Annotated in this window: 164 protein-coding genes, 1 rRNA gene and 3 pseudogenes (1 of these 168 cut by a window edge); 35 read left to right on the forward strand and 133 right to left on the reverse strand. The window is 48.4% G+C overall.

Features of this window, described 5'->3' with window-relative positions:
* The 5 genes from GGC63_RS20330 to adh all read right to left on the reverse strand — a co-directional run.
* Positions 1-1238: the 5' portion of a DUF2357 domain-containing protein gene (locus GGC63_RS20330; RefSeq protein ID WP_192703854.1), read on the reverse strand. The gene continues 268 nt to the left of window position 1, outside the view; 1238 of the gene's 1506 nt are visible here — the first part of the coding sequence; the start codon lies at positions 1236-1238; its stop codon lies beyond the left edge, outside the window.
* Entirely contained in the window at positions 1213-3465 is a 2253-nt protein-coding gene (locus tag GGC63_RS20335; RefSeq protein WP_192703855.1) for an McrB family protein, read from the reverse strand. Before GGC63_RS20335 ends, GGC63_RS20330 begins: the two co-directional genes overlap by 26 nt.
* A gap of 122 nt (positions 3466-3587) precedes the next feature.
* Positions 3588-4544: a 3'-5' exoribonuclease YhaM family protein gene (locus tag GGC63_RS20340; protein WP_192703856.1), complete on the reverse strand. Its 957-nt coding sequence runs from the start codon at positions 4542-4544 to the stop codon at positions 3588-3590.
* Positions 4545-4783: 239 nt separating this feature from the next.
* Complete coding sequence (locus tag GGC63_RS20345; protein ID WP_079912090.1) at positions 4784-5149, reverse strand: DUF779 domain-containing protein; 366 nt, start codon at positions 5147-5149, stop codon at positions 4784-4786.
* Positions 5150-5160: 11 nt separating this feature from the next.
* The gene (gene adh / locus GGC63_RS20350; protein ID WP_192703857.1) at positions 5161-6681 is read right to left on the reverse strand and encodes an aldehyde dehydrogenase; all 1521 of its coding nucleotides are present in this window, start codon (positions 6679-6681) and stop codon (positions 5161-5163) included.
* Positions 6682-6913: 232 nt separating this feature from the next.
* On the opposite strand from adh, the gene GGC63_RS20355 reads away from it, so the two are divergent.
* Positions 6914-8674, forward strand: coding sequence for a sigma-54-dependent Fis family transcriptional regulator (locus GGC63_RS20355; protein WP_318781097.1), 1761 nt, complete (start codon positions 6914-6916; stop codon positions 8672-8674).
* A gap of 126 nt (positions 8675-8800) precedes the next feature.
* Here the strand turns inward: GGC63_RS20355 and GGC63_RS20360 are convergent, their stop codons facing one another.
* The 6 genes from GGC63_RS20360 to GGC63_RS20385 form a co-directional block, all read right to left on the reverse strand.
* The gene (locus GGC63_RS20360) at positions 8801-9088 is read right to left on the reverse strand and encodes a hypothetical protein (protein ID WP_192703859.1); all 288 of its coding nucleotides are present in this window, start codon (positions 9086-9088) and stop codon (positions 8801-8803) included.
* Between the two features lie 200 nt (positions 9089-9288).
* Positions 9289-9495, reverse strand: coding sequence for a hypothetical protein (locus GGC63_RS20365; RefSeq protein WP_079912087.1), 207 nt, complete (start codon positions 9493-9495; stop codon positions 9289-9291).
* 403 nt (positions 9496-9898) lie between these two features.
* Positions 9899-11311 (reverse strand): group II intron reverse transcriptase/maturase, encoded by a 1413-nt coding sequence (ltrA, locus tag GGC63_RS20370; RefSeq protein ID WP_192703860.1) that lies wholly within the window; start codon positions 11309-11311, stop codon positions 9899-9901.
* Positions 11312-11784: 473 nt separating this feature from the next.
* Positions 11785-12741, reverse strand: a complete 957-nt coding sequence (locus GGC63_RS20375; RefSeq protein WP_192703861.1) for a helix-turn-helix transcriptional regulator — start codon at positions 12739-12741, stop codon at positions 11785-11787.
* A 157-nt stretch (positions 12742-12898) separates the two neighbouring features.
* Positions 12899-14335, reverse strand: a complete 1437-nt coding sequence (locus tag GGC63_RS20380) for a stalk domain-containing protein (RefSeq protein WP_192703862.1) — start codon at positions 14333-14335, stop codon at positions 12899-12901.
* A 117-nt stretch (positions 14336-14452) separates the two neighbouring features.
* A complete protein-coding gene (locus GGC63_RS20385) occupies positions 14453-14830 on the reverse strand; it encodes a winged helix-turn-helix transcriptional regulator (RefSeq protein ID WP_192703863.1) in 378 nt (125 codons plus the stop codon).
* Between the two features lie 248 nt (positions 14831-15078).
* Between GGC63_RS20385 and GGC63_RS20390 the strand changes: the two genes are divergently transcribed.
* Positions 15079-15621 carry an NAD(P)H-dependent oxidoreductase gene (locus GGC63_RS20390; protein ID WP_192703864.1) on the forward strand — a complete coding sequence of 181 codons (543 nt, stop codon included), beginning with the start codon at positions 15079-15081 and terminating at the stop codon, positions 15619-15621.
* 101 nt (positions 15622-15722) lie between these two features.
* Positions 15723-16028 (forward strand): hypothetical protein, encoded by a 306-nt coding sequence (locus GGC63_RS20395; protein ID WP_192703865.1) that lies wholly within the window; start codon positions 15723-15725, stop codon positions 16026-16028.
* A gap of 64 nt (positions 16029-16092) precedes the next feature.
* Here the strand turns inward: GGC63_RS20395 and GGC63_RS20400 are convergent, their stop codons facing one another.
* From GGC63_RS20400 to GGC63_RS20480, 17 genes are all read right to left on the reverse strand, one after another.
* On the reverse strand, positions 16093-17499 hold the full coding sequence (locus GGC63_RS20400; protein WP_192703866.1) for a PAS domain-containing sensor histidine kinase: 1407 nt from the start codon (positions 17497-17499) through the stop codon (positions 16093-16095).
* Positions 17500-17618: 119 nt separating this feature from the next.
* On the reverse strand, positions 17619-18311 hold the full coding sequence (locus GGC63_RS20405) for a DUF2294 domain-containing protein (protein WP_225948356.1): 693 nt from the start codon (positions 18309-18311) through the stop codon (positions 17619-17621).
* 145 nt (positions 18312-18456) lie between these two features.
* Positions 18457-19161 (reverse strand): DUF2294 domain-containing protein, encoded by a 705-nt coding sequence (locus GGC63_RS20410; protein WP_079912078.1) that lies wholly within the window; start codon positions 19159-19161, stop codon positions 18457-18459.
* Positions 19162-19449: 288 nt separating this feature from the next.
* On the reverse strand, positions 19450-20142 hold the full coding sequence (locus GGC63_RS35175; RefSeq protein ID WP_318781098.1) for a CD3324 family protein: 693 nt from the start codon (positions 20140-20142) through the stop codon (positions 19450-19452).
* 11 nt (positions 20143-20153) lie between these two features.
* Complete coding sequence (locus GGC63_RS20420) at positions 20154-20858, reverse strand: hypothetical protein (protein ID WP_192703868.1); 705 nt, start codon at positions 20856-20858, stop codon at positions 20154-20156.
* Between the two features lie 188 nt (positions 20859-21046).
* Positions 21047-21979, reverse strand: a complete 933-nt coding sequence (locus GGC63_RS20425; protein WP_225948357.1) for a C40 family peptidase — start codon at positions 21977-21979, stop codon at positions 21047-21049.
* Complete coding sequence (locus tag GGC63_RS20430; protein ID WP_192703869.1) at positions 21976-23079, reverse strand: dipeptide epimerase; 1104 nt, start codon at positions 23077-23079, stop codon at positions 21976-21978. The genes GGC63_RS20425 and GGC63_RS20430 overlap by 4 nt, the downstream gene beginning before the upstream one ends.
* A 13-nt stretch (positions 23080-23092) precedes the next feature.
* Complete coding sequence (locus GGC63_RS20435; protein WP_192703870.1) at positions 23093-24022, reverse strand: S66 peptidase family protein; 930 nt, start codon at positions 24020-24022, stop codon at positions 23093-23095.
* A gap of 311 nt (positions 24023-24333) precedes the next feature.
* Positions 24334-25968, reverse strand: a complete 1635-nt coding sequence (locus GGC63_RS20440) for a peptide ABC transporter substrate-binding protein (protein WP_192703871.1) — start codon at positions 25966-25968, stop codon at positions 24334-24336.
* A 57-nt stretch (positions 25969-26025) separates the two neighbouring features.
* Positions 26026-27063, reverse strand: coding sequence for an ABC transporter ATP-binding protein (locus tag GGC63_RS20445; protein ID WP_192703872.1), 1038 nt, complete (start codon positions 27061-27063; stop codon positions 26026-26028).
* Between the two features lie 5 nt (positions 27064-27068).
* Positions 27069-27986 (reverse strand): ABC transporter permease, encoded by a 918-nt coding sequence (locus GGC63_RS20450; RefSeq protein WP_192703873.1) that lies wholly within the window; start codon positions 27984-27986, stop codon positions 27069-27071.
* 2 nt (positions 27987-27988) lie between these two features.
* Positions 27989-28921 (reverse strand): ABC transporter permease, encoded by a 933-nt coding sequence (locus GGC63_RS20455; protein WP_192703874.1) that lies wholly within the window; start codon positions 28919-28921, stop codon positions 27989-27991.
* Between the two features lie 15 nt (positions 28922-28936).
* A complete protein-coding gene (locus GGC63_RS20460) occupies positions 28937-29761 on the reverse strand; it encodes a M55 family metallopeptidase (protein WP_192703875.1) in 825 nt (274 codons plus the stop codon).
* A 123-nt stretch (positions 29762-29884) separates the two neighbouring features.
* A complete protein-coding gene (locus tag GGC63_RS20465; RefSeq protein WP_192703876.1) occupies positions 29885-30241 on the reverse strand; it encodes a DUF3870 domain-containing protein in 357 nt (118 codons plus the stop codon).
* A 172-nt stretch (positions 30242-30413) separates the two neighbouring features.
* Positions 30414-31568 (reverse strand): serine hydrolase domain-containing protein, encoded by a 1155-nt coding sequence (locus GGC63_RS20470; RefSeq protein ID WP_192703877.1) that lies wholly within the window; start codon positions 31566-31568, stop codon positions 30414-30416.
* 494 nt (positions 31569-32062) lie between these two features.
* The gene (locus GGC63_RS20475) at positions 32063-34648 is read right to left on the reverse strand and encodes a metallophosphoesterase (protein WP_192703878.1); all 2586 of its coding nucleotides are present in this window, start codon (positions 34646-34648) and stop codon (positions 32063-32065) included.
* Between the two features lie 3 nt (positions 34649-34651).
* Entirely contained in the window at positions 34652-35917 is a 1266-nt protein-coding gene (locus GGC63_RS20480) for a class I SAM-dependent methyltransferase (protein ID WP_192703879.1), read from the reverse strand.
* A gap of 208 nt (positions 35918-36125) precedes the next feature.
* Here GGC63_RS20480 and GGC63_RS20485 point away from each other — a divergent pair, with 208 nt between their 5' ends.
* Positions 36126-36413, forward strand: a complete 288-nt coding sequence (locus GGC63_RS20485) for a hypothetical protein (RefSeq protein ID WP_192703880.1) — start codon at positions 36126-36128, stop codon at positions 36411-36413.
* 84 nt (positions 36414-36497) lie between these two features.
* Here GGC63_RS20485 and GGC63_RS20490 read toward each other — a convergent pair whose 3' ends face one another.
* A complete protein-coding gene (locus GGC63_RS20490; RefSeq protein ID WP_192703996.1) occupies positions 36498-37613 on the reverse strand; it encodes a slipin family protein in 1116 nt (371 codons plus the stop codon).
* Positions 37613-37858 (reverse strand): hypothetical protein, encoded by a 246-nt coding sequence (locus GGC63_RS20495; RefSeq protein WP_192703881.1) that lies wholly within the window; start codon positions 37856-37858, stop codon positions 37613-37615. Before GGC63_RS20495 ends, GGC63_RS20490 begins: the two co-directional genes overlap by 1 nt.
* 672 nt (positions 37859-38530) lie before the next feature.
* Between GGC63_RS20495 and GGC63_RS20500 the strand changes: the two genes are divergently transcribed.
* Positions 38531-39646, forward strand: coding sequence for an NADH-dependent flavin oxidoreductase (locus GGC63_RS20500; protein ID WP_192703882.1), 1116 nt, complete (start codon positions 38531-38533; stop codon positions 39644-39646).
* 130 nt (positions 39647-39776) lie between these two features.
* Here GGC63_RS20500 and GGC63_RS20505 read toward each other — a convergent pair whose 3' ends face one another.
* The 6 genes from GGC63_RS20505 to GGC63_RS20530 are packed head-to-tail and all read right to left on the reverse strand — an operon-like array spanning position 39777 to position 46101.
* Positions 39777-40643, reverse strand: a complete 867-nt coding sequence (locus GGC63_RS20505; RefSeq protein ID WP_192703997.1) for an SDR family oxidoreductase — start codon at positions 40641-40643, stop codon at positions 39777-39779.
* Positions 40624-42006: a F390 synthetase-related protein gene (locus tag GGC63_RS20510; protein ID WP_412973880.1), complete on the reverse strand. Its 1383-nt coding sequence runs from the start codon at positions 42004-42006 to the stop codon at positions 40624-40626. The genes GGC63_RS20505 and GGC63_RS20510 overlap by 20 nt, the downstream gene beginning before the upstream one ends.
* A complete protein-coding gene (locus GGC63_RS20515) occupies positions 42006-42857 on the reverse strand; it encodes an MBL fold metallo-hydrolase (RefSeq protein WP_192703884.1) in 852 nt (283 codons plus the stop codon). Before GGC63_RS20515 ends, GGC63_RS20510 begins: the two co-directional genes overlap by 1 nt.
* Positions 42850-43842, reverse strand: a complete 993-nt coding sequence (locus GGC63_RS20520; RefSeq protein WP_192703885.1) for an NAD-dependent epimerase/dehydratase family protein — start codon at positions 43840-43842, stop codon at positions 42850-42852. The genes GGC63_RS20515 and GGC63_RS20520 overlap by 8 nt, the downstream gene beginning before the upstream one ends.
* Complete coding sequence (locus GGC63_RS20525) at positions 43839-45119, reverse strand: hypothetical protein (protein ID WP_192703886.1); 1281 nt, start codon at positions 45117-45119, stop codon at positions 43839-43841. Before GGC63_RS20525 ends, GGC63_RS20520 begins: the two co-directional genes overlap by 4 nt.
* Complete coding sequence (locus tag GGC63_RS20530; RefSeq protein ID WP_192703887.1) at positions 45109-46101, reverse strand: beta-ketoacyl-ACP synthase III; 993 nt, start codon at positions 46099-46101, stop codon at positions 45109-45111. Before GGC63_RS20530 ends, GGC63_RS20525 begins: the two co-directional genes overlap by 11 nt.
* A gap of 380 nt (positions 46102-46481) precedes the next feature.
* Here GGC63_RS20530 and GGC63_RS20535 point away from each other — a divergent pair, with 380 nt between their 5' ends.
* The 3 genes from GGC63_RS20535 to GGC63_RS20545 all read left to right on the forward strand — a co-directional run bounded on the left by GGC63_RS20535 (position 46482) and on the right by GGC63_RS20545 (position 48938).
* Entirely contained in the window at positions 46482-47732 is a 1251-nt protein-coding gene (locus GGC63_RS20535) for a copper amine oxidase N-terminal domain-containing protein (RefSeq protein ID WP_192703888.1), read from the forward strand.
* A gap of 156 nt (positions 47733-47888) precedes the next feature.
* Positions 47889-48497 (forward strand): hypothetical protein, encoded by a 609-nt coding sequence (locus tag GGC63_RS20540; RefSeq protein WP_192703889.1) that lies wholly within the window; start codon positions 47889-47891, stop codon positions 48495-48497.
* A 24-nt stretch (positions 48498-48521) separates the two neighbouring features.
* Complete coding sequence (locus GGC63_RS20545; protein ID WP_192703890.1) at positions 48522-48938, forward strand: hypothetical protein; 417 nt, start codon at positions 48522-48524, stop codon at positions 48936-48938.
* A gap of 246 nt (positions 48939-49184) precedes the next feature.
* Here GGC63_RS20545 and GGC63_RS20550 read toward each other — a convergent pair whose 3' ends face one another.
* From GGC63_RS20550 to GGC63_RS20565, 4 genes are read right to left on the reverse strand one after another with little or no spacing between them, the layout of a single operon-like run.
* Positions 49185-51008 carry a glycosyl hydrolase family 28-related protein gene (locus GGC63_RS20550; protein WP_192703891.1) on the reverse strand — a complete coding sequence of 608 codons (1824 nt, stop codon included), beginning with the start codon at positions 51006-51008 and terminating at the stop codon, positions 49185-49187.
* Positions 51009-51051: 43 nt separating this feature from the next.
* A complete protein-coding gene (locus GGC63_RS20555; RefSeq protein ID WP_192703892.1) occupies positions 51052-51861 on the reverse strand; it encodes an HAD family hydrolase in 810 nt (269 codons plus the stop codon).
* A complete protein-coding gene (locus GGC63_RS20560) occupies positions 51858-52739 on the reverse strand; it encodes a sugar phosphate isomerase/epimerase family protein (RefSeq protein WP_192703893.1) in 882 nt (293 codons plus the stop codon). The genes GGC63_RS20555 and GGC63_RS20560 overlap by 4 nt, the downstream gene beginning before the upstream one ends.
* 18 nt (positions 52740-52757) lie before the next feature.
* Positions 52758-54038 (reverse strand): ABC transporter substrate-binding protein, encoded by a 1281-nt coding sequence (locus GGC63_RS20565; protein ID WP_192703894.1) that lies wholly within the window; start codon positions 54036-54038, stop codon positions 52758-52760.
* Positions 54039-54295: 257 nt separating this feature from the next.
* Between GGC63_RS20565 and GGC63_RS20570 the strand changes: the two genes are divergently transcribed.
* Positions 54296-55141: an AraC family transcriptional regulator gene (locus GGC63_RS20570; protein ID WP_079912044.1), complete on the forward strand. Its 846-nt coding sequence runs from the start codon at positions 54296-54298 to the stop codon at positions 55139-55141.
* 15 nt (positions 55142-55156) lie between these two features.
* On the opposite strand, the gene GGC63_RS20575 is transcribed toward GGC63_RS20570, so the two are convergent.
* Both GGC63_RS20575 and GGC63_RS20580 read right to left on the reverse strand, forming a co-directional pair.
* Positions 55157-55948, reverse strand: coding sequence for a putative protein N(5)-glutamine methyltransferase (locus tag GGC63_RS20575; RefSeq protein WP_192703895.1), 792 nt, complete (start codon positions 55946-55948; stop codon positions 55157-55159).
* A gap of 173 nt (positions 55949-56121) precedes the next feature.
* On the reverse strand, positions 56122-56640 hold the full coding sequence (locus GGC63_RS20580) for a hypothetical protein (protein ID WP_079912042.1): 519 nt from the start codon (positions 56638-56640) through the stop codon (positions 56122-56124).
* 348 nt (positions 56641-56988) lie between these two features.
* Between GGC63_RS20580 and GGC63_RS20585 the strand changes: the two genes are divergently transcribed.
* Both GGC63_RS20585 and GGC63_RS20590 read left to right on the forward strand, forming a co-directional pair.
* The gene (locus GGC63_RS20585) at positions 56989-58113 is read left to right on the forward strand and encodes a response regulator (protein WP_225948358.1); all 1125 of its coding nucleotides are present in this window, start codon (positions 56989-56991) and stop codon (positions 58111-58113) included.
* 148 nt (positions 58114-58261) lie between these two features.
* A complete protein-coding gene (locus tag GGC63_RS20590; RefSeq protein WP_192703897.1) occupies positions 58262-60892 on the forward strand; it encodes an S-layer homology domain-containing protein in 2631 nt (876 codons plus the stop codon).
* A 55-nt stretch (positions 60893-60947) separates the two neighbouring features.
* Here GGC63_RS20590 and GGC63_RS20595 read toward each other — a convergent pair whose 3' ends face one another.
* The gene (locus GGC63_RS20595) at positions 60948-61877 is read right to left on the reverse strand and encodes a LysR family transcriptional regulator (RefSeq protein ID WP_192703898.1); all 930 of its coding nucleotides are present in this window, start codon (positions 61875-61877) and stop codon (positions 60948-60950) included.
* A 214-nt stretch (positions 61878-62091) separates the two neighbouring features.
* Between GGC63_RS20595 and GGC63_RS20600 the strand changes: the two genes are divergently transcribed.
* Positions 62092-63372 (forward strand): MFS transporter, encoded by a 1281-nt coding sequence (locus GGC63_RS20600; protein ID WP_192703899.1) that lies wholly within the window; start codon positions 62092-62094, stop codon positions 63370-63372.
* A gap of 451 nt (positions 63373-63823) precedes the next feature.
* Here the strand turns inward: GGC63_RS20600 and GGC63_RS20605 are convergent, their stop codons facing one another.
* The 3 genes from GGC63_RS20605 to GGC63_RS20615 form a co-directional block, all read right to left on the reverse strand.
* Positions 63824-65290, reverse strand: a complete 1467-nt coding sequence (locus GGC63_RS20605; RefSeq protein ID WP_192703900.1) for a hypothetical protein — start codon at positions 65288-65290, stop codon at positions 63824-63826.
* A gap of 243 nt (positions 65291-65533) precedes the next feature.
* Positions 65534-66190, reverse strand: a complete 657-nt coding sequence (locus GGC63_RS20610) for a DUF4085 domain-containing protein (protein ID WP_192703901.1) — start codon at positions 66188-66190, stop codon at positions 65534-65536.
* A 126-nt stretch (positions 66191-66316) separates the two neighbouring features.
* Positions 66317-66784, reverse strand: coding sequence for a hypothetical protein (locus tag GGC63_RS20615; RefSeq protein WP_192703902.1), 468 nt, complete (start codon positions 66782-66784; stop codon positions 66317-66319).
* A 393-nt stretch (positions 66785-67177) separates the two neighbouring features.
* On the opposite strand from GGC63_RS20615, the gene GGC63_RS35180 reads away from it, so the two are divergent.
* Positions 67178-67945, forward strand: a complete 768-nt coding sequence (locus tag GGC63_RS35180; RefSeq protein ID WP_318781100.1) for an IS110 family transposase — start codon at positions 67178-67180, stop codon at positions 67943-67945.
* Position 67946: 1 nt separating this feature from the next.
* Here GGC63_RS35180 and GGC63_RS35185 read toward each other — a convergent pair.
* The 11 genes and pseudogenes from GGC63_RS35185 to GGC63_RS20670 form a co-directional block, all read right to left on the reverse strand.
* Positions 67947-68138: pseudogene (locus GGC63_RS35185) on the reverse strand (IS110 family transposase); the annotation flags it as partial.
* Between the two features lie 1148 nt (positions 68139-69286).
* The gene (locus GGC63_RS34550; protein WP_225948359.1) at positions 69287-69682 is read right to left on the reverse strand and encodes a hypothetical protein; all 396 of its coding nucleotides are present in this window, start codon (positions 69680-69682) and stop codon (positions 69287-69289) included.
* An 80-nt stretch (positions 69683-69762) separates the two neighbouring features.
* A complete protein-coding gene (locus tag GGC63_RS34555) occupies positions 69763-70014 on the reverse strand; it encodes a hypothetical protein (RefSeq protein WP_225948360.1) in 252 nt (83 codons plus the stop codon).
* A 705-nt stretch (positions 70015-70719) separates the two neighbouring features.
* Entirely contained in the window at positions 70720-70893 is a 174-nt protein-coding gene (locus GGC63_RS34560) for a hypothetical protein (protein ID WP_225948361.1), read from the reverse strand.
* Positions 70894-71668: 775 nt separating this feature from the next.
* Positions 71669-74926, reverse strand: a complete 3258-nt coding sequence (locus GGC63_RS20640) for a hypothetical protein (RefSeq protein ID WP_192703905.1) — start codon at positions 74924-74926, stop codon at positions 71669-71671.
* Positions 74927-75188: 262 nt separating this feature from the next.
* Complete coding sequence (locus tag GGC63_RS20645) at positions 75189-76532, reverse strand: FAD-dependent oxidoreductase (protein ID WP_192703906.1); 1344 nt, start codon at positions 76530-76532, stop codon at positions 75189-75191.
* Between the two features lie 87 nt (positions 76533-76619).
* Positions 76620-78173 (reverse strand): extracellular solute-binding protein, encoded by a 1554-nt coding sequence (locus tag GGC63_RS20650; protein ID WP_192703907.1) that lies wholly within the window; start codon positions 78171-78173, stop codon positions 76620-76622.
* Between the two features lie 51 nt (positions 78174-78224).
* Entirely contained in the window at positions 78225-79097 is an 873-nt protein-coding gene (locus tag GGC63_RS20655) for a carbohydrate ABC transporter permease (RefSeq protein ID WP_192703908.1), read from the reverse strand.
* Between the two features lie 3 nt (positions 79098-79100).
* Entirely contained in the window at positions 79101-80030 is a 930-nt protein-coding gene (locus GGC63_RS20660) for an ABC transporter permease (RefSeq protein WP_225948382.1), read from the reverse strand.
* A 344-nt stretch (positions 80031-80374) separates the two neighbouring features.
* Positions 80375-82663, reverse strand: a complete 2289-nt coding sequence (locus GGC63_RS20665; protein ID WP_192703909.1) for a helix-turn-helix domain-containing protein — start codon at positions 82661-82663, stop codon at positions 80375-80377.
* A gap of 321 nt (positions 82664-82984) precedes the next feature.
* Positions 82985-83587, reverse strand: coding sequence for a TetR/AcrR family transcriptional regulator (locus GGC63_RS20670; RefSeq protein WP_192703910.1), 603 nt, complete (start codon positions 83585-83587; stop codon positions 82985-82987).
* A 162-nt stretch (positions 83588-83749) separates the two neighbouring features.
* Here GGC63_RS20670 and GGC63_RS20675 point away from each other — a divergent pair, with 162 nt between their 5' ends.
* Positions 83750-84112 carry a winged helix-turn-helix transcriptional regulator gene (locus tag GGC63_RS20675; RefSeq protein WP_192703911.1) on the forward strand — a complete coding sequence of 121 codons (363 nt, stop codon included), beginning with the start codon at positions 83750-83752 and terminating at the stop codon, positions 84110-84112.
* A gap of 137 nt (positions 84113-84249) precedes the next feature.
* Here GGC63_RS20675 and GGC63_RS20680 read toward each other — a convergent pair whose 3' ends face one another.
* From GGC63_RS20680 to GGC63_RS20695, 5 genes and pseudogenes are all read right to left on the reverse strand, one after another.
* Positions 84250-84726, reverse strand: a complete 477-nt coding sequence (locus GGC63_RS20680) for an MFS transporter (RefSeq protein ID WP_225948362.1) — start codon at positions 84724-84726, stop codon at positions 84250-84252.
* A 58-nt stretch (positions 84727-84784) separates the two neighbouring features.
* Positions 84785-86209: a hypothetical protein gene (locus GGC63_RS20685; protein WP_192703912.1), complete on the reverse strand. Its 1425-nt coding sequence runs from the start codon at positions 86207-86209 to the stop codon at positions 84785-84787.
* Positions 86210-86444: 235 nt separating this feature from the next.
* The gene (locus tag GGC63_RS20690) at positions 86445-87083 is read right to left on the reverse strand and encodes a hypothetical protein (protein ID WP_192703913.1); all 639 of its coding nucleotides are present in this window, start codon (positions 87081-87083) and stop codon (positions 86445-86447) included.
* A gap of 80 nt (positions 87084-87163) precedes the next feature.
* Positions 87164-87413: pseudogene (locus GGC63_RS34565) on the reverse strand (IMP dehydrogenase); the annotation flags it as partial.
* A 22-nt stretch (positions 87414-87435) separates the two neighbouring features.
* The gene (locus tag GGC63_RS20695; RefSeq protein WP_192703914.1) at positions 87436-88746 is read right to left on the reverse strand and encodes an amidohydrolase family protein; all 1311 of its coding nucleotides are present in this window, start codon (positions 88744-88746) and stop codon (positions 87436-87438) included.
* A 157-nt stretch (positions 88747-88903) separates the two neighbouring features.
* Here GGC63_RS20695 and GGC63_RS20700 point away from each other — a divergent pair, with 157 nt between their 5' ends.
* The 5 genes from GGC63_RS20700 (at position 88904) to GGC63_RS34930 (ending at position 92546) form a co-directional block, all read left to right on the forward strand.
* Entirely contained in the window at positions 88904-89332 is a 429-nt protein-coding gene (locus tag GGC63_RS20700) for a MarR family winged helix-turn-helix transcriptional regulator (RefSeq protein ID WP_079912023.1), read from the forward strand.
* 126 nt (positions 89333-89458) lie between these two features.
* Complete coding sequence (gene ant(9), locus GGC63_RS20705) at positions 89459-90238, forward strand: aminoglycoside nucleotidyltransferase ANT(9) (protein WP_192703915.1); 780 nt, start codon at positions 89459-89461, stop codon at positions 90236-90238.
* Between the two features lie 542 nt (positions 90239-90780).
* On the forward strand, positions 90781-91476 hold the full coding sequence (locus tag GGC63_RS20710; RefSeq protein WP_192703916.1) for a DUF4386 domain-containing protein: 696 nt from the start codon (positions 90781-90783) through the stop codon (positions 91474-91476).
* Positions 91477-91509: 33 nt separating this feature from the next.
* Positions 91510-92130, forward strand: coding sequence for a class I SAM-dependent methyltransferase (locus tag GGC63_RS20715; RefSeq protein WP_192703917.1), 621 nt, complete (start codon positions 91510-91512; stop codon positions 92128-92130).
* Between the two features lie 281 nt (positions 92131-92411).
* Positions 92412-92546, forward strand: coding sequence for a hypothetical protein (locus GGC63_RS34930; RefSeq protein WP_264082104.1), 135 nt, complete (start codon positions 92412-92414; stop codon positions 92544-92546).
* Between the two features lie 278 nt (positions 92547-92824).
* Here GGC63_RS34930 and GGC63_RS20720 read toward each other — a convergent pair whose 3' ends face one another.
* A complete protein-coding gene (locus GGC63_RS20720; protein ID WP_192703918.1) occupies positions 92825-95101 on the reverse strand; it encodes an ATP-dependent DNA helicase in 2277 nt (758 codons plus the stop codon).
* 226 nt (positions 95102-95327) lie between these two features.
* Between GGC63_RS20720 and GGC63_RS20725 the strand changes: the two genes are divergently transcribed.
* The 5 genes from GGC63_RS20725 to GGC63_RS20740 all read left to right on the forward strand — a co-directional run bounded on the left by GGC63_RS20725 (position 95328) and on the right by GGC63_RS20740 (position 99137).
* On the forward strand, positions 95328-96143 hold the full coding sequence (locus tag GGC63_RS20725) for a helix-turn-helix domain-containing protein (RefSeq protein ID WP_192703919.1): 816 nt from the start codon (positions 95328-95330) through the stop codon (positions 96141-96143).
* A 99-nt stretch (positions 96144-96242) separates the two neighbouring features.
* Positions 96243-97376 carry an epoxide hydrolase family protein gene (locus tag GGC63_RS20730; RefSeq protein ID WP_192703999.1) on the forward strand — a complete coding sequence of 378 codons (1134 nt, stop codon included), beginning with the start codon at positions 96243-96245 and terminating at the stop codon, positions 97374-97376.
* A 68-nt stretch (positions 97377-97444) separates the two neighbouring features.
* Positions 97445-98482, forward strand: coding sequence for a winged helix DNA-binding domain-containing protein (locus GGC63_RS20735; RefSeq protein ID WP_225948363.1), 1038 nt, complete (start codon positions 97445-97447; stop codon positions 98480-98482).
* Positions 98483-98740, forward strand: a complete 258-nt coding sequence (locus GGC63_RS34935; protein ID WP_264082105.1) for a DJ-1/PfpI family protein — start codon at positions 98483-98485, stop codon at positions 98738-98740. It abuts the gene before it with no gap.
* On the forward strand, positions 98703-99137 hold the full coding sequence (locus GGC63_RS20740) for a DJ-1/PfpI family protein (RefSeq protein ID WP_264082106.1): 435 nt from the start codon (positions 98703-98705) through the stop codon (positions 99135-99137). Before GGC63_RS34935 ends, GGC63_RS20740 begins: the two co-directional genes overlap by 38 nt.
* 178 nt (positions 99138-99315) lie before the next feature.
* On the opposite strand, the gene GGC63_RS20745 is transcribed toward GGC63_RS20740, so the two are convergent.
* The 8 genes from GGC63_RS20745 to GGC63_RS20780 form a co-directional block, all read right to left on the reverse strand.
* The gene (locus GGC63_RS20745) at positions 99316-99483 is read right to left on the reverse strand and encodes a sigma factor-like helix-turn-helix DNA-binding protein (RefSeq protein WP_192703920.1); all 168 of its coding nucleotides are present in this window, start codon (positions 99481-99483) and stop codon (positions 99316-99318) included.
* A 515-nt stretch (positions 99484-99998) separates the two neighbouring features.
* A complete protein-coding gene (locus GGC63_RS20750; protein WP_192703921.1) occupies positions 99999-101342 on the reverse strand; it encodes an FAD-dependent oxidoreductase in 1344 nt (447 codons plus the stop codon).
* 12 nt (positions 101343-101354) lie between these two features.
* On the reverse strand, positions 101355-102212 hold the full coding sequence (locus GGC63_RS20755) for a carbohydrate ABC transporter permease (protein WP_192703922.1): 858 nt from the start codon (positions 102210-102212) through the stop codon (positions 101355-101357).
* On the reverse strand, positions 102202-103119 hold the full coding sequence (locus tag GGC63_RS20760; protein WP_192703923.1) for a carbohydrate ABC transporter permease: 918 nt from the start codon (positions 103117-103119) through the stop codon (positions 102202-102204). The genes GGC63_RS20755 and GGC63_RS20760 overlap by 11 nt, the downstream gene beginning before the upstream one ends.
* Positions 103120-103129: 10 nt before the next feature.
* Positions 103130-103819 carry a hypothetical protein gene (locus GGC63_RS20765; protein ID WP_192703924.1) on the reverse strand — a complete coding sequence of 230 codons (690 nt, stop codon included), beginning with the start codon at positions 103817-103819 and terminating at the stop codon, positions 103130-103132.
* Positions 103820-103885: 66 nt separating this feature from the next.
* Entirely contained in the window at positions 103886-105214 is a 1329-nt protein-coding gene (locus tag GGC63_RS20770; RefSeq protein WP_225948364.1) for an ABC transporter substrate-binding protein, read from the reverse strand.
* A gap of 108 nt (positions 105215-105322) precedes the next feature.
* Positions 105323-106087: a response regulator transcription factor gene (locus GGC63_RS20775; protein WP_192703925.1), complete on the reverse strand. Its 765-nt coding sequence runs from the start codon at positions 106085-106087 to the stop codon at positions 105323-105325.
* Positions 106059-107906, reverse strand: coding sequence for a sensor histidine kinase (locus tag GGC63_RS20780; RefSeq protein ID WP_225948365.1), 1848 nt, complete (start codon positions 107904-107906; stop codon positions 106059-106061). The genes GGC63_RS20775 and GGC63_RS20780 overlap by 29 nt, the downstream gene beginning before the upstream one ends.
* Before the next feature lie 83 nt (positions 107907-107989).
* Between GGC63_RS20780 and GGC63_RS35395 the strand changes: the two genes are divergently transcribed.
* A complete protein-coding gene (locus GGC63_RS35395) occupies positions 107990-108226 on the forward strand; it encodes a hypothetical protein (RefSeq protein ID WP_412973881.1) in 237 nt (78 codons plus the stop codon).
* Here GGC63_RS35395 and GGC63_RS34575 read toward each other — a convergent pair.
* From GGC63_RS34575 to GGC63_RS20790, 3 genes and pseudogenes are all read right to left on the reverse strand, one after another.
* Positions 108193-108328 (reverse strand): annotated as a pseudogene (locus GGC63_RS34575) (IS110 family transposase); the annotation flags it as partial. The gene GGC63_RS35395 and the pseudogene GGC63_RS34575 sit on opposite strands and share 34 nt — an antisense overlap.
* 199 nt (positions 108329-108527) lie before the next feature.
* A complete protein-coding gene (locus GGC63_RS20785; protein ID WP_225948366.1) occupies positions 108528-108701 on the reverse strand; it encodes a hypothetical protein in 174 nt (57 codons plus the stop codon).
* Between the two features lie 247 nt (positions 108702-108948).
* Entirely contained in the window at positions 108949-110130 is a 1182-nt protein-coding gene (locus GGC63_RS20790) for an MFS transporter (protein WP_192703926.1), read from the reverse strand.
* A 314-nt stretch (positions 110131-110444) separates the two neighbouring features.
* On the opposite strand from GGC63_RS20790, the gene GGC63_RS20795 reads away from it, so the two are divergent.
* On the forward strand, positions 110445-111035 hold the full coding sequence (locus GGC63_RS20795) for a TetR/AcrR family transcriptional regulator (RefSeq protein WP_192703927.1): 591 nt from the start codon (positions 110445-110447) through the stop codon (positions 111033-111035).
* A gap of 335 nt (positions 111036-111370) precedes the next feature.
* Here GGC63_RS20795 and GGC63_RS20800 read toward each other — a convergent pair whose 3' ends face one another.
* The 4 genes from GGC63_RS20800 to GGC63_RS20815 form a co-directional block, all read right to left on the reverse strand.
* Entirely contained in the window at positions 111371-113902 is a 2532-nt protein-coding gene (locus tag GGC63_RS20800; RefSeq protein WP_192703928.1) for a right-handed parallel beta-helix repeat-containing protein, read from the reverse strand.
* A gap of 204 nt (positions 113903-114106) precedes the next feature.
* Positions 114107-114559: a barstar family protein gene (locus GGC63_RS20805; RefSeq protein ID WP_192703929.1), complete on the reverse strand. Its 453-nt coding sequence runs from the start codon at positions 114557-114559 to the stop codon at positions 114107-114109.
* Between the two features lie 208 nt (positions 114560-114767).
* Positions 114768-115250, reverse strand: a complete 483-nt coding sequence (locus tag GGC63_RS20810) for a hypothetical protein (protein WP_192703930.1) — start codon at positions 115248-115250, stop codon at positions 114768-114770.
* Positions 115251-115414: 164 nt separating this feature from the next.
* A complete protein-coding gene (locus tag GGC63_RS20815; RefSeq protein ID WP_192703931.1) occupies positions 115415-116380 on the reverse strand; it encodes an aldo/keto reductase in 966 nt (321 codons plus the stop codon).
* Between the two features lie 242 nt (positions 116381-116622).
* On the opposite strand from GGC63_RS20815, the gene GGC63_RS20820 reads away from it, so the two are divergent.
* Positions 116623-118026, forward strand: coding sequence for a hypothetical protein (locus GGC63_RS20820; RefSeq protein ID WP_192703932.1), 1404 nt, complete (start codon positions 116623-116625; stop codon positions 118024-118026).
* Positions 118027-118141: 115 nt separating this feature from the next.
* Here GGC63_RS20820 and GGC63_RS20825 read toward each other — a convergent pair whose 3' ends face one another.
* Positions 118142-118633 carry a hypothetical protein gene (locus tag GGC63_RS20825; protein WP_192703933.1) on the reverse strand — a complete coding sequence of 164 codons (492 nt, stop codon included), beginning with the start codon at positions 118631-118633 and terminating at the stop codon, positions 118142-118144.
* Positions 118634-118729: 96 nt separating this feature from the next.
* Between GGC63_RS20825 and GGC63_RS20830 the strand changes: the two genes are divergently transcribed.
* Positions 118730-118951 carry a helix-turn-helix domain-containing protein gene (locus GGC63_RS20830; protein ID WP_192703934.1) on the forward strand — a complete coding sequence of 74 codons (222 nt, stop codon included), beginning with the start codon at positions 118730-118732 and terminating at the stop codon, positions 118949-118951.
* 127 nt (positions 118952-119078) lie between these two features.
* Here GGC63_RS20830 and GGC63_RS20835 read toward each other — a convergent pair whose 3' ends face one another.
* The 35 genes from GGC63_RS20835 to GGC63_RS20995 form a co-directional block, all read right to left on the reverse strand.
* Positions 119079-119276, reverse strand: coding sequence for a hypothetical protein (locus GGC63_RS20835; protein WP_192703935.1), 198 nt, complete (start codon positions 119274-119276; stop codon positions 119079-119081).
* Between the two features lie 220 nt (positions 119277-119496).
* Positions 119497-120288 carry a DUF6602 domain-containing protein gene (locus GGC63_RS20840; RefSeq protein WP_192703936.1) on the reverse strand — a complete coding sequence of 264 codons (792 nt, stop codon included), beginning with the start codon at positions 120286-120288 and terminating at the stop codon, positions 119497-119499.
* Positions 120278-120751 (reverse strand): phospholipase D-like domain-containing protein, encoded by a 474-nt coding sequence (locus GGC63_RS20845; protein WP_192703937.1) that lies wholly within the window; start codon positions 120749-120751, stop codon positions 120278-120280. Before GGC63_RS20845 ends, GGC63_RS20840 begins: the two co-directional genes overlap by 11 nt.
* Positions 120727-122967: a DEAD/DEAH box helicase gene (locus GGC63_RS20850; protein ID WP_192703938.1), complete on the reverse strand. Its 2241-nt coding sequence runs from the start codon at positions 122965-122967 to the stop codon at positions 120727-120729. The genes GGC63_RS20845 and GGC63_RS20850 overlap by 25 nt, the downstream gene beginning before the upstream one ends.
* Before the next feature lie 26 nt (positions 122968-122993).
* On the reverse strand, positions 122994-123689 hold the full coding sequence (locus GGC63_RS20855) for a hypothetical protein (protein WP_192703939.1): 696 nt from the start codon (positions 123687-123689) through the stop codon (positions 122994-122996).
* Positions 123690-123907: 218 nt separating this feature from the next.
* Positions 123908-124318, reverse strand: coding sequence for a hypothetical protein (locus GGC63_RS20860; protein WP_192703940.1), 411 nt, complete (start codon positions 124316-124318; stop codon positions 123908-123910).
* Positions 124319-124448: 130 nt separating this feature from the next.
* Positions 124449-125246, reverse strand: a complete 798-nt coding sequence (locus tag GGC63_RS20865) for a phosphoadenosine phosphosulfate reductase family protein (RefSeq protein ID WP_225948367.1) — start codon at positions 125244-125246, stop codon at positions 124449-124451.
* Between the two features lie 33 nt (positions 125247-125279).
* Positions 125280-128627, reverse strand: a complete 3348-nt coding sequence (locus GGC63_RS20870; RefSeq protein ID WP_192703941.1) for a hypothetical protein — start codon at positions 128625-128627, stop codon at positions 125280-125282.
* A gap of 1 nt (position 128628) precedes the next feature.
* Positions 128629-129516: a DUF4007 family protein gene (locus tag GGC63_RS20875; RefSeq protein WP_192703942.1), complete on the reverse strand. Its 888-nt coding sequence runs from the start codon at positions 129514-129516 to the stop codon at positions 128629-128631.
* Between the two features lie 31 nt (positions 129517-129547).
* On the reverse strand, positions 129548-134641 hold the full coding sequence (locus tag GGC63_RS20880; protein WP_192703943.1) for an FtsK/SpoIIIE domain-containing protein: 5094 nt from the start codon (positions 134639-134641) through the stop codon (positions 129548-129550).
* Positions 134634-136223, reverse strand: coding sequence for a hypothetical protein (locus tag GGC63_RS20885; RefSeq protein ID WP_192703944.1), 1590 nt, complete (start codon positions 136221-136223; stop codon positions 134634-134636). The genes GGC63_RS20880 and GGC63_RS20885 overlap by 8 nt, the downstream gene beginning before the upstream one ends.
* Before the next feature lie 13 nt (positions 136224-136236).
* Positions 136237-137913 (reverse strand): hypothetical protein, encoded by a 1677-nt coding sequence (locus tag GGC63_RS20890; RefSeq protein ID WP_192703945.1) that lies wholly within the window; start codon positions 137911-137913, stop codon positions 136237-136239.
* Between the two features lie 553 nt (positions 137914-138466).
* Positions 138467-138802 (reverse strand): PfkB family carbohydrate kinase, encoded by a 336-nt coding sequence (locus GGC63_RS20895; protein ID WP_192703946.1) that lies wholly within the window; start codon positions 138800-138802, stop codon positions 138467-138469.
* Entirely contained in the window at positions 138803-138934 is a 132-nt protein-coding gene (locus tag GGC63_RS34940; RefSeq protein ID WP_264082109.1) for a hypothetical protein, read from the reverse strand. It abuts the gene before it with no gap.
* A gap of 182 nt (positions 138935-139116) precedes the next feature.
* Positions 139117-141222, reverse strand: a complete 2106-nt coding sequence (locus GGC63_RS20900; RefSeq protein WP_192703947.1) for an ADP-ribosylglycohydrolase family protein — start codon at positions 141220-141222, stop codon at positions 139117-139119.
* 16 nt (positions 141223-141238) lie between these two features.
* Positions 141239-142399, reverse strand: a complete 1161-nt coding sequence (locus GGC63_RS20905) for an ADP-ribosylglycohydrolase family protein (RefSeq protein WP_192703948.1) — start codon at positions 142397-142399, stop codon at positions 141239-141241.
* 104 nt (positions 142400-142503) lie between these two features.
* Positions 142504-143961 (reverse strand): extracellular solute-binding protein, encoded by a 1458-nt coding sequence (locus GGC63_RS20910; RefSeq protein WP_192703949.1) that lies wholly within the window; start codon positions 143959-143961, stop codon positions 142504-142506.
* Between the two features lie 33 nt (positions 143962-143994).
* Positions 143995-144879, reverse strand: a complete 885-nt coding sequence (locus GGC63_RS20915; protein WP_192703950.1) for a carbohydrate ABC transporter permease — start codon at positions 144877-144879, stop codon at positions 143995-143997.
* A gap of 15 nt (positions 144880-144894) precedes the next feature.
* A complete protein-coding gene (locus GGC63_RS20920) occupies positions 144895-145779 on the reverse strand; it encodes an ABC transporter permease (protein ID WP_079911990.1) in 885 nt (294 codons plus the stop codon).
* A gap of 172 nt (positions 145780-145951) precedes the next feature.
* The gene (locus GGC63_RS20925) at positions 145952-146860 is read right to left on the reverse strand and encodes an AraC family transcriptional regulator (RefSeq protein WP_192703951.1); all 909 of its coding nucleotides are present in this window, start codon (positions 146858-146860) and stop codon (positions 145952-145954) included.
* Complete coding sequence (locus GGC63_RS20930; protein WP_192703952.1) at positions 146857-147168, reverse strand: DUF4387 domain-containing protein; 312 nt, start codon at positions 147166-147168, stop codon at positions 146857-146859. The genes GGC63_RS20925 and GGC63_RS20930 overlap by 4 nt, the downstream gene beginning before the upstream one ends.
* Positions 147165-148538: an acyclic terpene utilization AtuA family protein gene (locus GGC63_RS20935; protein ID WP_192703953.1), complete on the reverse strand. Its 1374-nt coding sequence runs from the start codon at positions 148536-148538 to the stop codon at positions 147165-147167. Before GGC63_RS20935 ends, GGC63_RS20930 begins: the two co-directional genes overlap by 4 nt.
* Before the next feature lie 260 nt (positions 148539-148798).
* Positions 148799-149503 (reverse strand): FadR/GntR family transcriptional regulator, encoded by a 705-nt coding sequence (locus GGC63_RS20940; RefSeq protein ID WP_192703954.1) that lies wholly within the window; start codon positions 149501-149503, stop codon positions 148799-148801.
* Between the two features lie 131 nt (positions 149504-149634).
* A complete protein-coding gene (locus tag GGC63_RS20945; protein ID WP_192703955.1) occupies positions 149635-150057 on the reverse strand; it encodes a DUF3995 domain-containing protein in 423 nt (140 codons plus the stop codon).
* Between the two features lie 142 nt (positions 150058-150199).
* Positions 150200-150712, reverse strand: coding sequence for a TetR/AcrR family transcriptional regulator (locus GGC63_RS20950; protein WP_192703956.1), 513 nt, complete (start codon positions 150710-150712; stop codon positions 150200-150202).
* 115 nt (positions 150713-150827) lie between these two features.
* Positions 150828-151193, reverse strand: coding sequence for a hypothetical protein (locus tag GGC63_RS20955; RefSeq protein WP_192703957.1), 366 nt, complete (start codon positions 151191-151193; stop codon positions 150828-150830).
* A gap of 180 nt (positions 151194-151373) precedes the next feature.
* Positions 151374-152006, reverse strand: a complete 633-nt coding sequence (locus tag GGC63_RS20960; protein WP_192703958.1) for a TraX family protein — start codon at positions 152004-152006, stop codon at positions 151374-151376.
* Between the two features lie 124 nt (positions 152007-152130).
* Entirely contained in the window at positions 152131-153450 is a 1320-nt protein-coding gene (hisD, locus tag GGC63_RS20965; RefSeq protein ID WP_192703959.1) for a histidinol dehydrogenase, read from the reverse strand.
* 313 nt (positions 153451-153763) lie between these two features.
* Complete coding sequence (locus GGC63_RS20970; protein WP_192703960.1) at positions 153764-154501, reverse strand: sporulation initiation factor Spo0A C-terminal domain-containing protein; 738 nt, start codon at positions 154499-154501, stop codon at positions 153764-153766.
* A 99-nt stretch (positions 154502-154600) separates the two neighbouring features.
* Positions 154601-154732 carry a hypothetical protein gene (locus GGC63_RS34945; RefSeq protein WP_256865421.1) on the reverse strand — a complete coding sequence of 44 codons (132 nt, stop codon included), beginning with the start codon at positions 154730-154732 and terminating at the stop codon, positions 154601-154603.
* Between the two features lie 130 nt (positions 154733-154862).
* Entirely contained in the window at positions 154863-155417 is a 555-nt protein-coding gene (locus GGC63_RS20975) for a hypothetical protein (RefSeq protein ID WP_192703961.1), read from the reverse strand.
* A gap of 182 nt (positions 155418-155599) precedes the next feature.
* Entirely contained in the window at positions 155600-156172 is a 573-nt protein-coding gene (locus GGC63_RS20980; protein WP_079911978.1) for an RNA polymerase sigma factor, read from the reverse strand.
* A gap of 223 nt (positions 156173-156395) precedes the next feature.
* Positions 156396-156806 carry a hypothetical protein gene (locus GGC63_RS20985; protein WP_192703962.1) on the reverse strand — a complete coding sequence of 137 codons (411 nt, stop codon included), beginning with the start codon at positions 156804-156806 and terminating at the stop codon, positions 156396-156398.
* A gap of 60 nt (positions 156807-156866) precedes the next feature.
* Positions 156867-157226 (reverse strand): response regulator, encoded by a 360-nt coding sequence (locus tag GGC63_RS20990; protein WP_192703963.1) that lies wholly within the window; start codon positions 157224-157226, stop codon positions 156867-156869.
* A gap of 235 nt (positions 157227-157461) precedes the next feature.
* Entirely contained in the window at positions 157462-158622 is a 1161-nt protein-coding gene (locus GGC63_RS20995; protein WP_192703964.1) for a response regulator, read from the reverse strand.
* Positions 158623-158863: 241 nt separating this feature from the next.
* Between GGC63_RS20995 and GGC63_RS21000 the strand changes: the two genes are divergently transcribed.
* Complete coding sequence (locus GGC63_RS21000; RefSeq protein ID WP_225948368.1) at positions 158864-160876, forward strand: bifunctional diguanylate cyclase/phosphodiesterase; 2013 nt, start codon at positions 158864-158866, stop codon at positions 160874-160876.
* Positions 160877-160968: 92 nt separating this feature from the next.
* Here the strand turns inward: GGC63_RS21000 and GGC63_RS21005 are convergent, their stop codons facing one another.
* The 7 genes from GGC63_RS21005 to GGC63_RS21035 form a co-directional block, all read right to left on the reverse strand.
* Positions 160969-165417 carry an S-layer homology domain-containing protein gene (locus GGC63_RS21005; RefSeq protein WP_192703965.1) on the reverse strand — a complete coding sequence of 1483 codons (4449 nt, stop codon included), beginning with the start codon at positions 165415-165417 and terminating at the stop codon, positions 160969-160971.
* A gap of 364 nt (positions 165418-165781) precedes the next feature.
* Positions 165782-168031: a cellulose biosynthesis cyclic di-GMP-binding regulatory protein BcsB gene (locus tag GGC63_RS21010; RefSeq protein ID WP_192703966.1), complete on the reverse strand. Its 2250-nt coding sequence runs from the start codon at positions 168029-168031 to the stop codon at positions 165782-165784.
* 34 nt (positions 168032-168065) lie between these two features.
* Complete coding sequence (locus GGC63_RS21015; RefSeq protein WP_192703967.1) at positions 168066-169343, reverse strand: glycosyltransferase family 2 protein; 1278 nt, start codon at positions 169341-169343, stop codon at positions 168066-168068.
* The gene (locus tag GGC63_RS21020) at positions 169336-171126 is read right to left on the reverse strand and encodes a polysaccharide deacetylase family protein (RefSeq protein WP_192703968.1); all 1791 of its coding nucleotides are present in this window, start codon (positions 171124-171126) and stop codon (positions 169336-169338) included. The genes GGC63_RS21015 and GGC63_RS21020 overlap by 8 nt, the downstream gene beginning before the upstream one ends.
* The gene (locus tag GGC63_RS21025) at positions 171092-171946 is read right to left on the reverse strand and encodes a GGDEF domain-containing protein (protein WP_192703969.1); all 855 of its coding nucleotides are present in this window, start codon (positions 171944-171946) and stop codon (positions 171092-171094) included. Before GGC63_RS21025 ends, GGC63_RS21020 begins: the two co-directional genes overlap by 35 nt.
* The gene (locus GGC63_RS21030; protein ID WP_192703970.1) at positions 171927-173081 is read right to left on the reverse strand and encodes a glycosyl hydrolase family 8; all 1155 of its coding nucleotides are present in this window, start codon (positions 173079-173081) and stop codon (positions 171927-171929) included. Before GGC63_RS21030 ends, GGC63_RS21025 begins: the two co-directional genes overlap by 20 nt.
* A 172-nt stretch (positions 173082-173253) precedes the next feature.
* Positions 173254-174267 carry an HD-GYP domain-containing protein gene (locus tag GGC63_RS21035; RefSeq protein ID WP_192703971.1) on the reverse strand — a complete coding sequence of 338 codons (1014 nt, stop codon included), beginning with the start codon at positions 174265-174267 and terminating at the stop codon, positions 173254-173256.
* A gap of 342 nt (positions 174268-174609) precedes the next feature.
* Here GGC63_RS21035 and GGC63_RS21040 point away from each other — a divergent pair, with 342 nt between their 5' ends.
* A complete protein-coding gene (locus GGC63_RS21040) occupies positions 174610-175752 on the forward strand; it encodes a response regulator (protein WP_192703972.1) in 1143 nt (380 codons plus the stop codon).
* Between the two features lie 75 nt (positions 175753-175827).
* Here GGC63_RS21040 and GGC63_RS21045 read toward each other — a convergent pair whose 3' ends face one another.
* From GGC63_RS21045 to htpG, 6 genes are all read right to left on the reverse strand, one after another.
* Positions 175828-176202: a response regulator gene (locus GGC63_RS21045; protein WP_192703973.1), complete on the reverse strand. Its 375-nt coding sequence runs from the start codon at positions 176200-176202 to the stop codon at positions 175828-175830.
* A gap of 78 nt (positions 176203-176280) precedes the next feature.
* Positions 176281-177348, reverse strand: coding sequence for an LLM class flavin-dependent oxidoreductase (locus GGC63_RS21050; RefSeq protein WP_192703974.1), 1068 nt, complete (start codon positions 177346-177348; stop codon positions 176281-176283).
* Between the two features lie 166 nt (positions 177349-177514).
* A complete protein-coding gene (locus GGC63_RS21055) occupies positions 177515-178984 on the reverse strand; it encodes a GGDEF domain-containing protein (RefSeq protein ID WP_192703975.1) in 1470 nt (489 codons plus the stop codon).
* A gap of 305 nt (positions 178985-179289) precedes the next feature.
* Positions 179290-180870, reverse strand: a complete 1581-nt coding sequence (locus tag GGC63_RS21060) for a sensor histidine kinase (RefSeq protein ID WP_192703976.1) — start codon at positions 180868-180870, stop codon at positions 179290-179292.
* Positions 180863-181555 carry a response regulator transcription factor gene (locus tag GGC63_RS21065; protein ID WP_192703977.1) on the reverse strand — a complete coding sequence of 231 codons (693 nt, stop codon included), beginning with the start codon at positions 181553-181555 and terminating at the stop codon, positions 180863-180865. Before GGC63_RS21065 ends, GGC63_RS21060 begins: the two co-directional genes overlap by 8 nt.
* Positions 181556-181866: 311 nt before the next feature.
* A complete protein-coding gene (gene htpG, locus GGC63_RS21070) occupies positions 181867-183750 on the reverse strand; it encodes a molecular chaperone HtpG (protein ID WP_192703978.1) in 1884 nt (627 codons plus the stop codon).
* 366 nt (positions 183751-184116) lie between these two features.
* Here htpG and GGC63_RS21075 point away from each other — a divergent pair, with 366 nt between their 5' ends.
* A complete protein-coding gene (locus GGC63_RS21075) occupies positions 184117-185673 on the forward strand; it encodes a stalk domain-containing protein (protein WP_192703979.1) in 1557 nt (518 codons plus the stop codon).
* A gap of 128 nt (positions 185674-185801) precedes the next feature.
* On the opposite strand, the gene GGC63_RS21080 is transcribed toward GGC63_RS21075, so the two are convergent.
* The 5 genes from GGC63_RS21080 to GGC63_RS21100 form a co-directional block, all read right to left on the reverse strand.
* Positions 185802-192476: an OmpL47-type beta-barrel domain-containing protein gene (locus GGC63_RS21080; RefSeq protein WP_192703980.1), complete on the reverse strand. Its 6675-nt coding sequence runs from the start codon at positions 192474-192476 to the stop codon at positions 185802-185804.
* A 340-nt stretch (positions 192477-192816) separates the two neighbouring features.
* Positions 192817-193815 carry an HD-GYP domain-containing protein gene (locus GGC63_RS21085; RefSeq protein ID WP_192703981.1) on the reverse strand — a complete coding sequence of 333 codons (999 nt, stop codon included), beginning with the start codon at positions 193813-193815 and terminating at the stop codon, positions 192817-192819.
* A 26-nt stretch (positions 193816-193841) separates the two neighbouring features.
* Positions 193842-194204 carry a response regulator gene (locus GGC63_RS21090; RefSeq protein WP_225948369.1) on the reverse strand — a complete coding sequence of 121 codons (363 nt, stop codon included), beginning with the start codon at positions 194202-194204 and terminating at the stop codon, positions 193842-193844.
* Between the two features lie 212 nt (positions 194205-194416).
* A complete protein-coding gene (locus tag GGC63_RS21095; RefSeq protein WP_192703982.1) occupies positions 194417-194782 on the reverse strand; it encodes a hypothetical protein in 366 nt (121 codons plus the stop codon).
* A 239-nt stretch (positions 194783-195021) separates the two neighbouring features.
* Positions 195022-195399, reverse strand: coding sequence for a winged helix-turn-helix transcriptional regulator (locus GGC63_RS21100; RefSeq protein ID WP_079911951.1), 378 nt, complete (start codon positions 195397-195399; stop codon positions 195022-195024).
* A 261-nt stretch (positions 195400-195660) separates the two neighbouring features.
* Here GGC63_RS21100 and hxlA point away from each other — a divergent pair, with 261 nt between their 5' ends.
* The 4 genes from hxlA (at position 195661) to GGC63_RS21120 (ending at position 201752) form a co-directional block, all read left to right on the forward strand.
* Positions 195661-196293, forward strand: coding sequence for a 3-hexulose-6-phosphate synthase (gene hxlA, locus GGC63_RS21105; RefSeq protein WP_192704005.1), 633 nt, complete (start codon positions 195661-195663; stop codon positions 196291-196293).
* Positions 196294-196298: 5 nt separating this feature from the next.
* Positions 196299-196856, forward strand: a complete 558-nt coding sequence (gene hxlB, locus GGC63_RS21110) for a 6-phospho-3-hexuloisomerase (RefSeq protein ID WP_192703983.1) — start codon at positions 196299-196301, stop codon at positions 196854-196856.
* A gap of 394 nt (positions 196857-197250) precedes the next feature.
* Positions 197251-198816: an SWIM zinc finger family protein gene (locus tag GGC63_RS21115; protein WP_192703984.1), complete on the forward strand. Its 1566-nt coding sequence runs from the start codon at positions 197251-197253 to the stop codon at positions 198814-198816.
* Positions 198813-201752: a DEAD/DEAH box helicase gene (locus tag GGC63_RS21120; RefSeq protein ID WP_192703985.1), complete on the forward strand. Its 2940-nt coding sequence runs from the start codon at positions 198813-198815 to the stop codon at positions 201750-201752. The genes GGC63_RS21115 and GGC63_RS21120 overlap by 4 nt, the downstream gene beginning before the upstream one ends.
* A 225-nt stretch (positions 201753-201977) precedes the next feature.
* Here GGC63_RS21120 and rrf read toward each other — a convergent pair.
* Positions 201978-202068: ribosomal RNA gene (gene rrf / locus GGC63_RS21125) — 5S ribosomal RNA — on the reverse strand; the annotation flags it as partial.

Genomic DNA, 202068 nt, shown 5'->3' on the forward strand with positions numbered 1-202068 from the left:
CGGTACTTGGGATCAAAAATATACAAGCGTTCATTCAGCTCCAGCACGATATCCGGCTTCATCCCGTGCGTGTAGGTACCGAACTTCTCCGTTTTGCGTGTGAACCACCGCTGATAAGCGATAGACCCGCCCTGGATCAGCTTCACGCGATGCTCCTTTTTCTCCGACAAGGTCAGAACCAGGCCCTCCCGATCCATTGCAAAAAGAGATGATGCATCCATAACGAGCCCTTGTTCCCTCAGTCTACCGACCAGCTGCATAAATACCCAGATTTCATACAAATGATACGTGTCCTTCAGCGGGATGGAGCTCTTTAAACCAAGCTTGATGTCATCGAAGTGGTTCAGCTCCTGAAACCATTGAAACCAGCCCCGATAGATCGGATGCTTCCGAAACCCTTGGGAGATCGTTATCGTTCCCTTATGAGCGGCAACCTGCTTTAGGAAGCCGGATTGCAGCCAACGGGTTACGATGTCCCGATAACGGTTCGCCTTGGCCGCAATCTTATCCAGGCCGGAACCCGCATATCGCCCTAGCAGGAACAGCAGCTCCCGAAGCTGCCGGCTGACGACGCGATTCTCATACACGTCGCAGGATTCTTCCCTCGTTCCTGCCAATATCATAGAGGGCACGGGAAGCTCTGGCGTGGCCCCATGGCCGGGATGCCGCTCCGCCCAAGCGATCATGGCAGGCGTCACATGCTTGACCTTGTCCCGCTGCATCCATTGATCCCTAACCTTCAATACCCTCATCGGGCTAGCCTGAATTTCACGGAATAAGTAAGTCAGCCGATGAAAGGAGCGCTCCACATAATCCCATTGGGGAATGGAGACCGAACGGTCCACTCCACTATATTGGAACGACAGCGCAGCGCCATCATGCTGAAAGCATACCTTGGCCTCCTGCAAAATGTCGGTGATCATCCGCTGGTACTCCGCCTCCGTCAATTTGCGGGAATCGGAGTACAGGTACGAGGAGATCTCACGGACGCCATCCCGGTGGATATGAAACGTTATTTGCCCGGATTGGAAGGGCATGGCGAGTTCCCCCTCCCATCCGTCCTCCGATCTCATCATCGGCTGCGGAATCCCGTTCAAGAGCAAACGAAACGGAGCCGGATTCGCCGTACGCCAGCGGTAGGTCTTGGCCTCTTCAAGCCGTATATCGCCGATTTCGACCCATTCAAGCTGATCGGGGCACCACAAGAACAGGTCATCTCCAGAATTGGGCTGATCCATACCGATCCAGCTCCCCCTTCATCCGCTTGACATGACGAAGCGATTCCGAAGCCTCACCCAGCTTGGCTGTCATCCAATCGATCAGCTGCTGAAGAAGGGGCGCGATCCGCTCATCCCCGCGAATTTTGGGCAGCACCTTCTCGGAAGCCGAACGATCTACGGCCTCCACCGGCTCCATGCGGATTCCCGCTTCCAATTGCGCATTCACGTACAGCTTGCGGAGCATCTCATTCATCGTCCGGTAGCCAAAATGAAGCTCATAGGGGCGAAGCATGCCGTGAAGCTCCTGCAATAGCTCCCACTCCTGGGAGAGAGCCGCTTTGTATTTGGGATTCGCCTCTTTCCAGAAGCTGTCCAAATCCACATCCGACAGCGTCATGACAAAGGCACGGTCCAGCACCTTGTCCGAAATGCTGTGCGTGGTTTCGTCCACGTTGATCGTCCCGATCAAATACAGATGGTTGGGAATATGCAGCGTCTGCGGAACGTCGGTAATATGCTCCTCCGTATGCAGCTGAATCGGCTGCTTCGATTCGACGGCGCTTAAATAGTCGCTCAAATAATATTCCACACGGGCCAGATTCATCTCGTCCAGAACGATGAACATCGGCTTGCCTTCATGAATCGCCTGAAGCAAGGCATTCAGGAACGGCGTCCGCACGTACCGCTTCTCCAGTGCACTGTAATAACCGAATAAAGCAGTCGAGTCGGTCCAATCCGGCCTTACAGGGATAACCTTCACATAAGGATTAAGATGATCCCGCGGCTGGCCGTATACCGCATTGGCATAGAGCAAGCAGAGCTGGGTTTTTCCCGTCCCGGAAATGCCGTTCAAGATAACGAAGTGTTTATCTTCGAGGCTGACCAGGTTCAAGTGGAAATCCCGGATGATCGACGGGGCATAGGTCAATTCGCTCCCCCCGATATTCGCCATGATGACGGACAGATCGAAGTTATGCTCGTAGCCGTCCTCTATCTCCTCCGCAAGATTCTCCGCGGCCGGTTCCTCTGCAGGCTGCATTCCCGCCGAATCGGCCCTTGGCAAAGTTATCATTTGAGAGCTGTCGGCGATTAGAAGCGCTGCGGCTACAAGCGTCTTTTTCAATTGCTCGACAGGCTCCTTAAACTGCTCCGAATGACTGTCGTACGTCCCTACATAAAAGGCATTGTCCCTGACCTGAAAGCCATGGGCCGCCAATGCTTCAAAGGCTTTGAGCTGGTACTCCCGGTTAATATCCTTGCCGTCCTGCTTATGGTACCTGAAGCTTTTTGTGATATACCATTCGTACACCGTTTCCGTCGATAGCTGACGCAGATTGGTATAAATATGGCCGTAGCCGTTCACGAAAATACCGAGAACCTCATAGGGCTCCCTAAGATATTGATCCAGCATGCCGTCCGCCACTAGCTGGCCTTTCTCATAAACGCCGAACTTTTGACGGCGGTTGTTCGACTTGTAATCGTAAGCCCCCTCGAACTTGATATCGTACGTTTTCCCGTACAAGGTTAACGGAATATCCACGTGATGGGCGTTCAGCTGACTCAATACTTTCATGGAGCGTGCATGCTGCTCCGCTTCAGTCCGGATATATTCCCGGAGAGGCTGAAGCTTAGTCCAAGCCGACCATATCGACTCCAGCAGCCCGGCTTCCGTCGTGATATCAGGAAAAGGAATAAAGATGCCGACATGGAACCAAGGCCGTTTCTTATCTTTAGCAGCCTTTTGCAGGTAGGGGATCCATTCGTCTTTGGCGAGAAACGGACCATCTGCCGTCTGAATGCGAATATCGGAATCCAGCTTGCCGAGCAGATCGCGGAAGCTCTTCTCATTGGATTGACTGCGTACCGCAACCCAAAAAGGATAAAAGCTGCTCGGTATAATGATCTTACATTGCTTTTCCAGGCCGTTAAATTCCAGCCGAAGCACGCCGAACTCCGTTTGAAACAGGCTTTTGTCGATCAGCTCGATAAACGCCCTTTTCCCTATATCGCTGTCCTGCTTCTTCGGGGCATATTTCGGATTGCGGGCATCGTGCATGGTCGTCCGCAGCGTCATTTCATAGGTATGTACTTGGTAATCGTGCAGCTCCGGGGCAACTCCCCCATATTCCCCTTTAAAGGCATTCATCAGCTGCAGCAGTACAGGCTGCACTTCGTCATGCACACGCTCGCAGCGCTCGGAGGTTTCGGGAATCGCGAGCAGCTCCTCGATTTTTTGGATATTCATGTAGGCCACCACCGTTGTAACATTGTAGTCTGATCGCTTCAATCATCTCATCAGCTGCTTCTATTAAAGCAAAGCCGTCCGTCAGCAGGATGTCATGGAATATATGTTCGTATCCGATTTTTTTACAGCTTCGTCCGGTAAATCGGCTTGTTCTCCAGGCCGCGGATCATCGGCGTCCATTCCTCGGTCTCCGGGGTCGCGTCGAGCGCATCCTCCACCATCTGAAGCTTCGCATCCAGCGCGTCGATATGATGCAGCGCTACCGCTTCCGCCGTTTGCGGCTGTACCGGGCTTCCCCACTCGCCAAGATTATGATGCGACAAAACGAGATGCTGCAAGGCCATCACCCGCTCGGACTGCAGATCGATGCCGCTTAGGATGGCCGCCTCCGTAATCCAGCTCGAAGCCATTGAGATATGGCCGATCAGCTTGCCCGGGATACTATAATCCGATACGATGCCCAGCTGGGCGATCATTTCCTCCGGCTTGGCGATATCATGCAGAATGATGCCTGCCTTAATGAGATCCGAATTCAAGAAAGGTCTTTGCTTGCACAAGAAATCACCGATCTCGAGCATGCGCACCATATGATAAGCCAATCCGGCGCAGTAAGCATGATGATGGGACTTGGCCGCCGGGTAATGCATCAATTTCTCTTCCACTTTGGCAACGCAAAATGCGGTAATCGTCCGAATCTCCTCATCCTCGATCGTGCCGAGAACCTGCTTGACCGTATAAACGAGATCGACAGGACGAATCGGCGCAGAGCGGATAAAGTCGGTTAACGACACCCCGTCACTCTCCGTCGCTTTTCGGATACGAATGATTTTGGCTTGCAGCTTCTCGCGGTAGGTCTGGACGACGCCCTGTACCTTTACAAGCCCCATAGGGAAGAAGGTTTCCTTATCCGTCGGGGTCACATCCCAAAATTTGGCGGGAAGCTGGCCGCTCGCATCACTTAGAACAATATCGAAATAATCTTTGGCAGGCGTCCCGTTGGTCTGCTTGACCTCCAGCTCCTTAAGCAGGTAAAAGCCGACGAATTCATCCTGATTGGTTAATTGTTTTATTAATGTCATTTCAGTTCCTCCATAAATCTATGTCCAGCTGTTCATTAAACGCTCCTGTTGAACACCAAGCGACGGAATTCCGGCAGCCTTCTGCCGGTCCGTCTATGGATATTGGATTTGGCTGCAGAGCAGCCTTCTATATTCTCTATTAATTCGACACGCGCGGACAATTCCCTACACGGCGGCGGCATTCCATGAAAAAAGCCCTCTTTCAACGGTACAAGACCGGAAAAAGGGCTTCGTATTTCCTATAGATTCAAACTGCGGCGCTCGTCTTCCGTAAACACGCGGGATCGGGTCAAAAAACGCCTTCCCTCCGGATTTTCCAAAGAGAACATGCCTCCCCTGCCGGGAACGACATCAATAATAAGCTGGGTGTATCTCCAATATTCATATTGCGCCTTGCTCATGTAGAACGGGGCTCCCCCGATCTCTCCCAGCCATACGTCCTGTTCTCCGATGATGAAATCTCCCTGCGGGTAGCACATAGGCGAGCTGCCGTCACAGCAGCCTCCCGATTGGTGGAACATGACGGGTCCATGCTTGGCTTTCAGGAGCTCGATCAATTCCAGCGCGGCTTCGGTGGCAAGAACCTTCCTGACGTCCTCCGTCATCACCGCACCTCTTAGAAGAAGCCCAATGCATCCGGGCTGTAGCTGACGAGCAGGTTTTTCGTTTGTTGATAATGCGAGAGCATCATCTTGTGGTTTTCACGGCCGATCCCCGAGGTCTTGTAGCCGCCAAAGGCCGCATGCGCAGGATAGGCATGGTAGCAGTTCGTCCATACGCGTCCTGCCTCAATCTGGCGCCCCATCCGATAAGCTACGTTCATATCGCGTGTCCATAGTCCCGCTCCCAAGCCATAGAGCGTATCGTTGGCAATCGCCAGTGCTTCCTCCTGATCCTTGAAGGTGGTTACGGAGACGACCGGACCAAAAATTTCCTCCTGAAAGATTCTCATCTTGTTATGGCCTTTAAGTACGGTCGGCTGGATATAGTAGCCCTCTGCAAGCTCACCCTCCAATGCTGCACGGCCTCCCCCGATCAGACACTCTGCACCTTCCTGCTTGCCGATGCTGATGTAGCTCATAATTTTTTCGACCTGCTCTGTGGAGGCCTGAGCTCCGATCATGGTTTCCGTGTCGAGCGGATTGCCCTGCTTGATGGCGGCAACGCGTTTCAGCGCTCTCTCCATAAAAGCGTCATAGATCGATTCTTGAATTAAAGCGCGGGACGGGCACGTACACACTTCCCCTTGGTTCAAGGCGAACAGCACGAAGCCTTCGATCGCTTTATTGAAGAATGCGTCGTCCTTGGCCATAATATCCTCGAAGAACAGGTTCGGCGATTTCCCTCCCAGCTCCAATGTAACCGGAATAAGGTTCTGGGAAGCGTACTGCATAATGAGACGGCCAGTGGTCGTTTCCCCGGTAAAAGCGATCTTGGCAATTCGGCTGCTGGACGCGAGCGGCTTGCCGGCTTCAAGACCGAAGCCATTGACGATATTGACCACGCCCGGTGGCAGCAAATCCTGAATCAGCTCAGTCAGCACCAGAATGGAGGCAGGAGTCTGCTCAGCCGGCTTCAGCACCACGCAGTTCCCTGCAGCTAATGCAGGAGCCAGCTTCCAGGTCGCCATCAGCAGCGGGAAGTTCCACGGGATAATTTGCCCGACGACCCCCAGCGGCTCATGGAAATGGTATGCCACCATATCGTTGTCGATTTGGCTCAAGGCCCCTTCTTGGGCGCGAATGCACCCGGCAAAATAGCGGAAGTGGTCGACGGCAAGAGGCAGGTCGGCAGCCAATGTCTCGCGAACCGGCTTCCCGTTATCCCAAGTCTCGGCTACCGCCAGCAGTTCCAAATTCGCTTCTATACGATCAGCAATTTTATTAAGGATAAGTGCCCGTTCGGCTGCCGAGGTGCGTCCCCAGCTTTCCTTGGCCGCATGAGCGGCATCCAGCGCCAGCTCGATATCTTCCGCCGTCGAGCGGGGAATTTCGCAGAAGGGACGGTTGTTCACCGGTGAAACGTTTTCAAAATATTGCCCTTGCACAGGCGCAACCCACTCGCCGCCTATAAAGTTTTCGTAACGCTTCTTGAATGTCACCTTCGAATCGTTGTGTCCCGGTTGTGCATAGATCATTGTGAACATCCTCCTTCAATTTGGTTTCACTAATTATATAAGCAAGAATCGTGCCAAACCGTTCAGACCTGCTGCAGAGTCCTTTCGGAAGAATGCCCGGCCGCTTGTTGTTCTATGCTGGTACAGTCGGGCTGTTTCATTTTGATACAACCTTTTTTCGCAAATAGAAACCGCTGAATCTTTTATGGTATCATGAAGATAGAAGCCCGTACGAACGATGGAGGTGTTCACTTTGTCATCTCTGGAAGTAACCGACCTGTCTCAAATGATGGAGAATTCTTGGAAGCGCTGTCAGCATTATGGATTGAAGCCGTCCGATCCTGTGTATGACGACATCATAACCGGGAACCGAATAAGGGAGCTCACACGGCAGCATGAGCAGCTAATCCGGCATACGGAGCAGATTTTTGCCAAAATGAATCGTCTTATCAAGCAGTCGGGACAAATGGCGCTTCTGATCGACGCCCAAGGGACTATTCTTCACTCTGTCGGCGACCCTGATTTCTCGAACCGCGCAGAGCGGGTACAGCTTCAGGTAGGGGCCAACTGGGAGGAGCGCCGCAAAGGGACGAATGCCATCGGGCTGGCTCTGACGGAGCATAAGGCCGTCCGCGTCCATGCCGGGGAGCACTATTATACGTCCAACCGTTTCCTGACCTGCGCATCGTCCCCCGTCTTCAATTCCTCCGGACAGCTCATCGGAGTCATTAACATCAGCGGTAAAAAAGAAAGCTACCACGACTATACATTGACTTTGGCTTGTATGGCGGCTGATTCCTTGCAAAACAAGCTGATTTGGGAGGAAACCCGCGACGAGCATCTTATTACGCTAAAAGAGCTTGACTACACGGCACAAAACGTACCGATGCCGCTATTGTCCCTCGACCGGGACAACCGGATCGTCCGCGCTAATCAAGCCGCGCTGCGCATTGTCGGCCGCGACGCCTTGGGCAAGGAATTCAAAGGAGCCGCGGGCTTCGCTATTGAAACGATCCACGGGGACCGCCACAAGATATGGCGTTCCGTCGCCATTCAGCGGAAAGCTCCTGGCGAGCCACAATGGTATGAATTCCAGGACATTATCGGGACTTGTCCGAAGCTGCTCCAGACGAAGGAGATCGCCAGGAAGGCCGCCCTTACCGACTATCCGGTGCTCCTGCTGGGTGAAAGCGGGACCGGCAAGGAATTGTTCGCTCAATCCATTCACACGGCCAGCCCTCGCAGCGCCCAGCCCTTCATCGCCGTTAATTGCAGCGCCATCCCGGACAGCCTTATCGAGAGCGAGCTGTTTGGCTACGAGCGCGGAGCCTTTACCGGGGCTAACAGAGAAGGCAGCATAGGAAAGTTCGAAGCCGCCCATAAAGGCACGATTTTTCTGGATGAAATCGGAGATATGTCTCTTCGGGCGCAGGCTGCACTGCTGCGGGTGCTGCAGGAAAGCACCATCACACCGGTCGGCGGCACGAAGAGCAGGCGCGTCGATATCCGGATCGTGGCGGCCACCCACCGCAGCTTGGCTGAAGAAGTGAAGGCGGGACGCTTTCGGGCGGATTTGTATTATCGCCTTAAAGGCATTCAAATCACCCTGCCTTCTCTGCGGGAGCGAAGCGATATCGTGCCACTTGCCGCCCATTTGCTGCACAACCTCGGTCACCCCGCTTCAAGCCTTACCGAGCAGGCTCAGCTTAAGCTTCGGCAGTATTCTTGGCCGGGAAATATTCGCGAGCTTAACAGCGCTTTGCTCCAGGCCAGCTTTCTTGCGGAAGGAGCCCCTATCGATGCCTGGCATCTCCAGCTCGGGGAGGATGCAGCCCGCCCGGATGCACCGGGCCGTTCGGATGAGATCCTATCCCTGAAGGAAGCGGAGATGGAAGCCATCAAGAGAGCGCTTCGGCAAACGGACGGCAACTTGAGCAAAGCAGCCTCTCTATTGCAGATCGGACGGACGACCTTGTACAGGAAAATACAGGAGTACGATTTGACTCCCTTTTAAATAAGCATGCCAAACAGCCCGCAGGGCAGGCTTCGTAATGAAGTCGCTTTTGCGGGCTGTTTTATCGTATTTCCGGGAAAGGCTTTCCCTTATGGGCTTGTTTCCCTTTTATCCTGTGCATAAGGTCTACTCGACGATTAGCGCAGCCCACAGGAAGAAAAACGTTAACCCTAACGGACATACAATGCCAATGGCAACGGCTATCCAAAATCCGCGTTCTTTTAGCAAGCCCAGTGCTTTGCTTAGTAGATTTGATCTGGGGCTCTCCTCGGCATTGTACGCCAAATCCTCCAGACAGGCTTTGAGAAAGTTCTCCGCGAACTCCTCATCCTTCTCCTGCAGCCTGTTCCATAATTCCGAATGCAGCTGCTTGATGTCCTGCTGCCTAGCGCTTTCTTTTAAAGGAGCTGTCATACCGAACCCATCCCTGTTTGCGAAGCCGCCAGGCCTGACACTGCCCCATCCGCTGAATCATAACGTCGCATTCTCATCCAACCTCCGCCCTTATTTTGGCTATTATGTCATCTAATTGATAGACGCAAGAATGGAAACTATAGTTTCAATGCTTGGGAATTTAATCCAGTTGCAACAAAGCGTAGACCCTCAGGCCGGCTTTATTCATCCTCTTCTTTCTTTCGACCCTCTTTCTCCTTGTGATCCGCCGGCTCCTTTTTCTTCGAATCCTTACTATCCTTCGTATCCTTATTATCCTGCCTGGCAAGCCCAGCCTGCCTCCTATTCTCTTTTTCAAACGGCTCCAGAATTCCCAGCTGTTCTGCAATCCGGCGCACATCTACCGTTATAACCTTACAGATTGTCATTCTGCTCCCCCCTGATAACTCCTTATTTATCTTTTCCACCCTTATACCTTACCTGAGCAGGCGGACAACAGCTTGTCAGAGAATGGATGTTCGTGACTCCGTCTCGCTGATCCGGAATCGCCCTCTGGTTGGACAGCATGGAGCATGACCCAAAGCTTGTGCAGGGTTAAGCGCCATTTGTTGATGATGCATCCAAAAAATCCATCTCCTTCTATGTAATGTGTTTTCTTGAAGGATTTATTACAATAGATGGCGGCTACAGCCATGTAACCGCTGAAGCCGCAGCAGCTTCTCAGGCGAATCCGCCGAAATCCCCACAATCGGGTAGGAGGCTAACCATTAATTGATTAGCCGACCTCCCACACCACCGTACGTACCGTTCGGTATACGGCGGTTCCTAAGTTTACACAGTGACTTGACGATAGTAATCGGAAAAGAATAGGAATCCGTATCCTTTTAAGGTGTTGTTTTCGAGGGATTTGCTGAGGATTGGGCTATTGGAGGTTCTCCAATAGCTCTTTCTTGTATTTGCGAATTCCCATGCTTTCTGTTCATGGATTCCGAGTGACTTTAACCTTTCAAACTTCGTCCTTACCCGTTTCCATTGTTTCCAGTAAATCATGCGGATTCGTCTTCGCATCCATTTATCCGTTTCTTTCAGTAGCATCTTCATGTCGGCAATCTTGAAATAGTTCACCCAGCCCATAATATATCTTCTAAGCTTCATGGCTCTGTCCTCGTTCCCCATTCCGTTGCTTCTCGAAGTCAGCTCTTTCACTCTGGCTTTCATCTTTGTGATGGATTTCGGATGGATTCTGACCTTCGTTTCTCCTTTACTCGAGTAGAAGGAGAATCCAAGAAATTTAACCTTCCTCGCTTCACCCACGACCGTCTTCTCCCGATTTACTTTGAGGAACAGCTTCTTCTCGATAAAGGGAAGAATGTTCATGAGCGTCCGTTCGGCGCTTCTTTTGCTTCTGCAGAAGATGAGCATGTCGTCCGCATAGCGTACGAATCGGTGACCTCGGCTTTCTAGTTCCTTGTCCAGTTCGTTCAGCATAATATTGCTGAGAAGTGGACTTAGATTTCCTCCCTGTGGAACGCCAACTTCTGTATCCTCGAAGCGGTGCTTCACAACCACGCCGGCTTTCAGGTACTTATGGATAAGCGAGATAACCCGCCCGTCTTTAATGGTTCGGGATAGCACTTCCACCAGTTTGCTTTGGTTCACGGTGTCGAAGTATTTCTCCAAGTCCATGTCGACCACATATGTATACCCTTCCGCGATGTTGCTCCGGCTTCTCCGAATGGCGTCGTGTTGGCTTCTCTTGGGCCGGAACCCGAAGCTGTTCTCCGAAAATTGTTTCTCGTAGATCGGCGTTAGGACTTGAGCGATGGCCTGCTGGATGACTCGGTCCACCACCGTTGGAATTCCCAGGTTCCTTTTCTTTCCGTTCTCTTTCGGGATTTCTACCCTTCGAACGGGGTTCGGACGGTATTTCCCGTTTAGGATGGCCTGCCTGAGTGTCTCTCCGTTTTCTTTGAGATATTGTAGAAGTTCATCTACTCCCATCCCGTCGATTCCGTGAGAGCCTTTGTTCGCCTTGACCCTCTTGAATGCTTCGTTTAGATTGTCCTTGCGCACAATTTGCTCAAGCAGTCCATCCCTCGGCAAGTTTGCGTTGGTGTTGTCCGTTTCAGTTATCCTCGCAAGAATGCGCACTCCCGCATATCCTTCGTGTTCCGCACTATCTTTCTGCGTAGAGCCCTCCTTTGGAGATTGGCTGCCCTTTGCTCCTGTTTTGGTAACTTTCATTGACCTGCACCTCCTTAGGTTCAGCCCTTCCCTCATAGCGTCGACATTACGAGGTACTATGGCGTCTGCTGACTTCTCATGATAAATCTTGTTTCAACCGTGATTTGAAGTTCATCTCCTCACGTCCATGAGACCTCCCACGGTAAGACGATTCACTTTCCTTCCATGTACCCGCATCATTTACATGGGTATTTCCGCGTAGTTAATTGGACTTCGCTTTGTTTAGCAAGCTCATCCCATACCGTATGCCTGATGATGTTCGTGTTCCTCGGGTCGGAATTTTGCCTCCAGCTTCCTTCAGATTCCACCTCACGATGGACACCCTTGCTCTTGGCTAGTGGTTGGCAACTACGAGCCCCCACAGCGGACTTTCACCGCCTAGTTAATCGCCATGCGTGGCGCACTAAAAAAAGGAGTCACGCATGTGACTCCCTGGTCTCCAACAGCCCGGTTTACCCTTGATCTAACACATCTTACTCATACAGCTTCTGCCATGCAGCGAGCTGCTCCTTCATCATTTCGCGGTACGATACAGGCTCCAGGATTTCGGCTGCCGGACCGTATTGATAAATCCAATTGAGGAACTCCCGGTCATCGTTGATCGTTACCTCGAACAGCAGGCTTCCGTCCGGAAGGTCCGTCATTTTAGGCCGAACAAACAGCTCCTCCTCCTTTATGTAACGGGCAATACTGGGGTAGAACTTGGCCTTGAAGCGAATTTGCTTATCTCCGCGCTCGATGGACCATGTATTTTTCAGATACGATTTGACATTAAAGCTGCCCTTGTCAAAAGAGTCGGATAAAACCGACACCTCCTTGAATCGGCTGATTCGGAACGTACGGATCGCTCCCGCAAGGTGGCAATACCCGATCAAGTAGAAGCGATGGTCCCTCGGAACCAGGTAATACGGATCGATCTTTCTTTCTGATTGAGCATTCCGGCTTTGCGTATGATAGACCGCATGAATTGTTTTTTGATCGAGCGATGCCTGAAGAATTTTAAATAGAAAGTTGGAGCTGTCCTCCCGGTAAGCCGGGGTCCCCATCTGAATCACTTCGGTAATCTGCTGAATGATCTCGGCATGGTTTGATTTTTGCTTGTTATAGGTCGCCATTACCTTCTCATAAGCGGAATCAAAGCCCGGAGGCAGCAGCGGCTTGACTTGATCGATCACCGTAGGAAGCATTGAGAACACCAACGCCTCCTGCTCGGTCCAGTTCATCGGATAGATTGCGAAATTGCCCATGAAGGTATACCCTTTGCCGTAGCCCTCCTGGGTCAGCGGAGTGATCAGATTCAACAGCTGCAGATCTCTGTAGATGGTGCGCTCCGTCGTTTCACATTTGAACGCAAGCTCCTTGGCGGTAATCCCCGGCTTGCCCTGAATGGCGATAATGATGCGAATTAATCGAATTAATCGTTCGGTCATGGCTGTTCTGCTGTAAAGCTCCTTTCATCCTATTCCTTGTCTAACAAGCTTTGATAATTGCTCCAACAGTAGAGTAGTTACGCCGCGCCCTATCATGGAAGCATAGGATCCTCCATGATAACGGTCTGCCCTTAATCATGCCGGGTTCCTGACCTGTCTACTTACCCTCATCGAACGTCACATTTGCCCTGTACAGCGAAGCATCCCATTGCACCTGCGCACCCAAAGCCTCAGCTACAAAACGAAGCGGCACATACATCCGGCCGTTCACAATCTGCGGTACCGTTTCCAGGGTGACGGCCTGCCCGTTCACTTCTGCCCAGTCATTACCTAGCTTGAGATCGACCTTCACCTTCCCCCGTTCTATATGCAGGCTGGAATCGTCAGAGTTCCACGTATATTCCGCATTCATCCGATTCAGCAGCACGCGAAAAGGTACCATCGTGATGCCGTTCTCGATATAACCGGTCTTATTCTGGGCCAAATAGCCATTCACGCTAAACTGCACGAGCGGCTTGTCTGCCTGCTGCACAATCAGTACATTACTGAGCAGCCGTCCCGGCTTGCGCAGCACCTTGCCTTGATAGTAAAGAGCCGAGCTCGCTCCACCGTCCAAATTGATGGCATCCGTCATGCCGGCTTGAACCAAGACGTTCGCCATCTGCTCGATCGTGCTGTACGAGACGGTTCCGAACACCAATTGCCCGTCTTCATCGACCCCTGCAAAGCTTCGAACATTCGCTTGCGACGTTACCAGCGGGTCGTTAAACCGGTCCCGTTCAAAATCAATATCGATTTGGCCGCCCGTCAGCAGCTTCGGCCCGGCTCCTATCGCCATCTGGTATTGCTCCAAAGGCAGCGTTTGCTTCGTGTCCAGATTGGTCACCGTCTGGCTCATGCTGAACTTGTCTCCGGGCTTCACCTGCTTGGACACCTGCTCCAGGCTGTAGTCCGTGGATAGCAGCAGCACTTTGCCGCCTGACGGGATTCTTACTGCTTCCTCCGAAATGGACGCTACCTTCTGATCCTGTCCGATAACGATTTTGATTCCCGGCTCATCCGCCACATCCCCGTAATCTTTGGTAAACACCCACGCGCTTCGAGCCTGATCTCCATGATACACGTCGACTCCGTTTAGACGGGCTCCCAATCGGCCCGCCTGGACATTGCTGCCAATAGCCAATCTTTGCACAAAAGCCTCTTTATTCGTCGATACCGTAATGGAGGTTTCCTTATCCCCGCCGTAGAACAGATCGTTGTTGTTCATCACAATGCCATATGGCGTCCGGTACTCTGCATCCTCCGTAAACGCATCGAAAAAAGTTCCGTTAATTCCCGCTACCGCGTCATTGTCCGACATGATGTCAGCGAAATCCTGTACTGTCCCGACCTCATGATTGGCGGCCGCCGCCTTTACCTGTATTGTCGGATCCTTAAGGTCGATCCGGATTAGATCCAAGGTATAGCTGCTGCCGTTGTAGCTGATTTTTCTCTGCTCATGATGTATGCCCTGCTCTTCTGCATGAACTATCCCTGCCCCGCTAGAGAACAAGAGCGCAAAGCCTAACGTCATTTGGGCTAACCCTTTTTTCATATCTGTTCCTCCACCGAAGCTTCGTACACTTCATCTTGTTTATCCACTTTTTAGTACATTCGCTATCGGTCGTGAAAATCCTGTAGAAATTTGTAAAATCGTGTAATTCCTCCGCTCTTAATCCGTATGACGTCTAGTCTCTTCTTGGGTGTCATTGGCAGCATTCATAAATTCAATATGATGAAACCCCCATCCGCACATGTCGGTCAAAATAGAACTTAGTGTTCTTCCATGGTCGGACAGCGAATACTCGACCTTCGGAGGGATCGTCTGAAACACTTGCCGAACGATGAGCCCGTCTTTCTCCAATTCACGGAGCTGATTGGTAAGCATCCCTTGTGTAACCTCGGGAAGTAAACGTCTCAATTCACCGAATCGTCTAGTTCCTTCCTTCATCAAAATAAATAAGATCAGCGGCTTCCATTTTCCGCCTATAGCATGCAACGTGGTCACTATTCCCTGCGTTCGATACGATTGATATGTACCCGCGTCCATGAGCTCAACTCCTTGTTGCACAAATTCCGAATCTCTTCCCATGACTTTACCAGAGTATCCCGAATTCTATAAGTACTATTTTTTTACGTACATAGTATAGTGGAGCGTACTACCCCCTAGCGATCAACACGTTATCGTACGTTTTTCCAGACTAAGTATGAATAAAAAGCGTACTTTTCAAAAATCCCATTCAACTCAATAATGGGGGTGTAACCAAACTACTTAGTACAGCCCAGGAGGTTTATGAGATGAACATTATGGTCATTGTCGCCCACCCCAATTTGGAGACATCACGTGCAAACCGGGCATTCCTGCTTGAAATTAGTAAACATACAAACGTCGAGGTTCGAAACCTCTATCAGGAGTATCCGAATTGGAATATTGACGTAGAGAAGGAACAGCAGCTGCTCTTAGCCTATGACCGGATTGTTTTACAATTTCCATTTTACTGGTACAGCTGCCCGCCTCTATTAAAAAAATGGTTTGATGATGTATTAACGTTTGGCTGGGCCTATGGACCGGGAGGTAATTATTTAAAGGGCAAAGAATTTATGATTGCCACAACAACGGGGGGGACGGAAAATTGCTACCGGGCGGGTGGAGATAATTGGTTCACGATCAGTGAATTTTTAAGGCCAATCCAGAGGACGATTACCAAATGCAATGGGAGTTACCTTCCTGCTTTTGTAACCTATGCTGCCGCCTCCCAAGATAACGATACCTATCTCTCTCAAGAAGCTAAAAGATATGCCGAATATATCCAAGCTCCTTCCCGCTTGCTTGTTCATTAATCAGGTTTATTAACGAGGCTTATTTATCGCATAGGTCGTTAGTACAAGCATTATTCTTCATTGGTTCATAAGATATCCTAAACGATTTAGGGAGGAATCTTATGGCCGCCACAGCCGAACAAGTTTTGCTTCAAATTGCCAGATTATCCGCGAAGTTAGCAAACTCCGTTCAATTCAGAAAGAAATTTGAAGATATCATTGGCGACACACAAACAGGCACTAATAAAAGAGTCCTGCAAATGAGGGCATTGTTAAGATCGGCTGGTTTCAGATCACCAACCCGGGTACGAATTTTTAATGATTTGGGAGAAACACCGAGGGTAATCATCTCTTATGATGCAATAGATGTTAAATTACAAACAAGTGTAACCACTTCCTTTACCTTCCAGTTAAATCCGGGACCATAATGATGATAACCAAGGACGCCAATAAGGTGTCCTTGGTTTGTTGAGAAGCCCACTTTTGCAGGAACTATGCTTTATATGGGGATGTGTATGCCTCGGAGTATATAGGCAAACCTATATGAATGGTCGTTCCTAGGCCTTCGCTGCTTGATATTTTCAAAGTTCCGTTATGGGAATGAATGATCTGCTGTGTGGCCATCATGCCGAGACCTGTCCCGTTTTCTTTGGTTGAATAAAAGGGAGAGCCGATTTGGGAAATATGCTCCTCCGGGATCCCCTTGCCTTGGTCCTTGATTTGTATCATAATCAAATCCGGGTTTGGCCTGGACCCCATAATATCGATCTTCCCGCCGTCGGGCATGGCTTCCATTGCGTTTTTAATAACATTAATAAAAACCTGCTTCAGCTGGGCCGCCACACATTGGACGGCAGGCAGCTCCTCCAGGTGGTATGTTCTTATTTCCACATTGTGAATTAAAGCCTGCGAGCCCATGAGCAGAATGACGTCCTGAATGATTTGGCTGATCTGCTCGCTTTTGAACTCCTGGGCCTGCGGCTTGGCCAAATAAAGCAATTCGCTGGTAATCAGCTCTATTCTTTTCAGCTCATCCTTCATAATCCTAAAATAATGTTCGCTAACTCCAGGCAAGGTTTGTTCGATGAGTTGGACAAAGCCTTTCAGCGAGGTCAGCGGATTCCTGATTTCATGCGCAATCGATGCCGCGAGCTGCCCGACTGCCGTCAATTTTTCAGCTTGCAGCAGCATCGTCTTGTTGTTATTTTCCTGGGTTATATCCTTGGCGACCCCATATACTCCCACGGTTTCATTGTTGACTATGATCGGCATGTTGGTTACTTTCATATCGATAATAGCTCCGTTTTTGTGGTACGCTCTAGTTTCATAATATTGTGTGATGCCTTTGGCTGCTTTTAAAAAATACATCTTGGTTTTATCCAGCTCTTCCGCCGGGATCAATGGAACAAACGACATGCCCAAAAGCTCATCCGCGCTGTATCCTAGCATTCGCTCCATGGCCGGATTCACACGAAGATAATTCCCTTCCAAATCAAATGCAAAAACAGCATCGGGGTTATATGTAAAAAGCGACTCAAAATGCTGCTCCTTTTGTAAGGAAATCCCCTTCCTCCGTGTAATGTCTTGAAAGTAAACCGAAAGACCGCTGGAGGATGGATAGGCCCTTACATCGAACCAGGCTGCTAAAGGAGGGTAGTACGCTTCAAATTCCACCCTTCGCTGCTCACACATAGCTTTCTGGTATTGTGCAAAGAACGTTAAATGAACCGCATCCGGGAATTCATTCCATATAGTTTTACCAATAAGATCATCCGCCCTGCGGAACAGCATTCTTGACGCCTCTTCGTTGATGTAAGTAAATTCCCAGGCGTTATTGACTGCAAAGAAGGCATCCGTGATTCGATCTAGAATCTCATTCTGTTCGTGAGAATCAACCATATTATCTCCTCATTTCGCGAAAAGTGCCAGAGCAATCAAAAAAAGCCTAAATAAGAGCTGCAATCGCAGCTTTTATCTAGGCTGATGTCCAGCGTTCTCTCTGGTTCATTACCGCCAAATTATTGACCCGGATTTAGGATGAACACAATGACGCTTTTATCCAGATGAAAATCCCAGTCAACAAATACATCCATAACCTTCGCATTTAAAAATCCCTGGAAACGGCCATCGTTATGCAGATGCCTTTTTTCCAGATTTCGCTTAGCCAGCTTTAAGCTTTCCTCATGTCCAATTCGAATCATTTCTTTTTCAATACTAATCAGTATCCCATTGCGAATCACCAGAAGGGTTCTTTCATTGATCATGCACGAATACAATTCGTCCGGCTGCTTCTGCACCTCATGACTGATTGTATTAATTTCCCGATGAAGCTCCTCTTTCCCTGTATACCCTGCTTCTAAAGAGGCTTGTCCTTGATCATCCCAGGCTTCGATACCGACCATCACGCCCGATTGGTTATGAAGCCCCCAGTCATAATAAAATTCCCGAATATTCATGCCACCCAGCAGCAGCAGATAGGCCTTGATTTCAGGAATGATGGATTTCATTAGTAAAGCTCTCGTCGTTTGAATCGATTGGATCTGATCCTGCTGAAGAAGGATCATCTCTGTCGGTGATAAGAAGTTTCTTAAATACAGAACAACAAAAGGGCGATTGATGCTGACAAATATCGATTGAGGGCCTTTCCCGAAAGCCTCTCTTAGCAATCTGCCGACGTAACTCGCTATTTCGGTTAAAGCCTGTTTATCCAAGATCATTCATCCTCTATTTAGGCAAAAGCATTATTTCTTTCACCCCAGATTCATTGTAATTACTTATTTGGAATAAAACAACAGAAACTTCATTTATTATTCACTTCTGGCTGCATTCTATCCATGATTAGAGCGAATTGGATTTTTATTCCTGAAATGGTCTTAAGATAAACACGATAACGCTCTTATCCAGATGAAAGTCCCAGTCAGCAAATACATCCACAATCCGGCAATTTAAAATTTTTTGAAACTGATTGTTATTGAACAAATGACTTTTTTCAAGATTTCGCTCTGCCAACTTTAAGCTTTCTTCAAAGCCAAGCCGAATCAGCTCTTTGCCAATGCTAATCAGAATCCCCGTTCTGATAACCAGAAGTGTCCTTTCATTAATCAAATATGACTGGGTTTCATCCGGTTTTTTTTGGATCTGATGGCTGATTCTATCGATTTCCTGATGCAGCTCCTCTTTCCCTGCATACCATTCCTGCGGACTGAAATCCTGCTGGCTGTCTTCGGATTCTATTCCGACAAGTATGCCCGAATGGTTATGCAATCCCCAGTCATAGTAAAATTCCCGTATGTTCATTCCCGTCAGCAGCAGCAGATAGGCTTTAATCTCCGGGATCAACGACCTCATCACTAAGTCTCTAGTATGCTGAACGGAATAAACCTCGTCTTGCTGAAGAAGAATCTTCTCCGTTGGCGATAAAAATTTCCTTAAATATATGATAATAAACGGACGACTGATACTGACAAAAATCGACTGCGGCCCTTTTCCAAAGGCTTCTCGCAGCAATCTTCCGATGTGGCTCGCAATTTCGTTTTGAGTTTGCTTTTCATTTTTATCCAAAAAACCCATCCTCAGTTTAGGTAAAGCTAGTCTTTTACCTTCAATTATTTAATAGGAACTAGAAGCAAAAAAAGCCTAAATAAAAGTTGTCATGAACAACTCTTATTTAGGCTTATGTCCAGCGCTATCTCTGGTTCATTAATGCCGAATTAGTGGTTAGGTGTAGTAAATCTGGTAAAGGCGAAAGCTTTATTTCTTTTGCCCTAGGGACTATTTTAATAATTTTTTATCATTTAAACAAGACCCATTTATTATTGTTAATAAAAGCAGGCTGATTGACCCGGTCTGTTATCCTTTATCAACAAAAAATAATACGGTTCCATAGTATTTCATAAACCGTTTATAGTCGGCGTTCTCTTTCAATACAATGATCGTCGGATAAGCGTTGACTTTGCGTTGTTTTAACGTGCCCAGCAGCTCTTGCTGTACGATACAATAAAACTTGCCTGCCTCATATTGAATAAGAAGCGGCGGGAGGGCGGCTGTATCCTTTTCAATGCCATGTTCTTCCTCCAGCTCTGCTCCATCATACTGAACGAGACGAAGCGGGAGCTTCACGACGCCAAAATACAAATGATCTTCCTTGATGAAATCATGTAAAAGGGGAGCAGCTTTGTGGGTAAGCAGCAGATAGCATTGAACCCATTCCTCGATCATCCCGATACTGGCATATTGTACCGCTGATCCGATAGTCGGACAATAGGTTAAGTTTCTATCATTTTTCTTCGAATAGATGATTTTCTTGATAGAATCCAAGGATAAAAAGTACTCATCCGCAAGCTCCGAAACCGTCATTCCATTAGCATATTTATTGCGAATCATCAGGTTGCGCCGCTGCAGCTGCTCCCGGTAACCGGACGTTTCGCCCCAGGCTCTTTTTTCCTCTCCGGAAGGAATGTACAGAAGCTTGCCTGCCGCATATTTCTGAACTTCTTTCAACAGCTCCTCTGGTAGTACATCGCAGGCATTCTCGTATTTCATAGCATCACCATCTATAAGGCGTATAGCCGATCTTTCAGTTCACGGATGGATTTCATTATGGACCCGCACGATTCTGTGTCATCGATCGAAGCATGCCAGCGCAAGGTGCCGATCCCTTTATAATAAGCCATACATAAGAATCTTTCTTTGAAATCGGGTATGATGATGCCCCTGTTCTCGCAATACTGGACCAACAATTCCGGTATTCGCAAGTAAGGCTTATTTAAGTCCATTATGGCAAAATCCAGGAGGAAATCGCAAATGCCGGATCGGCTCCAGTCAGGGAAACCGACCATCGTCCTGCCATCTGTAATCATATTCACGAAAAACGTATTGTTGTAAACTAAATAACGCTTCCCTTCACAATAATCAATTCTATCTTCCATTTCCTTGAAGTATTGCTCGAAGAATTCGCGCTCCAGAACCGTCGTTTCGAACATTTCTCTCCAGTTATACCAGTAGCCTTCTCTATCCTCTGCAAAGGTATCGATCAGGAATTCTCTGCAGGTCCCATATTCTGTAGTGCAATCATCGTTAAACTCGCCATAGCCTTCCACGCCCGTTATATCCGATGAGCTAATGTCAAATATCTTGTCAAAAAACAATTCATGGCACTCTGCAAACTGCTTGGGATTTAATTGGTTTGCCTCAAACCCATTCGGTGTCATACTCACCTTTTCAGACAGCATCGCTCTAATGATATGATCCTTCCCCATTCTTGAGGCCCCTTTCCTTATCACATCGTCCCACTGCGCAGCAGGTATATGAGCATCATATCATTGGGAATGTCTGGAATATAGGCCATGAATGTTTTAAAACAACATTACATAAATCGAAAAAATTTAGGCGGGATGCCTAAAAAGAACCCGAAGCTCTTCGCTTCAGGCTCTTCTCATAGTCCGTACTATTCCCAATAACGCCTGGACATGCAGTGCTCTTTGATCAGCTTATAGCTGCTCAGCTCGACCACTTCTATACTTTTTATCGTCTCGGGAGAATGAATCATTCGTCCGCCGCCTGCATAGATTCCGACATGATGAACGGCTCCCTTGCCTTCCTCGTAAGCGAAAAACAGCAAGTCTCCCGGCTCCAACCGGTCCTTCTCAATAGAGGTACCGTAATTAACCTGATCCGAGGCGTCCCTCGGAATCGATATTCCCGCATAGCGGTGCATCGAGTGAGCGAACCCGGAGCAGTCATAGCCAAAGGCTGACATGCCGCCCCATAAATAAGGCAAATCCACGAACTGCATCGCCCTATCCAAAATGAACTGCCCGATATGGCCCGAGGCTGGTTTAGGGCTTAGGAAGCCGTCGATCAAGCGTACTTCTTCCGCTTTTACATACCCGATGCCTTCCGCCCCCGGAATATGTACCTTGATCCAAGGATCGGCAGCTTCAAGTACAGGGAGCGACGACAAGAAGCTTAATTCAATGAGCGGCTCAGCCGGAGTCAGGTAGAGCCAAGCGGTATTGGTGATAACCTCCGCTCTCTTGCTGCTCGCCAGCTCAGTAGATTCGGACACTAATTGGCAGCGGGGAATCCATCCAGGATAACCCCACGCCTCCTTGCGGGTCCCTTGCTGGGGAATAAGCACTTTCACCCAGTCCCCTTGCTCCTCGACAGCTAATACGGGCGTGCCGTATACAGCTTGGGTTTGGATCCGGTTGCTGCTGTATAAATCCAGACGATCCTCCAACGTCATATTCTCTAACCACGATCTTATAGCTGCAGGCTGCTGTAAGGCAGGCGCATCCAGTGAACGCGAGGATTGAGGATTCGTCCACACCGTGGCAACGGAGACCGCGACAACCATCCGTTCCATGCTCGTGCTCATGATCCCACCCCTACGCTTTGCGTATAGGCTACATTACGTATGCCAAGACCCGCTTCGTTAGGGAATGTCATCCTTCTGCCGTCATACTGAACGCCGCCGTCTACAATATCGTTCAGCATCATAAGAGGGGAGTCGAAATCGAATCGGGTAATATTTTTTTTGCTTGCCGCCAAATGCGCCGCAGCGGTAACGGCCACACGGGATTCAATCATGCTGCCGACCATGCACTCTACGCCGAATTCCTCGGCGATTTGGTTAATGAGCTGAGCCTTGTAGATGCCGCCGGATTTCATCAGCTTAATATTGATCATATCGGCAGCACGGCGCTTCAGCACTTCAAATGCCTGCGCAGGGGAAAACACGCTTTCATCCGCCATCACCGGCGTTTCCACCGCATCGGTAACCGCCTTGAGCCCTTCGATATCATGCGCCTTGACAGGCTGCTCCACCAGCTCAATATCCAGCCCCATGTCCTCCATACGGCGGATGGAACGGACGGCATCCTTCACCTGCCAGCCCTGGTTCGCGTCAATACGGATGCGGATACCGCTGCCGACGCAGCTGCGGATTTCCTTGATCCGCTCGATATCCTGTTGAATATCATCCTTGCCTACTTTAATCTTCAGCACATTGAAGCCTTCCTTCACATAGCGGACGGCATCCTCCCCCATCTCCTTGGGCGAGTTGACGCTAACGGTGAAATCCGTCTCCAGCTGATCCTTATAGCCTCCAAGAAACTGGTACAAAGGAAGGCCGCAGTACTGCGCGACCAAATCATATACGGCCATATCGACGGCCGCTTTGGCGCTGCTGCTGCCGACCATCGACTGATGGATCGTCTGCAGAATTTGCTCATAAGCGAGCAAGCTCCGGCCAAGTAAAAGAGGAGTAAACGTATGGGCGATAGCGGAATGGATGCTGTCCAAGCTGTCTCCCGTAATGACGATAGTCGCAGGAGCCTCCCCCCATCCGGTTCTGCCGTCATCAGTCTGAATCCGCACAAGAATCGATTCTGCGTTATATACCGTGCGCAGGGCAGTCTTGAATGGCTTTTTCAGCGGAGTTGACTGCCTCATCACTTCAATGCTTTTTATGTTCATAAACGCTGCCTCCTTATGTCTCAACACCGGGTTCTATACATTCCAGCACCTTCTGCTGCGTGCTCATTCTAGCTTCTATACCGTGAGGCACGGCTATATTCGGAGAACAATGACCGATCTTGAAGCCAGCCATCGTAGGCTTGCCGGCAGATACGACATGATCCTCAATCACCTGCTCCAAAGAAAGCGATTGCTTGCGCTTGTTCGGAACACAATTGTTAAAATCACAGATTAAAATGCCGGCGGCATCGGCGAATTTGCCAGCCAGCCTCAGCTGATTCAGCATCCGGTCCACGCGGTACGGCTCTTCATCAATATCCTCGATAAACAGGAGCCGCCCTTTCGTATCCAGCTCATAAGGCGTCCCCAGCGTGCTCGTCAGAAGCGTCAGGTTGCCGCCGACCAACTGCCCGCCAGCTTCTCCATCCACTAGCACCTGCAGCTGGGATATGTCTTCGGTATACCGCAGGACGGATGGACGCAGCATCGTTTCGTAGTTCTGAACCGTAAGCGGGTCGCTGTCCTTTTCCAAATCAATCATCATCGGGCCATGGAACGTAACCAGCCCAGCCTTCTTCAAGATCGCCGTATGCAAAAAAGTAATATCGCTGTAGCCCCAAAATATTTTCGGATTGGCCCGGATAAGATCGTAGTCCAGCTGATCGGCGATTCTGCCTGTACCATAGCCCCCTCGGGCGCAAATAATTGCCTTGATCCCCGGGTCGGCAAACATCCCGTTCAATTCCCGAGCTCGCTCATCATCCGTTCCTGCAAGGTAGCCATGCTGTCCGGACAGTGTATCGCCCAATCTGACTTGAAGCCCCAACTGCTCCAGACAGGCGGATGCCGCGCGAATCTGTTCCCTGTCTCCCCAGCTTGCCGGAGCCGTAATGCCTACGGTATCGCCTGGAAGGAGACGGGACGGTTTGACTAGCCTCATCATATGCTTTCCTCCTGCCTTGGAAGGCGCTAATGTCTGCTGAGAAACCTACGAAGCTTGAACTATTGGTAATATATTCCGGTGGGGTATGCCCCTTCAGCCAAGCTTCCGAAGCAGGCTTTGCTATGCAAAGCCCTTAGCTGTTGAAACCCGTAAATTTTTGATTAGATTTAGCGGTATATTCACGGGTTTCAAAGGCGGACGTAAACTCCTCCGAGGCATACCCCACCTCCAAATGCAGCATAGTTCTCGCAAAACCAAGTTTCCCGAATGATTCAGCACCTTCATGCCGTTATTCCGAATGAATCCGGCGGTTATTTGATATCCGCCCACTTAAAGTCGATGAAGCCGAAGGCGTGTCTGACGACACCGTCCACCTTGTCGCTTTGCAGATAAGCATTGTTGTAGAAATACAGCGGCAAGATAGGTGCTTCATCCATCAAAATCTTCTCCGCATCGTGCATCATTTTGAAGCGTTTAGCTTCATCCGGTTCATTATATGCGTCCTTGATCAATTTATCATAAGAAGCGTTAACCCATCCGGTCCGGCTGAAGGCGTTCGTCGATTGGAAGCCGTCCAGGAAGTTGATCGGATCGGCAAAATCCGGAAGGAACGAAGAACGGGAGAATTGAAGCTGCAGCTTCTTCTGTTCATCCGTCAATACTTTGCCTTCTTTATTAGCCAGCTTGATATCGACGCCCAGATTGTCTTTGAACATCGCTTGGAGCGCCTGCGCGATTCTTTGGCTGACATCGTTCGTGTTGTAAGTCAGCGTCACCTCCGGCAGTGTCTTATAGCCCGCTTCCTGCATGCCTTTTTCCAACAGCTTCTTCGCTTCCGCAGCATCGAACTTGATCAGGCTGCCGCCGACCTTGCGGAAATCCCCGCCGGCAGGATCCTTCAGTCCCGGTGATACGTAACCATCGGCCGGCTTCTGCTTTTGCTTGAGCACAAGATCCACCAGCTTCTGTCTATCTACAGCCGCTACGAACGCTTTGCGGATGTTCACGTTGTTAAACGGCGCCATCTTCGTATTGAAACGATAGAACGCCTGCCCCGCGCCATCCTCGACCTTCACCTTGTTTTCTGCGAACAATTTGTCGCTTAGATCCGCCGGAATCGCTCCCGTCGTATTAGACACAAGTATCTCACCCGTCGTGAAAAGCTGGTAGGCCGTATTGGAATCGTTAATCATTTTGTAGGTTACGCCGTCCAGCTTGACGTTGGCTGCGTCCCAATATTGATCGTTTTTCACGAGCTTCAGCTCGCTGTCATGCTTCCATTCGGCAATCTTGAACGGCCCATTGCTTACAATAGTCGATGCTTCGCCCGCCCATTTCGCGCTCTTATCCACCGCACCCTTATTCACAGGGAAAAATGCCGGGCTCGCCACCATGCCGAGCAGCCATGAGGCTGGATAAGCTAGAGTCACCTCGAGGGTTTTATCATCAACGGCCTTCACCTTAACGCCGTCGGCAGTACCCTTACCGGAGTTGTAAGCCTCTGCCCCCTCGATGGGGTAAGCGAGAAATGCTGCGTCCGAGGCTGTCTTAGGATCTAGCAGCCGCTTCCACGCATATTCGAAGTCTGCGGCCTTCACCGGCTCCCCATTCGTCCATTTGATGCCGTCTCTCAGGGTAAACGTATATTTCTTACCGTCCGGGGCGACCTTCCATTCCTTGGCCATAGCCGGCTCCGGCGAATGGTTCTTGCCAAGACGCGTCAAGCCTTCGAACGCATTGTTGACGATGTCATAGGACGCTTGGTCGAAGCCGATCGGCGGATCCAGGGATGTCGGTTCCTTCAGGTTGTTATAAGTCAAAATTTTGGCCTTGGCTTCTTTGCCGCTTTCCGATTTGACCCCGGAGCCTTCATCCTTGGTACAGCCGGCGAGGGCCGTGCCGAATAACAGGGCGCAGCTGACGAGCAATGCGGATACTTTTTTCATAAGCACTTCTCCCCTTCTTCTACATCGTTTATTTATCTAAAAGCCGGCGCAGCCGGCCTATAGAGCCTTCTTGATATCGCCCGTCGGCGGAAAAAGCTTCCGGGCCCGCGGATCCTGCAGCCAGCAGGCCGCTGAATGGCCATGAGAGATGTTCGTCTGCGCCGGCGGATGCAGCTCGCATACTTCCATCGCATAGGGGCAGCGGGCGGTGAACGCACAGCCCCGAGGAGGAGCGAACAAATCCGGAGGCGTACCCGGGATCGGCGTCAGCGGCTGCGTACGGTCCGTATCCAGTCGCGGCATGGAAGCGAGCAGCCCCTTCGTATACGGATGCTGCGGGTTGTGGAACAGCTCATGCACCGTGCCGCTCTCCACGATTTGCCCTGCATACATGACGGCTACCCGGTCGGCGATTTTGGCGACGACCCCGAGGTCATGCGTGATGATGATGATCGACACCCCGGTTTTCTTCTGAAGCATTTGAAACAGCTCGATAATTTGCGCCTGAATCGTGACATCGAGCGCTGTCGTCGGCTCATCGGCAATCAGGATGGACGGATTGCATACCGCCGCTATGGCAATCATCATCCGCTGTCTCATTCCGCCGCTGAATTCGTGCAGGTACTGCTTCATCCGCATCTCGGGATGCGAGATGCCGACAAGGCCGAGCATCTCCACCGCCAGCTTGCGCGCCTCCGCACGCGGAAGCTTCCGATGGCGGATCACCCCTTCCATGATCTGCTCTCCGATTGAGATCGTCGGATTCAGCGCGGTCATGGCGTCTTGAAAAATCATTGCGATTTTGGCGCCTCTCAGCTCGCGCAGCTGCTTCTCCGTGAGCTTCGTCAGCTCCTTGCCCTCGAAGCGGATGCTGCCCCGGGTAATCCTCGAGGTCTGCTCGGGAAGCAGACGCATCACGCTGCGGGCCGTAACGCTCTTGCCGCAGCCGGATTCCCCTACGATGGCCAGGGTCTCTCCCTGCCCGAGCTTGAAGCTGACGCCGCGTACCGCCTTCACCTCGCCTCCATGGGTCGTGAAGGAGACATGCAAATTGTCCACTTCCAATCGCATCGTTGAACTGTCCTTTGCGGGCATCTGCCTTACCTCCTCTGCTTCGGATTCATTGCGTCCTGCAGGCCGTCGCCTACCAGGTTAAAGGCTAGCATCGTGATCGAAATAAAGAACGCCGGATAAAACAACCGCCACCAGTGACCGGATAAAATCGTCGGCAGCGCGTCATTCGCCATCACGCCCCAGCTTGCCAGCGGCGGCTGAATGCCTAGCCCCAGGAAGCTCAAGAAGGCTTCCGCGAAGATGGCCGACGGGACCGAGAAGGTCACCTGCACGATAATGACGCCAATCGCGTTGGGCAGCAAATGCTTGCGGATAATGTACCCGGCGCTGCCGCCGAGCGTTCTGGCCGCCAATACATACTCCGAGGTTTTCAGCGTAAGCACCTGTCCGCGCACGATTCGCGCCATGCCGGTCCAGCCGGTAGCGCTCAAGGCCACGATAATCGTCAAGAGGCCCGGTCCCATGACGACCATCAGCAGAATCACGATCAGCAGGTACGGAACTCCATACAGCAGGTCGACAAACCGCATCATGATGTTGTCGGCCCGGCCGCCCAAATAACCGGCAATGCCTCCGTAGACCATGCCGATGATCAGGTCGATCAGAGCGGCCATCAGCCCGATAAAGAGGGAGATTCGGGCGCCATACAGGATTCTGGCGTATACGTCCCGCCCGAGCTCATCGGTACCGAACCAATGCTCGGCCGAGGGCTTCTGGTTCGCATCCAGCAGCGACTGCTTGGAGTAGCTATGCTCCGTCAGCAGTGGACCGAACACCGCAAGCAAAGCAACCGCCGCAATGATGATGAGTCCCAGCATCGCCAGCTTATTGCGGAGCAGCCGGAGCCAAGCCTCCTGCCAGAACGACAATCTTGGCCTTACGATGGCTTCCGACGCCCCCAACGTCTGGTTCTTAGGGACAAATAATGAATCGGGAACACTCATCGTTATCCCTCCTTCCTGTGCAGCTTGATGCGGGGATCGATCAGTCCGTAGGCGACATCCACCAGGAACATCATGAACACGAGCAGAGCGCTGTAGAAAACCGTCGTGCCCATGATCAGCGAATAGTCACGGTTATTGATGCCGTCGACGAAATATTTGCCCATTCCGGGAATCGCGAATATTTTCTCGATGACAAAGCTTCCGGTCAGCACATTAGCGACCAAAGCGCCTAACAGCGTAACAACCGGCAAAATCGCATTGCGCAGCGCATGCTTGAGGACGATTGTCACAGGGGAAAGTCCCTTCGCCCTTGCCGTTTCGATATAATCGGCCGTGAGCACCTCCAGCATGTTGGCCCGCGTCAGCCTTGCAATAATCGCCAGCGGACCGGTTGAAAGCGCAAGCGCAGGAAGGATAACATGCTTCCAGCTTCCCCATGTGGCTACCGGCAGCAGCTTCCATTCCACTGCCACGTACTTGATCAGTAGCGTCGCTACAATAAAGTTAGGCACCGCAATCCCGATGACAGCGAACACCATCGCCATATAATCAATCATCCGGTTATGCCGCAGCGCGGCCACCGTCCCCAGAGCAACGCCGCATAGAATGGCAAAGAGAATGGATACAAGACCGAGCTGTAAGGAAACCGGAAAGCCTCGCTCGATCATCGAGTTGACCGTATCGGGAAAATGCCCGATCGATGGCCCAAGATCCAGTGTCAGCAGCGATTTCAAATACATGAGGTACTGAACCGACACCGGCTTGTCTAGGTTGTAAAATTCCATCAGATTTTGCACGGCAGTCGGATTCGAGTTTCTCCCGTCCTTTTCAAAAGGAGAACCGGGAACGGCATGCATCAGAAAAAACGTAACCGTTATGATGAGCCACAGTGTGACCATCATGGATATAAATCGGCGAACCACGTATTGCGCCATGCTATCACCCGCTTTTTAACAAAATGTCGTTTTCATGGCCAGCTCGGTCATGACAATCATGGCCTGATAAGCCTCCAGCATGTGCTTCGCTTGAAACGTCACAACAGGACTATTCGAATCTATGGTCGTACCCAGCATCAGGTGGGCCCATTCCGCCTGGCCGTAATTAGCGAACTCTATCGAAAGCACGGGCTGCTCCGGCGGTTGAAGCGGTTGGACCTTATCCCGGTTGGCCAGCGCTTCCTTCGTCTTTTCCATCAGCAGCTGCCCGCTCTTTTCCAGTGTCAGGCAGACGGCCGCCGTCCGTGAGACCCGCTTCTTGACGACCGCGGTTGTTACCCCGGGAATGAGCTCCTCCGCCTCTAGAGCCGTCTCATCATCCCCCGCTACCAGCAGTACCGGGACCCCGTAATAACCGGCCACGAACGCATTCAAGCCCAGCTCTCCGACTTCCCGCCCGTTAAGGAACATATTGCGCACGCCGAAAATCATCGTATGGCTGAGCACCCCCGGTCTGCCGGCCCTCGAATGATAGCCCAGGAACGCTGCACCCGCATAGGAGGAGTCCAGACCCTGCACCATAGAATATGGCTTCACATCGCCCATAATCAGCTGTGCTTCCGGATGCAGCTTCTCAATAAGCAAATTGTTCATTTTGGAATGGCTGTCGTTAACGACGACTTCCTTGCATCCCTGCTCGAAGGCGGCGCTAATGACATGATTGGCCTCTTCCGTCATCCTATGCTGGCCGCGGGTGTAGTTATACTGCCTGGAATCTACGAAGGTAGCATCCACCAGCCCCGTTATTCCTTCCATATCGATGGAAATATACAGTTTCATCCGATTGCCCTCCATTGGTTTTATAGTTGAAAAAACCCAGCAAACAGCATCAGGAACACATCCTGATATCCGTCTGCTGGGTTTTATTTACGGGTATGTTGCCATACGGATAAATAAAGCAGCCTACACTGTGCCGGAAGGCAGGTATCCTGACTCTTCCCGGCCGTTAAGTGCTAATTTATATTTTTTTTGCGCGTCTTTGTAGGCGACAATCAATGCCTTCTGGGAAGAGCCGTGATAGCGCCGTCGTATTTCTTCGGCTACCGGATCCAAATTCAGCATATGATGACCGATGAAGATGGACCTTACGAAGTCCGAGGTTAACGGGATCGTGGAGGAGCACCCGGCATCGATAATTTTATGGTTCGTCGTATCGACGACCAGCCCTATGAAGAAGGCGCTGAACTGCTGAGTAATCGGGTTATTCAGCGGCACCTGGGCGTCACCGACAATATAGATCGTATCTTTATCGTACTGCAATCAAGACCATCTCCTTATTAACCCTCCGCCCATTTTCCGTACGGGATGTCAGGAAGGGGCTCTTCCTGCGACCGCCGGAGGCTGCAAAAGCTAATGATGTAATATAGTCTAACATCACATTAACATGTTGTAAATAACCAACCTTTGGCTGTGGAGACGAGCTCTTCGATTGCTATTTCAGGAAAGCTTCGACCAGCAGCCCTGCCAGCTCTTCCTCTGCCCGGAAATAAGCTGCGCCTTTGTCGCGGCGCGCTCCATTCAAGATCATGACGAAGCCCCACCGCTCCTGCTCGTGGAAGTACATGTCGCTGAGCAGCCCGTAAGCATCGCCGGCATGGCCAACTAGCCATTGTCCCGGTACCAGCTCGTTCGTTCTATGAAACTGAAGCCCGCTGTGCCTGAAAAAGCCTTCTTGACGATGTCCTGTCCATTGCGCCGTATGCATGAGCTTCGCCGTCTCCGGCTGCACCACCCTTGTCCCCTGCAAGCTGCCGTCATTGGCATGAGCCAGCAAAAACAGGGTAAGGTCGTCCACCGTCGTGCGAAGTCCGCCTTGCGGGCTGAACAAAGCTCCATTCGTTCCCGGCACATAGCTGCTGTAATCAACAGGAACCGGTTGTTTGCCGCCAAAATCATCGGCGCCGACATGGTGCTTGTCCTCTTCCCCGCCATATTCATAGAGGACGGCAATGTTGTCCATCTTCTGTGCAAAATCGCTTATGTTAAAGCTCGTATCCTTCATCTGCAAGGGCTCGAATAGATGCTTGCGGCAGTACAGATCAAATCGTTCGTTCGACAGCTTCTCCACCGCCGCCGCCAACAGGACCGCTCCCAGATTGGAATACTCGAAGCTGTCCGGATCACCCGGTCTTCCTGTACCCCACAGCCGATCTGTGTAATAAGCCCCGCCTTCCAGAACAAGATCCGCTAGCGTTAGCGTCGGAGGATTTGCGCTACGGGAATCCGCGACGAACCGGGCGTATTCGTCCTGCAAGCCGGAGGTATGTGTCATCAAATGGCGGAACGTCACTGACAGCTCCGGATAGCGCGGATTCCGCAGCGGAATGCCGAGAACGGCTCCGACATCCTGATCGATATCGGACAAGCCCCGCTCCACAAGCTGCATAAAGGCCGTCGCCACAACCGTCTTGGTGATGGAAGCGATGCGGAATATCGTTCGGCTCGTCACCGGAATTTTATGCTCCAGATTCGCCCACCCGTAACCGCCGCTCCAAAGCATCCGGCCTTCACGGACGACCGAAGCCGCCAAGCCTGCGATCCGGTGCTTCTCCATAAGCTGCCCAATAGCCATGTCCCATTCCTTCAAAGGCAGCCCACCTTCTCCCGAGTTTGCTTACACTCATCTCTGCCATTGTAAACCCTTTCAAATGACTCTATTTCATAATACCGAATATTGCACCATCGGTAAATATTTTATGTGAAATAAGCCAAATCCATGATTTGGGGAGTCTGTTGAAAAACCTATAACGCTTGAAAATTAGCATCGGCACCCCGGTGGGGTATCCCCTTCCGGCCGCTGTTGTTCCCGGAAAAATTTTGATTATATATCGCTTTACAGTGGATATTTTCCGAGAACAAAGGCGGGCGCTTAAGAGTTTTCCAAAGGAAAACTTACTTCGTAAGCAAGGGATACCCCACCTACCACCTTTCGCATTTTTCTATATGAATGGGTTTTTCAACAACCCGGCCAAATCCATGATTTGGGTCGTGTAAATTTCCCATTATTTTGGAAAGCAGACCGTTCAGGACTATTTTAAAAAAAGCCGATCAGGATTCCTTTCCTGACCGGCCTCTAATGCTTTACAGCCTAGGGTCCATCTCTTTTTCCTTCGCTACCTCGAACAGCAGGCTCGCCGCAATTTCCTTGTACGTCTCATGATTCGGGGAAATCTCATCGAATTTAACCGCCAGCAGCGCCTGGCCCAGGCGGTATTCATTCATTGAAGTACGCAGCTTCGGAGCAATGCTCTTTTGCTTCATCAGCTTGCTGTATTTATGAGGGAAACGGTAATCATACCCGTAAATGATGGACAAATATTCAGGATTGCGCACCTTCATATACGGAGCGGCTATACCGTCCTGCACTTCCGGCTTGATGACGACACCCTCCATATGGTTATCGACAGTTAGCTTGGCAAAGAACCCTTCCGCTATTTCATAGCTTTGTGGATCGGACAGATCAAGCAGCACAAGCTCATCATCCGACAAGAACCGGTACATCTCCGATGTATTCCAATCGGGAAGCTGCTCTTCCCCGTTGTCATAAACGATTTTTAACAAAGCAAACGGTTTATACTCCGCCTCTCCGTCCTCGGCATAAAGCTCCAGCTGCCTTTTGTACGTTTCATAGGCCTTCCAATGCTCCTCGACCGGAACATGAGTGTCTATGATTTGACGGAGGTCTTTGTAATTTTGATAAATATGGCTGCCATATTTATCGCTTAATTCGGTCTTGGGCATGCGGAATTGGTCCTGCTCGAACCCGCTGCCGCGGTACTGCTCAACCAGCTTGTCAAAAGCCTCATCAAATCCGTTCTGCTTCAAAAATTCAAGCTCGCCTTCCAGCGCCTTCTCGATAGGCTTGAACTGCTTTTGAATCAAGCCTTCGCCTATCGCCGACCAGGGCATAAGCTCGCCGTCCAGCAAAAGCATGGAGATTTGGTGCTGCTCCATATACGAACCGAACTTGTTCAGCAGCTTGGCGTAAATCCCGGTCAAGTCGATTCGATTGATTTTATAGCCGTTGCGGCTTACCGCAAAGCATTGATCGATGTCCTTATGCAAATAAATATTGCATCGGGAGCCCATATATTTAGGCTGGAGCACCACCTGCTGAACGCCCCGTTCTTTGAAATAGTTCAAGCCGCTTTTTAACGATTCCAGCTCATTGACGGCCTCATCCTTATCTGCAGGAGACATCGTACCGGAGATAAAGTTCACCTTATGACGGGTGCTGTAATGCAGGCGGCGCACTTCATCCTCTTCCAGATCTTGAATCGAAATTTTGCGCTCTTCACGAAACAGAACCTTCAGCTCCTCCTGAATGACGGCTTGCGCTGCCTTGCGTGCTTTCAGGAATGGCTTGAACGATATGCTCACCGACGTCAGGGCGTTGCCGTGAACGGCCCCGGTATCCAAGTGCAGCTTATTTTTGATACGGAAGGACTGCTTGGCGGCAATATGCCCAAAAATATGATACGGATGGTTTCTTACCGCCTCTTCCTGCAAGAAGGAAAGCTGCTCCTCTGCCGGAGCGCTGCGATCCAGCCGGAAATTGCGCTGATGACGCATCGAATTCGGGTCCAGCTTCCCTATATATTTGTTGCGGCAAGGCGCATGGGTTACATAGAAGGATGGACCGCTCATTCCCACCATCCGGTAGAAAGGCTTCGATAAGCTTACGAGATAATTGAACTTTTCGAGCAGTGCCGCATCGCTCTGCAGGGCCTGAACCGACGTGAAGTAGCTGTGCAGCAGCTCCTGATCCGCCCCGCTGATTTCTCCCTGCAAATACTTGTAGACGAAATTCTCATGGTTGCCCATGACAAAAAGAAAATGCTCCCGGTTCTCATACAGAAACTGTACCGTTTCTCTGGTTTGATTGCCTTTATCGATCCAGTCGCCGAGCAGAATCACCTTCGTATTCCGCACTTTTTCTGCAGCAACCAGCTTATTGCCGTCGATTTGAAAACCGTGGTCCAGAAGCAGGCCCTTCAGGTCCTGAATGCATTCATGGACGTCGCCCACGATAATATATTTCTGATCCTGCGGAAGCGCCGTCGAGGCATATTCGCCCCAATCCTCTACGATCACTTGGTAATCCGGATTTGCGCTACCCTCTTCCGGCAAGTAGAAGTCTTTGCTGCGCACCTTGTGAATTTTGGAATAGCCTTCTCTAGCCAAGGAGCCGAGCACTTCTTTACGCAGCCGGTTAATATGATTCGTAATAAGCCTCTTCGACCGTTCCGAAGCGTAATAATCTTCTCTTTTCCGATAATCGAATAAGATGACTTCCAGATTGTAGTTTTGCTCATGTGCAATCTTGCGTACCTTCTCTCGAAAGTCTTCTGCCAAGCCGGTCGTGTCCAGAACAATGAACTCGGCATGAATGGGGAAGCTGGCTGCCATTTTTACTTTTTCGAATAACAGATGGAAAGCCTGCTCGCTGGCCTCCAGCATCACCTGATCATATTTATCGTACTCATAGCCGAGCACTTCCTGCCGGGTGCTGTCCGAGGAAATGTATTGGACGTTGGTCTTTAACCCGCTTCCTTCGTCCTCCAAACGGAGACCGGGAATCAGCACCTCCTTGGCGAAGGTCGTTTTGCCGCATTCTGTTGAGCCTACCATCATAAAAATCGTATGAACTTTAGTCCGGGTTTCCAACCGTTACGCCCCCTTTTTTCTAAGAATAACGCCTTGCGTCGTCCTGATCTCATTAACCCCGTCGCCAATCGATACAAATTCGTAGTCCAGATGGGTTGGAGATACCGCACTTTCGAACCATTGTCTGAATTGCTCCTGCCCCATTTCCCAGCGATGGTCATCATGTCTGAATCCTTCAATCTCGTAATACCGGTTAAAGTCGGAGTTCGGGGTGGTAATAATGAAATGGTCGAAATCGACGTGCTCGCATATTTTGGCGATTAGCGCCGCCGCTTCCTCTTTATCCATGTGCTCAATGACTTCCGTTAAAATCACGTCGACCTGTTCCCCGTTATATTCTTCCAGAAAGCGGTCGATAGACTCCAGAGTGACGATGTTATCAAGCTCCTTGGATTTGGCTTTGCGGTTCACGACCTCCAGCACTTCTTCGTTAATATCGATCGCATAATAGCTGTCCTCGATTTTCCCCGCGAAAGGAATCGCATAGAATCCTTCACCGCATCCAATATCCAGTATCGCTTTGTTAAATGGCAGCGCGCTGCCGATGTAACTCCTTCTTTGGTAAGCGGTCCCGCCAAAATCAAACTGAATGGCGTACCGGGCTGTGTTTTCCAGCTGAGCTTTATATTTTCTAAACCGGTCTCTCGTCGATAAAAAGTTCCTTACAAACAGGCTTCGGATATAGAACGGAGCATCGATGATGTTCATGCTTTTCACATATTTATCAATGATACTCTCCGAAATATCAATGTGCTCCTTGCCGAACATGGACAGAAACAAGCATAGAACACTGACCACATGCAAAAGCTCGTAGAGGCTCTTGTTCGTTGTAATCGTGAGAGAGTAGCTCTGATGAGCCAGATGCTTGCTTTCAAACGTAAACTCCTTCATATGCTTCTCAAAAAACTCAACATATCGAATCATCTCCACATGAATCATATGGATGAAAAATGTGTTCTCGTATCCGTCTGCATCTCGTTCATCCCGTGCCTTTAATGGCGCTGAGAAAAACTCATTGATCGCATTCAGAGGAAATAACGGCGTGTTATACCTCGATACGTTCAAGTATTCAAAGGTCTCCTGTTCGTGCTGTTTATACGAAATATCGTTATCCGCATCTTTAAAATAGACGTTGTAGGTGGAATCGTCCGTATACCAGCCGTAAGCCGTCCCTTTGCGAATCGATCGCAGCAGCATGCCGGATTCGGGATTTTTCTTGAGGATAAAGGAAAGCTTAGGGTTGGTGGACCGTATTTGAACAATAGCCATGCGTACCGCTCCTTAAAATAAAAGTAATTCTGTTATTTATTATCGATCCTGCAGACTTCTGACAACAGGGTGAAAGTATTACGACCATGCAACTTTTTCCAGCCAGGCACGTTTAAATGGATAGAATTTACCCCATCCCGAAAAGGAGGGAGCAGCGCATGAAGAAGCTGGACGGTCTCTAACTTCCCAGAAGGAGGTTAGAGCCAAGATGAGCCGAAGCAGAAAGCATGCCCCCGTATGGACCGATCATCACACGCCGGGTACCCGTTGGGCCAAGCGTCAAGCCAATAAAGCAGTTCGTCGTTACACCAATGATTTGCCTAATGGAAAAGGGTACCGGAAGGTTTATAATCCATGGAATATTTGTGATTATCGTTTTTTCAAGACCAAGCAGCAGGCGATTTATGAGTGGGTAATCTCTCCTTGCCTGCGCAATAGACGAATGTCAGAGGAAGAAGCCATTCGAAGCTGGTTGAAGTGGTATGTGAGGAAGTAAAAGGAAGTGTCGGTTCGGGAAGTACCGGCACTTCTTCTTTTTTCGATCGGAGATTAGGGGACATATATGGTTACCTTCGGCAGCTTACACTTTCCCGGCACTTTTATCCCCCAGCAGCGAATTCAGCTGCTCCAGCAGATTGCCTCCGCCGGTCAACGAAATCGTCCCGATCTTCTCACAAATCTTCTCCAGGAACTCCAGCTCCTTCAACCGGTACAGCGTCATGTTCTCATCCATCAGCTTGGCGGTATTCAGCAGGCTTCTCGTCGATGCCGTCTCCTCACGCCGGGTGATGATGTTGGCTTGAGCCTTTTTCTCGGCAAGCAGCACGGTGTTCATGATCTCCTTGATATCCCCCGGCAAAATGATATCCTTCACCCCTGCAGACAAAAAACGGACGCCGTACTCTTCGCTCTTCTCATTCAATCTCGACAGAACGAAGGCCGCGATTTCCTGCTTCATTTTCAGCAGATCATCTAGCTTCAGGGTTCCTACATATTCCCGCAAAATAAGCTGCAATTGAATGTACAATTGCTCTTCAAAGGAACGGATCTCCAGCACCCGCAGCGGTTGAACGATTCTGTACTGGCATACGAAGTTCAAGCGCAGGGTGACTTTGTCCTCCGTCATCATCTCCTGGCCGGTCATATCCATCTGCTGCTGGCGCAAATCGACGGTTTTAACCGCTACCGAGACAGGCCCTCTCCAGAAGTAATACTTTCCGGGTGCCAGCTCCCTCTGCATCACATGGTTATAGTACAGCGCACCGGATTCATGATTAGCCACCTCGAACGCCTGAAGGTAGCTGGCCAGCCTGGGCAATACCGCCAAATCAACCTCGGCCGGCAGCTCGGGGTTCCGGATATCGACCCGGATATAAGTATGCTTCTTCAGTACATTCCAGAACGCATAGCTCCCGGCGGTTAGAAGAGAGACGAATTGGCCGTTCTCGTAATGCAGGACATACTCATGGTCTTGCACCTGTACGACATCCAGCTCCTGCAAGAGCCGCTCATCCTGCATGAACAGCTGCAAATCCTTCCCCTGGACATGAAAAGGCTTCGTTATAGTAAGAACCTCTACCGTATCCTCCGAAAATGGAGAGAATCGGTACGTGCCTGGCTGCAGCAGCTTGACATAGCTTCCTTTGCGGAACAGCAGCCCGCGTTCGTCGGTTTTAATATTGATCTTTTTAAACATCATGTTTCCTCCTTAAGCAGACCTTCAGTCTGCCTTTGATTGATGACACTGGAAAAGGGAGGTCCTCCTGCGCGTAAGACGGAATCCCGCTTAAGACTTGTGCTGTGCGGGTCATACGCTTCCGCCTTGACGAGATGCAGCCAGGTCCGGATGCAACCTGTCTCATCATGCCTTGGCGTCAGCCTCTGATCCTGAACGGCACAAGCCGGTATCCGCGGATTGCTAAGCCCCGCCGCAGTGTGCATAGACAGCCACTGAGGAATCCCTTTCCGGTCATCCCGTAATGGTTAGCATGTTCTCCTCGAGTGAAAGTCGAGTGCCCTACCTCGGGCAATATCGTCCCATACGATATGGGGAATCGAACCCCTGTGAGGAATTGAGCCGAATAGGTCAAACAGCATACAAGTGTATAGGATACGCCTGCACTGCCGGACTGCGATGTCCGAGCCTAGGTAAGCCATCCGTGCGTCAACCCGATACCTATTGTCGCTTATTTGAATCCATTCGAACATGGCGAAAGTATTACGACGCGGAAGAAAAAAGGATTGTCAAAGGGGATTACATAGCTGAGCTGAGTTGAGTTGGGATGTGACTGTGGAGATTTATAGAAGGATTAAGGCCATGGTGTTCCAAAAGCTAAAATGAGGTTGTTAGAAAGAAAACCATTCAGGAGAATTGTTGCTAATCCATCCATTTTAAAAATGACAATTTTTATACTTTTGCACCCATTTATCCATTTCTTTCAGAGTAGGTCAAATGAATTGGATTAGATCCAAAGATTTTGCCTTCTTTCAGGATGAGCACTTCTTGACTATAATCTTTATTAAATGATCCGTCAGATTTGACGATACCGAACCCAAGCGGCATTCCGCTAGCCATTGTTTGGGTATTTGACTTCATCGAAGGAGATGTTCCAAATGAACGAACGATATCAATCTTTGTTTGAACCGTTTAACCTGCCAAATCAGATCCGGTTAAAAAATCGTGTTGTTATGGCCCCCATGTCGCATATGTCTTCTAATCCTGATGGATCGGTCTCCGACCAGGAAGTGAAGTATTATTCTCGTCGCGCACAAGGTGTTAGCATGGTCATCACGGCTGCCACATGGGTTGCGGCAAACGGCGGTATTCCTGGCGCACCTGCGGCTGACCGTGATGCGGTAATCCCTGGACTTCGCAAGCTTGCATCAGCAATTCAGGAGCAGGGAGCAAGAGCGATTTTACAGATATTCCACTCCGGACGCCAAGCATCGTTAACTGGAGATCTTGTGAGTGCCAGCGCTGTAGCAGAGCAGAAAGAGGGAGCCATTGTACCACGTGAATTGGCGGAAAAAGAGGTTGAAGAACTTATCTATGCGTATGGACAAGCGGCAAGACGTGCAGTCGAGGCCGGCTTTGACGGTGTTGAGATCCATGGAGCAAACGGCAATCTTCTTCATCAATTCTTTTCACCTTTTACGAATCGACGCAGCGACCGTTTTGGAGGGACGTTGGAGAAGCGGATGACGTTTGCTTTGGAAATTGTGGATGAGGTGAAGCGGATCGCAGCCGTTCATGCAAAAAAGCCCTTTATTATTGGGTATCGGTTATCACCTGAAGAGCCGGAAACACCAGGAATTACGATGGCCGAAACACTACCGTTCGTAGATGCCCTTGCGATGAAGGGGCTGGATTACTTGCATATTTCTTTGAAAAATTATGAATCAGTACCACGTCGCGGAATCGTGGATTCCCGTACGCGCCTTGCGATTATTCAAGAACGTGCAGGCCATCAGTTGCCCGTAATCGGGGTTGGGAATGTGCGGACGCCTGAGGATGCCATTAAAGCCCTGCAAACCGGAGTTCAGCTCGTTGCACTGGGACGGGAACTTGTCATAGAACCAGACTGGATGAAATTGATTGCAGAAGGAAACGAAAATGAAATCCAAATATCACTCTCTCTACAGGATCAACATAAATTGGCTATTCCGAACGGAATGTGGCAGTTAATATTAAGTGTTCCAGGCTGGTTTCCAGTTGTACAGGAACCATAAGGTCAAGATGATCATGGCTGCGTCGTGCCCCTGAACTTAGATCACGAAGTCTTCTGTTTTTGTCTCCAGGCACATCCCTATCATAAAAATTTCATTCCGGGTTGCTGGAGAAGGGATTGCCCTCGCGGCTTCACTTCTCCAGCTCCCTGAGCAGGATCCGCTCGAACCATTTCCAGGGCAGCAGCGCTTTCCCTAGAATCGCCGTTCGTGCCCCTTTCCCTAAAGTGTACCGCAACCGGGGGTATCGGGAACGGGCGATCCCGGCAACGGTGCGGGCGACCTCTTGAGGGTCATCCGCATGCTCTGCCGTGCGCTTCGAATAGTTCATAATGGCGTTGAGATATCGGCTGTAAGGGGAATCCTTGGAAGCTCGTGCCCCCATATGCTCAAAGCCTTTATTCCATATGCTCGTCTTGTAAGCACCCGGTTCGACCAGGACCACATGGACGCCGAAGGGAAGCATCTCGAGACGCAGCGCTTCGCTAAAGCCCTCTACCGCAAACTTGGAGGCTGCATAAGGTCCATAGCCTGGAAAGCCTACTCTGCCGCTTACGCTGCTGATCTGGATCACCTTGCCTTGTCTGCGCTCGCGCATAAAGGGAAGCACGGCCTGGGTCATAGCGACCAGACCGAAGAAGTTCACGTCCATTTGCTTCTCCCAATCCTCCATGGGAATCTCCTCAATGCAGCCTCCGATGGCCAGCCCCGCGTTATTGACGAGCACATCGATCGAGCCGTACCTATCGATCATTCGGGCAACGGCAGCGGATATTGCGCCGTGATCCGTCACATCCAGTGGCATACAATCAATGAACGCGGCCAGCCCTGCCTCGTCGGCCTGCTGCATCAGCATGCGATTGTTGGCTGTATCGCGCATCGTGGCAATGACCCGATAGCCCTGCCTCGCAAGCTCCAATGCGGTAAGCAGGCCGAAGCCGCTGGATGCGCCGGTAACGACCGCAACCGGCCTATCGCTTTTATTTACCCGAACCGGCATATACGGTTGTTGATTCAATCGTCATCTCCCCTTTCCCAGTCATAGGACTGAACCTGCGTTCGACACGTCTAAGCTTTTGAACGCCCGGTGTCCAGTTCAGCAGGCTGAATTGGACGGACGGCGCGGAACAGCCTGCTCTGGCCCATAAGCGGTCCAGCGAATTCAGGATGCTCTGTTGAACAGGGTCCATACTGCCTTCCTTCCCCTGCTTGAGCCTTAAGGAGATCTCCAAGGCATCCGGGGCATGCTGTACGGCCTTGTATTCTTCGACATCCTCCGATGCGGATATAATAGCGCGGCTGATAAAATCAGGAAATACCGGAACAAGCCCTCCGTCCGTCAAGCCGTACAAATAAAAGAGATCGTCACTGCGCCCCTCTACCCGCTCCAAAGCCAGATGAGGGGACCCGCAAGGACAAGGCTCCGCCCTCTCGGTTAATATATCATTCAACCGATAACGGATGATCGGCTGTGTCGTCCGTGAGAAATCCGTAATGATCGGAACGAACTTGCGCAGGCTTGCGTCCAAATAGTCCTTCTCCACCGCGACGATATCCTCGTTGAGATGCAGCGTTCCGTGAGGGCAGGTAACGGCCAGGAAGCCCTCGGTACACTGATAAATTTGGTGTACCTTCTGCTTGAATGCCGCCTCTATCCGTTCGCAGTCTAACGGATCCAGCACCTCGGCCACCGATAAAATGCGGTGCGGCTGAATATCTAGCCTTCCGCTCTCCACAGCCTCGGCCAGCACGCGCAGCAGCGACGGGGGCGCCGCCAGGATCGTAGGCTGCTGCCGGTTCAGACGATCCACATGCTCGGCCAACGGGTCGAGCAGATCGTAGAACCGGAACTGCAGCCTGCGGCTGCCGACGCTGCCGTACAGATTGCTGTCGGCGCGCAGGAAGAACGCGATCCGCTCGCGGTGAAGCAGCGAGCGGGGCAGCACTTTGGCGAGCACCGTGCCGGCCCAGGCCATCCGTTCCCGGGCGCTGACCAGGAACAGCCCTCTGCTGCCGGAGGTGCCCGAGGACATGCCGATCGTAATCGAGCCGATCGTAGGGGTGAAGTCCCGGCTCGCCTCAGCCTTCAGCGCCAGAGCAAAGGCTACGTCCCTGTCGATCCCCGCCGTGTTCAACCGGTTGAAATGCTCCATCATCTCCGGTTTCCCGATGATCGGGAACCGTCTCCATTCACTGTCGGGGAGCTCTCCCCATAGCTCCCTGTAAAAGGCGGAGCGGCTCCTTACGAACCGGAGATGCCTCCGTATGCGTTTCTCCTGCCATCGCTCTAACCGTTCGCGGGAGGAAAATCTCATGCGGTATTTCGTCAGCAAGTAATACCATACAATCAACAGCTTGCCGATCATCCTTCGGCACCTCCCTTCACGAGCGAATCCCATACCTCACCGCAATGCGACGGGATAATCCGCAGCTCCGGGCATTGCTTATAGACTTGATGAACTTTGTGAAAGCTGTCCCTATATTGAACACGGTTCGCCATGATGAAGCCCGCCATCCAATGGGGAGGCAGCAGCTCGCGGTAAGCCCGGCTGCTCCATACGGCATCCGCGCACAAGAAGTAAGCTTGGCTCTCCGAGGACATGATAATTCCGATCTGGCCTGCCGCATGACCGGGCACGTCGACGGCTATGACGCTGCCGTCACCGAACACATCCATCCCCCGCCGGAACGGCAGCTCCGGCGGCAGCTCGATGAGACGCCTCTCATCGATGGGGAGCGAGCGCGCCTCGAAGTCATCGGGCAATAGTCCCGGCAAATACCCCGCCGCCACTGCGCTCCAGCCCTTGCGATAACGTACGGCATCGTACGCCTCATGCAGATATACGAACTTTGCATTCGGAAAATCCCGCAAGCCCGCGATATGATCCGCATGAAAGTGAGAGATAATAATGTACCGAATATCGGCAGGGTCAATCCCGCGCTTGTGCAGCTGATGGGCTGCACTGTCCTCCGGCGTGTAATAAACCGGCGTCATCCGGCCATACAGCGAATAAGGCCATCGGGCCGTTTCTTCAAAGAAACGGGCCGTATAGCCGGTATCGAACAGAACAGGCCCCCGCTCCGGATGCTCGATAAGCGCAAATAAAGCCGGAAAACGTACGGTCCGGCCGCTTCCCCCGCGGATGGTTATCCGCTCCTTATGCGTGCAATAGCCCGCCGCCATCAGGGTCACTTCTGTGTATACTTTAACCATGCTGTTCCTTATACCAAGCGGCATAGGCGTCAATCCCTTCCTTCACCGTCACCCGGGGACGGTACCCGAGCAGCTCCCTCGCCTCCGAAATGTCGAGCGTCTGGCCTCTGCCGAGCAGGCCGACCGCATACCGGGTCAATAGCGGCTCCTTGCCGCTCCCGAACAAACGGGCCAGCCCTTCCATGCATCCCGCCGCCAAGTAGGCTGCGGGATAAGGAATGCGTCTCGCCTGCATCGGCTCCCCGAGCCGCTCGAACAAATAGTACAGCGCGTCGATGAACCGGACCGGCTCATCGTTCGTTATATTAAATTTACGCCCCAGGGCGGCGGCAGGAGCCGACATGCACAGCAGCAGCGCATCGACGGCATTATCGATATAGGTCATGTCGATTACAGCCTGTCCGCCTCGAATGAGCGGCAGTCTCCCCTGGCGATTCGCTTGAATCAGTCTCGGAATAATCGCCGGGTCTCCCGGGCCGAATAGGGCACGGGGCCGAATCGTTATGACCGGAAGGCCGGATTCATAGGCATGGTCGACCTCCTGCTCCGCCAGAAGCTTTGTCTCCGCATATCCATTGGCCGCTCTGCGCGGTAAAGGGGCCGTCTCCACGATCCCATACCGATCGGTGTAATCGAAATAAATGCTTGGCGTCGATACATGGATAAGCCGCTGCACGCCGTTGGCGGCGCAGCCTTTAATCACATTACGGGTTCCCGTAACGTTGCTCTCATAGAAATCGTTATAGCTGCCCCATAACGAAGACAAGGCTGCGAGGTGGAAAACGATCTCCTGCCCCTCACAAAGCCGGGCCATCTGAACCGTGTCCTCCAGCCGGGACGGGACGAAGGTGATCCCCTGTTCGGTCAGCTCGGCTCCGATTCGTTCCTTCCTTCCGGTCGCCGTCACCTCATGACCGAGCTTATATAGAGCTATCGATAAGCTCCTGCCCAGAAATCCGGTCCCCCCCGTGACCAATACTCTCAATTCATCTCACCGCCATTCCATTCAATGTCCCGCGTGGACGCTTCCATCACGGAAATCCGATGCTCCCTGCCCTTGCGCCAATTCCAATATACGAGCCGGAATTGCTGCCAGAACGGCTGCGGATCACGAAGCCGGAGCACGACATCCTGCGCCCCCGCAAGGAATCGCAGCCAGTAGGAGAAGCGGCTCCGTCCTGCGGGAGATAATGCAGCCGCCAGACCGTAGCTTATCATAGCCACGGTAATCATGGCTCTGCGGTCCATCTGCGGCGTGATCCGCTTCTGCTCCGATTGCAGCTGCCGTTCGCCCGCAAACAACGCCTGATCCAGCCGGTCCTCCGGCCGAAACAGATGAATCCCGCTGGTCGCTCTAGGATTACATTCCAGCGGATAGACCGTTCCGTCCTCTGCTTCTATGAAATCAAAGGCGATCTGCCCTGTAAAGCCCTCTTCCTGTACGAAGTGCTCGACCCAGCGGTCGATCCCCGGATGCCGGACCGGTTCGAAGCTGATGCAGGCGCCGAGCCCTGCCGTAAATCGGACCGGGTACACCGCATGCGCGGTTATCCTTCCCTGGTGGGCGATGCTATAACTGCAATAGGCGGCTCCCTCCATATACTGCTGCGCGACCCAAGGTGCATCCGCCGAAACCGGCAGTTCCCTTATCGTCTGCGTACAGGATCGCCAGCCATCTGCAGCAGCCTCCGCTAGGAATACCTTGCTGGAAAACCGGGAAAACACCGGCTTCAACACCCATTTCGTAGCAGCAGGGCCTCCAGCCTCATGCCGGAGCCTGGCCTCTTCCGCGGCCCGCTCCATGAAGGCAAGGCAGTCCTGCTGCGACGTTAACAGCCGCGTCTCCGGTACGGCGAGCCCCAGCTGCGCGGCCCACTGTATGAACTCCCATTTGCTGTGCAGGCGCCGTAATTTATCGAGCGGCTCCACGAAGACACGGCATAGGGGGCTAAGCTCGGTCAGGCCTCCGGCCACGTAGAACAGTTCCTCGCACATCGGCAGCAGCCATTCGATCCGTTCCTCCTCAATAAGCTGCTTTAAAGCCTCCACATAGGCTTTCGGATGGATAGCAGGCTCCGGTACGATGTAGCTGCGCCGTACCGCTCTGGAGCGCCGGCACAGGTGCTGCGGACAGCTCTCGGCCATGAAGACTTGATGCCCGTTCGCCGCCAGCTGGCGGGCCAGATCCAGAGCAGCCGGCGCCCGTCCCCCCGTCAGCAGAACCCGCTTCCCCGTCTCCGACCGCTGACCGCTAATAGTCAAGGATCATCCCTCCGACCGACAGGCCGGCTGACGTCCCGAGCAGCATCACCCTCGAGCCGCGAGTTATGCGCCCTTCACGGATCGCTTCATGCAGCCCCATCGGGATGGAGGCCGCAATCGTATTGCCGTGCGTCGGGGTAATAAACATCAGCTGCTCCTGCGAAATGTTCAGCTTACGGCTGATCAGCTTCATCGCCATCGCGCTTCCCTGATGCGGCACGACCACCTGAATATCCTTCATCGAGCACCCGGCCTCCTTCAATAGCGATGCTGCAAAGCCGGGCAGAATCCGCGATGCCATCTTGTAAATCCCCGGTCCGTCCATCTCGAACAGGAAGGCTTCCTCCTCCTGCCCGGACAGCGCATGTGCTCCCGTGCCGCCTCCGCGAATTTGCGAGAGATGCGCGCCGGAGCTGTACGTCTTCATGGCGGAGCACAGGATGCGGGAGCCTTCCCGCTCCTCTGCCGCCTCGATAAGGACAGCCGCCGCTCCGTCTCCGAACAGGGCTGCGCTCTCCTTATGCGACCAGTTGAGTCCGAGGGAGGCAATCTCCGTCGAAACGAGCAGCACGCGCCGGTATCTGCCTGCTGTCACCATGTAAGACATCACGTCGAGTCCGGTCAGGAAGCTTAGACACGTTGAATTGATATCAAAGGCGGGAACTCCGGACCATTCCTGCCCTAATGCCCTTTGGATGAGCGAAGCCGTGCTTGGAATCGGCTGCTCCATCGTACCGCTGGCGCATACCAGACAATCGATGTCGCTGAATTCTAGCCCTGCCTGGCTCAAGGCTTCCCGGGCAGCGATGGCTCCCATCTGGGATGCCGTCTCATCCTCGACGAAATGCCTTCTCTTGACGTCTGACTTTTTCTGTACCCATCCCGCCGGAACTCCCAGTATCTCATCCATCTCTTCCGCCGTTACAACCCGTTTGGGCAAATATTTGCCTGTACCCGTTATTTTAATGTTTCTGCTCTGCATAGTTAACCCTCCTCATGCATGCACGTTGTCAAATCCACTATGAGATGTAATCGAGGACCGTGATACATGATTGCTTGTCGAAACTTGTATACCCTATTGTAAACTATTCCGCTGAAGCTAAAAGTACTATTTTTTTCTAATACCTGGTCAAAGCAAACAAGCCGCCCCGGAGAGCAGCTGTGATTTCACTTGTTTCACGAAATGAAACTTTTTTTCTTAGGACGATCATTCCAAAAATCAGGGGGGCCGTTTTTACCAGACAATGGGCAAAGCCATGACAACCTGCCTACTGGATTCACCTCCCATTTTCCTATTTTTATTTCCATTTTTTATAGTATCATTATACATAATTGTCAATTCAACATTTGTGGAGGATGAGAATGAGAAGATCAAGCATTTCATGCAAGCTCCTGACAGGTTCCATTGCTTTGGCTTTATTATGGGGAGGGGGAGCCCATCCCGCCTTGGCGGCCGATACGGCCTTCATCAACCAAATATCGGAGCAATACCAGACCTTTGAGAAAAAACACCGGGACCTGTATGATCAGTATCTTCAGAATGAAAGGCATTTGTATGACACCTATCACAGTCAAATGACGGCGGTCTATAACGAGCTTATGCGGCGGTCCCATGCCGATCTGGATACAATGACGAGCCTGATAGACAGCGACATTCAACAATTGAAGCAAAGCTATAAAGAAAGCAGCTCCGAGTTTAGGGACTATGTCCGGAAAGCGGATAAGAACCGTGCCGGAGGTCCTATGAATCTATACAAAAGTATCATGGATCCGAATAGGGCCGGCAGCCCTATGGATCAATTTGAGGACAGCTTGGATGCCAACTCGGCAGGCAGCGCGACCGATTCGTACGACGATACTCTCGACCCGAATCATGCAGGCAGCGCGATGGATACCTACGACGACGAAGCGAATCAGCACTCCGCAGGAAGTGTCATGGACGGTTTTGAGAAGGATTCGTCCATTAACAGTGCGGGCAGCATTATGGACAGTTATGAGAGAGGAAGGCTGACGAGGTCCGAGGCGGAGCAATTGATGGCGGATGCCCTGGCCAAGGCTGAAGCCGGCATGAACAAGCGGATCAGTGACACCGAGCGCAGCGTGCAAGCCCAAAAAAACGAATCGCTGCGCGACATCCGCGACGCCTGGCTGAACGTGAAGAACTCTCTCCTTAAGCAGCGCGAGCAGACGATCCAGGAGATTTCGGAGGCACGCAAGAAGTTGACCGGCACAGGGATCGATTTTGAGCCGTTAGTTCTGGATGACTGGATTACCGTTATTGTAGACGGGGACTATTTAATCTTCGAACAGCCTCCGGTTATCGTGGATGGCAGCACCCTTGTGCCTATGCGGACTATTTTTGAAAAGCTGGGGGCAGAGGTGCTATGGAGCTCAAGCGACCAATCCGTCACAGCCAACAAAGGAGCCGTGTCCGTCTGGCTTCAAATCAATAACAGCAGCGCCCGAATCAATAATCAGAGCCAGACGCTGGAGCTCGCGCCGAGGATGGTGAACGGGAACACCATGGTGCCTCTAAGATTTGTCAGCGAAGCGCTCGGCTGTAATGTGCAGTGGGACGACAGCAAGAAGACGATCACCATCACCTCAACGTAAGGCATCTAGTCAGAGAAATATCAGAGAGCTTGCCTCCATTCGTGGAGGCAAGCTCTTGTTTTTTTTGTAACTTTTTTCGCTGTGAGGGAGTCTATATTATTGGGATTTTCTACCAGTCAAAATCAGGACTTTCAAATAACAAAGGAGAATCATTGCATGAAGACGCATATCCCATCCATAAGATTCAGGCTGATCCTGCTTGCCGTATCGGTTGGCATCCTGGTGCTGCTCATGGGTATCGGGACCTTCATCCGCAAGGAAGCGGATCCCCCCGCAGCAGATCCGATGGCGACAGTGCCGTCTCAAGCACCGTTCGATCGGTTTCTCTCCAAGATAACGACGAAGTCCGATGTGAAGAGAGAGCTGACGACCGCGCATGCGCATCTCAATGAAATCACCGGCTGGAAGCATTATGAGGAAATGAATCTCGGCCAATGGGCCAATTACACAGAGTACCATTTCATGCAGCACGCCCTTTATGACAAAATGGCTGAGATCGTTACCGACCGTAACGTTCAGACGGACTTAAGAAATGTCTCCAAGCTTATCCGGTATGCTAAAGAGAATGACCGGTTGGATCAAAGTCTGGATGCCATCCTGCGGGCTCATCGCATTGTTCACGATCTGGATTTCTACGTGCTGGCTAGCGGACAAGAAAATCTAAAGGGAAAGGATCGCTTCGGCGCATCATTCGCCATGAAGGAGCATCAGGAAGCGGAGGAAATCCAAGCGTGGATTAACCGTCATATCGATCATAAACTATAAAAGTGTCCCTGGAGGAAAGCGATCATGTCTGCTGTAAAGAAGCTCATCCTATCCGTTATGGCTTTCGCTTTACTATCGGTGCTGCTGTATTACTTCGTGTACGCCAGCCCCAACGCCAGGTGGAACAGCCCGCAAAGATATATCCTCGACCAGTTTTATCAAGCGTTTCAAACCAGGGATTACTCCATGATCTCACCGCTGATCTTTGACCGAAATCCCCAGATGGTCATTAACATCAGGCACTGGTACGGGGACGTGAAAAGCTACCACATACAGACCATTCGCAGCGTTTCCAGCTCCGAGAAGCAAGCTGTCATTACGGTAACCAGCCTTAGAGAAGGCAAAGAGCACCGCAACACCGATACGATTCTATTGGCTAAGCAGGATGGCGGATGGGCCATTACTTCTTATAACTCTGATTTGGAGTACAAGCTGCCGTAAGGTCTAGAAATAAAAAAGCCGAAACAAATCTATCGTCTGCCGAATATAAACCCGAGAGTTCCGACGATTTCATCCGTATCCTCGTCAAAGCAGAGGATGCCATCCGTATTCATAAGCACCAGAAAGCTATCTCCTGCGCGATTATAGACATCCGATATGGCAAAAAAGCACCTGCCCTTGCGGCAAGTGCTTCGATTCGTTCTTTATTCAAATAATCCGGATAAGACGGCTTAGCCCACCATGTGCCTACCCGATATACTCCACAATACATTCCGCCTCCGGGTTCGCCTGGGTCACATTGGAGCCGGCCACCAGCTGAAGGCTGCATTTCTCGGCCGTATCGCAGCGGAAATACAAATCCTGCTTCAGCAGGAACCCCTGCGAATGGTTCGGCGCCGTCAACGTAGCCAATACCGTCGGCGTCGCTTCCGTCGTCTGTACCGTAAAGGTCGCCGCCCCTGTAGAGGTGACCGCACCGGCAGGCGATTGCATGAAAATGTTCACGATGCGTGCGTTCATCGGCACATAGAACCCGACGGTCGTGGAGGCCGAATAAGGGAATTTGCCGTCGGCCCGTTTGACCGAAATGGCGGTTCTTTTGGTGATGCCGAACGAGCTCTTCTGGAATCCGTAGTCGCATTCCCAGGATTTGCGGGAAGGATCTCCCTGGCCCCTCGTATTCGTAAAATGAATCGTCGGCGTCCCGCCCTGATTCGCGTTGCCGCCTTCCGCCGTAAACACGATAAAATCCGACGGGCTCGTATGCTGATTAATCTCACAATTGGCATAGACAATATTGTGCGGATATTGGAAGCTGTTCACCCTGTACATATATTCGTGCTTGCCGAGCAGGCGGCAGTTATCGAATTTGATGACAGGCATTTTGGTGTTGTTGCTGTAGAACGTGGCGACCAGCTCTGTCGCTGCGCGTAACGGCACAGAGCTCGACGTATCGACATTGATGAAGGACACGATTCCCGCGCTCCACTCGCAGTAGATCAGCTTGCTGTTGGCGTTGCGGTGCTCCATTCTGGAGCCGATGCACAGAAAGCGTTCCACTCCATAGGAATGCGCAGCCCCGAGCAGCTTGAAGAACGTGCCCGCATTAGCCCCGATATGGATGTAGCTTCCGCCCCAGACGGTAATATTGCCACCTTTCTCAAACTGGAGGAAGTCTCCCTCCTGTACCTCGAAATTGCAGGAGTAGAAGTTATAGTTCAGGAACTGGTCCGACCCTCCGGACGAAGGGACATAGACGCCCTTCAAGCAGGTTCCCGCCCAATCCACTTCACGCCAGTTCATCTCGCTGTTCGTGTCCGTCCCCTCCAGGTGGAACGAATATCCCCAGCTTCCGCGGAAGCGGATCCGTTCGAACGACCAGCTCTGAGGCTGACCGGTCGAGTATGAGCGCATAAAATGATTGCTTGTGCTGGTCGAATAAAACTCTATATCGGAGATCGAGCAGAACTGCCAGGCGTTATTGTTGTGGGCCAAATACGTCCCGGCCGCCGCAGGGCTGTAGATGACCTGGGTAGTGCCTGCTCCGGCGCCCTGGATGTGCAAGCCGACCGTACTCGTCGTATAGCTGCTTCGCAGCAGCGATTCCGGTTGGGTAATGAGGTAGGAGCCCGGCGGCAGGAACAGGCTGACCCGGCCTAGCTTGCTTCCCGAAGCCCCGGGGGCCGGGTTCGTGACGGCCTGGCTCTCGGCGTAAGCAATCGCCGCCTGGAAGGCAGCCGAATCATCGGTGGTGCCGTTGCCCACGGCCCCAAAATCCTTGACGCTGACCCACTCGCGCAGCTTGTCCCCGGCCGTTCGCGTGCTCAAGCCTGCCGCCTGCAGGAAGGATACATCATCCGCATCGACAGTACTGAGAAGCTGAGCTCCGGTGCCGGTTTTGTATACCGCATCCGTAACGGAAGTCTGGCCGCCGCTCAGAGCGTTAGCTACGCCATTGTTTAAGAGCACTCCGGTCATGGCGGCAGCGCCCGTCATTCCGATAGCCGTCAGTATCTCCCTGCGGCTTAATCTTTTGTCCTTCTCTTCCGACTCTTTGTTCTTGTCCATCATGATCCCTCCTGTGATTGGTTAATGGAATCGTCAAAAAGCAGGGTTACTTTGGCGGCCCGCCAAGGACACGGCAGATCGCTTCCGCTACGCCGTCTCCATAGCTGCCTGCAGCCAAATAACCGTGTGCCGCTTGAAGGCGGGCCTTCACCTCCTCTTCGGCATTGCCGGGAGCAGCAGCGATGAATCCGAAGCCGCCGTCAAGCATGGACAGATCATTGCAGCTGTCCCCTATGACAAGCGCCTGCTCCGGAGGAACTCCAAGCGTGCGGCACGCTTGCGCCAATACAGGACCTTTGCCTACTGTCGAATGCCGGACGCACACTCCTGCAACATTACGCACCGCGTAGTAAGGCAGACCGCTTCGCTGCAGCCAGCCGGCCATAACCGCCTCCCCCGCCCTGGCTGCGTCGGCGCTGCTGAACAGCACCTCTACGAAGCCTCTTCCTGCTTCCTTCTCCTCCTCGCACCGTCTCGAGGCAGCATCAATCTGTGACAGCTTGCCCTCGAGCAAAGCGGAGATACCGGAAATCACATCGACGAAATGCGAGCGTTCGACCCGCTCCACCTCATCGTTCCACTCCTTCTCCGCCGCATACTTGCCTTGGCTATCAAGGAAATGGATCAGGCGCTCCTCAGAGATGATCACATGAGGCCAGCCCTCCTGTTCCGGTTCAATGCCTTCTCGCTCAAGCAGCTTCAGAATGAACGGCATGTCCCTGCCCGTTACAATCGCGATGCGTATTTGCCGGGCTGCCGCCCGACGTAAGGCCTCCACTCCGGATGGCTTGAAGCCATACCTGCCGGAAGTCCCTCCAAGCAGCGTCCCGTCCAGATCTACGGCAATCAGCTTCATGCTTCCTTGGATTCCCCTTTCAATCCGGCCAGATAGTGCCCCAGCGCAACGGCGTAGCGCAAGCCCTCTTCCCGCAAGGCATTCGGCAGCACGCGAATCGACTGGTGAGTCTCATAAGTGAAATCCCCCCTATAATCAATGGCATCGAGGGCCGACATGACCGCCGTCCAATCGATGGAGCCTTGGTAAGGAAGCAGATGCTGATCCTGTACGCCATCGTTATCGTTAATATGAGTCGCCTTGAGCCTGTGGCCGAATTTGCGGATTTCGTTCGGATGGATTCCCTGCTCATGCGCGTGTCCCGTATCGAGACATCCCCCGACCAGCGGATGATCCAGCGCATCGATCAGCTCTATAAGCTCATCGAATAAAGCGCAATACGTTCTTCGAACGGTATGAGGGCGCGCCGGACGATCATAGAAGTTTTCCAGGGCGATACCGACACCCGTCTGCTCCATCACCGGAAAGAGCCTTCGGAAGAACCTCACATTAAACTCCTTGGCCTCATGATGAGGCTCCCCTTGGACGGAGACCCCGCTGGAATGGAGTACAACCCAGGGCACTCCGAGAATAGACGCCGTCTTTATCGAACGGACAGCAAGCTCCAGGAACGATTCGATATCCAAACCCGGCACCATTTGCTGGAACAATCGCCCGTGCACCGGCCCGTGCATTTGGGTAAACCGTATGCCGTTCTCATCCGCTATTTCGCGAATATGATGCGCCCAGGCCTCCTCCTCCTCCCGCGTCTTGGTCAGCACATCCTTCTGATGATCCCAATAGTTGAAATCCAGCGCCTCGAAGCCCGCCGCCTTGCATACGGGAATCGCCCGCTCATAGTCGGTCCCGAATACATTTAATGATGTAGAAATCTTCATGCTCCCGTTGGCCTCCCATCATTTGGTGCCCTGCGACTGGATATACCGGGTAAGCTCTTCTTCCGCTTCCCGCAGGGCCGTGTTCACGTCCTTTTTATCTCCAATGTAGTCGAGGAATGTCTTTTTCAATATTTCATTGCCTTTGGAATGGTAGATGGAGAACGGCGGGGCGTAAGCCGGGCTGCTTTTGAATATGCCCTGCAAATTTTTCCCCTTCAGCATCGGCAGGCCGCTTCCGAACGCCTTGCGGAGCTCCGGGTTGGATAATGCGGACAGCTTGCCCATGCTGGAGCTCAGGCTTTGAACCTCATCGGACAAGAACACCTCGATCACTTTCATCACATCGTCCTTATGCTTACTCGTGCTGGTCATCATGACCACATTCAGGTCATACATCCCGTACGTATTCGGCAGCTCCTTGTAGCTCGGGAATTGAACCATATCCCAATTCAAATCGGGGGTTTTCTCCAGCTGGTCGAACATATTGACCGTTCCCACCATCGCGAGCGTCTTCTCTTTCGTAAAACGGCCGGTGCTGAGTTTCCCCGGATTATCCGGAATCGAATACAGCTGCTTGCCCAAGTTGAAGGCTTTCTTGTAAGCATCGCTGTTCACCAGCACCTTGTTGGTCTTGCCGTCCACGGGGACCAGAGATAACGGGTACGTCAACCTGGAGAGCGTATCCATGTCAAAGCCGCTGTACGGAACGCCATCCTGCGTCCGGGACATTTTGCGCGCAAGCTCTACCGTATCCTCCCATGTCATGCCGTCTTTGGGGTAGGGTACCCCGAATTTGTCGAACAAATCTTTGTTGTAATAGAGCGCATAGAACTGGATCTGGTAAGGAACCCCGTAAATTTCACCCTTGTCGGACAGCTCCTTGATCGTTTCCATAGCCTTGGGATCGAACCGGCCGAAGTCGAAGCCGACCTTGCGGGCATAAGGCGTCATATCCTCAAAGATGCCGTACTGCTTGTTCCCGTTAATATTGCCGTTCCACATAAGAATCAGATCCATATCTTCTTTGGCCGCTATCGTGCTTTCGAACTGCGTTGCATTTTTGGCCAGCATTTCGACCGTGATGTAAGGATATTTCTTCTTCACAGGCTCGGCGATCAGCTTGTTAAAATCGGACTCCGACATCGGATTGTACGGAAACAGCTTTAAAGTCACCGGGTCGGGATCCTTGGGCTTTGTTAACCCGTCGCCCTCCTTCGCGCCTGGTTCCGATGCTCCGCAAGCCGCCAAGGCCAACAGGGTGAATGCGGTTCCACAAACGAATGCGAGCTTTGTCTTCATGGACCGGTCTCCTCTTTCCAGAAGTGAATTGCTGTCCTCATTATCTGTCATGAATAGACCGGTTAGGAATATCAAACGGTAGGATTTTTTTTGGCAATTTGTAGGGGTAATGTTGACCGATTGTAAAGGCGGGACTCCTTCGTTAGGGGAATATGAAGTTTTGGATAAGGGGCTTTCGGAAAAAATGAAAGTAAGCTATTATAAGAATATGAAGCGCTTACAATACGGAATGATTCTAGTAACGGCAGGTGGTATCCATGCAAGAATACGCCCACGAATACGCCGAAAGATGGATTCATGAGACCGACTCCTTCGATATGGGCAGCGGCCTGTTCCTCCTTCATATGGGACACAACATCGCCAAGCCGGACTACAGTAACGGCCCGCGCCAGAAGGCGCATTATACTATACATTTTGTAAGGGAAGGACGACTTCAATTTCTATATGGCGGCAGCGAAGTGGAGCTGGGTAAGGGCGATATGTTCTGCATGTTCCCTCATACGTCCTATACGTATCGGGTGGCGCCGTCCGACGACCGCTTGAAAATGATCTGGTTCGCTATTAACGGCAGCCAGGTGCCGGATTTAATGATGATGGCGGGGTTCACCCCCGAGCAGCCCTGCCAGCGCAAGGTCGTCGATCCCGACCTGGAATCGATCCTCCACCAAATGATCCGCCTGCCCAAAAGCCTGAGCAAGAAGCATTTGGTTCTCTGGAGCAGCCTTATGTACCGTATTTTCTCCAAGCTCATTCCCGATCAGGAGCCGGCCCCGGCCCCGCGTACACCGGATGTTTGGCTGAGAAAAAGCCTGGACTTCATCCATACGTGCTACGCCGAGCCAATCACCGTCAACGATATCGCCGCCTACGTCAACATCCATCGCACGCATTTCTCCAAAACATTCACCGAACACGTCGGTATCCCGCCTGTGAAATATCTGCAAAATATCCGGCTCGGCAAAGCGGCGCAGCTGCTCAAGCAGACATCGCTATCGGTTACGGAGATTGCATTGACTGTGGGGTATCCGGATTTGTTTTCGTTTACGAGAGCCTTCACGAGACAATACGGGGTTTCGCCCAGCCGGGTCAGATACGGCGGTTGAGCTGGGCTGGATAGATTAGGATCGCCTGCCAATAATCACGTTAGCGTCGAGCTCTTCGGAATGAACCCATTGCGGCTCCAAGCCATGTTGAGCAAAAAGCCCCGCTGTCAACGGCGCCTGCCTCTCGCTAGTTTCGACTAATAGTACTCCCCCGCTGGCGAGCCAGACAAGGGCTTCCGCTATGATCCTTCGCTGGATATCGAGCCCATCCGCTCCTCCATCGAGCGCCATCCGTGCCTCGTGGACGCGGGCTTCCACCGGCATGAAGGAAATGGCCGCAGAAGGCACGTAAGGTGCATTCGCTATAATCATATCGACGCGGTTATGCAGTCGTGCAGGCAACGGACCGTAGAGGTCTCCCTCATACACAGCCCCCTTGTCCAACGGAACATTCCTTCGGGCACATTGTACGGCGGCAGGGTCCAGATCAACCGCGTGCAATTCGATGCGCTCCATCCCGGCGGCCAGGACCGCACCTACAGCTCCGGAACCGCAGCACAGATCGACTATTACGTCTCCCGTTTGAGTCAGAGCTTCAGCCTGCTGTACGAGAAACCCGGTTCGCTGCCGGGGCACGAAAACTCCGGGATCCAGCTCAATACGCAACCCGCAGAATTCCGCCCATCCGATAATATGCTCAAGAGGGAACCCTGCGACTCTGCGCTCTATCCATTCGGCTAGTTCGGTCGAATTCCTTGAAGAAGACATAAGCAGTCTAGCCTCGTCCTCGGCAAACACACACCCGGCAGCACGAAGCCTTCCGACAATCCTATTCAAAATCGCTGTTTCATCCTCGCGATAATCCACGTATCATCCTACTTTGCATAGATTTTGATCAATTTCATTCTACATGCTAATCACAGTCCCTTCCTATAGAGAATTTTTTTCTATTAAAAAAATCCACCAGCCCTGTCATCCGCCAGCCTAGTGAAAAAAAACAACGGGGAGACCTTCTGTCTCCACCGTCGCATGAGTTCATCTTACTGAAAAGTAATATTATGAATACTTGCACTAACGGATCGGGTTGCTGGATATTTGGCGACATCAACTGAAATATAGAAGGAAACTTTTCCCGTGTAGCCTGGCGGCAGCTGGATGGTATGCGATCCGTCACCACTGAAATCATCATTCCCACTGTTAGTGTCCTCATAGAGGTAGAAATCTGTGCTGTATGGGGAATCCGTATATGCTTGAATTTCAACATTGCAATAAGGATCATCAACGAAAAAGGACCAATTAAAGGTTACCTGGCTGATATTCTCAACATAAGTTTCCCCCCACACCTGGCCGTAGCAATACGAATTTCCATTAGAATCTATTCTGGCATACGCGCTGTCTGAAGTAAATTCTGTAGTTAAAATGCTCCTGCAGTCACGGTCCCCGGTTGCATCGTCATAGTAAGTCCATTCAATGGGTCCAGCTTGAGCGAATGCGGGCTGTACTGAAACCAATACGGAAAAAACTACGAGAAAAATACTTACGATTTTTTTTAGCCTCATACACGGCCTCCTATAAGATCATGTTATAGCTGGCCAGCTACCAAAAACAGTATTACATTTATTTCCAACTAAGAAAATAGGTGGATTGTGCTTTGTTGGATAGGGTTGGATTACGGAAAATTGAAAGGCTGTCAAGCGTCTTACCGTTGGGTTCTACACAGCTGTTATAAAGAGGTGTCTTTTGTCCTAACAAGAGCTTTTTTTTTGCTAATAGAAGATGAAGCTTAAAGGGAGTTTGTTGAACGCTGTCGAATAATGTATCTACAGAAATAACATGTTCGGAGCTTTGGGGTGCGCGGGTAAGCAGACGATCTATTTTCTTAAGGGGATGATAGTATAATTACGTGTTTGCTGATAGATGATGAGGAGCCTGCGCTTTCCTTGCTGGAGAGGCTGATTTCGGACAACGGCGGTTTTCGGATTGAAGGTAAATATACGTCGGCTCGGGCGGGACTCGAGCATCTAGCCAAATCCAAGGTGGATGTCGTGTTTATGGATATGGATATGCCGGAGGTGAACGGGCTTACGGCCGGTGAACATATACAGCAGATGGATCCCGGCATTCTCATCATCTATGTCACCGCTTATTCGGAATATGCGCTGGAGGCTTTCGGCATTCCTGCCTTGGATTATTTGTTAAAGCCCATCGATCCGAAACGGCTCGCCAAAACATTGGGGCGTATCGCGCAGCATGTGCCGCCAACAAACCACTCTACCTCTCATCCCTGGATTCGGTGCTTCGGCCAGCTCTCCTTCGAGGGAGCCGACGGTAGGGAAAAGCAGCTCAAGTGGAAGACAGGGAAGGCACAGGAGCTGTTCGTCTATTTACTGCATGAGCAGGAGCGCTGGGTGAATAAAGAAAAGCTGCTTGAAGCTTTATGGCCCGATTACTTAAAGGATAAGGCGCTTACTTATCTTCATACGACAGTATCGCAAATAAGGAAGCTGCTGCGGGAGCAGTCCCTTCCGATTACCATTGAGTACTCGCTAGATAATTACCGGCTATTGCTTAAGGGAGTGCATTACGACGTTAAGGAGTTTGAAGCGGCAGTCGCTAAGGAAGCTCGTATCACTTCAGTTACTGTCCCTATGTACGAAGCGGCTGCTTCTCTCTACCGGGGGGATTATTTGCAGGAATATGACTATGTATGGGCGGAGTTGAAAAAAAATCAACTATTGGAGCACTATGTTGACCTGGTACTAAATCTGGCGGATTACGAGGCTGCAAACGGTATGGAGAGACAGGCATTGAGGCGCCTTCGCGAGCTTCAACCCAAGTGCCCTTATTCGGAGGAGCTGTGCCGCCGCCAGCTTGCCGTCTGTGCAAGATTGAACGACCGTGCTTTGCTAGATAACTATTTTGCCAAGTTTGCCGAGCTGCTCCGGTATGACTTAGACGTCGAGCCGAGCCCTCAATTGGTACAATTTTATCAACAACTCCACAACAATAAGCCCTCGGACCTGAATGCATAAAGGTCGGGGGTATTTTTTTTAGAATCGGTTTAGAGGCGATTGTTATAATCCGGTAGACGAACAATTTGTCATTTCAAGTCGGATCGTGTTAGCGGATCGATTATAACCAACGATACGAAGCGCATCCCATGAACAGGAGGACAAGCAAGTGAACAAAAAGCAATGGATAAGCACCGTAATGGCCGCCGCATTATTATCCGGCCCTATCCTGCCGGCCAAAGGCTCGGCTGCCGCTTCATTCAATGATATTGATGGCTCCTATGCAAAGAATGCCATTATGGAGTTAGCCAATCAAGGGATAGTAACTGGTGTGGAAGATCATAAGTTTTATCCTGCATTGACGATTACTCGACAGGATTTCGCTATTATTCTGGCCAAAACCTTGCAGCTGGATGTTTCGAACCCTCCTGCCACACCTACCTTTAAGGACGTTCCCCCAAGCAGCTACGCCTACAGCTATGTCGAGGCGGCTGTCAAAGCCGGATTGATCCAAGGAACAGGCAATAACCTGTTTGGTACGGGTCAAAATTTATCCCGTCAGGATATGGCCGTTATGTTCGTAAGAGCATTGGGAGCTAATCCTAATCCCAACGGTAAAGCAGGAGCCTTGAAGTTCGCTGACAGCAACCAAATTGCTGATTATGCCAAAGAATCTATAGCAGCTGCTGTGGAGTATGGACTGATTACCGGGGAAGACTACAATGTGTTTAATCCTGATGCCAAAGCGGATCGTCAGGCTGTAGCTCTAGTCGCATCCAAGCTTTTGAAGCTAAAGACGAGCGGGAATGCTCAGAAGCCTGACTCAGAGAAGCCCGACTCAGGAGAGAAACCCGACTCGAAACCGGATGCTCCTAAAGATAATGGCGCAGTAACAGACCCTACTCCTGTTGTTGGCGGGTCCTCCTCATCGGGTTCAACTCGTCGCAGCAGCAGCTATCGGGACCTCATGGCACCTGCGGTAGACGGCACCAAGTTCGAGGCGGTCGATAACTACAACGGAACGGAAGATCAGATTCACGGATTGGCGGGGGCTGTTGGTGAGCAAGGGGCTCTGGTACAAGCCTACCCGTGGACGGATTCGAATGGGAATAACACGGTTGAACCTGAAGAACTGGGAACGGCGATACCCCTCGGCACCAGTGAAGCGGACGGCTCCGTGAGTGCGGTCAATATCGGTGATTTACGCGCTGGAACTTACCGCTTTGTGATTACAGCCAAGGATTCGTGGAACAATGAATCTTTGAAGGATGCCGCGCATGCAGTCACTGTGACTTTGACCAAGAATGAAGCTCCTGATACGACCGCACCGGCAGTCAATGCTTCGAAGTTCGAGGTAATTGACAATTACAATGGAACGGAAGATCAGATTCGCGGATTGGCGGGGGCTGTTGGTGAGCAAGGTACTCTGGTACAAGCCTACCTGTGGACAGATCTGAATGAGAACGGTGTCGTCGATGCAGGGGAATTGGGAACAGCCATACCTCTTGGTACCAGCGAAGCGGACGGCTCCGTGAATGCGGCCAATATCGGCAACCTGCGTGCGGGAACTTATCGTTTCGTGATTACAACTAAGGATACGTCGGGCAATGAATCAGCAAAGGATGCCGCGCACGCAGTCACAGTGACCTTGACCAAGAACGAAGTGCCTGATACGACCGCACCGGTCGTCGATGCTTCGAAGTTCGAGGCGATCGATAACTACAACGGAACGGAAGATCAGCTTCGCGGACTGGCGGGGGCTGTTGGTGAGCAAGGGGCTCTGGTACAAGCCTACCCGTGGACGGATGCGAATGAGAACGACGCAGTCGATGCAGGGGAGTTAGGAACTGCCATAGGATTAGGTTCCAGTAAGGCAGACGGCTCCGTGAACGCGGCCAATATCGGTGACTTGCGCGCGGGTATTTACCGCTTCGTGATTACAGCTAAGGATTCGTCGAGCAATGAATCTTTGAAGGACGCCGCGCATGCAATCCGTGTGACCTTGACCAAGAATGAAGTTCCTGATACGACCGCACCTGTCGTCGATGCTTCAAAGTTCGAGGCGATCGATAATTATACCGGAACGGAAGATCAGCTTCATGGACTGGCGGGGGCTATTGGAGAACAAGACGCTCTGGTACAAGCCTACCCATGGACGGATCTGAATGAGAACGATGCAGTCGATGCAGGGGAATTAGGGACGGCGATAGGATTAGGTATCAGTGAAGCGGACGGTTCTGTAGCGGCCGCCAATATCGGTAACCTGCAACCGGGCACGTATAGGTTTGTCATTACGGCCAAAGATGCGTCAAACAATGAATCGGCGAAGGATGCATCGCATGCTGTTACCGTTGAACTGGTGAAAGGGATGTTGACCACACCTACGGTGACATACGCCACGTATGGCTTTGAGGTTAACGGAGCCTTTTCACATACACAACAGCTGACAACCGGTTCTAGACCGTTCTTCATTCGATTTGACTATTTTTCTGGAGAAACCTTTAGGAATGCTGAAGTCCAAGTAACGATGGAGGGCCTGACCTTTACTACGGATGATTACTATAACATTAGCGGATGGGTCAACCCAACGAATGACCAAATTAGTAATGACGGCCACACACTGACTTTCAAGGGAAGCACCTCAGCTATTTCGGATATCGCTTTTGAGCTTCACAATAAAGTGATGCCGGCACCCGGGACCTATCAGATTAGGTTTAAAGCGGATGCGGATGGATCTGGAACCGCTAAATCTTATTCCGAAGAACAAATCATAACTTTAGTTATTATCCCTCCAGCCTAATACAGCTGGAAAGTAGGAACGCCGTTCTTGTATAAGAGCGGCGTTTGTTTTTTGATCATCTATCTAACTGGCTCTGATCGTCCAGCTCCTCCGATTGGTATCCCCCCATATACTGCTCAAGATGCCGCATAAACAAACGGTCCAGGCTGTTCAAATTCTCATCCCTGTACATAAGAAAGATCTGATTCATTGGGAACGGATTATGCTCGATCGGAATCGCGACCATCTCTCCCGAGTCGATCTCCGGCTGCATATACAACGGACAAGATAGAAAAACGCCCATCGTACTTTTAATCCAAAATTTGATCAGCTGCAAATTGTTCGTTTCATAATGCGGGTCGTACAGCATATTCAAATCCTTGAAGGTCATGTCGATTTTTTTGCGATGGAGGCTTTCCGCTTCGTATAGAATGAGCCTCTCTTTGAGAACCTCCTCTAGACTGAGCTCATCGCGTTCCGCATAAGGGTGCTCTCTCGAAATAACGGCATAGGCCGGATGAGCATACAGCAGCTTGAAGGTGATGCTCGGATCATTGGCCGTATAACGGGTGATTCCGATTTGAATATGCTTGCTCTTGAGCATTTTGATCTGCTCTTCCGTGGAATAACAGCGTACCTTGAGCGCGATGCCCGGATGCATAGCCAGGAAGCTCTCCAGAATAGGAGGAAGCATCGTACCGGCAAAGGAGTTGTTGCACCCTAAAGACAGCGTACCGGTCAAGCCATGCTCCAGCTGCTCGATAGCCTCACGGCCTTGATCGAGCGCAGTCAGCGCACTTAATGCAAAGGGAAGGAACGTATGGCCCTCCTGGGATAAGCGAACGGTTCCGTTCACGCGAATAAGCAGCGGCTTGCCGAGCTCTCTCTCCAGCTGCTTAATCCGGTGTGAGACCGTGGGCTGAGGCAGATACAGCTTCTCCGCTGCCTTGGATATGCTCCCGGTACGATAGATGGTGACGAAGGTTAGAATTTGATCGAAGGTCAAGTGGCACCGCCTTTCCCGGAATCGTCCGACTTATTTACACAGCCGAGGCCGCGACAAGAATATTCAAAAAATGAATAAGGTCATTCATTTTCGATTATTTACTTGATTCCCCATCCTTCATACTATGAACTTACAGGTATTTTACCTTTGTAGGATATACCTTGAAGCTCACCAACACAAGAGATAAATACAAGATAAAGAAAGGTGACCTGCTATGAGGATGGAAAAAGCGGTGCGGGCTGTCGGAATATATGGCGGCGGTATTTTTTTCGGAGTGATGTCGGTGGCGCAGCCGTTTTTTACCCTGTACGCTGAAGCACTCGGTGCATCCACGGCCATGATCGGCCTTATTGTTACTCTTAGAGCGCTTGTCCCTATGTTCATCGCCATGCCTATCGGCCAAATGATTGATACGCTTGGTGCGATGAAAATGACCAAGATCGGCTGTCTGCTGCTTATCGTTTCCTTGGGACTCACGTCCTTCAGCACGACCTTGCCTATTCTTGCAGTCTCCCAAGTGCTTCTCGGGACAAGCATGATTATTATGGCTTCTTCTCTTCAAGTCTTGGCATCGGATGGAGAGCAGAACAAGGAGCTGCGCAATAAAAATATTAACCGGTTCTCAATGTGGAACTCGGCAGGCAATATGGCAGGTCCTCTGCTTGGCGGAGCGGTGGTAAGCTATATGGGCTCCTCCTTATGGAGCTACCGGTCCGCTTTCCTGGCATCGCTCGTAGTATGCTTCATTTGCTATATTCTGATCCTGCTCGTCCGCAATCCCGATGATGCCGGTGTGCGCGGCAAAACCAAAGAGCTGTTCCAGCCCAAGGAGATGCTGAACAGCTATGTGAGCGGCATTCATCTGACCCGGCACCGCGCGGTTCAGTTCGGTCTCGTCGGGACGTTCCTGATCATGTTCATTCAAGCGTTATACGCAAGCTTCATTCCGCTTTACTTAAACAATCATGGCTATTCCGCCTTCGTCATCTCGTTCGTCATTTCGTTGATGGGCTTATCCGGGTTTGTATCGCGGTTTCTGCTGGGGCGGCTGATGAAGCTGGCGACGCTGGAGCGGATTCTTATCATCGCGGGCTGTATGGCTTCCGTCTGCCTGATCTTTATTCCCGTCGCTTCCCTGCACTTTATCGGAATCGCCGTCCTTACCTTCCTGCTTGGCAGCTCTATCGGCATGAATTTGCCGGTCACCATTATGATTATGGTGGAGGAAACGAAGGAAACCGAGCGCGGCAAGGTGCTGGGCCTGCGGCTCTTGACGAACCGGCTGTCTCAAATGGCGGCCCCGGCCCTGTTCGGCTTTCTTGGCCAGGCATTCGGCTTGACCGCTGCCTTTTATACCGGGGGAGGCATTCTGCTCGCTACGATGGTCGGCTTTGCGGTGTACAGCTCGCATCGGGGACCTGTGACGGGCAGGGAGGAAGCAGCCGCGGCGGCTGTTGAAACAGTCCCTCGCGGATCATGTTCGAAGAATGGGTAATAATGAGCCAAAAAGCTGGAGGTTCCAATCCTACGAATTGGAAACCCCAGCTTTTTCAACATTTCATCAAACTGCTCTCGCAAAGCTCACTCTCCGGCCTGCTGGAAGTCAGCCTTTTCCCCTGTGCTCAAAGGCAATACAAAACAGAGAGGGTTTAATCGTCATTTTCTTCCTCGTCCTCAAACTCAATTATTAATCCTCTCTCGACTAAATAATCTCTTATTTCTCGCGTACTAACCGGGACAGGAACCCCGTCTCCACGTAACCTTTGCTCTGACCAAAATAGAACAATGCTTTTGATTTCAGTAAGAAGTTCATCTTCTGGAGCCATTTTAAGACAATCTTTTAATATAGCCTTCGAACTGACTTCAAGCTCGGTTCGGAACTTGATTCGCAACGTAATCACATCCCATGCTAAATCTGGTGTAACCTAATAAGATGCACGATGGTTCTATGGCTTCCAATATAATATTTTCACCATTTCGGCGATCTTTTTTTGATGTGCTATCATTTGTTCCGCTGCATTGTCAGACTCCCTTTTTAATAATTCCAGTGAGGGGGTAATTTCCATTCTGACATCATGACGCAAGACCTCAACCTCATTAACTAATTGCCTAAGCACCTGAATATCTTTGCGAAGTTCTGCCATTTCTTCAAGCAGCTGAGTGTTTGTTTGATAAATATAATGGAATAAAGGAGGCGTTTCATCTATAGCTTCATTGCGTACCGGATCGTCCGGTTCTTCGATAGGAAGGGATGAAGGGCTTGCTTCTACTTCCTCTGCAGTTGGTTGGGTGTCTGGTTCTTCGATAGTAAGTGATGAAGCATCTGCTTCTACTTCTTCCACACTTAGCTGAGCTTCCGGTTCCTCAACGGGAAGCGATGTAGCATTTGCTTCCAATTCATCCACACTTAGCTGTGCTTCCGGTTCCTCAACAAGAAGCAATGAAGCAGTTGCTTCTACTTCCTCTACACTTAGCTGGGCTTCCGTTTCTTCAACTGTAAGCGATGCAGCAGTTGCTTCTTCTACTTCTTCTACACTTAGTTGGGCTTCTGGTTCCTCAACAAGAAGCAATGTAGCATTTGCTTCTATTTCCCCTATACTTATTTGTGCTTCCGTTTCCTCAACAAGAAGCAATGTAGCATTTGCTTCTACTTCCTCTACACTTAGCTGGGCTTCCGGTTCTTCAACTGTAAGCGATGCAGCAGTTGCTTCTACTTCCTCTACACTTAGCTGGGCTTCCGGTTCTTCAACTGTAAGCGATGCAGCATTTGCTTCTACTTCCTCTGCACTTATTTGTGCTTCCGGTTCCTCAACAAGAAGCAATGAAGCATTTGCTTCTACTTCCTCCACACTTAGCTGAGCTTCCGGTTCCTCAACAGGAAGCGATGCAGCATTTGCTTCTACTTCCTCTACATTTAGCTGTGCTTCCGGTTCCTCAACAGGAAGCGATGCAGCATTTGCTTCTACTTCCTCTACATTTAGCTGTGCTTCCGGTTCTTCAACAAGGAGCAATGAAGCATTTGCTTCTACTTCCTCTACACTTAGCTGGGCTTCCGGTTCTTCAACAAGGAGCAATGAAGCATTTGCTTCTACTTCCTCTACATTTAGCTGGGCTTCCGGTTCTTCAACAGAAAGCGGTGAAACATTTGCCGCTACTTCCTCTGTACTCAGCTGAGCTTCCGGTTCTTCAACAGGAAGTGATGAAGGTCTCGCTTCCATTACCGCTACACTTAGTTGAGCGCCAAATTCCTTGATAGTAGGTGACGAAGACTCTGGTTCTAATACTGCTGTACTTAATTGAACGTCCGGCCCCTTAACAATGGATATCGAGACTCTCTTATTCGTACCCTGTGAATGATTCTTTATATACTTTGGTGTTGATTTATGTTTGAAGTTCCCATTCTTCTTTCTCATCTATCCTAGTCCTCTCGTTGTGGATTCGATGCTCTCAGGTTCACTAAGCTAAAGCCTAAATCAATTTATTCAAGGGGGCCCATAAATGTACCTTGTTTTAAGGGAAGCTGCGCACGCAGCTGCAGCCAGGACCGTGACAGTTGTTTTTCTTACTTAGAAAAAATAACCGCCCCAATGAAAAGGACGGTTATTGGCTATATTTTAGACTGATTGATTGAACGCGCATACCCTACAGCTTAGCCATTATGAAATAACGTCGATAGTGACGGTTTCAGCTGATAACGTGAATTCCATTAAAGGACTATCTACTAACACATGAAGTTCAAATCCTGTTTTTGTAAGATAAACCTCATCATAAAGCCAAATACTGCCTAGGCTCAAGTTTTTAGGCTGTAGCTTCTCCACTCCCGTAAAGGTTAACTTAACATCCGTTAAATAATGATAGCCGCCTCTACAATCCAATGTCAGGATAAAGATGTCCTTCGAAGGCGTCTCAATCGAAGTTACTCGCGCATCGTGTAAGGACTTTTCAAACAACTGAATAACGCTTTCAGGGAGTGAGCTTTTTATGGAGTCATAGTAGCTCCGATAGGTCATCCCATTTGCTTTCGTTCGCTCATCATACTCCGATCGCCATTGATCGACTATTTTTCTAAGCTCTTCAGAAGGAAATTGTGAGTTTAACGTTCCGTCCTGAATATAGGGATGAAAAAATGCCGGGAGATATTTGAATAAATCGGTTCTTTTATACTCCAAGTTGTTCTTACAAAATTCTTTGAAGTCCAAACCCTCAGATTCATACCAGGCAATGTTGTCTTCCCATTCTTCCTTCGTTTCATAAAAAGTCAAAAAGCTTCTTATTTGCGCTTCTTCGTACCACTCTTTAGTGAAAAATTTCATTAGTTCCTCCAAATATGATCATTCACTACAAACGTCTTATGTGTATGTTGTTTTGCACTAAACCGCCCGTTTAGCATATCACAGCTGCATCTCCATGCCGTCAACTGCGTCTTATCATATCAACACCTACAATAAATTTTTTTCTTTAAGTAAATTTTTCAATATATTACTTGAGTTAAAGGCAGCAACTGGACCGTAGAACGTATAGTAAGTGAGTACATCGCCCGGTTGAGAATACTTTACAAAGGCTAAATTATCAAATTCATCCGTTTTAATAACCAGCTCCCAGCCCCCTTTGTTGTAAGGAATAAAATCACCGTTCTTTGCTCTCACTAACCAATATTGATTTGTTGCCAGCTTGTATTTTAAATCCTGCATGAGTTCGTTGATGATCCTACTGTCTTCCGTCAACAAAACCTCTTCTTTTTCTGTTTTAATGTATATTTGTTTCACTTTCTGAAAATCTTGATCCTGCCAAGCTCTTTGTCTCTCAAAATAGACACGTCGTACATCATCATCTACATAGTTCCATATTGAGAATGAAATAAGTCCGATTACAAATACCAAGCAAGTACCAACTAACTTTCTTAGCATAGATTCACACTCCAAGCTATAACTCAAGGAAATTACAATTAATTCCATGATTTAGACGTTGAAACACATCTATAAGTTGCGCTAATCCGCCCATTACCTCAGTGGTCATTAAAAAGGAGCTGTCCCAGTGGCAGCCCCACACAGCGTTCCTCGTTAGAATTCCTGTAAAACGAAAATTTTGGTGTTTGAATAAAAACGAGCGCCTCAGTACGATGGGGTTACATACGAGGTCAAAAGCCTCAAAAAACCCATCTAGGAGGTCGCTCTATCATGAAGTTTAGGCACAGGAGAAGCAAAATCAACTCATAGAAACATTGCCTTTCATCATCCCCGGTCGTTGGCGTAGATATCGCACAAGAATTCCATGTAGCCTACGCCGTCAGCTTTCGGGGGATTGCGCTGGGCAATCCGCTCGCGTTTGGGAACCATCGTGAAGGCTTTAAGTTATTTGAGCGCTGGATCCAGGATCTGCTCAAAACCAACAAACTGAGCAGCATCATCATTGGCATGGAACCCACAGGCCACTACTGGTTTAGCTTAGCATGGTGGCTTATCAGTCAGGGAATTGAGGTCGTTCTGGCTAATCCTCATCTTGTCAAAAAGAACAAGGAAAACCGGGACAGTACGCCTTCCAAAAGTGATCGCAAGGACGCGCTTATCATTGCAGATATGATTAAAAAAGGGTACTATTCCCCGGTTCGATTTCAACCGGAAGCCTACGAGGAGCTGCGTATTCTCATGGCAAACCGCGGGACGGTTACCAAACGCCTTAACAGTGCGGTTAATCAGATTCATCGCTGCGTAGACATTATCTTCCCCGAGCTGCGTCAAGTCTTCAAAATTCTTACCTGCACCATTGCAATCGCAACCCTTAGACTCTTTCCTTTACCAAAAGATATCAGTCAACTAAATACAGCTCAAATCCTTGATGGTTGGAAGCAGTATGTCAAACGCCATGCCGGTGTTAAACGTGCCGAGCTGCTCATTTCACTCGCTAAATCTATTGTTGGTACTACCCAAGCTCTCCACGCTTACAAGCTTCATCTTGGACAATTGCTTGAAGAGTACGACCTAGCCCAGCAACATTTAAAACAGATTGAGCACGATCTCCCTTGTGTTTTCCTGACATGCTTTCAACTAGGTTTAAGCCGGCTCTCTTGAGCAATTGACACACCTGGGCATACTGTCTCAAGTCACCTGCACTGAACAGAATAGCAGCAAAATAAATTGTACCAAGACCTTTGATCGAGCGAAGTTGGGTCGCCATCGGAATCCCTTCCAGTACCGATCCGAGTTCCTTCCCGAACTGCTCTAAGATATCGGTAATACGTTCAAACTTGTCGAACCGAAGCATTCTCTCCTACACTCTGTCTGGCTTTAGAAAGGAGTTCGGCGGCCTTCCGTCTGCCAGTGGTGCCACCAGCTCAGTTCATGTATGGTCTCCAACCACGAGTGATCCCTTCAATGGTTTAACCACGCAGATCGGATGGTGAAGGAAATGCTTAGAGGTTGCAATCGGCCGCGGGCATGTCCAATCCTTAAAGTCAGAAGCATATTCCAGGAAATAAATATCCAGCCAGCGGATAATCTGATTCTGCAGTCGAATATGCTATTTGTGATCCAAAATTCCCGATCACCATCATCGTGCGCAGTGTCTGGAAGCCCTCTGCTTGCCGAGTGTAGCCGTAGTAATATCTATGGCTGACAACATTTCAATTATAAGAGCGTCTTTGGGATCGCTCTTGGTAGAGCAGTTATCCCTGTTTTCCTTGTCTCGTTTCGTTGTCGCTGGATTCTCGAAGACGAGTTGAATCCCTTCCCAAGCAGCCAATTCGCACGGTTGTTTGAATAATGTCCTGTCGGTTCCATGCCGATAATAAGGCTGTTTAATCCGTTCTTCTGCTGTAAGGCCTCTATCCACTGCTTCGGCTTTTCAAACCCCTCGTGAATGTTTATAAACGAAAGATGCCGATTTGTAAGAACAACATGCGGCTTGCGCTACATGCGTCTCCTTGACCATGTCAATTCCAATTCCAATAACAAAGTGAGAGGTGGTAATTCGTTCAAGCCGTTTAATTTGTCTGTCCGATTGTTTAAACTTCATAGTAAGGGCGGGCGCCTCCTTTATGGTGTTGGGCTTCAAACCCGTCGACAAACCCATCATACCGAGGCGCTCCTTTTTTGACAAAGTCCTTTTCTTAGGACAGACAGGAAAGTTTAGTTTAATATAAGAAGGGATGTCCTCCATCACAGATAACCGGAAAAACATACCTGTTCTTAGCCTTTCCGTCTGGTGCATATGGCGGTCGCGTCGTAATACCTAGTCCCTTGCTCATTCTACGGTTTCCGGTCCTGTTCGCCTGTCGGCTGTGATCGTTATAAAGTCACTTATTTGTGTCGCAGGAGCACAGTCCCGTACCATTTAACTATACCGCCGAAATATCGAAGGCGGCCTCTATTTGATATTGGCATTTTTATCAAAAAATTCTGTATTTCTTTCCCTTAAGCAATCTGCGTAATAACAAGGTGTGCGGAAACAGGTCTTGTTCCTCCAGCTAATGGAGTGATCGTGAGTGCCGCGGCATTGCCAGCAGGATTTCGAACTGTAAGTACTGAATTAATGACCGTTGTTTGCACAAGAGCTATTCCTACGATTTGAGAAGTACCTGTTGCACGCCCGACCACCGTATAAGCCAGGTCAGCGCCATTGAGCGTTAAAATAAGTTGGCCCGGTTCGTTTACACCTACCTGAAACAAGACCTGATAAGTGCCAATTGTAGCCAAGTTAAATGAGCTCGCATTTACACGGGTAATTTCAGTCCCGCTGATTGGACCATCTTGCGGAAAACTTACGTCCGTGTTGGGAGCAACAGTTGCTGCATTATCAGGAGGCATCAAGGCAAAAAAATCTGCAAAGCCTAATACTCCACCTGCCGGCCCTGCGGGTCCCGCTGGTCCCGTTGCTCCCGTTGCTCCTGTTAGTCCTGTTGGTCCTGCTGGTCCTGCAAGTCCAGCTGCGCCAATCGCTCCTGCAAGTCCTGCAAGTCCTTGGGGTCCAAGCGCTCCTGCAAGCCCTTCGGGCCCAATTGCACCAATCGCTCCTGCAAGCCCTGCAAGTCCTTGGGGTCCAAGTGCTCCTGCAAGCCCTTCGGGCCCAATTGCACCAATCGCTCCTGCAAGCCCTGCAAGTCCTTGGGGTCCAAGTGCTCCTGCAAGTCCCTCGGGTCCAAGTGCGCCAATCGCTCCTACAAGTCCTGCAACTCCTTGGGGTCCAAGTGCTCCCGCAAGTCCTTGGGGTCCAAGTGCACCAATTGCTCCCGCAAGTTCTCGAAGTAATTGCTGTCCTTTAGGCGGGGGACACGTTACCCGCACTATTTTTTTAATAACTCGAAGACAACATTTCCTTTTTTTTCCTCTCGGATGGCACACAATTACGGTTTTCTTTTTACGCCGTTTTTTTCTATCCAGACAACCCAATAACGACACCCCCTATAAAGATGGTTCAGTGTACGTGAGTCGTTTATTTTAGGCATGGACTAATAGCCGGCTATTGGCTAGACTAAAGACTATTTTTAGAATATTGGGTTTATTGTCGGGTAGTGTTATACCACAAACCCTAACACTCTTTCAGTTATGATTTCCATTATTGAAGGGCACTTGGAACATTTTTATTGCATTTTCCCGGCCCCTTATCATTATGAATAATTCTTCAGTCGATTACCTAAACCCGGGCAAGCTTATCTGGGTTTCAAACGCCATACATTCTGGCAATCTTTCCACGGCGGAGTTGCATGAATAAAGCGGCCACGGTTTCCCCCCTCGACCGGATAACGATACTGGTCTCACCGTTCAGAGGGGTGAGCTCGAAGTGAAAATCGCCCTAAAAATTGGACCTTAGGCTCCGAACTCCATCGAGCAGGACTCGGGCCACGTGATCACACGTTTGTACCGGATACCTGAATGCGGTTGCTTTCCCGCCACCATCGGCGACGAACATGACGTCTTCGGTCAACAGCGACATTACACAGCTCGGCGGATGTTTCTACGCCGCTGATGCCCGCTGCCGCAACCGCAATCGTCATCAGCCGCTTTTGTTCCTCAGGGTTCACCCCAACGACAGCTTTCCGCAGGTTAAGTGCGCCAGCGCTCCTGGATGTCCTTCGCGGCTTGCGGGTCAGTCAGGGCAATCCGCCACGATAGGGTTCCGGTTGCTGAACAATGCTGCCGACCGCCACGACCAAAAGGTCAAACCGCATGAGGGCCTGATTTCCTTGCTCATCCTCATAACAAATCTGTTTTCCCCCGCTATCCACGGACGTAACCTTCCCTTGCACGAATTCGACACTCTGAGAACGAATAGTGCTTCCAGGGGATCATAATCTCCTCCTGGCCCACGGTTGGCCGGAACAAGCATTTTGCGCAAATGACCTGGCTGCATGTCGATCAGAAAAAAACGGATCTGCCGTCCGTTCGTTATACCCCTAGTTTCTTCCTTTATTGCTTTGAGCGAATGAAGCCAACATGGCCGCCCCCGATGATTACACATGTCAAATCGTTCATCTTTCCTCAGCTCCTTAACGTTTTGCACATATAACAACGTAAGCCTCTGATTTGTGACATCGGAAACGAACGACATAAAAACTCATCAATCGTTCTTTCGCGCCAGTATGCTAATAAATCTGCTGATTAGTTGAGAAAAGCATCAGATCGATACGACCGGATGCCCGGATGGGGATACTTCCATTTTTCAAGGATTGGTTTCCAATTGGTATTAAAATTGGTAAAAGGTGTCCTGTAGCCATTTTCACGGCTTATGGGACACCTCTTTGTGTTCATTTTCATTTCCCGGTTCAGTCCTGATGATCTATGGGTCAGATCCAACCTTTACTGCACTAACTGTGCATTGCGAAACAATGTGGGGTCCTTCGGCGTCGTTCCGACTCCCGATCCCCACTGCAAGAAACCATCGCGGGAATCGCCTGTGGAGCCCCGATCATCGTCATTCACCAGGAATGACATCCCAATAGTCTGCGTCGGCGGCCCACTATAACCAAGCGAGGCCCACGGCACAGAGATGACATAGTGTATGATGCTGCCGCTTTGAATGATGCTCGCTTGGGCACCAGGGGTTGGTCCCGCCTGCTGGCCGGCAGGTGCTGTGAAGGTGTAAACCGACGGCCCGCTGTCGAGCAGTGCTGCGCCGATTTCGACGCGCTGGCCTCCGGCCTGTCCCGGCACTCGATCGTAGGTGCTGAACTGGATGGAGTCGGTCTGCCACATGGCGTTTGGTGCTCTTGCGCCGAAATGTTTGTCGTCAGTGATCGTGGCGTCGATCACAACCCCCTCGTTGTTGTAATTGATACGAAGCTGCCCACTTAGGTCGCTGTTCCCGCTGCGCGCTCCTAATATCGATACCCAGGTTGCTTGCGTCGCAAGGTCGATTGCAGGTAAGGTTCGGTGGTCTACGGGCTCGATGGGAGCGTAGGAAATCGAGCCGGATAAAGTGCCCGAACCGTCGGCACTGTCCACCGCCACGCTATAGCTCAAGGAGTCGAATAACGGAATGCCGGAGACCGGAACGCGCATCGAAGCGGTTCCACTTGCAGGAACATACACCTTATCCGACACTGTCCCGGATGCCGGCCCTACCTGGTAGGTCACTTGGGTCGCCGTGAGGGGGCTGCTCCGATTATTCTTCAGCGCGATATCGAGAAAGTAGCTTCTGGATGCCGCGTCCGACGTGATCTCCGGCCGGACGCTGATCTCGAAGGGCTTGACGACATTTGTCGTAGCCCTCAAGCCTGCAACGAGACTCGGCTTGTGCTTGTTATTGCCCACGTTCCCCGGCTTCACTTTCGTTACATCAACGGCCACAGTCCGCTGGCCGAGAAGCGTGGTTGCAGGAACGCTGATGGTGGCGCTCGTAACCTTGCCTGGGGAAGTGCGAAGCTTCACAGGCTGCACCCCGTTCGCCATGATTGTCAACTCGTTGGGAAGGTCCGTCTTGTGATTTGATCGGTCTGCGGTTACCGTAACAAGAACCGTATCTCCTTGGATCGACCGATCGGCGACTTTCATCGTGACCGCTGACTGCGTCACGCCCAAGCTGTCCATGTTGCCGGTGACGTAGACCGGGCTGCCGGTTAGTGTTAGAACGACCGTACCGTCTGTCGGATTCACCGTCTGTGTCGAGCCATACTGATTAGTGATCATAAGAGGCTGGGTAGTGTGCAAAGCAATGGCCTCGGAGCTGGTGGACCACATCACCCGAGTCGTCGATCCTCCTCCAGTATACGGATACGAGTAGGCGGTAGCGGAGCCAAGGTCATCGCGATCACCAATCGTCTTTCCGGTCACCGCGCGAATGAGCACAGCGTTTGCGACAGCTCCCGGTTTCGGAGCTACGCCAAGTACGCCATCGACGGGCTGCCTGAACAACCCAAAGTGATGTTCCCTATTATTGGGGTCCGTACCGTCATCCATAGCCGAGTACCAGTTATATACGTCCACGCCGGCTGCCTTCACCAGCACTTGAGCACGCACCAGGTTGTCCGCTTGCTGGGGCTCCGTGGAGGCGGCGGCATACGTCGGCCAACCGTTTTCCGTAATCCACACGGGGACGTGCCGATTTCCAGCCGCCTGCTTCACCTGCTTCACCAACGCAGGAAGCTTCGATACCAACAGTGTCCGCTCGGGCGGGGTGTTTGCCCCCTCCAAAGCGTAGCCGTAGACATTCGTCGCGAACGTGTCAATGTAATTAATACCGCCGGCAGCGAAAAAGGCACTATACCAGTTATCGTCAAAGGTGGTTGCAATCGGGCCCATGACGTTCGCGTCCGGGTTTCCTTCGTGAATGGGTCCATACATGGCCTGAAGCATCTGCACATAGCAGGCTGCAGTAATACCGCAAGCGCCGTTGTTGAAGCCGGTGCCGTTAAACTCATTGTAGATGTTGAAATCGCGTACCTTGCCCTTATAGTGCTCGGCGGCAGCTTTCCCGAACTGACCAAATGCAGCCAGACCGGCCGCGGAGCTCGGCGTTTTCCCGTTGTCATAATTGGCATTGTTGTATGCCAAGACTCCCTGGGGAGTCATGCCGAGGTCAAGAGCCTGTTGTGACTTGGCCTCAAAGGCATACCCAGCCCAGTTGTACACGCCTGGCTGCTTTTCAATTAGCGACCAGTTAATGTCGCTTCTAATGTGGCCGTAGCCGATTGTCGCCAATGCGTTCATGAGTCCATCTTCGAGGGATTTGTAGTGACCAAAATGGGAGTCGATCCCGAAGAAGGAGTCAGGACTCAGGGCGCCCGCTGGGGTAGGGGTCACAATGCCAAACGTTGTAGTGCGTGTTAGCGTTTGTCCATCAATCATGCTTGAGAAAGTGAGGTTGTAGAATCCCGGCCCGAGGTCCTGCACGGATAGAAGAGCATGTCCGTCAGAGCCTACGGGGATAGATCCCGTACGAAGACTCATACCCTGGTCATCAGAAATGTCGTATGAAACCGAGTCACCCACGGTGCCGAAATCCAGGTTCGCGGAATTGGTTGTAAAGAGCAGGCTCGGGTTCATTACTGCCAACGCTGGAGTCGTTGCAAAAGTAACTTGGACTCGTGCAAAGCACATTTCCGGCATGACACCGTTGAGGCTATGAACGCGCAGACGGAAATCTGCGCCGTTCGTGCCGTTGGCGAACTTGATTCCGCTCAGTTCAAAGATCTGGTTCTTCCAAGTCTGGCTGCCGCTCGTGGGCATCCACGGAGTGGCTTGAAAGGCGTTGCTCTGACCGTCGTACTCGATAGCTAGGGTCGTCGCCGCTGCGTCAAAGTAATCAACGGACACAACCGCGTACGTCGCGCCCGCAGGCTTCGCGGAGCTTGCGACATCAACGTAAATGTAGGGGTTCAACGGATTTTGTGATGTCGTCCAGCATGCCATGCCATTCTTGGTCGCCGCGGCATGTGCCGGGTCTTTGTCCGCGTCACCGGGCCAAGCCTTGCTGACACCGCTGTAAACGGGAGGCGAGCTCAAGATTGCGACGGCCTGCGGCTGGGCAGCTATAGCCAGGGGTGCCGTCCCCCCAAGTATGCTGACTGATACAAGCAAAACAAGCATCAAACGGATCATCCACTTTTTCACGAACATCACGTTCACTCCCTTATCTTGGCTTAAAAATCCAACTTCATTTGTAAGCGTTTACTATATTGAGTTTAGTTTCCTGCTCGACGGAAATATATTAGCGTGCTGTAAAAAGTCCGCTGCGGTGTCCATTTGATCTTCCAATCGCTGTTGATATCGGATTCCTTGGATTGTTTGATTATTGCCAAGCTATGTTGGCGCAATAGGCGGCCTGCTCAGCCGCCCGGCTGCGGAACAGTGGCTTGTTCATCCAGCTGTCCCTTCCAGATTAATCCGTTCCCTCTGCCCAAGCAGCGCTTGCAGGCATCGGAACCCGCTCCACCTCCCCCTCGACAAATTGGCCCCGCAGCTGGAGAATAAACCGGATGTGGGAGGGCTTGACCTTCCGGACATCCTGAAGACCCTGGAACACACAGAGCGCAGCCGCCGTTCCCGCCGCTTCCCCGATGGCGCTGACCGAAGCCATGATCCGGTAGGAGCTGTGGGCTTCGTGGGTACCGCTTATGCATCGTGAGCTGAGTAATAGATTGGCGCAGCCCTTGGGAATAAGCGAACGGTAGGGGATATGGTAATAGCCTGGTTCAGGAATGCTTTCCAGCCGACTAGCACCTCCATCCGGATTATGAATGTCCAAGGAGTAGGCGCATGCCGCCACCATATCATCAAAGCGCCTGCACTGCAGGCAGTCCTCTGCGGTCAGTTCATATTCACCGACAATTCGCCGCCCCTCTCGGACACCCAGCTTGGGGGCAATGTAATCCAGCTTCGCGTGATGGAAAGCGGGATGCTGCCGGATGGCCTCAAACAACTCCTGCGCTTGCCGAATTCCCTCTTCCCTGCCTCTGGTAACCGTTTCCGGGCGGGTAGGGTCTACATCCAGCACCGAAGTAGAGTTAAACAGCAGGGCCTTCCCATCCGGATATGGAAAGCATGTGACGCCCTGCCGGGGGTTGCCGGTGCGGCCTGCCGCTTTCATGTCGAGATAATAAGGCAACAGTTCCCTGCGCAGCGAATGAATGGCCGACCATTGCCGAATATCCGGCTCCTTCAGTAGAGAACAGTCTATGCCGCTCACCTTAAAGGTGGCGGTAGCGGATTGCATCCGCCCATCGCCTTCTCTGCCCAGACTGTACTCCAATCCCGCCAATGCGGAAAGATTGCCGTCGGCAGTAGCATCGAGGTATATCTTGGCGGTAACCGCAGCCGTTCGGCCTCCCTGGATGTGCAGACGAACAATTCGTTCGTTCTGCTTATCCACTTGGGTCACCTTGCTGTCGGTCCACACCGTAAGGGTCGGCTCGGAAGCCAATAGCCTTTCGTACGCAGCCTTCAGCTCCTGCTCATCATAAGTAGGAACAAGCTTCTCATTGTAATGCGTGTATGAGGTGGGAAATAACTCCCGATGAATACCGCTGGTAATCGGTTTTCCCCAGGAATCCCGGAAGGTGCATACCAGAGATACACTGGAGAATACACCTGTCCCCCCCACTTCCTTGGCTTGCTCAATCAGCAGCACTCTCATCTGCAGCCTCGCAGCAGCTAACGCAGCGCTTATTCCTCCGACACCCGCGCCGGCGACGATAATATCAAAATCATAAGACTCCTTATTCATATCCTTAGACCTCCCGAATGCGTGGCTTCTTCAAGACAAGCCCGCCGAACAAATGCATTGTCCTCCAGCAAATAACTCACAACGACCTCATTTTCTTAACATAGCCGCTTTCTTAGCCTGCTTCGTATACAGTTCCGTGTATTCCTTGATCATTTGATCCCCGCCCTGGGAGCGCCACTTCTCCACTTCTCTATTGAAGCCGGCTTCATCCAGGGTTCCCATAATGAATTTGACACGGGCGTCGGCAATGATCTTGTTCAGCTCCGTTCCCTTCTCCACGGCCGTCTGAGAGATCAGTGGCTCCACCGGGTTGGATACGGCGATGGCCTCATTGTTTTTCATCATGGTGCGGAATTTATTGTCCGCTTCCCCCTTCCCCTTCCAGATCATCAGCGCACCGTCATAGGTAGGCAGCTGCTTGAGAGGAGATACCTCGTTGGCGTACGCAGTCTGGTCAGAGATGGCCGGTTCCCCGTCTGCTCCTTTGGTGTAATGGACACCCTCGATCCCCCACGTCCAGGTATACAGCATTTGGTCATCGACGATTTTATCGAAGAAACCAAGAAGCTGCTTCAGCTCCGCCTCCGACTTGACAGTGGCCTTCGGGAACACGAACATTCCGTTATACCCTGTGGTTGCAAACACCCGCTCTCCCTTAGGGCCCTGAATTTTGCTGACAATATCGATCTTGGCGGCAGGACTGGCTTTCTTCAGCTCGTTTCCTCCTGTGATCACAAAGTCGAGGGTAGTGAACAGCATGCCGGCCTTGCCTTGATAAAATTGCTCTTGCTGTTTGCTGACTTTGGTTGCCGCAAAATCCAGGTTAATCAGCTTTTCGTCATACAGCTTCTTGTAGAACTTCATAGCTTCCATATTTTCTTTAGTCATAAACATGGGAACGGCTTTGCCATCCTGAATGTCCCATTGGTTGGGCGCTCCGAAGAAAGAGGCAATAGTCTGAAAGCCGGTGAGACCCATGGCGCCTGCTCCTCCCGAATCCTCGGCTTCCACTAGCCCGAAGGTATCGTTTTTGCCGTTTTTGTCCGGATCATTTAAGGCGAATGCTTGGATGACCTTGTAGAGATCATCGATGGTCTTGGGCTGCTGCAAGCCCAGATTGTCCAGCCAATCCTGCCGGAAGGCGATGCCTTGACGGGCCAGAGCTCTGGCTCGGTACAAACCGTAAACCTTGCCATCCACGGAGATATTGTTCAGCACCTGCTCATTAGTGTTGTACTTGCTCAGATTGGGAAACTCCTTGATATAGGGTCCGATCTCCCAGAACATGCCCGACCGCTCTGCATTGATGATAGATGAGGACTTGGTATCCGCAATCATCAGTACCTGAGGCAGATCATTGGAGGCGATGGAGACGTTCACCTTGTCATTGTAAGCAGACGCCGGAACCCAGGTGGCATTGATCTTGGTATGGGTGTATTCCTCGATCTTCTTAATAATCGGATTGTCGGCCTTGGGAGGCTCTGTCGAGGAATATTGGTTCATCATCGTGAATGTAAATGGTCCGCTTGGCGCTTCGTTAGTGTTCCTCGCTTCCTGATTACCGCTGCATGCCGACAAACTGGTGGCCGTTAGAATAACTGCGACAACCGTTAGGGACATTTTGAGCTTTACCTGCTTCATGTCTTACTCCCCCTCATCATATTGAAAATATTGTATCAAAAGATGAACAGATCATCCTTTAACTGAACCCAGCAGCACTCCCTTGGCGAAGTGCTTTTGCAAAAAAGGATAGACTGACAGAATCGGGACGGTGGAGAACACGATAACCGCCATATTGATAATTTTGGACGGAGGCGGGGGCGCTTCGTTCATATCGGACAACCCCTTCTCCGACAGGATCACGATCTGTCTTAGCAGGACCTGGATGGGCCATTTCTTCGAATCGTTGATGTACAAAATAGCGCTCAGGAACGTATTCCAATGAGTCACTGCATAGAACAGCGCAAAGGTTGCGATAGCTGGCAGAGATAGCGGGATGACAATACGGAATAAAATGCCAAGGTCATTGCAGCCGTCGATCTTGGCCGATTCCTCCAAACCGTCAGGCAGCTGCTGGAAGAAATTTTTGATGATGATCATATTAAAAGCACTGATCGCGCCGGGAATAATAAGGGCCCAGTAGGTATTGGTAAGGTGCAGCGCTTTGACAATCAAAAAGGTAGGCACGATACCTGCGTTGAACACCATCGTGAAGATAACCATGAGCATAATGGGGCGGCGTCCGTATAGATCCCTACGGGCAAGCGGATACGCCATAAGCACCGTCAACAGCAGGTTCACTAGTGTCCCAATCACGGTCACCCCAACGGTCACTGCCAAGCTGCGAAGCAGGATCGGAGTGGAGAAAATGTAACGGTAGCCCGTCAACGAGAATTTCGTTGGAAATAGGAGAAAGCTCTTGGACAGTACCTCCTGCTCCGTCGCGAAGGAGATCAATAGGATATAAAGAAACGGGATGAGCATCACAGCTGCCACCAATAGCAGGATGGCAACGTTAGTCCACTCGAACAGAAGGGTACCCCAGCTTCGTTGTCGCTGATTCATAGATTAGTACACCCCTTCCTCGCCGAATTTTTTGACCATCCAGTTGGAGCCGATGACCAGTACAAATCCGACAACCGACTTAAAAAGGCCGACAGCCGTACTGAAACTGAACTGCCCTTGTGTAATCCCCGCCGTATAGACATAAGTGTCAAACACTTCCCCGACCTCACGGTTAATCGGATTCAGCATTAGGAAGATCTGCTCAAAGCCTGTGTCCAAAAAGGTACCGAGCCGGAGGATAAACAGAATGATAATGGTAGAGCGGATGGCTGGGAGCGTCACGTGCCATAATTGTCGCAGCCTTCCCGCACCGTCCATTTTGGCGGCTTCGTAGAGCTGGGGGTCGACTCCTGCCAAGGCTGCAAGGAATATAATGGTTCCCCAGCCTGTTTCCTTCCAAATGACTTCCAGTGTGATCATCGTTCTAAACCAGCCTGCGCTGGCGAGAAAATTGATCTTATTCCCGCCCATTGCCATGATGGCTTCATTCACCAGTCCGCCGTCGATGGTAAAGAAGGTATAGGCGATGCCGACCACCACGACCCAGGAGACAAAATGAGGTACGTAGATGACGGTCTGTATGGCCCGTTTGAATTTCTCTCGGCGCACTTCATTAATCATAAGAGAGAGCAGGATCGGTGCGGGAAAAAAGAAGATAATATTGTACCCGGCCAGCACCAGGGTATTCCTCAGAAGCATCCAGAACGCCGGATCATGGAACAGCCGCTCGAAGTGCTTCATGCCAACCCACTTGCTGCCGAGAAAGCCCAGATAAGGCTGATAGTCCTTGAAAGCCATAAGAAGTCCCCACATAGGGGCGTATTTGAACAACAGGAAGTAAAGCACCCCGGGGGCCAGCATCCCATACAGCCATTTGTTCCTTCCTATCTGCTCCCAAAAACTTTGCTTCTTCGGCTTAGCAGCGACAGACATTTCAAGCGCAAGATTTTCATTGATTGAATTCATCTCTCGACTCCACCTTCGTGTTTCGTATCTTTTTTGTGCGTACCTTCAAGATAAGCGGGTGACAAGCGGACGTCTATAATCGGGGGATAATCATTAGGAAGGGAGTTTGTCGCTGTAGGGGCTATAATCATCATCACGTGTGGAATAATCATGTTACAACAACATGAGATAACCCCACAAAGTGGGGTCTGGCTTCGATGCGGGTTCAGATACTTTGTGGGGAGCCCCCGAATTTTTTATACTCCCAATCATGTTGAAAAAGCCTCCCAACGACAGGCAAGGAGCCTATCGCGGAAGGTCTTTGGAAGGGTTCATGTTTGGTGTCGGCCATGCAATTCCCGGTATTGTCCGGGTGTCATGTTCTCCATTTTACGAAAAAAGCGGATGAAATTTTGAGGGTTGGTGTAGGTTAGTCTTTCTGCGATATCTCCGATCTTCATATCCGTCTCTATCAGCCATCGCTTCGCCATCTGCAAACGGTAGCTCTGCAGGTACTCACTGAAGCTGATCCCCTTTTCCTTACTGAACAGTGGCCCCAAATAGTTGGGGTGGTAATTCAATTGCCTTGCACAAGCCTCAAGGGTGAGCTCGGTATCGAAGTTCTGGTGGATCAAATCCGTTAACTGGTCCGATATTTTCTTGGCGTGAGACTTGTTCTGCTGCTCCAGCCTGCGTATAATCGGGTCAATGACGATATCGCTAAACCACAGGCGGATTTCCTCCTGGGACTCCAGATCAAGCAGTTTGTCAAAAAGCTGCTTTTCCTGATCGGGTGGTAATTCCGTCTCCGTATCCTTCTTTATATCCGGTGTTGTCTCGAACTGTCCAAGCTCAGTAAGCATCGTGTACAGCCTCACCAATGCCATCCGGTATTGGCGCCAGTCGGCTTGCTCTTGAAAGATTAGTCCAATGCAGCGCTCCAACAGCTCATCGGCCCTTGTCCTCTCAGCCAGCTTAACTGCATCGTACAGCTCTTTGGCTGCGCGGTGCGGGAACACGCTGGATACCAGGTCTTCAAGCTGGACATCATCGATAAACAGAACGGATTCCGGGCCGAAACGGATCCGGTAGCGAAGCGCCTCAAGTGCTTGCTCAACAGAGACAGCAATATCAATGAGCTGCTTCCCAGGCCGGCTGATGCCTATGCTGATTTGCAGCTTCAGGTAATCCAGCACGGTTTTCTGAATAAGCTCCGCCGAGACAAACAACCGGTTCTTGTACTCCACATCCGAAGTCCCAGTACCTCCGATAACCGTAATCTGGGATTGTTCCAGCAGCACCGGATCTAACCGTTCCTCGGCGGGGATCAACTCGCCGACGATATTTGCGATGGCGAAGAGGAGCAGATCACGATCATTTTCGTTATACCGGGACCTCTCCAAAGAATCGATCTGAATGGCAAGTACAGCATGCCACTCCCAATTTGCGGAATAGCCATACTCTCTCAGTCTGGCAGACAGCTGAGACTTTCTCTCCTCGCCACGAATCAGCTTCATAACGAAAAACTGCTTTAGCTCCCGCACTTGTCCCGTAAGCTGGGCCAGGAGGCTGGATTCGGTCTGCAGCATGGATTGCAGCCGATAGCCGATCATGGCGAATTCATCGGTCCGGGCTTCCTCTGGCGGATCTCCGAATCGGTCGACCATCGTTGCGACCAATTTCCGGACCGGCCGATAGAACGTCCGGGAACCGAGCAGTGCCAGTCCGCCGGTTACGAGAACCATGAGCAGGCATACAATCAGAGTAACCCAGCCTATAGAGCGGGAATCTCGCGTAATATCCTTGATGGATATGGCGGACACATAAATCCAGCCATTGTAGCTTGACTTGCGCAGGGTGACGCTAGTGTTGTCCCCGTCAAGCTCCACATTGAATTGTCCTTCCGTTTCACTACGCCTTTGCATCTCGGCGGTAAGCTGCTCCAAACCGGATTGCTGTACCTTTTGATCGCTTCGTGACAACAGATGGTAATCCTTATCCATGACCAGGATGCTGCCGATCCGGTTGTCAGCCGCCAGAAGTACCGCCAACTGCGATTCGGCAATGGTTACGATGGCCAGCCCATTGGCCTTCAGTGAATTCAGCGGGATTTTCTTCACGAGATTAATAGTTGGCGAACTCTTATCCTCGTCCGTTACCCAGAGAGAGAATGAGGATAGATTCTCATACCGGAGAAGCTGATCCAGATTCCTGATATCGTCGAATGTAAAGATATTGTTGTTGTCGACACCCCATTGACCTTTTAAATTTAGTACCGTCATATTGTTTATGGTCAGCTCGAAGGTTTGGCTGCGCACCAAGTTCTGATACATTTCGTTATAAACCTGATAATGAGCTGCTGAATAAGGAAGCGACATAGCGTTCACTACAAGTGGCGAGCTAATATACTGTGTAACCGAATGGTCGATCGTTTTGAGGATTTGCTCCACACGAAGCTGGATTTGCTGAAGAGCTGCCATGCTGCTATGGTTGACCTTGTCCTGAACTATAGAGGAGGCTTTGTAATAGGAGATCACTCCAACGATGATAGCTGGAATAGAGCCGATCAATAGACCGTACATTAAGAGACGGGTGAAATATTTGCTGGAACGAATTTTCATGGCATCTCCCTCGTAAGGCGTTACGTCTAATGTTTCTCCTATTATAGAGACGGGATGGAAGGAAGTCCATAATCAGGGCATAATCATCAGAACGGATTATCGGGCTTGACTCACTATCGGCGGCTGGTTGACCGCCCTAGGGTCCGTGTCTATTGAATGTACAAGAAACCGTTCCTTTCGTTAATGGCTGGTGGTGCTTCCATTTACGATAGGAACGGTTTCTTTTGGTTTTGCCAGTCAACCAGCAAATGTTAAAGCAAGTTTTTTGGCTTTACTATAGGGCATATTTAGATTTATATAACCTTATCGGGGCAACTTTTATTAGCTCAATGCATCCCATACACTCATCAGTTGAGTTATGGCAGCTTCAAAGGCCTCGTAAGGAACACCGTCCCGGGCTTGAGTGGAAATTCCTCGTAGAAATGTTTCAAATAACATAACCATCACGGAGATATCCGTAGATTCGGGCAGCTCCCCGTTAACTACGGCTCGTTCTATACATTCTTTTATCCAACCCCGGACCCTCTCTCTTTCCTTGGACAGCAGGTCGCGGATATGTTGTTGCTCGGGCGAACAATTTACGGCAGACAACACTAACAGGCAACCTAAAGGATGGGAGTTCTCCGTCTGCATCCGTGCTGATTCCCGCAATCCCAGTTCCATTGCTGCTTTAGCTGTCAAGCTTGTATCCCTGAAAGTTTCCGAAACATGTCCATAAGTAGATATATATCGATCCACCGCTTCGCGGAACAGCGCTTCCTTGGATTCGAACGCCGCGTAAAAGCTCGCGGCCGATATATCCCCCATCGCCACCCGCAACTGAGCCACTGAGGTGGATTCAAAGCCGTGTTCCCAGAAAAGCAGCATGGCGGTCGCAACCGCCTCGTCGCGATTAAATGCGCGTGGACGTCCCGTTCGTGGCATAAGATGATCTCCCTTCATTAATTTTATAATAATCGATCCATAATTCGTTGACAAGGGAGCGTGGTTAAGCTTAACATATAGAATGATCGATCTATAATTAAACTCGGCTTAACTGCTAATCTCGGTTTTTGCTCAAATCTTTTGTAAGGGATGTGTGGACAGATGATAACCTTTAGAGACAAAACCTATCGCTGCACCTCGGAAATTGTACTTGATCTAGTCAGCGGTAAATGGAGAATATCCATATTAAATGAATTGTCTAAAGGTCCGGTTCGGTTTAATCAGCTGCAGCGGCTGCTTCCCGATGCGACCCAACGAATGCTTACAATGAAACTAAGAATGCTGGAAAGCGACGGACTCATTATCCGCAAGGTTTATCCGGTTTCGCCGCCCAAAGTGGAATATCGCTTATCCACGCTGGGTGAACAATTGGCTCCCATGCTCACGATGTTATGCGATTTTGGTACCACCTATATCGACAGCTTTCCCGATAAAGTATCGTATACCAATCATAAGCATGCCTAAGAAGCCGCTTCAAATATTAATACGTTAAGAGGTACCCAGACGAGTACCTCTTAACCTTATATTCCGCGATCACAAGCTACCTTCGTATTGACTGCGCAGCTCGTTCTCCTCCTTAGATGTCCTGCGAGCTCCCCGATCTAAACGATAGCTGATCCAAGCCAGAACGGGGGGACGCCAAGGACACTGGCCACGGTAAAACCCGTAAAGATGATGGAGATCACCGGTCCTCTTTTTTCCAGAGGCATCGTTTCACTGGCCACAGCCATCGCAAGCGCAATCAAGACGCCGGTAACCACGGCCGTGACCACTCTAGAAGCTAGAAGCAGAGCATACGACCCGGACATCGCCGTGATCATATTCCCGACAATAAATACGCCGATCAAAGTAAGGATGAGCGGATACTTGGAGAATCGGCTGAATAACGCCGTGAAGATCGGGGTTCCTATGGCAAAAGACAGGGCAAAAGCCGACACCAGGGAGCCTGCGGCCGATATGGCGATCTTCATATCCGTGGCCACTTCGGTTAATAATCCGACCATCACAAATTCACTGGTTCCCAGGACAAAAGTCAATAAAAATAAATTAAAAGTCAGCAGCTTGTGTTGTTTAGTCAATATAAATCTCCTCCTGCTCCTATCCGAATGGACAGTAAATCTCGTTTGGTTTAAAGACTTACAGCACTAAAAATTGCGTTCCGAACCCTTTGCCGGAAACATAAGCCGCTTCCAGTTCCTCTTTATCTCCTTTGTCCAATAAAACCACATTTTCGGGATACAGTTTGCCTAGTAACGCCCATAATACAAGTTCATTTCCACCGCTGGGAATAAAATGAATGCCATCTATATTCGTCACCAATCCGGAATGCGCGAGAATGTCTGCCGCTTGGTGCCAGCTAATGGAATTTCGTTTAGCCACTGCGGCATCGGCATTGTCGTTTCTATTCGGACAATATAAAAACCGATGTCCCCTAAAGAGCTGACCGAGATCTACCGTAGATTCACGGCCTTCCATTTCGAGGCTAAACCGTAGGGTCGATCGGCCGGTACCGGCATTTGGCAGCAACCGGGCGATAGATGGTTCACCGTAATGCTCCCCGGAAATAGGAAGCCCATTCTCGTTCACCGGTGTGCCCTTCCCCGCCTCGTTGCGCGGAGCGGCATAATAATCTTCATATTCATAGTCGAAGGAGACAGCAGTCAAATCTTGTGTTCCATCTGTCGCTATGGTTTGTACAGGGTGCCACTTCAGCAGATACTGCGCTGCCGTTCGGGCCGACTCTCCGAGACCTGCCGGCAAGACGGTTCCCAGATGATATTGGAAGCCGTAACCGGCATCAGTCAAACCGGAGCTGACGACACTTTGCGCATATCGGATAATCGATTTGTGCGTCAACTTTTTCCCGAGCAATTGTGTTAAAAAGATCTCCCGGGCCGGCTCCAGAAAACGCAGTCCTTTGAAGCCCGCGTGTTCCTTGACTTCAAACGGAACTTCCTCCCAATTGGCAAACGGAAGCAAGGCATCCCGCAGCAGAACGAATTGGTGCAGATATTCATTATAAATCTGCATGATCTTTGGACCGCCATAGGGACCCCATACCTGAGCGATGGCTTCCGGGATCAGGGGGTGACCATAACAGTGACTGCGAAATTCCAGCTTTCCGAGCGTTTCCGGTCCATACTTGGCGAGCGCGTTTTTCTCGGAATTTATTTCCCTGGCCCAGCTTACCAATTGCTCGCCGATGCGCACCGCCTGCGCCGTAATCTCGGCGCCAGCTTTATCCTCAAGAGCTAATGGGCCCAGCGGCAAAGATGACAAGCGTCCGGAAATCGCCAAATTGGCTTGAAGGCTGTCCAAGAGCACCGTCGGATCACCGTTCACCGGTTCGCCAAGCTGTATCAGTATTGCCTCAAGCATCTTATCGAGCTCCATAACGACCTCTTTTGCCCGGTATACACCGGCAGGCAGATTCCAATCCATGGCCTCGTTCACCCCCTGTCTGATGGAGTCGCCAGGATATTTGCCGATTAGAGACCCCATATCGATAGCCTTCCCCCATACAATTCGCTTATCTTTCAAAGTAACTTGGTATTCCTGCATACCTTCACACCTCACCTATGATTTTTTTAAACGACCGTACCGCTCTGCGAAATATGGATCGATCGTTCTGTATGTTAGGTTATCAGAATCCCCTACCCTTGAGTAGTACGCACTTTTTTGTATGATCCGATTACTTTTGTAAGGTAGGATACATTTTGATACTGGGATTGCGGGGATTCGTCGGTGGAAAAAGACAAAGGCCCGTGACGTTTAACGCCACGAACCTTTGTCATACCTATTTCCTTCTCCTTTTTATAATTACATAAAAGCAGCTTACGAACATTAGCAGCACCACTGGAACAATATAATATAGATAAGGCTTAATCCAACCCTGATAATATCTTCGGTAAAGATAATAATAGTTTTTCGCTTCATATTCATTCATTTGTTCAGACAAGTTGACTCGTTCACTGGGCGTACTACCTTGGCCTATTTTCTCTAAATCCCCTGATGCGGAAGATAGTAATGCCGTTCTTGAATAATAGCTTGTGTGCCATTCGTTAACCCCTGTGCTGTTGTTTTTGTAGGCATAAACCAGGTAGGACTCACCTACTTTAAACTCGTAGCCGCAAGAATCTTCTCCGCCGGCATTAGTCATTACAATAACTTCGGTTTGATCCATTCCCTTCCAGGACTGCTCAACCGCTATTCTAACAACATGCCGCCATTCGTACACTTCACCCTTTTTTCTGTTTTCCCAAACATCTTCTTTCATTTCAATTACCTTACCGGAAAAGACAGCACCTGCTTCATCTAATGCTTTGATTGGATCACGCTGAAAGGCACAACTACACGCAAAGCATGAACTAGGCAGGATAGGAAGCAGTACTAGTATGAACCCAAATACAACAGACAGAATAAGATACCTATTCATGTACACTCCTTCGATTCCTTGATGGCCTTCATCGATGATTAGACGCTGCACAATGACTGTAGGTTTCCATAATCACTTAATCAAATATTGAACCTAAAAAACTCGCTTGGATTCTCCCCGAGTTCATTCGTAATCTGCACGTCATGCGCATGACTTCCCTGAAGCCTGCGCCCGTAATGCGTATAAATGCCGTGTCTTCCTTCAGTTCCCCCGATCGTACGAGTGCCGAAGTAGCCCATACCTTGAATGAGACCGCCTACGAGCTGATGAATCGTCGTGCAGCGGGCCTTTATAAGGAACGTGTCTCTTTACAGGGGGATTTTTCTTTGCTCCCCTTCACGGGTAAAAAGGATTAAATTCGTTTTTGCACACCTTTGAACCATACGGCTTTAATAGATAGTGTATCCGAGATGTTAGTTGTCGGATCCCCATCGACAAGTACCAGGTCAGCGCACGCATCCTCGGCAATACGGCCACGATCATGAAGACCGAACCGCCGGGCCGGTTTCGAGGTAGCTGACTGAAGCGCTTCTATCGGAGTGAATCCGGCCGAAACCAGTAATTGCAATTCATGATGCACGCTGGCTCCATGAGCAAGGCCGCCAAGATTCGGAACGGGAACGGGGGCGACATCCGTCCCGACCAGGATATCCACTCCCGCTCTGTGAAGCTCCATCACATTTGTAAAGCTATTTTCCATTTTTCCTTGCGGGAAAGTATTTAAGCTAGAGTTCAAAATATCGATCCATTCGGGACTTAATTTGGAATGAACACGCGGGTCATTCGCCAATTGTGATGCAGGGCTCCCAAGAATGGACGAGTTCAACACCAAGCACGGTATAACAAACGCACCAGAATCGGCTATGGATTGCACTAACTCCGACGTGTACTCGGGCCTGTCGATAAACAAGTGGCCCAAACCGTCGACTCCCAAATCGATGGCTTCTTGCGATGAACGAGCCGTCAAGACGTGGGCGATGACCAACTTATCGAACTTGTGGGCTTCTGTCACGGCTGCTTTCAGAATCTCGTCGCTTAGTACAGGCAGGCCGGGTGCACCCATAACCGTTCCTTCTTCAATCATGATCTTAATATAGTCGGCTCCATTTTCCACTTGAGTATGCACATGCTTAATCGCCTCTTCCACCGTGGTCACTTGCGGTATTTCTTCGTGATCGTGAGCGTATGCGGCCAACATCGCTTCCCGGTCTTCCTCCGATAACTTCTCTAGTTCCTTTAATATGAATTCCGGTATTTCATCTCCATCCGGCAATAATTCATCCGGGTGTCCGCCCGGAGCGGTGATCGCTGTGCCAGCAGAACGGACGTCAGCGACGTCATTCACATTTTTCAACTGAATCTCGCGCCCTCTTTTAGTAAAATCGCCGTTCATTTCTAGTTCTGTTGTAACGCCAAATTTTAAGGCATCTCGTAATCCTCCGATTGAGGTATGGACATGTGCGTCAATTAAACCAGGCATCAGAGTCGCATTTTCACCATCGATAATCGTTGCACCGGCCGGAAGGTCTCCGCCCACTGAAATAATGTACTCCCCTTTAATGACAACATATCTCGGCGTAATAACTTGATCTCCATCAAAGATACGTACATTTATAATCGCCGTAACTTGTTCTAACACAGCATTTTGAGCTATCTTCTCCATTTGAATTCCTCCCAAGTGTTTGTTGATAAACAATTAGGATTATAATTGTTAGTTTTCTAACTGTCAAAAAACTAACTTTTGTTTGACACAAAATTTGGATCCCTGTATAGTTTATTTACTTACAGTTAGATTTCTAACAATATGGGGAGGTACGATCATGAAGCCTCGCAAGGATACGCCTTATCTGGACTTGTTTCAGATTATTGGCCTTAAGTTAAAGAAAAAAGCGGACGATAGCATAAAAGAGTTAGGATTAAACGCTCAACAAGGAAAAATCATTGGCTATATCTACGAGAATCAAGAAACTGAATTAATTCAGAGGGATCTTGCCGATCGGTTTCATCTGCGTGGGGCAAGCATTACAAGCATACTTCAAGTTCTTGAGCAAAAAGGATTTATCGAGCGTAAAGTTCCAGCCAATAATGAACGGCAAAAAAATATTTATGTTTTACCAAAGGCCGTTGAATTGATTGAAGACTTCTATGACTCCTTCCAAAAGGTGGAGGACGAGATTGTTCAAGTCCTTACCGAAGAGGAGAAGCAGACCTTAAAGGAATTGTTGATCCGAATTAATGAACGCTTATAACTGCGGTTGTAATCTCCTGGACGATCGCTGGAGTTCCTTGTTTCATTAGGCTATGTAATACTATGATCAGAATGAATAGGACGAAGGCAAGTCAAATTGTTCGGTAGACAAGGGGAGTTGTAGCTGATGGGTGACTTGAATAACAAAAAAATACCGAAGGAAGCGATCCAAGCATTTAACGTTGTAGAGGAGCTGCTTGGCAGTGCAGTAGTCGGGGTATATCTATTTGGTTCTGCAGTAACCAGTGGCTTACGCATTAATAGTGATGTAGATGTCCTCGTGGTTGTAAATCAAAGTTTGACTGAGATAGGTCGCAGAAAACTAACAGACAGACTCATGCACATATCCGGAAAGGTAGGAAATGCTGATTCTGTGCGACCACTTGAAGTCACGGTAATAATTCATGAAGAAGTTGTCCCCTGGCGATTTCCGCCAAAACACGAATATATCTATGGTGAGTGGCTCAGGGATGAGTTTGAGAATGGACAAATTCAGGAACCAACTTACAACCCTGATTTGGCTATTGTTTTAGCACAAGTGAGAAAAAATAGCGTTTCTCTTTTTGGTCCTGATGCTTCTGATCTACTTGAACCCGTGCCGATGACACATATTCGAAGGGCGATTATAGAATCTTTGCCAGGATTAATTGAGAGCACCAAGGGCGACGAGCGAAACGTAATTTTAACTCTTGCCCGAATGTGGCTGACAGTGGCTGTTGGTGAAATCTCATCAAAGGATATAGCTGCAGAATGGGCTATACCTCAGCTGCCAAAAGAGCATGCGACTTTACTCAACATAGCAAAAAAGGCCTATCGCGGAGAGTATGTTGATCGTTGGGAAGGGCTGGAAAGCGAGGTAACCGCACTCGTTAATCATATGAAAAACTCTATAGAGTCTTATTTTTAACGGCAGCTTTGAAAGACTGAAAAACATGTGAAAATAAGAAGAAGATCGGAATGCCTTTATAAAAAGCACTCCCGGAGGTTGCCCGATCACACATCTAGATTGCCGCTGTTTGATTGAACGTTACTTCAATAAATTAAACAGGACGTATTGAGTAAAAAGACATTTCAATCTCATCCTCAGTCACTGTATTAGAGTGAGTACCTACATAGTGCATCGCAGAGACTATTTCATCCAATGTCCCTTCAATTAGGTCACAGTCTTTTGAATGAAAAATAAATAATCCTTTATCGTACGTAACATTTTGCACATTGAAGACCTAGCAACACAAATGCCTTTGCGCCATTATAACATACATTTCATCCCATTCAGCAAGCTAGCATATAGCTTAATTGATCCTTGTTAACAGGTCCTCAATTTTTTCAGACAGCGGTTTTTTGTTTGTTGTAACCTTATAGGTGTCATGCAATCCTAGCTACTCATGAAATTGTTCTACTGGGGCATATCGCTCAATTATAATATTATAGAAAAGGAGGTTAATTAAGTTGAAGAATAGTACAAATTCAGGTAGAAGGTCTGCAATAATTTCTGGGTTGTTATTAATAGCCGGGTTGGTTACAGGTATATTTAGTGTTGTTCCTGTTATAGATGGAGCAGACTACCTTGTCAAGGCTTCTACAAATGAAAATCAGGTGCTAATAGGAGCCTTTTTCCAATTGTTAATGGTTGTTACCTATGTTGGTATTCCTATTTTGATGTATCCGATTTTAAGTAAGCATCATAAAGATTTAGCTCTTGGATCTGTTGCTTTCGGCATCATTGCGGGTGTGTTTATTATTATGGGTGTAATCATTCTTCTGTTGCTACTGACATTAAGCCACGAATTTGCAAAAGTTGGAGCTCCGAATGGTTCGTATTTTCAGACCCTGGGTGAATTGTTACGGGAAGTACGTGATTTGGTGAACCATGTGGCAACGACACTGGCATTTGTTTTGGCTATGTTCTTGTTTAACTGCATATTTTACCAAACAAAAATCGTTCCACGTTGGTTGTCCGTTTTAGGTCTTGTCGGGTCTATATTGTCCATATTGGCAAGCTTACTATTTATGATTCGCTTCATCAGTCTGGATGCAACCTACATGATGTTGAACATTCCAATTGCCTTTCAACAATTGGTTTTGGCTATATGGCTAATCATTAAAGGATTCAACCGGGTGGAACAGAATTCAGTATTCCTTTAAGATGAGCGCTCTAGAAAAGAAGGTGAAACGGAAATGAATAAATCAGAACGTTTTTGGGACAGAACCGCAAGTCAATATGATCAAATCGAGATGAAGGATGAACAAACTTACCTCCAAATCATACAACGAACGAAAACGCATCTCAAAATAAGCAACGTGGTGTTGGATTACGGCTGTGGAACTGGATTAATATCCAATGATATTGCCGAAGACGTGAAAGAAATTCATGCGATTGATATATCTTCTAATATGATCGCAATTGCCGAAAAAAAGGCAAAAGAACGAATCATCACAAATATAAACTATGCTCACGCAACCATTTTTGATGAAAGGTATAAGAAAGGATCATTTGATGTCATCTTGGCCTTTCATGTTCTGCATTTATTGGAAGATGAATGTATCGTTCTACAAAGAATGAATGAACTGTTGAAACCAGGAGGATTATTAATTTCTGCAACACCATGCGTGGGAGAAAAGATATTTCTAAGAAACTTGTTATACATTGCAGGTAGAGTTGGTTTAATGCCGATTATAAGATCATTTAAAATACGCAATTTAGTCGATACAATTGAGAAGGGGAATTTTTCAATTGTCGAAACGGATTGCTTGAAGAAAAGTTCTCAAGAATATCTCATTGTTGCTAGGAAGTTTTGATAAAGGAGCCTTTGCAGTCGTTTTGCCAAATATTTCGCCGTAACTTATATCACGGTTTACCGAGTATGATCTTACACTAACCTCCCCGTTACTTCAATGAATACTAAATAGGAGCTGCTCTCGCGGCATCTCCAAACTATCGTCTCCCGTTACTAAACCCTTCAACATCTAAATCGAATGAATGGTATTTCAACTCCTTTTTCAAAAATATAATCAGTCGGTATGGGAAGACGTGCCTAATCGAAGAGCATTCACATTAGAGGGCATAGGATGAACAGAAAGTGACTATCAACGATCTGGAGCCAGGAAAATACCGAATTATCAAAGAAGTCTCCATCATGGATATACATGATACTAAAGAGGCTTTGACAGCGGATTTCGAAGTGGTTTCACCCGAGCATTTTCCAAATCGTTAACAATCTTAAGAAACAGCAACAGGCAAGTTCAGACCCATTATCCTTTCAAATAAAGAGCATAACCCAAATCTTCCTATTACTATCTCACCGAAGTTCTCTTGAAGATACTTCATAACATCACATCCAATTAATGTTTTCATTAACATCTATACGTTTTCGTTCACTAGATGTTACGTTATCCTGCCCAAAAGCTTAATGAGGCTACCGATCAATTTCGCGGCAGCCTCACTTCGAACTTTGCTATTGAACTAACTACACGATACCCCGATTTTTACCAATTAAACACGCCACTCCTCAGGAAGCAGCTGCATGTATTTGGGCTGTAAATACCGATCATCGACAAGCACGAGAGAACCACGATCCTGCTCCGATCGAATCAGCCTGCCGCCCGCTTGCAGCACCTTGTTCATGCCCGGAAAAACATAGGCGTAATCAAAGCCGTCCCGTCCTGTTCTGTTGTAATAGTTTTTCATCAGATCACGTTCCAGTCCGATTTGTGGCAGTCCCACACCAACGATAATGACACCGGTCAGCCGGTCTCCTTGAAGATCGATCCCCTCCGAAAATATGCCTCCCAATACGGCAAAGCCGACTAACGTTCGCTCCCTTCCCGCCTGGAACGCGTCCAGAAACCGCTCCCGATCCTCTTCCGACATCGTATGGGTCTGAACAAGGATATCAGCGTCCGGCATTTCCGCTTCATACGCGGCCACTCCGGCCTTCAAATATTCAAACGAAGGAAAAAAGACCATGTAGCAACCATTACAACTGCCGATTCGCTCGCGAAGCAGTGATCCCAGTCTAGCCATCGAGCTTTCACGGTCCCTGTATCGCGTCGATAACGCCACGATGCTCAACTCCCATTGGTCCTTCGAGAAGGGGGATGGAATCGCAAACGTATAATCGTCCTCCCCCGCACCGAGTACATCCTTGTAGAAGCCGAACGGGGACAGCGTTGCCGAGAAAAAAATTTTGGCCCGATAGCCATTGCTCATATGTCGCAGCAGCTGGGACGGATCTAGGCATAGCAGCTTGACTCTGACCTCGCTGCGTTCGACTTCGGCATAGGTGACGAACCGTTCATCCGCCAACTTCGCGATTCGAAGGAAGCTTTGTACCGCGAAATAAACATCCTTCAAAATCGTCAGATCTTCTTCCCCGCCTGCAACAAGCGTCTGCTCGGCTGCTTCGGCGAACGACTCTAACCGTTCAAGCAAGCTTTGCGGCGGGCCATCAAGCAGTGAATGCTTCCGCTCCCCCACCTTCTTGCGCAGTTCGATGAATATTTCATTCAAGGCCTTCGCCGCCTGGGCAAGCTCTCGTTGTTTGCCTCTGCTTTCCCGCTGAAGATGGAGAAATCCGGATTTTACTAGCTCCGCAGAAAACATGTCCCTTGCCCGGTCGACCAAATTATGCGCTTCGTCCACCAATAGAGCAGTTTGCTTGCGCTGCTCCTGCAGCAACCGCTTCAACGACACACGCGGATCGAATACATAATTATAGTCACAGATGACCGCATCCGCGGCGTAGGCTGCTTCTATTGACAGCTCGAACGGACATATCCGGTGTTTGCGTGCATAGTGTTCGATCACCTCGCGATCCATCAATGCCTCATGCTCCAGCATGTCCAGCATCGCTCCGTTAAGCCGGTCATAAAAGCCATCTGCGTATTCACAGTACTCCTTCGAGCAGCGCACTTCATCCTTGAAACATACTTTTTCCTTCGCCGTCAGCGTGACGGTCTTCATCCGTAAGCCAGCATCCGCCATGGCGCGCATCGCATGCTCCGCCGCAGTCCGGGTTATCGTTTTGGCAGTTATATAGAAGATTCGTTGAAGATGCCCTTGCCCGATCGCTTTAACAGCCGGGAACAAGGTCGAGATCGTTTTGCCGGTTCCGGTCGGAGCTCTTGCGAATAAATCTTTCCCTTCGGCGATCGCCGTATATACGGCCCCGGCTAACTTACGCTGCCCTTCCCGGTAGGCCGGATAAGGAAACGGCAGGCTCCGCGCGCTCTCGTTCCGTTCCTGTTCGTGCTTAGCCATCCATCTTGCATATGGTGTGTATACCTGCAGCATTCCGAGCACTAAACCTTCCAGTTCCTCGGTCGTCTGCTCCTTCCGAAAATGAATTTGTTCGTCAGTATCCAGCTGTACATAGGTCAATTGCACGCCCAGCTTCAATAAGCCTTCCTTCACTGCATACATATACGCATAACATTGTGCCTGCGCCCAATGTTCGGGATGTGCGTGTTCCTCAATACGTTTTATATCCTGCAGAGTGGACTTAATTTCCTCAATGGTGACAAGCTCGTTCTCCGGGAAACGGATGCCATCGCAGCGCCCTTCCAGTCGAAAACGTAAGTCCCCGCATTCGAATTCCTGCTGCAGCGGTACTTCCTTGAGGTCCGAATCTCCGTACGTCTTTTGCAGCTTCTGATGCGCAAGCGTCCCTTCTGAGAACGTAGGTGCCGCGTGGAAGCCAGATTCCAGACTGCCTCTGCGAAACGCGTATTCGACCAGTGCACGTACGGAAATGCGAATAATCGGTAGCATTTGCTCTCACCCGAAATCATGTTAATTTACACATTAGCATACCATGTTTTGTACCGAATGCAAACAAATGTTCCTGATTATGGTTATGATAATCGGATTCTCCGGACATCCGGGTAGCAATGTCGCCCCCAATTCGGTCATGATTCATCATGTCAGATGCTGGGTCTTAAAACGATCTGGTATAATGGAACCGAAGAAACAATGAGACAGAAAGGACTGAACAGCAATGCCATTTCAGACCTATTTCCCCCGGCCTCCTTTGTCTTCTTTCATCGCATACTTCTGGTCCTATACAGGAAAGAATCCGCCGCACTCGAGAAGGCTCACCCTACCGGATGGCTCGACCGATCTCGTCATTGATCTGTATGATCGTAAAACTCGTATACACAATCGATATGACAGCGAGACGACACTGGCAGCTTCCGTGATTAGCGGGCCTCACACCGATTATTATATAACGGATTCTTCAAGCGAGCGGTCCATGATTGGCGTACATATCAAGCCCGGCGGCGCTGGGCCGCTTCTAAAGCTGCCTTCTATTGCGTTAAAGGATACGCATGTCTCGTTGGATGATTTATGGGGGATAGCGGCTGCAGATCTGCGCGATGAGCTGCTTTATTCCAACACGGTGGAAGAGCGATTTCGTATCCTTGAAAAATACTTTCTGTTACGAAGCGATTGGTCAAGGCCATCGCATTCAGCCGTTCAGTTTGCGATTGCCTCGTTTCAGCAGCCGCAACAACCCGAATCCATTACGAACATGGTTGAACAGGTTAACATGAGCGCCAAACGATTCATTCAAATTTTCAAGGATGAAGTGGGACTAACACCCAAAAGGTTTAGTCGTTTAATGCGGTTTCAAAAGGCGGTACGTCTAATCAGACAGAGCAAGGATATCGATTGGGCTGATCTTGCCATGTCTTGCGATTATTATGATCAGTCCCATTTCATTAAAGAATTTCAGTCTTTTTCCGGCCTCAACCCGACCGAGTATCGCGCTATAGAAAGCCTGCACCCCAATCACATCCCACTCACGAACTAGATCTCGGGAAAAAATATACAATACAGTGTCTCCTTCGTTCCCTTACAATGCAGAAAGCAGCAATTACATTCTGTAGATGGAAAGGGGAGATCAGCTATCATTACTCCATTTAAAATCAATGTTCCGCAATCAGATCTTGAAGATTTGAAAACGCGGCTGGATCATACGCGGTGGCCCGACGAAGCGGCTGGCGAAGGCTGGTATATGGGCGCAGATCTCGGTTATATGAAAGAATTAATCGATTATTGGCGCACGAAGTATGACTGGCGTATTCATGAAGCCAGATTAAATGCCTTACCGCAATACAAGACGGTTATAGAGGGTACAACCCTTCATTTCGTGCATGTTAAAAGCGAAAATCCAAATGCGGTGCCGCTATTGCTCGTTCATGGCTGGCCCGATAGCTTCTACCGATTTCACAAGATGATCCCTCTGTTATCCGACTCCTTCGAACTTGTCGTGCCTTCGATTCCCGGTTTTGGATTTTCGGATCGAAAAACCACAGCACCGAAGCGAGTCGCCCACCTGTTTGCCAAGCTGATGACAGAAACACTTGGATACGCGGGCTTCGCGGCTTGCGGCGGGGATATCGGTACTGGAATCGTGACCATGCTATCCATACATCACTCCGACGTTGTGAAAGCGATCTTGTTGACAGACGCTGGTTATCCAACCGGAAGAGAGAATATTACTGAGATGTCCTCTGCCGATCGGCAGTTTATGTTAGACACCCAGGCCTGGGTTCAGTCAGAAGGCGCCTATCTGAAGCTGCAAGCTACCAAACCGCAAACGCTTGCCTATTCACTTAACGATTCGCCGGTTGGCTTGGCATCTTGGATCGTCAGCATGATCCGTTCGGGAGCTGGCGACAAGACCGTAGATGATGCATTCGGCGGAAGGGACGAACTACTCACGAATATCATGATCTATTGGCTGACCGAGACAGCCGGATCTGCCGCACGTATGTATCGGCTAATTGTAATGGCCAATCAAGCGAATGAAGATAGCGCTCCGCCAATCACAGCGACACGAAGCGTACCGGCAAGTATCGTGCTCTTCCCGCGCGAAATCCAGTTCCCCGCAAGCTGGGCTGAACGTTCGGTACATGTGAGAAGCTATAACAAAATGCCCCGTGGCGGTCATTTTGCAGCGCTGGATGAACCCGAACTACTGGCCAATGAACTGATACGATTTATCCCTATACATTATTCTGATTCGGGAGGAAGTTCATAATGGAATCCATGAGGGAACGAAGTATTTCCTATCGACGTATGCACAATCTGCTCATAGGTGGAAGGAAGATGGACAAGTGCGAACATGTTGTCCAGCACCTCGGCGCCCTGCAGGCGCAAGATTATCATCAGGCCCTGTGGGCTGTTGGAATGCGTACGCAATCTGCTACTGTGGCGGATATTGAGCAATCCATCGAGGATCGTAAGATTGTTCTGACTTGGCCGATGCGCGGTACGATTCATTGCGTGCATCCGGAGAACTTAAGATGGATGCTCCAACATTTGGCTCCACGTATTTTGGCACAGGATGGGCGAAGACAGGCTCAATTGGAGCTTAATCAGGAGATCATCGAGCGCTGCAGGCAGATCATTTATGATGCCTTGCAAGGGAACAAGCGGATATCTCGTCCCGATCTTATGCAATTGCTGGAGGATAACGGATTTCACACGAAAAACCAGCGTGGCTATCACCTTCTATGGTATCTTGCGCAGAGCGGCCACATTTGTCTTGGGCCGAGGGAAGGCAAGCAGCAAACCATTGTTTTGCTAGATGAGTGGATGCCTGCCGCCAAGGAGTTAACCCGGAGCGAAGCGCTCGCTTTGCTCGCGGAACGATATTTTGCGAGTCATGGGCCGGCAACCGTACAAGATTTAGCCTGGTGGGCTGGGATCACACTTTCTGATGCAAGACAAGGCGTCGAAGCTGCGCAATCCCGGCTGGTGTCGGAGAAAATCGGCGGGCAGGAATATTGGACAACCGATAACGCCCCGGCATTCGTAATGGATGAAGAACCGAGTGTTTATCTGCTTCCGGGGTTTGATGAATATTTGCTTGGCTACAAAGACCGGAGTACGGTATTAAACGCCGCGCATGCCCGCCATGTTGTCCCGGGCAATAACGGCGTATTCATGCCCACCATCGTTATCGACGGCCAAGTCTCCGGCTTATGGAAACGAACCATTAAGAGTAAAGGGATCGACATCGAATTTCATCTATTTGCACCTCTAAAGAAGAGAGAAGAGCGCGTGATCGAGGCTGCCGGGCGATATTGCAAGTTTATGGGACTGCCTTTGGCGACAACATCCTTTCAACTGGTGGAATCATAGATGACCAAGGAGGAAGTTATGAAATACGCTTATGTTTATGTACTGGATACGATGGCGGACTGGGAGCTTGGCTTAGTTACTGCAGAACTCAACTCCGGTCAATATTTCAAAAATCGCGGGAGTCGCCTTCCCGTACGAACTGTCGGAGCTTCCAACCGTCCTATCACGACAAAAGGCGGGTTGACAATCGTGCCGGAACTGACAGTAGATGAGATCACTCATGAAACATCGGCGATATTGCTTTTTGCCGGGTGCTGACAATTGGAAAGATCCCATGAATGGGCCAATTATCGAAAAAGCAAAACAACTGCTGAATGCCGGTGGCAATGTTGCAGCCATATGCGGGGCGACACTTGCGCTTGGGGATGCCGGGTTGCTAGATGACCGTCAGCATACGAGCAATAGTCTGGAGTATTTGAATTTATTTAGCCCCTCGTACAAAGGCGCTGCTCGATATAAAAACGAGAAAATCGTGACCGATGGCAATCTGATCACAACCGGTTCAGCCGGCGCAATAGAATTAGCGCGCGAGGTTATTGCGCTGCTGGGCCTGTTTGCGGAAGAGACGTTAGAAGCTTGGTATAACTACTTCACTTCTGGCGATCCTAAATATTTTTATGCGATGATGGAGACGCTGCAAGACAGTAATTCATAACTTGCGAGGGTGACTAAGACGTTGGTCTTGGGTCACCCTGTTTCTATACTGCACATTGTCATGAGATAGATAAAATGACACAGACTGGACGCCTCCGTTTGCTGAGGGCCATCGTTCCACGCCATGAAAGTGATTTTGCTTAAAGGGCTCCATTCCTGCTTGCTTATACCAATCCGGTTTACTCATGGACCCCGACCTCCTGAAGCTTTTTAAAAACCTTAGTGCGGGCACGGTGCAGACGAGACTTTACAGTTCCTTCCGATACCCCAAGCACCCCTGCCATCTCCCGAGTCGTCATTTCATGCCGAATATCCAGCAAGAGAACTTCCCGAAAATTCAGTGGCATCTTGGAAAACAGTACAACTTCTTGTCTTTTAGAAAAGACAAGAAGTTATATCCATAAAATAAAAAATCCGCTCAAATCGCGGATTCAAATGGATGTATGTTCTTGTCCTCTTACAGTCGGCGGAGGACAAGAACATATATCTTTAAAGGAAGGAAGAAGGAACATAGATCTTGAGGACATAAATGATGCGCCTCTTCGCGAGTAATAGTGATACTTATAAAAAAATGGTTCGACGGCATGCTGTCCTCGCCCTCCGCCCTGCAAATAAAGTAGTAATCGACAGAATTGATTCCGCCTTTAAGCGTCTGGTATGCGGTAGATGGTCTAGCACATTCGACGACAATATTAGGAATGATCCCATTCGTATCGATACGCGTATCTTTTAGCTCAATCAACGGCTGACAATCCGTTGGGAATGAAAAAGCCGCATTACATGCGACTTCTAATGATAATCACCTCTTTGCTATCCTCTTTTTATCCTAGTCTCTTCAAAAGGACTCTTTTAATTATTCCAATTAGGCTAACACGACATTGGATTGAAGCAGGATCTGCTGTAGCTTCTTTACATCGACTTCCGCAGCGGATGAGTTTTCTGCACTGGCCAGAGCGGCAGCAGTTCCAGCTGCCTGGCCGGTGGCCATGCAGCTCGGAGTTAGCCTGGTTGTGGCTAGTGCCTCGTGAGAAGTAGAGATACAGCGCCCTGCTGCCAGAAGGTTCCGTATCTTTTGCGGTACAAGACAACGGTACGGAATATCGTAAGCTCCGTCTCCGCCAATCCATGCGGCTGTAACCCCGCTGCCTTTGGGATCGTGAATATCGATCGGATACCCGCTTCTAGCGATTACATCATCAAACCGTTTTCCCGACACAACATCCTCAATGGTCAGACTATACTGCCCGTTAATGCGTCTCGTTTCCCGGATCCCGATTTGTGTTCCCACCGATGAGATGCTTGCCTTGGCGAAACCGGGAACCCAGTTTTGCAGAAACTGGGCCATCATCATCACCTGACGGCGGCCCTCCTCCTCGGCCTTCGTTAGATCCTCGATGTCCGTGCCGTCCAACCCCTGTACACGGGTGCAGTTCACCAATACCTCATCCTCTGCGGGGCCGGTAAAGAAAAGAACCTGGTCCCGATTAATAGGGACATTGGCCGATTTCCACTGCGAATAAAACCCTTGAACTCCTGTCAATGGAATGTGATCCAGCTCATCAAAAGGAGTTTTCCGGTAAAAATTGTCCGGGTTCTCTATCATATTGCGGCGAACGGCTTCGAGATCTACTCCGCGCATCCGGAATTTCATCGTCATCGGCTGCGTGCCGTGATCTCCTTCACGCCCTTGCAGCGTAGGAGCCCCGGATAAATAGCTCACATCCGCATCTCCAGAGGTATCGACGAACATCTTCCCACGGATTTGATAGTGCCCCGATTTGCCCGTCACTTGTACGGATCGAATTCGGTTGTCTTCCACTTCAACTGCATCCACAAAGCTGTGCAGCAGCAGCCGCACGCCCGCTTCCTTGAGCATATCGATGGCAACCAGCTTGTAAATCTCGGGATGATACGGTGTTACCGTGTGAACGAATCCCACTGTGTCCCGAAGATGGCCGGGTGAGCCCCCTTGCGCCATTAATCGTTCGACCAGTTCTTGCGCAATTCCCTTAATGACCTGATTGCCTTGCTCGGTATGAAAGGTCATCCACGGATAGACGGAGGCGGCCGTCGACATCCCTCCCAAAAAACCATAGCGTTCGATTAAAATGGTGGATGCCCCTAGTCTTCCGGCAGCGATGGCTGCATTAATGCCGGCAGGCCCGCCTCCGACAACCACGACATCAGCTTCTAAAATGCGGTTCATCTCGTTCCTCCTCTATTCCTTTAACCCAGTCATTGCAATGCCTTGTATAAACTGCTTCTGAGCGAAGAAGAAAACCAGCAGCAGCGGCAGCGTTACCATAACGGAAGCGCTCATCAGCAGGTTCCACGCCGTGCCGGCCTCGTCTGTAAACAGGGAAAGCGCCAATGGCAGCGTCATCAAGTTCCGATTGTTGATAAAAATAAGCGGATTGAAGAAATCGTTCCAGGTTGTTAAAAATGTAAAGATCGTCAGCGAAGCGATCGCCGGCTTGGCCATCGGAAGCATGATTTCGAAGAATGTGCGCATTCGCGAGCAGCCGTCGATCATAGCGGCTTCCTCCAGGTCCTTTGGCATGGCAATAAAATACTGCCGCATCACAAATACGCCGAAGGCTCCCTCCGCGCCGAAAATGGGCAGAGCGATCAAGGGAACATGCGTGTTGTTGAACCCTAAATCGCGCATGAACAAAAACATCGGGATCGCGGTTGCCTCGGCTGGAATCATCATGGTGCTAAGCAATAACAGGAACACGAGATCTCGCCCCTTAAATGGGATCCGGGCAAAGGAATACCCAGCCAGCGAAGCAAAAAAGGCGGTCCCAACCGTTACCACAACCGCGATATAGACACTGTTAAAATAATACAAATGAAAAGGCGTGTTGTTCAGTACTTCCGTGTAGTTCGCCCAACGGATCGCAGAAGGAATAAACTCCGGCGGGAATACGAATATTTTGGCCGGTTCCTTAAGCGAAGTCGACACCATCCATAAAAATGGGATCAGCATCACAACCGATATTAAGGTTAGCACCAGATAATGCAGCGCGCCGGCGATCCAATTCGATGATTTCAAGACTGCACCTTCAGCTTTCATGGAACACCCACCTTTTTCTAAGCTGCCACTGAATCAGTGTAAAGATCAGGATGATGAAAAAGAGAATATAAGCTAGAGCCGACGCATAACCGAACTCGAAGAGCTTGAACGCTTTTTCCCAAATATAGTACACCAGCACTTTCGTGCTTCCGCTTGGTCCGCCTTGAGTCATCACGTAGATCTGGCCGAATACCTTCAACGAACCGATGACAGTCATGATGACCGTCAAAAATATCGTGGGCGTAATCATCGGTACCGTCACTTGAAAGAAAGCGGTCCGCCGGCCTGCCCCGTCGATTTTGGCCGCTTCGTAAAGCTGAGCCGGAACCTGCTGCAAAGCAGCGATAAACAGCACCATATTGAGCCCGACGTTCTTCAGCACGCTGGTGACAATAACGGCAGGCATAGCCAATTGTGCATTGTACAGCCAGGCAGGGCCTTGAACGCCAAAAAACAACTGAATCAGCTGGTTAATAAAGCCTGTGTCCGTCGCAAAGAGATACTTCCAGACGATCGCCCACACGATGAGCGAAGTCATGACCGGCACGAATATGGCGGTGCGGAATAGACCCATGCCAGGCTTTCCTTTTGCCAGGAGCAGCGCAAGCCCCAAAGCCAGAATAATATTCAGCGGCACCAGGCCCGCCGAGAAGTAAATTGTGTTCCCTAGTATTTTCCAAAATTCGGTATCTACGATGATTGCTTTGTAATTAGCAAAACCAATAAATTGTGCATCGCCAAGTATCGGCCAGTCTGTCAAGCTCATGTAAAAAGCCATAACTAAAGGAGCAATAAGGAAGATGATAAAACCAAGAACCATCGGCGCTACAAACAGCCATCCGGTGATAGCAGCTTCCCGCGATAAAGGATGTTTCCTCTTGATAGCTGCAGCTAGTTCGCCACTCATATTCGTCCCCCTATCTGTCGATCGCATTACGGAACGCGTGAACCATGCGCCGGATTTCGTCCTCATGTTTTCCTATTGCGACAGCTCCAACCAGCAGGACTTGAATACCGCAATCTTTTAGAGCAGGAATATCCTGGGGAACAATTTTACGCTGGGAAGGAACGATGACAGGCAAACCGGCATTCTCTACCAACCAGCGGTATTTTAACAAATCGGCAAAACTAAGCGGTGATCCGTACTCCTCTCCCGGGACGATGGACGCTTCCAAAGCTTCCAGCATGGGAAAGGATTTGGCCGCATCCAGAAAGCGGAGGTCAAATCGGTTATCAATAGCAAAAGTGGACGCCAGCTTGCCTGATTTCAGCAAAAAGGACGGCAGGTGCCAAGCATAAATGGAGTAGAAGTCAATCCCAAGCTCGGGTAGCTCCTCTATTTCATCGGGAAGAATGGCCTCTATAGATCCTCCAGGCACTATACCTAAAGGACCATGGAACAAGGAACGAATCTCCCTGAACGTGTCCCTGTACTCCGATAGCGCTCCAAAGCTGGTCCCGCTGGCACGGTGACCCACATTCATATGCACCTTCAGCCCGTCCGCACCTTCTTCGATTGCTGCTTTCGCCAATCTCGCGTCATTCTCCGGAAGGCTGACGAACAATTGCAATTTGGTTTGATGGAGAGAAGTCTTCAAACGATTCATCTGCGGGTTCTCCTTTTCTTTTTGTACAACCGCGGTCCGCTTACAACGAACCGCGTCGCACGTTACCTATTTCAAAAGTGGGGTGATCTTGGTTTCCATCGTTTTTACGATTTGTTCCGGCGTTGCCGTTTGGCTGAAAAGCTGATCGAAGCCTGCAAGCAATTCGTTATCGATTTTCTCCCAATTGACGTGCCCCGGTTGAACGATGGCCTTCGGCATTTCATCAATTACGGCTTGCTTAATATCTGCCGCATCAGGGTTTCCTGGCTGCTTCAGAAAATCATCAGAGCCTAGCACGCTCTTGCGCGGAGGTACGAAGAACGTTTGGGTTGCCTTGATACCTTCCTCACTCGCCAAGAATTTCATGAATTCTTCGGATTCTTTAGGATATTTGCTGCCTTTGAACATGACATATCCGGCTTGGCCAAGCATCGGTACAGCGCCTTTCGGACCGGACGGCATCGGAGCGATGCTCCATTTGAAATCTTTAATCGTCCTTGCTTTGGACACATAGCTGTATACATCGAAGAACATGCCGATTTTACCGGATTCGAAGCTGACCTGTTCACCTGCTTTAGGGTGGGATTGATCGACGAACATCATGGTTTGCAGCATTTTCAGCGTCTCAATTCCGTATTGATCATTCCATGTAAATTTGGTCATGCCTTTATCGAACGGGCCGCTTCCGTTGGACCAGGAGTAGCTGGACAGCAAAATATATGTTTTCCAATCGCGGAAGAAGTTCGCTCCATAGATTTTGTTAGCCCCTGTGCCACTTGAAAGTGCCTTAGCGTCTTTTACGAATTCATCCCAAGTCCATTTGCCTTGTTTGGCAAGATCATTAGGGGAAGCTAGTCCTGCTTTGGCGAACAGGTCCTTGTTATAGAACATAACGCTAGGCGGCGTCGAGAATGGCAATCCATACAATTTCCCGTCTTTGGTGAACAAATCCAGAGTGGACGGGATAATATCATCCATCTTAAAGGAAGCATCCTGCTTCACACTGGAAATGTCCTGCAGAATCCCATTGGCCATAAACTGCGGAACCATGCGCTCGGATAACCAAGCGACATCAGGAAGCTCGCGTCCTGCTGCCAATACCGAAATCTTCTGCTGATAATCCGGAAAAGGGACAGATTGCAGGTCCACCGTGATGTTCGGATGGGTCTGTCTGTACTTATCGATTAATGTCTTGTACAGATCGAGGTGGGCCTGATTTCCCCAAGTTAAAAATTTGAGCTGAATAGGCTTGCTTGTGTCAGGTGTCGCACTGCTGCCGGTTGGCGCTGCACTTGGTTGTGTTCCTGAACCGGAATTGCTGCAGCCGGCAACCAGAACCGCGAGTATGGCCGATATACTGAGCATGATATTGGCCTTACGTTTCGATGCGTTCATTCTGTTTCCCCCCATTTAGTGATGATCTTGATAGTCCTATTATATTGAAAGCGCTTTTACAAAATAAATCACTTCACATTTGGGTTTGGTACGTTTTGTATAGAAGATCTAAAATTCTCCTTCTTCCCTATATGCACCAGGAGTCTTGCCCACCTGTTGTTTGAAGAGCAGCATAAAATGCTTCGGGCTTTGGTAGCCGGAGAGCCGAGCCACATCGTAAATCTTCAGGTCGGAATTCAAAAGTAAATATTTCGCACGCTGTATTCGGACATCCGTGATAAAATCGGACAAATGGATTTTGGCTTCTTGTTTAAACAATTGGCTGAGGTAAGCCGGATTCAGATTCACGTACTCTGCAAGAACCTGAAGCCGCAGGTCTTTATCGGGATTTCCTTGAATGTACTCTTTGACCTTGCGGATTAGTCGTCGGCTGTCATTTTTCAGAGGGAGCTCATCCTTATCCGCTGCTTCCCTAGGCAAAGACGCATTTCCCTCCTTGGGCACCAAGCCCCGCCGTATTTGATCCAATACCGAAACCAGGGCCAAGCGGTCAATCGGCTTCAATAAATAATCGGTGACTCCGTATCGGAGCGCTTGTCTGGCATATTCAAAGTCGCCGTATCCGCTAATGATCAGGATCGGCATCTGAGGATAACGTTCCCGTACTTTGGCGGTTAGCGTCAAGCCGTCCATTTCACGCATCCGAATATCCGTGATGATGAAATCCGGTACTTCCTTTTGCAAATAATCCAGCGCTTCCCGCCCATTTGCAGCTTCCTTGGTGATCTGGAAATCCGTGGACACTTGGGCGATTAAGTTTTTCAATCCGTTTCGGATAATTTCTTCATCTTCGACCAGCAGGATTTTGATCATTATCATTCACCCTTTCCATAACAGGTATTGTAATAGTAAATGCGGAGCCTTTTCCTGGACTTGCATCAATGTCGAGCTCGTATTCCTCCCCGAACATCAGAATCAAACGATGGTAAATATTTCGCAATGCGAGCCCATGTTCTCCGGATTCTAAAGGCAATGTCGAGGCAAGCGATGAGCGAAGATGCTCCAGCTGCTCATCTGTCATTCCGACCCCATCATCCTTGACGGTAACCAGCAGATAATGTTCAAAACGAAGAGCGGTGATCCAGATCGTACCTCCTTGCTCCTGTTCGCCGATTCCGTGATAAATCGCATTCTCAACCAAAGGCTGTAGAAGCAGCTTCGGCATGGAGTAACGCTCAATCCCTTCTTCCAAGTCAAATACGACACGAAGCCGGTCCCCGTAACGCATCTTTTGGATTTTGACATACGACGCGACGGAGTCCAATTCCTCTTTTAACAGGACCATCCGATCATACTTATCTACGGTGTAGCGAAGCATTTTGCCGAGTGCGGTCACCATATCGGATACCTCATAGTTCTGCTTTCCGATCGCGATCATGTTAATGGACTCCAGCGTATTATATATAAAATGAGGATTAATCTGACTTTGCAGCGCTGCGAGTTCGGCCTCCTTTTCCTTCAGTCCAATTTCATATACTTCTTTGACTAAGCGGTCGATCTCCTCCGTCATCCGGTTGAATCCTCTGCTTAATTGACCGATTTCGTCCTGTGATTCCACAGGGACAGTTTGCTGGAAGTCTCCCCGCTGCACGAGCATCATCTTTTTCTTGAGCCTGTCTAGCGGTCGGCTGATGTGGTATGAAAAATAGATAGCAAGCAGCCCGGCAGCTACCAAAAACACTATGGCCAGCAGGACCGTAAAATTACGTAATGTTATCGTATCCTTGAGAAGCGAGCTTACTGGTATAAAACTGATCACTTTGAGTCCAGTAAAATCGGAATAATCGACCACAGTCAAGAAACGTTTGCCCTGAACTGTAACGTCCTTGGCAAAGCTTTCATTAGGCAGCTTCGTTTCGAGCAAGATTTGCTCCATAGTTGGGTCCTGCGTACAGCTTCTTTCATTGTAAAATAGCTCATTGTTGCTATCCATTACGGAGAGGCTGCATTTCTCCTCAAATTTCACGTTCGATAAAATCTGCTTGAATACGTCCATCTTCATATCAATTTTAATCAGCCCGAGCAAGCGATTCGTATTCGGCTCACGGATCAAGCGGGCGACGGAGAAATACTGCTGCGGGTTGTTCTCCATGTAGTAATCCGGATTATGCGGAGGAATGACGGCCCAGGCGCCATCCGCTTGACTGACTTTGGTGTACCACGCTTCCTTCCGCACATCCACGGAGAATTGCATTCGGGTCGAATCCACATTGGTAAAAATAAAGCCATTATTGGCAATGACCTGTATCCCTCTCACCTCAGAACGGTTATAAGCCAATCCTGATATATAGAGAAACATTTTTTCCATTTCTTCTAGCGTGGGACGCGTTTGCTGATACGCCGGCATGCTGTATTTGTCCAAAATAGACAATACCTTTTGGTCATAGAGAGGCATTAGGGAAAGACGCTGCATTTCTACTAAGGTCCGATCCAGGTTGCGATTGATTTGGCCGGCAATCTGAATCGTCGAGTCAGCGGTCCTCCTCTCGATGGTGCTGGAGAACTCGTAATAGGAGATCAATCCCTGTAAGGTCAATGGTATCGTGATAAGCAGGATGAAGATGGTTACTATCTTTTTACGTAAATTCATTCGGGCAAAAAAGGGGTGGAACGTTCGCCATTTCCTGTTCATTGCTGCATCTCCTCATCCATACCATGGTCCTATTATTTTAATCGTTGCCCTATTGTTCGAAAATAGCTATTTTTATGAGTGACATGAACTTAAAGCAAGTTGGGCAAAAAATAGAGATATCCGAAAAACAAAAGGGTCTGACATACGCCAAATCGATCGGGCTGAGCTCCTATGCTAGCTATTTTTCCATGGTGTTCGCCGCGATAATCGTGGCGTCCAGACCGTTTACGGGCAAGCTGTTCGATAGGCTCAGCCCGAACGTACTTGTCTATCCCGGCTCGCCTTGTTCGTGCTGGGGGCCGAACTCGACTCCGCGGTAGTCTTGCGCACGACCCACATGTTTGAATTTCGCGATGTCTACACCGACAATTAAGGTTGAAGAAGTGATTTGAATTAATCCGTTCATTTTGAGTAGAATGCATCTTGTAGTCTCCATGGTTTGTTTTTGGGTCCGTTCGCTGGCAAGCAATCTGGGACCCATTAGGATCATACCAAGGAGTCTTTTTAATTCTCAAACCTCGTATTTCTACATAATAGGAAAGCTGCCCGTTACATCAATGAAAAAGGCAGCTGATCGTTTGACCGGCTGCCGCTATATTATGATTCAACTATCGTTATCCGTCATTGCGCACTGCCCTTGCCCTGCAATCGAGACAACCAGACTCGTTCCGCGACCGCGACGTGCTGAACCAGCTTCAGAAGGTCCTTGTTCTTCGTCTCACTCTCCTCGAGCGCATCCAAGATGCGTCCGTCCGCCCAGTTCAGGTGGTCCATCATGCACTTGATCGTCTTCATTTCGGTTTCCCCCTCTTCGTCTCATCGATTACTTGAACCTACTGTGCCCGTTAGCTTAACCCCGAAATCCATCGGGTGGACCGAGGGCTCCGCTAGGAACCGCAGCGTGAATTGCAGATAACGTCTTCTTTGCGAACTTCGTAAATACTCCACGACTTAAGTTATTCGGGAAGTGATTCAACTATCCTGCCCTTTAGTTGAGCGGTGGCTTTATTAAGGCAACAACTGCTGCTGCAACCTAACATGGTTAGCATACCCTATCCGCTGATTGAACCATCGAATGCCGTGATGCCATGCTGGACAATACAACCACGGCAATGATAGCGATGAGTACGCCGAGTACCCCGAACCAGGTAATGGATGCCAAAGAAACACGGTTAACGATCAGCCCGCCGATTCCTGCGCCGACAGCCATGGCAAGCTGCATCATGGAACTGTTCAAGCTCAGCATGACGCCCGAGGATTCAGGAACAAGCGAAACCAGGTTAAATTGCTGTGCGGGAGCGGATGACCAAGCGGCAAAAGACCAGAGGATCAAAATGGCGAATACGGCAATGACCGACTGTCCGACCAAGGATAGCAAAATCAACGAAACGACGTGAAGCACCATCCCTGAAACGAGCGTGTTTTTGATGCCCCGTTTATCCGCACTATAGCCGCCGACTTTCGAGCCAATCAAACTGGCAATGCCGAACATGAACAGAGCTGCGCTAATCAATGATTCATTTAAATGAGTCACCTCTAGCAGAAAAGGGGATAAGTAAGTATAGGCGAGGGAATATCCTCCCAACCAGAAAAAAGTAATCGCTAAAGCAACCAATACCTGAGGTTTTTTTAACAAAGCAAATTGTTTGATCAAAGGGACAGGTTTATCTCCCTGCATACGTGGTATAACCGCAGCAATGACAAGCATGGCCAATCCCCCGACAATTGCGATAGCGAGAAATACCGCTTTCCAGCCAAAAGCCGAGGCTACCATTCTGCCGAGCGGGACGCCGATGATGAGCGATGCGGTAATGCCCATGGTGACGTTGGCGATGGCGCTGGCCTGCTTACCTGGCAGAGCGATTTTGGCGGCGATACTGAGCGCGTTAACGGTAACCACCCCAGCGCCTAAAGCCGTAATGATTCTCGCAGCAATGAAGAAACCGAAACCGGACAATATAAATGTCAGCAGATTTGCAGCAATAAAGAGACCTAGCGAATAAAGTAGGAGCTTACGCCGGTCCATTTTGGCTGTCAGTGCCATCAAAATAGGAGTCCCGACCGCATAGGCAAGGGAATAAACCGTAATGAGCTGGCCTGCTGCCGCAACGCTTGTTCCCAACGTCTCTGCGATTCGGTCTAATATCCCGGAAACGATGTAATTGGATGTTCCAACTAAAAAGCTGATCAAGGCTAGAACGTAAACTTTCCATGTGCTCTTCATAATTCACTCTCCTGTTGTGTTTTTTTTGAACTATATTTTTGTCGATAACAAAACCGACATGGCTGCATGTTAGCAGCTGAAGGAGCCAGCGCGGGGCTTGCCGTGCTCCCTTATTTGCGACGGTTGTGATACCGACATGGTTCTCTCCTCCTTTTGGAAAAAACTGTTTCAATGCAACATTAGTTGCTTGAACAACACTTGTTGTATTTGTATGTTATAATAACAACCAAATGGTAAGCAATCGTCAATAACCATAAACCGTTGTATAGACAACACCATTTCTATAATGTCGTTTTACTAGGGGGATTTTAACCATGACAATTAAAAAGAATGAAGCTGATCCTCGTGTGTTACGTACACGGCGACTTCTTCAAGACGCTTTTGCTTCACTAATTCAAGAAAAAGACTTTGAATCAATAACCGTTAGGGATATTGCAGAGCGGGCTACTGTTAACAGAGCGACTTTTTATGCGCACTTTGTAGATAAATACGAAATTCTTGAGGCCAGACTAATGGAATCATTTATGACAATCATAAATCGTAGAATAAGCGGTCACGAAGAGTTGAATGAAGAAACAATTCAGAGTATTTTTCTGGGGATATGCGAATTTCACAAGAGTCTAAGCACTATGTGCAAAAGAAGAAATCCATCGCTTGTATCTGTATTCGAAATTCAAATAAAGGAAAAAATTCAAACGATACTTCTTTCCTTTATTGACAAAGACAAGATGCTATCGAATCCAAACACGCAATTCTCAATAAATACAGCTACTATCTTGTTAAGTTGGGGGATGTATGGGGCGGCTTACGTTTGGAACAAAGAGGGGTGTCTAATAAGTGCGGAATCATTCGTTAAACAGTCTTTGCCCTTAGTGATGAACGGAGCCAAAGAACTGCTGGGATAGTTCCTGTCGCTATTGCTCTATCTGCCCTTTATTTGAGCGATTCATCTAATGCTTTGATTGGATCACGCTGAAACGTACAACTACATGCAAGACATGAACTGCCGTCACTTATCATACGGTTCATCGCAACAATTAAAAGGAAAAATGAAAAGGGCGCCGCTGCAGGACGCCCTTAATTTAATCTATGTGTTTGCTGTCATGACCAATTGTATCCAATCTTTAACCACGGACAACTGAAAAGGGAATCGCCCCTGTCATCGGAGGCCGTTTATCAGTTCTAAATTTTTGACGCCATTTTCTTATCCGGTTGCAAGACCTGTTTGCCTATGCCCGACTTAGTTAGCATCGGCAATAATGATCTCATCCAGGTAAAGACTATCACCCGAAACTCCTGACGGGCTATATATCTCAAGATGGACATTTGCAGTCCCGTTCGGCGCGGTAATGTTAGCGACAGCCTGCTGCCAGTTAGTCGATAAACCACTCAGCGGTATAAGATCGGTCTGCATTAGTGCCTGACTTCTATCAAACCATTTAACCCTGAGCGTCACCTCGGATATAGATCCCGTACCTTGCTTGGCCCAATAACTCACCCGCTTATTGCCAGCACTTGACGTAAACCCTGGCCAATTTGCGGCTACTACGCCCCAACCCCATGGATCCGTTACGTCTACTCGAAGGCTGCCGGCCCCACGATGCGCTTCGTATGTCGATGCCGTAACAGAAGCGGAATACCAGGACTGCCACTGACCGGCCGAGGCTTCACCGCCAGCTGTGTCGGCATCAAGCACATTAGGCGCATCGCCTACTACCATGTCATCCAGGTAAAAATAATCCCCTGGTTCCCCCAATCCGATAAAAGAAACGAGCACGGTCGATGCTCCTTCAGGTGCATCAACCAATGCAGACGATTGCTGCCACGCGGTCGTCAGAGCAGGTGATTTGAGTTCGTTCGTTTGCAGTACCTTCTTGTTACTATCCAGCCATTTTACAATCATCTTGGGTTGTATGCTTGTCCCCGAACCAAGCTTTCCCCAGAAGCTGAGCTTCTTCAATCCTGCTGTCGTTGAAAATCCAGGCCAATTCGAAAGCACTCCCCAGCCCCATGGGTCGGTAACATCGATACGAAGACTGTGCTTTCCGCTATTCATCTCATAAGCAGACTGCGAGACTGTTGCAGAGTACCAGTTTTGCCACCCTCCGATAGAACCTTCTAGAGTAGCCGTATCCGCGTCCAGATCATTTGCAGCAGGTGCAGCAGGCGGAGTGCCGCCGCTTGAACCGCCAAAGTCAGGATCGCCGTTGAATGTGCTATTCATATCTTGGCTGAACGGCGCAGATCTCCAAGCATTAAACGACACGGCTTCTCCGTATCCTGTGGCAAAGCGCCAATTGCCAAAGTATTGATTATCATGGAAGCGATTATTGTTCCCGAACATTACATCATTTTGAACACCGGCAACGGTATAGGGCGACCACGGCATATTATCGGCTCCTGTTGCAATCAAAGCCTGTACACCGCAATAAGTCCCCGCGCAAGGCACAACATTCTCGTCTAAATGAAACTCGTTGTTATTTACTTCAATATCACTTGCATGCCAGCGGCAGTCGGTCCTGTATGGTTCGGCGGCAATATCGGTATAGCAAGGATGCATGTCGCTAATCGGATTCGGGTAATCATAGTTGTGAGGGTCGGGAATAATCGTTGGAACCACGAATGGCGTACAGTATCCCTTACTTGTATTGCCATTTGAATTACAGAACCGGTTTGCATTTTCATAGATAGAAACGCCCGAGAAATTATTGATGAACGAATTGTTGTAGATTCGGATCTTTGGCGCCCCGCTTACAGTCGAAGCAAGACGTGCATCACCGCCCGATTCGGATAGGTAAATGGCTGGGCCGGGCGATCCTTGATTGTTATTTCCGCTTGCCCATGCATTGCGGCTGATCGTATTGTTTCGGATCGTCGCGTTGTAACTAATTTCGTACCAAATGCCTTCACCGTCGTTATGGTCAATCCAATTCCCTTCAATCAGGAAATCGATGTTATTCGTATCTGCCCACAGACCGGTTCCTTTGTTATCGTGTATGTAGTTGTTGGTGATCTTCGCGCCTTTCACATCCCAAAATTTGCCGCCGCCTGTACAGCCGCAGCCGGGAATCTGAGCTTCCCAGTTATCCGTATTATTGCCGGCAATTTCGTTATGGTCGAGCACGATATTTTTAATGGCAGAGTCCCCTTCAATCGGAGGTTTATACATACTAAAGCCATACTGACCGTTATCCTTCAAGCAATTGTAACGGACAACATTATCAGTGCCTAGAAATACGCCTGCGCCGTCATTATTGAAAATCGTATTATATTGAATAGCCCAACCGGTACCGGCATCGTGGTTGACGACGCCTTCGTTATTGTTATCATTGCCCCGGCCAAAGTTTGTGATGGTGAGATGCTGAATGGTTACGTTCGGCACGTCGCCCGTGAATGCATACAAATTCATATTCCGTCCATCGAGAATTGCGCCTGGAGCTCCAATATAGGTCGTGTTGGCCTTCGCATTAATTTGACCATAAATATCATTTGCAAGCGTGTGTGTTCCTGACTCAAACCAGAACGTAGCCCCTGGCCGATTGAAATCGAAGCTGCTGTTATCCCCTGCCGGCACTATCACAGCCCCATCGGGAGCGACGCTTGGACCACTTAATAAACTCGTATCGCTGCATACAGCCGCTGGCGGAGAAGTGGGCCAAGAAACATCAGCATAGGCATCATAGGCGAAGGATGGCATAATGGTTCCGGTGAAAAGAAGCGTCAACAGCACGACAATGAACATAGTGCTATGACGATGACGAATGGCTTGCATTTGGCACTCTACCTTTCTTGGTCATAGTTTCCTTTCATAGTGCCTTTCTTTGACACAATTCGTCAATGATTATAAAGCCTCATTCGTTGGGCGGGTTTATTGGTCCTATGAAATGGTTCTAATAAACTTTTGTACTTCTGTTAAATCCATTTTCCTCACCCTAGAAGGTTTAATTGTACAAACGTCCCCGTTCAATGTTTCAATTTATTTTAGTACCAAATCTACAGTCCATGTCTTACTAGAGGCCGCTCTTTCAGTAACAGTCTTCAAGTAATCTTTTACGATATGCTCAAATAGTGTTAATTCTCCGGTTAAGCCTTGTTTAAGAATATTATCGCAGTTTTGAATCATTTCAAGTAAGTAACCCTTATCATAATCCTGTTCATTATCAGCTGAAATTTTTTCCAGAGTCCGTTTCATATCGGAGTAATATTCAAGTAACTTTTTGGAATCTAGATTTTGTTTCGATATTTCATGATTTTCCCAAATAATCACACAAGGTGCTTCAAGTCCGAATCCCCCAAATAAACAATCATCAAATTGCGTTAGATTAGTTCCAAAATAATTATTTGGAGCATTAACTGCTATTGCAAACTCTTTAAAAAAGGATTCCAGATTCCATATTTTATCTCCACTAAGCGTATAAGTATTTATCATGTATTAATCATTCACCTTCTCTAGATGCATTTACCTCACACTACACCATTAACAAGTAACTGCCCGGCAGCCTCGTCATAGTTGTTTATTGAGCTATAGCACCCGTTAGCTTAACCCCGAAATCGCTCCTTGTGACCAAGGGGCGAATACTCCGCAGCGCGAATACGGTGCTAACTGATGTTGCTGACTTTATCAAGTTGCTAAGACTTCAAAACGAGCCATTCCCACATGCCAGTGAGTTCCATGCCGCAATTTGGGCAATGGAACCGCCCTGCATCCCCGAGGGTGTTATTGCGCATATTTGTTTCGGCCTTGCACCTGCTCCAAACGTTATCACAGCTCTAACCTGCATAGGGCTTCCATTCACCTCGAATACAAGATCCGCATGGCCCGTGCAATAGCAACCGTCATCATATTCCGCACGAACGTTACTGAAGGATAGTAGTCGAACCCCTTCTTCTTCAGCCAGCTGCTTCCAAGCGCTTTCCTTACTGCCCGCGGTCTTCTGCCCTTCCCAGCCAAACAGTTCCGCAGCTCTGTCGTAGTTTTGCTCCTGGACTGCTTTCAGGAATGAAACGGTTTGCTTTTGTATAGCTATTGGGTTCCAAAACAAGGTTACTTTGTATAGCAAAAACATGATGCACAACAACAATCCCAAATAACCTACCGATTTCACAAGTAGTGGATTCATCTCTGTCCTCCCTCCATTCTATACTGTAGACGAAACGTACAGGGAAAGCGTTACGCTAATCTGCCCGGATTTTGGATATATACGTGTCATGGTGAATTATTAAGAAAAAAACGAAAGCTGGCTCCGTCGGGGGCCAGCTTATATGTAGTTCCGCTAGTAATCTATTATTTGAATCGATTCGCCTCAGGATCTTCCGTATCATATTCGATCTCGGCTATCGCGGACCACAACTCGGCAGGAATCGGGAATTGGGCTAGCTCTAAAGTCTGAGCGACCCGCTCCGGCTTCGACATGCCTACGACCGTACTCGTGACGCGGGGATCACGCATAGAGAACTGAAGCGCCGCGGCTGCCAGAGGAACATTGTATTCCTGGCAGATCTTCGCAAACGACCGTGCACGCTCAACCAGTAAAGGAGGTGCATCGCTATAGGCATAGCGGGAGTAGGCATCCGGGCCTTTGGCCAGCATACCGCTGCCATAAGGAGCCGCGTTGATGACCGCAACACCCAGTCGATTGGCGACGTCAAGCAAAGGCTCAGCCGATCGATTGAGCAGCGTGTACCGGTTATGGGTCTCAACCGCGCTGAACTCTCCGGTTTCTACATAACGAATCAGCATGTCAACGGGACCGCCAGACATCCCGATATGCTCGATGACTCCTTGATCCTTGAAGCTTTTCAATACCTCAAGAGGGCCGCCCGGTCCCATAACATTTTCAAAAGTCGTATGTTCGGGATCATGGATGTACACATATTGCAGACGATCTAGTCCTAAGCGCTCGAGGCTTCCTTCGATGGAACGTTTGATTTGCTCACCGCTGAAGTCACCTGTCTTTAAGCAGCGGTCCGCTTTGGTTGCAAGCACATAACCCGCCGGGAGTCCGCCATTCTCTTTAATGACCTTACCGATACGACGCTCACTCTCGCCATCCCCATAGGCCGCAGCCGTATCAAGGAAATTGATGGGACTAGCAAAAGCAGCACGAATCGTTGCTAACGCAGTCTCTTCTGGCGCGCTAAAAGCAAAGGTTTCAGGCATATCTCCAAGTGGAGCCCCACCTACACAAAGCGGAGAGACAAGCAGCCCCGTTGTGCCAAGTGGCCGATTTGAAAGCAACTGTTCCGACATAGAATGATTCCCGCTTCCTTTTATAAATTTGAAATCCTTTACAATTCAATAAGTATAGATTACCTAATCTTATTCAATTTCGTCAATTATTGAAAAGAAATATTCCTTGCGCATTCATTTTTGGCATAAACAAACACGATATCCATTCAGCTGCTTCTATAGCGTATATTCACTGAATCAAAATAAAACATCTTCACCTAAATTGCGTCTAAATAGTATACAAGTATAAGGGAGGAACCGAAATGAGGATGATGAGGGAAGTCATCGCCCTTGCGATCGCTGGAAGTTTATCTATTTTATCTGCAACAGTTACCGCTGCGACAAGTCCCTTACCGGTGACCAAAGCTCCCTTTCCGGTTCAATTTAATGGCGTTTCCATTAACAACCAAACTGCACAATACCCCCTACTGCTTTATAAAGACATTACGTATGTACCAATAACCTGGGATTACTGCCAATCGCTCGCGCTACAAGTTTACTGGAGCCAAGAAAACGGACTTCAGATTGCCAAATTACCTCCAAAAGGGATTGCCGTCAAACCAGAGGCTGCTTCTCATGTTGATAAATTACAAAATGCCTCTTTACCCACTTTCCCTATCACTGTAAACGGTAAGCCCATCAACAATTCTAATGAACCTTACCCCATATTGGTGTATAAAGATATTACCTACTTCCCGCTGACCTGGAGATTCGTTCATGACGAATTTGGTTGGGTAACGCAATGGGACAGCACCGAAGGACTGCGAATTGAAACGGATCAAGAACAGATTCTTACCAATATATTTTATGAAGATGATTCCTATCTCTACCTGGATACAACAACTTCGGGTTTTATTAAAATCGCCAAGGACCTGCAAGCGGATCCGATCCTGCTTAACAACAACGAAGTCGAGACAACAAGAAAGCTTGCTGATACATCATCGGGCGTAATAATCAATAGCTTTGAGAGCGATAAGGATAAAACAATAGAGCGGGTTGAAAACACGGTCCGGTATCATGGTATCGACATCATGGATCTTGCAGCTGTTCATTCTGTTCAAAACAAACCACTAGGGTTTGTGACTACTATTGGAGCAGATACCGAGCTAATTGTAATCGGTGCCCGAAAAGACGACGCAAATTCCGAAAAGTGGTGGCAAATGTACCCGGTGTTTTACAGCTTTATTCTTACTAAGGGCCAATCACCCAAGCAAATTCCTGGCATGACACAGCTGCCGAGTCGAATTATGAATAAGAAGGATGGATCTATTTGGATTGTTAGCGACGCCGATCTCAAGACCTTTAGACCAATCAATACAGCATCACAAGTTGGTCTAATTGAACCTAACGGGGAGATTCGTGGATTCAATGCTGAATTAAATAGTAACGATGTCGAGATTGTCTCACTTCAAGAGAATCGAGTCATCCTAAAAGCATTTAGCAATCGGTTTAGTCCAGATTTAGTTAAAGAAACAAACGGTTTTTATTCCGTGGAAAAGAATTTCAGCATGAATAAGCTATCTGATCTCTCTGTACATTCTGCCTATATAGATTCGAAAGGCAACCTATACTTTATCAATAAAGGAAACGCCATTACATCTGTCAATGCGAATGTAACATGGCGTAGGTATGATTATGAATTGAAAAAATTATTAAGTGTTGAGTGATCGCATGTTCGGAAACACCGGGAGTCTGACTTTGTAACACTCATCACTTTGGCAAATTAAAGCTGGCTCTGTTGGGGCCAGCTTTTTAGTGTACCAAATTCACCTAATAAGTCATTTAGCTGTTTGTAGGCAAAATTCCGTAGACCACTAAATAGAACAGCATCCTTTCATACTTCCTCAGATCCTTCTTCTCTTCAGCTATATCCCGCCTCAGCATTTCACCACGGCTAGGAACAGATACGGTGTAGTAAGGAGTCAGACTCCTGTGCACCCATCGTTTAGCAAGCTCCTTTTCTGGCAATCCTAGTAATTGTTCCTCATAGATCCGGATGTCTCGCCTGGTATCGTTAATCAGATGCAGCAGCAGTGATTTCAGGATGTCAATATTCTCTATGTACTCTAACAGCGAGCCATACCATATATCCAGCTCCTTGTATGGGCCTGTTTCTCCGTGAGGTCGGTAAAGGACATAGCTGCCTGTTCCATCGGCTTTTATGGTTATGAGGAGATCGAAGAATTCGGCATTAGGTTCTATGTCTATGTATTTCTCGATGGCTTGTAGAGGTATCTTTGAAATGAAATATTTCAGGAGGATCACCTCGCACAAAGTGATATTACGCTATTGCGTACCAATAATAGTTTTATTATATGGTACGTTTTTGCGTATAGCAATACCTAAACCTATGCACGGTTGGTGATCCTTTTGGGCAAAAAAGTCATTGTTAACATATCCAAACTAGCGCAGAAGCACAATATTTCTCTTCGGGAGCTTTCTAGGCTATCTGATGTTCGTCACGCTGCATTAAGCGAGCTTTCTACTGGCAAGAGGGAAAATATTAACTTTAGTCATATCGAAAGAATTGCCGAGGCACTAAATATCCAGGATATTAGGGAGATTATAGATTTGATTGAGGTTGAGGATTGAGAGGAAATAAAAAAGCTGACGTTTGTGCCAGCATTTAAGCAATGATTTGTATAAATGTTGAGCCCCTTTATTCGGGCTACGTTGAATTCTCAATTTCTAAATCTTAGACAGTTAATGTATCTTTTCACTATCTGAGCAATCTTTCAATGGCTCTAATGGTAAATTCTAGTTCATCTTCGTCAAACCCACTTTTAAATAACGAAAAAATGTTGCTTAATAGCGCGGCAATCTCATTATCATGAATACGAATGGCAGTTACCTTGTCATCTTCAAAAGCTTCAGGATTACCAGGTAAGCTATTGATATTGCTTTTGAAGCCACTCAAAGCGAGGTATATCTTGGTTATGACTGAAGCGAACTTTTAACACCTGCTCTCATTAAAAAATACCAAAAAATTAGCTTAAATTACTTCCCACTCCCAACAGGTTTTGCCGCGCAGTATGCTCATCTTGTCTTCCATTTAGTTGATCTTTCGTCTCTATTTTCAGTTAAGCAAGCCCCGCGGCGAAATCAAACATGTACTTCTGGATCTAATAGAAAATACTTTATATCAACCTTTCCTTCAATAGTAATGAGCTTTCTTTAGATGTTGGGTACCAGAGTGGCTTGGAACCGTTTATGGTCTCGTTGTCTAAAGTATTTAGTAGATTCGAAAGAAAAAAATTGAATGTTTGCTCTTTGGTGTTATAAAATCCGAATTCTGGTCCCCTTTCCCGTTCTCCGTTCCAATGAAGCCCGTAAATGTTCCCATTTAAGCATAATGACGTTAACGTACAGCATCTTAAAAAATCCAAATCGTTAGATCTAAGGTCTTCACGTTTTTCTAAATAAAAGTTCGTCATTCTGTTCATTAATCTACGTGCGACCTCGTTAGGTCCTTGAGAAGAAAAGCTTTGATAGCCATATGAAAAAATACCAAAATAAGCGGAATCCGAAGATACCCTCATAAATCGTTGAACAGAATATAAATTCTCAAGGGCATCGATAAATTTGCTTCCACTTATGCTAGTTTTCACTTCAATAACGGATTTTACATACTTCTGTGGGATAATCACAAAATTGGAGTGACCAAACACAATCGGAGAAGCTTGATCATAAATAATAATATCGAGCTGTTTACTGCAGGTTACTCCATCATCAGCAACAATAAATCCACTTGCTATTTCATATTTTTTTGGGATAAACCTTCTAAGCACTTCTTGGAGAATTACTTCTTTATGTTGTCCATCGGATGCCCAATGGGCATCACCTATGATATTACGAACTCGACTTTTCACAACATCAAGTTCTTTAGAAAAACTCTTATAATACTCAGGCAGACTTTTCTCAATAGGCATGAACTTTCTCCTCGAATTTTCTACTTTCCAAATCTGAATAAACACTTTGAATCATTTCATTTACACCATCGCCTCTATACATTATTGAGGTCTCATATCGACACCAAGGGCTATTAGGCTTACGAACTGCTGATAACCAATTATAGGAACCTTCTATGATCAAATCATTATCTACCCACATGGTTTTGTTGTGAATCCGCTTGGTAAGGATAACTTTTACACCAGATTCAATTAGAATTTGCTTTGCTTTTACAAAATGCGGCTTTAAAATTTTCTTATTATCCTCATTTAGCTTCTCATCCGTATAAACGGATATACTGACTCCTCGTGCAATTGCGTTGGAAAGCAGTGGTGGGAGGCTATCATCTAATAATGCCGTAGCAGAAAGAAAAGGAGAGACTATTCCTATTTCTCTCTGAGCCATTTCAATACAATCAATTAATAACTTTCTATGTTCAAGCAAATCTTGAATATGCTGTACAGGTTTACTAAAACGATTAATAAAATAATCTGGTAGATCGATATTTTGGATCTATTATCTTCAGATGCAAAAAGATATCTCGCTAAAATTCCAGAAGGAGTATTTCTATGATGGTCAAAAATTCTCATATCCCCAAAAACAAGAAAACTATCTTGGGCACGAGAAACAGCAACGTTTAACATGGAAACACTACTATCAAAAAAATAACTACTTGGTTGTGCTATATCATAAACCGGAGAAAAAATGACGATTGGGCGCTCTGCTCCTTGAAGTGCATGAACAGTACCGACTGTAACATTCTTTAGTCCTGCTCGTTTCATTTTATCTTGAAGCATGAATTTTTGTCTTGAAAACGGAGTGATAACCGCTACAAGTTCTTCGATTTTTATATCTTTGTCCTTCGAGTTATAACGAGACCTATATTCATTAATAATTTTTTGTTGATTTTTGTGAATCCAGCCTACTATAACATCTGCTTCAAGTTCATTTGACATGCTACCATTGGAGCGATTCGTTTGTCCTTGAATGTGAGCATATCCCATATGCGGGAGAGGGTAATTGTCTATGCCCTTTCTCTTCGGTTCTAAACGCCCCTCATAAGCTAACTTATTACAGTAATCAATAATTTCCGGTACACATCGCCGATGTTCAGTTAATAACATACCTTTGACGTCATCGTACTTCTTATATTTGCTCCTTCTTTGAGCAATTTTCATCACGGAACCGCAAGAGGCACTAAAACCTTGAAGTAATTTTTTCTCTGCTTCTTTTGTTTCCTTAATCAATCCAAACTTCACTAAATTGCTAATATCGACGACTCGAGGAATACTCCAAACCGGCTCTATCTGTAGGGTATCCCCCACTACTAGAGCTTTTTTAGCTAGAGAAAAAGTGGCTCCTGCAATTTCGGGACAAACTTGCCCTGCTTCATCAATTATCAATAAATCAATAAATTCATATAGAGGAATAGTCTGGCCTTCCCATGCCCTGAAAAAGGAAGGAGCCATATAAAGAGTAGAAACAAAGCAAGGTGTAATCTTAGCGTAGCGTCTCCACATTCGCTGCTGCTTTATTTGGGATTTCGATTCCTTATAGTTTGCATCAGCTAATTGCTCCGATATTTCCAGAATCCACTTTCCCTCCCAGTAATGAGTTGCCAATTTAAATGCTTCATAACGATAAGTACGGTCTAAGAATGATAAACAATCCTCGTTCTCTTGAAATGCGAGAGATTGTTTGCATTTATCCCACAGAGCTAATGCTTCGTAGAAAGTCTTTCTTTCCAACTCGATTTCGCTTTTCCACCCTTCAAATGCTTTTTTTTGCTCATCAAGCTCTTTTCTCCTATTTTGTATGTAATTCGTTATCTGATCTGCATCACTTAAATGAGGATATCCCTGATCCAATATGAAGGCCCTATCACGAAGTTGCTTTCTTTTAGAGACAATTGGAATCCAACGTAACCAAGAATACCAGATACTCTCTTCTAAGAGGTGCCGATTCCAAGCTTGTTCTAGTCGAATAAGCTCCTGCGGACCTTTGACTATTTCTTCACCGTTCTGCAATCCTAATTCGTATGCCTTTTCTATCCCATTTGGGTATTTTGCTTTAAGTTCAATTTCAATCTTTTTATAATTCGCATAAATAGTTACCAGATCATGAATTTCCTTAACCTTCTGTTTTAAATCCACATGTAGTTGCCCTACAACTTCCTCTACGCTCTGAAGAGGCTCCTTCGCGTAGCAATTATATTTATCCAAATAAAACTGCGCCGCTTTTGATATGTAATCTTTATTTTCTATGTCTTTAAAAAATCCAGTCATTGACTGTTTGCCTTGGTATATAGTCTGCAAAGAGGGATCGATCTTTTTATTTGAAGCTGAAGGCAAATAGGCGCCATAACTCGTTACATCAGGAATCCACCTTCCCATTAATGGGTGCTCCTGCTCCTCGATCTTCCCAAAACTATCAATCACATTAGTTACTGCTTGATTATTAGTAGATGATGCCAGTATTATCGGTGGATTTCTTTCCTCTAAAGCAGCCTCTACCCATAAGGAAGCAATAATCGTGTGTAGTAAGGTAGTTTTCCCAGTCCCTGGAGGCCCATTAACTGCGAGGATATCCCCCTCATTCATGGTACTGAAATGATGAACTGTTTCTCTCTGCGACGGTGAAAGGGCGAATTTATTATTCATTTGCCCGTAGTGTAATGAAGAACGGATTAGCCCCTCGTGTTCCGTAAGTAGTGGTTCCGATACATACTCCTCTTGCTCAGAAATGTTTTGAAACAGTACTGGAAGTTTTTTTGGCCCCTTAAATGATCGTAAAGGTCAATAATAGATTTCGTTGTGCCTTGAATTATGGTCTCAGGAATTAAATAGGTTACTTCAGACATCTGGTACATTTCATGTTCAAATTTATCTAGCGATTGTTCCGTAACAGCATTTAATAACTCAGTAGAGTATTTAAAGAATGCGCCCCAGTTTTCTTCGTTAAAGGTATGAGCTGACAAAAAGTTGTCTAGACCTTCTAATGTTCCCACAGGCTCTATCACGCCCATATTTGGATACAAGTAATCCCTTGGCACCCATGGGAACGATCCTTTTTTCACTTTTAATCTGCCCTCGTTATTTATCCTTGCCGGAATCCATAATGGGGTCAAGTATTTGGGATAATCCCCCTTCTTTATTCCATGTTCCGTTTTTAAATGCAGAACAATAGGGCAGAGAAGCACATCTACTTCTAAAGGTGCGTCTTTATCTGATTTCTCTATAAACAAATTAGATATTAACCTAGCTGGCACAATCCCTCTAATCAAGTGTTCCATAGAAATCTGAATGGCTTTACCCTTTAGTTTGTCTAGGTCCTGATTCAGACGTTCTGCATCAGCAAGACTATTTCTCCAATAATGTAACAAAACTCAACACTCTCCATAAATCGACATGTATTTCCATTATACTCCTGCATTCGATTTATTGGGTAATTTTTGGGTAGATAAGTAAATTGAATTTCAGTGGCGGTTTTGAAGCATTAAAATTATTCGAAAAAATGCTGAGACAAAAAAGCTGACTCCTTTTTGAGCCAGCTTTTGGTTTACCTACTATAAGTAAAAGTTAATTTTCTGCCTTTAATTTCTTACTTACCGATATAGTATACCTCGCCTTTACCAATGCAAAAGACCATATTTGATGATAGAATAGGTTGAAAGGACTCTTTATTTACAAATGAATCAGTTTTATAGGGATTATAGTATGCCTGTTTCAACTGTTTAACATCAATTTTCAATAAATGATTTTGTAACCCACTATCAAAATCCCCTCTAATATATGCATGAACATTTTTTCTATTTTCCCTGAGAACCCTCGCCCTACCCGCTTGAGAAACAATAAACTGAGCATTTTTTAATACAAGAAAATCTAGATACCCGATTATTCTTTTTGTTTGGGCATCACGTACCGAAAAACATTTTTTATAAAAGTGGTATGCTACTAGTATGGTTTGCCCTTCATGAAAATTTCGATAAATTTGGTCATCAAAGTCCAGCATACTAATTCTCCATTCGTTTAGTATAGTAATTAGTATGCTGGTTACTATAATTTTTATAACACGAATTAAAAAAATCCACTGGAATAACCGAGTATAACTACAGTAATTCCAATGGATTTATATTTTTTAACTAAATAGTACAAACACAAGGAACTGTGTCTTCTTCCATACTTGCATATTTTTCAATTCCTTCATACTCTAGAATTTTTCTGTACTCTTTTAAAGTAAAGGGGCCGCCGTCGCGTTTTAGAATAGAAACGTTCTTGTCAAAATGTTTGCGGAATTGTTCTTCCATTTCCTCTTGCTCTCTATAAACTTCAGGCCATGTTTGAAATAGATGAGCATAGTGTTGAAAACCTCCTCGAACACATCTGCCCCCGCAATTTGCATGAGAGAACCCTAATTCATACATAATGGGCAATTTAATCCCCCATTTTTCCTGAATAATTTTCTTAGCATCAGGCTCTTCACGAAATGTGGTTATTAGTGGAAACCTAGTTTCTACTGGCTCAAGAGGATAATGTTCATAAAAATTCTTTAAGTTTTCTGCACGATGCTGTTCATGGCGCCCAATACCAAAATATAAAATAGGTTCAAGATTATGCTCTGTTCGAAGCTCCTCTAAAAAAATCACAGTTTGCCTAACTTTCAACTCTTCTGAGCATTTGGCAAGCCGGGAGTTCCCCATAAACCTATAGTCATAAAAAACTTGTTCTGGTGTTCTACCATCCGTCCGATAAGTGATATCCATACCTAAGTAATCGGCGACCTCATGCATAAAGCGATAATTATCTTCATGCTCCCATAATGTGTTAGTAAAAAATAAAATGCAATTTTCTTTCCCATAAGTTTGAACCATATGATAAGCTACATAAGCTGATGATGCTCCTCCACTATACATAGCAACATGAACAGTTTCCCTAGCCATAATAATCTCCTCCGAGATAAAACAAAATTCTATTTATTCAACTTCCTGAATTAATTTCATTAACAAATATTTGATTTCTTGGGTTGTAATATCTTTGCCTGCATACTTTAAAATGTTCTTAACATTTGTGTACAATAGTTGCGTTTTTTTAGATAACTCGATCGTTTGAGGCTGGATATGAATACTATCAGTTGAAGCTACCTCTACGGTAGATTGTAGCAACTGCCACTCATATGTCAATTGTTTTAGGAAAAGTTCTTGTGTCGCGTCAGACCATTCCGTTCGGGCAACGCCCACTATATGTTGAATTAAAATATCTAGAAATTCATTCTTTGATTCAACAGCCTCAGGTAAAGTTAAAAGTTTGCTACTCATCCCAACAACTTGTACACGACTGTTATGGATTATTGTAGCAAATTCTTCTATACTATCGCATTTGGTAAGAACAAGTATCTGTTCATTTAAATATCTTTTATTTGATTCTAGGAACTGTTCTAACTCTTCCTTTGCTTGAGCAATTGTCTCTTCTCCTACTGTTAACTCTCTCAACAAGCGATATGGATCAATTTCAGCTCTACGGATTAATTCACGCAGTTCAATTGACATATCAGATAATTGATACGTAATCTGCGTAAATTTAGGTAATGATTGAATCCACTTTAACATGGTTTTGGATACAAAAAGGATATTTGAGCTACTCTTAGAATCCATCCCAAATACTCTACCTATATGAATCAACTTTCCTTGTTCTTTTAGGCTTATATTATAGTATCTATACTCATATTCCTCTGCTCGCTCGACTAATTCATAAATGGCTGTACCATTCAAATTAGAGACATGCATATCGTGTGCATAAAACATTAACTGTTCCCACACATCTCTTAATAACGCTACGAATAACACAGGTATAACAGAAGTACGTATGCCAAACGGTGGTAACGTAAAAACCCGTACTAGATCTATCAACTTACCTTTAGATTGTTCTATGAGCACTTCCTTTAATGCATTTCTTAATACTTGGAGTGTTGAATTGCATAGCAATTCTTTTTCTGTATTAAATTGGTAGTCATTATTCTTCAGTACACTTGCATAGATCATGTAATTAGGTCCATATCCCGGTATTCCAAGATTCGGCTCGTAAGGTGTATTGAGCAGTCGATCGATCACATCTATTGCAGATCGTCTTTGAACAGACGATATCTTCTGTCTATTAAATGATTCATTACGAATAATGGGTGTACTTGGGAATTTAGCCATCATTCGTTGAGATATAAATTGCTCCAACTCCCATAAGTCATTTATATGATAGTGATTGCCCTCTGCCCACCAGACTAGCTCCTTGAATCTTAAATATTGATCTACAAACGATCGAACTTGATAATTGATCTCCTGTAACATAAACTCTAGTTCACTCATAAGACGTGAGTCTAATGAAATAAAAGATGGATCATTCATTAGTTGCTCAACTATTGAAAATTTTTGAAGCGCTATTTCAATATTTTCTGAAGTAAACCCTGGAACAGCAAAAATAACATTATTATTTTCTCTAGAAATTAATGATTCTATCTGTTCTAATTGCTCCAAATGTTCAACTAAAACGAAAATGATACGATCATCAGCTTGTAATTCCTTCGAAAGAGAAGTCTTAATATCGCTTATCCATGCAAACTCAATTTGTCCATAACGAAGCATGCTTACTTCATCGTTGTATTCATACGGCAAAACATATTTAAGTGATAACTGTTTTTCAAGAATTTCTATCTTTTTCTTTTTGCTCAACACTGTCGAAAAAAGCTTCTCATTGATTATTTTTTCAAGGTTAACTGAGCTGCCCTCGAATAACTCCCACTGAAGAATAATTTGGTTAAAGCGAATTATCTTTTGCGAAGATAATCCTAGTAATTGGTCGTTGGTTAACTCTACATCTATTCCTAGAGCAAATGAAATAAAATTTGTTGTAAGTGGTTGTTTAGATGACAAACTCGAAATTGACCATAATGCAATAAATTGTACTATTCTACGTTGAAGAAGATTATCCTGAGATACAAATTGAATAACTTTCTGATACAAGTGTAGATCAGAATGCTCCGTTTTTTCTTCATTTCCTTCAACAAAGTAATAGAATAATTTATCGGCATAGTAATAACCGTCGTCATGAATTACATGATGACTTAAAGCATAACGTTCTTCATCTTGGAAAAAAGAAAATAACGTTCTCTCGTTTTGCCCCAAAACATTTGATAAATAAGGAAGTAAAACAACCGCAACCGGGTGCAGCGGATACATTCCACGAATTACATAATTATCCAATTGGTGTGGTGTATACTCACTAAATAAAGGAAAAAACTGAAGTGCTTTAGTGGACTCAAGTAAAGTATCGTCTTCTAAACAAAGCTGGTTAATTGAAGTTGCAGCTTCATGAGCCAACCGTAAATATGTATTCGGATCGGTCTCAAAGGCATAGAAACGAAACCGTTTTTCCACTTTTTCAAATTCCAATCGAGTGTTTTCTTTACTTTGTACTGCATATTGACGAATATGCTTATGTCCTACTACCAATAATTGCATATTGCTCGAGCTATTAGCTAATTCTGCAAGGTCTTGCAAATCCTGCATGCTTTGATTAGAGTTTTGCATATGCATTGACTGCAGAAAGCGACCAAATTCGTCGTAAACGATCAATAATCCTTTGCTACGTTTTTTAAGTTCTTCTAAAATTCTTTGAATGTTCTCTACAAATTGTTCTTCTTCGTCTGAGAACCATTGTGAACCTGAAGTTACCGTTGGATAAAACTCTTTAAACTTTAGTATTAATTCTTCATCGTAGCTTTCGATTAAGGCTTTCCATTCATCTTCATTCATCCTTAAACTTTCAACATGCTGTAAAAATTGATGATATGTCTGCGGATATGACTCCTTCCACAAAACAATCATCTTGAGTATAGATGCAATTTCGTTAGTTGTAGTAATTTTTTCTCCAGCATGGTTTAAGGAATGATAAATTGCACTGTTAATAATTTTTCTTAGGTTACCTGTCTTACCATTAATGATAACCGGAATATATGTTGTAGGATTATCTTGAATTTGAATTAAGAGATTTGATAACTGTGTATCTAATCGTTCAGCTTGCTCTAGAAAGCTGGTGAATAATTCCGGTGAAATTTGTTTCGAAAACAATTTGCAGACTATTGAGGAGACAAGCGATTTGCCTGTTCCATAGGGCCCGATTAACAAATGAGAATGCATCCCTCGAACCGATAGAAAACTCTCAACAATTCCACGAAATGCTTCCGAATGAGACGGAGATAATATGTACCTTCGTAACAAATTATCATCATCTAAGTCAAACTGAAGGTTAACACTTGATTTAAATCCCGGCATATTACAGTGCCACCTTTCGTCTGTATGCCTTTTCCAAAAACGAATAAGGGGCTTCTACCTCTATGTTAAGGCTAAAAATCTGATTCGTCTTTATAAATGTAACAGGGTACAGTGGGCTAGAATGTAACTTTTCCAAAACGTCCAATATTTGGTTTGACGTTAAGTTGAAAATTTTCCCCCATAACAAAGGTTTATATTGAATTTCCTCTAAAGTCAAACTTTGAACCTTATGACTTTCGCAATAAATCAACAGTACAAAATAAAAGGCATCTACTCCTATATTTTCAATGAGTGGGCTTCTTTTAGCAATTAAATCCTTTGAAGTGTGTAGCAAACGCAGTTTTGATAAAGGACTAGCTAAAATATCTTCTGGATCTATGGCCTGATACTCGTCATTTCCCATATACAATTGTCTCAAACATTCCAAATCACGCTTCAACGTATTTTCAGAAACAGGTTTTTTACTATGTTGTTGTACCCAGGTTTGTAATATTTCGATCAGTTCCTCATAGGTTGCAGACCTATGGGGAAATTCATTAAAAAACCAGTACCAAAAACTAGCCTGATCCTTGTTTGATGCTAAAAAAAAGTGCAATAAGGAGGTGGTCAAGGGTAAACGAACAAAACGATCATACTGATATACCAATTCTCCAAATGTGGTAATTTCATGAATTGCTTTTTGATCAGCATCCCTGCTTTCGGATAAAATATTGGTCGCCAAAGCCCAAAACTTTAGCGACTTTACCATATTTCTCCCCAAACCAATCCGTTCAAAACCAAATTCGTCGTAAAAAAATCGATTTCCTTGTTCATCCTCAGTAATCATTCTGATCGCTTTTGATAACCAGTTCACCCGTAAGTAGAAACTTTGATGTTGTCCAAATCTCATTGAACTAGTCCATCCTCTCATCAAACCATTATTAATTTTGAATATTTTTAAAATATTGAAGTAGAGCACGTTTGACATTTACGGTCAGGAAAGGACTCTTGCCCCGCTGTGCAGCTGAGGATTCTAATTTTGTAAGAAAATCACCTTTTCCTCCCAGTTTTTCTGCTCCCTCTTCGTCTAATATGATTTTAGATGCATGATGGTCAGCTGCTCTTAATGCTAGTCTAGCAGGTAGGTTATTCCTTATATTGGTTGGAACAATATCAGCTTTAGGGTTTTGAGTGCAGATTAGAAGATGAATTCCTGCTGCACGAGCCTTTGCCCCTAAACGAAGAATAGAATTTTCTACCCGACTACTTAAATTTTTCTCTTGTACCATAAAGTCCGCAAATTCGTCGAAGACTACAACTAGCCGCGGCAACTGGGATGAAGTCATTTCCACGTATTGGTCAATACTTGTTACACTCTCCTGTGCAAATAACCGATACCGAAGTTCCATCTCTTCAACAAGATTCTCAAGGGCACTGACGGCCTCTTCTAGTTCCGTAATCACCTGCATAGTATGGCGACGATTTTCGTATGTAAGAAATTCTACCTTTTTGGGATCAATAAAGATAAATTGCACCTCACTTGGTTGATACAGACACATCATTGCCAAAATGATAGAGTTAATAGTTACACTCTTTCCACTTCCAGTTCTTCCTCCTACTAGAAGGTGAGGAGTATCCGGGCTTGAAAAATCCATTGAAATAACTTCGTTTAATTGACCTACCCCAAGAGGAGCTAGCAATTTCCCCTGGATCTGATTTTGTAAGTCTCGTCGAACCATTTCCATAAATTTTTCAAAATATACAATTTCCGGTTTGTCGCGGTTGATGTCAATGTTGATTCTTCCATTACGTATAGCAACTAATGGTTCGGAGGAAAGTTGTAACCATAATTGGATGTCCTTTGTTCTATTTTCTACGCTACTGTATGATTTTTCCCCAGGAATTTCAATAATAATTCGAATAACACTAACACCAATAACGGTATCTACAATTTTCACTGGAATCCCAATGTTGTTAAAGTTATATCGTAATTTTTTATAATAGCCTTCTACCAACGGAGTTACATCTTCATATTGGTCTTCATATTGAATAATTTCATTTTTCAGGGCCACCAGTTCGGGATACGTCTTGTCCATAATTACCATAGATTCAGATTCTTTATTCTGTTTCTCTACTGATGTGGCTGCAACAAATGGGAGACTAGAAATATAGTCATTTTCTTGCTCATTAATTACAGGGTTGTCCCCATACCCGTTAGATAAAATCGAGTTTGTTTCCCCAATATTATCAAGTTGTTCCTCTTTATGAATGTTTTCTTGATCGTCTATTTCCGTTAAACCTAACGATGAAGTGACAAATGAGTTCAGTTCCTGAATTTCCTCATATACTGGGACCTGCTGTTCTTTGGTTGCCCCGAGTGCCTCCAAAATATAAGCACGGTTATAGATATGATTTGTATATTCATTCAGCAATAGTTCCGATTTATGTCCATTATCTTGTTCTTCAAATGTATAATGGTCAAATAGATTGGAGGTATAAACAAATGTATCGATTGAATTTTTAATATTTACTTGAATCCGTTCTAAAGGAATACTTTGGATCTCACGTAACAATTGGGCATGTTCCACAGAGTAAGTACCAAATTCCAGCAAATAATGAATTAATTCTTTACGCCATAATTCTGCATTTGTTTGCTCTTTACTAAACGAGAATAGATTGCGATAGAGTTCAACTCCCGCCTTCACTTGCTTAATGGCATCGTGTCTCTCAGTATCAAAAATACCATGAGAGAGGAATTTAAGTTCTACTAACTCAAATTCAACATGAATTTGCTCATCAACTTTCGTGATTTTTGTTCCTACAAGATCAGGGCGTCTTTGCGATCTTTGAAACCATGGCAACTCATCGCATACCGACCAAATATATAACTCAGTATCGTCATGGATTCTAGATTGCGTTGAAAGATAAATAGCCATTAATTCATGAGCAAATTTACCAGGCCCTATTGCACGAAGCACAACTCCTCCAGAAATCTCCTTTACCCTTTCAACAGCCTGGATAATAATGTTCCTATCTATTTTGTGATTTTTAAGAATGGCAACATATTTTTGATATAAACGATCATAATACGCATGGTCTGTTATTTCATTGGCTAGTTTACGTATATAATTTGAAGAAGATAGAATAGTTCTATAGTCTTTATTCTTACCCGCTTTTGACTTATACCGAATAATTTGTGCCTTAGATGATACTTGTCTTAATAAGGATTTATCTAAATACCGATCAATGAAAAGACTCCAATTAAAACGATCATGCATAAAATTAATAAGATGCGTATCAGATAGATTTGTAATCGAAATGACATTACGAAGCAAAAAGTTCTCTTCAGCGCCGATTTTCTCATTACTTTGTAAAATGTACTGCATTTGATAAAAATACTGCATCACTTTAGGCAATCTCTCACTTACATAACTGATTCGTTTGATAGCCTCATCTTTCTTAAGTGGTTCTTTGTAAACCGTTTCGAACCATTCATCAGAGTCCTTTACATCTACCTTTTCTAATCTGTATTGGATATGTGAGGTTTGTCCAAAATAATTGACCAATACACCAATATCTGCATCCTGCAAATTATTAGATAAGACTTGTGTTATTTGGTTGATATCTTTTTCTGCGATAACTTGAATATCAACCTTTGGAAACTTATTATAACCATCCCAATATTGTTCTTCCTGACTAAGCCAATTATTAAAATATTCATGGAAAATAGCACCTTTACGGTCACTATGAACAACTACTTTAATCTTTTGAACCCCAGTATTTTTAAAGAGATAGTCTACAGCTTTTGTAACGTATTCTGCATGAGGACAATATAGAAAAACTAGATCTAAACAATCCTTTGCGTAGGGATATACTTCAAAGTATGTCTTAACTGTACTAAGCAGCTCTTCCGCGAACGTTTCAACTAATTGTTCCTCCCCACTTGAGTTTCCGTTTACAGCAAAAGATCCCTCACCCATTCGTTCTTGCTGCTCTATCAAATATTGTCCAGTTACCCCTTCGGCAACAAAATAGTGAGGTGATAAATGAGCCGTCGTGTCTGAAACATGCTGTAAGTAATCGTCTATTTCTTCGATCCGAATTGACCCTTCCATTAAGTGACCAATCCATTTGTTTAATTCATCCTGAATTTTTCCCATCCGTTTTAGATAACTTACTAGACGAATAGGATTTAACAAGGTCAACGTTCTCTCACATACTGCCCCTATTTCATTCTTCTTACACTTATAACGATCTAAAGCACCTAAACAACTGAGATATTGATAGATATGTTTGGAGATCAATGTTGATCTATGAATGTTTTGCAGAATCTTCTCTAGCTCCTGCTCCAGCGCAACCAAATCAAGTTTACAAATACCTTGCTCTAGTGACTTATTCAAGTTAGAAGTATACATTACCACAAAATTGTGAAAATCTTCATATGCTTCTTTCACTCCTGGCTCTTGTATGGCAATGTAGCCTTTAATTCGCTCTTCAACATCTTGCAGAACATTAATAAGCTGAGAGTCGGATCCAAAATATTCTTTAATATAAGGAATATATTGTTCATCACGGAACTGTTCAATCATAGCCGGCAAATGACATGCCGTAATCTGCATCAATCTAAACTTTCTTGAATTATGTTCTTTTCCATTCAAGAACAACTTAAGTTCAAAAGATACGTTCGACTCCTTTTCTTTATCTCCCACATTAGGTAAACTTGTAGAGTCAAAACGAATTCGAGGTATGACATTTTCTAAATTACAAAGATAAAATTTCAATAAATTAAGAACCGATTCACTAACATTCTGATCTAGGATTGAAAGCTGAAATTGTGGGTCGTTAATATCTTCATCCTCATGTACTTCTTCAATCATTATAAAGCTTTCATATAACAAAGCATCCGTTAGTTCTTGATATTCATGAGGGTGCCGCTGCCGTTCGACTAAACGTTCCAATTCCTTCCTTAATCTAGGTTCAGTGGCAAGTTCATCGTTAAACTCTTCAATAAATTCCTGAATCATTTCAGGATTATTACCCTCATCAATTGCTTCCATGGTATCTGAAAGAAGTTTACTTTGATCACTTGATAGTTCTTTTTCAAGCTGCTCGACAAACGCTGCTACTTTTTGATTGGTCTTCGGTTTTTTAGTTTTAAATTGAAATACTGACGAAACAAGATCAAATTCATACTTCAAGAACGTTGTAGACTGGTTGTTAATAAACTCTAATGCGTGCCTACGGAATGTTTCTGGATCCACATGTTCCCAAATCTCATGTTCATAATGATTGCTTTCTTCACTATTCAGAAAATTATAAAGATTGTTTACAAGTTCTTCTTTATTAGTTGCTCTTCCATCCCTCTCAAAACGAGACAAACTGTAGTTCTTTCTTAAACGCGGCAGACCTTCCTTTTGTGTGAATTGAAGCTTATTATCACAAAAAAGTAATAATTCATTCAAATGGCCTTGTATCTTATCAATAATTGATATTTTCGGATCCTCTATCATTCCTACCATGAAGGATAGTACATTACGTAATTGAGGTTCTGTAATTTTTTGAAACATTGAAAAAAAAGTCTTTAGTGTATTCAGTTCTTCAGGATAAACCCCAACTTGCTCAGCTAAAATTTTGAATAAAACGTTAAGCCCCTCTGTACTCATAAGGCGGGCTTCATCTATAGTAAAAATATTTTCTAAACTCTGAGCCTCAGGAGAATTATCGTTCAAGAAAATAATTAGTGAACTTCCAAATAAAGTGTTATTACGAAGCCAGGTACTTGTCTCGTGAGAGTTGCAGCGATAATCTTCAAATCCCTCAACATGCTTTAGTGTGCGAATGATTGGTTTATATTGTAATGCCAACTGTGGCTCCAGATTTCTAAACACGTTAAGTACAGCGGAAATAGCCGTATCATCCACACCCGCTATTTTAAGAAATAATTTTTCTGCATGCTGCTTTTTTTGCTCTATAAAATATTGTAGAACCAACTCAAATATCCATTTCCCTAGTAGTTCATTTGACGAATTATGCATAACTATAAGCCTCCATCGAGCTTGTATATGGATTTTGAATCATAGCTGTAGCATCTGAAAATTCAATTAATAAGCCATTCTGTCTTAACTTGTTTCTTAAAGCCTTCTCATTTTCCTGGAAATATCTAACGTTCAAATTGGACTTGCTGTATAATCCACATTCCTTAGCCTGCGCTTCTCCTATTACGATTTGATAACGCCTATAGATGGTCTCTAAAAACTCGTAATATTCCATCTTTTCTTCAGGCTTAACTGTTGTAAAAACAATCATCTGAAGAAAAGTATCGGAAATTGTATACCGGTAGTTTGCTGCAGATCCTCGCCGGAAGGTAGCAAAACCACCATCCCTTGTCAGTACTCTAGTTATGTTAAGTTGATGTTTTTTCAACTGATCTGAGACTGCGTCTTTCACAACAGAGTAAAACTTTGAATATACTTCTTTGGCGTTTTTGCACTTTTGCAATGTTCGAATAATGATATCCTTTCTTGTGCGCATTTGACCTAGTCCTAGGATATCTATAATGTCATTCGGGTTTTCCCTCCAAGAGGGAAGTAACCTTTCAATCTGTTCTTCATCACCTAGTGCCTCTTTAAATTTTCGTTCAAATTCATATTCGAACTTGACTTTTATAAGATTTTCATGCTCATCAAAATTCAGGGCAGATAGTTGTGTTATATGTTTGTTGTTACCCTCAAGACAATCACAAAAATAAATATGCTCGTTTTCTTTAGACACAAAGGCACGTTCATGCATATATCTTGTTAATTGGAAGCAAATAAGAGAAGTAAGTAAATGGAACATTTCATATATATCTACATCAAGATGTAAAAGATGTTCTAATTCTTTTGAAAACAATTCAAATAATTCCTTGTTCCCTTCTGGGTCAGGAAGCTTCGGAATATTTTCATCCTTTTTATCTGATCTCAATCTTCCAATTAGCCCATTCGTATTCTCACTTTCTTCAAAGGCGCTTGATATTTTATTAACTACTTTCTCAATTACCTTATTCCTCTTTAATAATTCTTGGAACCGAGACTCAATAAATCTTCGTCGTTCTAAGTTGTTATCTGTACCGTAAGCTAACATAAGAAAGTATAGTTCCCCGCCACGGGCAAAGAAGTTTCGTTCAATAGAAAGCTCCGAACCCTTTTTTCTTAATTCAAAATATAGTAATGATTCATGCAAGGGATATAAAGTTCTAGCAAACCAAGAACGATCGGCTTCTTTTCCAGTCGTGTTGTACAAAGTTATTTCAAGATTACGAAGGAACTGCTTTAAAACATATAAATTATTCTCCTGAACTGCATTAAGTAATTTTTGCTTCTCATGATCATGAAGGACTAAAACATCACGAACACTTCCTTCCTTAACTCCTTCAAAAACAAACTTTCTTAGTCCTACTGCTTTTCTCCTTATATATGTATCTTGACTAAAGGAATAGTCCGAACCAAACAAGACATTTAGAAACTCTAAAACATATTCAGGGCCACGTTGTCCGTCTTTGAACCGATGTCCCCATATATGAGCAGACAATTGAGAAGTAAATTTATCTAATGAGTAGGTTTGATCTTTGGCCTCCATATAACAACCCCCGTTAATCGATGTCAATATTGTGGGCAGTATAAACCCCTTTTTGTGGATCTAAAGCGAAAACGCTTAAAATGTATTCTTCGAGCTCACTTTTTTTAATGAGATCATTTTTAAAAGTATTTAATAAAATCTCTACCTCTTGTTTTAAGGTTACAAATAACCCCCCCGAAGCAAGTCTGAGTAAATATTCAAACACAGGAAGTTTGATCTCTAGTATTGTTTCATGGTTCACAGAGATAAAAAATCGGGAAGGTTCGTAATCAATATCTACCCGCGGTGCGTCCTCAACAAGTTTGATTTGATTAACAGAGAAAACTTGATGGATCATCAAATTTTCGTTTACTGCAAAAAGTTGTGTTTCGGACCTACTAACAAGTTTCTTAGAAAATGCTGCATTCAGCCCTTGTATTAATTCCCTACGAATCAATGAATGCGATTGTTTATTAGACAATCCATCTAAATACCGATAAAAATAGCGATAAGGGATTAAAAGTTTCCTCATATCCTGATTCTGTTCATTAGTTTCAAAGAAATACTTACGTCGAAACTTAGACATCTTCTCGAATATTTTCTTTTGATCCATATGAGGATTATGCGTACGATAAAGATCGATCAATTTGCGGTAATATCCAAAAAGCATATCAACTTCTTCATTAAAAATCTCATTATGGCTATTAACCACGTGATCGTCGCCACTTATATCCCCATTTAGTAAAAAATCATCGATCATAGAGATAGAAATTTCCCCTGGATTCAATCTTTTAAAATGACGAATTGCTCCCATTTCCCCGGTGCTACTCTCTGGAATATTAGTTCCATAAAAATTTTCATAGTAAACTAAATCAGATAATTTCTCCATATCCTCGTAATCCGCTTGTAATACATCTTCACATGTTAACCCACCTGTGATGACATAACTTAAATGGATCAATATTTCTCTCATTGTGATGTGGATTCCTAAGCAATCGATAAGACGATACTGTTCAACGAGACGCTGCATCACCCTATCTTGTGACATTCTGCGATGATTAAGTGATATAATACAACGATTTTGCTTAGGACAAGCATTACAACTAGTCCAATTTTCTTCCTTGTTCCATAGTTCTAAGATCCGTTCTGCATAGATTGAAGAGGTAACATCTTGCAAATTTACCAAGTGCAGCTCACTATCATTGTTTTTATAATCCAAAAAGCGATTTCTAACCTGAAAATATAAATCATTTAGAGACGGATGCTGTGAAAGAAACTTCGTCAATTTACCCTCGTTAGCAGCGATAAGGAAATAAACGTTTTTTTCATGATGATCTATCATATATGATTGTAGTTGATCAAGTTCTTCATAAATGATACTTTCAGTCAACTCAGATAAGTCTTTTACAATTCGTATGGTTCCTTTGTCAAATGGGACATCAATAATACCGCTCTCAGGCCATTGTTCTAACTTTGAACCTGTTATCTTCTCATAAACCGAGCGACATAAACGGGTTTTACCATCACCAGCGTTTCCCGTCATAATTACACTTCTGGGGTTCAATAGAAAAATGTCTATCAAAAATTGCTCAATCTTAGTTTCAATTTTGATGCTATACTCGTCAGATGAACTAGAATATTCATCGTAGATTTTCGAATGGTTTGGTGAAAGAACATTAAATTGATCTAAGTACCGTACGAACGAATTCATATTTCCCTCCAACTACTTAGTAATAGAAAAAAACGAATTATGGAATAACCACAAACAATATCCCTGTCTAAAGTACTATGTTTTGTAATTTATATTCGACATATTCCAGAAAAAACCTTTAAAATTTACATTTTTCATCCAAAGGATGTAAATATGTTGATTAATCATACGATTTCTTCCTTTAAAGCATCGCTTAATATTTCCCACAAACCCCATTAATTATTAGATAATAGCTTTTATATTTACGTTTGTTCTATACATACAACACAATTTACTTGCCATAAATAATAATAAAAACAGGTTTTTTGGCTCATTTACTTACGTACTTCCCGTGCCATTAATCACACTCCTTATAAATATAGATTTCGACACTTTTGGATAAATTCCTACAATTATCCAGTAATATAAAGCGTATCACTAAAATTATCAAGATGAGCAGATGTTAAAACCGATATTTATGCAAGTGTTAAAATATATTTATTTAAATTAAAACACAACAAATAAGACCATCCTCTAAAATGAAAGATGGCCATAAAACTAATATATTCACCTATTAAATCTCCCCAACCCCGGGAATCGCCTCCTGTTCCCCAAATCGGGTCACCCCAATAGCCGAAGCCCTCTGTTCTATGTCTACGGCTTCGTCCATACTCTTACCCATGACCATCATCGTGGCCATCGTTCCGAAGATCGTATCTCCCGCCGCGGTGGTGCCACCAGCCGCCACCTTGCGAGCCTCTTTACACACATTCTCCGTCCCGTTATAGTACTTGTTACCTTCTCGCCCAGCGTAATGAGAGGGTACACTATCCCCTTCCTCTGCAAAACATTCAAAGCGCGTAGAGTGTCGTCCGTGTTCCGAATCTCCACACCCGTGTAAAGGCGGCACTCAATTTTCATTCGGCGTAAAATAATCTACGCCACGCAAAATCTCTTCATCTTTTCGCAAAGCCGGTGCCGGATTCAGGAAGATCGGTACCTTTCCCTTCAGCATACGAACCGCTTCATATACAGTATCCAATGAAATCTCTAGCTGAAGCATGACAGCGTCGGCGGAGAGCTGCTCCTAACTTGCGCAGGCGACGTCTTGATTTGCTCCCTTGCCACGGGGGAGAGGAAGAAGCCCTCTCCCTGCATCGTCTCCCCAAATTCGGGGATGCGGCTCGTGCGCATCACCATATCGCTGCCCAGGACACCATTGGCCTAAATCTCCGTCACTCTGATATCGCTATAATAAGCTCTCGCAACACCTAACGTGCTCACTCCGTACATACCATATCCCCATGTATCATCCGTATGCGTCAGCACTTGCTCGCCGTTAATGCTGAACGTGATCGTATTCCCTTGCGCTGTTGCCTTCAAATCATACTCCTGATTGAGCTGCCAAGCATAGCTGGCCGATACGAGCTTCTTGTACCCGAAGTCATTGATATAGATCGCGACTTGGTCCTTCCCGTCGAAGCCTGCGTGGTAACCGCGCATAGCGCCCTGGGCGCGAATGGCTACGAGATGGGAGTCGCCGATCTGCGGGTTGATTTTCACCGACACAGAGTAATCCCGTGCGAAGTAGCTGCCTGTATACGCCTCGCTAGGCTCAGCGGTCATTAGGTACATCGTTCCGTCGACCAGGCTCCAGGCGCCGTGGTTGTGGGCGAATGGCGTCACACAGCCGAAGTCCATCGATTGCTTGCTGAAGTCGATGCTGTAGTTCGCTTTGCCATATATGCGGAACTCATCAATGAAGACACGGCCGAGGCTCTTCGGCTTGCGGGTCGAGTAGGCTTCGAGAACAATGCCGACTTCGTCGATCTGTTCGCCTTCAGAATCCGGGATGTCGAACTCGACATGAATCCATTCTTGATTCACGAGCTTGATATAGCCTTGGACAAGCTCCTTCTTGCTCTTGGCCAAGCGGACGTAAGGGGCGATGCCCATCGTTTCGTTGCCGCTCCATTGGTCGAGGAAGATATTCATCGACACTTTCTGGCCGGAATAGGCGCGCGGCGCGAAGGTCGGCGAATAGCGCTCGTCGCTGAAGTCGTCGCGGGTATAGAATGGCTTGTAGAATACTTTGGATTTCTCCCCGCGGACCATACGGTCGAAAACCACTTCGAGGGAGCCGGTTCCCTTGAACGCTTTTTCCGTAGAATGGCGCGCTTGACAGAAGAACGGATCGGACACACGAATGTTATGGGTCGAGCCCGGCAGCTCGAAGTCGAAGTAGACTTCGTTCTCCTTGAAGCTGTCCAGAAGCTCCTGCGGGCAAGGCTCCTTCGCCAAACGGTAGCCGAGAATGGCCAGCTCCTTGGCATAGCTTGGAATGTCCAGAATATTGAGATAACCGGAAATACCCGACATGACGATAGAATCGTTGATCGGCTTGCGGTATTTGTCCGCAATGCCTTCCAATCCGACGGCTACGCCGAGCACGGTACCGACGTTGCCCGCATTGCAATCGGTATCCCAGCCGCACATGGTCGCGATCTCGACGGTGCGGTTGAAGTCGCCTTGGCCGTAGATCATCGCGAGAACGCAGACACCTGCGTTCGGGATAATGTGGCAGACGCCTTTATATTTATCGTAACCCCAGTCTCTTTCCAGCATATCCCGGCAGGCGCGGAAGTCATCCGGATGCTCGGCGTGGAACGCCAGCACGGCTCTGGCTACCTGCGCGTAGAGTGAGTCCGCAGGAATTTGCGCAAGTCCCGCTTCCATAATCTCGTTAATATCCGAGGTCAGGAACGCTTGGGCAATCGCCGCGCAGAAGAATCTTGCGCCCAGCACGCCTTCGCCATCGTGGGATACATGGGCTGCGGCTTCGCCGAAGTCGGCGGCTTTCTTAGGGTTGCCGGGGTTCACAAGCCCCCACGTGTCGATAAAAATTTGCCCGCCGATCTGCTCGGCGATGATCAATCCGTTCTGCTCGATAGAACCGGCTTGCGGAGCTGGAATGCCGTTCTTCAAGTTAATGAAGGCGGTATGCTCGGTGCTGACGCCGTAGCCGCCCCACCAGAACATGCCAACGCCTTCACGGGCATAGTTCAGCCATGCGCGAGCAACATCGTTCGGAGTTACATCCCGATCGACGGCATCATCATAAAGCGCACGCAGGAAGTAGTAAGGGCCGTTCGCGTCGTCGTCGGCCGCGAAGTTCTTGAATTCCTTGACGTAATCGGTAATTTCACCGTAAGTATTTCTAATACGTTCATAAGTCCAGATGGTCGGCTCAACCGGGGCACCCAAGCGGATGCCGATATTCATGCCGAGGTAGCCGGAGTATACTTTTTCCAAATAATTGGTAGGAATCATGATAAGTCCACCGCCTTTATTGTATTGAACGAAGCAGCTGTTGTCTGCGCTCGTTAAAATGCACATCTTCTTGAATGATCGCCGAAGCCGCTTCGATGAATCGGTCGCACTGCGTCTGGAAATCCTGCTTGTTCGCTTCCTCCAGCGCGGCGATTTCATCAGCTGGAATCGCCTGCACGCCCTGCATCGCTCCGAGAATCGCGCCGATCATGACGCCGATGGAGTCCGTGTCGCGCCCGGAGCTGACGCCATCCTTGACCGCTTCCAGCAGATCGCCGTCATGCAGCACGATGTAGGCGAGTGCTAACGGCAGCTCCTCGATGGAGAACAGCCGGCTCGGCGTATAATGGTTCGACGGGATGCCAAGCTTGTCGATGCTGCGGTTGACGTCGTCGCCCATCGGTGAGTACGGGACCATCGCCTCGTGCAAAGCCTGCACGACCCTGCTCCGCTCCTGCTTCACCGCCCGAAGCTCCAGCGCCTTCGCGCACACGTCGTGAATCGCCTGCTTCGTCCCGTCCTTCGCATAGCGAAGCGCCGTATCCACGATATCTTGGACGCTCACGCCCGGCTCGAATGCCTTGGCGACGCAAGCCGCCAACACCCCCGCCGCTTCCAGGCCATAGCTCAGCTGATGGCCGGAGGCGAACAGAATCGCTTCATCGTAAGCCGCCTTCGGATTGCATGCATTCACCATACCTATCGGAGCAATATACATAGCCGCTCCGCAATTGACCATATTGCCGTAGCCGCCCTCGCGCGGCTCGCAGTTCGCCAGCACATGGCGGTTGAAAATATGCTTCTCCGGATAAAACAACCGATCCAGGATCAGCGCTTCCCGTCCGAATTCGGGTATATATCTTGGGCGGAACGCGATTTCCTTGACGAATTCGTTGGCCATGTCGTACGCGTCCAGATGGCGGCGCTCCGTGCAGTACACATTCATCAGCGCCAGCGTCATGAGCGTGTCATCCGTTACGATGCCCTGCCCCCTCATTCTGCCGAGCCTTGACGTCTCCGGCCAATCCGCCTTCCACCACTTGGTCTTGACCGTTTCGATCCGGCCGTATTGCTCCTTGATCTGGGCATGGGTCATTTTCTCCACGACTGCCCCCATCGCATCGCCAAAGGCGGTACCGAAGACGACTCCTTTGACCCGGTCTGCAAAAGAAATCATGAGCCTGCTCTCCCATCCATACCGGGAGTGCGAAGCCGACAGCTCCACACTCCAAGCTTTTTTATCTGATTCTGCCTTACCCTTTGCTTAGCTAAGTCAACGTTTTACTTGATCGTTTTATTCGCATACTCGGTCATTTCCTTACCGCCAGCCGCGTTCCAATCCTGTACGAATTTATCGAAATCGGCGATCGATTTCTTGCCTGTAACGACGTTCGCGGCAAATTCCTTATACAACGCGTTGCAGGCATCCCACTTGGCAGCCAGCTCGGCAGGGATGATGAAGCTGTTGTCCTTGGAGGACATGGATGCCATCATCTCCAGCGACTTGGCAGCCGACTCGGACAAGTACGGTGTCGATGGATCGAATTCTTTGTCCGGCTTGAAGTTCACCGTTGACTCGACAAAGCGCGCATACCATTCGGCGAATTTATCCGTTAATTTGATTTTGTTATCTACAATCTTGTACTGCTCGCCCTCTACGCCAAGTTTATCGAGCATTTGCCCTTTGGGGCTAGCCAGGAACTCCAGTACGGCGAAAGCCATATCCTTGTTCTTGGACGTTTTGCCGATAGCGAAGCCGCGGCTTTCCTTGCTGACGTCAACCGGCGTATAGCCTTGGCCCTTGCCTTTGGCCGGAGGAAGCGGCATGATTTTCGCGTTCGCGCCATTTTGGGAAATCGCTTTGGTATTGTAAATATCGATAACCTTACCTTGCGTACCTGCGATAACGGCTGCTTGACCGTCGTAGAACGCTTTTTCCTTCGTATCCCATTTTTTCGTCAGAAACTCGGGATCGAGCAGGCCTTCTTTATACAGCTTCGCGTAAAATTCCAGCTTGTCTTTTTCGAACGAGGTTGTTTTGCCGAAAGCATATTTGCCGTCGGAGCCTTTGATCCACGTCGAAGTCAGACCGAACGCCTGACCGAAGGTCGCATCGAGCTCATCCAAGGTGCCTGCGGTTGTGTAGGCGAACTTGGCGCCGTTCTTGTCCTTCACTTCCTTGAGGAAGTTATAGTAGTTGTCGATCGTCGGATTCGCGAGCAGATCTTTGCCGGAAGCCGTCTTGTTCAGCCAATCCTGACGAACCACCGGAACCGAGTTACTGGTCGGAGACAGCCAGACAAGATACGGATAGTTCTTCGTTCTTTCCTTGTTGTACTCATTCATGGAGGCTTTGACATAGGTGGATTTCTCGATGTACGGCGTCAAATCCTCAAGAATTTTTTGCGTCACCGCGAACTGGTAATCCCCGCCCTGGAAGTAGATCAAGTCGGGAATGTTGCCGCTTTGCAGCAGCAGCCCCAGCTTCTCGGAGTAGGTACCGCTCTGTACGGGAACGATCTGCAGCTTCACATTTTTTCCTTCGGCCTTCATGCCTTCTTCAATGCCCTTGAGCAGCTTGTCGTCCGGGGTCAAATCTTTATCGACAATCGTAATGGTCACAGGCTGTTGTCCGGATGCACCTTGTGCCGAATCGGCTGGAGCCTTCGTATCGCCGGAGCTGCAGGCGGTCGTTACCACCATTAAGCCGGCTGCCATTAGGGTGAACATTTTTTTCATTTCTGTCTTCCTCCCCATTGATCTGAATTGGAATTATTCTTTGACGCCGCCATCCATGACCCCTTTGGTGTAATATTTCAGGATGATCGGATACAGCATGAGAATCGGAACCATCGCGATAATGATTGTAGCCGCTTTCAACGATGAGAAATCGAGCTGGGCAATGTTGTTGTTCTTCAATAGATCGACAGCGCCGACCAGGGTTGTCGTGTCCCGCTCAACGACGAATTGTCTCAGGAGCACCTGCAGCACCGTATTTTCCCGGCTGGACAGGAAGATGCTCGATTTGAAAAACTCATTCCATTTGGCAATCGCATAGAACATCCCTATCGTTAACAGCGGAATGCGCGCCAGCGGCATGACGATTCTCATGAACAGGGTCATATGCCCCGCCCCGTCGATCTTGGCTGCTTCAATTAGCGAATCCGGGATTTCCTCCAGAAACCGCATCATAATGATCAGGTAATAGACGTTAATCATCCGGTACAGCACCATCGCCCACAGGCTATCCAGCAAATGGAGGTCCTTAACGACCATGTACTCCTGCACGATCCCCGGCTCAAAAATCATAATGATGATAAGAAAGATCATGATCGGCGTTTTGAAGGCCAGATGTTTGCGAGTCAATACATAAGCGGCAATCGTCGTAAAAAAGATACTCAAGCACGTGCCGACCACCGTAATAAATACCGAATTGAGCAGCGCTCTCCCGACAATCGGGTTGCTGAGAACGACTTGAAAGTTAATGAACGAGAAGCCTCTCGGCCATATTTCGTACCCATGGAGCAGATATACCTTGGCCGGATGGGATAAAGCTCTCGCCAGCAGGTTTATGATCGGGACGAACATCGTTAAGGTAATCAGCGTCAGAACCAGTCCGATGATCACTTTGGGAACGGTAAGCCTTCTATCTAGCATGATGCATCCACCTCCTTACCATGCACCTTTGTTCGTTAATTTCTTCGAGATAAAATGCGTGGACAGCACGAGCACGACGCCGATCAAGCTTTTGAACAGGTTGGCTGCCGTTGCGAATGAATATTGCCCGTTGATCAGACCGACGCGGTATACGTACGTATCGATGATGTCGATTTGGCTGTTGACGGAATCATTCGTGAAGTTGAGTACCTGATCCAGCCCGGCATTCATAATGAAGCCGACATTCAGGATAAAGATAGTCACCATCGGCACATATAAGTGCGGCAGCACGATTCTCGTCACGATATGCCAGCGGCTTGCTCCATCGACGTAAGCGGCTTCATACAGACTGGGGCTGACACCCATAATGGCGGCTAAAAAAATGATCGAGTCCCAGCCGATACTGCGCCAAGCTTCACTTGCAAGCAGTACCCAGCGGATGCTGTCTTTGTCGGTGAGAAAATCTTTGGCCGGCATGCCGAGCGCCTTCACGAATTCATTGACCGCCCCGGTCGATGGGGACAGGAACTCGAACCAAATGCCTGCAATAACGACCCACGATAAAAAATGCGGCAAATACGACACGACCTGCACCGCTTTACGGAACTTCCCGTTGGCGAACTCATTCAGCATCAAGGCAAAGCAGATCGGGATCGGGAAAATAAGAAACATTTTCATCGCGCTAATAATTAAGGTGTTCTGTAAGACATTGGCGAAAACCGGGGTGCTGAACAGCTCCTTGAAATATTTGAGACCGACGTACTCATGATCGCCGAGAATACGGTAATCGTAGAAGGCCAGCTTCATGCCGATAATCGGCCATACGTGGAACAGCACGAAATAGATGATGCAGGGAAGCAGCATAAGATACAGTGTTTTATCTGCCCACATTCGCTTCATTCTAGTGTTCACTTGGTCATTCTCACCTCTTGTCTGGTAAAATTCTAAGCTGATTGTTAAGCTGCCTTAACGCTCAACATGAAAGCGCTTATTTCTACTCATTAAATTGTAATGAATTACGGCGCTGGAGTCCTCTTCAATTCACTTCAATTCTTCTCAAAAATAGCTATTCTCACAAAGTGAGCATATATTTTCTGAATTCCTTTGGCGTCATTCCTACAATTTGTTTAAACGATCTGTAGAAGGAAGCATGACCTTGAAAGCCGCATGACAGGTACACTTCGGTAATCGATACATTGGGATCGCTCAATCTCTTTTTCGACTCGTGAATGCGGATTTTGGTCAAATATTCTTTGAAGCCCTCTCCCATCGTTTCTTTAAACAAATGATAAGCCCGGGACGTGCTTAAGGATAAGCTGGCGGCCAGATCCTTCAGCTGAATATTTTCATGATATTGATGGTGAATCAATCCGAGCGCCGGCTGCAATTTCTTATAGGCCTGCAACGAGCGGTTCCACTCTTCCGCAGGTATTTCTTTGGCATAATGGCGGAACAGATGGGTGCATACTTGGATCAATAATCCTCGAACCATACTCGTGTACGCCCGGTCCTGCTCCTGCATTTCGCTCCAAATGTCTCTCAGAAGCGCTCCAATCTGTACGGCTGTCTGCTGATTCCCATCGATTTTATTCCCAAAATACGGCGACTTCATAAAGAACGGGGCTAACAGTTCATTCTCCCCTCCATCTATCAAAGAGCCGTCAAACTTCAAGAAGTGGAATTGGCATGGCTTTAAGGGGTCGGATTGCGCCCGATGCTGTTCCATATGACTCACAACGAACACATCGCCTGTGTTGATCTCATATCTCTTATCCTCAAAGTGAAAAAGTCCCTTCCCCTCCATGCAATATCCGACCTCAAACGAGGTGTGCCAATGGAACGGTTCCATAAAAATACTTGGCATCCAGCGTGAAATATGAATGGGGAAATTTTTGTTCAGGTTATAATCCCGCTTCACTATAAAGCCGGGTGCGGCAGCGCTCGTGCGAACAGATGGGTCTGCTGCCTCGTTCACTTTCATAGGTTCACTTCCAGTTCCATCAACGGCGCGTGCTGCTGAGCTCCGTACACGTCGCGGTCGAGGAACGTGCCGGACGATACTTTACGGGAGAATGTAATCTTGAACCCGAGCGCCTGATCGAAAAATACGATATGCGTAATGCTCTCCTCCGGAATGCTGTAGAGCCGGGATACGAGCGGCTTGGTAATCAGCTCCTGCTCCTTGACTCGGTAGTAAATAGCGGGATCGGTGAACAGCACATCGACCGTAATTTCAAAAGGCCCGCTGTTCTTGCTGCGCATAACGGCTGCTGCGTCATACAGCTTCATGGCTGCACCTCCGTATATTCGATAGGGAACATTTCCAATCCATCGGCAACCTCCATCAAGTGATAGACGGAGAATTCATACACGGCGCCGAACGGCACATCGCTCGGGGCAAAAGGAAACGCCAGATTGCCTGCAGTCGCTTTGCGTCCTTCATAGCCGTAGTGCAGGAAGGTCGATCTCACCGAACTGCAGATGGCATTCGCCAGCTCCTGCGTCTTAGCCACGACCTCGAATACGACGCCCAATTCATGGGCGGGAGTACGCTGCGGCTCCAGCTCGCCGAGCACGCCATTCAAGCCATAATTGATAAAATGAATGCGGTAATCGTCCGGCGCAATCTCACTGTAGTAGTCTCTGACCTGCTGCTTTACGAGCTCCTCCACCTCTTCTATGCGGGAGATCAGCAGAGGATCGCGAACTCCTGCTACGACGAATGTCCGGTAAGCTACCTTCATGGCGCCTTCCAGCTTGATCTTGTACACCGGCGTCTCTTCGATCCGGCTGCCTCTCACTTCGACGCTGCCATCACCCAACTCGGTGAAGGTGCACTGCTCAAGGTTCAGTATCATTCCCGGCCCGTGCAAAATATACGGGTGATCCTTCTCGTAGAACGTATGGGCGGCGACCGATACGGCTGTGCATTTGCGGGCGTCGCTCAGCGGCTGGACGATGAAGGAATCGCGCTTGAGCGTTCCGAGCATGCTATCCTTCGTCGTCCCCGGCTCTGCCGATAAGGCGGCGCATTCGAGAATTTTGCCGAGATGATAGGCGAGCGCCGTATCGAAGCCGTGGTACATCGCAACCGCCGCGAACGGCGAAGGATCATAAGCGCGTCCGCAGACGATGATATCTGCTCCGGCCGCAAGAGCTTCGATGATCGGCTCGTGGCCCATCTGCGCGACGATGCGGCTTGTTGCCTCCAGCCTTTCCGGTGTCAGCGGCGCTACCGACAAGCCAAGCGGCTCGCACTGTCCGGCTTGCTGCTTCGCTGCCACAACCTCATGGGGGATATCCGCCCATATGGTGGCGAGCTTGACTCCCCCGATCGCGTGCTCCTGCAGGATCTCCATGATGATCGACTGCGTCCATTCCACATGGACCTTCGCCCCGCTTCCTCCGGCAGAGCCGATGATGACCGGTATGCCTGCCTTAACACCTTCCGTGATGATGATCTCCAGGTCCTTCTTGCAGGCCTGCCTGCTGACAATGGCCGTGCCAGCGCCCAGCTTATGTGGCCCCGCGTCGGTGGAACCGGCATCCACTACGATCGCATCCGGCTCATGCGCCATGCCTTTCAAGAAGGACGCCTTGGGAAAACCGTACCCCAGCATGCCGCAAGGGGCCAGTATTTTGAATTGTTCTTTTGTCATATACTCCCTCCACTTGTCCAAGTGCCATCGATGTATTTGGTATTATTGCTGCGCTGCATATTGCTAAGCTTCTGCTGAGGAACGAAGGCTTGCTGCAACAGGAGCTCATGCTCGAAGTGTGCATCGCTGTTGTAATCGGTTACAACAAGGTCTTTAGATCTGTTGCTAAGGAAAGAAGATTCTAATGCAGATTAGTCCGATGGAGAAAGAGGTGTTTTTGGATAATTGGGTGACCCAATTAAATGATCAAAAGGATGCAATCATCCGTTTGATTCCACTTTATTCAACATAATATTTTGCTTCACTTGGCCGATATGGAACAGCAGCGCTTCCTTCGCCTTCTGCGGGTCCTTCTCTTTAATCGCTTGGAGAATTTGAAAGTGCTCTTTATAGACTTCCGCTTTCCGGCCAGGGATATCGACGGTCTTCGTCGCTGTCTTCTGCAGGAGATCCATATGCAGCTCGATCAGATTAACCAGCACGACATTGTGCGTCGCCTTGGCAATCGATAGATGAAACGCCTGGTCAGGACTCATCGGATCCTCCGAGTCGCTGTCGATGGTGCCCCATCGTTCAAGGGCGCTTTCAATTTCCTGAATATCTTGCTCGGTCGCCCGCTTCGCGGCCAGCTCCACAATGCCGGTCTCGAAAATTTCCCGTGCTTCCAGCAGCTCGATAATCGTCGCCCTTTCGATGTTCTCGATAATTCGCTTCTGGTCTTCGGCTTTGCTTAGATTTTTGCTAAGAAAGCGTCCTCCACCCGGACGGGTCTCGATCAGCCCCTCCCGCTCCAAGATGCGGAAGGCTTCGCGCAGAGTCCCTCTGCTGATGCCAAACGCTTGAGCCAGCTCCCTCTCCGTAGGCAGTACATCGCCCGGAGCCAGATTGCCTTCGAGAATCAGGTTCTCGATCTGCTCGATGACGTCCTCGTACACCCTATGGTATTTAATCTTCTTAATGGTCATGGTCATTAACCTTTCCGCGTTGTGATGATCACAGGGTAATTGGATCACCCAATTAACCACAACTTCATACTAATTAGTATGAGGCGATGTGTCAAGAGTATTTTTGTATACGCTTACTGAAGCAGCGCTGTTCAAAAGCATACAATCCCATAAGCTAACCCGAAGAAAAAGCATAGCGGGCTATAAAGCCAAGTATCATTTCTAGCGAAATTAGAATGGGTTATTTTCTTGAAAAATCCTACATAGTTGAAATCACCTATCGCTCGAAGAAAGAACACGATAGCACAAGCCATACACCCCCAGCGTGTCCATACCATTGGCTTAAAATAAGGCACATAGCCGCTCTGAATAACAAGAACGAAGCACACACCGAACAGAAGCACAGCGACAATCAGTGTACCAACCTTACTAGGAACAAAAACAGGCTTATCGCTTCCCGCTCGGGAAGGTATTGACGCCGTGCTTCCCCATCGTCCCCCAAAGGCCCAGTAAACATGCAGGATGCCGATGCAGCTTAAAAGACTTAGTGCGGAAATAATCATGACAAATTTCATGGCAAGTCCTCCTCATCCCGATTTTCTTGCAAAAAGTGTACAACCAATTCGCCGAAACATACGATGGCGTATGTAATGCCATTTTTTATGTCCCTTCCGGGCTGCACAGCTGGCTGTACAACCGTATTAGGGACATCCATGATCATATTTTGGATAAAATCAGCAGTAGTCTTTTTGCATCCCAGTCTATGCTAGACTCAAACCGAACCATCCATCCCACATAGGCCATATAAGTGAGTCGAGCCCGTTCTATCGCTTCAGAGGCCTGCAGCCCTTTTCTTTGATACAGGATGGCAACATAGCGGATTCTTTGCTCTTCGATTCCAGCTAACCGGGCAGCCAGAGCAGGGTCATCCTTGGCCCATGCATAAATGGCCTTCTCCAATCGTTTATCGCTATCCATGCTAATATGAAGCAGCTGCTCCAATGTGATTGGATCTTGCTCCGAACTACGAATGATCCGTTGTGTCGCATTCTCTTCCCAATGATCCATTATGGAGTCCAGCAGCTCCTGGCGGTCTCGGAAGTGGTGGTAAAAGCTCCCTTTACTAATTCGAAGCACTCGAGCGAGCGCCTCGACCCGCACGGCGTGGACACCAGCCTCAGCCAATGTACGGACCCCCGCTTGGACCCAATCTTCTCTCGTTAATTGCATAACTCACCTCAGGATACGGTAGCGTATGTTTTAACAATAGACCTAAATGTTTACGAAGTCAACAGCGACCCTTAGGTTAGGCGACCAAAGACAAATCGGATATAGACAGGCAATCTTACTTCTTCACCACCGCAATCGTCTCCTCTTTTCCATCCCATTGAATACGGACTTTAAAGCTCTTTTCCTCCTCATAAGGCTTGGTCATCGTCCCCTTTCCCGTCATCACTAGGTGGCGCGATGGGGTATCGCTCTTCCCTTTGCTGTTGAAATTTTTGCTGTTCTCAAAGGCATACTCCACTCTCGATATAGGTTGGCTTTCTTTGCCGATATACTCGATAGCGTAGGATTGAACTTTTGCGGATAGATCCACCGAGCAATCGACTTTCCATAACTCGCTATTCCCGCTAAATGCAATGGGCTGTGAGCAGCCTGCCAGAATGAATAAACCTGTAAGGATCAGACATGCCATCCATCGTTTCATCGTCATTACCCCTTACTTATTGGAATGGTATAACCGTTCAGTTATGGTGCTTAGTCTACCTTCCAAAACTTAACAGATTGTCACACAAATTCTTAATCCTTCCTTAAAAATCGGGTCCCCGCCCGCGGCAAAAAAACCGACTTTGCGGCATGGCCAGCGTCGGCTTCGTGACATTTATCTTTATGGCTTCATAGACAATATAAATTCCACTATCGCAAGCACCATCAAATGTACAGGGTAAAAGCTTCTCCATACCCACTTGGGCATCCGAATTCCTTCCACCTGCTTCCATACGGTCGGAGCATACACAATGGCTATCGTTGTAATGATGCTGTAGGCTTCGATAACCCAGCCCTTCAGAAATAGAAACAAGACGTTTAATGCAAAATGGCACAACACCATCGAATGGCTTTTCGTATATTTATAGATCAGCACCAGCAGCACGCCGTACAAGCCGTAGTCGAAGCTGAAAACCTCCATACCGGCCGACAGGACCAGTGCCGCGGGGATCCAGATCCATTTTGCCGTATGATCGATAAGATATAAAATGATGACGCACATCAGCAGCGTTCCTACCGCATTCACTCCTCGGGTACCAAACGCCAGCATGAAGGGAACTTGCGAGATGAGAGCGATGAGAAAGAGACGAACCATATACAGCTTCAAATTCCTTGTTCGGCTGTAACCCAGCACAATAAAGTAAGCATAGATGGGAAAAGCAATCCGCCCAATCATCCGCCATATGGCTTGATCTTGAAAGAAAACCAAACCGATGTGATCAATTAGCATGGTCAGCATGGCAATAAGCTGCATCCGGGTTTCCCCCTTCAAAAAAAATCTCACATCTTAAGAATATACTGCCGACAGGCCATCTGTACAGCGGACTACTCCCGATGATGAAGGTGTATTTGGACGGTTGCTTTCCCTAGGACACTTCTTACTTAGCCGCATCTCTCACACGGATTTCAGCCGCTTTCACATGGCAAGGCAGCTGTTCGTAGGCACCCAGCTCACGAATCATCGGATACAGACCCCGAAGCGCTTCCCGGTTCAGCTTCCCGATCGTCGACACCTTCACCATATCTTTGGAGGTCACCCCTGAGAACGACTTGGCAAAATGATTCGTAGGCAGCACAGCCGTAATGCCTATCCCGTAGTTAGCTGCGGAGAACGGCGTACTGCCGCCAATCAGAATTTCCCCTGCATGGCGCACCAGCCCCATGACCCGCTTCTCCTGCTCTTCTGCACAAACAATCATCAAGTGCTCGGGGGCAAATGCATTGATAAAATCACAAGCTTGCCCGATATCCGGCGTAACAATAATGGCTCCTTTGCCCTCAGGGCCGAATACTTGCCGTAAGTAAGTCTTTCTTACTCCTTCCACTTCTTCGATGCATTCATAGAGCTGCTTCTCTACTTGGGATGCCAGCTCCGCAGAGGTCGTTACCAGAATGGAGGTGGAGTCGGGGCCATGCTCCGCCTCGTTGATGAGATCGTAAGCGGTAAGCCGGGGATCGGCCGTTTCATCAGCAACAATGATACTTTCCGTAGGACCGATGCCAAGCGCGCTCCTTTTGCCGCAGGTCATAACTAGGCTCATGGCCGCCGCGATGCCGCCCGGACCCGGCCCGAAAATACCGTCTGCCTCAGGGATCGACTCGGTTCCTTGGGCTAAGCCTGCAATGACAGCTACGCCATTGCCGATGACGAACCGGTCTGCTCCGGCCAGCTTCGCAGCCGCTACGGTACCCGGGTCGGCAGAGCCGTCCTTTAGCGGAGGCATGCCGACGATAATCTCAGGGACACCCGCTGCTTTCGCCGCGGCAACCAGCATAATGGAGGTGGACAGGAGCGGCCCTTTCCTGGCCGGAATCCATATGCCTACGCGGTCCAGTGGAGTCACCTTTTCTCCGACCATCGTTCCGGGGCGAATCTCCCGCTCCCACGAGGAAGGCAGCAAAGCCCGATTTACCTCCTGCACATGCCGTATCGCCTGTTCCACCGCATTGCGCAAGGCAGAAGGCAAGGAAGCGATACAGTCCTGAACATAGCTCTGCGTAAGCAATAACTGCTCTACTGTCACACCGTCAAACTTCTGCGTCAAATCTCGGATTGCTTCGTCCCCCTGTGCAGCAACCTCGTCAAAAATTTGCAGAACCCCGTTTAATACCTCGCGGGTAAACAGCGTTTTGTGCGAGGCCAGCCTCTCCTTTATCAGCTCTTGGTCCTCTGGTAAAGCATACATAATTCTCGACATCCTTCATCGACCTCCAATAATTTTAATGACTTCGAAGCTGTTTCAGGTAAAGCCCCAAACAATGCAAAAAAGAGCCATGCAGGATAATAAAAATACCCGCATGACTCTTATGCTTCAAGTCCGCAGGTATAACGCCAAGAAGCGTTTGCACCTACGGACTCGTTAATCCGTACTACAAACGCTTAACTATGATGATGGCTATAGGATTCGATGATATAACTATAAGAATTCATATTCATTTCGGTAATCCTCCTCAGCCATTTTGGATTATTATACCGGTGTCCTATCCATTTGTAAATAGTTTCCACAATCTTTACTTTTTCATGTCTATTACTTGACACCAACGTGCAGACATCGTTATAAAATCCAGGTTGGTCGGCACGGACTTTCTTGTAGTACTCATACTCCCAAAAACCTCTCGGATAACCTCCGGATCAATCCGAACCCAGCATACACCCGCGGCATGACGAATGGCCCGTTCCACACGGCTTGGGGTGGTTCGATATTTCTCAGCAATGACCGGATAAACATGACGAGTTATCGCCAAATGAGCCTCAGAATCGCGTAACACGATTAGAATGGCGTCCTTTAAATAGGAAAACCCTTTGATATGATTGGGTACGCCTAAATAACCCAATAGTTGAATAACCCTTTTCTCTTCCTGGAAAGAGTCCGGATCCAGGCTTGCACGCGAAAGGATTGGCTTGGGACTGATATCTACCGCAGCTTGCTGGGAATCTACCGAAACATTCAGCACAACCGGCTTCCCTATCTCATCCAGCTTACTCAATTTCTGCATCAGCTTCTTGTCCAGTTGGTCGATCATTGATTTCAGACCTTGTATTTCAGTGACTATGGCGTTTATTTTAGGAGATTCGGAAGGACCTGGCGATTGAGGCATCGAGGAGAACGGCGGCCTCATGGTAGACCATCTATCATTCATTTCGTTAAGCAGCTTCATCATATTCCGCTGGTTCGCTTCCACCTCATACACTTTGTTCGTTAACATCTTCAATTCCTTTAGCATTGCTTCTTCTATCGTTCCACCCATTCTTCTGCCTCTTCTCTATGTAAAAGTTCTGACTCCCTATTTTTCCATCATCTCACAATAAAATAGAAAAGACCACCATACAAGGTGGACTCTGGCATCCTATCCGTTTCGCTCACATTCTCGAATCTTCAGATTCAGGAAATATTCCTGAAGCCGGACCAGCTCCATCCGTGCTTCATATTCCGTCCCCACCCGGGTCAATCTCTTACTCCTGTAAAATACGGCGAACATCAGCACTATCTCTCCTTTTGAAATTTCTAACTTTTCTCTAATTGTTTCTAATTCTTATATGTCCCGCTTGAATACAAATCTTAAGAAGAAATAGAAAAAACCGCTGAAACACAGCGGTTTTTCCTTGGTATTATCTCAATAGTTGAAGCTCTTGAATAAGCAAATCTCTACTAGTCTCATGCTGCTCTCTATAGTTCCGGGCATAGTCAGACAAAGGCTCCTTAAAGCACATTTCTGTATTTCTTTTAAATTGGATTTTAATATCTTTAATTTGATTCCAAAGAATAGGAGCATGCGGAATTTGTAATAATCTCAATCCTTCAATAACCTCTTGAATATCTAATTCTAAATATTGAATAAGTTTAATAAATGAATGGTCAGGCAGCTCCCACGGCATTAATGAATGATGAAATAATTGTTGAATAAGATCTTCTTTTATATCTGCATAAGCAGAAAGCTGTTTAATACTCATTTGACGGTCTTCCAAGGCAAATTGAATAAGCAATATACAATCCAGCGGATAAGATTCCAGGTGAAATTCCGGTAATTCTTCATTTTTTTCGTGCATAGGATAGGCTTGTTGTTCTGATTCATGTTGATGGAACGGGTATTCCTCCAGCATTTCTTCTAAAAAATGATGAAAATATTGTACGGAATCGATGTTATTGGATTTCCATTTATTCATACATCAACTCTCCAAAATATGAAATGATAAAATATTGAATATACAATGATTTATTAATCTATTATTTAATTATTATTAATATAATCTTATATCTTATTCTATTTATATTAATCATCCGGGAGCAGGTTAAAACCAATCTATGGTTCTAACCCTCCCATCAGAATCGTTTTCAAAATGAATGTTTATGATGACCTGCGCTTATTAAAATATTGGGCTAACCTTTCGTTCAAGTTTTTTCTTGCCAGAAAACACCATTGATTTACTTGATTTTCATTGCTGCCGAGAATCTCCGCAATTTCCTTGGCCGAATACTCTTGTACGTACTTTAGGATCAACGCCTTTCTCTGCTTCAGCGGCAGAAGTGCGATCGCTTCTTCCAGCATGTCCTGCTGCGTATCCGTTAAGATGGACGAATCCTTGGGCACCGTTAAGTTCAGAATGCCATCCTCCACTTCCGCGTACAGGATCGGCCTTTTTTTCCTCAAATGATTCTTGGTCGTATAAGCGGCCGCTTGGCAGACCCACGCGCGCAGCTTGTCCGGTTCGATGCAGCCGATTTTCTGAAACACCAGATCTCGCACCTTATCTGTAATTTCCTCGTAATCACTCCTTCCCATGGACCGATTTTGTCCTATTGCCTCTTGTCTGGCTTGATGCTCTACGATCCTCGGCAGCCAGTCCTTAACAAAGGCGGCCACCTCCGCATCATCTAACTGCTGATGTACAATGCAGTGATGAAGCCGACGCAAATCCATGCTGGACCCATCCCTTCCCTATGCTATAAAAAGAGGAAAATCCTACCTCTCTAGTATATCATGTCATAGGAAAGAGAGAATCTTATCGTTTTGAAAAAAAAGTTGGGATAGAGCCTGAGAGAGAAGAAGCTTGAGCGGAAGAACTACCAGTAGGAGAATATATTCAGGAGAAATCCGGTTCGAAGAATGGACGGAGTCTATTGAATACGGCGGGTTCAGCTTTTCAGATGCGTCTTACAATGCTTTTAGTCAAATAATATGTTCCTCTAAGATAGGACACTCGCTCCCTGTCCTCCGCTAATGTAAACACATCGCGGCAGCTTGCACAGCTTAATTCTATTACATGGATCGTCTTGCCCGAAGGGCACGGGTTTCGGCAATGGCGGAATCGGAAAGCTGTCCTGCATTTTGGGCACTGCAGGCTGTCAAGACAAGCTTCCCGCATAATGGCCACGCTCTCTGTGATAAGCTCGTCGGTGATGTTCTCGTCCAATCCTTCCGTCATGTCACGAATCAAGGAAAGATGGTATTTGAAAACAAAGAATAACGGGTCTTCCTTCAGGGCCGCCCTTATCCCATCCACGAATACGGCAGCATGTATAGAGTCGGGATTGCTGAGCTTTTCTTCCAACATGTACTTCACCCCGAATCGAATAATCCGGAAGACTTGCTTCCGGCTTTATATAGTAAGAAGCTATGCCAATATTTTGGCGACGGCTTCCTGAAGTCGGTCTTTTTGGACCGGCTTCACGACGAAATCTGCGGCTCCGCTGCGGATCGCTTCGAGCACCATGTCCTTTTGCCCCATGGCCGAGCACATCACAATCTTCGCCTGGGGATGCCTTCCCTTGATATGCTTTAGCGCATCTATACCGTCCATCTCAGGCATTGTAATATCCATGGTCACGAGATCAGGTAGGACCTTATCGTACAGGTCCACAGCCTCCTTGCCATTGCGCGCTTCCGCCACGACATTCATCCCCATCTCCTCCAGCATGCCACGCATCACCATTCTCATAAATGCCGTATCATCTACCACCATAACTGCTGTCATGTCATTATCCTCCTTTTTGACCATTGCTTCTAATTTAACCAAACCGCTCTGAACAAAAAATGAACAGGAGGGGTCAGGACAGGGCTAAGGAGCTTGGTTTTCCGGGAAGAAAGGCCTTCTGTGGTTGCATGAGCGGGAACGTTTCCTCGGGCGTTCCCTCAACAATATGGAGTAACTTGCCTACATATACAAAAAAAATACAGCCCCCTTCGACAGGAGCTGCCTGTAAACCTTTCTATGGGGCGGACTGCGCCAAACCGGGGCCTGAGCCCTTCCACTGCTCGTACCATGTCACAATATTCTCGTTCGGAGCTACATCCAGCTCCTCCAGTACCGAGACGAGACGCTTGTACTGCTCTTCAACCGCCGTACGCTCCTTCAAGAGGCCGTACAGCTTCATCAGGGCAAAGTAGCTTTCCTCGTAATACGGATATTGCCTCTGCATCCGGTGATATACCATCATCGCATCAGTAATCTTCCCCTGGCGGGCAAAATAATCGGCCAGCAGCATCGCCTGCTGAAGCCAAAGCGTCCGCAGACGCTGCCGCTCGTTCTCGGCCCACAAATAATCGAAATCGGCCATATAGTCTCCCGTATACATTTCGACGAGCCGCTGATGCTCCTGCCAATTTTGTTCATTCACGGCGCCCGCCGCTCGGATAGATTGCTCCCAGTCCTCCACATCGATACGTATCCGGGAGGCGTCCAGCATGTATCCTTCCTTGATGCTCAAGCTGCGGATTTCAATGTCCGCTCCCATTCGCTTCAAGTCTTGCCGTACTTGATAAATCGTCGTATACAGATGCGTCTTGGCCTTCTCCATCTCAAAGTCGGGCCAGAGCATCTCGAACAGCTCCCCCTTGCGGACCAGCTGCCCTCTGTGGTGGAATAAATAGGCGAACAATTCTTGCGCCTTGGCGGTACGCCATTTCAAGGCAATCGGCTCCTTGCCGGGGAATTCGATTTGCATCGTCTGCAGACAACGGATAAGTACGGAGCTGTTCTGGAGCGGCGCTTCCTCCAGATTACGGACGACCTCTACGGATTGCTGAAGCCGTTGAACCGTACGGGCCAATCGATCCCTCTGTATAGGCTTCATGACGTAATCCAGCGCATTCAGCTCGAAGGCCTGAACCGCATATTCGTCATAAGCGGTTACGAATACGATTTCGACCGCAGGACAGACCTCCTGCATCAGCTCAGCGGCCCGCAGGCCGTAGATCTCCGGCATATTAATGTCCATGAACACCACATCAGGCCGCAATGCTCCAACCGCCTCTATAGCTTGATTCGGCTCCATATAGCTGCCAATCACTTCGATTCCTGACATATCCCCCAGCAGCTTGTTCAGCTGCATCAAAGCAAGACGTTCATCATCCACCAGAATAGCCTTCATCGTTATCCCCTTACCCTTCTGCGGAGCCCATTCCATTTACTTATCCGTGATGTCGTATATATCATCTGCTTCAACGAAATGCCCTTGTGTCCGGAAATTGTTCAGAAATTGTTTAGTGTACTGCGATACAATACCATTTTAACAGTAAATAGGCTTCAGGATGTTTGGATACATTCGCTCATCCATTATCTCCCTCTCCATGTCATCTAAGGCCTCTATCGCGCATAAGGAGTGGTTCACTATGCCCATCGAAGGATCCTACAATTATTATATCGCATCGCTCTCCGTTATCATTGCGATACTGACCTCGTATGCGGCTTTAAATATTGCATCCAAAATCTCGCTGTCCAAAGGAACTGTCCATCATTTCTGGTTATTTGCAGGCTCCTTTGTGATGGGCAGCGGTATTTGGTCCATGCATTTTGTCGGAATGCTGTCGTTTCACCTTCACGTTCCCGTCCATTACGACGCTCTGTGGACTCTTGTATCCATGGCATCCAGCATCGCGGCCTCATTAATTGCCTTCTATACTACCATACCTAAAAATAGGAGCAGGAACAAGATCGCCGTAGGCGGTTTTTTTATGGGAAGCGGTATCATTTGTATGCATTATACCGGAATGGCGGCCATGCAAATGCCGCTTCAGCTGGAATACGACCAATTCTATTGGATCTTGTCCGCTTTGGTCGCTATGGCGGGATCTTATATCGCCTTGGTACTGCTGCTTCGTTCCCGAAATCTGCCGGCTTCCCGATCGATTAAGTGGCTGTCCGCCCTGATCATGGGGTTCGCTGTTTGCGGCATGCATTATACAGGGATGAAGGCGGCCGTATTCCGGAATGTTTCCCATCCGGCATTCGTCGCTGAAGATCTGAATATGATGGACCCTCTGCTGCTCGCAGGAGTCACTTTTACCGTCCTTATCATTTTAACGATCTCCTGGGGGGCCGTGCTTTTTGACCGCCATGTGCTGGAGAAGCTGGCTTACACCGATGCGATTACCGGATTGCCCAACCGTAATGAAATGAACCGTTTCTTCGATACGTACCGGGATGAGGATTCCCTGGGGGTCTTGTTTCTCGATCTGGATCAGTTCAAGGTCATCAACGATACGCTAGGTCATCACATTGGAGATATGCTCATTAAGGAAATGGGAAACCGGCTGCGGCCTTTCATTACGAGCACACAGCAGGTGTTCCGAATGGGGGGAGACGAATTTCTCATTATTATCCGCGACTGTCAGCAAGAGCTGTGCGAGCGGCTCGCCGATCAGATTTTGCACAAGATCAAGCAGCCTTACTATCTCGAAAACAACGAGCTGTACATTACGGCAAGCGTAGGGATCAGCATCGGTTGTATCGAACCAACGGACCGCTCAGTTTTATTGAAAAAAGCCGATACGGCCATGTACAAGGCCAAGGGCCTCGGCAAAAATCAATATTTTGTCTACAGCGAGGAAGCAGGAACGGCCGCCTTGCGCCGAATGGAGCTGGAGAAGGATCTGCGCAGAGCTTTGGATCATCAGCAATTTTTCGTTGAATATCAGCCCAAATGGAATGTGATGACGAATCGGCCCTATGGCTTTGAAGCGCTGCTTCGCTGGAACCATCCGCGGCTCGGTGTCATTGCTCCGACAGAGTTCATCCCTATCGCCGAGGAGACCGGGTTGATCATCCCTTTGACGCGATGGGTACTGGAGGAGGCCTGCGAGCAATGCATGAGACTTCAGCAAAAAGGGCTCCGCCAGCCGCTCTCCGTCAACCTATCCATACGATTGTTTAAGAGCGACAGCTTGCTGGACATCGTACAATCCGTATTATCCAAAACCGGCATCTCCCCCACCTTGCTCGAGCTGGAGATTACAGAGTCCATGGTTCTCTACGATGTCAAGGACATTGTACGACAGCTTAGCTCGATCCGCGCACTCGGCGTCAAAGTATCCATGGATGACTTCGGAACAGGCTACTCGTCTATCGGGCTGCTGGATCAAATCCCTATCGATGCCCTGAAGCTGGACCGGCTGTTCACCTTGGACCTGCATAATCCAAGCAAGCGAGCTATTATTCATGCCATCGTATTGATGGCCGAGAGCCTGCAATTGGACGTCATCGCCGAAGGTGTCGAGAACAAGGAGCACCTGGAGCTGCTTCAGCAATTAGGCTGCAAAGTGATGCAGGGCTATTATTACAGCAAGCCGATGGCACGTGATGAGATGGAAGCATGGCTGAAATCGAAGGAATCCCCCGACTATTAGCAGACCATTCCTCCTATATAGTTAACGTCATAAAATGAATAAAAGCCCAAAAAACCGGCCATGCAGCGCATGACCGGTTTCTTGTTGTTTCTTTATTGCACATCATCTGCAAGCTTGCTCTTCCAAGCTTCGCTTCCGTTCTGATTGCGGGTGGATTCGTGGGAAATCGTTGCTTCCTGCACGTCACCAAAGCCCCAATGGCTTTCCGGAACATCCGGGAATACGACCTCGGTACCTTGGAGAGGACCGCGGTACAGCATACGGTTAATCATCGTTACCGCTTCAACCCTGCGAATGCTGTCGTTCGGTTTGAACGAACCGTCTTGATAGCCTGCAAGGAATTTACCGCGGTACAATTGCTCAATTGCATTAGCAGCCCAGTGGCCTTCCGTATCCTGGAAGTGATACTCCGTCGGCGAGGCAACACTTAATTTCAGGAAGCGAGCCATAACGGACGCCAGCTCTCCGCGGGACACCTGAGCTTCCGGACGGAAGCTTCCGTCTTCAAAGCCGCTGAAGTAACCATGCTTCGTAGCAATCTTGATGTAGTTAGCCGCCCAGTGGCTCTCTTGAACATCGTTATAAGCCAAAGCGTCATTCACGTTCACATTTTCCGTTAATCTCGCAACGATAGCTGCCAGCTCTGCGCGTGTCAGCGTGTTGTCCGGATGGAATTTGCCATCTGGGTAACCGAGAATATAACGTTGGTGCTTAAGATCACCGAAACGGTCGGAGAATACTTTCACCTTCACTGCGGAATCAGCTTTTACATCCGTTGTTCCGTTCACTGCAAATTGGCCGGAAAGGTCGAACTCTGCGTCAGCCGCTGTCAGAAGACCCCATTTCAATACTACCTTGAAGCTTCCGTCTTGTCCGGCAGGCAAATCGGAGATGTTCCATGTGATCTTGTCACCGTTAACCGTACCGCCGCCAGCGCTCACCACTTCCGCCCCTTTAGGGATGTTAAAGGTGATTACGCCGTTCATCGAAGAAGTAGTAGGGTTCTTATAGTCGATAGTAACCGTAGATTGTTCGCCTTCCTTGACCATGTTTTTATCAACCGTCAGGTTTAAGGATGGCTGTGTAACCGGTGGCACGTAGCTGGAGCCGCCGCCTCCGGAGCTACGGCGATCCGAAGAAGGAATTCTGCGCATAGCGAAATCCAATCCAATGACATCTTGTCCTACATGGATGATGCCGTCTTTGATATAGCTGGTTGAGCCATTAGCTGCCTCTACGTTCGGTTTGGCATCCAATGTGCTGTAATTGATATAACCCGGTTTGGAAGCAACAATGTAGTAATCTCCATCCGGATAAACCATCCAGGCATACTGTCCGAATGCATCCGTTATTTGCGGGTTATGGTTTTTATTCGGTGCAAAATCTGGCAGCTCCGGCAAGCTGACTTCGGTATGTGCTGTACGGCCTAGTCGCGTGTTCAGCTCTGTATCCGCCCAGTACAGCTTCGTAGTAACACCTTCAAGAATTTGTCCGGTGTACGCATCGGTAACCACACCGAATGGGTCGATCAAGGAATAGACAACGCCCAATTCCCCGTTTTTGTTTACTTTCACCGTTGTCGATGGTCCGGCTAATAATGTTCCGTTCGGTGCTTTAATTTGGTACGTAATTTTATATTCGCCTTGTGGTATGTCGGCCAATTCGAAATTACCTTCTGCATTTAGCGGAAGTGTAGTCTTAAAGGAATTGCCGTTCAAGCCTTCTACCAGCACGCTTACATTTCCGTTTCCGAACAGGCTGCCTACGGTCGGCTGCGAATTCGATCCGGAAGACGCGACGAACAATACACCGCTGATTTTGTTTGCAGAGTCAACCTTTTGGCCAACACCGCTTAATGGACCTACAACTGCTGTTTGTGTTTGCTTCAGAGTGACGGTTCGGTTGCCGATTTGCACCGGTGTCTCGATATTCATCGTGTACGTGAAGTCACCACGAGGAACAGGGATGACATAAGAACCGTCCGGTCCTGTCGTTACTGTCGAGTTAAAATCGATAACGCCGTCGCCGTCAAAATCAGCTGTTACTGCAACGGTTGCTCCGGCAGCAGGCTTACCTGTCACTTGGTCCATAACGAACCCGATTACGGCAGCAGGCATATACGTCATATTAACGCTTTGCTGTTGAGACAATCCGGACTTCGCGTCGGTTGCCGTTGCGGTAATAACTTCGCTAACTGGGATAATGCCTTGCAGAGCCGGCACCGTATATTCCGCGGAAGCTATACCTTGATCATTCGTCATTACTGTAATATCGCCAGTAGAGCCATTGCCAAAATGGAATGTAACTGGTACTCCAGCAACAGGCTCACCGTTCGGAGAAGTTGCTTTGGCGTTCAAGGTTACCTTGGTGTTGCCGTCGGCTACAACAGTCTCAGGCGAAGTGCTGAAGGTCAGGTTGAATGCAGGAGCCTGATCTTGTACCACAATCGTTTGAGTTGTCGTATAACCGTCGAACGTTACCGTAATTGTTGTTGTTCCTGGAGCTTTAGCTGTAATCAAGCCATTAGCATCCACTGTAGCAACAGCCGGATTCGAGGAGCTGTACGATGCTTGCTTCGTTACATCCTTAACGCTCTCATCAAAGTACACTGCGCTTGCTTTGGTTTGTTGAGTTGCTCCTGTAACAAGAATAGCATTTGCCGGATCCACGAGCAGATCACGCAATGTCGCGGTAGTTGTGCCCGCTTCACCGGATTTCTTGGATTCGATGCCATTGCTAACCGCACTCACGGTAAATTTATGCTCTGATCCAGGCGTCAATCCGATTACTTTATACTGAGTATTCGTGATGCCGGATGCAATTAATTTGCCGTTATCGTAGATGTTGTAGGTTTGCGCTCCTGGGACCGCATTCCATACAATCGTTGCTTCGGTGGAGGTTACGTCCTTGGTAGCAACTCCAGTCGGTGCAGCAATAGGTACTGTAACGTTTGCTTTAACTGTCTTTCCGTTATATACGGCTTCGATAACCGTAGTTCCAGCTCCGATCGCTGTAACCAGACCATCCGGTCCTACTGTTGCGACAGTAGTATTACTCGAAGTAAGGTTCGATTTATTCGTTACCTCAACCGTTTGTGTTTCATTAGTAAAAACATAAACGGAAGAGACTACCGTTTGATGTGTGGAGCCTACTGGCAGCGTATAGCCTGTGCTATCAATAGTCAGCAATAGATTAGGAAGCGTTATGCTGTTGGAAGGAAGCGACTCAATATATTGATTCGCATCTTTTGTTACAGCGGTAACGGTAAAAATCGCAAATTCTCCTGGTGCCAACCCAGCTGCATTATAAGTAGCGTCCGTAACATTCGTTTTAAGCAGAACGCCATCTTTATATACATTGTAGTAGGTAGCTGCGCTTACCGTACTCCATGTCAACGTGTTAGAGGTTTGAATCGTATCACCTGCTGACAAATTCGGAGCGGAAGGAATTTGAGCATAGGCTCCCCCTACAGCAATAGCCGTAATATCGCTAGGGGAATTCTTTCCGAAATCCACCACGATACTGGCTTGTCCATTACTATCTGATTGTACAGGCACGTTTCCTTGAGAGGTTTTAAAGGTAACCGGAGCACCTGGAACAGGGTCTCCACCCTCATAATCATACATCGTTGCAGTAAGTCGATATTTTCCGGGTTCTCCCGTCGGTACTGCATCCAATTTTACTTCCGTTGGAGCTTGTCTGTACGTGTACACGGTCGTATCAATAGGATCCAAATCGTTTACAAAATACCAGGACAGGATATCATGAGTTTCTGTAGCCCCGCCTGTTGAAGCTGTAAAGCCTGCATAAACGCCTGGTTTGCCTGTGAAAATCGTTTCCAGATCTACACCCTTAGCATCTAGTACGGGCTCTTTCGGCCGTGTTTCCGTTTTACTGATGTAGACCTTTACATTTTGAGTGTTGCCATCGTAATCAATCCAAGTAAAATAATCATTTCCGTCTGAAAGATTAATACCGAATTTTTTGCTTAAGTCTGTGCCATTGGTATACCAGCCAGCCTTGTTGTTAACGTCGCCATTAACAGCTAAGCCGATATAGTTGGCAGAAGGATCACCTAAATTGCTGTTATTATAGGTATCATATTTTACTGCAAAGCTGGGTTTAATTCCGCCATAGCCTATGCCTTCACCAGTAGCCCCTGCATTGTTGGATTGAGCCTGAAGAGCAAAAGTAATCCCGTCACCCGGGTTGGAGCTTGCCTTATTGGCATTTAACCGGAATTTAAAGAACGTGCTGAAGGAGTATTTATTTGTTGAAGTAATCATCTTTTTGTTGAACATACTGCCAAATACAGTGCCTTCATTTCCAGTTAAACGCATTACATCTTGAAAGACATTAGCTCTTCCATTTCGTGAAAAGAGATCTAACTGTTTTCCACTCTTGAAATCATCGTTTTTATACGTTACCCACTTCGTATCACTCGTGGCCGCATTGGCCTTCAAAGTGAGCGGCTGCATCATGGTGACCATCATGCATAGCATGAGGACCCATGACATCCATTTGGCTTTCTGTCGCTTCATTTTTTTACTCCTTTTTCATATTCCCTCGTGTCTAGAACCCTACCCTTTATAAACCATGTCCCAATCGTTCTACTCCTTCCCTCCCTTCTAAAACAAATATGAAAAGCTCACGTTCATCGTTTCAAATTATACAAGCAGGAACTAAACAAAATCTGAACAAAAATCGCCATCGTTCGACTTTTCCTATAGATTTATGGTCCATTTATCCTTAATTTTCAAAAAAAAGCGACAAAATTATCCCATAACGTGGGGCCTTGGATCCAATGCCGATTCAGGTACTATGTGGGGAATCCCGGAATTCATACATTTTTATAATGCAAAAAACCCGATCGGCATCAAGCCGGTATCGGGTTTTTGAATTAGATTATTTAGGACGGCGAAGCAGACGAATAAAGAAAATAAGACCCACGATGAACACTACGCCGACCGCAGCAGCCATCCATAACAAGGTACGGTTAGAACCGGGAGAGCTTGCAGGGTTCGATGCAGGCTTGGCTTCCTGCAGCCCCTTGAGGTCGAGTGATAACACCTCATTGGACTTGCTCATGACAACGACCTGACTGGACTTCTGCTCGTTATTTAAAAACTTCAGCATATTGGCATGGATAAACGTATCCTTCACCTGCTTATTGCTTGCCCCGGCCTGGAATACCGCCAAGACGCGGTCTTTATCCCAAGGGGAAGCTTGAATCCAGGCTGCATACTCCGTCGTTTCATTAATAATATTGGAGGTGACTGCAGCGAACTGGCTGTTGCCCGGGCTCATCAAGAGCTGGTCCTTATAGCTTTGAAGAGCTTGGAAGGAATCCGGATTGCCAACGAGAATGACGTTGTTTCCTTTGAGCTTTTGCTCCAGATCAGGCTGCTGGTCCTGTGCGATCTCAACAGTAGACGACGCGGACGAACCGCTCGTCATATCCCGAATCATAGCCGCTAATTGGCTTAGCAGAACCCCATCGGGATCCTTAGGCAGCAAAAATACGGTATGATCCAGACCTTGATCCCCCACAAACGGGGACGGCCAATGCTTGAAGGTTGTTTCCTTCTGAACCTCATGAGGCAGCTGAAGCGAGCTGCTCTTATCTATAAAGATCCATTTGCCGTTATCGGTCTTGGGTCCACACACGTTATGTGCCTCATTCAAGTGGGCCGTGAACGACATATTCAATGTATTGCTGTTATTTCCCTTCAAATACGGAGCGAGCGGTATGGGAAGAAGATAGCTGTCATCCTCTTTCTTGGCTTTGACGATATCCGAGAAGGAGAACGTTTTGGGAATGTCGTTAATCACTACCGTCAATCCTGCAGTATCGGCCGGTGCAGATGCATTTTTGTTTTTGTCAGAGGTATCAACAACTTCGTTCTGAAGCAGCGGAGACACTCTGACCTTCAGCAGCAGCTGACTCTCCCCGGTCAGGCTCCAGAAGGGTGGGATGGAGTACGTCAGCCGATCGGAATTGGCGCTTGTCTTATCCAGCTTGATATTGGCAAAGCCTAAAGATTCAAAGGTGATCGGCTTGGCTGCATTCGATACATCGGGTGCTTTGGGCTGTTCGTTAATCAACAAGTGATTGCCTGCCAGCTGATCGACGTAGTTCTTCTCCGTCAACACATGAATCTGATCATGAATGACCTTATCTGCAGCTGCGGAGACAAGAAGAACCTGCCGGCTTTCATTATTCGCCTGGTTGGTAACGACGAATGTATCGAGACTCATCTGCTGATTACTCACCTGAACAGGACTTTCGGACAGCATTTGCTTGATAGGTCCGTTCCACGAATCGGTGCCTCCCAAGGCCACCGCCGGAAGCAATCGGTTCTGATTGAGCCATTCGGACTCCGTCAGGACGGGCGCTGCCCGCTTCGTCGACGTCCGGGACGTCAAGTAAGTCGCCAGCTTCATCGCTGCAGAGATGATATCGGCGGAAGGATGATCCGGAACCAGAACGGCTCCGTACATTTCATCCTGAATCCCCGGCTCTACAAACGGATACGGGTAGCTGCTCAACGAATCCGTCGTCCTGTAAGAAGTCGTCGTATTCAGGAAAATTACCGAGGACCGGTTGATTTTCAACCAATTCGCGGGGTTCTCCTCATCATTGCACAAATCGTTGGAAATGGTGCTGTGCTTTTCAATCGTTATCGTATGAAAGCCGGGGGTAACGTCTTCGCTGCCCAACGGAATTCTGCTGGTCAGACGCGAGCTGGTCTCCTTCGTTAACGGAATGCTTTTGAGCGGCCTTCCATCGATAGAGACCGTAATGGTTGAAGTCGCGGGAAGCAGCAGCTCGGAGTAGCTGATATCCAGATCGATATAGCTGCCGTCGCTTACATCCGCTCTCGGAACGGTATAATATAGCTGCTGTACGCTGTCTACCCGCGTCATGGCAATATTATCGTTCGCCAGATGCGTCAAATAGCCGGAGTTGGTGGAAGAAATATTGGAGCTGAACGCAGCCGCTGCTCCGTCGTTCACGTAGGACGACGATATAGTGATTCTGGGGGCTCCCGCCGGATCGGCCGCTTCCGCATAAGGCGCCAAGGGCGTCAGAACGAGCTGAAGAGCCAGAAGACTGATGCTGCCGTACAACACGGTCTTGCGATAAGCATTCATTCGTATATAAACACCTTTCAATTCTATAGTGATGTCAGGATGCCGCTCCTTCTTGCTTTTTCTTTTGCTGGAAACGCTCGGTTTTATACCACTTGGTTTCCTGCTTGAAGATGACCCGCTTCATTTCGAGGTAAAGCGCGTAAAGCACGAGAAGGATCCAAAATTGCGAATACGTAAAATACATGAGAGATACGATAAAAAAGTTCCTTGTGTTCAGCTCGGTTTTCTCAATGCCCAGAGCTATCATCACTTCCGTGATGTACAGGAAGTAGGCCAGAATCCATAGAATGATCGAGACCATGCCTACATTCAAATGAAGGTCCGTGAACAGATTGACCACGAACAAGCCGTCCGATACGATGACGCCGAAGAAGAAGAGAAAATACGTAAAGAAAAAGTAAATCAGGTCGAACACGATGCTTTTCCGTTTCAGTGTAAACAGCCTGGACATAAACTTGAGAACGACATACTGGTTGCCCCGGGCCCATCTCGTTCGCTGCTTCCACCATACCTTCCACGTCTCCGGCTCCTGCTCCCAAGTGATCGCCGCCGGGAAGAAACGGATATGGTAGCCCATATTATAGACCCGGATCGTCAGCTCGGTATCCTCCGCCAGGGCCTTCTCGTCCCAGCCGCCCAGCTCCTCGATGATGCTGCGCCTTATGGCAAAATTCGTGCCCGGAATCGTAGCGACCCCGAACCAGAAAAACCGCCCGGCCTGCGCCATCCATTGGAAGCAGATCGTTTCGATGTTGATAAAGCGTGTCAGAAGCGTCTGTGCCGCATTAATGACACGGAACTTGCCGACGATGGCACCGGCCTTCGGATCGTTAAGCATCGCAAGCACCAGGTAGTAGACGGCTTTGCGCTCCGGCGTATTATCCGCGTCATACACGACAATAATGTCGCCCGTCGCATGCTTGAAGCCATGGTTCAAAGCCCCTGATTTGCCGCCCCCGATATTGGGAGGTCTCAGATGGACGACCTTCAGCCGGTCGTAACGGCTTGCATAGCTGTCGGCAATCTCGCCGGTTCGGTCCTTCGAATTATCGTCAATAACGATAATTTCAAGCAAATCCTTCGGATATTCCAGCTTCAGCATCGCTTTAATCGTCCGTTCGATCACGACCTCTTCGTTATGCGCCGGAATCAAGACGCTCACCTTGGGCCATTCATACTGCTTCTTCTCCCACTCCGCAATCGGCTTGCGGAAGCGAAGGTAATGCAAGTAGCCTCCCTGCATGAGAAACATGTGATAGAGCAGCATAAGCCAAATGACGGTCAATGAGATATAGAACAGTAGATTAGCCACTGATGTTTCGCTCCTCGAATAGTTGTTTGCGCAAATTCATTCTCATGCTGATGGTGTAAAGGAAGAACATCAGAACCATGACCGCGACCAGGAACGCAACTCCCCACATAATCAGCTGGACGCCGCCAAGCTTCTTCAGCGTCTTGACCACCTGCTTCGCTTCCGAGCGGGGCGCTGTATTGACATAATGAATTTGCCCTTCCGCATCCGTTGTGATAGTAATGTTCGGCGCTTGGACGGAAGCGTTCATTTGTTTCAAATCCAGCCACTTCAGATTCGGTACCCGTTCCATATGGGAGATGAACGCCTGCAGCTTCTCCAGGCCCAGATAAGGGTGATAGAACATGCCCATCATGCTGCCTTCAATGAACTGCATCCCTTCTATTTTCCGGTCAAAGTCGGTTTCCGGCGTAAAGGAAGTATCGTCGTAATATCCGACGGTTTCAGGGAGCAGCGTCATTCCATGCAGAAAGGACGGAGTCGACATGTAAGGGGACTCCCCCATGTTCTCCCAGTTGCTGTTGCTGATCTGCACTTGCCCGAGCAAATAATTGAAATAGTGGGAAACGATCTCGTAGCCGGTTTGGCTCATCACATAGTGGGGCGCTTCGAATCCTAGCGGATATAAGCCTAGATCCGTCAGCTCCTGAATGCCGCTCACGATTCGGTTATCGATATACTGCTTTTCAAAAGCTTGAAGCTGCTGCATATAGCGGTCATATTCTTCTTTGGAGGAAAATTCATATCTTTTTTTCACCTTCGTGTCCTGGTCCGAAGGACCCCAGATGGGCGTATTGTTAATGACATCCCAGAACTCAAAGCCTTCCCCCGTCTCGGATGCCCTGTATTGGTGCGTATATCCGTGAAGCAGAATGCTTGCGCCCCGTGCTTGAAGGTGACGGAGCACCTCTACGATGGCCGGGGAATCGGATAGATGCACCTGCTGCATCGTTTCCGGGTTGGTATAGATCGGGATCAGAGCTATCATGAACGGTATTCCTTTATCCGCCAGGTAGTCCCCGGTCTGCTGCAGCAGCTTGGGGTCCGACATGGGGTGAACATCCTCGAGACGGATGTAGGCCGTGTGCCCGTCCTCCATCAGCTGCTTGCCGAATAAATCAGTCAGCCCCCGGCTCAAGAACCGGTCAAAGGGCACATAGAAGTTATCCGCAGCATAATAGGCGCTATTTTCATACTGAACGAATAAAGGAAAAGCGTCATCGCCTCTCAAGCCGTTAAAAAGCGCCTTCCCGCGGCTTAACGTTACTTGGGTAATCGGGTAGTTGGTCTCCAGTAGCTGATACACCGGCTCTCCGGTGGAAGCATCTGTCTTGGATATCCGGTTAATATACACGTCGGATCCCACTGTCATAAACGAAAACCGGCTGTGAAGCTGCTCCGCATTAGCCCCGACGGCCAAGACCGGGCCTTGAAATTCGGTAATCCATCGCACGATTTCGGGCGAAAGGGTCTTTGGGGTGCCTCCGTAATAAGCCAGATGCGTTATGCCCTGCAAATCACTGCTTGTTACCTCATCGTCCTCTTTTATGACAATGCTTCGGGAGAACTGCCCCAGCAGCAGGTCCAGCAATCGGACCGACTCAGTAACCATGCCGGATTCTGTCGAATAAATAAGCAGCACCTTGGAATCCTGCTGTACTCCGGCGTCCGCGTAGGCTTTGGCAGCGGGGATCATCTGACATAGCACCGCAGCTAACAGCAGAATGGGAATCAATCGGCGTATGAGATTATTGCGTGTAAGCTTCAAGCTCTTCGTATGCAAGCTGAATCAACTCCGAGTAATCATTGAATTCCTTATCAAAGCTCGACGTTCCGAAGGAGATGGTAATGGTTACTTCTTTCTTCCCGTTCGACAGCTTATGGGATTTCATCTGCTCCTCCATCTTGTCCAGAACGAAATGGACTTTCTCCGATCCGGTATTAAATAAAATAACAGCGAACGTATCGTCCTCCAGCCTGAACTTGCGGTCACTGATTCGCGTCTGCGTCCACAGCACGTCGGATAACGATTTGATCAAATATTTCTTCTCTTCCTGCCCGTAGAGCCGTTCGTACTCCGCCAAATATTTGAAGCGGATCAGCAAGAGCGTGAACGGCGTCCCCGTTCGGATGGATCGTCTGAATTCTTCCTCAAGCTCGAAGTAGAACCGTTTCTTGTTGTCGAACCCTGTCGCTTCGTCAATCGTGACAAGCTCATCGAATTTACGGTTCATTTCCTTATTCTCGTTCGTTACCGTAGTGGCCCATCTGTGGAGAACGCCTCCTATGATAGAAGCCGCCCCGATGGCGATCATCCAAATAACAATTTCCTGAATCGAGAAAGTAAGGGCTGAAGAGAAGAACGCGTCCCAGAGCAGTACGCTTCCTAGCACGAACATCGCCGCCAGACTAAGACCGAGCCCGAATAACAGGCCGCCCAGCAGACTTGTCATCAGAATGATAAGGGCACTGGCGAATAGCGTCATTATCGTCCACGGGATTTGCTTGAACCCTGTTACATACAGGCACAGCGCAATAATGAACAGAAAGAAGCAGGCCTGCATGAGAAAAAAGGTTCTGGGCTTATTGTAAAATCCTCGCATTATAAAGCTTCCTTTCTGCTAACAAGGGAACAAGGTTATCAAAAATATGGGTGTCCGTATTCTGGTAATCTATGTAGCCTCCATAGTATTCGCTCTCCGGATTTAACGTCTGGAAACGAATCATACGGTAATACAGATCCTTCGCAAGCGCACTGTCGTTATGCTCCATAGCACACAAGATAGCTAGCCCGTACACCGAAGGCGACTCGTACTCCACCGCCCGCTGCTTCGTCTCTATATCATATTTTCCGTACAGCACATGATCGTTCTCAAAAGCTTCCTTAAGGAATGCCCAGAATTCCGAATCCTTCTGTCCAAACTTGGCACGGGAATATTCGACAAAGAGCTGATCCAGCAGGTTCACCTGATCGTGGAATTCAAACCGCTCCTCATCAATATGGTAGTTGAACGGATAAAACCCGTTTTGCACGGGCAAATCGATCATGAAGGACTTCGTCTTCTGGAACAGGTCTTCGCTGATCTTGCTGTGCTCGTAAAGGCTGGTGATAGCCGTCGCATCCAGGTAAGGCAGCGTAATGACATTGCTTGGCCATTTCTTCTCATAATCATAGAAGTCCCGGAAGGTGCCGTTAACCACCTGCTTGCTTGTCACGCTTTTCGTAATCGTATCGGCCATTGTCTTGAAATCGGCATCCTGCCATTTGGCGGCTGCACTGTACAGCGAGTAGGCGATCCGCAAATCATCGACAAGCGCATTCGTTGTCGCCGGCGTATTCGAAGTTCCGACCTTCCAGGCAATCCAGCCGTCCGGCTTCATAAACGTGGTCTTAACAAGCTCTGCGTTTTGACGGAACAGCTTCAGGTCCCCCTTCTCCAATGCATATTGCAGCCAGAACCCCATGGACTCGGATAAAGCATCATGCCCAGCGGCCGTATGTGCATTTTTGGATTCATTGGCCTTCATATAAGTCCGCAGCGTCCCGTTTTCATTCAACATATGAGATTGAATGAACTGCTCTCCGGGAAGCAGCCGTACCCGTTCCACAGCTTCATTGCTTTGAGAGTTCACATCCGGAACCGCCTTATATTTATTATCGATAGGTAAAAGCATGTAGACCGCCATTGCAGCCAGAACAACACTAGTACTCCATAGGCTCTTTTTCAAAAACGACACAGCCTGCCTCCTGAATGAAAATATTGTCGAATCATAGGATATTTCAATGGATAATATCATTTATTTAGGCTTTAAGACCTAATTCTACCATATCCAACCTCTCGGAACAAACTAATATCCTGTGACAACATCATGTAAAATAAGGAATACAATCCTAATATATCCCTTTCCGTTACCAAGCTAAAATCTCCCGGATTTGCAAGCTGCTCTCCCTGCTCAAATCGATGAATTCCTCTTCTATCTTTACGAGGGGGGCCTCCATATGATGCGGATTCAAGTAGACTACCTCGGCTACTCTTCCATCCGTGAGCACAACCTGCTTCCCCACCAATCGCCGGATCATATTATCGACAAAAAGCGATATGATCTTCGGATCGAGCTCTCCGAACTTGCCCCGCTGCATTTGACTGACGATTTCATAGAAAGGGAGCGGTTCATGATAGGGACGTTTTGAGGACATCGCATGAAAAATGTCGGCAACGGCCACAATCGAGCTTAGCAGATCGATCTTGGACTTTTGGAGTCCGAACGGATAGCCTCTTCCGTCTTCACGTTCATGATGCTGCAGAGCAACAAGGGCGATTCGGTGGCTTATTCCTCTCGTATCCCTCAGCATTTCGTAGCCGAAAATCGTATGCTTCTTCACCAGCTCATATTCATCGTCCGTTAATTTGCCGGGCTTGTTCAAAATTTCATCAGGGATTTTCACCTTCCCTATATCATGCAGCGTAGCCGCTAGCGACAGGTTCGCAAGCTCCGGCTCGCTTAAATTCATCCAGCGGCCAATCAAGGTCGAAAGCACACCCACTCCGATATTATGCTGGTAGGTATAATCATCCTTGGCCTTGACCAGCTCGAATAATTGAAAGAGATTATCTCGCGCCGCTATCTGCCGGATCGCCGGCAAGATTTCCTTTCTAATTTCGATCACGGGAATTTTGCGCGAGCGCTTGATCGATACTATCAATTCCTTGGATACGGCTACCGTTTGTTCCATCAGCGCGGCGGCTTCTCCGTCCTCTTCGGACAAGGCCGGGTCCGCAACGGCAATATGCTCCGGCGGGATTCTGTGATTCGACAGCACGGTCAAAGCTTCGTGATCAATGATGGTCCGGGCAGGCAGAACCGTAGCACCGTAGGCGTTAATAATATCGTGCTTTACTTGTTTCCCTATCAGATGTTCCATAAATGACCTCCACGAAGCTTCCTCATCCCTTTGCGAACCTAAAGCCATGATTCACAGGATGCCGCAGATCTTCACTATAGCACCGGACACTAAACAAATTCTGAACAAAAATGACAATATCAGATAAAATTCGACTTCCGCAAGATCGGATTGTCTCAGTATTGAAAGGACTATAGGCCTAAAACTTGGGTAACCGCACAAAATATTCCACCCCTTATATCATTCGACATGCATGTTTATTTTTAGACTTCGTTTGTACAGTTTTTGTACAGTTCCATGAGATAGAATATAGGGCAGCTGCTCAAGATGTATTTGCAAACATGAGGAAGGGGTTTTTCAGACATGCGAGCCATACTGGTTGACGATGAACGGCTGTCGCTCCAATACTTAAAGAAAATGCTGGAGTGTGATGTAGGTACCGTTGAAGTCGTGGGGGCCTATTCCGATCCGTATCAAGTATTGGAAAACGCACGAATGCTGCAGCCCGACGCTGCTTTTTTAGATATCCATATGCCCGAAATCGACGGCCTTCGACTGGGTGCACAATTGCAAAAGTCGGTTCCCGGCATCCAGCTCGTATTTGTAACGGGATACGAACACTGCGCGCTTGAGGCTTTTGAGCTTCATGCATTGGATTATATTATGAAGCCGGTCCGGCTGGAGCGGTTGAAGCAAACCGTGAGTCGCTTGAAGGAGAGAGAGGCTGGGGACCAAGAGCGCTTCAGTGAACCGGAGCCGCCGATCCTTTGCTGCTTTAACAAGCTCCGCTATCAATGGCCCGGGCAAGCCCCCAAGACCATCGAATGGCGCAGCGATAAAGCGGAGGAGCTGTTCGCCTATCTGCTGCATCACCGGAACCGGATGGCCAGTACAAGCGAGCTGATTCAGCTGCTGTGGCCAGAGCTTGAGCCATCCAGAGCGGCTCAACAGCTGCACATCATGCTGGATCACGTTCGAGAGGCTTTGAGGAGCTGTCCATTGGATGGGGTCACCCTAACATGCGGGGATTCGGAAGGCGGCTGTATGCTGTCGATTGGGAACGTGCGACTGGAGACAGAGGAGTGGGAGCGAAAGCTGAAGCAGCTTGGAGACCTTACCGTTCAGTCTTTAGCGGATTACGAGGATGTGCTGAAGCGGTACGCAGGCCATTACCATGCAAATCCAGACTACGTATGGGCCCGACAAGAACAGGAGCGGCTTAAGCGGCTTTGGCTGGAGCATGCCGGAAGATTAAGCCGCTATTATGTGGAGCAGGGGGATATAAGGAAGGCCGTTCGGGTTCAACAGCGCATCCAGCAGCTTCTGCCTGACGACGCAGCAAGCTATTTCAGCTTGATGAAGCTGTATGATACGCTAGGCTTTGCCGGAAGTGTGGAGGTGCAGTATTGGATGCTGACCTCCAAAAAGATGGTGATGGATGCGGCCTTACACCGGAGCGTCACCGAATGGTATAACCGGTGGAGACTCCGGTCGTTACTCCAATGAGCTGCGAAGGATAAGGGGTCACGGCTGCGGCACGTGACTGCGGATTACATCGATTACGGCTGAGAGGGTTGAATGCTATTGGACGCCGGACGCCGAATAGCGCTCAACCCTCTCCTTCAAATCCTCCAAGTCGAAAGGCTTCTCCAAGTAGTCGACGGCACCCAGGGCCATGCATTCTTCATAATGATCCTCGTAAGAAGTCATCATAATGACCTTGGCACGTGGGTTAAGGGTCATCAACTCCTGTAAAGTCTCGATGCCGTCCAAGCCGCCGGGAAATTTGATGTCCAGCAGAACGATATCCGGGGATGCCTCGGTGAACAGGGTTATCCCCTTCCTCCCATTCTCGGCGAGGAGCACGTTGAAGCCCATTTCGGTAAAGGTCTTGTGCATTAGCATTCTAATTCCATGTTGATCGTCAATGACAAGCATGGTTCTCTTTGCGTTCATTTCCGCTGAATTCCTTTCGTCTTCTGATAGCTTCATCGTATCATTGCAGAAGTCGAAAAGGAATCCCGCCCGTTATCCTTAGTTAACCGCAGGCTGAGGCCTCCGTGAATCCTTATTCCAGACTGTGCTTGGAATTTCTCTTCGCAGCACGGGCATAATGTCCTCCGCAAACCGCTCCAGCTGCTCCTTCTGTTCAGCTTCGGTCAAGCCGTCCACACTGATGCTCAGCACCTGATTCCCATAGGCGGCGTGGTAGTTCAGGATCTTCTCGATGACGAAATCCTTGCTGCCGACAAGGGCGGGACCGTTCTTGATATTATCCTCCAGATCCTTGAAGGGGGATTGGTTATGCTGAGCGGAGGCTGTAGAAGTAAAAGCATCATAGTAGGGGCGGTACCGCCGGACCGCTTCCTCCGAGGTATCGGCCAAATAAAGTCTTCCGGCTCCCGCGCCGACTACCGCTTTCTGCGGGTCATGACCGTAATAGGCGAGCCGCTCGCGATAATGATCGATCAATGCCTTATATTTGGCCTGCGGATGGAACGTATTCGATGAGAAAATCGGCTCTCCATACTGCGCTGCCAGCTCCGTGGACCGCGTGCTTGATGCACTGCCGTGCCAGACGGGGATGGACGACTGGTAGGGTCGGGGCTCGGTCGTTACATCGTGAAGCGGCGTACGGTAGCGCCCTTCCCAGGTTATGTTCTCCTCGTTCCATAATCGCTTGAGAAGCGCGTACCGTTCGGCTAGCGAATCCCACTGCTCCTCCTCCTTTACTCCAAAAAGAGGGTAATGACGCGGATCGTTCCCTTTACCGATAATCAGCTCCAGCCTTCCCCCGGATAAATGGTCGAGCGTCGCATAATCCTCGGCGGCTCGCACCGGATCCAGCACACTGAGCACCGTGACGGTGGTCAGAAGCCTTATGCTGGACGTCCGTGCCGCGATTGCGGTCAGCACAACCGGAGGCGAGGAGGAGAGAAAAGGCCGCCCGTGCCGTTCGCCAACACCGTAAGCTTCAAAGCCAAGCTTCTCGGCAAAAACCGCTTGCTGAAGAACATTGTGAAATTTCTGCTGTGCCGTCCATGTCTCCCCCGTCACTGCATTTGGAATATTCATCATCAGGGTAAAAAGCGCAAATTTCATGGCATCCATCCTCCTCCATAAGGCATATTACAGTTATGCTAAGACCACGAAGCAACACCCTAATTCATATATAACCGACTGGTTTAATTTGAGTTATTCATTTCAATGTTAGCACCGTATAGCATTTGGAGTCTAATAGATCCTTTCTATTCAAGAATCGAAAACATCAATGATATATATCATACCGATTCTTCCCCTTCTCCTTGGAACGGTACAGCGCAATGTCAGCGCATTTGCACAAGGCATCCTGATCCATTCCATGCTCCGGCGCCAGCGCGATTCCGATGCTGACCGTTACCCGCTCCCCATCCAGTTTGATTTCCCCTGCTGCGGAAGCCTCTATCCCGGCTATAATCCTTGCGGCTATAGCTTCAGCCTGAGCCCTGGTAACGGAAGACAGGATGACGACGAATTCATCCCCTCCCAATCGGATGGCTATATCCTCCTTTCGTATCGTGGTTCGAAGACATTGGGCTACGCATTTCAATAAATGATCTCCTTTGTCATGCCCCAAGCGATCGTTAACCAGCTTAAAATTATCCAGATCGATCATCAGCAGAGCCGTTATCCCCTTATTTCGGGATAAGGTCGTCATCAGGAGCTCATCGAAGGCCGCACGATTGCTGAGTCCGGTCAGGCTGTCGTGAAAAGCGAGGTACATCGGCCGGGCCACCCACCTGGAGATGATAAACGAGAGCACAATGGAAATAACCAGCACGCTGATTAATTGAAGGAAAAAGGCAGCCCTGTTTTGAGCGAGGATTGCCTGCAAATCCTTATCGTTGTAGATGATCTCCAGAACCTTGTTCTTTGTCGTGCCTTGATCATACTGGGAGGTATAAAGAACATACCTGTAAATGGCTGGCTGGCCCCTCCATTCCCCTCTCCATTCTGTCGTCTCTCCGGTTTGAAGCGTACGGTCGAACGCCTCCCGCCTCGGTCCTGCAAGCCTGCCGCCGTCGGCAGGCTCTCCCAACGAATAGGCGCCTGTATTCAGAAAATTGATCTTATTCATGGAAGGATATTTTTCAAGCAGTGCCTCGATCGTCCTGAAGAAGCTGAATTGGTCAAATATATTTTCATTTTGCAGCGCATAGCCAAGCTGAATGATATACTTCTTGTCCCGTGTGGCCATGTAGCTGTATTTCTTGATGGCTCCCGTTTTCTGTTCGATATCGATGCCGTCATGGAAAAACTCGCCCGATATCCTTCTTTCCTGCAAGACTTGCGACAGCTTCCTGCAGCAGGCTCCAAAATCAAGCCCGACATCCTCCTCGAAGCTGCTGTAAATAATCCGGTTTTCGTCATTAATAATGTAAATATCGGAGGAGAGCTGCCTCTTAAGAGCGTCGAAATCCCATTGGTCAAAGGAAGGATTCTCGTCATATTTATCGAGCAGGTAGATCGTGTTCTCTTTCAGCTGCTTGGCTATATGATCTCCGAATACGAAGTAAGCCTTTTCAACCGTCTCAAGTGCATGGTGAGCCAGCTTCTCATTTTGTTCTACCTGATCCATCTTATTATGAATCGCCTGATCCCTAAGCCGAATATGGTCCGTTATTGCAATCGTACATGAAATCAACACGGCAAACACGATCATGGTGACCGTTAATTTGAATCTGAACCGAGATTTCAACGCTGCCCCTCGCTCTCGCTATCCTCATGAATATGGACATAGTTAAATAAACCCATACCGTATTTGCATGGCTTAAGAATGGATCCTGCACAATGGCAGCTTACGACCGTTCGACAAAAACTGCCATCATGCGCCATAATTTGGGAGTATGGACCTACTGCTGTTTATTCTATCATATGGAAATGATTTGTAAACTTCATCATGAAAGTTCATGTCGAATGAGGTATTTCCCCGGAAATATGGAAACAACCCGCTCTGGACTGTACCAGTAACGGGTTGTTGATGACTTTTTTTATTGAAATCTGTCAAAATTCCGGAGCCGCGAGCTTCAGCTTGACATTAAAATGCAGCTGACCGCTGTCCTGCTCGGCCCAGATCGTGCCGTCATGCGATTCCACAATACTCTTGGCAATAGCCAAGCCCAGTCCTGAACCTCCTGTGCTTGAAGAGCGAGACGCATCGATTCTGTAGAAACGATCGAACAGCTGCTGCAGCTCCTCATCCGTCAGCATGTCCGACCGATTGCTGAAACGGATGGTCACATAGCGGTAATCCCTGGAGACTTGGACGGTGACCGCACCCGGCTTCAGGCTGTATTTTACCGCATTCGTAAGCAGGTTCTCAAACACGCGGATCATCTTGTCGACATCGATTCGGACAAACAGCTTTTCCTTCGGAATATTGCGGATGATCGTCAGCTGCTGCTCTTCCGCCATCGTAACGAATTCCTCAAGGAGCTGATCCAATACGTCGTTAATCGGGACGCCTTCCTTAAACAGCGGCACATCGCGGTTGGACAGCTTCGTATATTCGAACAGATCATCAATGAGAGCCTTCAGCTTCTCGGATTTGCTATAGGCGATGCTGACATACCCGGCCGCCTGCTCCGGCGTCTCGTAGCCTTTGTCGTGCAGAAGTCGGAGATACCCCATAATCAGCGTAAGCGGGGTGCGCAAGTCGTGGGAGACATTCGTAATAAGCTCATTCTTCAGCCGCTCATTGCGCCGCTCCTCCTCGATCCTGCGCTGCAAATCCTCCACCATCAGGTTCATATCCCGGGCCAGGGAGCCGAGTTCATCCTCGCTTCGCTCGATAACACGGTAATCGAGATTGCCGGTAGCGATGATCCGCAATCCCCCTGCCAGTTCTTCTACATAACGCATTTTTCGCTGCGTCAGGAAGTAGAACAGGAAGATGAACATGGCTATCGCGCTTAAGATCGACATGGGGCTTTCCCCCTTCCGATAAGTGATATGCGGCTCAGGGATAGCGGATACAATCAAATACGATTTTTGACCTTTATAGTTGACGGGATAAAAGCTGGAAAACTCTTTTCGGTCGTAATTATTGTCTGTTCTGGCATTCATCGCATTGCTGATGACATTGTGGATGTCGACATTCGTTTCCGCCACGTTGCTGCTGCGGAAGACGACTTTTCCTTCCAGATCGGTGATGAGAATTTTGAATTTCCAACCCTGCGAGATCATTTTTACCCGCTCTTCAAATTCGGCTTGTCTTGAGGCAGCGATATGAACGTCCACCTCAGGTATTTCTTCCGAATGGAGGTCCGGCGAATTTAATTCCATGGCAAGACTGCGGGCTTCGTTGTCAATATGTTCAATACCGGATTGATAATCGATGACAGCCTCGCTGCGCATTTCTCCGAACGCCTGGTAGCTAAGCGCATAGGTCAGCGAGGAAGCCAGCAGACAGATAAAGATGGTTAATATCAGCTGCAGACGTATGCTGCGGGTCACATGTCCCGTCAGAGTCAGGTACAGCCTTCGGGCAAATACGATGAGCTTGCGGAAGAGGTTAAAGGGAAACCAGGTAAACGGAAACCGGTTTAGCCTGGAGGACGGTTCCAATTCATATCTTCTAATCAACTTTATAGCCAACCCCCCATACGGTTTTTATAAATTTCGGCTTGCGCGGATTTTGCTCGATTTTCTCGCGAATTTTGCGGATATGTACCATGACGGTATTGTCCGAGTCAAAATACGCCTCCTTCCAAACCGCCTCGTAGATTTTCTCGATGCTCCACACCATTCCCCGATTGCGGGCCAGCAGCTCAAGAATGGCGAATTCCCGCGGGGTAAGCTTCACTTCCTGTCCCTGCACCTTCACTTCATACGTCAGGGTGTTGATCGTCAGCTCATCGACTTCAATCTCATGCTCCTTCTTTGCATGGGGCACGTTCAGCCGGGTGTACCGGCGCAGCTGGGATTTAATCCGGGCAATCAGCTCCAGTGGGTTAAAAGGCTTGCTCAAATAATCGTCCGCTCCTGAAGATAACCCCCAAATTTTGTCCATGTCCTGGCTCTTGGCGGAGAGCATGATGATCGGCATGTTTTTTTGCTCCCGGATTTTGAGACATGCTTCGATGCCATCCATCCTCGGCATCATGATGTCGAGAACAATCAAATCGACCTCCTCCTTCTGCAGCACCTGAAGCGCCTGCTCACCATCGGAAGCGCGAAGCAGCCTGTATCCTTCGTTTTTCAAATAAATTTCCAGCATGTCAATAATTTCCTTCTCATCATCGACAAGGAGTATCGTAGATGGGGCCATGGTCCGTTCTCCCTCCGTTTCATTTGTTATCGGTCTATGTCAGCTCATGTAGACGTTTCATCCTGTTAACAACCTATCCATAAACGTAACAAGCCGGATGAAGAAATTCAATCCCTGCGGATTGCTAATGTCTGTCACTGCACTCGTTATGGGTCTTAGTATAGACCCCGAATCTTAATAGATTGTGGCAGCAATTCTTAAGAGTTTCTTAACGATTTAAATTATCAAGGCTGAACTAAAAACAACACAAAGAAACCCGATACAACCGGCGCACCAGTGTATATCGGGTTTCCTTAGTAAAGTGTGGCTAATTACACCATGATTTTGCAAATATCGTTCGTAAATTCTACCGGATCCTGAATCGGCAAGCCTTCGATAAGAAGAGCTTGGTTGTACAGCAGTTGAGTATATAGATTGAATTTCTCTTTATCTTTGCTGTAGGCATCTTTCAAGGATTGGTACACTTCGTGGTTTACGTTAATTTCAAGAACCTTGTCTGCTTTTACATCCTGGCCGTTCGGCATCGCTTTTAGGATTTTTTCCATCTCAATGGTCAATTCGCCCTCTGTAGACAAGCAGACCGGATGGGTTTTCAGACGTTTGGACGCTTTAACCTTCTTCACTTTGTCCGTCAGCAGCCCTTGCATCGCTTCGAAGAGCTCCTTCGTGCCGCTCTCTTCTGTCTCCGCCGCCTTATCGTTCGCATCCTCGGATTCGATGCCCAGGTCGCCGCTCGATACGGATTTGAACTCCTTCTCCTTGTAGCTCATGATCATTTTGATCGCGAACTCATCGATATCGTCGGTGAAGTAGAGAATTTCATAGCCTTTGTCCGCCACCAGCTCAGTCTGAGGCAGCTTCTCGATTCTTTCGATCGATTCTCCTGCTGCATAGTAGATGTACTTCTGGTCTTCCGGCATTCTCGATACGTATTCATCCAGCGTAACGAGCTTCTTTTCCTTGGAGGAGTAGAACAGCAGCAGATCCTGCAGGACATCTTTGTTGGCGCCGTAATCGTTGTACACGCCGAACTTCAGCTGTCTGCCGAACGATTTGTAGAACTTCTCGTAGTTGTCTCTTTCGTCCTTCAGCATGCTTTGCAGCTGGCTTTTGATTTTGTTCTTGATGTTTTTGGCGATCAAGGTCAGCTGACGGTCATGCTGCAGCATTTCTCGGGAAATGTTCAGCGACAAGTCCTCGGAATCAACCATCCCCTTCACGAAGCTGAAATAGTCCGGAAGCAGCTCGGAGCACTTGTTCATGATCAGCACACCGTTGGAGTACAGCTCAAGCCCCTTCTCGTATTCCTTCGTGTAGTAATCGAACGGAGTGTTCTCTGGAATAAAGAGAATCGCATTGTATACCACGGCGCCGTCGGCGCTGATATGAATATGCTTGAGCGGCTTGTCGAAGCCGTAGCGCTTTTCAAAATAAAACTGATCGTAATCCTCCTGCTTCAGCTCGCTTTTGTTTTTGCGCCAGATCGGAACCATGCTGTTGATCGTTTGTTCCTCGGTATATTCCTCGAGCTCCTCCGAGTTGTCAGCCTTAGGACGCTGTCCCTTGACATCCATCTTGATCGGGTAGCGGATGAAGTCAGAGTACTTTTTGATAATCGCCTTGAGACGATATTCCTCCAAATACTCGTCGTATTGGTCATCTTCGGTGTTCTTCTTAATTTGCAAAACAATTTCCGTACCCACGGAATCCTTCTCGCAAGGGACAATCGTATAGCCGTCTGCACCCTCAGACTCCCATTTGTAAGCCTCGTTGCTGCCCAATGCCTTACTTGTAACGGTAACCACATCCGCTACCATGAAAGCGGCATAGAAGCCGACACCGAACTGGCCGATAATGTTGTGGCCGTCCTTCGCTTCGTTTTCTTTTTTGAACGCGAGCGAGCCGCTCTTGGCAATAACGCCCAGGTTATTTTCAAGCTCGTCTCTCGTCATCCCGATCCCGGTATCGGAAATCGTCAGGGTACGGTTCGCCTTGTCGGCCGCCACTTTAATGAAGTAGTCGGACTGGTTGAATACCAAAGTATCGTCGGTTAACGCTTTATAGTAAATTTTGTCGATCGCATCGCTGGCATTGGAAATAAGCTCTCTTAGAAAAATCTCACGCTGCGTATAGATGGAGTTAATCATCATTTCCAGCAATCTTTTGGATTCTGCTTTAAACTGTTGTTTGACCACGAAAAGTTCTCCTTTCAAAATAAACATCGTCAAAGTAGGATAAGTTGCTGCACAGATGATAGGCGGGATAACTACCCTTCCATTTTAGCACTCGTTTGTTGCGAGTGCTAACTCTTCCTTTTATATACCATATTCGAATTTTTCATGTCAACCTCTTCTTCTGTCTAGCCGCCAATTTAATGAGGTCGCGGCTGGCGGCGTACCCCCGGTTTCCAAGACAAATGGAACTCCCTCCGAGGTACATCCCGCCATTAAATATGGCCTCTCTCCTGTAAAACCGGATTCTCCTGCTAATAAATAGTTGAACAACAGACGATATATCCAGTTAGTTAAGAATTCAACTATGGATGAAGGATGTGTAGTTTGTTGGCAAAATCGTTATGCACTACCTTAGGAGCGCTGTTCATCTGTCTGATCTTCATAGCCCCCGGAAGCTTGAAGGCGGAGGAAGCGCTCATTCCGGATGCTAATCTGGAAGCAGCGGTTCGCATGCAGCTATCCCGGATGCAGGAGCCTCTGGACAAAGCAGATCTGGAACAGCCGATTTCGTTGTCTCCTCAAGATCCATCCCAAAAAATCAAAAGCCTGGAAGGTCTGCAGTATGCACCGAACCTTCGAACCCTAATAATCCCTGGGCACGAGATTCAACAGCTGGAGCCACTGCAAAACTTGAAACAGCTGGAATTCCTCGTTATTGCGGGAAATAAAGTGGAAAGCCTGGAAGCCCTTCGTAATGATACCGGGTTGAAACGGCTGCTAATCGATAATTCGGATATTGAGAACATCGAGCCGCTATCCGGCCTGAACCAGCTGACGGATTTGCTTATGAGCAATAACCGTGTCCAGGATCTGTCCGCCTTGAGGGGCCATCCGCTTCGCTGGATCAGCATGTCGAACAATCAGGTCGAGGATTTGTCTGCGCTGCGCGATATCCCGACTCTCCAGACGTTATATGCTGACCAGAACCGGATCAGCCATATCGAGGTGCTGCTGGAGCTTCCGAAGTTAAAAGAGGTTCATCTAGCAAGCAATCCGTTAGACGAGCAGGCTGATGCGGTTATTTCAAAGCTTCGGGAGCGCGGTGTTAAAGTCGTTACCGTAGCAGAGGAAGCAGGCAAGCCCGCAAGCCGTGCCATTCGGGTCATTTTGGATGCGAATTCCGTCCCGTTCAGCTCTCCGCCCTTTATTACCGATTCAACGGCCATGGTTCCATTTCGGCCCATATTTGACCGTTTAGGGATTAAGATCGCATGGGACGAAAAGACACGAACGATCAACGGGACTAAAGATGGAATTCAACTTCAGCTGCAGATCGATAATCCTGTCGCTGTGGTCAACGGGAAGGCGGTTACGCTCCCCGCAGCCCCCGCTCTTATTGACGGCAGCACCTTCGTTCCTGTCCGGTTTATTTCCGAGGCCGCCAGCGCCAAAGTAGACTGGAATGAACAAACAAACGACATTATCATCCAAAGCAAGAAGCAATACCAAAGCAAGGACGGCAAATTTCAGTTTACTGCGTACGGGCTGTGGAGAGATTTGAACGACGAAATGGATACCGGCGAGGCTGAGCTGTCGATCCGCTACTTCAACTACACGATGCTGCTGATATATTCTGATCCCAAGTCGGCCGAGGATTCAAAAAGCAATAAGCTGGATTCCTATTTGGAATGGATTAAAGGCGTACACAGCATTACTAAGGATACCTTACTAGAGGAGAAAAAGATCAAGGTGCTCGGCTTCGACGCAGTTCAACTCACTTATGTGAACAATGACGACTATGACAAGCGGATCGATACCATGATCGTGTTTGAAACGGATTCTTATTTCTATAATATCCTCCATTCCTCTTACGAGAGTGAATACAAAAGCTCTATGAAGCAATTCCAAGAAATTCTGGATACCATGACGTTTTATGAAAAATAGATGTGAATTTGATCGCCAGATCGTATCAATTATCACATCCATTAATAAAAGCAGCAACAGCGCGGTCAGGGCCTGAAGCCCTTTCCGCGCTGTTGCTGCTTTGCAGCTCAAGCTGAAACAAAGTATTGCTATTTCTGCATACTCAGCAGCAAGGTGACGGCTTCCGCCCGCGTCGTGCGGTCGTTCGGAGCAAAATTCCCCCGCTCCCGTCCTTGGACAAGTCCCTTCTGCTGTGCCGCGGCAGCGTAGCCCTTGGCCCAGGCCGGAATGCTCTCCGCATCGGAGAATATTCCGTTCACCGATTCAGGCGAAGCCGGAGCAAGCCGGAAGGCTTTGGCCGCCATCGTCATCATTTCGGCGCGGGTCACTTGCGCGTCGGGCCGGAATGTGCCGTCTTCGTAGCCGTTCACGATGCCGCTCTGTACGGCTGCCCCTACTGCCGGGGCAGCCCACGCAGGAATGGCATTCCTGTCGGTAAACGGAATGGCTTCCGCGCCAAGTCGTCCTTGCGCCGGGTTCATCGTCTGCATAAGCATGACGACGAATTGCGCGCGGGTTACCGCTTCATCCGGACGGAACGTGCCGTCTTCGAACCCGCTCACTATACCGCAGCCCGCGGCCTCCGTCACGTTTTGCTCTGCCCAATGCCCCGGCATATCCGTAAAATGAACAGCTGGAGCCGGTGCGTAGCATCGTTGGGCCTTGCCGTCAGCAGGCTTCTCGGGCTGCTTTGGCTCTTCTGCCGGTTTGGTTCCTTCTTCCGGAGGCAGAATCACTGCCGGCGAAGAACCGGAGGAGCCTCCCCTAGAACCCGAAGGCGGTGCCCGATGAACGATAACCGTGTAAGAAAGCTTCGTCTTCCGATCCTGCGCCGTTACCTGAATGTCCATGACATTATTTCCTATTTGCAGAGGAATCGCTTCCGATGCCTGCCCGTTAGGAATTGCCTTGCCATTCAGCGTGATTTGCGAATCCGGCTCATAGACCGAAGCAGTCACCGTCGTTTGGACTGCCCCGTAGCCTGCATATACGTCATAGGCTGTTATTCCGCTGTCAAAAGAAGGGGTTAACACACCCGCGGAGAACGTTAGCCCCGTCAGACTGACCTTCGAGCTTGGTTGGCGATGGACATCCACGGTATAGGACTGCGTACTAACTCCATCCTGAGCCGTAACCAATACGGTAATCGGATTGGATCCTACCTTCAACCCTATCGGCTGCGACGGTTTGCCGCTTGCCGCGAGCTGGCCGTTGATGGTCAACGTCGCATTGCGGTCATATACGGAGGCTGTTACCGTTGTGCTGGCCGTTTCATTCCCTGCTGCCGTCTCGTAATGGAAGACGCCGCTGTTGAACGAAGGGCTTAAGTCTCCCGCGGAGAGCTGAAGGCCGTTCAATAATCCATTCGAGCTCGGTATCCGTATCACATCCACCTCATACGATTGTGTCGTAACACCGTCCTGAGCCGTCACAGTAACCTTGACCGGATTGCTTCCTACCTTCAATTCAAGCGGCACGCTGCCGCTGCCGCCCGTAACGGAAACGCCGTTGATTTGAAGCGCTGCAGCCGGACTGGAAGCCCTGGCTTGAACCGTTATAGAGTATACATTATTCGTAACGGTCGAGGTGTATCGGGTAACCCCCTTGTCAAACTGCGGGCTGAGGATTGCAGGACTCACGCTTAATTCCGCCAAGCCCGTATCATTCGAAGGTTCTCTAGTTATGGTCACCGTATACGGCTGAACGGTAATTCCATCCTGAGCCGTAACCTGTACCGTGAAGGTTTGTGATCCTACTTGAAGGCTGACCGGGTTCGATACGGATTGGCCGTTTTGCAGGATTTGCACGGTCGCATTAGCATCCGCAGGAGCCGCAATGATTGACGTGCTCTTGGTGTCATACGGTGCCTTGGCCGTGTAGCTGTAAGTCGTACTTGTGACCGTTTCATTCAAGGCCACGCCGCTCAGCTCCAGCGTCCCGAGCCCTGCATTATCCGAAACTACGGTGAATCGGTTTTCCGCAGACACCGTACTTACATTCCCTGCCGCGTCAGCAGCTTGAGCCTGAACCGAATGCAGGCCTAAAGCAAGTCCGGCTGCAGGAGCATAGCTCCATTTCCCTTCGGTATCCGCCTTCACATCCGCCGTTCGAGTCCCATCCACATACACGCTAATAGTGACGCTGGATTCTGAGGTTCCCGAAATTTCAGGCTTACTCCGGTTCGTCACGCTGCCGTCGACCGGATGAAGAACTACAGGAGCCGCTGGCGCTATCGTATCAACGATAAAAGCATGTTCAATCGATACCGGGCTCATATTGCCAGCCGCATCTATCGCTTGAGCCTTCACGAAGTGCTGTCCTTCGCTTAGCGGAGAGGCAGGAGTAAATTCCCAGCTTCCGCTGCTATCGGCGGCAATTGAAGCATTCGCTCCACCATCCAGTGTAATCCGGATGGATGCGGAAGCCTCAGCGCTTCCTCGAAGGACAGGCTGTGCCGTACTCAGAACCGCTCCCTCTGCCGGCGCCTCTATAACAGGGGCCTGAGGGGGCTCTGTATCAATGGTCCACGAAACGGCGGCAGATGCAGGACTCGTATTCCCGGCTGCATCCTTCGCGGTTGCTTGCACGCTGTGCGTTCCGTCAACGATAGCCGCCGTTGGCGTATAGGCCCATTGACCGCTGCCGTCTGCCTTCACGACCGCAGCATCGCTGCCGTCCAAGCGGATCTGAATCTCGGCACCCGCTTCAGCGGTTCCCGAGATGACAGGCCTGTTAACCGCGGATAGGGTACCATCCACGGGCGATAGTACGATCGGCGCCAAAGGCGCTGCGGTGTCTACCGTCCAAGTCAATGCTGCCGAAGCCGGGCTGGTATTCCCTGCGGCATCTGCTGCCTTGGCGCTCAGCGTATGCAGCCCATCCGATAAAGCGACGGCCGGGACGAATGTCCATTTCCCTTCGGTATTCGCCTCGGTCGTACCGGCAGGAACCGCATCAACATCAATCGTTACGGTAGAACGGGCTTCCGCCGTTCCCGTTATGTTAGGCTTGGCGTCGGCCATTACGGCGTCCTGTACAGGGTACAGGATATCCGGCGCATCCGGGGCCACAGTGTCTACAGTGAAGAGGAGCTCTTCACTCGTTTCGCTTGAATTTCCGGCTGCATCTATGGCGACGGCAGTTATCGTATGCAACGAGTCCGTTAATGGCACGGAAATCGTATAGGACCAATGTCCGCTGGAATCTGCAGCGGCCAAAGGCATGTCATTGCCGTCGATAGAGACCTTGACCGCCGCCCCTGCTTCTGCCGTACCCCGAATGACGGGCTTGTTATTGCTCGTCACAGCCCCGGACGCCGGTGAGGTAAGGATAGGAGCTGCCGGTGCCGTACGGTCAATCTGTACCTGGGCAGTTGAAGCAGGCCCAACATTACCCGCTTGATCGACCGATCTGGCGCTGATGATGGTTTGGCCTTCGGCCATGATGGATAGCTCGCTGCTATAGATCGTCCAATCCAAAGCTGTTGCGCCGGACAAGCTGTATTCGGTCCGGCTCACACCGGAACCGCCGACGTCCGTTCCGGCTGTTATGGCTACGGGCACAGCATCCGCTGACGTCCAGCCGCTCACGCCGGGCGTCACGACAGGTGCCGCCGGCGGCGTCCGGTCTATTGATACGCTGTGGGTCTGAACCTCGCTTTGATTACCGGCCTTATCTACTGTTCTTGCACTGACCGTAGTCTGACCCTCTGCGGTTATGTTTAGCTCGACTGTATAAGGCGACCAGCCTAAGGTTACCGCTCCGCTCAGGCTGTACTCCACCTTTTGTACTCCTGAGCCGCCGTCATCCGTCCCGGCCGTTATCGTAACCGACACGCTATCTACTGCTGTCCAGTCGGTCGTTCCGGCAATGACCGGAGCCGTCGGAGCTGTCTTATCTATAGAGACGGTTCGTGCTGCAGCTACGCTTCTATTCCCGGCGTTGTCTACAGTTCTTGCCGTAATCGTGGTCTGGCCCTCAGCCGACAGGACGATGGCTCCTGTGTAGGGAGTCCAGTCCAAAGCTGTTGCTCCCGTTAAGCTGTACTCTGTACGCTGTACCCCGGAGCCACCGTTATCCGTCCCGGCTGTAACCGTAACGTTAACATTCTCCGGCGTCCAGGTCGAAGCGCTTGCGCTTAGGGTCGGAGACGTCGGCACCGTTTGATCGATTTGGACCACCGTCGACGTAGGGCTGCTAACGTTGCCCGCATGATCTACGGTTCGGGCCGTTACCGTCGTCTGACCTTCTTTATCGATCACGATGGGTGCCGTGTACGCTGTCCAGGCAAGTGTCGTCGCACCGGTTAAGCTATACTCCGTCCGCTTCACCCCCGAACCTCCGCTATCCGCCCCATCTGCTGCCGATACAGTAACTGCAGCAGCGGACGTCCAGCCCGTCACACTAGGAGTAAGCGTCGGCGATTGCGGCGCGATTTTGTCAATGAGCTGGGCAGCCGTGCTAGTCGTACTCACATTGCCGGCATTATCCACCGTTCTTGCCGACACGGTCGTCGTGCCCCCCGAAGTGATAGCAATAGGGGCTGTATAGGGAGTCCAGTCCAACATAGTCGCACCGGACAAGCTGTACTCCACCCGGTTGACACCCGAATGGCTGTCTGTTCCCGGTGTTATCGTTACATTCACATTCGATGAAGTCCACGAGCCGCCTGGCGGGGATATCGCAGGAACGGCAGGCGGTGTCCGATCGATCTTTACCGTCTTGCTGCTCACCGCACTGATATTGCCTGCCTTGTCTATAGTTCTTGCAGCTATATCCGTTTGGCCTTCGGCAGTGACAGTTATGGGTCCTGCATAGGTTGTCCAGCCCGCAACGGTCGCTCCGCTCAAGCTGTATTCCGTACGATTCACTCCCGAGCCGCTATCCGTTCCGCCTGTAATCGTTACATCGACACTCGCGCCGTTCGACCATGCTATCGATGCCGGATTCACGGCTGGAGCGGTGGGGAGCGTCTTATCTACTTGAACCGTAGCTGTCCCCATCGCACTGATATTGCCCGCATTATCCATACTTCTTGCTTCAATAACCGTTTGCCCTTCAGCGCTGATCGTGAACGGACCTCCATAAGCGGTCCAGCTCCCCCCTGAGAGCCTGTACTCCGTTTTGCCGACCCCTGAGCCGCCGTCCGTTCCGGGAGTTATCGTGACGGAAACGTCGTTCTTGCTCCAGGCTGTCGTCGCCGGGGTAACGATCGGCTTTGTCGGCGCGGTTTTATCTATATTGATGTCCGCCGTGCTTTCCGTACTGATGTTGCCTGCATTGTCAATGGCCCTGGCCTTGATCGTGGTTTGCCCCTCCGCCGTAACCGTAACCGTTCCTGTGTAGGCTATCCAGTCGAGTGTCGTGGCTCCAGTCATGCTGAACTCCAGCCGGTTCACTCCCGATCCTGCCGTATCTGCTGCTCCCGTTAACGTAAATGTCACATCCGCACTCGACCACGAAGATGAGGAACGATTGATGGCAGGAGCCGTCGGCGGGACCCGGTCTATTTTGACGACAGCTGTTGTGGTAGAGCTCAGATTTCCGGCATTGTCCACGGTTCTTGCGCTGATTTGGGTCTGCCCGGAATTGGTGATCGTTATTGGTGTACCCTCCGTATAAGGTGTCCAGTCCTGCGCGGTCGCACCGGACAAGCTGTATTCGGTTCGATTGACGCCGGATTCCGCATCCGTACCGGGTGTCAACGTCAAATTAACATCTTCAGCCGTCCAATCGCTTGGAGCTCCTGAAATAAACGGTGCCGTCGGAGGTATAAAATCAAATGTCAGCTTATAAACCGACCGATTATCCACATAATCCTTATTGTATCCGCCCATAAGATACACGTCATTTCCTATTGGTATCATACTGGCATTGACCAAGCTATCCAGATTCGGATTGTCTTTTACCCATGTATCGGTATCCGGATCATATAGATAAAAATAATTATTGCCCATCACTAACACCTTACCGTTAGTAAGCGTCACCTGGGCATGTCTAAAAAAAGTATTTCCCCCCTCATAAGGCAATCTTGCTTTTTTAGTCCAAGTATCGTGGGAAGGATCATAGATATAAGTATCATAGGAATAGATGTAACCGCTCTGCCCTCCTGTGACCATGACCCGGCCGTCCTTGAGCGTACTTTGTGCGGCACCGTACAATCCTATCGGAAGTGGAGCCACTTCATCCCAACGGTTAGCGGAAGGATCGTATAGGTAGGCATTATTATATAACGTGCTGCTATAAACCGAATAAATCTCATTGGCTCCCCCGGCAACGAGCACTCTCCCGTCAGGCAGCGTACTTTGCGAATGACCAAAAGAGACATGCGGCAAATTCACTGCATTAGTCCAAGTGTTTGAGCTGGCATTATAGATCCTTGCAAGGTTGTTGTACGTATAACCTACACCACTTGTAAAAGCAGCACCGCCCGTTACAAGCACTTTGCCATCCTGAAGCTTGGATAGTTTATGATAGGCTATATTCAACGGCGGCGCATTGGAGGACCAAGTCTGGCTGGCTGTATTGAATATGTAGGAATGCTGAGGATACTTGAATTTACTTGTGTCCTCTCCCCCGGTTAACAGAATGTCTCGGCCCGAGAGCGCGCTTGCCGAAGCCCCCGGCAGTATTTCAGGCGGATTAGCCGCAGCCGGAAGCTGCTCCACCATCACCGCCGCATGAACGGTCCGTTCCAAGCCTGCAAGCATACAAACGACAAAAACCGCGAGCCCCAACAGTCCACGCAGCATTTTGGGTATCAAATGGGTATTCCTCCTTACCTTTGGACGGACAAGCCGCCATATTGACATGCGAATGGTCCCATAGTACCAATTCTTTTTTATTTTGAATATTAACTTAAGTTAACTATTGCCCAAAATAGAGTCTAACGACGGAGAGCGCGTTCACTGCCTTCCCTCCGATAAGCCTCTAGCCAACCTAGGCTCCCCAAGCGCAAAAAAATACCCCCATGCCGAGAGCATGAAGGCTTCCGTAAACGTTTATTAAGTTAGATAACCGGTAAAATTAATGGGCTGAGGAGGAAGGTTTATTTCCTTTATTCGGACTTGAAGTACCTTCTGAGCAAGGTACCTCCAGCTCCTTTTATACGTTAACCTGCTGAATTCGAATATCATACCGTTTGCTTAAATCCACGAATTCGTCATCGACTTTGACTAAAGGGGTCTCCCTGCTGTGGGGATTCAGGTAAACAACCTCTCCTTCACGGCCGTCCGATAGCGAGACCGTTTCACCGATCAACCGGTTGATCATATTATCCAGAAATACCGAGACGATGTTCGGATCCAGCTCACCGAAGAGCCCCTTTCTCATACGGCTGACAATTTCATGGAATGGGATAGGGTCGTGGTACGGCCGTTTGGACGACATCGCGTGAAAAATATCCGCCACCGCAACGATTTTACTGAAGTAATCGACCTGGTCATGCTTAAGGCCTAACGGATAGCCCTTGCCGTCGTTACGTTCATGATGCTGCAGCGCGATAAGCGGAATACGCGGATCCAAGCCTTCGGTATTTTTGAGAAGGTGGTAGCCGTAAATCGTATGTTTTTTTATAAGCTCATATTCTTCCCCGGTTAATTTGCCCGGCTTATTCAATATTTCGATCGGTACGTTCACCTTACCAACATCATGGAGGGTAGCCGCCAGCGATAGCATGGACAGCTCCGGTTCCGGAAGCTTTAGCCATTTGCCGATTAGCGTGGATAAGATGCCTACACCAATATTGTGCTGGTACGTATATTCGTCCGTCGCTCGAACCACCTGAAACAAACGAAAAATATTGGAGTGCCCCGACACCTGCTGGATCACTGGGAGGAGCTCTTCTTGAATTTCCGCCAAGGGGATTTTTTGAGATTTGCCGATCATTTGGAACAGCTCTTCGGAGGTTTGAACCGCTTGATCAACCGAAAGCTTGTATGCATCCTCCACTTCGGATACGAGGATTATGGATAAGGGGTCTACATTATGCTTAGTTAGCAATTCCATATGAAGATCCGTCATTGTGGTTCCCGCAGGTATGAGAGTCATCCCATACGAGTTCGTAATATCATTCTTCACTTTTTTCCCGACGCAGCTATCCATGTCCTCTCCCCTATTCCCAGTGCAGATTAGTTCATCAATACCTTACTGATGGCCTCTAGCACCCGCTCCTTCTGGAACGGCTTCACAATGAAGTCTTTGGCGCCAGCCCTAATCGCATTCACTACCATGCCCTGCTGCCCCATAGCGGAGCACATAATGACTTTGGCCAGAGGATCGTGCTTTCTAATTTCCGTCAGCGCCTCAATCCCATCCATCTCAGGCATCGTAATATCCATCGTCACGAGATCCGGCTTTACCTTTTTGTACAGCTGCACCGCTTCTTCACCGTTAGCCGCTTCCGCCGCAATCTCGAACCCACTGGCGCTCAGCATATCCTTTAACATCTGCCTCATAAAGGCCGCATCGTCGACAACCATAATTTTCGTCATAATCCATCTGCGCTCCCACATAGTTGAACTAACCCAACGAACCGGTCACGGGGATGAGGAGCGATACGATACGTCACGTAGTTTTCCTGATGCGCCCCTTGTTCATGTCAGCTCGTTAGTTTTACCTATTGTACAACATTTCCAATTGGCGTTTGATTAAGAATTGTTAATCTTTTGTAAGTGGACTCTGTATGAAAAACAGCGTTCAAACCTCATTCCCTGTAAACGAGATTGTATTTTTGTATCAGGATGAGCGTCGTTACAACCGATATGAGCACCTTCATACTATCGATAGAGAAAATCCCTTGCTGTATAAAGATGCTGGCGCATAATCCGAATCCAACGACCGCTATGTAAGTCGCCGCCATGTAAGCCCTGTGAAACCAACGGCTTTCCGAATAGCTCCATTCCAATACCGTTACGGTGAACACCGTTAAGCTTTGCAGCAGCAGTCCGATGCCGGAAATGACCTGGATAGCAGACCCTCTATCAAAAAGCAGTGTATAAGCGGACCAGTAGATTTGAAATAAGGACAGCAGCATCAGCATGATCATGGATTGGCGGTAACGTTTGTGCATAAGAGGCCTCCTAGTACTCTTTGGGGTATGGGGAATTCGTTGCTTGATCCCTCATTTTCTTAGCAGCTTATTCTTAAATCTATCGTACCACATTTAATAAATAGGGGAGGCCCATCTGGCCTAAAAAAAGGTCATCCTTCAACAGCCTAAATCGCTCTTGAAAGATAACCTTGGTTGAATCCCGATAAGGGTCCGCTCTGTTTCCTTTATCAGGTGAAGATTAGATGCTATTTCGTTGTTTATGGCGCGATTCCTTCGCTTTCTTTAATATCCGCGATTCTCTTCTTGCCCCATTCATACATCAATTCAATGATCGGTAGCAGCGTCTTTCCAAGCTCCGTTATGGAATATTCGACCTTCGGGGGCACCTCGGGAATAACCTCCCTATGTACAATCCCGTCGTCTATCAATTCCTTCAGCTGACTCGTAAGCATTTTGTGCGTGATTTTGGGAAACAGCCGCTGAAGCTCACTGAACCGGCGGGTCCCCTCCGTACCCAAATGCCACAGAATGACAATCTTCCATTTTCCGCTGATCATAGCTAAGGTCAATTCTTTCTCGCAGTTAAAATCTCCGTTCTTGATCTTATCCAGTATTTCCTGCCTGAGGTCCGACATGATTCCCTCCCACGCTTAGTTACTTTTTGGGTACCACCGCACAAATAAGTGCATTCTTCTTTATTCTCTCCACAGGGGTTAAGATGTATTTTGTATTAACCAACCCGATTCATAGAGAGAGGTGCTTGCCGTATTGCTGTCCAAAACCAAGCTTCACAAATATGATAAACACCTCACTCAAACTATAAGGTAAGTTCTTTAAAGGAATTCAAATTATAACAGAAAAGCTATTAATAAAAAACATATTAGGAGGATTCTATGATGGAACTGCAATTAGCGTTAGACTTGGTTGACATCCCGCAAGCAATTGAACTGGTGAAGGAAGTGGAGCCGTACATCGATATCGTAGAAATCGGCACGCCGGTTGTTATTAACGAAGGACTTCGAGCGGTAAAAGAAGTCAAAGCCGCTTTTCCTCATCTTAAAGTTTTAGCGGATTTGAAAGTCATGGATGCTGCCGGATATGAGGTCATGAAAGCATCCGAAGCAGGCGCGGATATTGTTACCATCCTTGGAGCTGCTGAAGATATGACGATTAAAGGCGCCGTAGAAGAAGCCAAAAAACAAGGCAAAAAAATTCTGATCGATATGATCAGCGTGAAGGATTTGGCACAGCGTGCCCAAGAGGTTGACGCGTTCGGCGTAGACTACATCTGCGTTCATACAGGCTATGATCTGCAGGCCGTAGGCAAAAACTCCTTCGAGGACCTCCGTACCATTAAAGCTGTAGTTAAACATGCCAAAACAGCTGTCGCCGGCGGCATTAAATTAAGCACATTGCCAGAGGTTATTCAAGCTCAGCCGGATCTAATCATCGTAGGCGGCGGAATTACCGGGGAAGACAATAAACAAGCCGTTGCAGCTGAAATGCAAAAGCTGATCAAGCAAGGGTAATGTCTATGATACAGACGGCACCTTTAAATACGATAAGCAAAGAATTGAGCCGTTCGGTGGACTTAATCTCCGAAGAGCAAGTCGAACAACTGGCCGACCGTATTCTTCGATCGAAGAAAGTATTCGTCGCGGGCGCGGGCCGGTCCGGACTCATGATGCGAGCCTTCGCTATGCGGTTGATGCAAATGGGAACCGAAGCGTATGTCGTAGGAGAGACGGTTACTCCCAACATGGAGGCGTCGGATACGCTAATCATAGGATCTGGCTCCGGGGAAACTCGAAGCTTGGTGCCTGTGGCCGAGAAAGCGAAAAGCTTGGGCGGTTCCGTCGCCGTTGTCACCATTTTTCCTGAGTCCACTATGGGAAAACTGGCTGAGCTGGCCGTGAAGCTGCCCGGAGCACCGAAGGATCAATCCAGTTATACTGCTCAAACCATTCAACCGATGGGAGCCTTGTTCGAACAAACGCTATTAGTTTTCTGCGACGCCGTTATCCTTAAAATCATGGAAAAGCAAGGCTTAAGCTCCGGTACGATGTTTGGCCGTCATGCTAATTTGGAGTAGATGTGATGCCCTCACGAGTTTTCGTGGGGGCTTGTTTGTTTAAGGGAAACTGGGGAGTTTGAAAAATGGGCTTCGGTTCTTCCGGTAGGATATCTCCTTCCGGCCGCTGTTGTTCTCAGAAAATTTTCAATATATTCGCTTTAGAGCGGGTATTTTCCGAGAACAAAGGCGGGCGCTTTCGCTCCTCCAGGAGATACCCCACCTATTACCCTTTCGCAATTTTTCAGGTATAGTTTCCCAAACAAACCGCGTCCACACGAATATCGTGAGGGCTATTTTTTTGGGTAAGGAAGCGGATCTTTTGGCGGCATGAGCATGAACATATCGTATTTGTTCCTCCGTCGTTTTATAATAGGTAGATACTATTCTTTTATGAGAAGCAAGGAGCTTTGCTATGAGCTTGTTTACTGCATTAAACGATGAGCAGTGGCTGCTGCTGCTGGAACAAGTGGCCAAGAGCTTTAACGAAGTCACGCTAAGTCGAGGATTTACCTATTTTAAACAACAGCGCATTGTTAGAATGATCGCTTCCGAGGATCGGGTGATTCAAGCTTGGGTATCCGGCTCGGGCTCGGAGGAATACAAGGTGACTTTGCATTTAAATCATTTTTCGTCCAACTCCTGTACATGTCCGGTTCAAGATACGTGCAAGCACCAGGCGGCGGTGATGATGGAGCTTGCGGATCGGCTGGGCTACCCTGTCTCGCAACTTGTGAATGCCAAGCACCACATCAAACGAATCAAAGCCACCCCTTCTCCCGAGATGCTGCTTGCCAATTTGCCCGGTATGAAGATTAGTGGCTGGCATGAAATGATGAATCAGCTGACGTCCCATGTGACGCCGTCCTATGATTTGGGGATGTATTCGGACATGCTGAGTAACCAGCTGCAATCGATTCGTATGGACTCTGTCCCCTTTTCGGATACGGATCGAATGTATTTTGAACTGCACCTAGAGCTGTTTATTTTGCGAAAAATGAAAGAACAGACCGCCAAAAATAATGTAAATTATTATACTTCTTTTGCGTTATACCGCCATTCCGATAAAATACTGGCCTGGCTGCAGGAGCATTCCGCTTTGGTCGACTTCACCCTCAATCCGGATCGGATTAAAGAAACGCTAGCTTACTTAAGACAGCAGATGCTTGAGGATAATCATCAACATGAGCCTGAATTCAGAATCTATACGAGATTATGGGAATGCGGGGCCGATCGTTCTCCTGAAGCTGAAGTATGGGCATCTGAAGAATTAAACAGCTTGGAGGAGCAGCCTGCTCATTCCAGCGCCTTGTATTTGCTGGCGGTCAAAGCCTACCTGCTGCTTCAGCGATCTCAAACGAAAGAAGCATGGAAAACTCTCGAAGAAATCCAAACCATAAAAAAGGCGCCGTCGAGTCTGTTTTTCCCCTTCCTCTATCATCTTTTGAAAGCTCGTGAGCTGGATGCCCTGGTGGAATGGCTAATCCAAACGGCTCCTTACTTCTACGGCCTGCAAAGCAAGGAACAGGATCTCTATATCTCCATCTGGAAGACAGCCATCTCCCACGTTCCGCAAGCCGAAAAGCACCTGTGGCCTGTACTGGAAGAAATGCTGCCTCACTCGATATCCATTATGGAGGATTTACTATACGAGCAAGGGAAATGGAAGCCTTGGCTGGAGCTCCAGCTGATTCAAGGACATGACCCTCATTATCATCGAGTCAGCGTATTGCAGCCTATCGAGAAAGAAGAGCCGGAGCTCCTTCTGCCTTATTACCATCAAGCGATCGAGCAGTATGTTGCCCAAAAAAATCGCCACGATTACAAATTAGCGGTCAAATTGCTGAAACGGCTGGAGAAGGTGTACAAAAAAATGAAGCAGGTCGATCGCTGGGACCGTTTTTTTGGCGGTTTTCTTGAACGGCATAGCCGGCTGCGGGCGCTGCAGGAGGAAATGAAGAAAGGAAAGCTGCTGGAATGATCACACAACTGTATGACATGACGTTGCATGTACTATTAACGGATAGCGGAGATGCGCTGCTATGGGGTCAGCAAAATGGCCATGACGTTCCCGGCAATCGATTCCGCAAGCTGTTGTTCGCTTGGCACGAACCGTCCTATTACGGAACGACTCTGGAGCTGCAGCAAGCTGGTGAGCTTACAGTGACGGTCCTTCCTGCGGAAATGGTGCTGGAGTTTTTCACCGAGCCGAAATTTATCGGCATCCTTCGGTGGGAGGGTGGCAATGATGCCGTCAATAGCTTGCTACAGGCAGCCCCCATTCTATTAAGAGAAGCGATAGAAGGACGATTTGTGCCTAGCTACAGCTCGTTCCGCAGCGGAAAGCTGCAGTGGACATGGGATTTTGGATCGGAGGAGCTGAAGGAGCTCGATTGGGATTCGTTAAAAAGCCTTGATACCTCGGGAGAGGAGCTATCGGGTCTTCGTTCTGCTTTTTCTGCAGCCGTCTCTGCGCAGCATTATGTCAGCGAAGCCGCCATGGCCGACTTGCGCCGGGATTATCCCGCCTTGTTCAAGGGGCGTGATTCGGCAGCGGCAGTTTCGGCTGCCGCATTTACAGAGGAAGAGTGGCTTGCCTCCTTGGGCTGGAAGCCGGATATGGCCCCCTTCCGTCCTGCGCTTCAGCTGCTGGAGCCGGACGAAGAGCAGTACGACTGGCAGCTCAGGCTCGTGCTGCAGGACAAAAGCGACAACACCGTGCTTGTCCCTATCCGCTTGACCTTGGACGGACAAGCCTTCGGGACCTGGGCCAGTGAATGGAGCCCCTATATCCGGGAGCGCTCTCCCGGGTGGGCGGCCAGACTGGCCGCGGCGCTTCCAAGCGCAACTACCGGCAGCGAGCTCTTCGCAGAGCCGCTGAGTGACGAAGCCGCTTGGCGGTTTCTAACCACGGACAGCCGCGAGCTGCTGAGCGACGGCTGGAATGTCATGCTTCCCGGATGGTGGGAAGCAGCCTCCAAGCGCAAGCCTCGGCTGCGCGCGCAGGTCTCCGCCGAGGCCGGCGGCAGAGGCCAGTCGCTGTTCGGGCTGAACGCCCTCGTCGACTTCGATTGGCGCATCGCCATCGGCAACGCTGACCTCAACGAGGCGGAGTTCGCCGAACTGCTAAGCCGCAAGGAACGGCTGATCCGCTTCCGCGGCGAATGGGTCTACCTGGATCCTGCCCTTCTGGAGCAGATCCGTAGAATTATGGAAAGCATGGATCCGGAAGAAGGCTTGTCCCTGCAGGATGTCCTCCAGTTGCACCTATTAAGCGAGGCGGGACAAGGGGAGCGTTCTTCTGAAGGGCGGCGGAATGCCGAGGCAGATGAGGAGAACGAAGAAGAGCGAATCCAGATGGAGATTGAGCTGAACTCTCATCTATTAGCGCTGGTTCGACAGCTTGGGCAGCCTTCGGAGCTGACAGAGCTTCCGGTGCCAGAGGGACTGCGAGCTGAGCTCCGGAGCTATCAGCGTGAAGGCTTCACCTGGCTAAGCTTTCTTCGAAAGCTTGGGTTAGGCGCCTGCCTGGCCGATGATATGGGCCTCGGCAAAACGATACAGTTCATTACCTACTTGCTGCACCATAAAGAAGAGTCAGAAGCTCCTGCGCTGCTTATCTGCCCCATCTCCGTGCTTGGCAACTGGCAGAAGGAAATAGCCCGCTTTGCACCCGAATTAAACGTGCAGGTCCACTACGGCAAAGGCCGCTTAAGCGGTGAGGCGTTCCATGCCGCATTGCAGGATGCGGACGTTGTGCTTACTTCTTATACAACAGCACTACTGGACCAGGAGGTGCTTCAAGAAGTGCAATGGAGCTCTCTGTGTCTGGATGAGGCGCAAAATATTAAAAACGTGCAAAACAAACAATCCGCCGCTGTTCGCTCCCTAAAAGCGCGGCATCGTATTGCACTAACAGGTACACCGATTGAAAATCGCTTGTCTGAGCTGTGGTCGATCTACGACTTCCTTAACCCAGGCTATCTGGGGAATTCACGCGGGTTCCAGCATCGCTTCGCCAATCCGATCGAGAAGCATCATGATGAAGTACGGACCCAGCAGCTTCAAAAGCTGGTGAAGCCGTTCATGCTCCGCCGCAAAAAGAATGATCCTGCCATCCAGCTGGATCTGCCGGAGAAGCTCGAGATGAAGGTGTATATTAACCTCACCCTCGAGCAAGGCGCGCTTTATGAGCAGGCCGTGAAGGATCTTATGGAACGTATGAAGAACCTGGAAGGAATCGAACGAAAAGGAGCCATTCTAGGAGCCCTAACTCAGCTTAAACAGCTTTGTAACCATCCTGTGCTATTGACCAAGGAAACGGGTCTATCTGAAGAGGTGCTGCTATCCGAGGAGCATCGTGAAGCGTTCATTACGCGTTCCGCGAAGCTGGAACGGCTTGTTGCCATGGTCGATGAGCTTCGGGACGAAGGCGATTCCTGCCTGATCTTCACCCAGTATGTAGGCATGGGCCGCATGCTGGCCGACGTGCTGCGGATGCATCGGGGCGAGCCCGTTCTGTACCTGAACGGCAGCACCTCCAAGGCGGATCGGGATAAAATGATCGATCAATTCCAGGCTGCAGACGGGTCGGGACCCGGCATCTTCATTTTGTCTTTAAAAGCCGGCGGCGTCGGCCTCAACCTGACGGCGGCCAATCACGTATTCCATTTCGACCGTTGGTGGAACCCGGCCGTGGAGAATCAGGCAACCGACCGTGCATACCGGATGGGACAAAAGCGCAACGTCCAAGTGCATAAATTCATTTCTCTCGGAACTCTAGAGGAGAAGATTGATGAGATGCTCGAGAGCAAGATGAGCTTGAGCGAGAACGTCATTTCTACCTCGGAAAATTGGATTACCGAGCTGTCGAATGATGAGCTGCGTGATTTGTTCACGCTTCGTCAATCATGGTGATGATCAGCGATTATCCCTAGGAAAAAACTAAGCATCCATCTCCGTCATTTTGACCAAGATGGATGCTTTGTATTCTTATGTACGGAAAATGGTTAAGAGGCTTGCTCTTGAACTTATCGAAATGAGCGGCAGATCAATGATGCTTTTATGCTCTGCCATAAGATACACCTTTGATCTGGGTGCTAATAAAACAAAAAAGCACCCACAAAGTGAGTGCTTTGATTCGCTTGGCGACGTTCTACTCTCCCAGGACCCTTCGGTCCAAGTACCATCGACGCTGGAAGGCTTAACGTTCGTGTTCGGTATGGGTACGCGT

It is taken from the genome of Paenibacillus sp. OAS669 (assembly GCF_014873645.1).
Lineage (GTDB): Bacteria > Bacillota > Bacilli > Paenibacillales > NBRC-103111 > Paenibacillus_S > Paenibacillus_S vulneris.

Bases quoted from the DNA above. Each gene is read 5' to 3' on its own strand.
- GGC63_RS20335 (WP_192703855.1), bottom strand. From the start codon at position 3,465: ATGAATATCCAAAAAATCGAGGAGCTGCTCGCGATTCCCGAAACCTCC.
- GGC63_RS20340 (WP_192703856.1), bottom strand. From the start codon at position 4,544: ATGACATTAATAAAACAATTAACCAATCAGGATGAATTCGTCGGCTTT.
- GGC63_RS20345 (WP_079912090.1), bottom strand. From the start codon at position 5,149: ATGACGGAGGACGTCAGGAAGGTTCTTGCCACCGAAGCCGCGCTGGAA.
- adh (WP_192703857.1), bottom strand. From the start codon at position 6,681: ATGATCTATGCACAACCGGGACACAACGATTCGAAGGTGACATTCAAG.
- GGC63_RS20360 (WP_192703859.1), bottom strand. From the start codon at position 9,088: ATGACAGCTCCTTTAAAAGAAAGCGCTAGGCAGCAGGACATCAAGCAG.
- GGC63_RS20365 (WP_079912087.1), bottom strand. From the start codon at position 9,495: ATGACAATCTGTAAGGTTATAACGGTAGATGTGCGCCGGATTGCAGAA.
- ltrA (WP_192703860.1), bottom strand. From the start codon at position 11,311: ATGAAAGTTACCAAAACAGGAGCAAAGGGCAGCCAATCTCCAAAGGAG.
- GGC63_RS20375 (WP_192703861.1), bottom strand. From the start codon at position 12,741: ATGACCGAACGATTAATTCGATTAATTCGCATCATTATCGCCATTCAG.
- GGC63_RS20380 (WP_192703862.1), bottom strand. From the start codon at position 14,335: ATGAAAAAAGGGTTAGCCCAAATGACGTTAGGCTTTGCGCTCTTGTTC.
- GGC63_RS20385 (WP_192703863.1), bottom strand. From the start codon at position 14,830: ATGGACGCGGGTACATATCAATCGTATCGAACGCAGGGAATAGTGACC.
- GGC63_RS20390 (WP_192703864.1), top strand. From the start codon at position 15,079: ATGAACATTATGGTCATTGTCGCCCACCCCAATTTGGAGACATCACGT.
- GGC63_RS20395 (WP_192703865.1), top strand. From the start codon at position 15,723: ATGGCCGCCACAGCCGAACAAGTTTTGCTTCAAATTGCCAGATTATCC.
- GGC63_RS20400 (WP_192703866.1), bottom strand. From the start codon at position 17,499: ATGGTTGATTCTCACGAACAGAATGAGATTCTAGATCGAATCACGGAT.
- GGC63_RS35175 (WP_318781098.1), bottom strand. From the start codon at position 20,142: ATGAAATACGAGAATGCCTGCGATGTACTACCAGAGGAGCTGTTGAAA.
- GGC63_RS20420 (WP_192703868.1), bottom strand. From the start codon at position 20,858: ATGGGGAAGGATCATATCATTAGAGCGATGCTGTCTGAAAAGGTGAGT.
- GGC63_RS20425 (WP_225948357.1), bottom strand. From the start codon at position 21,979: ATGAGCACGAGCATGGAACGGATGGTTGTCGCGGTCTCCGTTGCCACG.
- GGC63_RS20430 (WP_192703869.1), bottom strand. From the start codon at position 23,079: ATGAACATAAAAAGCATTGAAGTGATGAGGCAGTCAACTCCGCTGAAA.
- GGC63_RS20435 (WP_192703870.1), bottom strand. From the start codon at position 24,022: ATGATGAGGCTAGTCAAACCGTCCCGTCTCCTTCCAGGCGATACCGTA.
- GGC63_RS20440 (WP_192703871.1), bottom strand. From the start codon at position 25,968: ATGAAAAAAGTATCCGCATTGCTCGTCAGCTGCGCCCTGTTATTCGGC.
- GGC63_RS20445 (WP_192703872.1), bottom strand. From the start codon at position 27,063: ATGCCCGCAAAGGACAGTTCAACGATGCGATTGGAAGTGGACAATTTG.
- GGC63_RS20450 (WP_192703873.1), bottom strand. From the start codon at position 27,986: ATGAGTGTTCCCGATTCATTATTTGTCCCTAAGAACCAGACGTTGGGG.
- GGC63_RS20455 (WP_192703874.1), bottom strand. From the start codon at position 28,921: ATGGCGCAATACGTGGTTCGCCGATTTATATCCATGATGGTCACACTG.
- GGC63_RS20460 (WP_192703875.1), bottom strand. From the start codon at position 29,761: ATGAAACTGTATATTTCCATCGATATGGAAGGAATAACGGGGCTGGTG.
- GGC63_RS20480 (WP_192703879.1), bottom strand. From the start codon at position 35,917: ATGGCTATTGTTCAAATACGGTCCACCAACCCTAAGCTTTCCTTTATC.
- GGC63_RS20485 (WP_192703880.1), top strand. From the start codon at position 36,126: ATGAGCCGAAGCAGAAAGCATGCCCCCGTATGGACCGATCATCACACG.
- GGC63_RS20490 (WP_192703996.1), bottom strand. From the start codon at position 37,613: ATGTTTAAAAAGATCAATATTAAAACCGACGAACGCGGGCTGCTGTTC.
- GGC63_RS20495 (WP_192703881.1), bottom strand. From the start codon at position 37,858: ATGCACACTGCGGCGGGGCTTAGCAATCCGCGGATACCGGCTTGTGCC.
- GGC63_RS20500 (WP_192703882.1), top strand. From the start codon at position 38,531: ATGAACGAACGATATCAATCTTTGTTTGAACCGTTTAACCTGCCAAAT.
- GGC63_RS20505 (WP_192703997.1), bottom strand. From the start codon at position 40,643: ATGCCGGTTCGGGTAAATAAAAGCGATAGGCCGGTTGCGGTCGTTACC.
- GGC63_RS20515 (WP_192703884.1), bottom strand. From the start codon at position 42,857: ATGGTTAAAGTATACACAGAAGTGACCCTGATGGCGGCGGGCTATTGC.
- GGC63_RS20530 (WP_192703887.1), bottom strand. From the start codon at position 46,101: ATGCAGAGCAGAAACATTAAAATAACGGGTACAGGCAAATATTTGCCC.
- GGC63_RS20535 (WP_192703888.1), top strand. From the start codon at position 46,482: ATGAGAAGATCAAGCATTTCATGCAAGCTCCTGACAGGTTCCATTGCT.
- GGC63_RS20540 (WP_192703889.1), top strand. From the start codon at position 47,889: ATGAAGACGCATATCCCATCCATAAGATTCAGGCTGATCCTGCTTGCC.
- GGC63_RS20545 (WP_192703890.1), top strand. From the start codon at position 48,522: ATGTCTGCTGTAAAGAAGCTCATCCTATCCGTTATGGCTTTCGCTTTA.
- GGC63_RS20550 (WP_192703891.1), bottom strand. From the start codon at position 51,008: ATGATGGACAAGAACAAAGAGTCGGAAGAGAAGGACAAAAGATTAAGC.
- GGC63_RS20555 (WP_192703892.1), bottom strand. From the start codon at position 51,861: ATGAAGCTGATTGCCGTAGATCTGGACGGGACGCTGCTTGGAGGGACT.
- GGC63_RS20560 (WP_192703893.1), bottom strand. From the start codon at position 52,739: ATGAAGATTTCTACATCATTAAATGTATTCGGGACCGACTATGAGCGG.
- GGC63_RS20565 (WP_192703894.1), bottom strand. From the start codon at position 54,038: ATGAAGACAAAGCTCGCATTCGTTTGTGGAACCGCATTCACCCTGTTG.
- GGC63_RS20570 (WP_079912044.1), top strand. From the start codon at position 54,296: ATGCAAGAATACGCCCACGAATACGCCGAAAGATGGATTCATGAGACC.
- GGC63_RS20580 (WP_079912042.1), bottom strand. From the start codon at position 56,640: ATGAGGCTAAAAAAAATCGTAAGTATTTTTCTCGTAGTTTTTTCCGTA.
- GGC63_RS20600 (WP_192703899.1), top strand. From the start codon at position 62,092: ATGAGGATGGAAAAAGCGGTGCGGGCTGTCGGAATATATGGCGGCGGT.
- GGC63_RS20605 (WP_192703900.1), bottom strand. From the start codon at position 65,290: ATGAGAAAGAAGAATGGGAACTTCAAACATAAATCAACACCAAAGTAT.
- GGC63_RS20610 (WP_192703901.1), bottom strand. From the start codon at position 66,190: ATGAAATTTTTCACTAAAGAGTGGTACGAAGAAGCGCAAATAAGAAGC.
- GGC63_RS20615 (WP_192703902.1), bottom strand. From the start codon at position 66,784: ATGCTAAGAAAGTTAGTTGGTACTTGCTTGGTATTTGTAATCGGACTT.
- GGC63_RS20640 (WP_192703905.1), bottom strand. From the start codon at position 74,926: ATGTTCGTGAAAAAGTGGATGATCCGTTTGATGCTTGTTTTGCTTGTA.
- GGC63_RS20645 (WP_192703906.1), bottom strand. From the start codon at position 76,532: ATGAATAAGGAGTCTTATGATTTTGATATTATCGTCGCCGGCGCGGGT.
- GGC63_RS20650 (WP_192703907.1), bottom strand. From the start codon at position 78,173: ATGAAGCAGGTAAAGCTCAAAATGTCCCTAACGGTTGTCGCAGTTATT.
- GGC63_RS20655 (WP_192703908.1), bottom strand. From the start codon at position 79,097: ATGAATCAGCGACAACGAAGCTGGGGTACCCTTCTGTTCGAGTGGACT.
- GGC63_RS20660 (WP_225948382.1), bottom strand. From the start codon at position 80,030: ATGTCTGTCGCTGCTAAGCCGAAGAAGCAAAGTTTTTGGGAGCAGATA.
- GGC63_RS20665 (WP_192703909.1), bottom strand. From the start codon at position 82,663: ATGAAAATTCGTTCCAGCAAATATTTCACCCGTCTCTTAATGTACGGT.
- GGC63_RS20670 (WP_192703910.1), bottom strand. From the start codon at position 83,587: ATGCCACGAACGGGACGTCCACGCGCATTTAATCGCGACGAGGCGGTT.
- GGC63_RS20675 (WP_192703911.1), top strand. From the start codon at position 83,750: ATGATAACCTTTAGAGACAAAACCTATCGCTGCACCTCGGAAATTGTA.
- GGC63_RS20685 (WP_192703912.1), bottom strand. From the start codon at position 86,209: ATGCAGGAATACCAAGTTACTTTGAAAGATAAGCGAATTGTATGGGGG.
- GGC63_RS20690 (WP_192703913.1), bottom strand. From the start codon at position 87,083: ATGAATAGGTATCTTATTCTGTCTGTTGTATTTGGGTTCATACTAGTA.
- GGC63_RS20695 (WP_192703914.1), bottom strand. From the start codon at position 88,746: ATGGAGAAGATAGCTCAAAATGCTGTGTTAGAACAAGTTACGGCGATT.
- GGC63_RS20700 (WP_079912023.1), top strand. From the start codon at position 88,904: ATGAAGCCTCGCAAGGATACGCCTTATCTGGACTTGTTTCAGATTATT.
- GGC63_RS20715 (WP_192703917.1), top strand. From the start codon at position 91,510: ATGAATAAATCAGAACGTTTTTGGGACAGAACCGCAAGTCAATATGAT.
- GGC63_RS20720 (WP_192703918.1), bottom strand. From the start codon at position 95,101: ATGCTACCGATTATTCGCATTTCCGTACGTGCACTGGTCGAATACGCG.
- GGC63_RS20725 (WP_192703919.1), top strand. From the start codon at position 95,328: ATGCCATTTCAGACCTATTTCCCCCGGCCTCCTTTGTCTTCTTTCATC.
- GGC63_RS20735 (WP_225948363.1), top strand. From the start codon at position 97,445: ATGGACAAGTGCGAACATGTTGTCCAGCACCTCGGCGCCCTGCAGGCG.
- GGC63_RS34935 (WP_264082105.1), top strand. From the start codon at position 98,483: ATGACCAAGGAGGAAGTTATGAAATACGCTTATGTTTATGTACTGGAT.
- GGC63_RS20740 (WP_264082106.1), top strand. From the start codon at position 98,703: ATGAAACATCGGCGATATTGCTTTTTGCCGGGTGCTGACAATTGGAAA.
- GGC63_RS20745 (WP_192703920.1), bottom strand. From the start codon at position 99,483: ATGCCACTGAATTTTCGGGAAGTTCTCTTGCTGGATATTCGGCATGAA.
- GGC63_RS20750 (WP_192703921.1), bottom strand. From the start codon at position 101,342: ATGAACCGCATTTTAGAAGCTGATGTCGTGGTTGTCGGAGGCGGGCCT.
- GGC63_RS20755 (WP_192703922.1), bottom strand. From the start codon at position 102,212: ATGAAAGCTGAAGGTGCAGTCTTGAAATCATCGAATTGGATCGCCGGC.
- GGC63_RS20760 (WP_192703923.1), bottom strand. From the start codon at position 103,119: ATGAGTGGCGAACTAGCTGCAGCTATCAAGAGGAAACATCCTTTATCG.
- GGC63_RS20765 (WP_192703924.1), bottom strand. From the start codon at position 103,819: ATGAATCGTTTGAAGACTTCTCTCCATCAAACCAAATTGCAATTGTTC.
- GGC63_RS20770 (WP_225948364.1), bottom strand. From the start codon at position 105,214: ATGAACGCATCGAAACGTAAGGCCAATATCATGCTCAGTATATCGGCC.
- GGC63_RS20775 (WP_192703925.1), bottom strand. From the start codon at position 106,087: ATGATCAAAATCCTGCTGGTCGAAGATGAAGAAATTATCCGAAACGGA.
- GGC63_RS20780 (WP_225948365.1), bottom strand. From the start codon at position 107,906: ATGAACAGGAAATGGCGAACGTTCCACCCCTTTTTTGCCCGAATGAAT.
- GGC63_RS35395 (WP_412973881.1), top strand. From the start codon at position 107,990: ATGAACTTAAAGCAAGTTGGGCAAAAAATAGAGATATCCGAAAAACAA.
- GGC63_RS20785 (WP_225948366.1), bottom strand. From the start codon at position 108,701: ATGAAGACGATCAAGTGCATGATGGACCACCTGAACTGGGCGGACGGA.
- GGC63_RS20790 (WP_192703926.1), bottom strand. From the start codon at position 110,130: ATGAAGAGCACATGGAAAGTTTACGTTCTAGCCTTGATCAGCTTTTTA.
- GGC63_RS20795 (WP_192703927.1), top strand. From the start codon at position 110,445: ATGACAATTAAAAAGAATGAAGCTGATCCTCGTGTGTTACGTACACGG.
- GGC63_RS20800 (WP_192703928.1), bottom strand. From the start codon at position 113,902: ATGCAAGCCATTCGTCATCGTCATAGCACTATGTTCATTGTCGTGCTG.
- GGC63_RS20805 (WP_192703929.1), bottom strand. From the start codon at position 114,559: ATGATAAATACTTATACGCTTAGTGGAGATAAAATATGGAATCTGGAA.
- GGC63_RS20810 (WP_192703930.1), bottom strand. From the start codon at position 115,250: ATGAATCCACTACTTGTGAAATCGGTAGGTTATTTGGGATTGTTGTTG.
- GGC63_RS20815 (WP_192703931.1), bottom strand. From the start codon at position 116,380: ATGTCGGAACAGTTGCTTTCAAATCGGCCACTTGGCACAACGGGGCTG.
- GGC63_RS20820 (WP_192703932.1), top strand. From the start codon at position 116,623: ATGAGGATGATGAGGGAAGTCATCGCCCTTGCGATCGCTGGAAGTTTA.
- GGC63_RS20840 (WP_192703936.1), bottom strand. From the start codon at position 120,288: ATGCCTATTGAGAAAAGTCTGCCTGAGTATTATAAGAGTTTTTCTAAA.
- GGC63_RS20850 (WP_192703938.1), bottom strand. From the start codon at position 122,967: ATGAATAATAAATTCGCCCTTTCACCGTCGCAGAGAGAAACAGTTCAT.
- GGC63_RS20860 (WP_192703940.1), bottom strand. From the start codon at position 124,318: ATGCTGGACTTTGATGACCAAATTTATCGAAATTTTCATGAAGGGCAA.
- GGC63_RS20865 (WP_225948367.1), bottom strand. From the start codon at position 125,246: ATGGCTAGGGAAACTGTTCATGTTGCTATGTATAGTGGAGGAGCATCA.
- GGC63_RS20870 (WP_192703941.1), bottom strand. From the start codon at position 128,627: ATGCCGGGATTTAAATCAAGTGTTAACCTTCAGTTTGACTTAGATGAT.
- GGC63_RS20875 (WP_192703942.1), bottom strand. From the start codon at position 129,516: ATGAGATTTGGACAACATCAAAGTTTCTACTTACGGGTGAACTGGTTA.
- GGC63_RS20880 (WP_192703943.1), bottom strand. From the start codon at position 134,641: ATGCATAATTCGTCAAATGAACTACTAGGGAAATGGATATTTGAGTTG.
- GGC63_RS20885 (WP_192703944.1), bottom strand. From the start codon at position 136,223: ATGGAGGCCAAAGATCAAACCTACTCATTAGATAAATTTACTTCTCAA.
- GGC63_RS20890 (WP_192703945.1), bottom strand. From the start codon at position 137,913: ATGAATTCGTTCGTACGGTACTTAGATCAATTTAATGTTCTTTCACCA.
- GGC63_RS20900 (WP_192703947.1), bottom strand. From the start codon at position 141,222: ATGATTCCTACCAATTATTTGGAAAAAGTATACTCCGGCTACCTCGGC.
- GGC63_RS20905 (WP_192703948.1), bottom strand. From the start codon at position 142,399: ATGATTTCTTTTGCAGACCGGGTCAAAGGAGTCGTCTTCGGTACCGCC.
- GGC63_RS20910 (WP_192703949.1), bottom strand. From the start codon at position 143,961: ATGAAAAAAATGTTCACCCTAATGGCAGCCGGCTTAATGGTGGTAACG.
- GGC63_RS20915 (WP_192703950.1), bottom strand. From the start codon at position 144,879: ATGCTAGATAGAAGGCTTACCGTTCCCAAAGTGATCATCGGACTGGTT.
- GGC63_RS20920 (WP_079911990.1), bottom strand. From the start codon at position 145,779: ATGAAGCGAATGTGGGCAGATAAAACACTGTATCTTATGCTGCTTCCC.
- GGC63_RS20925 (WP_192703951.1), bottom strand. From the start codon at position 146,860: ATGAAAGTGAACGAGGCAGCAGACCCATCTGTTCGCACGAGCGCTGCC.
- GGC63_RS20930 (WP_192703952.1), bottom strand. From the start codon at position 147,168: ATGAAGCTGTATGACGCAGCAGCCGTTATGCGCAGCAAGAACAGCGGG.
- GGC63_RS20935 (WP_192703953.1), bottom strand. From the start codon at position 148,538: ATGACAAAAGAACAATTCAAAATACTGGCCCCTTGCGGCATGCTGGGG.
- GGC63_RS20940 (WP_192703954.1), bottom strand. From the start codon at position 149,503: ATGACCATTAAGAAGATTAAATACCATAGGGTGTACGAGGACGTCATC.
- GGC63_RS20945 (WP_192703955.1), bottom strand. From the start codon at position 150,057: ATGAAATTTGTCATGATTATTTCCGCACTAAGTCTTTTAAGCTGCATC.
- GGC63_RS20950 (WP_192703956.1), bottom strand. From the start codon at position 150,712: ATGCAATTAACGAGAGAAGATTGGGTCCAAGCGGGGGTCCGTACATTG.
- GGC63_RS20955 (WP_192703957.1), bottom strand. From the start codon at position 151,193: ATGAAACGATGGATGGCATGTCTGATCCTTACAGGTTTATTCATTCTG.
- GGC63_RS20960 (WP_192703958.1), bottom strand. From the start codon at position 152,006: ATGCAGCTTATTGCCATGCTGACCATGCTAATTGATCACATCGGTTTG.
- hisD (WP_192703959.1), bottom strand. From the start codon at position 153,450: ATGTCGAGAATTATGTATGCTTTACCAGAGGACCAAGAGCTGATAAAG.
- GGC63_RS20970 (WP_192703960.1), bottom strand. From the start codon at position 154,501: ATGGGTGGAACGATAGAAGAAGCAATGCTAAAGGAATTGAAGATGTTA.
- GGC63_RS34945 (WP_256865421.1), bottom strand. From the start codon at position 154,732: ATGTTCGCCGTATTTTACAGGAGTAAGAGATTGACCCGGGTGGGGACG.
- GGC63_RS20975 (WP_192703961.1), bottom strand. From the start codon at position 155,417: ATGAATAAATGGAAATCCAATAACATCGATTCCGTACAATATTTTCAT.
- GGC63_RS20980 (WP_079911978.1), bottom strand. From the start codon at position 156,172: ATGGATTTGCGTCGGCTTCATCACTGCATTGTACATCAGCAGTTAGAT.
- GGC63_RS20985 (WP_192703962.1), bottom strand. From the start codon at position 156,806: ATGTTGGAAGAAAAGCTCAGCAATCCCGACTCTATACATGCTGCCGTA.
- GGC63_RS20990 (WP_192703963.1), bottom strand. From the start codon at position 157,226: ATGACAGCAGTTATGGTGGTAGATGATACGGCATTTATGAGAATGGTG.
- GGC63_RS20995 (WP_192703964.1), bottom strand. From the start codon at position 158,622: ATGAAGGCTATTCTGGTGGATGATGAACGTCTTGCTTTGATGCAGCTG.
- GGC63_RS21000 (WP_225948368.1), top strand. From the start codon at position 158,864: ATGCCCATCGAAGGATCCTACAATTATTATATCGCATCGCTCTCCGTT.
- GGC63_RS21005 (WP_192703965.1), bottom strand. From the start codon at position 165,417: ATGAAGCGACAGAAAGCCAAATGGATGTCATGGGTCCTCATGCTATGC.
- GGC63_RS21010 (WP_192703966.1), bottom strand. From the start codon at position 168,031: ATGAATGCTTATCGCAAGACCGTGTTGTACGGCAGCATCAGTCTTCTG.
- GGC63_RS21025 (WP_192703969.1), bottom strand. From the start codon at position 171,946: ATGCGAGGATTTTACAATAAGCCCAGAACCTTTTTTCTCATGCAGGCC.
- GGC63_RS21035 (WP_192703971.1), bottom strand. From the start codon at position 174,267: ATGGAACATCTGATAGGGAAACAAGTAAAGCACGATATTATTAACGCC.
- GGC63_RS21040 (WP_192703972.1), top strand. From the start codon at position 174,610: ATGCGAGCCATACTGGTTGACGATGAACGGCTGTCGCTCCAATACTTA.
- GGC63_RS21045 (WP_192703973.1), bottom strand. From the start codon at position 176,202: ATGAACGCAAAGAGAACCATGCTTGTCATTGACGATCAACATGGAATT.
- GGC63_RS21050 (WP_192703974.1), bottom strand. From the start codon at position 177,348: ATGAAATTTGCGCTTTTTACCCTGATGATGAATATTCCAAATGCAGTG.
- GGC63_RS21065 (WP_192703977.1), bottom strand. From the start codon at position 181,555: ATGGCCCCATCTACGATACTCCTTGTCGATGATGAGAAGGAAATTATT.
- GGC63_RS21085 (WP_192703981.1), bottom strand. From the start codon at position 193,815: ATGGATAGCTGCGTCGGGAAAAAAGTGAAGAATGATATTACGAACTCG.
- GGC63_RS21090 (WP_225948369.1), bottom strand. From the start codon at position 194,204: ATGACGAAAATTATGGTTGTCGACGATGCGGCCTTTATGAGGCAGATG.
- GGC63_RS21095 (WP_192703982.1), bottom strand. From the start codon at position 194,782: ATGCACAAACGTTACCGCCAATCCATGATCATGCTGATGCTGCTGTCC.
- GGC63_RS21100 (WP_079911951.1), bottom strand. From the start codon at position 195,399: ATGTCGGACCTCAGGCAGGAAATACTGGATAAGATCAAGAACGGAGAT.
- hxlA (WP_192704005.1), top strand. From the start codon at position 195,661: ATGGAACTGCAATTAGCGTTAGACTTGGTTGACATCCCGCAAGCAATT.
- hxlB (WP_192703983.1), top strand. From the start codon at position 196,299: ATGATACAGACGGCACCTTTAAATACGATAAGCAAAGAATTGAGCCGT.
- GGC63_RS21115 (WP_192703984.1), top strand. From the start codon at position 197,251: ATGAGCTTGTTTACTGCATTAAACGATGAGCAGTGGCTGCTGCTGCTG.
- GGC63_RS21120 (WP_192703985.1), top strand. From the start codon at position 198,813: ATGATCACACAACTGTATGACATGACGTTGCATGTACTATTAACGGAT.